Origin of the sequence: Nocardia sp. NPDC059195, from assembly GCF_042754695.1 — a bacterium.
In the GTDB taxonomy this organism is placed as follows: domain Bacteria; phylum Actinomycetota; class Actinomycetes; order Mycobacteriales; family Mycobacteriaceae; genus Nocardia.
Genome location: NZ_JBHZBG010000002.1, coordinates 302086 through 511338, shown reverse-complemented (window position 1 = coordinate 511338; position 209253 = coordinate 302086). Strand labels below are relative to the sequence as shown.

Annotated in this window: 129 protein-coding genes, 6 tRNA genes and 2 pseudogenes (1 of these 137 only partly in view); 79 read left to right on the top strand and 58 right to left on the bottom strand. The window is 65.3% G+C overall.

Annotated features, from left to right (window positions below):
• The 4 genes from ACFXKN_RS04790 to ACFXKN_RS04775 all read left to right on the top strand — a co-directional run.
• Positions 1-1902: DUF6531 domain-containing protein (locus tag ACFXKN_RS04790; RefSeq protein ID WP_379432423.1), on the top strand; the 1902-nt coding region annotated here is incomplete at its 5' end.
• On the top strand, positions 1817-4315 hold the full coding sequence (locus ACFXKN_RS04785; protein WP_379432433.1) for an RHS repeat-associated core domain-containing protein: 2499 nt from the start codon (positions 1817-1819) through the stop codon (positions 4313-4315). The genes ACFXKN_RS04790 and ACFXKN_RS04785, both read left to right, overlap by 86 nt.
• 575 nt (positions 4316-4890) lie before the next feature.
• Positions 4891-5106: a hypothetical protein gene (locus tag ACFXKN_RS04780; protein ID WP_378944985.1), complete on the top strand. Its 216-nt coding sequence runs from the start codon at positions 4891-4893 to the stop codon at positions 5104-5106.
• A gap of 5 nt (positions 5107-5111) precedes the next feature.
• The gene (locus tag ACFXKN_RS04775) at positions 5112-5594 is read left to right on the top strand and encodes a hypothetical protein (RefSeq protein ID WP_378944988.1); all 483 of its coding nucleotides are present in this window, start codon (positions 5112-5114) and stop codon (positions 5592-5594) included.
• Between the two features lie 471 nt (positions 5595-6065).
• On the opposite strand, the gene ACFXKN_RS04770 is transcribed toward ACFXKN_RS04775, so the two are convergent.
• Both ACFXKN_RS04770 and ACFXKN_RS04765 read right to left on the bottom strand, forming a co-directional pair.
• Positions 6066-7316, bottom strand: coding sequence for an HRDC domain-containing protein (locus ACFXKN_RS04770; RefSeq protein ID WP_378944993.1), 1251 nt, complete (start codon positions 7314-7316; stop codon positions 6066-6068).
• 22 nt (positions 7317-7338) lie between these two features.
• Positions 7339-7977: a DUF3000 domain-containing protein gene (locus ACFXKN_RS04765; RefSeq protein ID WP_378944996.1), complete on the bottom strand. Its 639-nt coding sequence runs from the start codon at positions 7975-7977 to the stop codon at positions 7339-7341.
• Positions 7978-8208: 231 nt separating this feature from the next.
• On the opposite strand from ACFXKN_RS04765, the gene hemE reads away from it, so the two are divergent.
• The 10 genes from hemE to ACFXKN_RS04715 all read left to right on the top strand — a co-directional run bounded on the left by hemE (position 8209) and on the right by ACFXKN_RS04715 (position 16826).
• Complete coding sequence (gene hemE, locus ACFXKN_RS04760; protein ID WP_378945003.1) at positions 8209-9264, top strand: uroporphyrinogen decarboxylase; 1056 nt, start codon at positions 8209-8211, stop codon at positions 9262-9264.
• Positions 9265-9498: 234 nt separating this feature from the next.
• Complete coding sequence (locus ACFXKN_RS04755) at positions 9499-10860, top strand: protoporphyrinogen oxidase (protein WP_378945006.1); 1362 nt, start codon at positions 9499-9501, stop codon at positions 10858-10860.
• A 129-nt stretch (positions 10861-10989) separates the two neighbouring features.
• A complete protein-coding gene (locus ACFXKN_RS04750) occupies positions 10990-11454 on the top strand; it encodes an SDR family NAD(P)-dependent oxidoreductase (RefSeq protein ID WP_378945010.1) in 465 nt (154 codons plus the stop codon).
• Positions 11448-11960 carry a hypothetical protein gene (locus ACFXKN_RS04745; RefSeq protein ID WP_379432422.1) on the top strand — a complete coding sequence of 171 codons (513 nt, stop codon included), beginning with the start codon at positions 11448-11450 and terminating at the stop codon, positions 11958-11960. The genes ACFXKN_RS04750 and ACFXKN_RS04745 overlap by 7 nt, the downstream gene beginning before the upstream one ends.
• Before the next feature lie 53 nt (positions 11961-12013).
• Positions 12014-12172: a hypothetical protein gene (locus ACFXKN_RS04740; protein ID WP_378945016.1), complete on the top strand. Its 159-nt coding sequence runs from the start codon at positions 12014-12016 to the stop codon at positions 12170-12172.
• A gap of 43 nt (positions 12173-12215) precedes the next feature.
• Complete coding sequence (hemQ, locus tag ACFXKN_RS04735) at positions 12216-12911, top strand: hydrogen peroxide-dependent heme synthase (RefSeq protein ID WP_378945019.1); 696 nt, start codon at positions 12216-12218, stop codon at positions 12909-12911.
• 185 nt (positions 12912-13096) lie between these two features.
• Complete coding sequence (locus tag ACFXKN_RS04730) at positions 13097-14065, top strand: DUF2804 domain-containing protein (RefSeq protein ID WP_378945022.1); 969 nt, start codon at positions 13097-13099, stop codon at positions 14063-14065.
• Positions 14066-14155: 90 nt separating this feature from the next.
• Entirely contained in the window at positions 14156-14734 is a 579-nt protein-coding gene (locus ACFXKN_RS04725) for a TetR/AcrR family transcriptional regulator (protein WP_378945026.1), read from the top strand.
• Positions 14731-15954, top strand: a complete 1224-nt coding sequence (locus ACFXKN_RS04720) for an NADH:flavin oxidoreductase (protein WP_378945029.1) — start codon at positions 14731-14733, stop codon at positions 15952-15954. Before ACFXKN_RS04725 ends, ACFXKN_RS04720 begins: the two co-directional genes overlap by 4 nt.
• Before the next feature lie 44 nt (positions 15955-15998).
• The gene (locus ACFXKN_RS04715) at positions 15999-16826 is read left to right on the top strand and encodes an SDR family NAD(P)-dependent oxidoreductase (RefSeq protein WP_378945034.1); all 828 of its coding nucleotides are present in this window, start codon (positions 15999-16001) and stop codon (positions 16824-16826) included.
• A 46-nt stretch (positions 16827-16872) separates the two neighbouring features.
• Here the strand turns inward: ACFXKN_RS04715 and msrB are convergent, their stop codons facing one another.
• The 4 genes from msrB to ACFXKN_RS04695 all read right to left on the bottom strand — a co-directional run bounded on the left by msrB (position 16873) and on the right by ACFXKN_RS04695 (position 21136).
• A complete protein-coding gene (msrB, locus tag ACFXKN_RS04710) occupies positions 16873-17310 on the bottom strand; it encodes a peptide-methionine (R)-S-oxide reductase MsrB (RefSeq protein ID WP_378945039.1) in 438 nt (145 codons plus the stop codon).
• Between the two features lie 61 nt (positions 17311-17371).
• Positions 17372-18703, bottom strand: a complete 1332-nt coding sequence (locus ACFXKN_RS04705) for a glycosyltransferase family 87 protein (RefSeq protein WP_378945042.1) — start codon at positions 18701-18703, stop codon at positions 17372-17374.
• A gap of 85 nt (positions 18704-18788) precedes the next feature.
• Complete coding sequence (locus ACFXKN_RS04700; RefSeq protein ID WP_378945046.1) at positions 18789-20342, bottom strand: alpha/beta hydrolase; 1554 nt, start codon at positions 20340-20342, stop codon at positions 18789-18791.
• Between the two features lie 32 nt (positions 20343-20374).
• Positions 20375-21136, bottom strand: a complete 762-nt coding sequence (locus ACFXKN_RS04695) for a pyrimidine reductase family protein (protein WP_378945049.1) — start codon at positions 21134-21136, stop codon at positions 20375-20377.
• A gap of 35 nt (positions 21137-21171) precedes the next feature.
• Between ACFXKN_RS04695 and zapE the strand changes: the two genes are divergently transcribed.
• Positions 21172-22191: a cell division protein ZapE gene (gene zapE / locus ACFXKN_RS04690; RefSeq protein ID WP_378945054.1), complete on the top strand. Its 1020-nt coding sequence runs from the start codon at positions 21172-21174 to the stop codon at positions 22189-22191.
• Between the two features lie 51 nt (positions 22192-22242).
• Here the strand turns inward: zapE and ACFXKN_RS04685 are convergent, their stop codons facing one another.
• Entirely contained in the window at positions 22243-22782 is a 540-nt protein-coding gene (locus ACFXKN_RS04685) for a GNAT family N-acetyltransferase (protein ID WP_378945058.1), read from the bottom strand.
• A gap of 95 nt (positions 22783-22877) precedes the next feature.
• Here ACFXKN_RS04685 and ACFXKN_RS04680 point away from each other — a divergent pair, with 95 nt between their 5' ends.
• Together ACFXKN_RS04680 and ACFXKN_RS04675 are read left to right on the top strand one after the other, a co-directional pair.
• Positions 22878-24386: a flavin-containing monooxygenase gene (locus ACFXKN_RS04680; protein WP_378945061.1), complete on the top strand. Its 1509-nt coding sequence runs from the start codon at positions 22878-22880 to the stop codon at positions 24384-24386.
• Positions 24387-24450: 64 nt separating this feature from the next.
• Entirely contained in the window at positions 24451-25395 is a 945-nt protein-coding gene (locus ACFXKN_RS04675; RefSeq protein WP_378945066.1) for a LysR family transcriptional regulator, read from the top strand.
• A gap of 212 nt (positions 25396-25607) precedes the next feature.
• Here the strand turns inward: ACFXKN_RS04675 and ACFXKN_RS04670 are convergent, their stop codons facing one another.
• The gene (locus tag ACFXKN_RS04670) at positions 25608-27734 is read right to left on the bottom strand and encodes a hypothetical protein (protein ID WP_378945069.1); all 2127 of its coding nucleotides are present in this window, start codon (positions 27732-27734) and stop codon (positions 25608-25610) included.
• A 374-nt stretch (positions 27735-28108) separates the two neighbouring features.
• Between ACFXKN_RS04670 and ACFXKN_RS04665 the strand changes: the two genes are divergently transcribed.
• Positions 28109-29062 carry a hypothetical protein gene (locus ACFXKN_RS04665; RefSeq protein ID WP_378945072.1) on the top strand — a complete coding sequence of 318 codons (954 nt, stop codon included), beginning with the start codon at positions 28109-28111 and terminating at the stop codon, positions 29060-29062.
• Here the strand turns inward: ACFXKN_RS04665 and ACFXKN_RS04660 are convergent.
• From ACFXKN_RS04660 to ACFXKN_RS04640, 5 genes are all read right to left on the bottom strand, one after another.
• A complete protein-coding gene (locus tag ACFXKN_RS04660) occupies positions 29028-30221 on the bottom strand; it encodes a hypothetical protein (RefSeq protein ID WP_378945076.1) in 1194 nt (397 codons plus the stop codon). The two genes, ACFXKN_RS04665 and ACFXKN_RS04660, sit on opposite strands and share 35 nt — an antisense overlap.
• A 52-nt stretch (positions 30222-30273) precedes the next feature.
• Positions 30274-31347 (bottom strand): phospho-N-acetylmuramoyl-pentapeptide-transferase, encoded by a 1074-nt coding sequence (gene mraY / locus ACFXKN_RS04655; protein ID WP_379432421.1) that lies wholly within the window; start codon positions 31345-31347, stop codon positions 30274-30276.
• Between the two features lie 179 nt (positions 31348-31526).
• A tRNA-Val gene (locus ACFXKN_RS04650) sits at positions 31527-31601 on the bottom strand.
• 1 nt (position 31602) lies between these two features.
• Positions 31603-31673: transfer RNA gene (locus tag ACFXKN_RS04645), tRNA-Cys, on the bottom strand.
• A gap of 40 nt (positions 31674-31713) precedes the next feature.
• Positions 31714-31785 (bottom strand) — tRNA-Gly (locus tag ACFXKN_RS04640).
• 418 nt (positions 31786-32203) lie between these two features.
• Between ACFXKN_RS04640 and ACFXKN_RS04635 the strand changes: the two genes are divergently transcribed.
• Both ACFXKN_RS04635 and ACFXKN_RS04630 read left to right on the top strand, forming a co-directional pair.
• Positions 32204-32275 (top strand) — tRNA-Val (locus ACFXKN_RS04635).
• Positions 32276-33093: 818 nt separating this feature from the next.
• The gene (locus ACFXKN_RS04630) at positions 33094-35520 is read left to right on the top strand and encodes a hypothetical protein (RefSeq protein ID WP_379432420.1); all 2427 of its coding nucleotides are present in this window, start codon (positions 33094-33096) and stop codon (positions 35518-35520) included.
• 69 nt (positions 35521-35589) lie between these two features.
• On the opposite strand, the gene ACFXKN_RS04625 is transcribed toward ACFXKN_RS04630, so the two are convergent.
• On the bottom strand, positions 35590-36897 hold the full coding sequence (locus tag ACFXKN_RS04625; RefSeq protein WP_379432419.1) for an RNA polymerase sigma factor RpoD/SigA: 1308 nt from the start codon (positions 36895-36897) through the stop codon (positions 35590-35592).
• Between the two features lie 95 nt (positions 36898-36992).
• On the opposite strand from ACFXKN_RS04625, the gene ACFXKN_RS04620 reads away from it, so the two are divergent.
• Genes ACFXKN_RS04620 through ACFXKN_RS04600 form a run of 5 tightly spaced genes read left to right on the top strand, consistent with a single transcriptional unit; the run spans position 36993 to position 46416 of the window.
• Positions 36993-38612 carry an NERD domain-containing protein gene (locus ACFXKN_RS04620; RefSeq protein WP_379432418.1) on the top strand — a complete coding sequence of 540 codons (1620 nt, stop codon included), beginning with the start codon at positions 36993-36995 and terminating at the stop codon, positions 38610-38612.
• Positions 38609-41851: a helicase-related protein gene (locus ACFXKN_RS04615; RefSeq protein ID WP_379432417.1), complete on the top strand. Its 3243-nt coding sequence runs from the start codon at positions 38609-38611 to the stop codon at positions 41849-41851. Before ACFXKN_RS04620 ends, ACFXKN_RS04615 begins: the two co-directional genes overlap by 4 nt.
• 4 nt (positions 41852-41855) lie before the next feature.
• The gene (drmB, locus tag ACFXKN_RS04610) at positions 41856-43730 is read left to right on the top strand and encodes a DrmB family protein (RefSeq protein WP_379432416.1); all 1875 of its coding nucleotides are present in this window, start codon (positions 41856-41858) and stop codon (positions 43728-43730) included.
• The gene (locus ACFXKN_RS04605) at positions 43727-44827 is read left to right on the top strand and encodes an AAA family ATPase (protein WP_379432415.1); all 1101 of its coding nucleotides are present in this window, start codon (positions 43727-43729) and stop codon (positions 44825-44827) included. Before drmB ends, ACFXKN_RS04605 begins: the two co-directional genes overlap by 4 nt.
• Entirely contained in the window at positions 44824-46416 is a 1593-nt protein-coding gene (locus tag ACFXKN_RS04600) for a hypothetical protein (protein WP_379432414.1), read from the top strand. Before ACFXKN_RS04605 ends, ACFXKN_RS04600 begins: the two co-directional genes overlap by 4 nt.
• Before the next feature lie 218 nt (positions 46417-46634).
• Here the strand turns inward: ACFXKN_RS04600 and ACFXKN_RS04595 are convergent, their stop codons facing one another.
• The 5 genes from ACFXKN_RS04595 to ACFXKN_RS04575 all read right to left on the bottom strand — a co-directional run bounded on the left by ACFXKN_RS04595 (position 46635) and on the right by ACFXKN_RS04575 (position 53644).
• The gene (locus ACFXKN_RS04595) at positions 46635-47219 is read right to left on the bottom strand and encodes a hypothetical protein (RefSeq protein ID WP_379432413.1); all 585 of its coding nucleotides are present in this window, start codon (positions 47217-47219) and stop codon (positions 46635-46637) included.
• Between the two features lie 15 nt (positions 47220-47234).
• Positions 47235-48902, bottom strand: a complete 1668-nt coding sequence (locus ACFXKN_RS04590) for a DEAD/DEAH box helicase family protein (RefSeq protein WP_379432412.1) — start codon at positions 48900-48902, stop codon at positions 47235-47237.
• Positions 48903-48914: 12 nt separating this feature from the next.
• The gene (locus ACFXKN_RS04585; RefSeq protein WP_379432411.1) at positions 48915-51218 is read right to left on the bottom strand and encodes an ATP-binding protein; all 2304 of its coding nucleotides are present in this window, start codon (positions 51216-51218) and stop codon (positions 48915-48917) included.
• Positions 51219-51470: 252 nt separating this feature from the next.
• On the bottom strand, positions 51471-52247 hold the full coding sequence (locus tag ACFXKN_RS04580; protein WP_379432410.1) for a very short patch repair endonuclease: 777 nt from the start codon (positions 52245-52247) through the stop codon (positions 51471-51473).
• Between the two features lie 2 nt (positions 52248-52249).
• Positions 52250-53644 (bottom strand): DNA cytosine methyltransferase, encoded by a 1395-nt coding sequence (locus ACFXKN_RS04575; RefSeq protein WP_379432409.1) that lies wholly within the window; start codon positions 53642-53644, stop codon positions 52250-52252.
• A gap of 397 nt (positions 53645-54041) precedes the next feature.
• On the opposite strand from ACFXKN_RS04575, the gene ACFXKN_RS04570 reads away from it, so the two are divergent.
• Positions 54042-54770 (top strand): Eco29kI family restriction endonuclease, encoded by a 729-nt coding sequence (locus ACFXKN_RS04570; RefSeq protein ID WP_379432408.1) that lies wholly within the window; start codon positions 54042-54044, stop codon positions 54768-54770.
• Positions 54771-54780: 10 nt separating this feature from the next.
• On the opposite strand, the gene ACFXKN_RS04565 is transcribed toward ACFXKN_RS04570, so the two are convergent.
• On the bottom strand, positions 54781-55245 hold the full coding sequence (locus ACFXKN_RS04565; protein ID WP_379432407.1) for a hypothetical protein: 465 nt from the start codon (positions 55243-55245) through the stop codon (positions 54781-54783).
• A gap of 50 nt (positions 55246-55295) precedes the next feature.
• Positions 55296-55898 (bottom strand): GNAT family N-acetyltransferase, encoded by a 603-nt coding sequence (locus tag ACFXKN_RS04560; RefSeq protein ID WP_379432406.1) that lies wholly within the window; start codon positions 55896-55898, stop codon positions 55296-55298.
• Positions 55899-55932: 34 nt separating this feature from the next.
• Between ACFXKN_RS04560 and ACFXKN_RS04555 the strand changes: the two genes are divergently transcribed.
• The 3 genes from ACFXKN_RS04555 to ACFXKN_RS04545 all read left to right on the top strand — a co-directional run bounded on the left by ACFXKN_RS04555 (position 55933) and on the right by ACFXKN_RS04545 (position 58771).
• Complete coding sequence (locus tag ACFXKN_RS04555) at positions 55933-57090, top strand: cytochrome P450 (RefSeq protein ID WP_379432405.1); 1158 nt, start codon at positions 55933-55935, stop codon at positions 57088-57090.
• A gap of 92 nt (positions 57091-57182) precedes the next feature.
• Entirely contained in the window at positions 57183-58241 is a 1059-nt protein-coding gene (locus ACFXKN_RS04550; protein WP_379432404.1) for a GAF domain-containing protein, read from the top strand.
• Between the two features lie 161 nt (positions 58242-58402).
• Positions 58403-58771, top strand: coding sequence for a hypothetical protein (locus ACFXKN_RS04545; RefSeq protein ID WP_379432403.1), 369 nt, complete (start codon positions 58403-58405; stop codon positions 58769-58771).
• A gap of 59 nt (positions 58772-58830) precedes the next feature.
• Here ACFXKN_RS04545 and ACFXKN_RS04540 read toward each other — a convergent pair whose 3' ends face one another.
• Entirely contained in the window at positions 58831-59025 is a 195-nt protein-coding gene (locus ACFXKN_RS04540) for a hypothetical protein (protein WP_379432402.1), read from the bottom strand.
• Between the two features lie 808 nt (positions 59026-59833).
• The gene (locus ACFXKN_RS04535) at positions 59834-60460 is read right to left on the bottom strand and encodes a hypothetical protein (RefSeq protein ID WP_379432401.1); all 627 of its coding nucleotides are present in this window, start codon (positions 60458-60460) and stop codon (positions 59834-59836) included.
• 187 nt (positions 60461-60647) lie between these two features.
• Here ACFXKN_RS04535 and ACFXKN_RS04530 point away from each other — a divergent pair, with 187 nt between their 5' ends.
• The 8 genes from ACFXKN_RS04530 (at position 60648) to ACFXKN_RS04495 (ending at position 69951) form a co-directional block, all read left to right on the top strand.
• Entirely contained in the window at positions 60648-62027 is a 1380-nt protein-coding gene (locus ACFXKN_RS04530; RefSeq protein ID WP_379432400.1) for a hypothetical protein, read from the top strand.
• Between the two features lie 19 nt (positions 62028-62046).
• Complete coding sequence (locus ACFXKN_RS04525; protein ID WP_379432399.1) at positions 62047-62769, top strand: hypothetical protein; 723 nt, start codon at positions 62047-62049, stop codon at positions 62767-62769.
• A 30-nt stretch (positions 62770-62799) separates the two neighbouring features.
• Positions 62800-64563 (top strand): BTAD domain-containing putative transcriptional regulator, encoded by a 1764-nt coding sequence (locus ACFXKN_RS04520; RefSeq protein WP_379432398.1) that lies wholly within the window; start codon positions 62800-62802, stop codon positions 64561-64563.
• 958 nt (positions 64564-65521) lie between these two features.
• Complete coding sequence (locus ACFXKN_RS04515; protein ID WP_379432397.1) at positions 65522-66727, top strand: AAA family ATPase; 1206 nt, start codon at positions 65522-65524, stop codon at positions 66725-66727.
• A 46-nt stretch (positions 66728-66773) separates the two neighbouring features.
• Positions 66774-68474, top strand: a complete 1701-nt coding sequence (locus ACFXKN_RS04510) for a VWA domain-containing protein (protein ID WP_379432396.1) — start codon at positions 66774-66776, stop codon at positions 68472-68474.
• Between the two features lie 109 nt (positions 68475-68583).
• On the top strand, positions 68584-69159 hold the full coding sequence (locus ACFXKN_RS04505) for a hypothetical protein (protein WP_379432395.1): 576 nt from the start codon (positions 68584-68586) through the stop codon (positions 69157-69159).
• An 11-nt stretch (positions 69160-69170) separates the two neighbouring features.
• A complete protein-coding gene (locus tag ACFXKN_RS04500; RefSeq protein WP_379432394.1) occupies positions 69171-69503 on the top strand; it encodes a hypothetical protein in 333 nt (110 codons plus the stop codon).
• A 121-nt stretch (positions 69504-69624) separates the two neighbouring features.
• On the top strand, positions 69625-69951 hold the full coding sequence (locus tag ACFXKN_RS04495) for a hypothetical protein (RefSeq protein WP_379432393.1): 327 nt from the start codon (positions 69625-69627) through the stop codon (positions 69949-69951).
• Positions 69952-70877: 926 nt separating this feature from the next.
• Here ACFXKN_RS04495 and ACFXKN_RS04490 read toward each other — a convergent pair.
• The 11 genes from ACFXKN_RS04490 to ACFXKN_RS04440 all read right to left on the bottom strand — a co-directional run bounded on the left by ACFXKN_RS04490 (position 70878) and on the right by ACFXKN_RS04440 (position 87063).
• The gene (locus ACFXKN_RS04490) at positions 70878-71888 is read right to left on the bottom strand and encodes a GIY-YIG nuclease family protein (RefSeq protein WP_379432392.1); all 1011 of its coding nucleotides are present in this window, start codon (positions 71886-71888) and stop codon (positions 70878-70880) included.
• A gap of 696 nt (positions 71889-72584) precedes the next feature.
• Complete coding sequence (locus tag ACFXKN_RS04485; protein WP_379432391.1) at positions 72585-74045, bottom strand: cutinase family protein; 1461 nt, start codon at positions 74043-74045, stop codon at positions 72585-72587.
• Between the two features lie 319 nt (positions 74046-74364).
• Positions 74365-75030, bottom strand: coding sequence for a hypothetical protein (locus ACFXKN_RS04480; protein ID WP_379432390.1), 666 nt, complete (start codon positions 75028-75030; stop codon positions 74365-74367).
• 300 nt (positions 75031-75330) lie between these two features.
• Complete coding sequence (locus ACFXKN_RS04475) at positions 75331-75546, bottom strand: hypothetical protein (RefSeq protein WP_379432389.1); 216 nt, start codon at positions 75544-75546, stop codon at positions 75331-75333.
• Positions 75547-75627: 81 nt separating this feature from the next.
• On the bottom strand, positions 75628-76626 hold the full coding sequence (locus tag ACFXKN_RS04470) for a C40 family peptidase (protein WP_379432388.1): 999 nt from the start codon (positions 76624-76626) through the stop codon (positions 75628-75630).
• Positions 76626-77630 (bottom strand): replication-relaxation family protein, encoded by a 1005-nt coding sequence (locus ACFXKN_RS04465; RefSeq protein ID WP_379432387.1) that lies wholly within the window; start codon positions 77628-77630, stop codon positions 76626-76628. Before ACFXKN_RS04465 ends, ACFXKN_RS04470 begins: the two co-directional genes overlap by 1 nt.
• Positions 77631-77702: 72 nt before the next feature.
• Complete coding sequence (locus ACFXKN_RS04460; RefSeq protein WP_379432386.1) at positions 77703-80192, bottom strand: type IV secretory system conjugative DNA transfer family protein; 2490 nt, start codon at positions 80190-80192, stop codon at positions 77703-77705.
• A 35-nt stretch (positions 80193-80227) separates the two neighbouring features.
• The gene (locus ACFXKN_RS04455) at positions 80228-83296 is read right to left on the bottom strand and encodes a PrgI family mobile element protein (RefSeq protein ID WP_379432385.1); all 3069 of its coding nucleotides are present in this window, start codon (positions 83294-83296) and stop codon (positions 80228-80230) included.
• Positions 83293-84981: a hypothetical protein gene (locus tag ACFXKN_RS04450; RefSeq protein WP_379432384.1), complete on the bottom strand. Its 1689-nt coding sequence runs from the start codon at positions 84979-84981 to the stop codon at positions 83293-83295. Before ACFXKN_RS04450 ends, ACFXKN_RS04455 begins: the two co-directional genes overlap by 4 nt.
• A 375-nt stretch (positions 84982-85356) precedes the next feature.
• The gene (locus ACFXKN_RS04445; protein ID WP_379432383.1) at positions 85357-85761 is read right to left on the bottom strand and encodes a pilin; all 405 of its coding nucleotides are present in this window, start codon (positions 85759-85761) and stop codon (positions 85357-85359) included.
• Positions 85762-85881: 120 nt separating this feature from the next.
• Positions 85882-87063: a replication-relaxation family protein gene (locus ACFXKN_RS04440; protein WP_379432382.1), complete on the bottom strand. Its 1182-nt coding sequence runs from the start codon at positions 87061-87063 to the stop codon at positions 85882-85884.
• A gap of 418 nt (positions 87064-87481) precedes the next feature.
• Here ACFXKN_RS04440 and ACFXKN_RS04435 point away from each other — a divergent pair, with 418 nt between their 5' ends.
• From ACFXKN_RS04435 to ACFXKN_RS04420, 4 genes are all read left to right on the top strand, one after another.
• Positions 87482-88168, top strand: a complete 687-nt coding sequence (locus ACFXKN_RS04435) for a hypothetical protein (protein WP_379432381.1) — start codon at positions 87482-87484, stop codon at positions 88166-88168.
• Between the two features lie 80 nt (positions 88169-88248).
• Positions 88249-89235: a TRM11 family SAM-dependent methyltransferase gene (locus ACFXKN_RS04430; RefSeq protein ID WP_379432380.1), complete on the top strand. Its 987-nt coding sequence runs from the start codon at positions 88249-88251 to the stop codon at positions 89233-89235.
• A gap of 121 nt (positions 89236-89356) precedes the next feature.
• Positions 89357-89905 (top strand): GNAT family N-acetyltransferase, encoded by a 549-nt coding sequence (locus ACFXKN_RS04425; protein ID WP_379432379.1) that lies wholly within the window; start codon positions 89357-89359, stop codon positions 89903-89905.
• Between the two features lie 150 nt (positions 89906-90055).
• Positions 90056-90412, top strand: coding sequence for a DUF4440 domain-containing protein (locus ACFXKN_RS04420; protein ID WP_379432378.1), 357 nt, complete (start codon positions 90056-90058; stop codon positions 90410-90412).
• A gap of 412 nt (positions 90413-90824) precedes the next feature.
• On the opposite strand, the gene cysS is transcribed toward ACFXKN_RS04420, so the two are convergent.
• The 3 genes from cysS to ACFXKN_RS04405 form a co-directional block, all read right to left on the bottom strand.
• Positions 90825-92216, bottom strand: a complete 1392-nt coding sequence (gene cysS, locus ACFXKN_RS04415; protein ID WP_379432377.1) for a cysteine--tRNA ligase — start codon at positions 92214-92216, stop codon at positions 90825-90827.
• 59 nt (positions 92217-92275) lie between these two features.
• Entirely contained in the window at positions 92276-93265 is a 990-nt protein-coding gene (locus ACFXKN_RS04410) for a KamA family radical SAM protein (RefSeq protein WP_379432376.1), read from the bottom strand.
• A 484-nt stretch (positions 93266-93749) separates the two neighbouring features.
• On the bottom strand, positions 93750-95225 hold the full coding sequence (locus ACFXKN_RS04405) for a DinB family protein (RefSeq protein ID WP_379432375.1): 1476 nt from the start codon (positions 95223-95225) through the stop codon (positions 93750-93752).
• Positions 95226-95608: 383 nt separating this feature from the next.
• Here ACFXKN_RS04405 and ACFXKN_RS04400 point away from each other — a divergent pair, with 383 nt between their 5' ends.
• On the top strand, positions 95609-98968 hold the full coding sequence (locus tag ACFXKN_RS04400; protein WP_379432374.1) for an NB-ARC domain-containing protein: 3360 nt from the start codon (positions 95609-95611) through the stop codon (positions 98966-98968).
• Complete coding sequence (locus ACFXKN_RS04395) at positions 98968-100137, top strand: damage-control phosphatase ARMT1 family protein (RefSeq protein ID WP_379432373.1); 1170 nt, start codon at positions 98968-98970, stop codon at positions 100135-100137. The genes ACFXKN_RS04400 and ACFXKN_RS04395 overlap by 1 nt, the downstream gene beginning before the upstream one ends.
• Before the next feature lie 293 nt (positions 100138-100430).
• On the opposite strand, the gene ACFXKN_RS04390 is transcribed toward ACFXKN_RS04395, so the two are convergent.
• Entirely contained in the window at positions 100431-100691 is a 261-nt protein-coding gene (locus ACFXKN_RS04390) for a cold shock domain-containing protein (protein ID WP_379432432.1), read from the bottom strand.
• On the opposite strand from ACFXKN_RS04390, the gene ACFXKN_RS04385 reads away from it, so the two are divergent.
• A complete protein-coding gene (locus ACFXKN_RS04385) occupies positions 100654-101040 on the top strand; it encodes a hypothetical protein (RefSeq protein ID WP_379432434.1) in 387 nt (128 codons plus the stop codon). The genes ACFXKN_RS04390 and ACFXKN_RS04385 overlap by 38 nt on opposite strands.
• Positions 101041-101234: 194 nt before the next feature.
• Here the strand turns inward: ACFXKN_RS04385 and ACFXKN_RS04380 are convergent, their stop codons facing one another.
• Positions 101235-101492: a hypothetical protein gene (locus tag ACFXKN_RS04380; RefSeq protein WP_379432372.1), complete on the bottom strand. Its 258-nt coding sequence runs from the start codon at positions 101490-101492 to the stop codon at positions 101235-101237.
• A 247-nt stretch (positions 101493-101739) separates the two neighbouring features.
• Here ACFXKN_RS04380 and ACFXKN_RS04375 point away from each other — a divergent pair, with 247 nt between their 5' ends.
• From ACFXKN_RS04375 to ACFXKN_RS04365, 3 genes are read left to right on the top strand one after another with little or no spacing between them, the layout of a single operon-like run.
• Positions 101740-102552 carry a DUF5753 domain-containing protein gene (locus ACFXKN_RS04375; RefSeq protein ID WP_379432371.1) on the top strand — a complete coding sequence of 271 codons (813 nt, stop codon included), beginning with the start codon at positions 101740-101742 and terminating at the stop codon, positions 102550-102552.
• Between the two features lie 4 nt (positions 102553-102556).
• Positions 102557-102889 (top strand): DUF397 domain-containing protein, encoded by a 333-nt coding sequence (locus tag ACFXKN_RS04370; protein WP_379432370.1) that lies wholly within the window; start codon positions 102557-102559, stop codon positions 102887-102889.
• 33 nt (positions 102890-102922) lie between these two features.
• The gene (locus tag ACFXKN_RS04365) at positions 102923-104188 is read left to right on the top strand and encodes a hypothetical protein (RefSeq protein WP_379432369.1); all 1266 of its coding nucleotides are present in this window, start codon (positions 102923-102925) and stop codon (positions 104186-104188) included.
• 120 nt (positions 104189-104308) lie between these two features.
• Here the strand turns inward: ACFXKN_RS04365 and ACFXKN_RS04360 are convergent, their stop codons facing one another.
• Positions 104309-104647 carry a hypothetical protein gene (locus ACFXKN_RS04360; protein ID WP_379432368.1) on the bottom strand — a complete coding sequence of 113 codons (339 nt, stop codon included), beginning with the start codon at positions 104645-104647 and terminating at the stop codon, positions 104309-104311.
• 704 nt (positions 104648-105351) lie between these two features.
• Here ACFXKN_RS04360 and ACFXKN_RS04355 point away from each other — a divergent pair.
• From ACFXKN_RS04355 to ACFXKN_RS04260, 20 genes are all read left to right on the top strand, one after another.
• On the top strand, positions 105352-107163 hold the full coding sequence (locus ACFXKN_RS04355; RefSeq protein ID WP_379432367.1) for a TOPRIM nucleotidyl transferase/hydrolase domain-containing protein: 1812 nt from the start codon (positions 105352-105354) through the stop codon (positions 107161-107163).
• Positions 107164-108109: 946 nt separating this feature from the next.
• On the top strand, positions 108110-109192 hold the full coding sequence (locus tag ACFXKN_RS04350; protein WP_379432366.1) for a transcriptional regulator: 1083 nt from the start codon (positions 108110-108112) through the stop codon (positions 109190-109192).
• Positions 109193-109244: 52 nt separating this feature from the next.
• Positions 109245-109721, top strand: coding sequence for a hypothetical protein (locus ACFXKN_RS04345; RefSeq protein ID WP_379432365.1), 477 nt, complete (start codon positions 109245-109247; stop codon positions 109719-109721).
• 19 nt (positions 109722-109740) lie between these two features.
• Positions 109741-111132, top strand: a complete 1392-nt coding sequence (locus ACFXKN_RS04340) for a cytochrome P450 (RefSeq protein ID WP_379432364.1) — start codon at positions 109741-109743, stop codon at positions 111130-111132.
• Between the two features lie 76 nt (positions 111133-111208).
• Positions 111209-112798 (top strand): aldehyde dehydrogenase family protein, encoded by a 1590-nt coding sequence (locus ACFXKN_RS04335; RefSeq protein WP_379432363.1) that lies wholly within the window; start codon positions 111209-111211, stop codon positions 112796-112798.
• A 62-nt stretch (positions 112799-112860) separates the two neighbouring features.
• Positions 112861-113988 carry an acyl-CoA dehydrogenase family protein gene (locus tag ACFXKN_RS04330; RefSeq protein ID WP_379432362.1) on the top strand — a complete coding sequence of 376 codons (1128 nt, stop codon included), beginning with the start codon at positions 112861-112863 and terminating at the stop codon, positions 113986-113988.
• Positions 113989-114000: 12 nt separating this feature from the next.
• Complete coding sequence (locus ACFXKN_RS04325) at positions 114001-115311, top strand: aspartate aminotransferase family protein (RefSeq protein WP_379432361.1); 1311 nt, start codon at positions 114001-114003, stop codon at positions 115309-115311.
• Positions 115312-115324: 13 nt separating this feature from the next.
• Entirely contained in the window at positions 115325-115777 is a 453-nt protein-coding gene (locus ACFXKN_RS04320; protein ID WP_379432360.1) for a type II toxin-antitoxin system RatA family toxin, read from the top strand.
• Positions 115778-115823: 46 nt separating this feature from the next.
• Complete coding sequence (locus ACFXKN_RS04315) at positions 115824-118697, top strand: type I polyketide synthase (RefSeq protein ID WP_379432359.1); 2874 nt, start codon at positions 115824-115826, stop codon at positions 118695-118697.
• Positions 118694-119689 carry a bifunctional lysylphosphatidylglycerol flippase/synthetase MprF gene (locus ACFXKN_RS04310; protein WP_379432358.1) on the top strand — a complete coding sequence of 332 codons (996 nt, stop codon included), beginning with the start codon at positions 118694-118696 and terminating at the stop codon, positions 119687-119689. The genes ACFXKN_RS04315 and ACFXKN_RS04310 overlap by 4 nt, the downstream gene beginning before the upstream one ends.
• Positions 119690-119698: 9 nt before the next feature.
• Positions 119699-119783: transfer RNA gene (locus ACFXKN_RS04305), tRNA-Arg, on the top strand.
• Positions 119784-119824: 41 nt separating this feature from the next.
• The gene (locus ACFXKN_RS04300) at positions 119825-120766 is read left to right on the top strand and encodes a diacylglycerol/lipid kinase family protein (protein ID WP_379432357.1); all 942 of its coding nucleotides are present in this window, start codon (positions 119825-119827) and stop codon (positions 120764-120766) included.
• A 2-nt stretch (positions 120767-120768) separates the two neighbouring features.
• Entirely contained in the window at positions 120769-122280 is a 1512-nt protein-coding gene (locus tag ACFXKN_RS04295) for a flavin-containing monooxygenase (protein ID WP_379432356.1), read from the top strand.
• Positions 122277-135674: an SDR family NAD(P)-dependent oxidoreductase gene (locus tag ACFXKN_RS04290; RefSeq protein ID WP_379432355.1), complete on the top strand. Its 13398-nt coding sequence runs from the start codon at positions 122277-122279 to the stop codon at positions 135672-135674. Before ACFXKN_RS04295 ends, ACFXKN_RS04290 begins: the two co-directional genes overlap by 4 nt.
• Positions 135675-135676: 2 nt before the next feature.
• Complete coding sequence (locus ACFXKN_RS04285; protein WP_379432354.1) at positions 135677-137206, top strand: MmgE/PrpD family protein; 1530 nt, start codon at positions 135677-135679, stop codon at positions 137204-137206.
• Between the two features lie 38 nt (positions 137207-137244).
• Positions 137245-137616 (top strand): VOC family protein, encoded by a 372-nt coding sequence (locus ACFXKN_RS04280; RefSeq protein ID WP_379432353.1) that lies wholly within the window; start codon positions 137245-137247, stop codon positions 137614-137616.
• A gap of 37 nt (positions 137617-137653) precedes the next feature.
• On the top strand, positions 137654-138334 hold the full coding sequence (locus tag ACFXKN_RS04275; RefSeq protein ID WP_379432352.1) for an SGNH/GDSL hydrolase family protein: 681 nt from the start codon (positions 137654-137656) through the stop codon (positions 138332-138334).
• A 52-nt stretch (positions 138335-138386) separates the two neighbouring features.
• On the top strand, positions 138387-139964 hold the full coding sequence (locus ACFXKN_RS04270; protein WP_379432351.1) for an AMP-binding protein: 1578 nt from the start codon (positions 138387-138389) through the stop codon (positions 139962-139964).
• A 52-nt stretch (positions 139965-140016) separates the two neighbouring features.
• Positions 140017-143100: an amino acid adenylation domain-containing protein gene (locus ACFXKN_RS04265; protein WP_379432350.1), complete on the top strand. Its 3084-nt coding sequence runs from the start codon at positions 140017-140019 to the stop codon at positions 143098-143100.
• A gap of 87 nt (positions 143101-143187) precedes the next feature.
• The gene (locus ACFXKN_RS04260) at positions 143188-144432 is read left to right on the top strand and encodes a cytochrome P450 (RefSeq protein ID WP_379432349.1); all 1245 of its coding nucleotides are present in this window, start codon (positions 143188-143190) and stop codon (positions 144430-144432) included.
• A gap of 589 nt (positions 144433-145021) precedes the next feature.
• Here ACFXKN_RS04260 and ACFXKN_RS04255 read toward each other — a convergent pair.
• From ACFXKN_RS04255 to ACFXKN_RS04240, 4 genes and pseudogenes are all read right to left on the bottom strand, one after another.
• A complete protein-coding gene (locus ACFXKN_RS04255; protein WP_379432348.1) occupies positions 145022-146449 on the bottom strand; it encodes an MFS transporter in 1428 nt (475 codons plus the stop codon).
• 911 nt (positions 146450-147360) lie between these two features.
• Positions 147361-148467, bottom strand: a pseudogene (locus tag ACFXKN_RS04250) (IS3 family transposase); the annotation flags it as partial.
• Positions 148468-148526: 59 nt separating this feature from the next.
• On the bottom strand, positions 148527-148940 hold the full coding sequence (locus ACFXKN_RS04245; RefSeq protein WP_379432347.1) for a pyridoxamine 5'-phosphate oxidase family protein: 414 nt from the start codon (positions 148938-148940) through the stop codon (positions 148527-148529).
• A 356-nt stretch (positions 148941-149296) separates the two neighbouring features.
• Entirely contained in the window at positions 149297-150826 is a 1530-nt protein-coding gene (locus ACFXKN_RS04240; RefSeq protein ID WP_379432346.1) for an MFS transporter, read from the bottom strand.
• A gap of 127 nt (positions 150827-150953) precedes the next feature.
• On the opposite strand from ACFXKN_RS04240, the gene ACFXKN_RS04235 reads away from it, so the two are divergent.
• A complete protein-coding gene (locus tag ACFXKN_RS04235) occupies positions 150954-151952 on the top strand; it encodes an AraC family transcriptional regulator (RefSeq protein WP_379432345.1) in 999 nt (332 codons plus the stop codon).
• On the opposite strand, the gene ACFXKN_RS04230 is transcribed toward ACFXKN_RS04235, so the two are convergent.
• From ACFXKN_RS04230 to ACFXKN_RS04220, 3 genes are read right to left on the bottom strand one after another with little or no spacing between them, the layout of a single operon-like run.
• Entirely contained in the window at positions 151904-158296 is a 6393-nt protein-coding gene (locus tag ACFXKN_RS04230) for a type I polyketide synthase (RefSeq protein ID WP_379432344.1), read from the bottom strand. The genes ACFXKN_RS04235 and ACFXKN_RS04230 overlap by 49 nt on opposite strands.
• 31 nt (positions 158297-158327) lie before the next feature.
• Positions 158328-169148: a type I polyketide synthase gene (locus ACFXKN_RS04225; protein WP_379432343.1), complete on the bottom strand. Its 10821-nt coding sequence runs from the start codon at positions 169146-169148 to the stop codon at positions 158328-158330.
• A gap of 5 nt (positions 169149-169153) precedes the next feature.
• On the bottom strand, positions 169154-180709 hold the full coding sequence (locus ACFXKN_RS04220) for a type I polyketide synthase (RefSeq protein ID WP_379432342.1): 11556 nt from the start codon (positions 180707-180709) through the stop codon (positions 169154-169156).
• A 282-nt stretch (positions 180710-180991) separates the two neighbouring features.
• Between ACFXKN_RS04220 and ACFXKN_RS04215 the strand changes: the two genes are divergently transcribed.
• Together ACFXKN_RS04215 and ACFXKN_RS04210 are read left to right on the top strand one after the other, a co-directional pair.
• Entirely contained in the window at positions 180992-182749 is a 1758-nt protein-coding gene (locus ACFXKN_RS04215) for an aspartate aminotransferase family protein (protein ID WP_379432341.1), read from the top strand.
• A gap of 45 nt (positions 182750-182794) precedes the next feature.
• Entirely contained in the window at positions 182795-183190 is a 396-nt protein-coding gene (locus ACFXKN_RS04210) for a pyridoxamine 5'-phosphate oxidase family protein (RefSeq protein ID WP_379432340.1), read from the top strand.
• On the opposite strand, the gene ACFXKN_RS04205 is transcribed toward ACFXKN_RS04210, so the two are convergent.
• The 7 genes and pseudogenes from ACFXKN_RS04205 to ACFXKN_RS04175 form a co-directional block, all read right to left on the bottom strand.
• Positions 183156-185297 carry a BTAD domain-containing putative transcriptional regulator gene (locus ACFXKN_RS04205; protein ID WP_379432431.1) on the bottom strand — a complete coding sequence of 714 codons (2142 nt, stop codon included), beginning with the start codon at positions 185295-185297 and terminating at the stop codon, positions 183156-183158. The two genes, ACFXKN_RS04210 and ACFXKN_RS04205, sit on opposite strands and share 35 nt — an antisense overlap.
• 30 nt (positions 185298-185327) lie before the next feature.
• Positions 185328-185561, bottom strand: a pseudogene (locus ACFXKN_RS04200) (winged helix-turn-helix domain-containing protein); the annotation flags it as partial.
• A gap of 228 nt (positions 185562-185789) precedes the next feature.
• A complete protein-coding gene (locus tag ACFXKN_RS04195) occupies positions 185790-186965 on the bottom strand; it encodes an LLM class flavin-dependent oxidoreductase (RefSeq protein ID WP_379432339.1) in 1176 nt (391 codons plus the stop codon).
• 58 nt (positions 186966-187023) lie between these two features.
• Entirely contained in the window at positions 187024-188697 is a 1674-nt protein-coding gene (locus tag ACFXKN_RS04190) for a dipeptide ABC transporter ATP-binding protein (RefSeq protein ID WP_379432338.1), read from the bottom strand.
• A 14-nt stretch (positions 188698-188711) separates the two neighbouring features.
• Positions 188712-189584, bottom strand: coding sequence for an ABC transporter permease (locus ACFXKN_RS04185; RefSeq protein WP_379432337.1), 873 nt, complete (start codon positions 189582-189584; stop codon positions 188712-188714).
• Positions 189581-190633: an ABC transporter permease gene (locus ACFXKN_RS04180; protein ID WP_379432336.1), complete on the bottom strand. Its 1053-nt coding sequence runs from the start codon at positions 190631-190633 to the stop codon at positions 189581-189583. Before ACFXKN_RS04180 ends, ACFXKN_RS04185 begins: the two co-directional genes overlap by 4 nt.
• Entirely contained in the window at positions 190630-192252 is a 1623-nt protein-coding gene (locus tag ACFXKN_RS04175; RefSeq protein WP_379432335.1) for an ABC transporter substrate-binding protein, read from the bottom strand. The genes ACFXKN_RS04180 and ACFXKN_RS04175 overlap by 4 nt, the downstream gene beginning before the upstream one ends.
• Before the next feature lie 346 nt (positions 192253-192598).
• Here ACFXKN_RS04175 and ACFXKN_RS04170 point away from each other — a divergent pair, with 346 nt between their 5' ends.
• The 5 genes from ACFXKN_RS04170 to ACFXKN_RS04150 all read left to right on the top strand — a co-directional run bounded on the left by ACFXKN_RS04170 (position 192599) and on the right by ACFXKN_RS04150 (position 195673).
• Positions 192599-192745, top strand: coding sequence for a helix-turn-helix domain-containing protein (locus tag ACFXKN_RS04170; RefSeq protein WP_379432334.1), 147 nt, complete (start codon positions 192599-192601; stop codon positions 192743-192745).
• Positions 192746-192800: 55 nt separating this feature from the next.
• Positions 192801-192977, top strand: a complete 177-nt coding sequence (locus ACFXKN_RS04165) for a hypothetical protein (protein WP_379432333.1) — start codon at positions 192801-192803, stop codon at positions 192975-192977.
• Positions 192978-194227: 1250 nt separating this feature from the next.
• Entirely contained in the window at positions 194228-194446 is a 219-nt protein-coding gene (locus ACFXKN_RS04160) for a helix-turn-helix domain-containing protein (protein ID WP_379432332.1), read from the top strand.
• 131 nt (positions 194447-194577) lie between these two features.
• The gene (gene xerC, locus ACFXKN_RS04155; RefSeq protein WP_379432331.1) at positions 194578-195564 is read left to right on the top strand and encodes a tyrosine recombinase XerC; all 987 of its coding nucleotides are present in this window, start codon (positions 194578-194580) and stop codon (positions 195562-195564) included.
• Between the two features lie 44 nt (positions 195565-195608).
• Positions 195609-195673: transfer RNA gene (locus tag ACFXKN_RS04150), tRNA-OTHER, on the top strand.
• Positions 195674-195835: 162 nt separating this feature from the next.
• Here the strand turns inward: ACFXKN_RS04150 and ACFXKN_RS04145 are convergent.
• The 3 genes from ACFXKN_RS04145 to ACFXKN_RS04135 all read right to left on the bottom strand — a co-directional run bounded on the left by ACFXKN_RS04145 (position 195836) and on the right by ACFXKN_RS04135 (position 200855).
• Complete coding sequence (locus tag ACFXKN_RS04145) at positions 195836-196033, bottom strand: excisionase family DNA-binding protein (RefSeq protein ID WP_378945084.1); 198 nt, start codon at positions 196031-196033, stop codon at positions 195836-195838.
• Between the two features lie 485 nt (positions 196034-196518).
• Positions 196519-198846, bottom strand: coding sequence for a hypothetical protein (locus ACFXKN_RS04140; protein WP_378945087.1), 2328 nt, complete (start codon positions 198844-198846; stop codon positions 196519-196521).
• The gene (locus ACFXKN_RS04135) at positions 198843-200855 is read right to left on the bottom strand and encodes an AAA family ATPase (RefSeq protein ID WP_378945090.1); all 2013 of its coding nucleotides are present in this window, start codon (positions 200853-200855) and stop codon (positions 198843-198845) included. The genes ACFXKN_RS04140 and ACFXKN_RS04135 overlap by 4 nt, the downstream gene beginning before the upstream one ends.
• Positions 200856-200899: 44 nt before the next feature.
• On the opposite strand from ACFXKN_RS04135, the gene ACFXKN_RS04130 reads away from it, so the two are divergent.
• The gene (locus tag ACFXKN_RS04130) at positions 200900-202375 is read left to right on the top strand and encodes a hypothetical protein (RefSeq protein WP_378945093.1); all 1476 of its coding nucleotides are present in this window, start codon (positions 200900-200902) and stop codon (positions 202373-202375) included.
• Complete coding sequence (locus tag ACFXKN_RS04125) at positions 202372-206634, top strand: PQQ-binding-like beta-propeller repeat protein (RefSeq protein WP_379432330.1); 4263 nt, start codon at positions 202372-202374, stop codon at positions 206632-206634. The genes ACFXKN_RS04130 and ACFXKN_RS04125 overlap by 4 nt, the downstream gene beginning before the upstream one ends.
• Positions 206635-206844: 210 nt before the next feature.
• On the opposite strand, the gene ACFXKN_RS04120 is transcribed toward ACFXKN_RS04125, so the two are convergent.
• A complete protein-coding gene (locus ACFXKN_RS04120; RefSeq protein ID WP_379432329.1) occupies positions 206845-207234 on the bottom strand; it encodes a TetR family transcriptional regulator C-terminal domain-containing protein in 390 nt (129 codons plus the stop codon).
• A 748-nt stretch (positions 207235-207982) separates the two neighbouring features.
• Here ACFXKN_RS04120 and ACFXKN_RS04115 point away from each other — a divergent pair.
• Positions 207983-209023, top strand: a complete 1041-nt coding sequence (locus ACFXKN_RS04115; protein ID WP_379432328.1) for a ThiF family adenylyltransferase — start codon at positions 207983-207985, stop codon at positions 209021-209023.
• Positions 209020-209253 carry the beginning of a GNAT family N-acetyltransferase gene (locus tag ACFXKN_RS04110; RefSeq protein ID WP_379432327.1) on the top strand. Its footprint extends 399 nt past the window's final position, so the window shows 234 of its 633 coding nt (coding positions 1-234); its start codon is at positions 209020-209022; the stop codon falls past the right edge of the window. The genes ACFXKN_RS04115 and ACFXKN_RS04110 overlap by 4 nt, the downstream gene beginning before the upstream one ends.

Here is a 209253-nt window from a genome sequence, read left to right as displayed (position 1 = left end):
GGCTGGCTCATCGAACACTGCCAACCCCTCCAGGATGCCCTGGACTGGATCGCCGGCGACCCCGCCCAGATCGAGGCCTACGCCAAAACCTGGGACAACGTCGCCACCCGCATCAGCGAAGTAGCCACCGCCCAAAACGCCGCCGTCACCGCAGACGTCGCGGACTGGACCGGCCAAACCGCCACCGCCTACAAATCCGCGGCTTCCAACACCACGAACCTGCTCACCGCGGCCAACACCGCAGCCACGGCCGCAGCTTCAGCGATCCGTATGGCAGGCGGGATCGTGGCCGCGGTCCGCGAAACCGTCCGAGACCTGGTAGCCCAAACCGTCGGCCGCCTCGCGGTCTGGGCTGCGGAACTGGTGTTCTCGGTCGGTCTGGCGACCCCGCTGGTCGCGGTCCAGGCCACCGCGTACATCGCGAAAACCGTTGCGACGATTTCGAAGTTGTTCTCGAAGCTGGCCAAGACGATGTCGAAGCTGAAGCCACTGTTGAAGCAGCTGAAGTCGGCGTTCGGTGATATCGCGAAGGCATTCAAGAAGACCCCGTCCAAGTCGAAGAATGCCGACGACACCAGCACGAGCCCCGCGGGCGCGAAGAACACCGACACCTCGACAACACCCTCGACCACGAAACAGCCTGACGCTCCGACGACCCCGGCGAGCACGCCTGACACACCCGGAAAGACAACAGAGAGCCCGGACACCTCGGGTAGCACGAAACCAGCGAGTACCCCGGGCGATGGAGGAAAGCTTCCCGACCAGTCAGGCTCGGAGAAGCCCGACCTCAACAAGACCGCGAAGCAAACCACCGACTGCGGCGACCCGGTCGACGTCGCGACCGGCGAGTTCCTACTCCCCGCAACAGATGTCGAGCTGCCTGGCGTGTTGGCCTTGGTGTTGACCCGCCGCCACCGCTCGTCCTACAGGTTCGGCCGATGGTTCGGGCCCTCCTGGGCAGCGACACTGGATATGCGCGTCGAAATCGACCAAGTCGGCGTCCGATTCGTCGGACCCGACGGTGAGCTGTGGCAATTCCCCCACACCGCCCCCGATGTCCCGGTCCGGCCGGTACACAAGGGCAACCGCGCGACGATGACTCGCACCGAAACCGGCGGATACTCGGTCCACGACCCTGACCGCGAACTCACCTGGAGCTTTCGACCCACCGGGACTACAGCCGCGTCAGAAACTCCGCTCGGCATCTATCCGATTGCCGAGATCGCCGACCGCCACCACAACCGAATCACCTTCCACTACACCAGCACCGGCCAACCCTCCGAGGTCACTCACTCCGGCGGGTACCGCGTCCGCGTAGACACCGACAGCGACCGCGTCACCGCGCTGACGGTGCTCGGCACCACCCCCACCGGCGAAGCGCTCGCAACCACTGTGCGCGAATTCGGTTACACGGCAGGTGACCTCGCCTCGGTCACCAACGGTGTCGCCGCGACCACAACCTTTCGCTACGACGATGAGCACCGCATGCTGTCGTGGCGCGACTCCCGTAGCACCGAGATGCACAACACCTACGACCGGTCCGGACGGGTCATCAAACAGGTCGGTACCGACGGCATCCTGTCGGCCACTTTCGCGTATGAACCGCTTCCCGAATTCCGGCGCTCGCGCACCCATCACACGAATTCCCTCGGCGCGACCACCGTCTTCGAGTTCGACGAAGACCTGTGCCTGCGCAACCTGATCGATCCGCGTGGCGCGACATCGATCACCGACTACAACGAGTACCGCAAACCGATCCGTCACGTCCGACGCCTACGCCAACACCACCACCTACCTCTACAACGCCGACGGCGACCTGGTCCTGGTTCGACGCCCCGACCAACAAGCCATCACCATCAGCTATGCGTCCCGACGCCGTCCGGCCACGATCACCAATGTTGACGGCACGACCATCACTCGCACCTATGACGAGCACGGTAACCTCACCAGCGTCACCGACGCCGACTCCGTCACCACGACCTACACCCATCACCCGTGTGGCGCACTGGCGTCGATCACCACCTCCGCTGGCGCTACCACCAGCTTCGACGTCGATCTTGCCGGACTACCGATTCGGATCACCGAGCCGGGCCCCGCGGCTACCACCGTCACCCGCGACGGCTTCGGTCGCCCCACCATCATCACCAACCCCCTCGGCGACACGACTATCCACCACTATTCGGCCGAGGGAAAACTGCTCTCCCGCACCGATGCAGACGGCACTACCCAGTCCTGGACCTACGACGGCGAAGCGAACCTGCTCACCCACACCAACCAGATCGGTGCGCATACCCGCTATATCTACGGCACCTTCGACCTCGTCAGCAGCCGCGAAACCGGCGACGGTGCGATCACTACCTACACCTACGACACGGAACGTCTACTCACCTCGGTCACCAACCCCCTCGGTGACACCTGGACATACGAATACGACCCGTCCGGCAACGTCAATAGCGAAACCGACTACAACGGGTCGGTCACCCGAACCGAATACGATCTGCTGAACCGGCCCAGCACCATCACCACACCGGCGGGTGTCCAACGTCGACACAACTACGACGTCCTCGGCCGATTCACCGGTGTCAGGACCGATGCCGGTGAATGGATCACCAACACTTACACCGCAGCTGGGCACCTCGCGATGGCTCGAAACGGCCTAGACGACGACACTGTCCATTCGGTCACCTTCGCTCACTCTCCCGCCGGTCGGGTTTTGTCCCAGCATGTCGATGGACGTGCTGTCACTTACGAATACGACGAGCACGGGCGCCGCGCTAAGTACACGACCCCAACGGGGGTATCGACGAGCTACGAACACACCTCGACCGGACAGATCGCTGCCCTCACTACCAACGGTCACCGCTTCGACTTCACCCACGATTCGATCGGACGCCAAAATAGTTGGCACAGCGCCGGAATCGGACAACACAACACCTACAGTCCCGTCGGCTACATCGCGCGCCGCGAACTCGTACAACTCGATCCGCAGACCAGTGCCCCCATGGAGTTGCTCGAACGCGACGAATATGATTGGCGCCCAGATGGTTACATCACCAGACATACCACCACATCGCCTATCGCGAACCGGCATCGCGACTACACGCTGGACGTAATCGGTCGTATCACCCATGTCGCCGGCCCCAGCTCCAGCGCTACCGAGAAGTACACATACGACGCGCTGTCGAACATCACCATCGCCGAAGTCACTGGGGCACCCTTTGATCCCATCGCACCGAACCCACCGGCAGGCGACCCAGCCACCGATCCGCGCTTCGAGTACCGCAACAACCTCCTTGTCCGCGCAGGCAGGACCCGCTACCACTATGACCCCGCCGGTCGCCTCATCCGCAAAGAGAAGTCCCGGCTATCCCGTAAAACCGCCACCTGGCACTACCGATACAACGCGTTCGATCAACTCATCGAAGTCACCACCCCGGACAACAACACGTGGTTCTACACCTACGATCCCTTCGGCCGCCGAACCACCAAACAACACCCCGAGAGCGAAAGCCGCACCGAATTCACCTGGGATGGTGTCCACCTGACCGAACAAATCACGCACACGCGGGCCGACCGGCACGCCACCTCCTGGACCAAACACCCTGGCACTCATATACCCCTCACTCAAACAATCGATGACCGATTCTGGGCGATCATCACTAACCTCCAAGGCGCCCCCACCCACCTCGCTAACCCGGCAACCGGCGAAATCGAATCCACCGCTACCACCGCCCTCTGGGGAAAAACCACCTGGACCGGCCCTGCCACCGATCTCCGCTTCCAAGGCCAACAACATGACCCAGAAACCGGCCTCCACTACAATCACCACCGCTACTACGACCCAGAAACCGGCCGTTACCTCACCCAAGATCCCCTGGGCCTCGCACCGTCGTCAAATCCGAACACCTACCCGCACAACTCCACCGCGTGGACCGACCCACTGGGCCTGACACCATGTCGAGACGAGGATGGCGCGTACCGATTCCGGTCACCCAACCCGGACCATCCGACTGACGGTCGACTTGATGACCTCATGAACAGAACTTATGACCCAATGGTCGATTGTTCAGAAATCGCCGATTGGATGTTGCGGCGAGCCGATGGCGAGGGACGTATCATCCGATATGAGCCAGCGCCGGGGAGCACCCTAGAGACGCCAGAAGCCGGCGGGAGGATTATGGAGCAGTATGTATTCCATGAGGTGTACACAGATGGCCGATATGCCTACGACCCCCGACTGTCTCAGACTCCAATTCCGCTGGGGGATTATCAAAGTGTCATGCGCAGTTTGAATCCAGGGATGAGTTGGCGATGAAAAAACCTTCATCGGACTCAACGCCAAGTCTGCGAGTATTGAGGATCCTCTCCAAGCTCGGAGAGGTGGAATGGGCGCGAATAGATGTAGGATACGACGATCGAAACAAACGTCGCACGCCACCGTTCGTTGTATGGAGATATAAAGAAGAAACCGCCGCAACCCGAAATTCAATCATGGATGGCGTGGGATCCTATCGAGGAGCGGTTGATTGGTACGCGGAGAATAGTCGAGGAAGGAACTGGCTGATTCAACCCTCTAGGGTGCCAGCGGATTTCTTACCTCGACTTGATGTCGGATATATGGAACTTCCTCTGAAAATATCGGAAGTAGATCCAAATTTCTGCGAATCTGCAATTTCAGACTTCCATTCACTCTTGGGGCACCTCGATAGAGTATGGACTCGGTCGGCCTGACTTCGGACCCCTTCTGTAGGCAACCCCGAAGAATTGTACGCGAAGATTGAGGCCTTCCTCCTCGTCGGCGGTGCCCGCAATAGTCCGGCAGTCCGTCTCGGCAGAGCCGGGGAACCAGGTCGGGGAACGGGAGTTGCTCGGTAGAGCTTAGGCTTCCCGATGATGGAGCTTGATGGGAGCGAGGCGATCTCGACTTTGGTGGTCGGCGGTGTAAGCGTCGAGATGTGGCGGGGTGGTGTCGAGATGCCTCCCGTCGTCACTTCGGATAGTTTTGAATCTAGTGTCGAAGTAGGCAATGAGCTGAGAATATCGATTGGAAAGCAGTTTTTTTTCGACCTCATCGGCGTCGGTAAGGCTGAACTCATTGGGATGTGAAAACAATGGTCGAGTTTATTTTCACGGTCCGCGATGACTCTCCAGAGGATGGATATTCTCTAGGCGACCTGGATGTGCTGGGTAACTCGGGATCAGTTACCACTCGCGGTCTCGAGCACCCTGATAAACGTATGATGGTGTATCCCTCCGCTGCCGCTCTTCTCTTCGAGGCTCGCCTACTGGCCAGTCGTGGAAAGGGCAATGGGAGGTTCGAAGGTCATGGTTCCATGTTCGTGATCGAGTTTTCACTACAGAAGGGCCGCGTAGCTACCCGACACGGTAAGATGGTGTTTGATTCCACTCCGTTGTCGGAGTTTCTTTGCGCTGTCTACGATAGCGCGAAATCTCTGCATAACCATGGCTTCAGTGCCATTGAAGATAATCGCAAGGTATTGAATGTGTTGGAGAAGGAGATAGATGTATTCGAAGTGTGGCGAACATCCCTTGATGTCAAGCATGTGAAATCAAATGATAGACGGAACCGTTGACTTATAGATTGGGGCGTTTGATCGAGCGCGCTGTCGTCGATATCACCATGAAATTCACTAATTGGCGCAAGCTGGTGTTGATATCGTGGCAACCACGAAGGGTGATAGTCTGGAATTTGTGCCAGACTACGTGTGGGAGGTCAATTTCGCGACCCGCCCGAACGTGAAGATGTCGGGTTTGATCGCGGGTGATTCAGGGGTAGGACGAATCTGTTTGGTCTGCTGACCGATTCATACTGGCGGGAGTTGAGATGGTCGAGATTGGGTTCACCGAGGGCGATCTGCCACCGGAAAGTGGCGATGTGCATCCGGAGGTGGCGGAATTGTCCAGGAGTGACGCGCCGCTGCCAGTCTTCCGAAGCGGCCGCACACGCTGTGCGAGCGAGATGGACAACGCTGTGTACGCGCATATCAAGCAGCAGACATCGCGGCGGTGATTGCCGTTGCCGACACGCCACGGCCGGTGTCGGACTAGTCGGACGCGGGTGTCAGTGCGCTGGTCAAGGCGGGGACCGCGAGAGTGCGTTGCCAGTTGCGGGCGCCGCCGACGAGGAGGAACGCCTCGATCTTCGCGGACAACTCTTCGGGGGTGCCGACATTCTTGTAGTCGGGGAGTCCGTCCCAGCACAACCGACGAACCAGGTCGGGGGAGAGGAGATTCTCGACCGGGATCGAATGTTCGGTGGAGAGTTCGCCCATCGAACCACGGGCGGTGGTGAGGCGGGCGGCGGCGATGGGGTCTCGGCGTTCCCAGCGGTTGACCGGTGGTGGGCCGTCGAAGGGGAGGGTTAGCGGGGGGAGTTGTTTGTCGGGGAGGGTGCGGCCTCGTTCGACCGCGGCCAGCCAGTCGCGGGAGTAGCGGCGTTGGCGGGGGCCGCCGAAGACGGGGAGGGTGCGGAGTTGGGCGATCGAGCGGGGTTCGCCGGTGGCGGCGGCGATGATGGCCGAGTCGGGGAGGATGCGGGCGGGGGCGACGTCACGGGCGCGGGCGAGTTCGTCGCGGGTGGTCCACAGTTCGCGCACGATCGCCAGCTGGCGGGTGCGGCGCAGGGTGTGGATGCCGGAGGTTCGTCGCCAGCGGTCGGCCTTGGGGGAGGGTGGGTCCATGGTGCGGACGTGTTCGAATTCCTCTGCGGCCCAGTCGAATTTGCCCTGAGTGGTGAGGTCGGCGGCGACGGTGTCGCGGAGTTCGAGGAGCAGTTCGACATCGAGAGCCGCGTAGTTGAGCCATTCGTCGGGCAGCGGGCGGCTCGACCAGTCGGCGGCGCCGTGGCCCTTGCGCAGGGAACGGCCGAGCAGGTTTTCGACCATCGCGGCCAGGCCGACGCGTTCGTAGCCGGCGATCCGGCCGCCGAGTTCGGTGTCGAACAATCGGGCTGGGCGCAAACCCAGTTCGGCGAGGCCGGGCAGGTCCTGATCAGCGGAGTGCAGAACCCATTCGAGGTCGTTGATCGCCTCGGCCAAAGGAGTCAGTGCATCGGTGACGGGAATCGGGTCGATGAGGAACGAGCCCGCGCCTTCGCGACGGAGCTGGATCAGGTACGCCCGTGCCGAGTAGCGGAAACCGGACGCGCGTTCGGCGTCGACGGCCAGGGGTCCGGTGCCCGCGGCGAGGGTTTTGGCGGCCGCGGCGACCTCGTCGGCGGTCGCCAGCACAGGTGGAACCCCCTCGGCAGGGACGAGCAGTGGCTCTGCTGCGGTGGGTTCCTCGGCGACCGACATAGACGTGAACTCTACGTGGCGATCAAGGGCGATCGGTGCGGGTATAGGACTCCGGTCGTAAATGGGTTACCCCGGCGGGCGGCAACCCGGCGGCAAAGGCCAGCACCTCGCAGAACGCTTCGACGTGTCGACGCATCTCGGTGGTCGTCGCTGTCCACGACGCGCGCAGTTCGAGCTGGTGGGCGCGGGGTGGGCCCGCGATATCGCCGTAGCGGACCGAGCTGGTCGCGGTGACCGTGCCGCCGAGGGCGGTGAACGGTTCGCCACGCGATTCCAGGGAGTCGACCAGCCAGCTCCACGCCACCTCGGGTAGCAGCGGGTCGGCGGCCAGGGCGGCGTCGATGTCGGCCTGGATGTAGGCGACGAGCCGGAACACACCGTTCCAGGCCTCGTCGCCGTCGGGGTCGTGTAGCAGGATCAGCCTGCCGAACGCGTCGCCCTCGGAGTCGGTGGGCACCATCGGGCTGTCGGGGTGGGTGACCTCCGCTCCGAGCGCATAGGAGAACGGCGCCAACCGTTGCGGAGGACGGATAGGCGCCAGCTCGATTCGAGGGTGCACTGTTGCGGTGCCCATCGCATCGACCGCCGCCCGGAAAGGAGCAGGCTCGCGGGGCGTTCCCCCGGTCGGTGCGGCGCCGTCGCGGATGTCGAGCGGTGTCACGAGGAGGAACGGTAGACGGTGGGCGCCCGACGCCGTCGGAGGCGCGCCGCCGTGCGCGTTGCGGTGCCGTTCGCGTTGCGTAGGGCGCATTCTCGAGGTCGGCGCGATGCGCGATGTGCGACGCGAGGGGGTGCGGCGGGTGTCGGGTACTCGACCGGCTGAACGTGTGGTCGGTCCCACACCCGCCTGGGCGTGCGGTTCGTCCGGGCTCGACGCTTAGGATGAACGGTGATGAGCACTTACACCCGCCGCCGGTTGACCGATGCCCCTTTCCTGGCCGCCGCCACCGGCGCGACGCCCAGCAGGCGCCCGGTGTGGTTCATGCGTCAGGCCGGTCGGTCACTGCCCGAGTATCGCGAACTGCGCAAGGGCGTCGGCATGCTCGAGTCGTGCTTCGACCCGGAGCTGGTGTGTGAGATCACCATGCAGCCTATTCGCCGGCACGGCGTCGATGCGGCAATCCTGTTCTCCGACATCGTCGTTCCGCTCAAGGCCGCGGGCATCGACCTCGACATCGTGCCCGGTGTCGGCCCGGTCATCGCCTCGCCGGTACGAACCGAAGCCGATGTGCGCGCGCTGCCGCGACTGCGTCCCGAAGAGGTCGGCGCGGTCACCGAAGGCGTGCGGTTGCTCACCGACGCGCTCGGTGATACCCCGCTCATCGGCTTCGCGGGTGCTCCGTTCACCCTCGCCTCCTACCTGGTGGAAGGTGGGCCGAGCAAGCAGCACGAGCGCACCAAGGCGATGATGCACGCCGACCCGAAGACCTGGCACGCCCTGCTCGGCACTCTCACCGACATCACGATCGCCTTCCTGCAGGCTCAGCTGTCGGCCGGTGTCGACGCGGTGCAGCTGTTCGACTCGTGGGCGGGTGCGCTCTCGCTGGCCGATTACCGCGAGTACGTGCTGCCGCATTCGGAGCGGGTGTTCGCCGAGGTCGCTTCGGCGGGGGTGCCGCGTATTCACTTCGGTGTCGGCACGGGCGAGCTGCTCGGTGCGATGGGTGAGGCCGGTGCGGATGTGGTCGGGGTGGACTGGCGGGTGCCGCTCACCGATGCCGTGCGTCGGGTCGGCGCCGGAAAGGGCTTGCAGGGCAATTTGGATCCCGCGATCCTGTTCGCCGGTTTCGACGCGGTCGAGGCCGAGACGCGGCGGATCGTGCGGGAAGCGGACGAGGCGATCACCCTCGGCGCGACCGGGCACATCTTCAATCTGGGCCACGGGGTGCTGCCTGACACCGATCCCGGCGTGCTGACCGCGCTGGTCGAGCTGGTGCACTCGCTGTAGCGCGCGATCGTCCCGCTCCGTCGGCAGTAGCGGGTCGATCCCCTGCCACGGCGGAACCCGAACCCGGGTCCGGTGAACCCACGCCATCGAGCCGGGATCGGCCGGTGCGATACACCGAGATGACGGCGTCACGCCGAGTTCCGGTGTCGGCGAGGTGCCCACGGACAGTGACCCGGCCGACATCGGTCCGGGTGCGCGTCGTCAGCGGGATGCATGCGAGGTTACGGTCGAGGCATGAGGATCGCGGTCGTCGGTGGCGGAATCAGTGGGCTCGTCGCGGCTTACCGGTTGCGACAGCGGCTGGGGGGGAGCGTCGACATCGTCGTGCTCGAACAGAGTGGTCGGGTCGGCGGAGCGCTGCACACCCGCGAATTGGCTGGGGAGCCAGTCGATCTCGGTGCTGAGGCGTTCGTCGGGCGCAGGCCCGAGGTGATCGAGTTGATGAGCGAACTCGGTCTGGACGAGCAGTTGGTGCGGCCTGCGGGGAAGCGGCCGCTGATCTGGGCGCAGGGGTCAGCGCATCCGCTGCCGGGGCGCACCTTGATGGGGATTCCGTCCGATGTCGAGTCGCTGCGCGGGCTGGTCGACGATGCGACGCTCGCCCGGGTCGCGACCGAGCCGGAGCGCCCACTGCATTGGGAGCCGGGCTCTGACGTCGATGTGCAGACCCTGGTGGGCGACCGTTTCGGCAGGCAGGTGGTCGAGCGGAGCGTCGATCCGCTGCTCGGCGGGGTGTACGCCGGGATCAGTGCCTCCATCGGTGTCCGCGCTGCGCTACCCACCCTCGCCAAGGCACTCGACGACGGCGCTTCGAGCCTCACCGAGGCTGTCCGCGCTGCGATGCCCGCCCCCAGCTCAGCGCCGGTATTCGGTGGACTGCGTGACGGCTACGGAGCACTGCTCGCCGCGTTGACCGAAGCCTCGGGAGCCCGTTTTGTCACGACGACGGCCGCGACGCGCGTAGCTCGCGCACCTCGAGGCTGGGTGGTCGACCCACTCGGAGCCGTCGACGCCGTCGTCATCGCGACGCCCGCCCCGGTCACCGCCCGGCTCCTGCACTATGTGGCGCCAGAAGCAGCACGGGCGGCCGCCGGTATCGAGCTGTCCTCCTCCGCGCTCGTCGCCATGGTCCTCCCACGTGACACCGCCCTCCCGGATAACTCCGGCATCCTCGTCGCCACCGGAGAACCCTTGCGCGCCAAGGCCTTCACCCTATCCAGCCGCAAATGGCCCCACCTGGCCGAGCGCGACGTCGCCCTGGTCCGAGCCTCCTTCGGCCGCCTCGGCGACGACAAACCCCTGTCCTGGACCGACGACGACCTCATCGCCGCCGCCGTCGCCGACCTGACCACCGTCACCGGCATCCCGATCACCCCACTCGAAGCCGTCGCCCAACGCTGGCCCGGTGGCCTCCCGCAATACGCCCCCGGCCACACCGACCGCATCGCCACCCTCGAATCCGCTCTCGTCCCCCTCGACGGCCTCGCAGTAGCCGGCGCCTACCTCCACGGCGTCGGCGTCCCCGCCTGCGTCGCCTCCGGCACCGCCGCCGCGGAACGTGTAGCTAACGCCTACATCCAGAGCACACAGCGCTGATCCTGATGCTGGGTGGGCGATAGTGAAGGGGCTCGGGGTAGCGCTCGTATGGGAGGTGGCGACCCGCTCATCGCGGGCATCACTCCTCCGGCTTGACCTGGAGCGCACTCAAGATTTTACGTTCAACGCATGGCGATCACACAGCAGCACAGAATCGGTAGCGGGTTCGGCCCGCGCAGCACGGCTGAAGAGGTCGTCGACGGCGTCGACCTGACCGGGAAGACGGTCCTCGTCACCGGTGGTTACTCGGGTCTCGGCAAAGAGACCACCGTGGCGTTGGCGCGTGCCGGGGCGCACGTCGTCGTGCCTGCGCGCCGTGCCGACGTGGCCCGAAAGGCATTACGCGACACCGCGTCTGTCGAGGTGGCCGAACTCGACCTAGCGGACCTCGACAGCATCAGGACCTTCAGCGAACGATTCCTCGACACCGGACGGGCCATCGACGTCATCATCGCCAACGCGGGGGTGATGGCGTATCCGCAGCGGCGGGTCGGCCCGGGATGGGAAGCGCACTTGGCCATAATCACCTCGGGCACTTCGCGCTGGTCAATCGGCTGCGTCCGGCGCTGGTTGGGACTGGAGCGCGCGTGGTAGTGGTGGCGTCGTCCGGGCACTTCCTTTCCGATATCCGCTGGAACGATCCGCATTTCAGCCGCGGCTACGACCTTTGGCGGGCCTACGGTCAATCCAAAACCGCCAACGCGCTGTTCGCGACCCATCTCGACGTGATCGGTGCGGCGACGGGGTTACATGCGTACGCGGTGCACCCGGGCAGCATCCTCACTCCGCTTCAACGCAATATCGCCCGTGCCGAACAGATCGCACAGGGTTGGATCGGCAGCGACGGGACTCATGCTGACGGCTTCAAGACTCCGGCGCAGGGGGCAGCGACAGCTGTCTGGGCCGCGACGGCCGCACCGCTCGCCGGCTACGGCGGTGCCTACTGCCAGGACTGCGATGTCGCCGAACCTGCCGCCGACGATGACATGCTCGTCGGCGGTGTAAAATCGTGGGCCGTCGATCCCGGTTCTGCCGCGCGCCTCTGGGCTATGTCCAGCGAGCTCACCGGACTGGATAACTTCTCCGAGCACGCACGCTGACCAGCGGCGTGTCACCGCGCGGAGGTGATAGCGATGATGCATGATCGCCCGCTGTGGCCATCAATGGTGAGCAGAACAGCGGGCGGATACTGATCCTCGATCCCGATCTCGGGCCTGTCGAACTTCACGCGGGTGAGGTGACGACGGTGACCTCGGTGTTCGGTAGTGATGAATCGTCGCCGTGGCGGGCGAGTAGGCCGGTGGGGGACTGAGCCCCAGCGGCGGGCGAAAACGCCGCAGTGGCACCATAGATCCATGGCGCGACTCGACTATCAGGCTCTCAACTCCTCCATTCGCTACCTGATGTTCTCGGTGTTCCAGGTTCAGCCGGGCGTGCTCGGTGAGGACCGGGCGGGGGCGATCAAGGAGGCGAAGGCGTTCTTCGACGGGCTCGCCGACAAGGGCGTGGTGCTGCGCGGGATCTATGACGTGGCGGGGCTGCGAGCCGACGCCGATTTCATGCTGTGGACCCACGCCGAGCGGGTCGAGGATCTGCAGGCCGCGTACGCCGATTTCCGGCGCACGACCGAACTCGGCCGGGCGAGCGCTCCGGTCTGGAGCAACGTCGCGGTGCACCGGCCCGCGGAGTTCAACAAGAGCCACATTCCGGCGTTCCTGGCAGGCGAGGACGCGGGGAATTACATCTGCGTCTACCCGTTCGTGCGGTCCTACGAGTGGTACCTGCTGCCCGACGAGGAGCGTCGCAAGATGCTCGCCGACCACGGCAAGGAAGCTCGCGGATACCCGGATGTGCGGGCCAACACCGTGACCTCGATGGCGCTGGGCGACTACGAGTGGATCCTCGCGTTCGAGGCCCCCGAACTGCACCGGATCGTCGATCTGATGCGTGACCTGCGGGCGACCGAGGCCCGTCTGCATGTGCGCGAAGAGGTGCCGTTCTTCACCGGGCCGCGGGTCGAGGTCGAGCAACTGGTCACCGCACTGCCGTAAGGCTCGGTAAGGCGATCCCACACAGCGCGAGCTCGGTCGGAGTTCTCCATCCGCACGGTTCGAGCCGCCCCGCTGCCTGTAGCTGTTCGTTCCGGCATGCAGGATCAGCAGCGGCTGACGCGGTTGCGCGCTGCCCGCTTCCGCACATCGTGTACTGAAGCGGGGTGAGGAATCGGAGGACGAGTATGGAACACGAGATCACCACGCCGGTCGACCTGTGCCGACCCGATGGTCGGCTCGACCCGGCGGCCGTCGGCTGGACGCGGCGGCCGTTGCATCGGACCGATCTGCGCGGCTGGGGACGGGGTAAGCGCTGGGAGTACTGGGGGATCGTCACCCCGCGTCATATTGTCGGCATTGTCGTGTCGTCGCTGGATTACGCTGGGGTGCACGGGATCTACGTGCTCGACCGGGAGAGCGGCGAGGAAATCGCCCGCGATGCGGTGGTTCCGCTGGCACGAGGCACGGTGATGTCCGCGCGCAGCGGTGTTGGCATCACGTCGGCGCGCGGTGGTGGTGTCGAGATCGAGATTTCCGACGACGAGGGCGGTAGCGCGATCGAGGCCAGTGCCTCGGGCGTACGGCTCTCGGTGCGGTTGCCGATGCCGCCCGGTCACGAGTCGCTCGGCGTGGTGGTGCCGTGGAGTGCCCGGCGCTTCCAGTACACGGTCAAAGATGTGGGGCGGCCCGTGTCCGGGACGCTGACCTTGGGTTCGCAGGTGCATCGGATCGAGGAGGGGTTCGCGGTACTCGACCACGGCCGGGGAAAATGGCCGTACTCGATGACCTGGAATTGGGCGGCCGGTGCGCGGCCCGGATTGGGCATCCAGTTCGGTGGCAAGTGGACCGACGGGACCGGCAGCACCGAGAACGCCCTCATTGTCGACGGTCGCCTCCAGAAGATCAGCGATGAGCTGCGCTGGGACTACGACACCACCGATTGGCTGCGACCGTGGTCGATCATCGGCGACCGGGTCGAGGTCGAGTTCCGGCCGTTCCATGAGCGCGTCGCGGTGTCGAATCTGCTGATCGTCGCCGGTGAAACGCATCAGTGTTTCGGGGATTTCGCCGGCCGTGTGCGTGGTGAGGACGGTCGCTGGCTCGACCTGGACGGTGTCGTGGGATGGGCGGAGGACGCCCGGAACCGGTGGTGACCCGCACGCGGTAAGCGGGTCGGGCGGCGTTTCCAGCCGCTGATTGAAACAGTGATTGAAACGTCGATTGAAACGTGTTTCACTCTGGGTATGGTCGATGAGGTCAAGACAGGGACACGGCAGCGACTGCTGATCGCCGCCGAATCGATGCTGCTGACCGAGCCGTACGACGAAGTCTCCGTGCGCGGCATCTGTGCCGCCGCCGGTGCGAACACCGCCGCGGTGCACTACCACTTCGGATCGAAGGAAGCGCTGGTCGGTGCGCTGATCGAGGACCGGCTGGGGCCACTGTGGGCCGATGATCTGGCCCGTGCGAGCGCCGGACGCGATTCGCTGCCCGCCGTCGTCGACACGATCCTGGCCCCCTTTGTCCAGCTCGCGGGAGATCCCTTGGGCCGCTTGCATCTTCGACTGTTGTCGAGGTTCGTGCTCGGACGGCATCTCACGACGTGGCAAGGCCCGTGGTTTCGAATGGCCACCTGGGTCACGCTGCTCCCGGAGCTGAGCGGCCGGGAGAGCCGCCGTCGGTGGATGCTCGCCTTCGATCTGATCATCATGCGTTTCGGCAGCCCCGAAATCGAGGAACACGGAATGACGCAGCCGGACCTGGAGACACTGCGAGATTTCGTGGTGGCCGGTTTGACCGCGCCGACGGGAGAACAGCTATGAACGACATTTTCGCACCTGCCACGCTGGGTCCGATCACCTTGCGTAACAGGGTGATCAAAGCCGCGACCTTCGAAGGTCGCACGCCGGACGCCCTGGTCACCGACGAACTGATCGACTTCCATCGGGAGGTCGCCGCCGGCGGCGTCGGCATGACCACCGTCGCGTATTGCGCGGTCGCGCCGGGTGGTCGCACCGATCGGCATCAGATCTGGATGCGCCCGGAAGCCGTTGCCGGCCTGCGGAAGCTGACCGATGCCGTGCACGCGGAGGGTGCCGCCGCCTGCGCGCAGATCGGTCATGCCGGACCGGTGGCCAACGCCGCCTCCAATGGAGTGCCCGCGCTCGCGCCGAGCCGGATGTTCAATCCGCTCGGCATGCGATTCACCAAGACTCCGACTATCGCCGAGATCGCCGAAACCGTGGCCGCGCACGCCGATGCCGCACGCCTGGCCGAGCAGGCCGGATTCGACGCGGTGGAGATTCACTTCGGCCACAACTATCTGGCCAGCGCGTTCCTGAGTCCGATGCTGAACCGGCGTAAGGACGCCTACGGTGGCTCCCTGCTCAATCGGGCTCGGATGGCGCGTGAAATCGCTTGTGCGGTAAAGGATGCCGTGGGTGATCGGATCGCGGTCACGGCCAAGATCAATATGGAGGACGGCCAGGCCGGCGGCCTCACCATTCCCCAATCGCTCCAGTTCGCTGCCTGGCTCGAGGCCGACGGCGCGCTCGACGCCCTGGAATTGACCGCCGGCAGTTCGCTGCTGAACCCGATGATGCTGTTCCACGGCAGGCCCCCGCACCGCTCCTTCGGGAAAGTGCTGCCCACTCCGGCCCGCCAGGGCTTCCGTCTGGTCGGGAAGAAATTCCTGAAGGAGTACCCGTACAAGGAGGCCTACCTGCTCGAGCGGGCCCGGCACTTCCGGCGCGCACTGTCCATGCCGCTGATCCTCTTGGGCGGCATCACCAATCTCGACACCATGCAGCTGGCTCGGACCGAGGGCTTCGAATTCGTCGCCATGGCGCGGGCCCTGCTGCGCGAACCGGATCTGCTGCACCGCATCCAGGCAGATGAGTCGACGCGCTCGGCGTGTGTGCACTGCAACGAATGCATGCCCACCATCTACTCGGGCACGCGCTGCATGTATCGCCCCACCCTGTCGCGCGAGCCGATCGAGCTGACCCTCGGCGGACACACCCGGGGGCAGGACACACCATGAGTGGACCCCTGTCCGTCATACAGCGAATAACTGGGAGATCGTGCATGCAGATCGAGGGAAGCGTCTTCGTCGTCACCGGAGCTGGGAACGGCATCGGACGATGCGTCGCCTTGGAGCTGATCGCCCGCGGCGCGATCGTGGTCGGCGCTGATCGTGACGAGCAGGCGCTGGCCGCCACCGCCGCACTGGTCACCGACCGTGACCGCTTCACCGCCCACCCGATCGATATTTGCGACCGTGACGCCGTGGCCGCGTTCCCCGACAGCGTGATCGCCGCACACGGACAAGTCGACGGCCTGTTCAACATCGCGGGAATCGCCCAGGAACTCCAGACCGTCGCGGACCTCAGCGACGCTCGCATCGAAACGCTGATGCAGGTGAACTTCTTCGGCGCGGTGTGGATGTCGCGGGCCTTCCTCCCGCACCTGCTGCAACGCCCCCGAGGCGTCATCATGAACACCTCGAGCCTGTCCGCGATCGTTCCGGTGCCCGGCTCAGCGGTGTACGGCGCGTCCAAGGCCGCGCTCGCCCTGTTCAGCTACGGCCTGTCGCAGGATTTGCGTGGCCGCTCGAATGTCACGGTGACCACGGTGCTTCCGGGTTCGGTCTGGACCGACCTGGTGCGCAAGGTGGCCCAGCAAATGGGTGCGCCGGAGTGGCTCGCCAAGGGATTCTCGGCCCAGCCCGAGCAGGTGGCGCGCCGCATCGTCGATACGACCGCGAAGGGTAGGGGCCGTGTCGTGATAGGCAAGGACGCCCACGTCTACAACGCGGTCCGACGGCTCAGCACCCGACTGGCCGATCGGCTGTCGTACCTGCAGGTCGGTCACGGTGTCTACCCCAAGCGCACCGCACCCGCCCGCGGCAACTGACCACACCTGGCCGCGGTGGGCTTCCCGAGCGATTGAGCCCCCGGTGTCAGCTGGTGGACCCCTCCGTGGGCTGCAAGCGCAACGAGATCGAGTTGATGCAGTAGCGCTGGTCGGTGGGGGTGGGGTAGCCCTCGCCCTCGAAGACATGTCCGAGGTGGCTGTGGCAGTTCGCGCAGACCACCTCGACCCGGTGCATACCCAAGGTCTCGTCGGCTTTCAGGATCACCGCGGCGGAATCGGCTGGATCGAAGAAGGACGGCCAACCGCAGTGCGAGTCGAATTTCTCTGTGCTGCGGAATAATTCGGCGTCGCAGGCGCGACAGGTGTAGAGACCCTCGGTCTTGGTATCGGTGTATTCGCCGATGAACGGACGCTCGGTGGCAGCCTCGCGCAGGACCGCGTATTCCTCGGGGTCCAGTTTCGCCCGCCATTGCTGCGGCGTCAGCTGGATACGCGGCGTGGGCAACGAAGTATCGGAACTCATGGCTCCACGCTAATGGGTTCGGCCGGTGCGCGCCGTGAGCGGTGCGTCACCGGCCGATAACTTACTTGAGCGCGGGCTCACGATCCTCGACCGGCGCCACCGGATCCTCGCGGGGCGAAGGGGTGTCCTCGATCGGCGCGACGGGCGCTGGTTCGTCGGTGCCGTCCCGCGAATCGGGCGCACTCGTGATCCACGTCGGGTCGATCCCGAGGTGCAGCCTGCCCTCGCGACGCGCGGCCAGGTAGCGGTCACCGAGCACACAGAACACGACGATGAGCAGCAGCCCCCAACCGAAGGTCACCCGCAGGTATTCGAGGTTGCGACCGACGCCCTGCCAGCGATCCGAGAGCCACTTGTCGTAGGTCATGAACCCGAAGATCGCCAGCCACGCGGGCCAGTTACGCAGCACCGAATTACGCAGCACCACGGTCATCAGGAACGGGAATACCATCATCGAGTAGTACATCTGGCCCAGCGAGGGCAGCAGGAACCACGCGGTGAGCAGCACACCGGAGAACGTGGTGACGAAGAACAGCTCGTCATGGCGGTAGTACCGCCACAGCAGCCACAGCGACACCGCCACCACGCCGGCCATCACGACCTTTACCAGCAGGGTCAGCCAGTCCGGCAATCCGTAGTAGAGCCCGTTGCCCCCGATCGAACTATTGAAGTAGTCGCGCGTCTCAGCCAGATACGGCATAACGACGGTGACGAACTTCTCGGGGTCCGCCGACAGCGGCCAGGCTATCGCGGTGAGCAGCAACGGCACACCGAGCGCGGTGATGAACACCTTCCACTGGCCGCGAACGGCCGCGACGAGCAGCAACGGCGCCAGCGTCGGCTTGACCGCGATGCTCAAACCGAGTGCCACACCGGCCCAGAGATCCCGACGGGCCAGCAGCAGCGTGATGAACAGCAACTCGGCCAGCAGCAGACAACCGTTGACGTTGGTGAAGACCAACGTATTGGTCACCGTCTCGGAGGCGAACATCGCCAGCAGCAGCGCGGGCGCGGCGATCGAGCCGAGACCGAACTTGAACAGGCGAAGCAGCAGGTACCAGGCCAGCAGGATCGCGACCGCGTTGAGCCCGATGAACAGCCAACGCGACAGTTCGTAGTCGATCACCGCCACCGGCGCGATCAGCAGCGTGCCGCTCGGATAGTAGAGATAATGCGGGTCGACCGACGAGAAATCGGCGGTGTACAAAGGCCTGCCGTTCAGGAACTCGAACGAGGCGTTGTACACGGGCCGGTAGTCGTCGGTGACGAAACCGTTGATCGCCTTGATGAAGACGCGGTTCAGCACCATCATGACCGCGAAGGGCCAGAGCGCGAACTTGATCACCTCTGCGGAGGTGCGAGCGGTACGAGGCTCGAGCTGTCGGAACAACACTGGGGCACGGTACACCGGATCGGGTTGCGATGGTGTCGCCGGACCCGGATGACGCGCCGGAACCGGGCGGTTGCCCCGAGGAGGATCAGGCCGGGCAGGCGCCGCCGTCGGCGGGCAGCTTCGCCTCCGCGAGGTAGTCGTTGACCGCCTTCTGCGCGCATCCGGAGTGGGGGACGACCGGATGCCCCCAGCCCTGCCAGGTCATCGTGGCGTGCCGGGCACCCGCCGAGCCGAGCGCGCCGGTCACCGAGGCGGCGGCCCCGCCGACGACCGGATCGGCGGCACCGGCGAACACCAGCACCGGCAGGTCGAGTTTCGTCGGCAGCGGCGCCGCGGTGGAGACCGGCCAGGCAGAACAGACCATCAGCCCGATGGCGGCAGTGCGCCCGAATACCGGATATTTGCTCGCCCAGGTCTCGGCGAGTTCACGGGCCTTGTCCGCGGTCGGAGGCTGCTGGCTGTCGGTGCACCGGTTGACGAACTCGCCGTCGGAGGTGATCGCGGCGGCCTCGCGCACGACCATGGCCGAGAGCGGTCCGCGATCGCCACGGTCGGCGGCGGCCAGGATGTCGGCCAGGGCGGTGACCCGATTCGCCTGATCACCGCGGGGACTGGACAGGAAACCGGTGAGCGCGGTCGACAGGTCCGCGGCCGAGATCTCGCCGAGCCCGCCGCTGCTCGCCTTGCCCATCAGCGCGACGATCGCCGCACGCGGATCGGCCCCGAGTGCGCAGTTGGCGGCCTTACAGCGCTGCGCGAACGCGGTGAGGGCCGCTTCGGCGCCGGTGACGCGCGCCTCGGCCATGGTGGTGGCGTCGGCGCCGACCGGTTCGGGGGCGTCGAGCACGAGTCGGGCCAGGTGGTCGCCGTAGCGGCGGGCGTAGCTCAGGGCCACCTTGGCGCCGTTGCCCGTGCCGAGCAGGTTGATCTTGTCCACCTGCCACTGCTTGCGCAGCTGTTCGATGTCGTCGGCGGCGTGCGGTGCGTCGAACGTGCCTTCGTAGGGCTGCAGGAAATCGCGGCAGGCGATGGTGGCGTCCTGGCTGAAGCCCGCGACGGCACCGACCTGATCGGCGTTGCCCACTCCGGTCTGGCCGAGGTCGGTCATCACCGCGCGCAGCTGCGCCGGAATGCAGTCGATGGGCTGGGAGGCGCCGATGCCACGCCGGTCCACCGCGACGATCGGCTGCGCGGCCAGCAACGCGCTGTTGGGCCCGATCGCCAGACCGGCCAGCGTCGAGGCCGACGAACGGTCCGAACCGGAGGTGAGCACCAGCGGGGCCGCGTCGGCGGGTGTCTGTGGCAAACGGGCACGCAGGGCGCCGGCGCGGAAGGTGCCGAGCACGGTGCCCGCGGTGTCGATCGGCGTCGAGAACTCGGCGCAGTCGAGGACCAGACCCGCGGGGGCGGCGCCGAAGTCGAGCGAGCTCAGGGTGGCCGCGGTGCAATCACGCCAGGCGAGATCGGTTTCGGGCACCTCCGCCTTGGCCAGATCCTGCGGCGCGGGCGCTTCGGTCTGGGCGCCGCCTGCCCCCGGGCGCTCGACGGCGACGACGGGCCGATCCGACGGTCCGGCGCCACAGCCCGCGAGCATGATCGACAGTGTCGCGGCCGTCGCCGCGGCCCGAGTCCAACGCATGCGCTACACACTGCCAGGTTCGGCGCCAGGTTTCATCGACGGGCCCAGCGGGCCAGAACGGTGCCGTCCTCGGCGAGCACCAACTGCTTGCGGGCCATCGGCAGGTCGAATGAGCTCGCCGACAGCGAGATTCGCCCGCCCGTGCCCCCCACCAGCATCGGGGCGGTGGTCAGGCACAGTTCGTCCACCACACCGGCCTCGGCCAGCTGCCCGAACAGATGGGGTCCGCCTTCACACAGCACTCGGTACAGACCGCGCTCGGCGAAAACCCGGATCAGCGCGGCAGGCATGATCGCGGCCTCACCGGCGACCACCACCTGCGCGCCCGCGTCCTCCAGCGCGCTGACCTGCTCCGGGTCCGCATGACTGGTCGTGATGATCAGCGGTGGCACCTCGGCGTCGGTGAAGAATTTCGCACCGGGATCGAGCTTGGCGGTGGCGGTGACCACCGCGATCGGTGGCGGGGTGCCATCGGGGTGACCACCGATTCCTTGTCGGTGGTGCGCGATGCGCCGTTGCGGGTCGGGGTGCGCACCGCCGTAGTTCTCCGCGCGCAGGGTGCCCGCGCCGATCACGACCACGTCGGCCAGTTCGCGCAGCACCGTGAACACCGTCTTGTCCGCTTCGGTGCCCAACCCCTCGGACACACCGTCGATGGTGAACGCACCGTCGACGCTGCTCACGAAGTTCGCCCGTACCCACGGTGCGTCCAGATGCCGCGGATAGGCATAGCACCTGGCCAGTGCGTCGGGGTCGAGGTCTGCGAGCTGGGTCACATTGTGGATACGCTGCATAGGGATCGATGCAACCACGTCCGTACGATTTGTCCATGCAAGAACGCCTCGTCGATCGCCATCCGGAGGTCCCAGCCGACCAACTCGTCGCGCAGATGGTGCCCCCGCCCATGTTCGACGAGGTCAGCTTCGCCTCCTACATCCCCGACCCCAAGGAACCGAGCCAGTCGGCCGCGGTCGCCAAGGCGGAGGACTTCGCAGGTCAGGTGGCGAAAATCCACAAGGCCAACTCGAAGAAGAGCCTCTTCGGCAAGAAGAAGGCAGTGTCGGGCGCGGGTCTGTATCTCGACGGCGGCTTCGGTGTGGGCAAGACCCACCTGCTCGCCTCGATCTTCCACAGCTCCCCGGCGCCCAAGTCGTTCGGCACCTTCGGCGAGGTCACCAACCTGGTCGGCGCGCTGGGCTTCAACAACGCCGTCGAGCGGCTCTCGGCCAACAGCGTGCTGTGCATCGACGAGTTCGAACTCGACGATCCGGGCGACACGATGCTGGTCTCGCGACTGCTCACCGAACTCTCGGCCCGTGGCGTGTCCATCGTGGCGACCTCCAATACGCTGCCCGGCCAGCTGGGCGAGGGTCGTTTCGCGGCCTCGGACTTCCTGCGCGAGATCAAGAAGCTCGGCTCGATCTTCGATCCGGTGCGCGTCGACGGCCCCGACTACCGCCACCGCGACTTGCCGCCCGCCCCGGAACCCACTTCGACCGAGCTGCTCGTCGAGCGTGCCGTGCTCACCCCGGGTTCCACGCTCGACGAATTCGACGTGCTGCTGAAGCATCTGAGCACGCTGCATCCGTCGAAGTACGGTGCCTTGATCCAGGGCGTGGCGTCGGTGTTCATCTCCGATGTGCACACCGTGACCGATCAGGCCGTCGCGCTGCGCGTGGTCGTGCTGGCCGACCGCCTCTACGACGCGAGCATCCCGGTGACGGTCTCGGGCGTCAAGCTCGACGAGATCTTCTCGAAGGAGATGCTCGACGGCGGTTACCGCAAGAAGTATCTGCGCGCGATCTCGCGTCTGCTGGCGCTGTCGCGTTTCGAGGCCGCTGCGGCATAACCTTCGGCCGCGACGGGTCATCGGCCCGTCGCGGCGCCGGTCAGACGAGCGTCACAGCGCGCGTTCGAAGACGAAATCGGAGTGCAGCTGGCTGCCGACCGTGAAGGTCTTGGTCCCCACCTGCCGAAAACCGTGCTTGGCGTAGAACTTCTGCGCGCGCTCGTTGGCCTGGTTGACCCCGAGCCACACCGTGCCTGCCCCGGAGTCTCTCGCGGTGTCGACCGCGGCTTCCATCAGCGCCGCGGCGACACCGCTGCCGTGGTGCCCGGGCAGCACATACATCTTGCTCAGTTCGACGACCTCGCCCGCGCTCACCTGCGCGTCGACCTCCGGGTCGCTCGGCCTGCCCATGATCAGCATGGCGTAGCCGACGATCTCGTCACCCTCGACGGCCTTGAGCACGGTCCTGGCCGGGTCGGACAGATATTCGCCGAAGCGTTCGCCCGAGAGCATCTGCTCGAGGAAGATCTCGATATCGCCCGCGGTGGCCTCGGGCGGGCAGGCGAGCGGGAAAGTCGCGGCGGCGACATCGCTGAGTGCCTCGGCATCCCAGAGCCCGGCTCGGTCGACGACAACGGAACTGTTGGTCATCCTTCCAGTACAGCACGGGTCGCTCAGGGGCAGTGTGACTGTGGCCTGCACAGTGCGGTGGCACCGGGCCTACGTTGCCGAGTACTCTCCGTCGCATGACGAGCGGTAGCCGCATCGGGATCGTCGGTGCGGGAGTGGCAGGTTTGGCCTGCGCGAAGGTATTGAGTCAGGCGGGGTTCCCGGTCGAAGTCTTCGACCGGGCCCCCGACGTCGGCGGGGTGTGGAGTGCCACCCGCCGGTATCCGGGACTTCGCGCGCAGAACAGCAAGTCCACGTACGCGTTCAGCGATCACCCGATGCCCGAAGATTTTCCCCGCTGGCCGGACGGTCAGCAGATGCAGGCCTACCTGGCCGGATATGTGCAGGAGTTCGGCCTCGGCCCGCACCTGCGCCTCGGCACCGAGGTGGTGGCGGCCGACCCGGTCGACAGCGGCTGGTTGCTCGAGATCCGCGACCAGATGGGCGGGCACCGCACCACCTGCGATCACCTGATCGTCGCCAACGGCGTCTACAGCGACCCGGTGCTGCCCGACCTGCCGGGCGCCGCGGCTTTCCGTGCCGCGGGCGGGCGACTGTGCCATGTCTCGGAATTCCACGATGTCGAGCAGGCGCGCGACCGCTCGGTGGTCGTGCTCGGCTACGGCAAGTCCGCGTGTGATGTGGCCGAGGCCGTGAGCCATATCGCCGACGAGACCACCGTGGTGGCGCGCAGACTCACGTGGAAGATGCCGCGCAAACTCGGCTTCGGCGTCGACTACGAGCGACTGCTGCTGACCCGCGCGGGTGAGGCGCATTTCTCCTCCCGCTTCCCGCGCCGCACCGAACGACTGCTCGACCGCCTCGCGCTGCGCCAGGCGAACATGGACCTGCTGCAAGAGCGGGTGACGCGCAAGCTGCGGCTGCGGGAGCTCGACCTGCTGCCGACGGGTCCGATCTCCGAGATCGGCACCAGCAGCGCGAGCTTGGCCACCGAAGGCTTCGCCGAGCAGGTCGAGGCGGGCCGGATCAGCGTGCACCGCGACACCGAGATCACCGAATTGATCGGTGGCCCGCACGGGCCCGCGGTGCGCTTGGCCGACGGCAGCCTGAAACTGGCCGAGATCGTCGTCTGTGCCACCGGATACCGGCAGGAGGTGCCGTTCCTCACCCCGTTCGTCCGGCGCGCCCTCACCGACGAGGTGAGCGACTTCCGGCTCTACCGCCACATCCTGCCGGTGGAGGTCCCCAACCTGAGCTTCGCCGGCTACAACAGCTCCCATGCGAGTGCCCTCAGCGCCGAGGTGGGCGCGCACTGGATCGCCGGGCTGCTCACGGGCAGGTTCGTGCCGCCGATGGCCGAGCTGATGAACAACGATATCGACGCGCGCCTGGAGTGGTCGCGCGAGCGCAGCGACGGTAACCACGCGCACGGTGCCTCGGTGGTCCCGTTCTCGCTGGCCAATATCGACGAGATGCTCGACGATCTCGGCACGCCGCTGCCGCTGCTGTCGCGGCTGGCACAGTGGGTGCGACCCGTGCGGCCACCGTCCTACCGCGGGGTGTTGCGCAATCGCGCGGTGGCCGCTCCCGTGGCGCCGACCCCGGCGTCCGTAGCGGAGCGGTAGCCGACACGCCGGATCGCCGTCGGCAACGCTTGGCGGCGATCGGTGCGTTGGTCATAATCCTCGCGTGGACGCGCTGGATCTGAACCTACTGCTCGCTCTCGACGCGCTGCTCGACACCAACAGCGTGACCGAGGCGGCCCGGCGACTGAATACCTCGACCTCGGCGATGAGTCGCACCCTCACCCGGCTGCGCGAGGTGCTCGGCGATCCGCTGCTCGTTCGCTCCGGCAGACAGATGGTGCCGACTCCGCGAGCGCTGGAACTGCGCCACGATGTGGCGAGCCTGGTCGATCAGGGACGGTTGCTGCTCACCGCCCGCGACGGACACGGGCCCGGCAGGCATCGTGATTTCGTTGTCCGGGTGGGTGATTCGGTGGGCGCGAGCCTGTCCGGTCCACTGCTGGCCGCGGTAAACACACAGCTACCAGGGGTGACGGTGCGGCTGCTCGCGGCCGACGCCGCCGACGGTGCGGTGGCGTTGCGCGACGGCCGGGTCGACGTCGAAGTCGGCATGATCGGGCAGACCGATCCGGAAACGGTGGTCAAGCGCCTGTTCACCGACCGCTGGATCGGTGTGGCCGCGCCGGACCACCCGTTCGCCACCGACCGCCCCACCGTCGCCGCCTACGCCTCGGCCCGCCATCTGGAGGTTTCCCCCACCGGTCGCACCCACGGCCCGATCGACGACCGCCTCGCCCTGCACGGGCGCACTCGCCGCGTGGTCGCCACCGTCGCCGACCTGCCCACCGCGCTGCTCACCCTCACCTCGACCGAATTGGTCTGCCCCGCACCGGAACTACTGTCCCGAGCCGCACGCACCGCGCTCGGCTTGGCGATGTTCGAGATCCCGCTGCCGCTGCCCGCCCCCGTCGTCGCCATGGCGTGGCATCCCCGCAACACCGCCGACGCGGGCCATCGTGCCCTGCGCGACCTGATCGGCACCGTCCTGCGCGAACCACCGAAACCGGACGTCGACCCTGGTCTCGTCCCGCTGGCAACGCCCGCCTGACAGTCACGGGTCGCGGAGCACTCGTCAGCCGCTCTCGCGTCGTCGAGCGAACGCGGAGGTACGTCAGATTTCGGATGGTCGGGGCGAAACCGGCGACCGGCTCGTAACAGCGATCGTCGGCGGATGCCGGAGCGAGGTGGCGGTCCGCCGATAGGCACAGCTGCGACAGCGTTCCTCAGTCGCGCATGGCCGGAGCGCAGGCGGAGGTACGCCTAACCGAGGTCCGGGGTGGGTGGGCCGAATACGTCGCGGCGGCCCGGTGGGAGGCCGGCCGAGCGTTTCAGCTCGTCGAGCATGGCCTGCAGCTTGTCGACGTGCGCGCGTTCGATGTCGAAGGCACGGTAGGTGCCCGTAACGGTGATTCCGGCGGAGTCGGTGGCGGTCGGCGGAATCGGGTCGGAGACAGGGCGTTCGAGGGGATCGGGGGTGCTCGTCGACATGCCACGACCGGTCGGCAGGCCGAGGGTCGGTGGATCTGAGTTGTCGAAGTCGTCGGCTGGGCGATCGTGGTTCGTGAGCGGCGCGTGGTTCGACAGGCCGTTGTGGTCGGGCAGTCCGCCGGTGTTCGTCGGTCGATCCGTGCTCGACGGCCGATTCGGGTATGCCGGGCTGTCGCTGAGATCCGGTGCGCCGTTGACGTGCGATGAGCTGGGGATGCGCGTGGAATCCACCGGGACGTGGTTCGGCTGGGTGGTGAGTTCTGTCGGCGGGGTCAGACGTGCGGGCGGGCCCGAGACGGTCGGCGGCTCGGGGGTTTCGCCGGTGGTCAGGCGGTCGCGGGGGGTGAAATCGTCGAAGAGGGAATCGGAGCGGCGCGCGGAGTCGGTGGTGAAGCCGTTGCGGGCGTGTCCGTTCAGGTCCGGGCTAGCTGGTGAGGGTGCCGGATCGTCCGAGAAGGACCAGTGGATGCCGTTGGCGGTGTTCTCCGCGGGCCGCGCGACCGCTGACGCATCGGATCGAGCGGGGAATCCGGGGGAGTGCGCCTCGAATCCGTTGACCGGCTTACCGTTCGGCGCCGCAGCGGCACGGTCACCCGTCGTGAATCCCGAGGAGAGGTGGTCGTTCGCCGTGTGGGTGGGGTGCGCCGACGCGGACCGTGCGACACCGTTCCCGTTGCTGGACTGCGCATCCGGCGACGGAGTGCTGAGTCTGTCGGCTCCTGTGGCCGAGCTCTCCGGCGGCTTCTTGACCGGGCGGGCTCGCTCGATAACGGCTTCGGGGTCGATTCCCGCCGTCAGCGGATCTGCAGCCTCTGCCGTGGCCCGCACCGACTGCGCTTCGCCCGGGACATCCTGCGTCGCACCGGAACTGAGCCCGTTCCCGTTCACACCACCGATCGTCACGTCACCCGCACGCACGACAGTGCTCACATCGGCACTCCCGGGCAGGGCTGAGCTCGCAGCCGGCGTCGCTGTCTCGACATCCGCGCGGTCGAGATCTGACGTGGGCGCGCGATCCTCGGAGAGCACCGCCGCGGTGGTCTTCGCAGACGTCGGCGCACTCGTTCCGGATGTGTGATCGCCAGCGGGTGCCGTCAACACCGTTCCGATCACCGCGGGCACCGGAGTGCCGTTTCGTCGGGACGCGATGTCGCCGGACACGCGATGCGCGGTGCCGTTGGTCCCGTTCGTCGACGTCGCGTTGCCGACCGAGGCAGCCGCGACCCTCTCACCGGAGGCAGCGCCGTTGCCGGAGGCCACTGCCCCGCTGAGCCGGGTAGGCGCGGGCCGCCGACTCGGTGTCGTCGGTTCCCCACCGGCGCCGTTGCCACCGGCCGCGACGGCCGAGTCACTGTCGAACGAGATCGGTTGGCCGAAGGGCGCCACCGCCTCGGCCGAGGCGGGACGCGGGATCGGCGCCGCGGCCAATGCGGTGGGATCGCCGAGGTGGTCGGTGGTCGGCCGGGCGGGGGAGCTGCGACGTTCGAGCGGTGGCCGGGAGCCGTCGATATCGCGGTTCTGGTGGGGCGCTAAGGGATCGGCGACCGGCTGGTGGTCGTCGAGTCCGTCGGCGGCGCGTTCGGCGGCCTCCGCGGCTTCGCGGACCTCGCGGCGGCTGCGCGTGCCCCGCGCCGGAGCACCGGAATCGGGCTCGCCCTCGTTGTCGAGGGCGTCGAGGCGCGAGCTCAGGCGGGAAATGTCCTGTGACGCACGGAATGCCCAGGATTCCAGGCGCCGGATCCGGATGTGGTCGGGCAGATCCTCGTCGACCGGGAAGGTGGGCACATCGAGCTGGACCCGCGCGGCGACGATATCGAGCTTGTCGCTGACTTCGCGCAGCGCCGTGGCGATACTCGCCAGCATCGACCCGATGGACTCGTCGTGCTCAGCGTGGTTCATGCACACCCTACTTCCCGTGGTCGCCCGAGCGTGCCCGCCTCGGCCGCAGCGATCATATCCACCGGGGCAACAGCACGTGTTGTCGTGACCGCTTACGCGACGCGCCGAACTGATGCGAAATCAGGATGAAACGGACATGCAACAGGCCGGGTCTGTGTATCGAAATGATCAAGATCTAGGCGTCTTTGTGCGACGTTGACACAATGAAATGGCTTGATATACAAGCAGAGTCGCATTTGTGATCTCAATCACCGGTCGGTGACGCACCCGAGCGCGGGTCAAGGGGGCTGGCGCCTTGGCGATGGCTGCGGGAACCTGATGTCCGGGACGTGTGCGTGAGCGTACGGCAGGTCCGTTGGTGAGGGAGTGATGGTGTGAGGACGAAGCGGCTGAGCGAGACCCAGGTGGCGTGTGGACGACAAGCGCTGCTCGACGAACTGGGTATTTCCGAGGGCAGCCGCCGCGCCGTCACCGAACGCACCGGGTATGGCTGTGGGTGCCCCGAATGCGCTGCGATGCAATGGAATACGCAGCGTCTCGAACACTGGATCTGTGGCAGGCTCACGGCCGCGGGAGCTGACGAGGCCGAGGTCGACGCCCGGATCGACGATATCCCCGTCGATATCTACTGGCGCCGCGGCGACCGGCGCTGCGTGGTCGAGCTGCGCAGCGGCCCACTCGACATCACCGCGGCCCGCGCGCACCGGAAACGCTTGCAGGCGGCCGGAATCGACGATGTGCTGTGGGTATGCCCGCAGGGTTTCTGGGTGCCGCTGGTCCCCGCGGTCGGCCTCGCCGATTTCGCACCCGCGGCCGCCGACTACCGCATCGACCAGGGCATGCTCGCCGCGGGCGAGCGCGGTTTCGCCGCGCCGGCTCGGGGCACCACGGAGTTGCGCGATTTTCTCGAAGGTTGGGTGTCCGGCGAAATCCACTGGGGACACGCGGATCTCACGACAGGGGGGTGGTCCGACGTGGGCACTTGGGAACGGCACACCGCGGCACAGGCCGCGATGATCGAGCACCAGCGCACGGAGTTGCGCGATCAGCGGGTGGAGCTGGCGGTATCGCGCCAGGCCGTGCGCGACAAGCAGCGGCTGGTCGGCCGCCTGCACCACCGGATCGATCGGGCCGGGGTGAACGCCGATGCCGAAGCCATCACGATGGCCGGACTGCGCAGCGAAATCGTTGCCCAGCAGCGCGTCGCGGCGAGCCTGCGCGCGAGCATCGGGCGGATGGATCGGACCTTGAATCAGTGGCAGTGGCTCACCTGCTGCGCGATGCTGTTGGTCCTTACGGTGATGGTCGGTGCGATGGTGATGCGCTGAGCCGCATCGGTAACCGGTCCCACTGCCAGTTGTTGCGCAGGACGAGACCGGCCAGGTCGAGGAGATCGAGGCCGGTTTCCGCGCTGGCTGTAGCCAGCGCCTGCCGATCGTAGGGGCCCTGTTCGAGGTCGGTGGCCAGCCGTTCCTCGATCGAGGTGTCGACGGTGCGCGCCGCGAGCTGGGATGTACCGAGCGCACTGCCGGTCCAGGCGAGCCAGCCCCAGCCGTGCTCGCGTGCGTAGTCGCGGCCGAGCTCGCTCTGGATCCGGTTGTGGTGGAAGGCGATGCGGCCCAACGGGACCACGTCGACGAGTACGGTGCGGCCGTCGGTGAGCTGCGCGGCGACCGCCGGATAGTGGACCTGGTCCTCGCCGCCGAAGGCGTAGGTGAGCGCGGTCGGCTCTTCCTGGAACGCCGCCACGGCCGGGTCGGCGTCGAGGGTTCGGAGCAGCCGGGCGGCCATCGCGGAGTCGTAGGCGACGTCGCGGCCCGCCTTCGCCAAGTAGAACCGTCCGCGGTCGGCGTCGTCACCGTCGGCCACGCGTGCCGACTCGGTGGGGATCGGGGCGACGGACCCGGTCGACCACTCGACGTCGGCCAGTAGCGCCCGCAGATCGTCGGCGCCCTCCTCGGGGACCTGCAGCTTGGCCAGAATGCTGGCAGTCTTTTTCTGCCAGCCCAGGATTCGCTGCATCACGTAGCCCGCGACCCGCTTGGCGTCGCCCTGTTCGTGGCCGGCCAGCCGGAGCTTGAGATAGGACCATTCCATGGCCACCAGGTCGGTATCGGTCGCGTAGGTCTCGGCCAGCAGCATGCGCACCAGGCGCAGATCCCCCGCCTCGACCGGATAGCGGTGCGCGAACACCCGCGCCGACCGGTGTCCCGAGCGGGCGGCTTCACGCACGATCCGCCCGATCGCTTTGGTGTAGAGCTGGCGGACCCGGTCGCGGGCCAGGTCGTAACGTGCGCCGATGCGGGTGAGGGTTTCCGGACGCTGCCCGCCGATCCCGAGGCGCAACGCGACGATCCGCGCGTCGCGGGCCGCGCGTTCGGCATGGTCGGTGAGGAGTTCGCCGACCAGTTCGTCGAGTTCCTCGAGCTCGAACGAGACGTCGGCGGCGATATCGTGGCCCGGTGGCATGACGATCTCGGCACTCACAGCGGCGACCTCCCTCGCTCGATCGGGTCAGCGTAGCCGCAGGCCCCGACAACTAGAGCGAGGTCAGGTACTCGCTGTAGAACAGGCAGAGCCCAGTCGCCGACGCGATCCCGGCCAGCACCCAGAACCGGATGATCACCGCGGTCTCGGGCCAGTTGTTGAGTTCGAAGTGGTGATGGAACGGCGCCATCCGGAACAGCCGGGTGTGGGTGGTGCGGAACACCACGATCTGCAGCACCACCGACATGATCTCGGCGACGAACAACGCCCCGATCACCACCGCGAGCAGCTCGGTGCGGCTGGTGATCGACAGCCCTGCCAGCAGTCCACCCAGGCCGAGCGAACCGGTATCGCCCATGAAGATCTTGGCCGGCGCCGCGTTCCACCACAGGAACCCGATGCACGCGGCAGCGCCCGCGGCACTGACCATCGCCAGGTCCAGCGGGTCACGGACCGTGTAGCAGGCGCGTCCAGGGCTGATCTCGCACGAATTGTCGTACTGCCACAGTGTGATCACCACATACGCGCCGAGTGTGAGGCTCATCGAACCCGCCGCCAGTCCGTCGAGCCCGTCGGTGATGTTCACCGCGTTCGACCACGCGACCACCAGCAACACGATGAACGCGACGAAGAACAGCGATGCGAAGGTGATGGTGCTGATGTCGCGGACATAGGACAGGTTGCGACCGGCGGGCGTCAGCCCGGTGGCGCCGGGAAAGCGCAGCACCAGCACGGCGAACACCACCGCGGCCCCGATCTGCCCGATGTACTTGCCCGCCGCGGTCAACCCGAGATTGCGGTGCTTGCGCAGCTTGATCGAGTCATCGAGGAACCCGACCACCCCCAGCGCCGACGCCAGCAGCAGTACCAGCACCCCTGACGCGCTCGGTCCCGGCGCGTCCCACAACAACCCGATCAGATGCGATCCCAGATACCCGGACCACACCCCGGCCCCGATCGCCAACCCACCCATCGTCGGCGTTCCGCGCTTGGCGTGATGGCTGGCAGGCCCGTCGATCCGGATTTCCTGCCCGAACCCCCGCCGCGCGAACACCCGGATCAAACCCGGCGTGAGAGTGATGGTGACGACAAGGGCGATCCCCGCCGCCAACAGGATCTGCCTCACTCGATTGCCCCTCCATGCCGCCGGTCCCGCACCGGGTCGCCCGGCGACGCCGTGTGCCGATACTAGGGGAGCTCACTCCCACACCGTGCCGAGAGTGATCTGGGTTACATGCCGCGGTTCACTCGGTCGATGACGCAAACAAGTCAGGCCCCCTCGAAAGGGGGCCTGACTCGATACGGTGGTGCGCGATACTGGGATTGAACCAGTGACCTCTTCCGTGTCAGGGAAGCGCTCTCCCGCTGAGCTAATCGCGCGAGGTGGAGACGGGAATCGAACCCGTGTGCACGGCTTTGCAGGCCGTTGCCTCACCACTCGGCCACTCCACCGTACAAAGGAGGATAGGGCTAGTGCCTTATCTACCTCTCGAGCGGATGACGAGATTCGAACTCGCGACCCTCACCTTGGCAAGGTGATGCGCTACCACTGCGCCACATCCGCATTTACTTCACACTTAGGGGAGCGGCTCGGCCTGGCGGCTTCGCTGCTCTCTGCGGTGCGATGAGAACATTAGCCGACGTTCGACGCAGACTACAAATCGCCTGGTAAACAGGCCTAAATGTGAATTACACGCATGTCGTCCCCGCCCACCTGAACCGATCCGCAGCCCAACACCCCCTTGATGCCCACATCATGAAACATAGATATGCGCATCTATCGATGACGCCGACTGGAGCGCCCGGCGCGGACATCGATCGCCCGCCCGCGCACACACGCGCGCGAGCGCGAGCCCTGACCCACCAGCTCGGCTCCCCTTCACCGAAACCCCGCTTCACAAGGCGATTTGGTGTCATCCCGGCCCCCCGTGCTAATGTTCCATCTCGTTCGAGCGGCTCAAAATCCGCCCGGCGCAGTGTTCGGTCCCATAGCTCAGCGGGAGAGCGTCCGCCTCACACGCGGAAGGTCGCTGGTTCGAAACCAGCTGGGACCACATTACACCCCCTGATCTTCGCAGGTCAGGGGGTGTTTTTTGTTTCCATCAAAATTGGACGACCGACCGGTTTCTGTGTGACTTTCGCCCTGATTTACCGCCGAATACCGCTGTTAGGGGCGCGCGGGGGGCACGCGCGTACACCCTGGATTGGCGGGTCGCCCACTGGTTCCGTGCGGATTGGGCAGCTGGCTGTCGGTCGACCAGCTGGCAGCCGGCAGGAGCAAGCGTAGGCGCCCGTTCGCCCGCTTCTCCCCTTCTGATTGGTAGGTGGCTGGCTGGCCGGGGGTACATCCCGGTGTGCTGGTGGCGCGTCATGCGGTAGTGCGCCAGCTTGGCCCCGATACGGTGCCAGCCAACACCATCGGTGGTTTGTCGGGCCCGCTGTCCATGCCGTTTACGTTTGGGATGGGTCAAGACTGCCACGCTGCACCACTCCTTCAGGTCCCAGCCGAGCGCCGTGTTCCATGTCGCTGAGCATCCGGCGCCAGGTGCGATCCGGCTGTGCCGCTGACGGGAGAGCGTGTGCTCGGTGCGGCTGACGACCAGCCGCGGATGTCCGCAGAGAGTGGAACTGATCGGCGGATGTGTCGAGAATCAGGTCGTCGGCCTGGACGATCCTCAGTGCGAGCACCGTCGCCGAGAGAGTGTCGGGACACGGCGATGTCCTTATTTCAGCAACGACTGTGGCGTGGACGCCGTATCGGCGCTCGGCGCGTCTGGATCGCGTCTGGATGCTATCGATGCACCGGCCGAGGTATATCTCTAGCCGTGAGTAGCAGACGGAATGTCCTGGACAGTATCGCGAGTGCGGTGTCGTGAACAGCAAACGTGAACGGCGAGCACGTCGTAAACAGAAGCAGCGCACTGCCGGTGAGCGTCTCAACGCGCATCCGGTTGGCGCACCGTCGGAACGCGCGGTGGCCACCTCGTTCAGCGACTTCGCTGAGTTCGTGAGGACGACCAGCGACTTGAGCCAGGTCGCTGATTCCGCGAAGACCGAGTTGAACGCTGCTGCGGATGACGTGGTTAGAAGTGCATGTGATCTGGATCTGATCAAGGTCGTCTCGAGTGTTCGCGTCGGGATGATCCTCGATCGTGCCGTCCGTGGTGAAGAAGGTTCGGCAGCCGCCCTGGAATTGATCACCCTGGTGCTGGTGTGCCGCGACCACGAACTCGGTGTGGGTGGTGCCGTGCCGTCGGATCAGTCGGGTTACCTACCGGCGCGGGTCCAGGCCGCAGCCGACAGGGCGATGGATGCGGGTCGCCTGATCTCGCTGTGTGCGACAACACCCCGCGACGCGGACAGTCAGATCGTCTTCCTGTCTGTTCAGCGCGAGATAACCCTCCGGAATCCGATTTATCCCCACATGCTTCTGGATACTCTGCGCGGATTGTTCGCCGACGCGACTGTGGCCGATGACTGCCGGGAAACGTTGGGATTCACCGGCTTGCAGGCTGTCGACATCATGGAGGCCGCACGCACCGTGACGATGACCAAACTGGAGGAACGGTTCGAACGCATGGCAGCAGCGCGTGATGCGAGTCTTCCGATAGTCCGCTCCATGCCGAAGAACCGCAGTGCGCGCAGGCCACCCACCGACGACCAGGTCGCGATCATGCAGGACGTCTTCACCGCTATGGAAGACCTGACAACGAACATCGCGACCGCAACCATCATCGATGTCGATGAATTGGCAGAGTGCACAGGGTTGGCTCCCGCTATCGTCGAAGCTGTTCTGGACACATTCACATTGACCGGGCCGGACAATCGTGACCAGAACCTGGACCGCTTCTTTCGAGGGGACAACCCACTACGCACGGCTCCCCTCGTCACCAACACCTGCGGGCAACGCATGCTGGTCCACGACGGACTCGCCCTACCTGCCATCCGCGAGGTCATCGAGGACCGATTGCAATCCGCAGACCACTGGCAACCGTACAAGAAGCATCGAGGCGACTGGGTCGAGAATGCCGCGATCGACCATTTGGTCGGTGTGTTCCCAACGGCCACGGTCTTCCGAGGGTTCAACTATTTCGTGCCCGACCCGAAAGCTACTACACCACAGACCGAACCGACTACCTTCACCAAACGGGTGGAAGGCGACGGTCTCATCATCATCGATGACATGGCCCTCATTATCGAAGTCAAAGCAGTCGCGCTGAGTGCCGCAGCGCGCGGCGGGGTCGCCAGCAGACTGCGCGGAAAGCTGCGTGACATCGTGAAAGCGGCTGCGGACCAAGCCGACAGGCTCCGGCACAGGATCATCACCGACCAACGCATCCGTCTCGACGACGAAAAATGGATCGATGCCAGCGGAATCCGCGAGATCCACACGATCGCGGTTGGGCTGGAGGATCTGTCCGGGATCACCACGGCCACGGCAACACTGCTCGCTGCCGGCATCATCAACCATGACAACATCCCGTGGACGGTCTCCATCCACGACCTGCGAATCGTTTGCGAACTCGTCGATCGCCCAGGCGAGCTCTTGCTCTACCTACGGCGCCGAACTCATGCCCTGGCCACCTGGAAATACCGTGCCGTCGACGAGCTCGACTTGTTCATGCATTTCCTGACCTGCGGCCTTTACATCGAACCCGATCCGCGCCGAACCACGGAAGCGTTGCCTTGGGTGGGCCCACCATCGGCAGCTGACCTCCACCGCTTCGAGGCACAGCGGCCCGAGGTGGTCCTGGACGAAACGGAAGCACTCGATGCCTGGTACATGGCCCAGCTGGCCTCGCCAGCGCACGAGCCCGCACCGAAGCCACAACTCGACGCCGACCCCAAGCTGCTCGCATTGATCGATCGCGTCGGTGCGACCGGCGCGCCGGGCTGGCTCGCCACCACCGCAGCCTTGCTGGAAGGTAACGGCGAAGTGCAACGAGCGTTCGGCCGATACGCCACGAAACTGGCCGCGCGCGCCCGCAAATCCGGAGTGCACCGGTCGATCACCCACTCCATGGGTGCCAGCGACGGCCACGTCCTGCTGGTCTGGGCGTGCCTCGCACCTGACGACGACCTACCCCTCCTGGCGCCGCACCTATCCGAGTATCTGCGAGCCAAGAAACATCAAACCGGCGCACACCGTGCCTCGTGCATGATCTTCGACTCACGCGCTGTATTGGTGCGTCTACTGTACGACAACAGCCCCGTAGTTCCAGATGCCGAACTCGATTGTCTCGCCGAACGACTCGTTCCGCTCGAAGAAATGAACGATGCTACGCATGCCCCGATGTGACTGCTCGCTGTTGTCGCCGCATCTCGATAGCGCAGCCGCAGCCCTATCCCAAAGTTCGCATCGTCGACTTCACAGGGAGCCAGGCTCACCCTGTGATGCCCCCCGAGTCTGAAGCACGAATTCGGGCGCGCATTGTCCGCTTTCCTGAACATCGTTGTCGGGCTGCGGCTTGCGCGTCGGTAGATCGTCGCTGCCATACAAGTACGCCCGGAGTACCTGGCTCCGCGACGGGTCTTGTAGCTGGGTCATCGCCTTCTTTTCGATCTGGCGGATCCGCTCGCGCGAAACGCCGTAGATTTTTCCGATCTCATCGAGCGTCTTCGGCGAATCGTCCAAGAGTCCGAACCGCATCGACACCACGCTCGCTTCCCGTTCACTGACTGTCTCCAGCACGACGGCGATCTGTCCTTGCAGGAGGGCGAACACAATCTCACGCTCTGGATCGGCGTAGGGGTCGGCGCTGTCGTACAGGTCGCCCAGCGTCGCCTCACCCTCGTGGGCGACCGGGGTGTCTAGCGAGAGGATGTCGTGCCGCCCAAGCATCAGGCACTCCGTCACTTGGCTATCGATCAACTCGCAGGCCAAGGCCAACTGGTGAACCGACGGCGCCTCGCCGTCGACAGTCAGACGAGCATGAGTCTGCCAGACCTTCAGCACGCGCTCGTACATATGCACCGGCACCCGGATCATGCGCGACTCGTTAGCGATAGCGCGCGTGATGGATTGGCGCACCCAGTTCATGGAGTATGTCGAGAACTTGTTGCCCATGTTCGGATCGAACAGCTCCACCGCGCGAATGAGTCCTGTAATGCCGTGCTGAAACAGGTCTTCGGAAGTCATGCCAGAAGGCGCGTAGCGCTTGGCGACTGAATGCACCAGTCCCTGGTTGTGAAGCAGCAAGCAGATCGCCGCTTCGCGAGGTTCGCCTGTCAGTTTGGCGAAGTCACCCTGCTTCAGAGGTTGTCCGGTTTCGCCCCGCACCAGGATGGCAAGGCCGACTTCTTCCTCGGACCGAAGCAGCACCCTGGCACGTCTGGACGCGGGGACGCGTCGATCGGACCTGATCCGCCGACGAGCGGCCTCCACAGCATCCGAGTCACGTCCCGGACCGCCCGCAGCCCGGTCATCCGGCTCGATGTCGAACTCCGCGTCGGCTACTACGTCTTCGGGCGTCTCGGGCTCTGTCGGCACAGGCGCGCAGTCTTCATCGATGTTGATGCCCGCCTTGATGAGCAGGCGATCGATCTCAGCCGCAAGATGTTCCGGCGGGGTCCGCAGCGTCCCCAGCACGCGCTCTATGCGAGAGCGTCGAATCACACGATCCTTGACGAACGGCTGGAGCCGGACGAGTACGCGACCTACGTATTCAATGTCCACTCGAAACTCCCCTGGGCGGCACCGAACTGCTGCGGGCGGTGTGTCCGTGCGGCAGGATTACGCTGCAGTCAAACCTGTGGGGAGCGACCTTGAGAATGATCCCGGCCGAGCTTGGCTCGGTCCCGACAACTACGTCTGAACGGCGCGTGTTCGAGGCGCTGGCAGCCAGCGGACTCCGAGGCACGGCACTGCACTCTCTGAACCTGCCGACGCACGAGTACAAGCTCACCTCTGAGCTTGATTTCGTGCTCGTGCTCGACGAGCTGGTGCTGGTCGTAGAGGTCAAGGGTGCCCAAATCTCCTGTAACAACGGCTTATGGACGTACAGCGACCGTAGCGGACACCACCGACAAGATCGGGAGGGTCCGTTCAAGCAGGTCACTAGCGGTATGTATGCACTTCGCGATCGGCTACGGGAGCAGATCGGTGTAGCAGTTGATGACATCGCTTTCGGGTCCCTGGTGGTTACTCCCGATGTGGACCTGGCGCTGAGCAGCTTCGAGTGGGATGCTGAGACCTACTGTGGCCGAGGGCAATTCAGCCGGGAGTTCGTCGGGGCGGTCAATCAGGCGGTCGCCTACTGGTGTCGGCGTCAGCCGGACAAGCTGCCCATCGACAAGCACCTGCACGGAACGCTTATTCAGCGACTGCGCCCAAGTTTCGACCGCACACCCCTGCTCGACGCCCGCGCCAGCACACTCGATGTCGCCTTCGTTCGCCTGACCGACGAGCAGTTCACCAGGCTCGACCTCATCAGCGAGGCGCCCAGAGTGCTCTGCAACGGGGGAGCGGGGACCGGCAAGACCTTCCTGGCGACCGAAGTCGCCCGCCGCCAGGCCCTGGTCGGCCGTGCGGTGCTGTTCCTCTGCCGGAGCGAGGTCTTGGCGGCGTTCGTCCGGGAACTGCTGACCGGGACTGATGTCGCAGTTCACGCGGCATCCGAACTGCCCAGCAACCAGCAGTTCGATGCCGTAATGATCGACGAGGCACAGGATCTGATGAACTTCGACTGCCTTGACCGCCTCGAGGCGACCATCGCCGGTGGCTGGAGCGATGGGCGGTGGGTGATGTTCATGGACCAGAACCGCCAAGCTGACCTGTATGGCGACTTCGATCGCGAAGCCTTGCAATACATCCAGTCGTTCTCGCCAGTGCCCGCCACCCTCCAAACCAACTGTCGCAACACTCGCGAGATCGCTTTCCAGACCCGGGCACTCACCGGAGCTGACACCGGGGTGGCGGCAGCTGGCTCGGGGCCGCAAGTCGAGTTCCTGACGGTAGACGACCAGGCGACGGAGACAGCGGCGCTGGAAGCGCACCTGCGCATGCTTCGCGACCACGAAGTGCCGGTCGGTGCTGTCACCATAGTCTCGCTTCGTGGTGATTGGGGGACGAGTGCTGCCCGGGGGCTGCGTGTTGCGCGGAAGGGGAAATTGCGTCAGCTCGACACGGACTCAGCGGCCGGTTGGCCGGGTGCCGATCTCACCTGGGCATCAGCGGTGGACATCAAGGGGTTGGAGAACCGGTTCGTGTGCGTCATAGACATCGACTCACTCGACTCGGAGGTGGAGATTAACCTGCTGTACGTCGCACTGAGCCGGCCGCGCGCTGGTCTTTGGCTAGCGACCAGTCCAGCAGTCGCAGCCCGGGTGGCTGAGTTGTACAAGACCTATGCCGCAACGGCTCTCGACGCATTGAACAAGGCGGGTGCATGACCACACTCTCAGATGTCCGGTCCGACTTCGTCGACTACGTTCGCCGCCAGCTGGTCGGCCCGTTCGACGGGTCCGCTGAGATCATCTTCGATCCGCCTAACCGCCGGTACCTCATGGGCACGCTGTTCCCCCGTAAGGCCGAGTTCGCGGGGTACGTCGAGCAGGAGGGCGAGGAGGAAGACGAGTCGGCGACGGCTGTCGGCGGCGACGAGAGCCAGTTCAGCGACGATCCGGTCTCAGCGGCCAACGACTTCCTACCCGCGTCGCAGGGGCTGTCGTTCTTCACCACGGCGACCGAACTGACGATCAACGCCCGCGCTGCTGAGTACGAACTACTAAGCGGCGCTGCGGCTGTGGAGGCTCTGACCGCTCAGGAGGTTCGGGACGGTGGGCCTACCGAGGAACAGGATGAGGACCCGCGTCAGAAGTCCCCTGGTTCAAGGCGTGTCTGGCGACGCAACCCGCTGCCTGAGGCGAAAGTGACCATTACCGCTGACAACACCGAGCCCGAGCCGATCTGGGACAAAAAGGCCGAGATTCACATTCGCTGGCGCGGGTACCCCCACGGGAACCTTGTGACGGTTACGTTGGTAAACGCCCGGAGCATCGACGGTGAACACCCGAAACCGGGCTGGGAAGATATCCTGCTCCAGGTCGAGTTCGATGTGAGCGTGGATGGCGCGGGCGAGCTCTTGGAGTACCCCTCGGTAACAATGGCTTCCCACGATCCCGAGGAGCAAGAGCTTCGGCTGATGCACCGCAAGGCGCGCGTCTTCGCCATCGGTCACGGCTGTTCACCGGAGTGGCGAGAACTCGACGGCAAGGTCAACGGCGTCCGCTCGGAAGTCATGCCATCCTTTGTCGTTCCGCGAGTCAGCGCTGAGGGCGACTCAAGGCCGGCTCTGAACATCGCCTGGCTGGCCGACGCCTCGACGGACGCCGACGACCTTGTACGCGAACTCGACGCTTTCGTTGACCCCTACGACGCCTGGATCGAGCAGGTAGGCGCCGAAGCCGCGGGCTTAGAGGAGCGTTACAAGGACGCGACGGTATCCGTGATCGAGCGACTGGTGCGCGCCCGCGACCGGATGCGCGCGGGCGTTCGTGTGTTCGCTCAACACCCCAATCGCGCCAAGCTGATCGAAGCCTTCCGACTGGCTAACCGGGCCATGTTGATTCAGATGCGGCACAGCAAGAAGGACTTGGCCGGCACACGCCATCCGCGTAGTGCGGCCCCCGACTTGCCGACGAACTATCTGGGTGGTGCCCAGTGGCGGCCGTTCCAGATGGGCTTCTTCCTGACGACCCTGCGCGGCCTGGCCGACCCCGAAGACGATGATCGAAATGTCGTAGACCTGATCTGGTTTCCGACGGGCGGGGGGAAGACCGAGGCCTACCTGCTCGTCGCGGCCTTCGAAATTTTCCGACGGCGGCTGCTGGAAGGCGTCGCGGGCGGAGGCACGGCAGTTGTCAGTCGCTACACGCTGTCGCTGCTGACCGCACAGCAGTTCCAGCGCACGGCCTCAACCATCGCGGCCTGCGAATACCTTCGGCGCGAGCACCCAGCTCGCCTAGGTGATGAGCCAGTCTCCGTAGGGCTGTGGGTTGGTGAGGCGACTACGCCGAACCGCTATGTCAAGGCACGCGAGCGGTTCGACGAATTACGCGACGCCGGCGAAACAGACGATCGATTCCTCCTGGAGCGTTGCCCATGGTGTGGCACTGAGATCGTGCCCCGTGAACACAGCGACGAGGACGCCGACTACGGCATCGTCTGCACCGATCAGTCGTTCAAGTTCCACTGCCCATCAAGCAAATGCGAGTTCCATTCCGAGCTACCGGTGCGGGTGATCGACGACGCGCTGTACGACAGTCCACCAACCTTTCTGCTTGGCACGGTGGATAAGTTCGCCCAGCTCGCCTGGGTTCCAGAGTCGGGCAAACTGTTCGGGCGAGCCAATGGCACGCGTCCCCCCTCTCTCATCATCCAGGACGAGTTGCACCTACTGACTGGCCCGTTGGGTACGACGGTCGGCCTGTACGAAGCTGCGATCAACCTGCTCTGCGAGTCAGATCGGCGGCCACCGAAGGTCATCTCATCCACCGCGACGATTCGACGCGCCACGGCACAGATCAACGGCCTTTTCGGGCGGCCGGTTGATTTGTTCCCACCAGCAGGGATCGACGCTGGCAACTCTTACTTCGCCAGGGAGGACAAGACGTCACCCGGACGCTTGTACGTCGGCATGATGGCCCAAGGGCACACCTTCGACACCGCGGTGGTGCACTCCGGGGCAGCGCTTCTGCAAGCACCGGTAGACCTCTGCCTGGCCGACGATGCCCAGGACGCCTACTGGACGGTGGTCGCCTACCACAGCTCCCTGCGCGAGCTCGGCAAAACGGTCACCATCGCCCGTGACGATATCCACTCCCGGTTGGGCAGCTTGATCGTTAACCGACCAAAACGCGATTACGACGTCGATGAGCTGTCGTCGTCTGTTCCTCGCGCCCAGCAGCCACGCCTTCTCGAGCGTCTGAATAAGCCGTGCTCCGACAAGAACTCGGTGGACTTCCTGGCCACATCGAGCATGCTGTCGGTGGGTGTGGACGTTCCTCGCCTGGGCTTGATGCTCGTGAACGGCCAGCCAAAGGCCACCGCCGAGTACATCCAGGCCACCAGCCGCGTGGGACGTTCGACGGCACCCGGCCTGGTGTTCGATCTGTTCCGCGCGACCAAGCCGCGCGACAGATCGCACTACGAGAACTTCCGCGGGTACCACTCAGCGCTCTATCGCCACGTTGAGCCCACAAGCGTCACCCCGTACTCACCACCATCGCGTGACCGCGCGCTTCACGCCGCGCTGGTGATCCTCGTCCGACATAAGCTCGGCCTGAACACGGACGGACGAGCTGGCGAGATCATTAATCACGAGGCCGAGGTCCGAGAATTGGCGGACGCCCTGATCGAAGTGGTGGAACGTGTCGAACCTCGCGAACGAATCGGCGCGCGGAGCTATCTGGACAGGTTCATCGACGACTGGCTGGACCGCGCTCGGCGAGCCGACGCGGACAGCAAGCTCTTGTACTACAAGCCGAATGGCAAAGGCCAGATCAACCTCATCAAACAGTTCCATGCCAAGGGCGACGCGTGGCCAACACTCGGTTCGATGCGCAATGTGGACATGGAGTCGCTGATCGAGGTTGTCCACGGTGCGGGGTCGTCGAAGGGAAACAAGTAGCCAAATGCAACGCAAAATCAGGCAGTCGCAGACGATCGTCCCCTTCGGCGTCGGAGCGATCTTCGACTTCCAGGGCGAGTCGCTAGTGGGTTGTGACATCTTCAGGTGGGGTGCCCGAGGCGAGACGATACAAAGCGATCGGTTGGCCGCTGCTCTCGGCGTGACACAGTTTCGGGCAGCGCCGTCGATTGACAGCAATTCCTGGGCACCCTCAAAAGCTGGCGTACCGTACTCGCGCTTCCCGACCTGGCTGTTCTGCCAGAAGTGCCGCCGCATGACCCGGTGGAAGCGCTCGCTGGAGCAAGATGGAAAATCCCCGACCTGCGGTGGTTGTGCTGGCCGCAAGCCATTGGTGCCGATGCGTTGGATTCAGATCTGTCCCAAGGGGCACATGGACGACATCGACTGGCGACGGTGGGCACACTCCCGTAGCTCAACCCCTGACGCCCGCCAGTGCCAGAAGGACAGCCTGTGCTTCGAGACATTGCCGGGTAAGGGCGGTGGTGGCCTCGACACCCTCCAAGTTCGATGCCAAAGCTGCCAGAGCCGCCGAAACCTGATGGGTATAACCTCGAAAGGATCGCTCAAGTCCATCGGCGTCTCGTGCGGCGGCCGACAGCCCTGGCAACGCTTCGAGGAACGCGTCGACTGCGATGAGATTCCCCTGGCGGTTCAGCGCGGAGCCAGCAACGTGTACTTCCCGGTCGTCCACTCGTCTATCGAGATTCCGAATCCGTCGCGGTCGGACGCGAACAGCGAGAAGGCGATGGCCATCAAGGCTGACGACTGGTTCCGGCCTCTGATGACCACCAACGAAGAGTCTCCGATGTTCGGTCTCACTGTGCAGATGCTGGCAGAGAGGCACGACGTGGCCGAAGACTATGTGAAGGCTCTCGCTCGCGATGAGAAGCAGCGCGAGGCAGGGCGAGCGACAGCCGTCGAGGCGACACCTGGCGACCTGCTGAGCGAGGAATGGGCCGCGTTCCTGACCCCCTCGGACAATTCCGATGATCCGCACTTCCGGACTCGGCACGTTGGCCTGACAGCGGGCGCCGCTGACAGCAACGCCATTACGTCGTTGCTCACCGACCGCATCGACAAGGTGGTGTTGGCCGATCGGCTACGCGAGGTACGCGCGCTGGAGGGTTTCCATCGGGTCACACCGGGTGACAAAGACACCTTGGTGAAGGCCGCACTCAACCACCGAGTCAGCTGGTTGCCAGCTATCGACGTCGGCGGTGAAGGCATCTTCTTGTCATTGGACGAGAACCGTCTGAACGTCTGGGAGCAGCAGGATGACGTGCGCGCCCGCGTCGCGGAATTGGAAGGGCGCCTGGACGCCTCATTCATGGCACCGCGGCTGCGGGAACGGACGGGGCCGATCCTCAGCCCTCGCTACGTTCTACTGCACACTTTCGCGCACCTGATGATTCGCCGCTTGGCCTTCGAATCGGGCTACGCGGCCACGAGCCTGCGAGAACGCATATACGCCCGAAGCAGCTTGGAGGCGGACGGCACCGCCAAGCAAGCAGGCATCCTGATCTACACCGCTGCTGGTGATTCCGAAGGCACCCTGGGCGGCTTGGTGCGCCAAGGCGAGCCGCCTACCCTGCGAACCACCATTTTGGAAGCGTTGCAGGACGCCATGTGGTGTTCGTCTGACCCGCTCTGTAGCGAGAACCTGGCATCCACCTTCGCCAGCCTCAACATCGCGGCCTGCCACGCATGCTCGCTCGTGGCCGAGACGAGTTGTGAGAGCGGCAATTATCTGCTGGACCGAGGGATGGTGATCGGCAACGACAAGGTGCGGGGCTTCTTCAAGCCAGTGCTCGACGCGGCCATCGAGGCAGCGGTTGAGGGTGTCAGGAGCACAGGGTGAGGCTGCCCGCCTTCGAGGACCTATCCAAGGAACAGGACCTCATCTACAGCCTCGACCTCGACGGCAACTACCTGGTGAGCGGCCCCCCGGGGACCGGCAAGTCCGTGATGGCGCTATACCGCGCCCAGGCGTTGACTTTCGATGATCGCGAGCCAGCCGTGCTCATGTACTCGAAGGTGCTCCAGCAGTACACCGAGCAGGCGGCTAACGAGATGGACGTCGCCGGGTATGTCACCACCTTCCACAAGTGGTTCTGGGACTTCTGGCGACAGCATTACGGCACCAAACCCCCGACCATTACTGGCAGCTCCTACGAGGTCGACTGGGCTCAGATCGCCCAGCTGTTCATGGCCAACCCGCCGCAGCTGGGCGGCCTGGCGGACTTGATCGTCGACGAAGGTCAGGACCTATCGCTCGGCTTCTTCCGGATCGCGCGCTTCGTCGCCAAGAACATCACGGTCTTCGCTGACGAGAACCAGCAGCTGTTCGACAACAACACCACGTTGCACGAGATCGAGACCGCGATCGGGGCCCGCGAGCATCTGTCCCTTCTGCGCAACTACCGCAACACCGTCGAGATCGCGGCCGTGGCAGCCAAGTACTATTCCGGCGCTCCTACCGGACTTCCAGCCCCGCCGGAGCGCCACGGCGACAAGCCGACGCTGAAGCGCTACGCGAGCGTGGATGAATTCGTGGATTTCATCGCCCGTTACGGCAAGGCGCGCACCAACCTGACCATCGGAGTGGCCTGCGGCAACCATCCGCTGCAACGCAAGCTGTACCAGGCGCTGCTGAACCGCAAGTTGCCAGTTCCAGTTCAGCAGTACATCTCGAGCAACCCCCAGCACCGCATCCTCGACTTCGATTCGCCAGCTGTGACGTTGGTGCACTATAAGTCGCTCAAGGGTTTGGAGTTCGACGCGTTGTTCGTGCCCGAGCTGCAGCAGGTGACGGCCGATGCGACATCGGCGGCCACACGCATGATGTTCTATGTGGTGATGTCCAGAGCCTGCCACGAACTGCATCTGTCCTGGAGTGGTGCTTCGGGCGTGCCGGAGATTGTTGCTGACTTGACCGGCTTGGTACTGGAACAGTGATCGATGATGGTCAGGTCGAGCGCGACGGTTTCGGTGGCGACCGGCCCGAGGTCATGAAGTCCGCCCGCACGCGTGGATCAGCGAAGGCGAAGGTCGGGGAGCGTGCTTTCAACGAACCCGCTGAACCTTTGGCGCTCTTCGATGTTTCCGCGCAGTCCGAAGAGCCGCAGCCGGTCGAGGTCGCAGTGCCCGTTGAGCCGGTAGAAGAAGCTGATACAGGCGAAGTCGAATCTACTCCGGTGCAGGCGAACGAGCCCGAAACGGAGCACATCACATCGGACCAGCACGCTGCTGCGGATCCGTCATCATCTGAACCGGTTGAGGCGGTGTCCGAGCAGGAGACTGTCCCGGTGGAGGAACCGGCCTCCCTAGTCGCGTCCGCGCCGACGCGCTTGTTCTTCCTGACCAACCGTATGAACCTCATTGGTCTGCTCGGCTCGCGGTTGCTGGCACCGCGCGAGTCCTTCCGCAAGTACTACGCCGACCTTTTAGAGCTGTCTCCCGGGTGGGTGCCGCTACTCGTCGGTCCACCGCCAGTGCAGTTGATCGAGCGCGTGGTGGCCGAGCGTGGCGCTAGTGCGCCGGTCCTGGTTGAGCTATCCGAGGCCGCCCTGAACGGTAAACGGCTGGATGGGCGTGTCGTCTATTCGCGCGCGGTGGCGCTGGCCGACGTCAAAGCGATCCACTTCCCCGACGAGAAATCGCTTCGTGAGCATCGCTCTCGCCGTTACGGCAATGTCTTTCCACACGAGTGCTTGCTTCGGGTAAACCCCGAGTTGTTTTCCACGGAATCCGACGCTGAGGTTGTGATCGCGGCGCCAATGGAAGCGCCGGAGACTGATTGGTCGCGGATAGATCGCGTACGTGGAGCGATCAGCGCGGCGATGGCCGCCGCTGACAATGGCGAGGCGCTGGCGGTCGCGGCTGGCTTGCTCGGCGCCACCAGCCTGCCGAAGGACACCATCGTCCCGCCGTGGCTGAGTTGGTCCGGGCTGACCGGCGAAGTTGCCGAACCAACGAGCGAGACTGACGAGGAAAGAGCTGATCGACTTATCTTTCGGGCCGCCTACCGTGTGTTAGGTGAACGCGACCGATCCGAGTCATGGAGCCCGTCCGAGGTGTTGAAAGCGGCTGTCGCTGAGATCGCCGCAGCCAATCCGAGTGGTGAGGTCAACGCCATAATCGAACGCCATCTCCAGCGCGTGCGCGAGCTCGTGAATGTCGAGCGGGATTTCGAGCGCTTCCGGAACCCTGGCAGCCAGTACGTCGCCGCCAAATCGTTCGTGACGGTGCTGCTCCGGCCAGATCTGGGCCAGCTTTTGGAGTGGCCGGTCGAGGAAACCGGTATCGACGAGACGACGCGTGTCGTGGCCGCAGTACTCGCTGGCCGCTTGCGTGGCGTGGCACGTGAATCAGTCACGTTCCGGGACGCGGCACTAGATGACTACACCGCCGCTTGGGCGATCCAAACAGCGGCCGGCCAGACATCGACACTGGGCGTAGTCGAGTTCATAGCCGACGATGACGCGACCGCGGTAATAGTCGGCGGTGTTCGGCTAAAGACCTCGTTGCCACTGCGATCGAGGTAATCGCGCGTTCGGTGGAAGTTTATACATCAACCTGATTCTGATCGCGAAGCTGGTGACTGGATACAACTGACCGCCTCAAACCTGCTCCGCCCGGCGAATTTCGGCGAGCAGGTCTGGGGGCGGGGACTTTCCCGAGTGATGTCACATTCGCAACCGTTGTGGACATAGTTCATCCACATTGGACCCTGACCGGCACAGTTGATACGCCGGGTTGATTCCTAGCCTGTCGGGGTCAGCTTTCGACTGACGTGGGCTATCCGGAGGCCGCAGCGAGCGGCGACGGCATTCTGGAAGTCCTCTTCCTGTGTCAGCTGCGGATGGCCGGTGCGGGTCGTGACAATGATCAGAGGTGTTTCCGACGAGTTGACGGCCGCACCGAGGGCGGCCCAAATCAGATCCTTGAAGGTATGGGGCGCGCCCCAGCACACATAGCGCTCGTGCTCTCCGTCGGTGGCCATGCAGTGCATGGGCTTTTCCTTCACCGACTGTGGCACCAGATCCCAGGAAGGGCCGAGACCTTGCTTCACGAGCGTGTCGTGCGGGGGGAACCGCTTTGTGGCGCACGACGCGTAGGTGCCGATTCCTTCCAGTGCTCGGACGTATTCCTTCATCGGCCCGTCCTTGATCCAGACACGGACATCGCCAACGGGGAGGTACCCCACGAGGATGCCGCCGATTTTCTTGTCATCTACCCACTTCGCGTAGTAGTTGGCGCGTTCACGGTCGGTGAGTAGATCCCAGTCGATGTCCTCGGCTCGTTGGTAGAGCTCGGTGGCGACTTGGACTTGGATGGGCTTGGGCACTTTCGGGGGCATTGATCACCGCTGACTGGTCATGGTTTGGTCTGGGAACTGGAGGCGGACCTCGTCGTAGGCTGTCTCGAGGCTGGCGGCGTCCTTGATCCATTCTTCCATGAGGGAGGCCACTCGCTGGTCGGTGAACTCGACACGGGATGGTGTGATGCCCTGGAGTTCCTCAGTATTCGCGGAGTCGGCGACCGCGCGTTTTATGTTCAGGGCTGCTGCCACGCGCCGGAGGTCGCTGACGAAGTCGAGGACGGCGACCCGTTCCTTGCCCTCGCGAAGGCGCAGACCGCGGCCCAGTTGCTGGATGAAGATGCGACGACTGTGGGTGACACGCGCGAAACACAGGATGTTGACATCCGGCACGTCGACACCTTCGTTGAGAATGTCCACAGAGGTCAGGATGGGGACCTCGCCGGAGCGGAACGCCAAGAGGCGGGATTGGCGTTCGCGCTTGGAGAGCTCGGCGTGGATGGCCAGGGCGCCCGACCAATTCGGAGTGCGGCGCAGGAGATCGGCGAGACGTTCCGCGTGGTCGATGGTGCGGCAGAAGACCAGAGCCCGGGGATTGGGCGTGGTTCCCCATACGGCCGCCAGCTCGTCGCGGACGGCCTCATCGCGCTGGGGGAGGAAGAGTCGGGCGTTGAGTTCGCCCAAGCTGTAATCGTGCTGGCTGGCTGAACGGACCACGTCCCAGTCGACGTTGTCAACGAAGAGGCGGTAGTCGACCTGAGCGAGGTAGCTCCGGCGCATGCCCTCTTCGATGCCGATCTTCACGACGGGTTCACCGAACCGGTGCGTGATGTCGTATTCGTCGCCGCGCCAAGGCGTAGCGGTGAGGCCTATTTGCCGGGAGTCGGTAAGCAGGTCGAGCAGCTCGCCATATTGTCCGTCCTCCCCGACGTGATGAGCTTCGTCCACCACGACCAGTGCGGGGCGATATCCGCGCCGAACCATGTAGAGAGCGCTACCGAGGGTGGCGCAGGTGACGCCGGAGAGATCGTCGGGACGCTCTTCTCCTGTGACTAGCCGGGTTTTCACGGTTTTGGGCAGGTGACGCCAGAGAGCGCGTTCGAGTTGATCGACTAGATCCTTGGTGTGGGCGACAACCAGGACCAAGTCGTTTGGCCGCCGACGAAGGTGCTCGTCGATAACCTCCGCCCCGACGATAGTTTTACCCAAGCCGGTGGCCAGGATGACCAACGCTCGGCTGGTGGTGTTCAGTCCGCCGACGGCGTTGTCGATCGCGATCCGCTGGTAATTGCGCGGGGTGACGGTCCCGAAGCGCTCGGGTACCTTGGCCCAGGCCTTTCGGAGGGTATCGCCGGGCCATTCGTGGATTTGGGGACCGATCAGCGCGAGTCGGTCGATGCGGCGCTTGGCGTCCACGCCGAGGACGGTGTTGGTGACCACGGCGGCCTTGTCTCGACGGTAGTGTTCGCGGGCCCGGGCGACCTCGTCGACGCCATCAGCGGAGATCGGGCCTTGTTTCCGCCACTTGCACTGTAGGACCCAGTCCTGCCCCGAGGCGCTAGCCAGGATGTCGCCACCCTGATCTCCGGAGCCATCGATGTTGGCGACCTCGGTGAATCCCATGTGCCACAGCAATCTCTCGATCTGGCGCGGGAATTGGTTGGGGCCCAGCTCACGCAGAAAACCGGGTCCGAGGAAACCGTCAGTCATGATGGATGGTCCTCATTCGCTGTCGGCGAGGTCACGTTCGACCAGCAGGCAACTGAGCCGGATCCGCGCGAGTTCGTCGAGGTCGAGTTTCGGCTGGTGCTCGGCCATTACCGCGAGGTCGCTCACCAAGCCGGTCAGGCGCGTGAGCACCAAGGCGCGCGATTCCTGGTCGGTCAGGTTGGAGTAGGGGCGGTGGAACACCTTTCCGTCGAGAAAAGCGTCCGGGCGCAGTTCGAGCAGTCGCACGACGGCATTGGGAGGCAAGAAGGGGACGAAGTCCCCGGCCTCGATGGCGGATTCCCACCCGCCGTTCCCGCCCTCGACGACGAATCGCTGCTGGGCGCGGACCTTCTCGGATTCCTGAAGCATGTCCCAGTAGCCGGTGGGTGCCCCACCCTTGATTTCACGCTGCATCGCGTCCTTGACGCGGTCGAGCAGGCGGGTGGCGCGGGCGGTCAACGCTTCCGCGGTGACCTTCTGGTCGGTGGCGCGGCTCTTCAGGTCCATCAGGACTGTCGAGAGTGGTTTGGTCGCGCCACGCGCGACTCGGATCCACTCGGCCAGTTCCACCATGGCCATATCGCGGAAATCGACACCGTACTCGGTGAACAGGGAATGCGTGATGTCGACGAAGATCTCGACGTCGGGGGCTTTGCGAAGGTGGGCGAACAGCGGCACGTTCGTCCCCTTCTGGTCGGCGAGTGTGACGCCCTTGACCGCCCATACGGTCAACGACACCGAGCCGTGTCCCTTGACCTCGTACTCACCTGACAGGTCCAGGACTTGCGCCCCGGCCGCTCGATAATCCGCCAATCGATCATCGAGTGTCTTGGCAACGGGAGCGGGGGTCACGGGCGAAGGGGAGGGCGAGACACTGGTGGGCGTAGCGGTCGGCCCCTGACCGAGTCCCATGGCCGCGAACGGATCCGCGTCGCCGTCGTCCGGGTCGACCGTCACCGGGTGATCATTGAGATAGGCCGCCTCATACCACTTTTCGTCGGTTTGGTAATCGGGGTCGCCCTTACGGAATTTCTCGGCCCACTCGATGGCCCTGTCGAACAGGACCTTGCCCCCGGCCCCTGGGAGCAGGTAGTTCAGGCCGGCGTCGTCCCGGCGGAATCCCGTGTACAGCCGACCGAGGTGGCTGTCATTGGTCCGCCGGTAGAGCTGGAGTGCCTTCTTCTCCTTCATTGGGACAGTGCCTCGAATCGTGCGGACCAGCTTGATCCACTCCGGGCTTTCCTCGATGAAGCGAGTTTTGGTGTAGTACACCGGCACGTGATCGCAATGGATCTCACCGACGATGCGCCCCTTGCCCCCGCGGATACTGTCGATGGGGTATTCGAGGTCGGGGCCTTCGATGCCATCAGGGTCTTCCCACGAGAAGAGCTTCTTGTCGCGGGTGAGGATCTTTCGTCCGTTGCGCAGGAAGTCGAGGCCGTAGTCGTTCGCGTGGTGATAGCGCTGGATGCCGACCCAGCCCCAGATCCGTCGTTCACGCTCCTGGATGTCAGTGCTCTCGCAGTCGTCGCACTTGTCCGCCCCGCTGGGGCTCCACCAGCCGCAGTTGAAGCAAGCCATAGCGGGGAGCAGGCGTTCATCGAACTCGATGACGGCGGGGATGGTGTTGCCCTTGCGGGTCACGGTCCGGGAGGCGTCCCAGACACACGGCAGTCTTGGCTGGGTCTTCTTGCCGTTCACGGTGATCAGGAAGCCGCGCTCCCGGAGCAGGTAGGAATAGACGTCCCCCAACTGTTCCCTCAGCTTGTCACCGCGGCGCACCAGTTCGTGCCACTGGTCGGTCTTCAGGTTCTTGATGATGATCTGAGTGCCGTGCTCGTCGGGCGATGCCTTGGGCTCCTGACGGGCTGGCACCTTGTAGGTGCCGCCCTTGACCAACGCGTCGAGGTCCAGGTCGAGCACGGTCCAGGACGGGTCGCCGGCCCGCGTCGTCCGGATGGTCGTGAGACGACCGAGGCGAGCCGTCGCGATGTTGAAGCCCATCCCGTACAGGCCGAGCGCACCGTAGCGGGCATTGCCGGACCAGCCCGCCCGCACGGCGTTGTTCAGGGTCGGGAGGTCCATACCTCGGCCGTTATCGGTGACCCAGACTTCAGCGGTGCGCGCGTTCCCCTCTTTGCCAGGCAAGTTCACGCTCACGGTGGGGCGCTCACCGTGAGCGGACGGGCTCGACAGGAACTCGTCGAACGCGTTATCGACGAGCTCTGACAGGCATTGCAGCGGACTGAACTCGATGTCCCCCAGGACGGTCAGAATCCGCGGATGCGGCTCGATGTTGACGAACTGCTCTGTCACAGGTCTCCCCTTCTGCCCGCCCGGCGTGGCTTGCCGCCACAGGTTAGCGCGCACCACCGACATGCCGCCGTGATCCTGTGTGAGCTGGGGCAACTGGTGCCGAACTAGATGGTCTCGCCGAATCAGATTGCGGCGCAGAATGATCGCCAGCCGATTCGTACGGAGGGACGCTGCGGTTCTCGCCGTGGGATTGAGGAAATCTCCCGAGCGTGCGTGGGAGAGCCATACATTACGAAGATTCCTGTAGCCCGATTACCGACGGGATGTGCGGCGGTGGCTGAGGAGCGCGGTTTGGATGCGGTCGGCGGCCTCGTCCGAGTTCTCGTGCTCCCATACTCGGATCACGCGCCAATCGGCCTCTTCGAGCCGTGTCGATGTGTCGCGGTCACGGTCCTGATTAGCCTCGATCTTCGTGCTCCAGAACTTCGAGTTCTTGATCGCCGGTCGATGGTGTAATGGACAGCCGTGCCAGAAGCACCCGTCCACGAAGACGGCTACGCGATCGGCGGCGAAGACAATGTCGGCCGTACGGCGAAGCGTCGCTATCGGTCTAGCGTCAACCCTGTACCGCAGGCCACGGCGGTACAGCTCCCTCCGCAACGCCATCTCAGGTCCGGTGTCGCGCCTACGGTTCGCGCGCATGACCGCGCGCACCGCGGCAGATGACGCCGTCGACGCCGGAGGCAGTGGGCGGTCGCCCACTAACTTCTGGGAGTGGGCCTCGCGCCACGCCTGGATCAGGTTGTCCTTGCGCGAGTCGTGTGTGACCTCGCAGATGTATCGTTCCTCGGATTTGCCGTCGCGCGACCAACGCAAGTACGCGCGGATTCGGCGAGTGCGTCGATATACGCGCAGGTAGATAGATCCTCGCGCGAACCGTCCGTCGCCGAGATCCACGTTCCGGTGGTTCCGCCCACCGGCCGCGCGATCTTGCTCGACCGCTGGAGCGACAGCGCCTTCCATCCGCTTGTAGGCCCGCGCGGATGGCAGTCGCTCGTTCCATCGGTGTTCCGCGGCCCGCGAGAGCATCGTCAGCGTGCTGCTACGAGCACGTCATCGGTGGCGGCTTCCGATGCTTCCGCCGCGGTGAGGGCATCGGCGACGGCCGAGGCGAAGAACTCACCGAGCACTACGGGTACGGCGTTGCCGAGTTGCCGCATCTGCTCGCCCCGGGGCCCGGACCCTAGCCATTCGTCAGGGAACGTCATCACGCGCGCGGTCTCTCGCACGGTCATGTACCGATGCAGGTATCGCCAACCGTCGGGGGATTCGGAGTCGGCGACGCGGTCGTCGAGCAGCATGACCGACTCGCCGCCCGGCACGCCGTGCACGCCGGCCTTGACGGTTTTCGCTGGTCGGTCGAGTTCGTTGGGGGTGTGCCCCTTGTAGATTCGCGCGCCCGGCCATCCGACGTGGTGGTCGACGCCGATCTCCGAACCGAAGTCGTACTTCTCGTCAAGTCGGTTCAGATCGACCGGGGGCAGCTGTGTAAGGCGAGTGTCCGTGCCATACCCGTTGATCGCGTCGCGCAGCGTGCGCCAGGGCAGGCAGTCGTCCTCCTTCACGAATTTCGGTATGCGCGCCTCGACGCGCTCCTTCACGTGAACCGGGACATCGGGGTGTCGGCCCCAATATTCGCCGTCTCGGATGGAGCGGAACAACGCGGCTTCGGAGTACCTCGGTGTCTTGACGTGCTTCTCGAAGGCTTCGACATCGATACCGAGGTCCGCCCTGAACGCGACGATCACGACCCGGTTGCGCACTTGTGGAACGCCGTAGTCGGCGGCGTTGACCGGAACCACGACGACCTTATAGTGGTCGCGATGGCTGTCGTTGTCGGAGAGCGTGGCGAGGATTTCCTGCAGGTGGGAATTGTGGTCTTGCCATCGCGTCGAATCTTTCCGCTTCTCGAACGGGAGCTGTAATTCGTTGACGATGTATTGGAAGTAGTCGGCGAATGAGGGGCGGAGGAGGCCTCGGACGTTCTCGCAGATCACCACCTTCGGGCGGATCTGGCGTATGGCTTCGAACATCGCCGGAAACATGTTGCGCTTGTCCTCGTCGCCCTTGGCGACGCCACCAGCACTGAACGGCTGGCAAGGGGGGCCTCCCGCGAGCACGTCGACCTCGCCCTCGAATGCCGTGAGAACAAGGTTCTGGACGTCGGCCGGATACAGCGGCGCCGGTTGCCCCTCCTTGGGAGGTTTGGGGAAACGACCATCCATTTCGTCCAGTTGGTTCAGTCCGTCGGTCCCGAGCGTCTTCTTCGCGCTGGCCATGAGCGTCTCACAAGCCCGCTTGTTGAACTCGTTGAACAGCAAGGGGCGGAAGCCGGCCTGATGGACGGCCATAGCGAGGCCGCCTCCACCCGCGAACAGCTCAACGCTGGTCCGTTGCCGCTTTGCTTCTCCTCGCTGGTCATTCATGGGCAAACCATACCGCGGAGCTATCCCCCTAGCGGCACCAAGCGTGGTGAGTCGGACGAAAGTTGTTGGGGCCAACCGGGTTTCTCCCCAGGGGGATTCGAAGGGATCAAGATCGGTGATTGCGCCGACCGGCAGGTGCCCGCCGCCGTAACTCAAGACCCTATCGCCGAGACACTGAGCTTCGGCTCGGCGTCGCGCCCGGAGAACTGCCCGCGGTTCCGCTGACCACTTACAGTCCGAAAGTAGGACATCGGGCTCGGAGACGAGCTGCAGAATTTCAGGGGCTCCGAGGCGGGTGACTAGTCCCCGGCAGCCCCGCGAGTTGGCCGTCGCGTGTCAAAGACCGATAAGGTTCTCTCGATCAGTGCGACGGTAGGGAGCGGGGCCGGTGGTGCAAGTGGCGCAGACAGAGGAAGAATCGCAGCCGCGACCGCCGAGCAGGCCGAAGAAGGCCCGAAAGCCGAAGAATTGGCGCGAGAACGCGGCGACTCCGACGCCGTACAACCCGCTCGACCTGGTCAACCTCGGGCGGAGTGTTGAGCGGGAACTACTTCAGCGGGACCGGGAGCCACTTGGCTCCGTGGCCTTGATGACCGGTGCGGGTGTCTACGCGCTGTACTACACCGGTGACAACTCGCTCTACCAGGCGATCAGTGGGACCGAGAAGCCGATCTACGTCGGTCAGGCTCGCCCGGAGGGAACACGGAAGGGGAACGTCGACGCATCGAAGATCGGCTGTCCCCTGTGGGATCGCCTCCACGAGCACAGGGAGTCCATAGATCAAGTCGAGAGCCTGGATGTCGCCGACTTCGCCGTCCGGTACCTGGTGGCGATCGAGGTCTTCGTAGCCCTGGCCGAGGGAGTCATGATCAATGACTCTCGACCAGTCTGGAACACCGTCGTCGACGGATTCGGCAACCACGACCCGGGAGCGGCGCGCCGAAAGGATGGAAGGCGTCCGCCGTGGGACGAGCTTCATCCCGGGCGATGGTGGTCCCACCCGCTCCACATGCCGACAGCTAGCCTGATCCCCGCCGAATCGTCGCGCCAGCGGATCATCGATCACTTCGCTGGCAAAATTGTTCCAGACCTGTCCGCCGATGGCATCGAGATCGAAGCCGACTGAGCACCGCAGTCTAGGTGTAGCACTCACAAAGTTCGGACGGCGGAGGAACACCGAGCGCCAGGTTCTTCAATGCGGATTCGACCGCGTCGGTGAACGAATCGGTGTCGTGACCCTCGGCAAGAGGATCGCTACCTTCGACCCCGTCATACAGGCCGATCAACCAGTGCAGTATCTCGGCTCGCTCGTCGGCAAGACCTGGATCGGCCGACGTGACCAGCAGCTGCAGCGGGTGATTCGTGCCGGGAACGGTTCCCATGGTCGCCTCAATCGCCATACAGCCACCACCCGTGTTAACGACCTCTCCGACCACATCAAAGCGTGTTGCCAGCGATGCCAGTTCTGGTGCGTATATCAGCGCGAGCTGGGCCTCGTACTCGGCGATGCGGTCGTCACGGTCGTTCATAAGATCGACTCCACTCTCGTTGTCGCTTCCAGTGTGGCGCACCAGCGCGCGTCGCGGTCCGACGATATCCACGGTCCGAACCTGCCGAACGATCAGAACTAGGTAGGCCGCACAGCACAGTGTCACATGTTGCGGGCCATTGCCCACATGGCCGGTTCGTCGCCTGCTGGCAGGGAAAATGTCTCGGCAACTCGGAATCCGAACTTCTCGTAATAGGTGATGTTCTCTTCGCGAGTGCAGACAAGAAAGGCCGCGGTCTGGAGACCGGCGAGACGGTCGGTGATCAGGCGGGTGCCGTATCCACTCCCTTGCAGCGTGGGTGTTGTACCGATGTTGGCCAGGTACCAATGCTCGGGATTAGCGGGATGGTGTTTGTCGAGGGTGCGACGGATCGTGATAGCCGCTGGCGCGCGGGTGCGCAGGGCGGGAAAAAGGTCGGGGACGGCACGCAGGGTCCGCAAAATCCCAAGGTCCCAGCGGCCTGGAGGGTCCCATACGGCGACCGCGCCGACCGCGTCGTCAGCATCGGTTGCAACCTGGACGCCGCCGCCAGGAATGTGGAAGTGCCGCAAGGACGCGGCGAAGTACTTCGGCAGAGCCTCATCTCGTTGAGGTGGGCTCGGCCAGATCGCGGACATGAGTGGATCGTCGCGGAATGCCTCGGCGAGAACGGTGGCGCAGGCGGGGATGTCGGCGGTGGTGGCGACGCGGGTGGTGATCGGCACGGCAAACACTCCTGGTCGTTGGCACACTAGAGGCATGGACATGGGGCGGTGCCCGTTCGAGGCGGGGATCCACGGCGTTGATCCGTTGCACGAGGATCTGCGGACTCGTGGGCATGGTGTGCACGAGGCGCAGTTGCCGGATGGGTCACCGGTGTGGGTGGTCACCGGATGGGAGGCGGTGACCACATTACTGGCCGATCCGCGGATGTCGGCGTCGAAATCGGACTCGACCACCGGGTTCCGGGGCCAGAACCTTCCGCCCGCGTTGGACCAGAATCTGCTCAATCTCGACGGGGCGCAGCATCGGCGCGTGCGGAAATTGGCGTCAGCGGCGTTCGCGTCGGCCCACCACCCCAGACATGAGCAGGTGGTTCGAGACGCGGTCACCGAACTAGTCGATGCGATGCCGACCGTGGGCGAGATCGATGCGATGGGCGGGCTGTGTGAACCGTTGCCGCCGCGGGTGATCGGCACGTTGCTCGGCTTGCCGGACGACAAGCTCGACGCGTTCCGGGAGGCTGCGCGGCCGATGTTCTTGATCGATAGCTCGCACGAGGGTGAGGCGGTGCGGGGGGCGATGACGACGATGTTGATGCTGGTGGCGGGCGTGATCGAGGCCAAGCGCCGCGATCCGGGCGAGGATCTGATCTCGCGATGGGTGACCGCGAGGGATGGGGCCGATCGGCTCAGCGAAGAAGAACTGATCAGCCTGGCATTCGCAGTGATCATCGGCGGATTCGAGAACGTCACGACATTGACGGCGGCAGTTCTGGATGAACTGGTCCGCAACCGCGGCGAGCAAGCCCGCGCGGTGCTGGACTCGCCGCCGGAGTTCGCGCGACTGGTGCGAGCGGTCATCGGGGTGGCGGCCCCGGTGAACTACGCGTTGCGCAGGTTCCCGCTAACCGATATCGAGGTCAACGGTGTTCGGATCCCGCGGGGGCACACGGTGTTCCTGTCGTTACGGTCGGCGCATCTGGACCCGGGTCGCGGGCGTCACGATCTGGTGTTCGGGCACGGTCGGCACTTCTGTATCGGCGCGGCATTGGCCGAGATGCAGGTCGTGCACGCCGCGCGCGCGATGTTCGGCAAGTATCCGACGCTGCGGCCGGTCAAAGCCCGGGAATCGTATCGATTGCGGGAGTCGTGGCTGACCTACGCCTTCGCCGAGCTGCCGCTTCAGACTGTCTGACCAGCGCGGACGACGCGATGTGGAATATGGGTGCTCTACGATAAAGGTGTAGGGCTCAACCATGGAGGACCAACACCTCGGGGGTTGGCGCGATGTCGGCACATGGATGGACGCTGGTCGAAACCCTGGAGCCGGGCAGGCTCGGTGTCGTCGCGCGCGATCATCAAGCCCGTGAACGAACCTCGTTGGACCGAGTCGTGCAGGACCGGATCGCATCCGGTCGAGCCCCGGCACGGGAGGCGACGGAGTGGCTCGAAACGCTGATCACCGAGATGCGCACCCACCCCGAAATGGCTGCCTCAGAACGAGTATTGCGCAATGGTCAGACGGTCCATGCCCGGCTGGTGCCGGTGATCGGCCCGGGCAAGGTGCTTCATGGCGTGCACGTGTGGCTGGGGAACGATGCGGCGAGACCGGAGCGCGAGCCTGTGTCGGCGTTCGCGTTCACCTGGGATTCGCGTGAGCGCCTCGCCGAGATCCCCGGTCTGACGAACGGGTCGGATCGGTCGAGTCTGACCGCGCCGGAGATCTTCCGATTCCTCGAGCCGGTGGACGGGTTGGCGTTGATCAGGGCTTTGCTGTCGCCGGAGCCCGCGGCGAGTTGGTCTGGTGCTGTCACGACGACGGTCGGTGAGCAGAAACGTCCTGGCCACGTGGTCATGGTGGCGCAGCTTCCGGATCGGTGGCGTGGTCTGTTGTTCGAGACCTCGCAGTCGGCGGCGGCGATGAGCTTGGAAGCGGCTGCGCTGGCGGCGATTCCACGGATGTCGCAGGTCCACATGGCGCTGGTCGACCTGGCCAAGATGCGGTTGCTGCGGTGGATCACCGACCCGTTGCCCGAAGTCCAATGGAAAGGGCAGGTCGACAATCGCGACACCCCACACCCCGACGACGTGCAACGCATCTTCGCCTCCGCAGCCGAGACCTTCGCCGGGAGAACGGAATCGTCGGTGGTGAACGGCATCCGGTTGCGGCGTCGTGGTGGGGGCTGGGTCGTCGTCGACGGCAGCGGCGCGATCGTCCGGGGTGGTGACGATGGGCCCGCGCTCGCGCTGATCCAGATGCGGTTGGTCGGCTACTCCGACGAACCCGACCCGGTCTCTCCCACCGATAACGGGCACCCCGGACTCGACGCTGTGGACGAAAACTAACACTGGCCAGGGACAACAGCCTCACCGTACGGTCGGGTACCGTGTTGGCAGGGGTTAATAGCTCTGCTGCCCGGTACCAGTCTCTGACGGACGCCGGATGAAACGCTCGAGCTATCGATGGCCGAGCGTGTTCTCATCCAGGCGACCGGGGAGTGCTGACGATGTCGACCACGAAAGAACGTGCACGCGCGAGGGACATCGGCGCGGGCGTGAGCATCAAACTCAATCAGTTGTTCGCCGCGGGTCATCCGCGAGGCGGCGACGAGGAATCCAATGCCGATGTCGCAGCGGCGGTCAGCGGTGTGCTCGACAGGCCGATCAGCGGCAGTGAGATCGCGGCACTGCGCGCCGATACCCACGAGGCTGCCGGCGATTCGGCGGTGCTCGCTGCGGTGGCCGAGCACTTCGGAATGCCTGCTGGGTTCCTCGTCCAGGATGACGGGACGCACGATCTAGCGGCAGCGCAGACCGATATGTTGCGGGTGCTGGAATTGATCCGCGATCTCGGCGCCGCTTCGGGCCGATTGTGATCGAAGTCAGCGAATGCCGGGCTTCGGGCGGAGGCGCAACGCAGGGTAGAACGAAGACTTCAGGATTTCCTGGCCTGACGCACTAGGTCTCGTGCTGTTTGGGTCGGCAGGTCGATGCCAGTCGCCTGCTTGTACTGGCGTTTCACCGCTGCGATTGCATCGGACTCAGTGCCCTCCAATGGCACCTGCACGTTCGCCGACAGCTTCTGCTCGAGGTCTCGCAGTGCCTTCTGGTTGATCGTCACCTTCGCCATCGCATCCTCCTGGTCGTCGCAGGAGGCGCCGTGCCTGGCCTGTATCGGAGAAGATACCGACAACCACTGACAACGACGCCGCGCTGCGCGTATGCCCGGGACTCGGTGCGTCACATCTGGAACGAGTGTGGCCTGACATCGATTCGCGAGCCGGACTTCCATGGCCTTGCGTGGCAACGGTCGACCGTTAGTCGATCCGTGTCAACGTAGCGTGCGGTCGGAGTTGAATTCCGACCGCGACTACGAGTGATCCCACTCGTTCCATCAGTGTGTCGATGTCGGATGCTGCTTCGGCGAAGAGTTCGTCGGCGGCAGCGGGATCGTCGTTCGCCCGTGCGGCCATGAGCCTGGCAGCCCATTGGGCATCAGCGGTACTGGCGAGGTCGAGGTTGGGTGCGACTGGTGGCGGTGGCGGCGGTATGACGGAGAACAGGGTATCGATCCAGAACAGACACGCCTGAATGATCGCCTCGTGGGCGCGATCGCAGCCTCGTGGGCGCGATCGCAGAGGAACAGCTTCGAGACCTGAAGTCCCGCGGTTCCAGGGTCTTGCACGATGGCGGCGGTCAACGCGTTTCCTGCATACGCGCGCCAGTCGGACTCGGACATTCGGTTCCCCCCGGTTTGTCACGGTCTTGTTCTCGCCGACCTTAGCGCGATATGTAGCGGATAGCACTGTGGGGCACCAGATTTGATGTGATCCGTAGCCTCGCCTCACCCTCGTCCGGTGTTCCGCCGCGCAGCCTCGTCGCATGGTCGCCAGGGACTGCTGTGTACCGCAGGTGGGCCCGGGTGCGCACGTTGAATGTCAGCGCGTGGGGTGGCTTCGTTGTTGGAACCGTTGCTCGAACGACTGCCGGGTTGGGTCGTCGAGGTCGACGGCCCGTCCGATGAGCCAGCGCCGGTACAGCTTTTCGGTGGCGGCGGGGTCGTCGGGGGAGACCGGCGCGTCGAGCGCCTCGCCGAAGGCGATCTCGAGGAGAGGGTGAACCGTGCCGCGGTTGGCTTCGAGGATGCCGGTGACGAACGGGCCGACGATGCCGCTGATCGCGGCGTCGAGCTGAGCGGTCGCTTTCGGCAGCTCGGTGATGGGCGCGGTGTGGATGAACCGCTGCGCCTCGAGTAGCGGCAACAGTTCCTCGAGGCCGATCATCACCCCGCGTTCACCGGTGGCCAGAGGTGGCGAATCGGCAGGGACCGGCTGTCGACCTTCGTAGTACGCGGCGCGCGCTGATCCGGGTTCCCAGCCGAGACCGGTGTCGAATTTCGTGAACGTGCTGGGGCGCACGTTGGTTGCCAGCTCGCAGCGGTCGGCATGTCCCTGGAGCGGGACAGCTGGTCCGCCACGGTCGCGCACTTCCGGCATCGTCAGATTGCCCAGCTGTTGACGCCGCTCGCGTACCACCCGGGCGAAGAACTCGTCATGGGCTCCCATGCCTAGAACTGTACCCAAAAACTTCGTGAAAGTCGCTACTGCGCAACCTCAAAGCGACGATCCAGCAATTTCTTATAGTTTTCTTCTTGAAAGATTCGAGAAACATACATACGTTGAGTGATGTATCTCATGACTGGGTGGAGCAGTCGCCGCACCTGGTTGTGCCGAATCGGAAGCGAGGAAAGCTATGACTTCTCCATCGATGAACACCCGCTGCGACGCCGCGACGGTCGGGACCGCTGTGGTGGCGGCCTCGCGTGCCGCTGCCGGTGGGCGCCAGGCCAGCGTCGGGATCTGGGTGATCTGGTTGCGGGGTCGGCGGGTGATGAGTTGCGAGTCGGTCGCCCGCCTGGACCAGGATGTTCCCGCGTCGCGCTGGCACGGCGTCGACGGAGCCGTGGTCGTCGCCGTCGTGCCGTCTCGTTTGGCCAGTCCAGTGCTTGGTCGCGCTCGGGTGATCGTGGACTACCTCGACGGGCAAGGGCTCGACGTTCGCGCGGTCCACGCCCGGGCCTTGCATGACGGATCGATGTGGACGGTGTTACGCGGACCGGCGTTCGGTGGCGTCATCGCCTCGACCGCACCGGTACCGCGCCCGCAGTCTCGCCGACACCGGTGGTTGCCCGGCTTCGGTCCTAGCGCGAACCAGCGGCTGGCGATCGCCGCGCTGGCTCCGCTGGCAGCAGCGGTGCTCGCGGCCCCGGCCGCGTATGCCGGCCCTGCCGGACAGCCCGGCGTGATCTCGGATCCACGACCTGGACAGCCCGGCGTAAGTGCGCCCGGGCCCGCCGTTCCGAACACACCAGGTCCGGTCGGCCCGAACCGCATTCATCCCGGCGACCTGGGTGACACCCCGGAACCCAGCCAAAACACGGCCCCGGCCCCGACCTCACCCGAACCAGCCGTGATCGTCGAGCCACAACCGGCGCCGATGCCCCAGGCAGTTGCCGAGCCGCCGCTGGTAGTCGTGCCGCAGGGAGCCCCCTCACAGCCGGTGGTGACCGAGCCGCAGATGTTTGTCGAGCCAGCGACGCCCCCGGTGAATGTGAGTGCCCCGCAACCGCCCACCGGTTACGACGTCACCGAGAACAGTGTGGTCGAGCCGCAGCCGATCGCGAGTGCGCAGCCTGCGTATGGCGATGGTGCGGGACTGCCGCAGCCGCAGTGGCAGACACCGGAGGCTACTGCCGACGTCGACGGCGGTGACCAAGGCGGACTCACGGACCTGAACGTGGAAGCGGTCCTCGATGTCGCAGCCGACACCGTCGCGCTGCCGGAAGCCGTCGAGGGCGTGGTGTCCGAGCCGCTGGTTCAGGAGGCGGTGGCTGTGGTCAGCGAGCCGCTGATTCAGGAAGTGGAGGCGGCGAGTGAGCCGATCGTCTACGACATCGCGGCGGTGAGCGAGCCGTTCGTTGAGGACGTGGTGGCTGTGGCCAGCGACCCGCTCGTCCAGGAAGTAGCGGCGGTGCTCAGCGAACAGGTGACCGACGTGGTCGCGGCAGTCGATCCCCAGGCCGCGCAGGTGCTGGGTGAGGTGCTCGCGCAATGGCCGCCCGCGCTCGGCTGATCGTGAAGGGGAGATGGTCATGACAATCGACCCGCATGGCGAGCCCGAGCAACAAAACCAATACATCGAGCTCGACGAGGCGCCCCCGACCGGTATGGCCGAATGGCTCACCGCGACGATCGCTGTGGGTACGACAGTCGGGCGAGGGTGTCTGGGGCCGCTGCGCCGGACCAGTCCGGTCCGTCGCGCACGCGCCGTTCTGGGCGGCGTGGTGTTGGCGGCGGTCACCGCCGCCGGGGTGGCCACGACCACGGTGGTGGCCAGCATCGGCGACGCCGACTCGATGGTCGATGTCCCGATAGCCATCTCCGCTCCGCCGATGACCACTGGTGAACCTCGACCGGGCCAACCGGTGGTCACCGGGAGCACGGCTGACTGCGGGCCCGGCACGATCGAGGCCGCGATCGCTACGGCCGGACCGCGACCGCTACGGCCGGTGACCGGCGTGGCTGCCATCGCGGCATTCGAGGCCGCCTATTACCACGCCCGCGACGGCGGCTTGGCCCGCGAGGTCGTCGCCGCTCAAGCCGCCGTCTCGGACGCGTCCACCATCCAGGCCGGGATCGACTCGGCGCCGCCGGGCACGACCTACTGCGCCCGAATCCAGATCCTGACTTCTGGCCTGTATTCGGTCGAGATCACCGAAACCCGTCCGGGCGCGCCGCCGACTGTGTGGCGGCAACGGATTTCCACCACACAACTCGACTGGCACTCGGTGATCACCGCGATCGTGTCCGAGTAGGCCTGACCAATCCGCAATCCGAAGGGGGCGGTGACCGTGCTGATCGCACTCACCGGACTGAGTTCTCGTACTGGGGTGACCACCACCGCGGTCGCTCTCGCCGACGCGTGGCCAGGCGCTGAACCGGCGATCGTCGTGGAGGCCGATCCCGCCGGGGGACAACTCGCCCAACTCGCCGACGCCGATCCCGAGCGCGGGTTGGTCAGCCTCGCCGCTGCCGCCACACACTCACCGGGCGCGGCAGTCGCGGCCCAGGTGTGGGAGCACGTGCAGCGGCTGCCCTCGGGGGTGGCATTCCTCGCCGCACCCGATAAGCCCGCCGCCATGGCCGCGACGCTGACAGTGCCGGTGACCGCACCGACAGCGACCTCGGCGGGGCTGGCGGAGCTGGTGGTGATCGCAGACTGTGGCGTCGCCGACCCGAGTTCCCCGGCCGCGCCGATCACCGCCGGCGCCGATGTCCTCATCGTCGTCGTGCACAGCGACCTCACCGATCCCGTCGACACCGGCCGGCGGATCCGTGAGGTCACCGCCGGCAGCCGGCGCCGTGCGGTGCTCATAGTCGGATCCGAGCACACCGACGAGTTCACCACTGCGCTCGGCGTGCCTGTGCTCGGACGACTTCCCCTGGACCGCCGCGGCGCCGAAGCCTTGCTGGGCACCGACCCGCCCCGCAGGCGAGGCCACAGCAGCTTGGAAGCCTCCGCCCGCGTTGTCACCGCGGCCTTGCACAGTCAGCTGAGCCTGGCACCGGCTCCGCATGGTTCGAGTCGAGGGTTGGCTCCCCGACCGAGGTTGGCGTCCTGGTGGCGCCGCCGCGGTACCTGCGCGAGCAAGGACATCCCTCGCGTGTACCCGCTGCACCAAGCACCTGCCCTCCGAGGCTCGCGCACCGACACCACGACGGTCACTAACCCTGACGATGACTTCGGCCTGGAGATCACCGACACCGACGAACCGGCCGCCGAGGTAGCGACAGATTCCCCGGAGCCCGCGCTCGACGCGTCGCCCATGGACCGATCAGCTCTGCCCGGTTCGCCGCTGGCAATCGAGGTGTTCGGGCCGCTGCGTGTGTCGTGGAACCCGGGCGAGGGTGACGTCGACATCACCGCGCGCCTGCAACCCCGGGCACGCGAACTACTGACCCTGCTGGTGCTGCACCCCGATGGGATGACCCGCGAAACCCTGATCGCTGACCTGTGGGGCGAGCAGTGCCCGGCCCGTCCGGTCAACGCACTCCACACCGCGCTCAGCCGACTGAACAACGCCATCGGCGCCGCCACAGACGGTGCGGTACCGCACCTGCTCACTGCCGACCACCACCGCTACCAACTCGATCCGGCGACGATCACCAGCGACTACCAGCGCTTCGCGCAGGCGGTGCGGCAACGACGCCACACCAGCACCGACACCCAATCCGCCGACGCGTGCCACGGCATCCTCGACACCGCACGCCGCGGAGTCCTCGCCGCCGACCTGACCGCGCACTGGGTCGCGCCGATCCGCGAAGCCGCTCGCCGCGACACCATCACCGCAGTCGGCGCCTTGGCCGCCGCCTCGGTGGACCAGCGTCCCCGCCACGCCCTGGATCTGCTCGAAACCGCCCTCGAACACGACCCCCTCAACGAAATGCTCTGGCGCGACATTCTGCGTCTACACGCGCGGCTCGGCGAACACAGCGCAATCGAACGGACCATGAGCCTGCTCGCACACAAACTCGCGCAGATAAACGAAGAACTCACTCCCGAGACACGGCAGCTCGCGCAAAAGCTGCAACAGCAAGCCCCGCATTGAGTCCAACGAAATCTTGTGTGCCGCCGAGACGGGTGAATTCCGCAGCGCAGACTCCCGGTCATCGTTCCACTCGGCTATCCGAGGCGAGCGCAACTCGTCGGGCGAGCGCTCGTCAGCGTGAACGGCGACCGAAGACGTGCTCTCGGAAGAGGTGCAGCGATGAGTCATACAAAAAGTGTGCGCTGGTCTGCTAATTGTGTTCACGGTGACCGCGATGTACCGTTTATTTAACGGCTGATATCGTTGGACTAACTGTAAACGGCGAATGGTTTTTATGCCGCCTTGGCGCGAATAGCTGCGGTCTAGTTTCTATTGTTCGGCTGGGAATTCGGGTTGATTTCGGACTATTCGAATGGCGATCGCATGGCCGTTGGATTCGGTCGGGCGCCGCGCCTGGAACAAGGTGTTTGTTGATCGGTCGTCGGGTGGGGCGTTGCGTGGGGCGCTCGGTGGGGCATCCGGTGGGGCGGTCAAATCGCCCCAGGCTAGTTCGGCAAATGACCAGTTAGGGACATGTATTTCCGCCGGGTGCGTCTCCCGGATTACCCCCAGGGAACAACAAAAACACATGAGAGCGGCCCCCGCCCGGCGGTCACCAGCTACCTGGCAGCCTCTAGATTATTTCGACCAATTCAATATGTTCATCCCTCCCTCATATTCCTTGTGGTCCCCCCTCCTTGTCGTTCAATACATTTCATCTTGTGCCGGCCGAATTCGCGTGCGACGTGGCTTGTTCAGTTCAATTCCTAAACTGCCTGTCCTGCAATTGTTGCCTTGACCTGCGGAAATTCGTAGAAAAAGATTGTGAAACGGGTTGAATTTCGGAGATGAGTCGAGATAGCGTCGACCTACACCCCGGGGAAACGAATTACCGACCAATCCGAAATGCCGACTGCGCCACCCTTATGTCAGGATTCAACCTGACACGGCGCGACATTCGCACAATCCAGGAGACGAGATGACAACCCCCACCGCACCGGCACCCGCACCGAAAAACCGTCTGGGTAACGGTGAGTTGCGCCGCATGGTCGCCAAAGTGCTCACCGACAACCCCACCACCGAATACAGCCCCCGCGATATTTCGAAACTCACCGGCCATTCATCCGGCGCGATCGGAAACGCGATGAAAACCCTCGCCGCCGCCGGACACGCCGACCAAACCAACACCAAACCGGTCCGCTACCGTGCCAACGCTGACACCGCCACCGCAGCGACCGGCGCCCCCGCTACCCCCACCCCAACCCCGGCAGCGGCCCCCGCCACCCGGCGGCCCACCCGGGCACGCAAAGCCCCGGCCGCCCCGACGACGGCCACCACCACGGCCACCCCGGCGACGACGGCCACCCCGGCACCCGCCCGGACCGGTTCGGCGGTGACCCGACCCAACGGGCAGCAGTACCACCTGCGCAAGCTGGCGGGGCGCGCCGATGTCGACGTGTTGTGCACGATGCGCAACCACGAGGTCCCGGTGATGTTGTACGGGCCGCCCGGAACCGGCAAGACCTCGCTGATCGAGGCCGCCTACGGTGACCTGCTGACCGTGCAGGGCGACGGCGACACCACGGTCGCCGATTTCGTGGGCGAGTACACCCAGAACCCGGACGGCACCTTCGTGTTCGTGCACGGGCCGCTGGTCCGGGCCATGCGCGAGGGCCGGGTGCTGTTCATCGACGACGCCACCCTGATCGCGCCGACCGTGCTCTCGTGTGTGTACCCGGCCATGGACGGCCGCAAAGAGATCGTGATCAAAGCCCACGGTGGCGAAATCGTGACCGCCGCGCCGGGGTTCTTCGTCGTGGCCGGACACAACCCCGGCGTGCACGGGGCGATCCTGTCCGACGCGCTCGCCTCGCGGTTCGCGTTCCAGGTACAGGTGGGTAGCGATTACGACCTCGCCCAGCAGTTGGGGGTCGACGCGAAGGCGGTGCGGGTGGCGCGCAACTTGGCAGCCCGGCAAACCAAAGGCGAGATCGGGTGGGCACCCCAGCTGCGCGAGCTGTTGGCGTTCGCCAAGATCACCATCGCCACCGACACCGCCACCGCCGCCGCGAACCTGATCGGGGCCGCCCCCGAGGACGACCGGCTCATCGTCGCCGACGTGGTGCGCGCCGTGTTCGGCACCCGCCTCGAGCCGCTGGCGCTCGGCTCCCGCATCGGCACCTAGCCACCCCCCACCTCGGCCGCCCTCTGCCCGAAAGGAACTGCTCGCGATGACCGGACATCTGATCGCCGACCCGACCACCACCCCCGCACCGCCACCCACCGCCGATGGATGGGACAAGCTCTCGGCCGCGCTGACCGAGGAGGCCCCGTCGATCGCCGACCGCGACGACCTGGTCGTCACGATCGCCCCCGGCGCCGCCCATGGGCACCCGGCGGTGTTCATGCCCCATAGCGCCGCCATCGAAATCGACGGCACCCGCCTCGGCATCAACCCGGTCACTGCCCGGCCCGACCGCAACACCGACCGGGCCCGCTATGCGGCCGTGTGGGGCGCGTTCGTCCACGAATGCGGCCACGCCAAACATTCGGCCTGGGAACCGCCCCCGATCGCCAACCCGGCCGTAGTCGAGGCCGCGATGCTGCTCGAGGAATCCCGCATCGAGGCCGCCCAGATCCGCCGCCGCCCCGACGACCGGCACTGGCTACGCGCCGCCGCCACCGAGATCGTGATCGGCGACAACGGCGGCGCGAGTGCCGCCGCCCAGATACCACCCACCCCGTATGCCGCCGCCCACAACGCCGCGCTGGTGTTGGGCCGGGTCGACGGCGGCATCCTCGAGGCCACCGAATGCGCACCCGCCGCCAGCGCGATCGAGGCCATCCTCGGCACCGACACCCTCGAGAAGTTGCGCGCGATCTGGCAGCGCGCGCACACCGTCGCCGATGACGACGTAGCCACCATGATGGAACTCGGCCAGCAGTGGCTCGACATCATCGGCACCGACCCCCACGCCGACCCGGAACCGAACTCGCCACTATCGGCCGCGATCAACGACACCATCGCCAATATCGCCAAGGCCGTAGCCGCCCAACCGATCGAGACAGACCCGGCCGAGGCCGCCGCTACTCAACGCCGCACCGCCGCCCGTTCGGCCCAACGTGCGGCAGGACAAGCCCAAGCAGTATTCGGCAACGGAACCGGCAGCGGCACCACCGCCAGCACCCACACCACCCGCACACCGCACCCCGACGAACGCGCCGCCGCGCGGGTGCTGGCACGCGCCTTCAACACCGCCAGCACCCGCGAACGGCACGCCGTCAAAACCACCTCCGCGCTACCACCGGGCCGGTTGCGGATGCGCGGCGCACTCGCCCGGGAAGCCCAACGCGCCGCCGGGGCGATACCGACGGCCGAACCATTCACCCGCACCACCCGCAAAACCGCGCCCACCCCGCCTCTGCGGGTCGGGATCGCCTGCGATGTGTCCTCGTCGATGAAGGCCTACGCCGACCCGGTCGCCTCTGCCGCGTGGATCATCGCCCGCGCGGCTGAGTTGGCGACCATGCCCGCCGCTACCGCGACCGTCACTTTCGGCGCGTCGGTCACCCCGGTCACCTACCCCGGAACCGCCCCCACCCAGGTCACCGAGTTCGGCTGCCCGGACTACCTGCACGCCATCGACATCGCTATCGAGGCCCTCGACGGTGCCCTCGATCTGTCCCGTCCAGGGGCGACCCGGCTGCTGGTGATCATCTCCGACGGGCACTACAGCGGCGACAACCGCAACCGGGCGCAGAAGCGCCTCGACAGGCTGCGCGCCGCCGGGTGCGCGGTGTTGTGGCTGGCACCCACCAGCGGCAGCGCACCCACACCGCTGGCCGGGGCGAACCTGCACCCCATCGCCAACCCTGCCGCTACCGCCCACGCCATCGGCCGCGCCGCGACCGCCGCCGTACGCGCCGCCTGACAACCCACCCGCCGCCCGGGGCGTGGCACACCGCGCCCCGGGCAGCACCCACCACCAACCGACCCGATCACCCCACCCAGCCCAACCACACCGAACAGGGAGAACCACGATGACGAGCGCTACCCCACCCACCGCACACCCCACGCCCGTCAACAGACCGCCAACCACGGACGACCCGCACACCACACTCGAGGCCGCATGCCCGATTCGGGTCGGTGAGGAGGTGACCGGCCGCGAAAACCGGGCACGGCGCGGCGTGGTCCGATACCTACACACCCGCGACGGCATCGCCGAATGTGTCGTCGAGACCTCCGACAACAACGAGTTGAGACGCTACTGCGTACCACCGTGGACGCTGATACCGGCCGACGGCGACCCGTCACCGGAATGGCGCGACCGGATGAGGGCCTTCGAGCACGCCCAACGCGACGGCGCGGTGACGCTGATGTGCCGACGACACAACCAGGTCGCAGAGCAGGCCGAGGCTCTCGCCCGTCGGATCGCCGACATCGTAGAAGCCCTACACGACGGCAACCTTCCCGACCTCGACGAACCTCTGGCAGGCGATGCCCAGGACCTCGACTCCGAACTCGGCTACCTCAACGAATTCCTCGACGACGTGCTCGATTCCGGGCTACTCACCGCCGAGGAAATCCAACACCACCTCGCCACCAGCTTCGAATAGGAGGACATCGCATGCATGTCATGAGAGACACCCAAGGACACGACGACACCGGGGCGATCAAGGTCGGCGTCGCGTTCAGCGGCAACGCCTACGTGTCGATACAGCTCCGCGACGCCGACGACCAGCCGGGTCGCCTGCTGATCATGGAACCGAACAAATGCAACCACGGCATCACAATCTGCCGGGAATGCGCCAACAGCTGGGAGATCGACTACCTCGTCGAGTACTTCCGCACCGCCGGTGGACGTCGGCTCCACGAGCACATCGAGGCGGACGTGGCCGCCGCCAGCGTCCCGAACGACGGCGACGGTGTGGCCGATACCAGCGAGCCACTACCTGAATAACGCTCGGGCCAGTGCCGGGAAACAGTCGAAAATGTCTGTGACCCCGGCACTTTCGCGACCACCTGGAGCACGGGCACCCGGAACCAGCCCGCTCAGCCAGCGACCGACAGGACACGAGACCATGACCGAACCCACGAATACAACGCCTCCGATCACTACGACGGCCGCGCTCGAACCGATCTACGAGGTCAAGAACACCATCACCGGCGACCAATTCGTCATCTACGCCCCCGGCGCCCACGACGACCGAGGCACGTACACCGTCGCCCACGTGACAGGCACCGCCTCCGCGATCGCCACCCCACGGATCCATCTGGTAGGCCCCGACGACATCACCGCCTACGCGACCGGTGCCGTCAACAGAATGCGAAACGGCCACGCCGGACACGCCGCGCAGGTGTGGGTCAATCTCACGACCGGCCCGATGCGCGCGCAACTACCCCGGTAACCGCTGAACCCGTGTTCATTCCGAACCGGCGGGGGCCGCGAGGTAACACGTCTGCGTTGTGGCCCTGATTCGAGGTCAAACAGCGGACAGTCACATCGCCGCACGGAACCTCCGATTCGTCGACCCCGTCCAACCCGGTATGGGACGCGAATCGATCGACGCACAATCGCTCATCGACGCCGGGCTCGACCCGACTGATCCTCAAGTGTGGGCAGATCAGTGGCGGATCAGTGACCTGCTCGTCTGCCTCGGAATCTGGCAGCGGAACGGGGCCGAGCCAGCTGTCGAAGGTCCGGATTCGCGACGACACCGACTCGGGTGACGACCTTCCCCGTCGCATGTGGCAGGCGTTGCGGGTCGTCCACGACTCGGCGGGCACGCAGCCCGCCTGGCTGATCCGGGATGACGCTCGAAAGGTCAGCCTGCCTGGCCGGTGGCAGAGCGGACGCTACCTCGCACTCGAAGAGGTCCACGATTTGCCGTCTTTGACGACCGCCGCGAGTTCTACGTTGTTCGTATCCTGCCCGAGTCTGAGTCGCTGGGCGATCGCGCCATCAGCATCGACGACGACGCGGAAAGAAGGCACAGCAACCAACTGGGCCTCATATCCCGCGACTCCGACCGACCCTCAAGTGCCCCGCCCCCGAGCACTGTTGGCCCCCTACCAGCGACTGGGTATCGACCCGAAGATACGCAGGAGCCCGGCGCGCGAGTCGCCGGGCTCCTGAGACCGCCCCCGAAGGTTCGGCGGGGTCACGTTCAAACTGGCGCAGGGACGGTATTTGTCGCGTGCGCTATTCCCTGCGGTGTCGATACAGCCCACTGTTCCCGTTCCTGGCCGGGGTAGCCGTTGGGTCAGGGCGGGCCGCCGACAAACAGTGCTGGAAATGGTGCCAGGCCGGGCTATTCGGCGCCGTAGGCTGCACTCAACGGACCAGGTGTCGCCAGCCTGCCGAACGCTGGAGCAGAACCTGCGCCCGCTTGTCGTCCTGCGTTTCGTAGAGCGAGTGATTGAGGAAGGGATGAGCCATATCCCTCTCGCCCAAGGGAACGCCCCACTGGTGTGCTTCAGGGAAGAACTCCCACTTTCCGTCAGGATCGATCCGCCAGGCATAGCGCACGACAGTTTCTTTGTTTCGGGTCGGGATGCCCAGCAGCAGGTGGGTCGGCAGTGACCCGGAATCGTGTAGCCATCCCGCAACTCGGTCGACGGAGAAACTCCAGTATCGGCGGGCACGTTCCCTGGCATCGGTATCGTCCCAAGGGTCATCCGGATCCCAACCCTGCCGGATGGTCAGAGGCTCATCGGTCATCTCGAGCATGTTCACTCGTTCGGTGAGCCCCTCGAGTTGATGCGGAACGGTAACGGTGCGCAGTAGCCGATGGGCACGAGCGGTGAGATCTTTGCGGCTTCCCTTGACGAAGATGACCGAGGTCGGTCCGGCATCTTCGATGTTGAGTTGTCGCGCCCCGATATCGACCTCGTCCTTGCGCAGCCGCGCCTCCCACTCGGAGACGCCGCCCAGGTCGCTCTCGCCGACTCGACGCACGCCGTGGTGGCGGCCTGGAATCGCGTTGGTGAGCACGGACTTGTCTGTGCGCCTTAGCAGTCCGTCGACCAGCGTCATGGCGAGTTGTTCGGCATTGTAGGCATCGTCCTCGTTGTGGATCCCCTCCGCTAGATACAGGATCGGCACCTGCTCGCCCCGGTCGAGGATCTGGTGAATCCGGTGTGCCTTCGAATCGAGTCGCTCGTGGAGCTGTTCTTCTTTCAGAAGCGCGCTACGGACGTTCTTCTCGTGATCGTGAGGCCGATCCGCCCGGCCTTTCCCTACGTAGAAGATGCTTCGAAGGTCGTCCTTCGTCTCGCGATACACCTTCGGATCCAGCAAGGCGTAGATGAAGTACGGACCGTTTGGCGTCAATCGACCACCCATGTGGCCTCCTCCCCGTGATTCTCTTGCCCGAAAGGGCCGTCGAACGAACAGTACAACCGAGCGTGGCCAGGCGGGAATCGGCTTGACAGCGAAAAGTGCCGTGGTGCTGAATGTTTCGCCCAGCGTTACCGGACGTGCAGGCTACTTAACTGGCGCAGGGACGGTATTGGTCGCGTGCGCTAGTCCCTGGGGTGTTCGGTGTCGTCCTGCTGTTCGGCTTGGCGGGCGGACAGGTAAGCGGTCCAGTCGCGTCTGACGTGTTTGCTCCAGCGGATTGCGGTGGTGATATGGATGTCGAGGAGATCGGCGAGGACACGGGCGGGCAGGTCCGCGGCGAGGTCGGCGAGCGCGCCGCTGCGTGCGGCGCGGAGGGCGATTCCGTAGCGGTTTAGTCGAGCGCTGAGCGAGCTGTTTCCGATGGGCTGTCCGGGAACACGTCCAGGAAAAAGCCAATGCGAGGTGGTGTGCGGAGCTGCGGGTTGCGTCGGTCGCTGGTCGGCGAGTTCTCGGAGAAGCCCAGCCAGGCGAGGAGGTAGCAGGACGGGGTGGTCGCTGATGGCGAGGTAGGTGTCAGGGGGTCTGTCGAGGAGCTGGTCCGCGGTGAGGTGCCGAATGCGCTCGCAGCGTTGGCAGCTGGCGTGGGGGCGCTCCGCCTCATATCGACAAGTGTCGAATACCGATCAGATGAAATTCCGCTCAGTTGTCGTGATCGATTTCGGTGGTGAACCAGTCGAGGAGCTCGCCGACACCGGCGTCGTAGCCGGTGACGTGCACTCCCGAGGCGTAGAACTCCGCGGCGTCACCGCCTTGACGGACAAGGTCAGCCAAGTCCGACAGCGCGGCACTGGTGGTGGGATCGGTACCGGCGGTGACCTCGGCAGCGAGGCCGGTCAGCTGGCTGGCGCCATCGCCGACGAGAGCAGACGCAGCGGCAGCGGCGAGGTCGGTGGCCACCGGGACGAGCCCGGCCAGCTCGATACCCGCGCCGACGAGGTCACCGGCGGTGAGTTTGGCGACGGCACGCCAGGCGACGTCCTGGGCGAGTCCGATGTCGGTGGCGATGCGACCGAGGTCGAGGTCGGCGACGATATCGACGACTTGTGCGGCTACCGCGGTCCAGCCGCTGGCGTCGGCGGCAGCGGCCATCGACAGGGCTCGAGCCACCAGGTGTAGGTCGACCTCGTCGGCCAGGCTTACCAGCGGGTTGAACAGGTTGTTCAGCTCGCCGCTGATGTGTTTGGCTCCGGCGATGTCACCGGCGAGCAGGGTTTGGGGGAGCCGGACGATGTTGTCGCCGATCGCGGGAACGTTCGCGGCGATCTCGGCCAAACCTCCGAGTACCAGGATGACCTGCCGTGTCACCGAGGACGGGTCGAGCGAACCGGACCCGGTCGAGGTCGTTTCGTCGTCGAGCAGAGCGGGGCTTCCGGTGAACGCGCGCCCGACCGTCGCGAGGGCGGGCGAGGTTTCCGCGGAAGTGGCGCAGTAGATATCGCCGATGACGCAGACGGTGCGCACCTTGTCGGTGATGGCCCCGAAATCTTCGCGAGGACCGGCGATGCCCTCCCCGTCGACCGGTTGCCCGAGCTGTGTGGTGGCCGGGTCGCGGTTGGGGTCGGACACCAACCCGACAGCGCGGACCTGCGAGGCCAGGATCGAGCCTTGGCCTTGCCCGATCTCGGCGGCCGTGTCGCCGGCGACATCCGCGCCTTGCGAGTACCCGGCCAACACGACCTGAGTCGTCGAGCACAGCCCACCCAGGAGTCCGGACAATGCCTGCACTCCACCGGATTCCGACTCGTGATAGGGGACGGGGGCGGCAGCGTAGGGCAGGGACCGCACGTCGATGTCGTTGCCGTAGCGGGCGCGCAGCTGCTCGCCGATCGGTGCGAGTAGGCCCACCAATTTGGTTGGGTCCGCGCCGGAATTGGTTTCGGTGGTGCCGGGCACCAGCACCGCTGTCCACTTGGGGCAGGCGGGGGCGTTGGCGGGTTCGGCGTTGGTGGGGCCTATCGCAGCGGTGGTGATGGTGGTCGCGGTGATGGCAACGGTGGCCGCTGCGGCCATCACGCGCGCGGTGCGCCGCTGTTCCGGCGGGTGGTCGTGGCTGTGGCGTGCGCGCGCACGCCGGGGTGTGACGAGTCGGTCGTTGAACATAGGGGCTCCCTGGAACGTCGTGTTCGGCCGTGCGGGCAGGTGTCTCGCCGCACTAGGAACTCCGGGAATTCAGGGGCTTTTTGGACATCGACCGATCGGGAAAGCCAACGACGGGTACCGGAATGAACGCGGACCCGAACCACTGCGCTCCTGGTGACGGGGACGCCCGCGCAAGCCCTGGGAGCGCTGACACGATGGGTTGAACGATCGGTGGCACGTTTGAGGTCCGGTCGTCTTCGACGCAGAGCTGTGGGCGGGAGTAGCGGAACCTGCCCCATATGGGGTGGTGGCGCTACTCCCGCCCGGGATCGGGATCGAGTCAGGATTCGGTCGGTGTGAGGGTGAATTTCTTGGGGCGGTCGCTGGTGATCTTCGCGACCCCGGCATCAACGAGCTTGACCAGGGCGTTGTGCACAGCACCGGAGGAACGTCCCCCGAGCGCCTTACCGATCTGGTGCGGGCTGAACTCCTCGCTGGGGTGGTCCCGGAGATGGTCCTCGACGAGCCCCCGCAGCGCTCCTGGGGCCAACTTGCCCTGGTCGGGTGCATCCGCGACGCTTACCTGCTCGGCCTGCTCGGGGGCGTGGTCGGTGGGTGCGTCGCCGTCGACCGTGGTCGGCTCGGTTTGGGGCGCGGGGTCGGCGTTGGTCGCGTCGTCGGCCTCGGGTGGTGTGGTGGTGCCGTCGGTCTGCGGGTTGTCAGGTTCGGGTTCTGTGGCCGCGATGGGGGTGTCGGTGTCGTCGGGGGTTTGAGGGGTCTGGGCGGTGGTGAGGCTCCAGCGGGCGGCGGCGCGGGGGTTGTCGTCGTCGGTGTGGCGGGTGATGCTGCCGTCAGTGGCCCACTGCCGCAGGATCTTTCGGGTTTTGGATTCGCTGATTCCGGCGGCGAAGGCCAGGTCGCTGGCAGTGGTGGGCTTGGTGCTGATCACGGCCCACAGTGCGTCTTCGGCGCTCGAGCGGGTGGTTTCGGTGGTTGTTGTGGACATGACGGTCCCTCCTCGGGAAGTGGGGATTGGTGGTGTATTTCGTCATGTCCCGGCCGGGACGGTTCCCCGTGTCATCTCCTGCGGTGGTGATTAGCGGGGTTCCTGTTTCTATGGACGCTCCGCACACGGTGGAATGTCAAGCGGTGTCAGAAACAAGACAATCATCCGGTATTCGCGACGCCCACCGATTCCCGTGATGACCTGCCCCGTAGGTCATTTCGGTAGAAATTCATTATTGGAGGGATTGCCGGAGAATCGGTTCGCCGGTGATGGAGAAAATACCAATTCGACTTCGCTGTTTCACTCGTCGCGTTCGGCGTCGGTGGGATCGGGCGGACCCTGTTCCCAGGGCAGCCTTTCCGACAGCAGGTGCTCGGTCTGCCACAAGGCGGCGCACTCGGGGCAGAGCGTGTCGTCGTGTGCGCATCGAGCGGGATCGGTGACGAGGGGGATCTCGACTTCGTCGATGTGGTGGACGAGTTCGGTTCCGCCCGGCGGGATGTGAGAGAAATCCACCAGAGCGCTGATAGTGTCGTGCATATTCACCGAAGAGTCCCTTTCATTTGTGGAGAATGGCTCGCCCCCGGACTGTTCTGATTACAGTTGCGGGCGTGGCTCACCGGTCGGCGGCGCGAGATCAGCGGGACGAGTGGCCTTGTAGAAGTCGTCACCAGACCACCGATAATCCGAAATTTGAACAGGCTCATTGAACGTCGGCGCGTGCAGCATTTTTCCGGCCCCCAGATAAAGGCTGACGTGGTGGACGTCGGCGTCGGTGCCGTAGAACAGCAGATCGCCGGGCAAGAGTTGGTTCTCGGGGATGCTGGGTCCGGTGTGGACTTGGTCGTAGGTAGTGCGTGGGATCGCTACACCCGCTCGGGCGTAGGCGGCCTGTGTCAGGCCCGAGCAGTCCCAGCCACCGTTGACCTCGGGACCGTTGCCGCCCCACACATAGGGAAGCCCGAGCTGCTGGCAGGCGAACGAGATCGCGGTCGCTGCAGCGGGACTCGCGGCACGCACATCGGCGCAGTCGCCGCTGCCCGAGGGTGGTGCGGTCGCGTGGGTGGAGTAGCGGGCGGCTTGGTCGAGGACGTCGCGGACGTACCAGTCGGCGTGGTTGTAGGCGAAGATCGCCGAATACAGATCGCCCGGGGCACCGGAATCGCACAGGTAGAACGCGGCGGCGTGGACGGCGTCGTGCGGGTTGTGCCGCGAGGACGGGGTGGAACCGCCCGCGGGTAGCGGGTGGCTGGCGACGACGGAATCGAAAGTCGGGGCGAGGAACTGCATCGGGCCACCGGCCCCAGCGAAGTTCTCCCCGGACGACACACCGGGCAGGGGAGAGCGGCCGTGATCGGTTTCGATCTTGCCGATCGCGGCCAACACCGACCAGTCCAAGCCGGGACACGAGCGGGCCCCTTGCTGGTAGAGCACGAGCATGTCCGGTGGGATATCGGTGCTCGGCGAGGTGCCTGCACCTGGTGCCGGGGAGGCGGGTGTGTGGTCGTAGACGGCGACGGTAGCGACGACGGCGGCGATGACGACCGTGCAGAACACGACCGCCACCGAGCCCACAGCGAGTGCTTTTCCGAACATCACAGTCCTCCGTGCTCGCGCGGCGGCGTAGGCGTGGGTGGCGCCAAGATCGTGGCCGCCCCGGACATGCTCGGGCTCGTCTGGTCCGAGGACGGCGGTGGTGGCGTCACGTGGGGCCACATGTCGGGGAGTTGGTGCAGCGCAACACGTTCAGCGATATCGGTGGAATCGAGTGGCAGCCAGACACGGTCGGCGGGGCTCGGGTGCGCGAGGCCCGGGTCCAACAGCTCGGCCGCGGCGGTGGCGACAGGGACCGCGGCCGGGTCGGGTAGCGCGCTCCAGGTCTCGGCCACAGCACGGCGGGCATTGGATTCGCGCGCGGCGGTGGGGACCCAGAGCAGGACAGGGGTGACGATGCCGGTGGAGCGGGCCAGTTCGGCGTAGCCGGTGAGCTTGTTCGCGACGGTGGACAAGGTGATGGTGCCGAGGTCGTATTCGAGGAAGAAATCCAACGCTGTGCCGGTGTGGGTGTGGCGGCCGTAAGCGTCGGGTCGTACGAGGTCGCCCCAGAGCCGTCGGCACCGGGCCTCTGACCACCACGCCTGCAACTGCCCGCCACCACCCTTGGCGGTGGCGAGGGCGGTGAACCATTCGTTGACGCCGACGGTGTGGGCCAGTTGCAGGCTGTGGGCGATCGCGAGAGCCTGTTCGCGGCGGTAGCGCAACTCACGGAGCTCGATGCCCGCTTCGGCGGCGAGCACGGCGGCGCCGGCGGGCGCCAGGACCCAGTGCCCAGGCGCGGAGCCTCGGGTACGCAGAGGCTGGAACCGATCCACGACCCGATAGGAGTGCAGCAGCGCGAGGCGCCGGCGCCCGATCTTGAGGGTCGGGAAGGCAAGGTCGGCCAGCTGAGTGGTGGTCAGGACTCGGTGTTCGTGCAGCATCCGCAGGATCCACCGATCCCTGCCGGTGAGCCGCACGGCCAGACCGGTGTGGTCGGCGGCCGGTACCCGGCGCGGGCGGGATGCTCGCAGATCGGCTTGCCGGGTCGGACGAGTGATCATGAAACCAACCTCCGAAAGTGAAAGAGACCGCGACACACAGGGATCGGGTGTGCGATGCGCTTGGTCAGGCCGCTAGGACAGGCGAGGATCGCCGCTACCCGGCGGCGCTGGCGGCGGTTCGGTCACCACCTCCGGCGCGCCATCGGTCGGAGCAGCGACGGGCGGTGGTGTGGCCAGTCGGGCACGGGCGGCGGCGCGGATCTCGCGAGCACGCCCAGGTGTGGCTGGCTGTAGAGGTCGGGTGGTGAGGGTGAACGGTGGTGCCTGTTGGCCACCGACGAGCACGCGGGCGGCAGCGTGGTAGGCGTCAAGATGGGCCAGATCGTGTTCGGACAACCAGGGGTTGGTGTGGCGGGACAGGTCGCGCGCGTCTTCGGGGGAGGCGGTGAAGATGACCTTGTTGCGGGCGTTCGCCGAGACCGCGGCCCGCATATCCGGGGGAAGCTGGCCCAAGTTTTGATGTGCCAGGACCAGCGACAGGCGCAGGCCGCGGGCTTCGGCGAGCATGTCCTCGAGCGGGGTGGCCAGGTTCAGAAAGTTGTGGGCTTCGTCGAGGGCGAGGGTGGCGTCGGGACGTTGATCGGCCGGTGTTCCGACGCGGGCGGTGGTGGCCTGCCAGGTACGGGCGACCAACAGCGAACCCATCAGCCGACTGGTGTCCTCGCCGAGGGAGCCTTTCGGCAACCGGGCCAGGCAGATACCGCCGTGATCGAGCACATCGCCGAGATCGACCGTGGACGGGCCCGCCGCGAGCGCGTCACGAACGAACTGCCGGAACAAGAAGTGGCGCAGCTTGTTCAGCAACGGCCCGATGACCTGTCCACGGGCGGCGTCGCTGAGCTCCTCGTAGGAGGTCCAGAATCCCCGCAGGACGGGGTCGGAGACGGCACGGGTGACGCGAGCCCGGAAGGAGGACTCGGTCAACAGCCTGGGTAGGTCGGTCAGGGTCGCGACACCGGGTTGCCGGCACAAGGTGAGCAGGCTCGCCCGCAGCACGTCATCGGTGCGAGGTCCCCACCATTGGGCGAAGGTGCGCTGGAAAATGGTGGAGAGGTTGTCCACGGCTCGCTCGGTGCCCGCCCGGTCGGCGCCGGAGATGTCGAGGGGGTTCAAACACGGTGGGCGGCTGCGGGAGTCGGCGTCGAACAACACCACCCGGTCCGCGCTGCGACGGGGGAGCCGGGCGAGGATGTCGGTGATGAGGTCGCCTTTGGGGTCCACGACGACCACGGCGCGCTCGGCGTCGGCCTCGTCGAGGATCATCTGCGCAAGCAGTGTGGACTTCCCAACGCCGGTCGGACCGAGGACGTGCAAGTGGTGGCGGGCGTCGGCGACGCGCACCGCCACCGATCGCCCACTGGCGGCATCGGCGACACCGAGCGCCTTCGAATACGGTCCCGCCGTAGGGATCTCGGGTGTCGGGGCGAGGATGCGGGCTCCGGCCCGCTGCACACCAGGAATCGACGGATCATGCGGGAGATGCGCGACCGAGGCAAGCTCCGGCACCGACAGCAGATCACCGCGGCTCAGCCGCCTCTGGGGCAGCAGCCTCGCGAGCCTGCGACGCCGCCGGTGTCGGTAGTAGTTGTGGTCGGTGCAGGAACCGAATACCACCGCGAGGGCGTCGGCGCGGCCTCGTGCGACCGCTCGCGCCGTATCCCGTGAATCCGGGTCGCCGGTGGTGGGCACGGTGACGGCGTAGCGGATCACGGTGTCCCAGTGCGCACCTCGGGCCTTGGTCGCTGCGGCCCGGTGCTCGGTGGTGTCCTGCATCGCCGCTTGCCGGTCACCGGTCTGGGTCGCCCCCGCCGCCCAGGCTCGCCCCGAGCGGCGCGTCGGACCAGGAGTCAGGACATCGAGCATCTCGCGCACCAGCCCCACCGACCACCCCGCGCCGGGGTGGGTTCGGGTGGCGCGCCGCACCCGTCGACCGGTCACCGGCCGCGCCAGGACCTGTACACAGGCGCCCTGGCCGGGGGCGAGGTCGTCGGCGGCGGCGATCAGGGCGGCGACCAGATCGCCGCCGCCGTAGTCGGTGCGGATCGGTAGCGCCTCGCGCCGCCCCAAACGAAGCTCCCCACCCGACAGCACCCGCGCAATCTTGGTGGTGGGCAAGGGGAGCGGTTCGGTGACGGTGTGGGTGGTGTGGGTGTGTGCGCCGGGCCATGCTGCCGCGACCGCGCGTTCGACGAGCCCGGGAGGGACCATGCCGGGCACCCAGATCCGGATCGCCACGCCCTTCTCTGGGGTGACGCTGTACTCGAACCCCAAATGCGGCTGCCCGAACAACCTTCGCCGCCACGACGGCCGCAACTGCCCGGTCAAATGCGCCCACAACGCCTCCGCGCCTTTCGGGTCGACCTTGGGCGGGGACAAGACCGTGACGTGGCGGGCATTCGCGGCCAGAAGCCGCCACCGCAACCGGGCGAGGAGCTTCGCGACCACCAGTACGACGGCCACCGCCACGACCGCCGTGACCACCTGCGGCCCGGTCACGACCAGCACGACGGTGTCGACGAACTCGCCCGTCGCCGCCCCGGGATCGAGCAACCACTCACCCACGCCCTGCGACCACACAGCCGACCCGGCAGCCATGGCTAGGCCACTCGCAGATCGACGAAGGAGCCCGGACCATCGTCCTCGTCATCAACGTCGGCGTGGTGATCGAGTCCGGAATCGGTGTCGGCGTCGACGACGCTGACGGCCGGAGCGTTCGGTGCGGCCTCGACGACATCGAGACCGAACTCGCCGAAATCGCCAACGGTGCCCGGCATTTCGCTCGGGTTCGTCGTGACCAAGGCATGCTCGCGCGATGAGGCGAGCGAGCCGAACACGGCCCGATCGGTGCCGTCCAGAGACAGCAAACCTTGTCCCCGAGCGGCGGAAAGTAAGAATTGTCGTTCACCGTCGGAGAGTTTGAACGCGGCAGCGACTTCGTCGATCGCTTGCGGGGCTTGGTGGAGCAGGATCTGGGTGGCGGCGTTGGACACGATCGCTTTGCCGAGTTCGGTGGAGAGCACGTCGGCGCAATCCTGGGTGGCTACGGTGAGCCCGGCCCAGTTCTTGCGGAACGACTTCGCCGCCCGGAACAAGAACTCCGCACCCGCTGGTTGGCGCATCATCAACCATGCCTCGTCCACGGTCACCATCCGCGGACGCCGGTTCGCCGGGTTCGAGACCCGCCGCCAGGTCGCGTCCAACACGAGCAAAGTCCCGATCGTTTTCATCTCGTCGGGCAGCTCGCGTAGCGAGAACGCGACCATGCCCGTATCCGGGCTGACCGTGGTCGGACCGTCGAGCAACCCAGCGAACGCACCCTCACCGACGAACGGTGACAATGCGGCAGCGAGATCATCGGCCACCGCCGAACCCAGCGCGCTCAGCTGTTCACACAAGATCGACAATGTCGGCGCGGGCCGCGTCCACGTGGCCGGGTTGTCGCTGATCCCGACGCTGGCATACGTCGCGGTCACGGCGGTATCGAGGGTGGCGCGCTGTGCCGCCGTCTGATCCCCGAGCATCACCCGGATCACCGTGTGGCAGAACAATTTACGGCGGGTCACGGCGTCGGTGGGTGCGGTGCGGCTCCCGTCGGGGCGGGTGTGGACTTCCAGATCGAACGGGTTGAGCCGGATCCCGGTGGTGCCGAGGTGGATGTAGGTGCCCCCGACTGCCTCGGTCAACGCCTGGTACTCGTTTTCGGGGTCGATGATCACTTGCTCGATCCCGCGGTAGAGCGAGCGCAGGATGTCGGTTTTGACCAGGTAGCTCTTACCCGCACCGGAACGGCCCAGCACGACCGCGTTGTGATTGTGTGCTTGCGGCCCGAATCGGTCGACGAATACCAAACCCGCTGCCGCGTCGCGCCCGTACAACACTCCTTGTGGGGAGGCCGCGCGAGCCGGATCAGATACGGGCAGTTGCGGACTGGAGAACGGGAACGCTGCCGCGAGAGCGGTGGTGTCGAAACTGCGCTGCACCCTGATCAGGTCCAGCCCGAGTGGCAACGTCGACACCCAGCCCTGCACAGGCCGGTAGGTCACGTGGCAGGTGTCGACGAGCAGACTCGCCGCCAGGGCCCGCACCGCGGCGACCTCGTCGGCCAACTCCTCCTGCGAGGACGCGTGGACCGTCAGATACAGCCCGACCCGGAACAATCGGGCTTCCGCGCGCGCGACCCGCGACGACAGGTCGGCGGCGTCTTCGGCGGCGACCTCGACCAGCGGGTCGGGGTGGCGGCCGTAACTGGCGTCATGAATGCGCGAAGACTCCAAGCGGGCGAGCTGGCGCCGCAACCGGGACGCCGCGGTGACCGGGTCGACCGGGTCGATATGCAGCGCGACATCGAGGCGCCCGGGGTGCGACAGCAGCGGCGCGAGCCACCCGGCCATCACCTCCCGCGGATATCCGGTCACCGCCAAGGTGGCGACCCAACCCGCCCCGACCTCGAGATGCCGGGCTCCGATCGAGAGCGACTCGGGCCCGAACCCGGTCTCCGCGCCGCGACGGCGGCCTCGACCACGCCCGAACCCCCGCCGCGGTTCCACGCTCTCCTTGACCTGGTTCGCATGCAAGTTGGCCGCGACATCATCTGTGGCGGTCGGGTTTTCGTCGCTCTCAGTGGTGATGATTGTGTCGGGACCGGCGATATCGGCCGAGGACGGGACGAGGCTGCCGGGGTTGGTGCACCCGGTCACGACCGCGGTGGCTTGGTCGTTGTCGAGGGGTGTCACGGTGACGCCCAGGGGTGCGAGCAGATCAGTGGCTTCGTGCACGCGTCGCAGCAGCCGGGACTCGGCGGCGCGGCGTGCGGCGGCGGTGAGCTCGCGGCGGGCTCGGCGACGCCCGCCGGCGAGCCAGCCCAGCATCGCCGTCGGCGACGGCCCACCGAGCCGGTCCCCGGTACTCGGCACGTCTAGGGGTTCGCGCCAGACCAGCAGTACCTGTCGGTGCATGAGGTCCTCGCTGGCCGCGAGTCCGGCCAGGTGCTCGGCGTGAGCGTGTGCGGCGTCGGCCAACTCCGGCGACATCTCCACCGTCGCATCGCGCAGGTCAGCGAGTTGACCGGTCAGATCCAGGCGTGTCGAGCGCAGCAGGATCTGCACCGGTTGACGCAGCGTGTGCAGCCAACCCCCGAGCTGAGCGACCAGGCCGTCCTGTTCGTCAGGGGTCCGCAGGCCTAGGTTGACCGTCCCGGCCGCGGCGATCACCGCCAAACCATCCGCGCCGAGGTCGACGACCCCGAGCCCACCGCTGCCACTACCGGTGACCGACTCCGGCAACCGCAGCGCACTGGCCGATAACGGCTGCGGGGCAGGTGGTTTCGGGCCTCGACGAGTGGTGCGGGTGAGCCAGCGTGGCGGCGCGGTGATGCCGTCGGGTGCGGCGACCAGGTGGCGGGGCCGCAACCGTGCTCGGATGGCGGCCAGCAGGAGCCGGTCAGCGGAGAGGCCGTCGCAGGTGGTCAGGATCAACACCGCGACACCAGTGGCGATCGGGATCGCCCCGGCCACGTACAGGACGGGTGCGATGGTCTCGCGGGTGGCGGTCCAGCCCAGATACAGCAGCAGTGCGGTGACGGCGAGGACAGCGAGCTGGCGGGCTGTGAACTGGCCGATGAGACGGTCAGGGCGGTCCACATCGGCGGGAATACGCACGGTTGTCATCGGGAATCTCCTCCTCGGAAGCGGTTTCGCCGAGCGCGGCGGCGCACGGGCAGATCCGGCAGTGGCAGATGCAGCTGCCGACCGGTCGGAGTTGGTGCCGGGCGAGGCTGCGGAACCGGCGGCGGCACAGGCGGAGTCGGTGGTCGATCCGCTGGCCGGACCCGGTGCACCGGGAATGGCAGCCGGTACTGGCCGTTGCGCAGCGGCTGGTTGCGCTCGTAGGGGTCGGGCGGATCGAAATCGAACGCCATCTGCCTGCCCCGCGCAGGGCGCGGCGACGACGAGACCGGCGACGGCGTCGATGGTGTCGACGTCGCACCGCCGGGAGTGCGGACCGGGTTGGGAGCTGGCCGGACTCGGGTCACCGGGATCGGCAACGGGTACTGGCCGGTTCGACGGTCGGCACGGATCCCGGCGTAGGGATCCGGCGGCCTGAAATCCAACGCGAGCTGACGTCCCTGCGCCGCCCTGCCCTGCGACGACGCCCGAGGCGACGTAGTGCGAGGCGACGGTCCGCGCGTCGACTGGGTCCCTGGCGCGGCGATCCCGACATTGGCTCGGCTCGAGGTAGCGGGCGGTGGTGTCGGTGGTGGTGTCGGGCGGGTGCGGCGAACCCCCTCGAAGGGCAGCATCAGCTGGCCGTCTCGCGTCGAGCGAGTTCTCGCGTACGGGTCGGTGCCGCCCACCGGAGCGGGCACAGCGACACCACGTCGGCCGCCGCGAGGGTGGCCTGTTCGGGTGGCGGTCGCCGCCGCACCTGGGCTGCGTGGGGTCCTCGGGTGCCGGACCGCTGTGGCAGCGGCCTTCTCGCCGCCCTTGAGCAGGCCGAAGGTCTTGTAGGTGACGTAACCGCGGACCAGAGATCCGACCATGCCGCGGCCTTGACCGATCCGCATCGTCGACAGCAGCCAGAACGGGACCTTGATCAACACCCCGAACAGCGCGATCCCGATGATCAGGCTCACGATGCCGTTGGCGTTGGGCCCGAAGAACTCCCACCCACCGGGGGTGAGGAACACCCGCAGCACCGTCACCAACACCAGCGACTGGACCACCTGGATCGCCAGACAGGCCGCGAAGGATCGCCACCACCACCGCGCGACCGAGTCCAGCCCGGGCAGGGCGTGACACATCAACGCCAACGGTGCGGCGACGACGAGGATGACGGTGACCGCGACCCGCACCACGTAGGTGATGATCAGCACGACGATCATCACCACCAGCACCACTTGCAGCAGGATCAAGAAGATCCCCGACTGCGGTCCGGTGCTCGCCAGCTCGGTCAGCGCGGCGGCAGCGGAGTCGGTGTCGACTCCCTCGCCAGCCAATGCCCCGGCGAGGGCGTTGGCGAACCGGATCGCCTGGGTCGCGACGAGCAGGCTCATGGCCCCGGCGATGAACCCGACAACGATGCGGGGCAGCAGCTCTTGCAGCGAATACCGGGTTTGCAGGGTCTCGCGGACCATCAGCAGCACCCCGGCCGCCATCACCAACAACCCGTACATCGCCACCACGAGCTGCCACGACGAGTCCCACAACTCACCGACCCTGGGCAGCTCACCGGGCTCGGGCGTGGTCAGCAGCGTTTTCGAGAGCAACTCCAGCAGCGGATTGAGCGAGGAATCGACCACCCGCTGGAAGAACCCGTCGATCGCGTCGGCGACACAACCAGAAATGTTGCGCACCCCGCACTCGGCATCCTCCGACCCCCCGGGCACCACAGGCCCCGGCTCGGAGGGTTGCGTGCTCGGTGTCGGCGTCACCGAAGTGCCAGGCGCCGTAGGAGTTTCAGGCCCAGCACCGGGCATTGGAGCCGGGGTGCCCGGCTCGGGTGCGGGGGCAGTGGGCATGGGCGCGGGTGTGTCGGTCTCGGGTGGTTGGGGTGCGTTCGTCACGGTGGGCGGCGCTGGCGGGGCCGTCGGCGGCGCCGCAGCCGCCACACCAGCGCCCAGCCCGACCAGCAACACCGCGACCACCAACACGACCCCGATGACCCACCGGCCCAACGGAAGTCGCGGTGGTGGTGAGGTGCCGACCGGGTGCGGGGCGGAGGTCATCGTTCAGGCCCCCACGATCGACTTCAGCACCGCGACGATCACCGGTGCCAGCATCGCCAACCCGTAGCCGATGCACGCCGCTCGCAGCGCGGTCTTGGACTTCTCGACCTCGCCGGGATCACCGGACGCGAGCACGTAGCGGGCGCCGGCGACGGTCAAACACACCGTCGCGAGCCCGGCGAGGATCCCGACCAACCAATTGCGGATGTTGTCGAGGACCTGGTCGAACGACTCCGCGATCGCGAGCACCGACACCGGTTCGGCCGCAGCGGCGGCACTGGCCGTCGTCACCAACGCCGCCACGACGAGGACCGCGAACAATGCGACGCGGGCCAGAGCCCGAAACGGGGTCGCGGATTCCGGTCGCTGTGCTGAGGACGCAGAACGAGCTTTTCGAATACCGATCATGCGCATCGGCGATTCACCTCCACCTGAGTTGCCGGTTGTGCGGGGGCATCCGATGTCCGCCCGCATCGCCTACTCCGCGCATCCGAGCCGCATTTGGACCCGGGCGTATCCAGCAATTGGTCAGGTCCGACCGCACGAACCTGTTCGCGAGGTACAGACGCGGCAGCCGATTGGGTGGGGGGAGGAGCCTGGTTGCGTGGCCGGTGAGTCGTGTCGGTCGGCGGCCACGATCGCCGACCCCAGCGAGCTGAGGGTGTAGCGCCACGGCGCCGCACCACGCTGACGGGCACCGGACTGCGAGCGGGCCCGGGTCAGCACACCGCGCCGAGTCAGCGCCGCCAACCGTTTGCGGGCGGTGTCGACACTGGGAAACAACAGATCGGCGACCTGATCGGCGGTTCGACCGCCTCCTGTGTCGAGAACCCGCAGAAGCTCCCGGTCCCGGCCGGTTAGGCGCCGCCGCTGGTCGGCGAGCTCAGTGTCGTGGTCCTCGCCGGCACACGACAGGTTCGCCAAGGCATCGTGCTCGACGACGCTGGTCCGAGACGGGTCGACCGCGGTCGCGCGTGCGGCTATCCAGGCGACGAGATCGCGTTCACCGCGCTGGCGCGCTTTGCGTAACGCCCAATGCCCTTCCTCAGTGCCGACCAGCGACGTCACCGACCGCCCTTCCAGCCGGGTAGTGGCGATCAACTCCGCTACCTCGGCAGTGATCACGTTCTCCGCGACAGCCTGAGCGAGAATCTGCTCCGGATGACCCGGCGGAGTCCACATCGTCGGCACCGGCTCATCCCGACCGGCACCGTCCTCAGACCCGGCCCTGACATCGGTGCCGGGTACCGGAGCCGCGGCCTCGCGCCGCACCCACGCCCGGCCACCGCGAAACAACGCCCACCGCAGCCGGAACCACAGAAACGGCCGATCTAGATCGATCCGACCCAGCTCGGCGAAGAACTCGGCCAACAGATCGGCCTGCACATCAGCACGGTCAGTGCTCCGGCGGGGGCCGAACACCTTCGCCATCGCCGCCAACATCGGCGCCGCCATCCCCGCACACACCAACGCCGCCTCCGAACCCTCGGCACGTGCCCGACCGATCAGCCACACCCACACCGAATCGACGGTCTCGATCGGCAGCGCCGGATCCGAGAGCACCTGCCGCAATCGCCCCCAACTCACCACCTGCTCGGTCAATCCCAACGCCCGCTCGCCATCGACGGGAACTGGGTGATCGGCGATCCGATCGAACGCGACCCGCACCACCGACAACGGCTCCGAAGAACTCCTCGAATATGTATTCATGACGATCAATCCCCTTGCTCGAAGCGAATAAGAATCCGACCCGGCAAGGACACAGAAGGCGCGCCACCAAAACGCCACCGAATAACTTCCAAACGACCTCCGAACAACCTCCGCGCCGCATCCACCATCTCTAAGAGGTGATGTGGAGCCGGTCTGAATGCGCATACTTCTGCGCGTAGAAACAGTGATCGACCAGGGCGGTGTACTTCCGGTGTCCATCGGTGGCGCAGTACACCGCGCAGCGAGCACGTCATGAAAAATGAATCAAGATCCGTTCGAAATCCCTGACCGCGGCATCAGAGGCAGTGCCTTCAGTGCCCGGATATTTCGGGACAGGGAATTGTCCAAAAATGGTGAATTCCGAAGGAGTCGACCAGTGCACACACCGGAGCACTGGACACGACAAAGGACTTCGCCGATGACTGAACACGCACCCATCCGCCGCCGTCGCGGTGCCAGTTCCACCCGTTCCCGAACCCCGCGTTCGGAGGTCCCCTCGACCATCTGGGCAGTCGGTGCCAAGCCGCTCGAGCCCACCGCCCAGTGGCCGACACCACTGGTGTCGCGCGCCGTCACCGAGTTCTCCCACCCCGACGACAGCGTGCTACTCCTAGCGACACCGGCCAAGATGGCGAACAGTCGACGCCCCAGGTTCATGACACCGGCGACCAAGGCCTCACTCGCCACCATCGAAGGTCAGCGCCGACACAGCGAATCGGAACCTCTGACCGCCGACCGACGCACCAGTCGGGCCACGGCCACCGGAGATGACGGGGACGTCGCCCTCGTTCTGGCCAGTCTGCTGCCGCCCGAGTCCAGCTCGCTATCGGTCGTCGACGAGATCATCACGCGCGCCGCCGCCCGGCTGGCTCCTGGCGGTGTCCTGGTCGTGCTGACCCGCAGCGCCCACACCCGCGAGGGTGTCTTGGCAGATCCGACCGGGTACATCGTGTCCACCGGGCAGGCCGCCGATCTGCTGTTCCTCCAGCACATCGTCGCCGTTCCGATCACTGGCGACACCGTCGTCGCTCCCGCGGCCGAGGACGCCGATCGCGTCTACCACGCGGTCGCACACACGGATATCACCGTTCTCCTACGGCCCTGACGGCGAACCGTGCCGCGCCGGTCCCGCAGGGTTCTCCCGCGCCCGACCTCGAACATTCGATCCGAAGAGAGGCTCTTTCGATGACTGAGACCGGTGAACTCGACAGCACCAACACCCGGGGTGCGGTGTCGGTGTGGGCGACCGCCCAGGCCGCGCCCGCGACCCAACGCTCAGGCCGATTCCACCCCGATAGTGTCAAACACCCGGCCAAGATGCTGCCCGCGATCGCGGCCCACGCGATCGCGGGCTACACCCGGCCTGGCGATCTGGTGATGGACCCGATGTGCGGAATCGGGACAACCCTCGTCGAAGCCCTTCACCTCGGCCGCCGCGCTGTCGGGGTCGAATACGAAACTCACTGGGCCGAGATCGCCCGCGCCAACACCGACCTCGCCCACACGGCCGGCATCGACCTACCCGCCGCCGTTTACCAAGGCGACGCCCGCAAATTGCCCACGCTGCTCCCCGACAACCTGCGCGGCCAGGTCGACCTGGTTATCACCTCACCGCCCTACGGAGACTCCACCCACGGCCAGGTGCGAACGAAGCCGGGCGAAGGAGTCCGCAAGACCAACCACCGCTACGGCGCGGTACTCGACCGCGGCAACCTCGCCAACGTCGGCATCGGCCGACTCCTGTCCGGATTCACCAAAATCCTCACCGGCGCCGCCGAATACCTCAAACCAGGCGGACACGTTGTGATCACCGCCCGACCCTGGCGCCAGCACGCCGAACTCATCGACCTGCCCACCCACATTATCACCTGCGCCACACTCGCCGGACTTATCCCGGTCGAACGATGCGTCGCCCTGCTCGGCCGACTCGCCGACGACGACATCATCGCCCGCAGCTCCTTCTTCCAACGCGACTTCATCGTCAAAAACCGGGAGGGAGGGCTGCCGGTGCACTTGATCGCACATGAGGATGTCATCGTCCTGCAACGCCCCGAAAAGTGCTCGGGCTCACGAAAACTGAAGAATTTTCAGAACGAACCCGAGTGGTCTTCGGTGCCGTTTGGGCCGACCGGTGCTCGGGTCGGCAGCGAACCCGGCGAATCGGCGGCATGAGTCAGCGATCGATGCCGGGAACTGCGCCAGAGGTGACGTCGAAAGCCAACACCGGCTAGGGCGCCGGAGTAGGACGGGAAACTCAGTTGATCGGCCGCTGAGACCTTGGTCAAATCAAGCCATGACGTCGCTTGTTCGTCCCGCCATGATCTGGGCAGCCAGTTGGACCGACACCGTCCGCGACTTTGGTGCGCTGGAGGCGATGAACGGCTCTGGGCATTGGCATGCGGAGCAGGTCGAGGCGACTGCTGAGGGGTGCGCGAGGTTCATCGCCACAGTGCTGGCAAGCGAAAGTGCCGATCCTGCTGGTACTCGGGTAGCCTCCACCTACTACTGGATCGCGGACTGCGGGCCGCAGGCTTCGGTGGATGGCGAAATAGTTGGCTTCCTGAGCCTGCGCCACGAACTCAACGAATTCCTGCGCGCGGAAGGCGGCCACATCGGCTACTCGATCCGCCCGGCTCGCCGTCGGCAAGGTCACGCCACCAGAGCGCTTGCCCTAGCGCTCGCCCGCGCGGCCGAACTCGGGATTGACGATGCACTCGTAACGTGCGACGACAACAACGTCGCATCCGCACGCGCGATCGAGCGGTGCGGGGGGACGCTTGACGATGTCCACAACGGCAAGCGGCGCTATTGGATCCGGACCACAGCCTCAACTGACGCATGAACATCGCTGATCGGCATTGGGTGGGCATCGTGGCCTGCCTCACCGGGATCGGGAGGGCTCCCGACCTCGCAGCTCGGCTGTTACCGCTGGAACCACCCGGAGCGAACAATTGGACAGATATCGACCGTTTAGATTGCCAAGATGTGGTGCATGTCCGAACCGGTAGATGCTGTTATTGCCCGCGAACTTCGGCTCCTCGATCAGAAGGTGAGGTCATCACCCGAACTCATATCCGAGCTACTCGATCCGGACTTCTGCGAGATCGGCGCGTCCGGGCGGCGATGGAGCCGATCCGACATCATCGCGGCTGTCGTCGAGCAGGCGGCGATGTCGGATATACCGATCCAGGCGTATGACATGCACGGCGAACTTCTGGCCGACGACGTCGTATTCCTCACCTACACATCCGAATCTGATGGGCGTCGCGCCTATCGGAGTTCGTTGTGGCGCCGGGTGCACCAGGGTTGGCAGCTGTACTTCCATCAAGGAACTCTGAGCTCGTCGTGAACAAGGCTCGCCCTGCACATCACTCCGTCGACCCGGCTGGCAGCGGGATGTGGCGATAGCACAGCTCGCGCCTCGGAGCGGGCGCGGCGAACTGCTGACTGTCGTTCCCTCGGCGCGCGTACCTCGCGGCAGGTAGAGCCAAATCCTTGCCCTTGGTTCTGCTAGATCATGCCTAGCCGTCGAAGCGGGAACCGGCGGATATCATCGTGCGTGTCAATGATATCGGCGATGCCTTGGCTTCCAGCCATGTCGGGCCCTGCTCGTACCTGGTCGTTGGTGGTCCAGTCGCTCGACCAGGCCGGGCACGTGCACTGCTGATTCCCCTAGCTCACTGGCCGAGGACCGAGCATCCAACCGAAATCGAACGGAAGCGATGTCGGCCAACGGGAATAGGAGCGTCCGCTGAGTTGGACTATTGCTGGCCGAGCGCCCATTGCGGGCCGCCGACAGCATCGGTCACCTCGATGCCGGCGGCAGCCAAGCGATCCCGCACTCTGTCGGCGGTGGTCCAGTCATCAGCGGCCCGCGCGGCGGCACGTAGTTCGAGTTGTCCGGTTACCAGCACGGCGAGCGCATGGTGGACATTCTCAGCGGTATCCGTGCGCCGGTTCCAGTGCGGGTCCAGGGGGTCCAGTCCGAGGATACCGAGCATGGCGCGCACCTGCCCGGCGATGGCCGTGGCTGCGGGGACGTCGTTGCCGGACAGCGCCTTGTTACCTTCAGTGACCAAGTTATGGATCTCGGCCAGCGCCCTGGGCACAGCGAGATCGTCGTTGAGAGCAGCCGCGAAAGCATCGGTCCAATGGCCGACTGGCACCTCGCCTGCCCGTTCGACCGCACGATGCACAAACGACTCCAGCCGTCGGTACGCAGCGGCGGCGTCGTCGAGTGCCTGCTCGGAATATTCCAGCAGTGCCCGATAGTGGGCGCTGCCGAGGTAGTAGCGTAGTTCCGCTGCGCGGACCCGGGTGAGTACGTTGGGCACCGAGAGCACATTGCCCAGCGACTTCGACATCTTTTCCCCGCCCAGACTCACCCACCCGTTGTGGAGCCAGTACTGTGCGAATCCGTCCCCTGCGGCCTTGGACTGGGCCACTTCGTTCTCGTGGTGCGGGAACACTAAATCCATGCCGCCACAGTGGATATCGAACTCGGCACCGAGAAGACTGGTAGCCATCGCCGAGCATTCAATGTGCCAGCCGGGGCGGCCGGGGCCGAATGGCGACGCCCAGACGGGCTCGCCGGGCTTGTGTGCCTTCCACAAGGTGAAGTCGCGCGGGTCGCGTTTGCCGGTCCCAGCGCTCTCGCCTTGCTGGACGTCTTCGAGGCGATGCCCGGATAGCTGCCCGTATTCCGCGAAGCTCGCGACCGCGAAGTAGACGTTGCCGTCGGCAGGGTAGGCGTGCCCGGCGTCGATGAGACGCTGCATCAGTTCGATGATCTCGGTGATGTATTCGGTCGCGCGGGGCTGCGCCGAGGGTGGCAACACTCCGAGGGTGTCGTAGGCGTCGTCGAAGGCGCGTTCATAGGTGAACGCCCACTCCCACCACGGCCGACCTGCCGCGGCGGCCTTGTCCAGGATCTTTTCGTTGATATCGGTGACGTTGCGTATGAACCGTACGTCCTGGTCGTGTGCCATCAGCCACCGGCGCAGTACGTCGAAAGCGACTCCGCTGCGGACATGGCCGATGTGCGGTTGATCCTGCACGGTGGCCCCACACACGTACACGCTTACCTGTCCGGGGATCAGGGCGGTGAACTCCCGCGAGCTTCGTGTGGCGGTATCGAACAGGCGCAGCGTCACGGGCCGCGATGCTACCAGTTGGTTTGTCGGCAGGACGGATGTCGTTGGTGGGCGCGACACTACGACGCCTTGGTGCGGCAGTGGGGTACCGCGGTGATTGTCGGTCCGTCGTCGCCGTGTTCGACCCACCACTGCCGTCCTTCCGACGGAAGGGCGTGGATGGGGTCGAAGAATTCATACGACCGGCTCAATGCCTCTGAATCCGCTGCCTCCGACTCCGTGCGGAAGTTCTTGGACCAGTAGGAAATTCCGCGAATCCGGTCGTAGTAGTACACCTGGTGCACCCACATTTTGCCCGCCAATGGCACGTCGCAGACAATCCGCGGCGTCGCGAAGCCGGGAAGGTATCCCATTATGTCTAGCTGCAGGGTTTGAGCGTGGGTCAGCGATGTACGCCAGTGCTCGCTGAAAGGGATCATGTCGCACATGTAGACGTAGTACGGCATTACGGCAGCCTCGTCGAGCAAGGCGAAGCACAGGTCGAGCAGCGCCCGCGGGCTGTCGTTGACCGTCCGAAGGAGCACCGCCTGGTTGCGAATATCGCGTAACCCTGCCTCCAGCAGGCGTTTTGCTGCCGCGCAGACGCTGGATGTGACTTGTTGGGCAACGTTCGCGTGGGTGTGCAGTGCCAGTTGGACTCCGCGGGCATTCGCGGTACGTGCCAAACGCTCGATTCCGAAGACCACTTGATCGTCTGCCCAGTGTTGGGGCAATCCGACCAGGGCCTTGCTCGCCAACCGGATGTCGCGGATGGAGTCGATTGTCAGCAACGCGTTGACGAACGCTTCGACTCGCGGCCAGGGCATGTTGGCGATGTCTCCGCCGGAGACCACCACATCACGCACGGTCGGTGTGGCGCGCAGGTAGCCGAGTATCGCGTCCACTCGTGTCTCGGGCTTGAGGGTGAATCTGATCTTGTCGATCTTCGGGGTGGAGTTGCCGACCAGGTCCATTCGGGTGCAGTGCCCGCAGTATTGCGGACAGGTGGTAACCAGCTCGGCCAGGACTTTGGTCGGGTATCGGTGGGTCAAGCCCTCGGTCGCCCACATGTCGCGCTCGTGCAGAGAGTCTCGCTGCGAGTAGGGATGGGATGGAAAGTCAGTGCATCTGTCCGAAAAGACCGGCAGCATGTAGCGCCGGACCGGATCGCCGAGGAACGAGTCGGTAAGGCTCCCAGGTCCATTGGCCGCAGTTTCAGCCGCGATCGTGTTGACCATGTGAGGGGTTATCAGCATCGACATCGTCGCGTACTCGCGCTGGTCGCGCTCCAGATCCGCGAAGAAGGAGTCGCTGAGAAGGTCGCCGGTGACTTCGCGGAGTTGGCGAGTGTTTTTCACGCAGTGCGACCGCTGCCACTGCGGTGAGTTCCACTCTCGCTCTGTCGTATCCCGCCAGCCGGGAAACCGGCGGAAGTCGGGCTCGGATGCGGTACGTCGGCGGTAGGTGTAGGGCTGTTGTAGAGCGGGAGACATTGCCGTCCTTCGGGTTTGAGGGCGTGCGTCGCCGGTGTCCGGTCGCGGAAGCCGTGGCCGCCTATCCCAGGGTTGGCTTGGTGTCGACGATTTGGCTGAGCAGGCGTGCGGCTTCGTCTGCCCGCTCGTTGATCGCGATCGCCAGGGACTCGACCCGGTCGGCCAGGAACCCGTCGGCGCCGATCAATGCGGCTTCGGCCGTTCCCAAGCCGCTGAACAGTCGGGACGCGAAGCGATGGTTGGCGGTATGCCTATGGCCGGAAGCATCGAGGATCTTGTCGATTGAGACAGCGTGATCACGCGGGTGCCAGATGTAGCGCTGGAGCCGGAAACGGAGTTCGACGGGACCGAGTTCCCACCACGCGGAACGGATCCCGAGTTCGTTGTCGGTTATCTGCGAGAAGTCCTGCGTGTTGCGCAGATGGAGACGTTCGTAGAGCGCCAACAACTCCTGGAGGCTTTCATGACTGCCCGGTGGCTCGCCGTGCAGCGCAACCGTGTCGGTCGCCGCAACGATTTGCGGAGGCAGGCCTTTGCGACCTCGATCCAGCGCGTGCAAGATCTGCGGCCGGTATGCCCACCACTCCGCCATCACGACGTGCGCGAGGTTTTCACGGATAGAACGTTCTGATCGCAGCGGCGTTCTGTCCATTAGCGCATCGGGGACACCGACGAACAACGACTGGAACTCACGGTAGGCGAACCTGTGCTGGCCCAGTAGCCGGTGCGTATCGTTGAATTGAGGGCCGTGTTTTGCGCGTTCGCGTTCGGCTGCGACCGCGAAGGTACAGAGTTCTTGGTAGGTTTGCAGGACGATCTCCCGAAGGCAATCCGAGTACCATTGCCAGTCGCCAGTTCCGGGCTGCCCGATCCAATCCCGCATGAGAACGGTGTCGGGCAATGTGGCGACAGTTTGTGCGAAGCGCTCGACCGCCGCGGCGAGGGGGGAGGTCGTGACCTGGTGGTGACGGTCCCATGTGGACTCGGTGACGCCGCCGTTCTGGGCGACCTTGCGCCAGCGGGTAGCTTCCTCGACGGTGACACGATCTTTGTGGTGACGAGTGATCGCTTCGTCGAAAAGCTGGATGGCTTTGCTGTACTTCTTCTTACGCAAGGCTTCTTTGCCGCGTGCGACGAGGAACTGCGCTTTGAAGGTCTCCGCTGTCAGATGTCCTGGGGTGTCATGGAATACGCTCTCGTAGCCGACAGAAAGCCGGGTACGACGCGGTGCTCCGTTCCATTCGTGGTATCGCGTTTGATCAGGTGCGAGTAGTTGGATGGTCGGTGACCAGATGTAGATGTGGTTGTTGATGATGTCGGTGCTCGCACGGTCCGGTTCGGTCGTGGGGACCCGGACTGGCAGCGTGTGCGTCATGATGTCGCGCGCGATAGAGGGATCGGAATAGATGTTTCGGTCATGGCCTGTGCAGCCCGAGCATTCCGGCGAATACAGGTCCAGCAGAACCGGTTTGCCCTCGATCTCGGATCGCTTCAGCAGGTCTTGGAAGTCGTGCTGGTCTGCCCATTGAATTGTCAATGTAATCAACCCATTCGCTATGAGGTGGTGTAACAGCCGGTTGGTAGCGGTACTTCGACGGTTGTGTCGAGGTGCGCCGGGTGTAGCGGCTCGTGTGAATGTTCCGCAGCAGGATTGCCATGACACTGGTTCAGTTCACGGCTCGCACCTCGTTGGTTCCACGCTCGGCCGCTCCTGGCCGAGCCGGTCGTCCCACCATCCCGGGGGCGATGGTGTTGGGAGCGGCCTGGTTTCACGGTCCCATTCGGTGGTCCGCGTCGGAAGTCACTGCGGGGGTACCGTAGGGACACTCGACGACCGGGAGCGCTGGACGGGGGCCGCGACGGATGAGTTTGCAGGTTCGGAGTTGGACCGGCGCTGATGCTCTCGTGCTGCGAGAAGCGATGAGGCTAACGCGGGAGGTGTTCTCCGAGAAGACGGGCATCGGAGTGAGCACGATCAAGAAGTGGGAGACTCGCGGTCAGGCGCACAAGCTGTCGCTTCGCTTGGCCGAGGTCATGGACGCGACCCTGGACGGTGCCGCAGATGACGCGGCCGAGCGCTTCTGGCAAAGTCAGAAGCGCTCTACCTCAGTAGGATCACTCCTACCACCACTGGAGTCCGGATTGATTCAGCGAGCCGATGAGTTCCACGAGCTATGTGCTCTCGTCCTCGCCGCTGCCCGACACGGCAGCCCTCAAGTGATCGCGGTGACCGGCCCAGGAGGGTTCGGTAAGACCACATTGACCGCCCAGGTGACACACGATCCTGAGGTCGCGGCAGCTTTCGGAGACATCCTCTGGGTCGAGACCGGGCAGAGCTGCACGCCGGACAGGGTCGTCCAGCTTATCGCGGATCTGTGCGTTCACCTCGGCCACGATCGACCTGCGCTGGCCGACCCCACGCAGGCGGGCCTTCATCTGGCTCGGATCCTCAACGAGCGCAACGCGTTGCTGATCGTCGACAATGTCTGGTCTGCGCACGATCTTGCTCCCTTCCTCCAAGGCGCACCTCGCTGTGTGCGGATGGTCAGCACACGCAATGTCGGGGTCTGTCCGTCGGATGCGGCTGTGTTTCGGCTCGGCACGATGAACGCCGATGAGACCAGGGAACTGATTCGGCGCAACCTGCCCCACGAAGCGATCGATGGCTTGTCGCCATTGGCGAATCTGTGCGGGGGCTGGCCACTGTTGGCAACGGTCGTCAACGCCGCGGTCGGCCATGACATCCGTTCAGGAGCTGCTCTGTCCGCGGCTATCGCCGCCGCCGGCGAAATGCTGCAGGCGGATGGACCTGGAGCCTTCGACGTGTGGGACACCGACCAACGCAGTACTGCGATCGGTCATGCGATCTCGGCCAGTCTGCGAAACCTCGTCGAGCACGTCACCATTCCAGGAACCGACCGACTCGACGACCGCTACCTCGACCTGTGCGTATTCCCCGCCTCGATCCCGATCCCGATCCCTGTCCTGGCTCAATGGTGGAAAACCGCGCACGGCTGGAACCTGTCGAGCACACGACGGTTCTGTCGGGTTCTCGCCGATCGCTCGATGATCAGTGCCCACCTGGCCGGCCAAGATTCCATCGTCCTGCACGATGTCTTCGTGACCTACCTGCGGCACCTGTCCGGCGAAGGTCAACAGGCGAAGCACCGTTCGCTACTCGAGGCCTTCCGCCCCGTGACTATGCGATGGCACGACGCACAAGCATCCGATTACCTGTGGCGATGGCTGTCCTACCACCTCGATGCCGCAGACCTACGCGACGAGCTGCATTCCACCTTCGGATCGCTGGACTTCCTCGCCGACAAGGTTTCGCGGCATGGACACCAGTCGCTCGCTCTCGACTGCCAGATTCTGTCGAGCCACCCCGGCTCGAGCCCTGGTCGCGAACTAACCGCAGCTGGATTTCTGTTGCACGGACTGATCCACCGCACCGACATTCTGGCCACGCTGCGAGTCGTCGCAGCGAGAACTGGACACGAAGAGGTCGGCGCCCCCTCTGGGAGCGGCTTCAGCGTCGAACATGTTGTCCCAGTAGAGAACCACGGCCCAGGCCACATCGGAGCCGTTGTCTCAGTATCAGTGAACGGCTCGACGTTAGCCTCTGGCGGCGAGGACGGAGTGCTGAAGCTGTGGGATCACGCCACCGGCACCCTCGCCCGCCACAGCAGCGGGCACACCGGATGGATACACGCCACTGCGGTAGCCCCCGGCGGCTCCGTTGTCGCAACCGGCGGCGATGACGCCGATATTCGGCTGTGGGACACAGCTTCTGGAACGGTCATAGCCGTCCTCACCGGTCATACCCGTCGTGTCAGATCCCTGGTATTCACCCACGATGGCACGCACCTGATCTCCGCCGCCGAGGACTGCCTGATCTCAGTATGGGACGTCGAGCACCGCACCATGTTGCGACCACCAACCGTCATGCCGGTTCCGGTGTGGTCGATCGCCGTGTCTCCTGACGACCAGCTCATCGCGGTCGGCGGCCAGGATGAATTCATTCGGCTGATCGACCTCGCCGATGGCCGGATCACGGCTGAGCAAGTGGGACACGACGATTGGGTGCGGGCAGTAGCCTTTTCTGATCCGCTCACGCTCATCAGCGGTTCCGGAGACCGCTCGATCCGACGCTGGGCGGTCACCCCCGAGCGCGACCTGATCCCCGAAACTCGGACGATGTTCGCCGACCGCGTCCGCGCCATCGCTTGCGACAACAATCAGACCGTCGTGGCGACCGAAGACGCCCACCTACACATATTCGACGGCGATCAGCACGTCGCCGACGCGGCGATGCCGTCGGGGGTCGACTGGATTCGCTCCATCGCGATCACCCAAACAGGCGACGTGATCGCCGCATGCGAAGACGGCGCGATCAGGCGCTGGCGCGACGGGCACCTCACAACGTGGGTACAAGGCATCAACACGGTCTGGTCGATCGCCCACGACCAACAGAACCGACAGACATTGCTCGGCGACGGAACCGGCGAGATCACCATCGCCGATGAGGCCGGCGTGAAACGCGCGGCGATCCACGTCGGCCCCGGACGAATATGGTCGCTGGCCTGCGCCGCAGGCTACATCGCCGCGGCCTGCGGCGACGGCCAGGTCCACATCCGATCGACTGTCGACCCCGAGTGGAAGCTCGTTCTCAATCGCGAAGCGCGCCGGACATGGGCAGTCGCGATCGCTGGCTCCGGGACTCGGATCGCTGCCAGCGATCGCGACGGACATGTCCGAGTTTGGAGTCTGCCGTCCGGTGATCTCCTCTGGGAGACCTACACAGACGCAGGGCGAATCCGTTCACTGTCATTCGACGAAGGCGGCACGATCTTGGCGGCGGCATGCGGGGACGGCACAGCTCGCCTTTGGAACGGCCACGGCGACCTGCTGTCGGTCGTACCGGCGGCTGGCGGATGGAGCCGAACCGTCGCCCTCGACTCCGCTGGGTCACGTCTGGCTGTCGGCGCGGGGACCGGCGCGATCATGGTGCGCGACACTCAGACTGGCAAGACCTTGGCCGAGCTCTCCGGCCACACCGGCCGCGTCTTGATGCTCGGATTCCTCGGCGACCATGTCGTCTCTGTCGCCGCGAACGGCACCGCCCGCTGGTGGTCGCTCACCGACGCCCAACACTCCGAAGTCCGTGTCGACGCCTCCTGTCAGGCCGCAGGCTTCGACCCGACCCGTGGCCATGTCACGATTGCTAGCGCGGGCGGTATGACCACCTTGACCATTCCCCAGCCCGCGATGGGAGCCTGATGTCCAACAGCACCACCTCCGCTCAGCCGATCCTGTCCAGCGAGAAGGACTCCTTTTCATGGAAGGTCCTGACCCAGCGCCATCCCACCCTGATCGACCAGATCGAATCCGCTCACCCCTATCCGCCCGAGATTCGGCGACGACTCGACGCGCTGCGCGAGGAAATCACCGGCACGATCCAGCCGCTACCGGACGGCGCGGCAGGCAAGCATGCATGGGATTGCTGGGGTGAGGGAGTCTACGGCCGCGACTGGCTCGACGCGCCGTTCCTGTGGGCGGAAAGCTATTTCTATCGCCTGTTGCTAGAAGCCGTCGGCTACTACGAACACGGCCCCTGGCATGGAATCGACCCCTTCGTCCAGAAGAACACCGAACTCCACGCCGCAGAACTCGCAGCGGAACTCGCAGCGATGAACCCCGAGCACGACGACTCCTCGACAGAAACCGCTACGCTGATCCACGCCGCCCTCTGGGGCAACAGAGCCGACCTCGGATTCCGGATATCAGACCCCACCTCCGCGGCCCGCGAGCACGACGACGCCAACATCATCGCCGACCAGACCACGCAAGCAGTGGAACTCCTCCGCAGTGTCACCGACGGCACCATTGCGCTGATCGCGGACAACTCCGGTCGTGAACTGATCCCCGATCTGCTGCTGATCGACCATCTCCTGCGTGTCAACACCGGACTCAAGGTCGAACTCCATCTCAAGCCACACCCGTACTACGTCTCCGACGCCACCACAACAGACTTCCTTTCGACACTGCGTCTCCTGGCATCCATCCCCGGCCGTGCTTCCGAGACTGCCGAACACCTCGACGCGGCGCTCCGCAACGACAGGCTGCGCCTGTCGAGCCATGAATTCTATTGCGCACCAATGCCGTTTCACGAAATGCCAACCGATCTCAACGACCAACTGGCTGCCACCGATGCCGTGATCTTGAAGGGAGACCTAAACTACCGACGCCTGGCAGGCGACCAACACTGGCCCACAGCAACGCCGTTCAACCGGCTCACCGAATACTTCCCGTCCGCAGTCATCGCACTTCGAACCCTCAAGTCCGACTTGGCAATCGGAATCGACGGCTCTACATCAACCCGACTGGAGTCATCGGATCCTGCCTGGCGAATCTCCGGCCACTACGGCGTCGTTCAAACACGGCCGTGAGAATCCCGCTCACATCCGCACGCCGCAAGCAATCTGCGGAATTCGCCCCTCCGATCTCGGCCATGGCACGCCCACGATCGACAGCCAAAACACACACGGCCCACGCACACGAGCAAAGCTGACTTCACCGGTACGCGTGTGAGTCGGACCTGCACAACCCAGCGCTGTATCGTCAGATCCGGGAAATCGGCCGGTCAGGCCGCACAGGAATCGACGGAATCCTCCATGCCCAGCGGTACGGGACGCCGAGGGGCTGCCCTGTTGGCGGACGTGACTGTGCCTCGGGCTCGTGACTATCGCGGTCCCACGTGGTCTTCCGTTGAATCCGGCGATCCTTTGTTCCCCGTGTTCGCAATTGGGGTGACCGCCAGTGCTTGCGGTCCCTGAAGGCTGTCGACGACGTCGAAACGAACACGCTGCTCAGCGTGTAGCGTCCGTTTGCCGCGTGTATCGGTGGTGTCGGCCGACAGTTCCGGCCACCGCACGAATACGTCAGGTTGGTCGCCGTCAGGGACGATGAAGCCGAACCCATTCTCGGCGTTGAACCATTTCACTGTTCCGAAGAAGGTCAATGTCTTTCGTCCGATCGGGGGTGGCTTCGCTGGGGATATCGGTTGCGGGGCTTTAGACGGGAGATTGGCGATGTTTGCCAATGTGACCGGGGTGTTCGACCGGCAGCAGGTTGTCGACGGCGTCGATTTCCCGCTGGATTGCGGCGACTTGCGCTGCGACCCAGCGGCCCTGGCGCGCCCGAGCGAAGTAATTTGCGACGGCGGCGTGGGTGCTCAAGTCGGTGTGTCCGGTCGAGTCGAAAACGGTGGAATCCATAGGCTTTCGCAGTTCAGTCGATGGAAGTTGTGTCGGCCGTCGTGCACGATGAAGGCTCGCGATGCTGGTATGTGACTCCTAGCCCAGTCGGTGAGGAACTCTCGTGCCGCCGATACACACGCGACGCAGTCGATGATTAGTTCGCCGGTCGGGCAGGCGTACACGATCCGCAGGTGCACATCAGGCTCGTGAGGGCGTGGACTCTGAGTCTGAAATCTCGAGATGCGCCGCTCTTCGAATGTGTTCGGATCGGCCGACATCGGGTCTCTTCACCGTCGCCATGGAAACCGGCGCGGACCAGGCGGCTGCGGCTGTTCCCAAGGTGAATCAGCGATAGCCAGACCCATCGCCTCCAAGGCGGTCAAGCCGACCTGCTGGGCCAATCCGCTGATCGTTGAGATCGCCTCGGCGGCCTGCATCGCAGCCGTTGCTTGCTCGATAGTCAGTGTCCGGCCGGGGAGGTAGGAGACCACCCAACCTCCGTTGCCGACGCTGCGGGCTGCGTGTTCGGTTTGGTCGGCGGTCATCGCTGTCCCGCCAATTACGTGCACTGCCATAGGTTTCCCCGATCCGGTCGGCAATCGTCGAAGGCATGTTCGTCGCGCTACATCGACTACGTAGTAGCGTAAGTTACTTGATTCAAGTACGCAATGCATGTGTTAAGTAGGTAGTTGATGGTGTTGTACAGTGAAGTAGGCATCGCCCGGAGGAAGGATCTCGATGGAACGGACCTCTCCCACAGTCGCTAGCTGGGAGCTCATGCTGAGGATTCGCATGCGGTCTGACGAGCGCGGCGAGAAGTCGAAGACGATTGCGCAAGCGGTGAATGTCAGCCCGCAGTATTGGTCGCAACTCGCTCAGGGCAAGGGCGTGCTGGCCGCGGACAAGCTCGAGATCCTGATGGATCGGCTCGAGTTCGAGCCCGACGAGCAGGTAGAGCTGAGAACGTTGCGCGAGATCGCCAAGGGACGCAATCCGTACTCGAAGTACTCCGCACTGTTCAGTGCGCAGTTGATGCGGCTGTACGGCCTGGAGGACGGAGCGCACAGCATCCGCAGCTTCGAGAACTGCGTGGTCCCCGGGCTTCTCCAGTGCGAGGACTACATCCGGGTTCTGATGAAGGCCAGCGTGACGATCAGTCGCCCGACCGAAGTCGAACAACGTGTCCAAGCTCGACTGCAGCGTCAACGGCGACTCGATGAACCAAGCCCGCTCCGCCTGTCGGTGGTCATCGGTGAAGCGGTGCTGGCAAATCGCGTAGGTGGGCCCGACATCCACCGCCAGCAGCTATGTCACCTGCGGGATCTCGTTGACAAGTACCCAGAGACGCTGGATCTACGGGTCATCCCGTTCGAGGAGGGCACGTCGATCGCGAGTTTGAACTCGTCGACGTTCCACCTCCTGGACTTCGAGAGTGCTCGGTTGCCTCCGGTGGGTTGGTTCGAATCCACCGTTCGCGGTGAGATCACCGACGATCCTGACCAGGTCAAGACCATGGAATACCTCTACGAACAGGTTCACAAGGCTGCGGTTGGTCGAGACGACACGATCAAGCTGATCGGCCAGCTCGCCAGCCGGATAAGATAACAGCATGAGCACAATCTTCTTCAAGTCCACTTACAGTGGCGGGAACGGAAGTTGTGTCGAGGTGGCGCACATGTCCAGCTCGGTGCTCATCCGCGATAGCAAGTACTCGGGTCCCGTGGCGGAACAACCGACCGTGCGAATCCAGGCTGGCTGCTGGAACGACTTCCTCGACCTTGTCCTGAGTGCCAACTCCGGTGTTCTCGACGGCGTAGCCATCGCTGTTCAGCCCTCTGGTGGGGCCACCGTCACCCAGGGCAACAACGTTCTCGTCTACACCGCCGACGAATGGGACGCGTTCGCCAAAGGCGTCGCGGATGGCGAGTTCGATCGCCGCTAGCCCCTTCGGCCCGGACTGAGGGTCTTAGAACTCATGGCAGCGCCGAGCGATCACCACACGGCCCGTGCTGACGAACAAGCCCCGAGTAATTGCCGGTTCAGCGTCGCCGAGGCCGAAATGTGGCAGGTTGACGAGATGACCTGGACTGGCGCGGCCGAGCACGCCGATTTATACACCTCTGCAGTTTCGTTGATCCAGACATTGCGAGGCATCGGCAGCCAGCTCGAGCGCGGCGCGGTGCACTACGAACCACATCACGACATGGCCGATCGTTGCCGATCGTTGTCGCTGTACCTAGCGTCAGCCGTCGCCGACGCCGAACGTGATGCTTACGCACCGGCCTTCGGTTCGCTGCGATCCGCGCTCGAACATGTACTCATCGACAAGCTCATTTCCCAAGGGACACAGTGTGTCCGCATCCTTGAGGGTGTCGAAGAGCAGATCTGGCAGCAATGGGACCGGGATCGGAAAGCCGGCCAGGGATGGGCGGACGTGCTCAGCTGGAACTGGCGTAACGGGGTAGTGCGAGCCAAAATGACCGGCCCCTACGTGCGCGGTGAAGACGGAACAACACAGCCGATCGGCTTCCTCTACTTCCTTCTGGACGAGTACTCGCCGTACCTCGGCCTACCGGACGAGCAAGTGCACTTCGACGACGGCTTGACCGACGTTGCCGAACGCGTAACTGCCGCCAAACATCATCGGACGTTGCACGCTACCTATCTGAGGTGGAAGAGCATCACGGAAAGCCTGGTGGAGAACCAGCTGGCCGACTCCCAAAGTGTGCGCATGATCAATGTCCACAACCGGTTCTTGAGTGCCTTCGTCCATCCGAACACGAACGCGATCCGCCAGTTGTACGGAAAGAACCGACGGACATGGCCTACCTACGACCACTACAGCAGCGAGTTGGTCCTGCTGTACGTCAATGTTCTAGCCGCTGAGGAGTTGAAATCATTCCACGCGATGACGCAGCGCCCACCGACGATTGGGATCTCCGGCTGGGCAGATGTCTTCGGGCAGTGCGCCCAAGCCTGGACCGTAAGCTCCCATCTGTGGTTCCCAGGTCAAGCTCCACACGAGTTCGATCGGTTTCAGGAAGCCAATCGTCGGGTCTTTCGCGGTCAGAAGTCCGGTGAACATCCGCTCGTGCGCCCGGATGCTCTTTCGGATGCCGACATCGGCTACTACGCCAACCCATTGGACCGGCTGATCGAAATGCACAGCAGCCGAAGGGAACTGATGAGCGGGCTCGTTTACCGATCCCCGTGGCACCGAGGCGATGCCCAGTTCAGATAGTGTCGCTCCCAGTCAGATGCTTGGTTGCCACCAAGTCCAGAAGCTCCGCAGTACATCGGAATGCCTCCGAATCCGCTCATCTTCAGAGGCATTCCTCTGTGTAAATATGCGGCGGCAGTGTCAACGTTTCTTCGTGAGGCTTCGCAGTGCTGTGTGTACTTCGGCGACCTCGTCGAGGAGTGTTTCGAGGCGGTCGAGCAGATCCGAGCGCTGCTGGTGGATACTGATCGGCTGCTGGCCTAGCGGCTCGGCCGTCATGCAGTCGGTCCTGTTGGAGGCTCCCGCATTCGGTGGAGGCAATTGGGTGGCGCTGCCGCTGAAAATCTCGCTGCACAGCTGGCGGACACGATCTTCGTCAGCCCGGGCGAACCGCCAAATATCTCGGTCTGGTGTGAGCGCGCCGCCGAGCTCATCTGCGGCGTCGTGGAAACGTCGGTCGTACGGTGCCTTGACTTCCACCTCGGATCCGACCGAGATGATTACACTAGTCATTGCGGAGGTCCTTTCTCCGTAGCTGCCCCCGTCTGGTGTTCGCGCACCGGGCAGGGGCGTATTTAATTCTGGTGAATGCGACGCCAATCGGGATGCGTCGCATTCGTCGATGATAATTCATGAAAGGGCTTTCGCGCCAACATTATTAGGATTGTCGAATTGGTAGATATGGCCTCTCGGTGGAGGCGTTCTCAATCGCAAATTGAAGAATGGGCGGTGTGCTCAATTGGGAAGTCAAGCATCGCGTCAATGGCGAGGTTGTCGCTTCCGTCGATCGGCCGATTCCGCCACCGAGCGGGAGATCGTGTATGGCAAGACTTGCGATCGTCGTTGGCGACAATGCCCCTTGCGCCAATAGTGAACCTGAATAGGCTGAGCTGCCCAACCTTTCGTTGCTGGCTCGCCAGCGGCACCTCGGGTCACCGGCGGGTCCATCGGCGGCAGCGCGTAAAGTGGCCAGCATCATCGACTCATGCGGAATGCCAAGGTGTCAAGGCCTTTTGGGGTCGGCGTGCACCCCGGTGTACTCGCCGCGACGGTCGTCCAGTATGTCCGATTCCTCATATGCGGTCTCGGCTGGTAAGTTCTGGGATCCATCGCCCGCGTTCGGAATCTGGGGTGACGGGTCGAGGAAATGACCTGCGCGACAATCTGTCTTGGATGGTTGGCAAGTGCATCTTGATAAGTACTCCGTGCGCGGGTTTCGTTCGCTCGCCGACGTCACGGACATTCCGATCGGCAGTCCGACGATCCTCGCTGGTCCCAACGACGGCGGAAAATCTGCGGCGCTCAACGCGCTGGCGTTCCTCCTCGACTCGCATGCTCTGACCGAAGATGACCGGTCCTATAGCTCTGGGGAGTCCGGTGGCCGTTGCATGATCACCGAGGTAGTTGGTGATTTCCGCCTGGACGATTGGGAGCAGGAGAAGTTCTGCCTACCCGCCCGGGTGTGCCTGCGGCGCTGGGCCGATGCGGAACTCGCACCGCGGTACGAGATCTGGGGCCCAGTGCCCGACGACGAAGACCTGCGGGACTTGAACGGGAAATTGTTGCCCGAACTCAAGGAGTTGGCGACCAGGTTCGGGATCCGGACGACGAAACTGGCGAAGCCGCAGGTGCTGGCTAGCTTGATCGAGTATGGGCGGCAACATTCGAGCCATGAAGGCTGGAGGGGAATTCCCCTTGCCTTGGTGGGTCGGCTTCCGCGGATCGCGGAATTTGCGGGGGAGTCGGGCCCCGAAGGGGCGATCCGCTCTGTGCTGAATGTCCGGTTCAAGAGCTATATGGCCGAGGAAGATGTCCAGGGTCGTATGCGCCAGCTGGAAACCGATGCGCGCGAGCGGATGGCTATCGAAGCTAAGCCGTTGGCGGACCACATTGTGGAGCGGTGCCCGGACATCGCTACCGTCACGGTCGAGTCCGAGGTGAGCGTCACGCCGGTCTTGCGTTCGGTTTCCCTTCGGTTGGAGCGTGCGTCTGGTGAGCTCGTGCGGTTGGACCACTCCGGTCGCGGCAGCGCTCGCCGAATCTCGATGGCTGTGTGGGAGGGGACCAGCGAGCTACTGACCGAACCTGCTGGCGGCGAGGATGATCCGGTCGTCGAGCCGCCTGTGCAGGTTATCGTTGCCTATGACGAACCGGATACGCATCTGGACTATCACTTCCAGCGTGAGGTCATGGGAATCATTCGTCGGCAGGCGCTGGCGGACCACGTTAATGTTGTGGTCGCCACATACTCCATGAACCTCATCGATGGCGTGGATATTCGAGACGTGGTGCTGCTCAAGCTGGACAACGGACGCCGGACAGTGGTGCAGCGCTTGGGAAGCGCTGAACACGCCGAGTTCGACCGTCATCTCGGGGTGATCGCCGCTGCGGTGGGTCTCCGCAATTCCGTTCTGCTTCACGAACGTTGCTTTCTCGCGGTCGAAGGCGAGACGGAAAAGTTGGCGGTTCCGATCCTGTTCAACCTGTCAGAGGGCATGTCGTTGCAGGCTGCGGGGATCGCGCTGTGGGCTAGCGGCGGAAACGACGGCGCGCTGCAGCTCGCCAGTTACCTCCACAGGCACGGGCGCAGTGTGATGCTGATGATCGACGCGGACAGTGAGAGGAAGAACCGGGTCTTCGGCCAGAGCAGCCTCACCAGGCACTTCGGTCAGGACAAGGAAAAAATCACCAGAATGTTGGGCCGAGGGTCGAGCGCCGATGAGTTGGAGGAGCTGTTCGACGACGAGACATGGGCAAGAACTGCGAATGGAGCCTGGCCGCGGGAAGTTGGCTGGACCTCCGAGCATTTCGCTGATCACCGAGGGTCCAAGAAGTTCAGTGCCGGAGTTGAGCGCATGCTGAAGGAATTCAGTGACCAGTACCCTTCTGGCAAGCCTGCGATGTTGTGCGAGGTAGCCGTCCGACTCAACCGTCCTGAGGACGTACCGAGCGAACTCCGAGGGATCTTCGCGGACCTGCGTGCGCTAGCTGGCTAACAAGTCTGGCGATCGAGTGCGTCGAGCTCGCCGCTCCAGCATCCGCTTCTTGCGTTGCGCAGCGGTGGGTTCGACCCACGTATGCCACTCTACTGTCGGCTCCCAGCGTTGGAGATGCTGGTCGCGGTCCACTCCACACCACCGACAGCCGTTGGGGTTGGGAACCATTTCGTCCCTGTTGTGTGTCATATTGGCCCCTTCTGTCTAGGTAGTTGTACCTCAGAGGTATGACATATAAGTTGCTACTGCCTGGGCAGAAAGGGCTGTGAGCCGTTGCGTGGTCTTCGCCGTCAACCGACCCATCTCGATCGGCGAGCAGGCTCCGCAACCTGCCCCTAACGAGCTATAGACGACCTAACTGAACGGTCCCGCCGCGCAAGCCGGCGCCGCCGCTCCAGATGCCGACGGAATGTCCAGATCGCGCTGTGGGCTTCTTTGCGTCGCGAGCCGACCCGACACCCCGATGGTCCCGGTCGCCAACATGGTTTCACCCAACATGAAAGGGGCTCACTGCCGCGATCCGGTCAGTTGAGCGGTTTCGAACCGTTGCCTCGCCTGCAGACTGCGCGAGCGTACATCCGGTGACAAACATCACTTTTGAATCTCAGTGTCCGGCGGGCTACGCCTCCGCTCGAAACGTGCGTCCAGTTCGGCGCGTCGAGTCGGGGGACGCGGAAGTCTACGGCAAGTATCTGGCATCGGCCCGAATCTGCGACGGAAGGGTTGCTGGGGTTTCGTATGTACGAGAGATTTGATTAGCTATTAACTAATTTTGCCTGAAATCAATCAAGGGATTCAATCAGCTCGAGTTTCAGACGTCTTCGCGGGCTGCGATGTGGTATTTTCGATTGGCAGACAGAGTTGACCGAAGGCCTCGGCTGCAGATTTATGTGCTCGTCAGCACATAGGCGAAGGGGAGGAATTTGTTAGTGATGGGGAGGGAATTGTGAGCAATCCGACCAGTGCTGGCCCATTGCCGGAGCGCAACGATTTCGCGACGGCTGTCGTCCGAGAATACCTGCCGAATTCGACCGTGTTGGAAATTGCGATATCCGACGTATCACTGCCGGACTCGCCTCTGCGGGCAGCGGGGGTGAGCGCGAGTCACGTTCGCATGCTGACCGAATCGGCCGCGAAATTTCCGCCGATCGTGGTCCATCGGCCCACGATGCAGGTCATCGATGGTTGGCACCGTCTACGGGCCGCCGAGCAGCGCGGCGATTCGAAGGTCGCTGCGGTGTTCTTCGACGGGAGTCCGGCGGAGGTGTTCGTGCTTGCGGTGAAGCTCAATGGCGCGCATGGATTGCCGCTGTCGCTTGCCGACAGAAAAGCCGCCGCGCTCCGCATTCTGACGATGCATCCCAGCTGGTCCGATCGCTCGATCGCCGCTCTCGTCGGGATCTCGCACAAGACCGTGGGCGCGATCCGGGAACGGTCGGCTGGGGAAATTCCCCAGCCGACCAGTCGGATGGCGAGCAACGGCGTGATGCACCAGGTCGACGGCCGGCAGCGACGTCAGCATGCCGCGGAGCTGTTCAGCGCGGATCCCGGCGCCTCGGCGCGGAAGATCGCTCGCGCGGCAGGGATCTCGGTGACGACGGCCAAGGACGTGCGAAAGCAACTGAAGCGTGCAGGTGGTTCGGGAGTGGGCCGCAGCGGTGCTGGGGGTTCGGCAGGGATCGCGGAACTCGGTGATCGGTTGGTTCCGCCCGTCGTTCCCGGTGCTGGCGCGCCGACACCCTCGACCGAGGAACTGGCGCGTCAACTGCGCAAGGATCCGTCCCTGCGCTTCACCGAGGTCGGCCGGAAACTTCTGCACTGGCTGGAGTTCCCGCTCGACGATGTCGATGATTGGGATTCCGTCATCAGCAACATTCCGAGTCATTGTCTTCCGCGTGTCGCCGCGCTCGCCAGGCGCCGTGCGCAAGATTGGGAGCAGCTAACCACCGCGCTCGACAGATATACACAGACTCGGAGATGTGTGGCTGATCCGCCGCAGGTATTTGACACGCCGGTAAAGCTGTCTTAGCGTGTGACGACAGTAATTCTGGAGCAGATTCGGCGCATTTCTTGGGGGGCACGTGGACACGAAGAATTGGTTCTTTACGCGAGCGACCAAGAATCATGCCCGGGCAGAATATTTGCTCGCAATGGCTTGCCTAATCGTGGCCCTCGTATATCATTATTCTGAGGTAAACTGGATCGCTGCGGTGGTTCTTTACCAATACATCGACACCGTGGGGCTGTATCCCGGTGCGATCGCGCTCCGGAGAAGCGAGTCCGGGCAGATTAGCAAGATCTACTACGTTCTGTACAACGTGTGTCACAGCGCGGTGGTGCAAGGCATCCTGATTATCGCGCTATGGCTGATATTCGGCTGGCGCTGGGAATTCCTCGCCGTTCCGATACACCTGTGCGCGGATCGCGGATTACTCAACAACTTTCCGAAACCTTTCGGTTTTCCGTTCAATCCGGTCGAACTTCCCGCCTTCGTGGAGCTGAGAGAGCGATACGAGCGGGAATCGCGGGGTGTTCCCGCCGAATATACCCAGGCCTGAGATCTATCGAGGTGGTGAGATGACTGTTCGGACACATTTGTCGCGAGTCCACTCTATTCCGCATCCCCGCTGGCGGGTGCCCGTCCTGGGCGACCTGACCACTATGAATCTGACCACACCCACGCAGGCGACGATGGCCCTGGGCCGCCAGCTGGGCCCGGTCTTCGAGCGCAAGCTGCTGGGGCTGCGCTTCGTGTTCGTCTACGGCGCCGACATCGTCGCCGAACTCTCCGACGAATCACGGTTCGCGAAGAAGGAGCTCCCGTTCCTGCGCGGAATCGGGGGCGACGGATTGTTCACCGCTCTCAATGAGGAACCGAATTGGCGCCGGGCGCACAATTTGCTGCGTCCGGCGTTCACCCAGGCCGCGATGCGGAAGTACCACCGGACGATGCTCGAAGTCAACTCCGAACTGATCGACCGGTGGGACCGCTGCGTCGGCGGGAAAACCATCGACGTGTCGGGCGATATGACCAGGTTGACGCTGGAGACCATCGGCCGCACCGGATTCAGCTATTCCTTCGACGCGTTGCGGCGGGAAGAACCGCACCCGTTCGTCACCGCCATGATCGACTCGCTGTTCTATGCCCCCATCCGCACGATGCTGTCCCTGCCGGTGGTCGGCGACACGATGATGCGTCGTTTCGACGAGAAGGAGCAGGCGCGTCGCGACTACATGTTCGGCGTCGTGGACAACGTAGTCAACGAACGCCTCGCCAGCGGCACCACTGAGCACGACGACCTGCTCGAGCTGATGATGCGCGCCGCCCGCGAGGACGATCCGAACAAGCTGGATGAGCGCAATATCCGCTACCAGATCGTCACCTTCCTGGTCGCTGGTCATGAAACGACCTCTGGTGCACTATCTTTCGCGCTCTACTACCTATCGCAAAACCCAGAAGCACAGGCACGGGCACGCGCCGAGATCGAGGAAGTATGGGGGCGCTCCGACACCGTCTCGTTCGAGCAGGTTACGAAACTTCGCTACTTGCGCCGGGTGATCGACGAGTCGCTGCGGCTCTGGCCGACCGCGCCCGTCTACTCCCGGCAAGCCCGGCACGACACCGTCGTCGGCGGCCGCTATCGAATGGCCGCGGGCGACAGCATGACCGTCCTCATCCCGCTGCTGCACCGCGACCCGCTGTGGGGTCCGGACACGGAGCGATTCGACCCTGATCGCTTCTCCCCCGAGGTGGCGCGCGCCAGGGCACCACACATCTACAAGCCGTTCGGCACGGGTGAACGAGGCTGCATCGGACGGCAATTCGCGATCCACGAGTCGATTCTCGTACTCGGCTCGATTCTGCGGCGGTACGACATCGCCGCCGACCCCGGCTACACATTGCGTGTCGCCGAACGACTCACTTTTATGCCCAAGGACTTTCGCCTGCGACTGCGGCGGCGGAACTGATCTCCGAGTCCGGCGCTGAACCCCGCCGGACTCAAACAATCGGATTCCCTTCGGGATCCGCGGGGAGGAAATACGTATGCTGAGCTATCCGGCATTGATCGGCGGGATCGACGCAGACCACACGCAATGGATCCACACCATTCGGGCGAGCGCGCTGCTGCGCGACGAAATGTCCGCGCTCCGGCTCAAGCGCCGGCTCGACAGGGGATCGATCGAGACCACCGACGACTCACGGATCGTCGGCCGCGTCGGAGTCTGCGATCGGGACCAGATAGCGGAGGCCGGTGCGGCGGCCGCTCGGGCGCAACCGGGCTGGGTGGCCATGGGGATGGAGACCAGACTGGAATTCGCACGGCGAGTGGGCAAGGTGATCCACGACAACGCCGACCGGTTCGTCGAGATCCTCACGGCGGAAGGGCATCCCAAGCGGCTCGCGGAGTGGGAAGTCTCTGCAGCCGTCAGCATGACCAACGACGAGAGTCTCGATCTGTACCGCAGTCAGATGCGGCAGACCTCGCGAATCGCCGGCCGGGAGATCCACCTCGTGCGCAAGCCCGACGGTGTGGTGTGTGTCCATCCACCGTACAACGCTCCCACCGCCAACTCGATCGTGTCACTGGGCGCGCTGATCGTCGGAAACACGATCGTAGTCAAGGCCCCGCGCAGTTCCGCATTCGGCACGGCGTGGTTCTGGCGCGAGCTCGTGGCGCCGACGCTCGACGACATGGGTGCTCCCGCCGGCACGATCAATTTGATCTGCGCGGCCCCCAACGAGGCCCTCGAGATCTGGCTCGATAGCGACCACGTCGATGACCTGATGTTCTTCGGCGACTCCGAGCGCGGCATCGAGATCGGGCGCCGCTGGTCGGCGCGCGGAAAAAAGGCCGTGCTGGAACTCGGCGGAAACGACGGGGTGCTGGTGTGGCGCGACGCCGACGCCGACCTCGCCGCCCGGGCCCTCGCCGAATGCTTCTACGGTTCCGCGCAGGTGTGCATCGTGCCGAAATACGCAATCGTGCATCCGGATATCGCGCCTGCGGTAATTGCCCGGCTGGTGGAGCTCGCCCGGGATATCCGCCCGGGCTATCCCGAGGACGACGACGCCCTGCTCTCGCCGGTGCTCAAGGCCGAGGAATTCACCACGGTGCTCGCCGACGCGCTCGCGCACGGCGCCGAATTGATCTGCGGCGGGAACAGACTGGAGGTGACCGGAGAAGTCAGCGAATTCGGATACTTCGTCGAACCGACGGTCGTCACCGTGCCAGGCCTCGAGGTGGCGGAGCGTCTCGACGCGGTACGCCAGGAGACCTTCTTCCCGTTGCTGCCGATCATCGTGCCCACCTCGGACTCGGACGCTCGCCTGCTGAGCGACTGCATCGACTTCATCAACACCAACCCCTACGGCCTGCGGAACTCTTTGTGGGCGGGCGACAGGGACGTGATCGCCGCGTTCTGCGAACGGGTGCACAACGGAGGCCTGCTCAAGGTCAACGACAGCCACATCGGATTCGTGGTCGGGCTGCCCAGCCAGGGCGGCGCCGGGCTCTCCGGCGGACCCTACGGCGAGGGAAACTTCCCCATCCTCAGGACTTCCCGGCTCCAGGGCATCAGCGTCGCGTCTGATGTCGTTCCGCGCGAAGCGATCTTCGACTCGAGTGTGTCATGAGCCACGCCGACCGGCACGCGACCGAACTGATATCGGCTGCCGCGATGAAGGAGCGATGACCCGTGATTCTCGACGACGATGCCCGCCAGACAGCCGAGAAACTGGCGCCGGGACTGCTCGCGGACCTCGGTGCGCATCCCCTGCTGGAACTCGAGGAGAACCCGAAGATCGGGTTCGACGCGCTGCGCCGGGCGAAGGCGCCGGGGCTGCTCGTTCCCGGCCTGCACGGCGGCAAGGGAGCGACCGCTGTCGAGGCCCTGCATCTGACGGTCGGGCTCGGCGCGGCGGCGCCGTCGCTCGCCGTCGCGGCCACGATGCACAACTTCACGGTCGCGTCGATGTGCGCCTTCGAGGGCAAATTCCACGGCATGGAATGGGTGATCCTGGACGCGATCGCCCACGAATCGCTGCTCGTGTCCAGCGCCGGCGCCGAGGGACGTTCCGGTGAGGGCCAGCTCACTCCGAAAACCACCGCGCACCGACGGGGCGACGAATGGATTCTCAACGGCTCGAAGAAGCCGTGCAGCCTAGCGTCGTCGATGGATCTGTTGTCGGCGAGCGTTCAGCTGATCGAACCGGACCGGCCGCCCCGGCTAGGAATGGTTCTAGTCCCAGCCAAGGCCGACGGGATCGAGGTGCGCCGCTTCTGGGACTCGCCCGTGCTGCGCGGCGCGGAGAGCGACGAGGTCGTCCTGACAGACGTCACCGTCCCGGATCAGATGGTGATGAAAATCGAAGAGGGCGACCGCATCTCGTTCAACGAGGTACAGAAGGTCGGCCTGACCTGGTTCACGCTGCTGGTATCCGGGACGTACCTGGGCATGGCGAGCATCCTGGCGGGCATGATGTTCCAGCACAGCAAGGGCTCGGCCCACATCCGCGCGGAGACGGCGGGCGAACTCCGGGCAGGACTACTGGCGCTGGAGCGTGTGGCGACGACGCTGGACGGACCGCCGAAGCCGCGCATGCTGCTAGACGCGCTGGTCGTGCGGTACGCGCTGCAGAACTCGGTGCAGCGATGCGTCGCGCGGACCATCGAGGTGCTCGGCGGCATGGCGTTCATCAAGGATCCCGTCGTCAGCTATCTCGGCTCGGCGACACAGGCCCTGGCCTTCCATCCACCGACGCGCAATTCGATGGGAGACGCGGTGGAGGGGGCGTTCCGGGGCAATGAGCTACGGGTCATATAGCAGGGGAGAGGCGTGACAATCGTGAACCACATCGCAGATCAGGACGACATACTCGACCTCTGCTCCCGCCATCTCGGGCGCCGGCTCGCCGGCATCTCGCGGCTGCTCGGCGGGAAGGTCGAGTCCGAATCCCACGGCGCGCGGCTGACCACCACGGACGGCAGCTCCTACGTCAACTGCGCGGGATCGGGCGTCTTCCTACTCGGGGCGCGCAACGAGATCGTGGTCGACGCGGTCATCGATCAGATCCGGCGGCATCCGTTGTCGGCCCGCACGCTGATCGACGACGTCAGCCCGCGAGCGGCCGCTGCCCTGGCCGGGATATGCCCGGACGGAATCGACAAAGTCCATTTCGTGAGCTCCGGCACCGAGGCGACCGAGGCGGCGATCAAACTGGCCCGAGCCAACGGATTCCCCCGCCTCATTTCCACAATGAACGGCTATCACGGCAAGACCATGGGCGCGCTCAGCGTCACGGCGCGTGCGATGTACCAGGACCCGTTCCGGCCGCTCGTCCCCGATGTCGTCGAGGTTCCCTACGACGACCTCGACGCGCTCCGACGCGTGCTGTCGGATGGTGTGCCATCCTGTTTCATCGTCGAGCCCGTGCAGGGCGAGGGCGGGGTCGTGGTCCCGAGCGAGGGTTATCTGCCCGGAGTGTCGGCGCTCTGCGATGAGTTCGGCGCATTCCTGGTCATCGACGAGATCCAGACCGGCCTCGGCCGGGTCGGAAAGCTTTGGGGTATCGACGATCTGGGCGTCGAGCCGGATGTGCTGTTGGTCGGGAAGATCCTCTCCGGCGGTGTCGTGCCGGTCTCGGCGATCGCCTGTACGTCGAAGGCGTACGCGCCGTTCGAGAAGGATCCCTTGCTGCACACCTCTACCTATAGCGGTGCGCCGATCGCGGCGGCCGCGGTCCTCGCCACGATTCGGGTGCTGGCGGAGCAGGAAGTCGTCGCGCGCTCCCGAACCATCGGCAATCGTCTGCTGTCGGCGTTCCGGGCGGCGTCCTCGGCCGCGCCAACGGGCACAGTGCGCGAGGTTCGCGGCCAGGGCCTGCTGATCGGTATCGAATTCACCGACCCTGGATTCGCTGGCGAGATGCTGCTCGGTCTCATCGAAAACGATGTGCTGGCAAACCACTCCATGAACAACTCCGCCGTCGTGCGATTCACGCCGCCGGCGATCATCTCCGAGGACGACCTGCGAATCGTCGAGTCGGCGGTGGCGCGCGCCTTCGCTGGAATTTCCACCGACGACGGCCTATCGGGTGCGAAGAGCGCTGGCCGAAACGACCGCGACTCGGCGACGACGATCGGCTGACGGGGAGAGCGACATGAAGAACGTACGCATCGAATTCCTGGTGAAAGGTTGTTCGCGCCAGGAGGTTTACGAGACGTTGAAGGATACCGAGGTGTATCGACACAACGCCCCGGACCGGGTCAAGCACGTGGAAACCGTGACCTCGCCCGACGGACGCGGGGCCGTCACGAATTGGGACGTGTACTTCCGTAACGGTCTGCTGAGCTGGTCCGAGCGTGATTTCTACGACGACGACAATTGCCTGCTGACGTTCGAGCAGATCGATGGGGACTTCGACACGTTCGAGGGCAGCTGGAGCACCCGCGCGGGAGAGGAAGCCAGCGACGTGCGGTTGCTGTTCGAGGCCACCTTCGATTTCGGCGTGCCCAGCCTGGAATCGATCGTCGCCCCGGTCGCAGGCCGGGTACTGACCCAGACGATGTCGAACATCGTGCTGAGGGTGTTCCCCGGCTCATCGATTCTCTGACGCGCCGGATTTCTTTGCTACATCGAATATTTGGGGTTGAACAGATATGACCACCGTGAGCCATGACTCCGAGTCAGTGGTGGACGCGCTCAGAAAGGCGCTGACCGAGCGCGAATCGTGGAAGCGTCGAGCGGAGCAGCTGGAACAGCGGGCGGCCGAACCCGTGGCGATCGTGGGTGTGGGCTGCCGTTTTCCAGGTGGGGTTTCCTCGCCTGAGGAGTTCTGGGATGTGGTGTCGGGCGAGCGGGACGTGATCTCGGAATTTCCCTCGGACAGATACTGGGACGTGGACAGCCTATTCGACCCGGTCCCGGGGATGCCGGGACGGTCGTACGTGCGTGAAGGTGGCTTCATTACACACGCGGGCGAATTCGATGCGGAATTCTTCGGGGTGAGTCCACGCGAGGCGACCGGGATGGATCCGCAGCAGCGACTGCTGCTGGAGGTGTCGTGGGAGGCACTGGAATCGGCGGGAGTCGATCCGCACTCGCTGCGGGGCACCGACGCCGGTGTCTACACCGGCCTGACCTATCAAGGCTACGGCGCGCAGGGCTTCAGCCAAACCGCCCATACCATGGGCGGTCTCCTCGCCACGGGCGGCACGGCGAGCGTGGCGTCCGGTCGCGTGGCGTATGTGCTGGGTCTGGAGGGACCCGCAGTGTCGGTGGACACGGCGTGTTCGTCGTCGCTGGTGGCGTTGCACCTGGCGGTACAAGGTCTGCGCGCGGGAGAGTGCTCGCTGGCGCTGGTGGGTGGCGTGACGGTGATGGCCACGCCCTCGGGGTTCATCGAATTCTCGCAGTTGCGCGCGCTGTCGGGGGATGCCCGGTGCAAGGCGTTCGGGGAGGATGCGGACGGGTTCGTGCCGTCGGAGGGGATCGGCGTCGTCGTGGCGGAACGGTTGTCGGACGCGATACGGTTGGGTCATCGGGTGTGGGGCGTGGTGCGTGGTTCCGCGGTGAATCAGGACGGCGCGAGCAATGGATTGTCCGCGCCGAGCGGTGTGGCACAGCAACGGGTCATCCACACGGCGCTGGCGAGAGCGGGAATCGCGCCCGGTGAGATCGACGTCGTCGAGGGGCAGGGCACGGGGACGCCGCTGGGGGATCAGATCGAGGCGAACGCACTGGTCGCGGCCTACGGCCGGGACCGCCCGGCGGATCGGCCACTGTGGCTGGGATCGGTGAAATCCAATGTCGGACATACACAATCGGCAGCAGGCGCGGCGGGCCTGATCAAGACCCTGCTGGCGTTGCGGCACGAGGTATTGCCCGCGACGCTGCACGCGGATCCGCCGTCCTCGGAGGTCGAGTGGTCCGGAAGTGGCGTGGAACTGCTCGCGTGGAGTCGGCCGTGGCCGCGTGGCGCCGACCGGGTGCGCCGCGCCGGGGTGTCGGCGTTCGGGATCAGCGGGACCAACGCCCATGTGATTATCGAAGAGGCCCCAAAGGATATCGCGGAGTGGCGCGAGTCGGCGGCGGTCGATCCGCCAGGCGCGGCTGTGCCGGTGGTCGGCGTGGTGCCGTGGGTGGTCTCGGGCCGGAGTGCGAAGGTCGTTGCGCGGCAGGCTGAACGGTTGGTGGCACGCGTGTCCGATGATTCGGAGCTTCGGCCGGTCGATGTCGGTGCGACGCTGGCCGGCCGGTCGGTGTTCGAGCATCGCGCGGTTGTCGTGAGTGCGGATAGGGCGGGCCTGCTGACGAGCTCCAGAGGCGTCGCCGAGGGAGTCGCCGGTCGTGAGGTGGTGGCTGGTCGAGCCAGGGTGGCGGGCGGGACCGTCCTGGTATTTCCAGGGAAGGGTTCGCAGTGGCCGGGGATGGGTGTGGCGCTGCTGGATTCCTCACCGGTGTTCGCCGAGTACATGAGCCGCTGCGAACACGTGCTGGCTCAACTCGTCGAGTGGCGGCTGACCGACGTGCTGCGAGGTGCGGAGGGCGCGCCGGAGTTGGATCGAGCGGATGTCGTTGAGCCGGTGCTCTTTTCGGTGCTGGTGTCGTTGGCGCGGCTGTGGGAGTCGTTGGGTGTCGTGCCGGACGGGGTGATCGGTCACTCGCAGGGTGAGATCGCCGCCGCGCACATCGCGGGCGCGCTGTCGCTCGACGACGCCCTGCGGATCCTCGTGCGGCAAACCGAAACAGACTCGGCGCGAACCAAAGCCGCGAGGTCGGCAGTCAACTTCTACTCCCGGGCCGCGGGCGGGCTGCTCGATACCGACGGTGTGCACGAGGAATACTGGCGCACGGCTCCGAGCGCGACAGCGGGCTTCGACGCCGCGGTGCACGCCGCATACGCCGACGGCGCACGCTGTTTCATCGAGGTCAGCCCTCGGCCGATCTTGACGGACGCCCTTGAAGAGATTCTCGGTGCCGCACAGGACCGAGAGCCGGTGTACGTCGGGGAGACATTGCGGCACGACGACGGCGGAGCCGACCGACTGTTGCTTTCCGCCGCCGGGGTGTTCTGCGTGGGCGGACACGTCGACTGGTCCCGATGCTTCACCGGCACACGGCGAGTGGATCTCCCGGCCTACGCGTTCGAGCGGCAGCGGTACTGGCTGGAGGCCCGCCCCGCGCCCGCCAACACCGGCCACCCACCGGCGTCGTTGTCCACTCTGCACCCCGAGTACGACATCGCTGAGAAGATCAAACGACTCGCGCCCGCCGACCGCTACGCCGCGCTCCTCGACATCATCTGCGACGAGATCAACGAGACGCTCCGCGGCAGCGGCCATGAACCGGTCACCGCCGAGACCGATTTCACGGACATCGGCCTCGACTCCGTCTCCGCGGCAGAACTCCGGAACGGACTGACCGCGATGACAGGACTGCGACTACCCACAGGCATCGTGATCCGGCACCCGACGCCGGCCGCGCTGACCAGATTTCTCCTCGAACTGTTGCTGAAGGAGTCGGCGGCATGACGATCGAACTCGTCACCGCCCCCGACAGTCGCGGAGTCGCGGCGCTGCGGAAATGGTCGCACAACCCCAGCGGATTCCTGGCACTCAATCAGGGGAACAAGCAATTCCAGGTGCCGGATATCGACGGGGCGATTTTCTACCGCGAGGTGGGGCGATATCTCATTCAGCTCGGCGGGCCATTCACCGAATCGACCGCGAAACCGGCGCTGCTCCAGGCATTTGTGGGCTTCGCCGAGAGCCACAAGAAACATCTCGCCGCCATGCAGCTGCTACCTGACGACGCGCTCGTTTACGCGGCTGGAGGCTATCATGTGAACCAGTTCGGATCCTCCTACGCCGTCGACCTGGACGGTTACACGCTGGGTGGCAAGAAATTCGTCAAACTCCGCAACAAGATATCGCGAGCAATCCGAGCTGGGCTCGAGATCCGCGAAGTGCAACATTTCGAAGTGCGGGCCTATATCGACGAGATCGACAGGAGGTGGCTCCGGCTCAAGGGGCGGTTCGCCCGCGAGATGGAATTCATGGTGGGCGAGGTCGGCGGCGAAGTACAAGACCTGCGAAGACTGTTCGTCGGAACGATCGGCCGCGAAGTTGTCGGATACGTGTCGTACTCTCCGGTGTACGGGGCGCAGAGCGGCTGGCTGCACGATCTGAGTAGACGGGTAGAAGTCGCCCCGCCGGGAACGATGGAGGCCATTAACTGGCATGCCGTCAAACAGTTCTCCGAGGAGGGCTGCGGTTTCCTGCATTTCGGAATGACGCCATTCACGGAAATGTCTGCGGACATCGTCGATACCCGGAATCGGACCCTGGCTTTTCTGCTCGACAAACTCTATGATCATGGCAGTTGGATTTATCCGGCGGAGACTCAGCTGCAATACAAGCTGAAATGGAATCCGGAGCTCATCATTCCGGATTATCTGGCATATCGAGGGCGACTGACACCTGGGAAGATCTCAGGTTTGCTTCGTGCCATCAATATGATCTGAACAATTAAGGGAGGGGTACCCAAAGTGGCCGATCGGGAGTCGACTCGTTCGATTGGGCTGCACGCCCACGCAGGTTCGAATCCTGCCCCCTCCGCAACCGGCCCCGGCGCCGCGCCGACCGCGCGGCGCACTCGGGTGGCCGCGATCACCAACGCGCTCGCGGGTGGCAGTCCCGCGGATATCGTCGCCGTCCTTCGCGAGCAGGACGGCGTCGTGCTCGACGAATCGATCACCCGATCCGCCGGTGACGCGGAGGTCCTGGCCCACGAGCTCGCCGCCGCCGGCGATGTGGACGTCATCGTGGCGATCGGCGGAGACGGCACCGCGGGCGAGGTAGCGCGCGGAATATACCGGGCTACAACACATTTGGAGGGCGGTCGCCCCGCGCTGCTCGTCGCGCCCGGCGGCACGGGAAACTCCAACTACCGCTGTCTGTGGGACGACGAGCCGTGGCCGCAGGTCGTCCGCGACGTCTTCTACACGGGCGACCACCTGCGCAAACATATGGACATGGCCCTGATCACGAGCCTGGGCACGCCTGCGCTGCTCGGCATCTCGGCGGGCCTGCTGCCGGAGGCGCTCACGGTCTCGCGCACCCTCCGGTCAGATGGGCGGGAGAAGCTGGCGGAGGCGGCGTTGCTGGCTTTGCGGTCCTACCGGGCCTACCCAGGCCGGGTGATTGTCGACGGAGAGCTGTTCGCGGAGACTGACATTCTCGCGGTGCTGATCGGCGGGAGCCGCTATCGCGGCGGATTCCTCGAACTGCTGCCGAGATCCGTCCTCGACGACGGTCTGCTCGACATCTGCGTCGTGAGCGCCACCATGTCGCGAGAGGACTTCGCGACCTCGTGCGTGAACGGCACCCTGGACACCGCCGCGGGCAGCAGCTACCGCACGGGAAAGAACGTGCGGATAGAACGCACCGATGGACACCCGCTGCAGATCGACCACGACGGCGAACTGGCCTCGACCGACGCGGCGTCGGTCGAGGTCGAGATATTGCCCTCGGCGATCGACGTTCTCGCGTCGCCGCGCACTCGAGTCTGGTCGGACCAGCGAATCGAAACGATCGGATGAAGATGAGCACTGAATCCAGTCACCCGGATCGAGTACATGTTCTGATCGTCGGGGCGGGGCTGTCGGGGATCTGCGTCGCGCTGAGGTTGCTGAAGGATGGCATCACCGACTTTCGGATCCTCGAGAAGGCCTCGGGCGTCGGCGGTGTGTGGCGATTCAACACCTACCCCGGCAGCGCGTGCGACGTGAAGGCCTACACGTACTCGTTCTCCTTCGCGCTCAATCGCAATTGGACGCAGATGTACGCGACTCAGCAGGAGATCCTGGCCTATGCGGAGGGTCTCTGTCGCGACCACGACCTCTACTCGAAGATGATCTTCGACACCGAGGTGCGCAGCTACGATTACGACGACACCGAGGCCGCCTGGACGGTGACCGCGGCCGACGCCGCCTACTCCGCCGACATTCTGGTCGACGCGACCGGTGTACTGCACCGGCCGAAGGTGCCCGACATCGCTGGGCGGTCCCGATTCACCGGCGCCGCGTTCCATTCTGCGGAGTGGGACCATTCGGTGGATCTGCGCGGCAAGCGGGTCGCGGTGGTCGGCACCGGCGCCAGTGCCGTCCAGATCCTGCCGGAGATCTCGAAATACGCGGCGCGCGTTGACGTCTTCCAGCGCACGCCGCAATGGGTTCTGCCACGGACGAACCGCCCACTGCTGCCCGCGGAGCGCGCCATCTACCGCTGGTTCCCGGCCGCCCAGAAGATCCAGCGTTACCTGAACTACTGGATCCACGAGCTCGTCGTCGTCGCGTTCTTCCACCCGGCGCTCATGACCGTGTTCGGCGCGGTGTCCAAACGGTTTCTCGCGCGGCAGGTTTCCGATCCGCGGTTGCGCGCCGCGCTCACTCCGGACTACCGCCCCGGCTGCAAGCGCTTCCTGATCACCAGCGAGTTCTATCCCGCTCTGCAGCGGCCCAACGTCCGGCTGGTGACCGACCACATCTCCGAATTCGTCGAATCAGGCTTGCGGACTGCCGACGGCGCAGTGCACGAACTCGACGTGGTGGTGTACTGCACGGGCTTCCGCACCGACGAGCGCATCGCGCTGGACCACGTCGCAGGCCGGGAAGGGACACTCCTCTCCGAGGTCTGGCGCGACGGAATGGAAGCACATCTGGGCACCAGCGTCAACGGATTCCCGAACTTCTTCCTCATGATGGGACCCAATTCCGGGAGCGGTCACCAGTCGATACTGTTCGCCATCGAGGTGCAGGCGAGCTACATCGTCAAGTGCATCCGGCATATGCGCCGCAGGCGCTGGCGGCGGATCGAGGTCGAGTCGGGCGCGCAGAAGGCCTTCAACGAATTCGTCGGGTCGCGGTTGTCGGGATCGGTGTGGAACAGCGGCGGATGCACCAGTTGGTTCCTCGACAAGGCGGGCAAGAACCGTCAGGTGTGGCCGGGATGGAGCGTCACCTACTGGTGGCGCCTGCGTCGGCCGGTGGACAAGCATTTCGTGGCGGCGTCGCAGCAAAGCCCCACAGCCGAGTTGCTGGGAAGTGAACGATGACAACTGACCCGACCTACCTCGACGTCCTGCTGGAACGATGCGAGACACTCGCCGACGAGCTCGTCTACCGTTTCCTCCGATCCGGAGACGCGGACGGCCCGGCCGACCTCCTGACCTACCGCGAGCTCGGCCTGCGGGTGCGCGCCATCGCCGCCCATCTGCAGGAGCACGGGTATCAGGGGAAGAGGGCGTTGCTGGTCTACGCCCCCGGCCTCGAGTTCATCGAGAGCTTCCTCGGCTGCGTCGTGGCGGGCGTCGTGGCGGTGCCGGTGCCGCTGCCGTATTCCACCGATTTCGATCGCGCGATGCGACGGCTCGGACAGGTGGTGCGGGACGCGGATGTCTCGGTCGTGCTCACCAGCCACGGCGTGCTGGATCTTGTGGGCTCGGCGGGCAGCACCTTCGCCGACTTGGGGCTGCGCAACCCCGCGGTCGCCACCGACGACATCCCGACGGACCGCTCGACCGCGTGGCGGGCACCGGACCTTTCGGGCGACTCTGTGCTCTTTCTGCAATACACTTCGGGCTCGACCTCGGCGCCGAAGGGTGTGATCGTCACCCACGGCAACCTGCTGCACAACCAGTCGTCCATCGGCGCGGCGATGGGACATGACGACCGCGGCAACCGCACGGTCGCGGTGAGCTGGCTGCCTATGTACCACGACATGGGACTCATCGGTCCCGTGCTGGGTACGATCTACTCGCGCGGTACCGCAGTGCTGCTCTCGCCGTTGCACTTCGTCCAGCGGCCTGAACGCTGGGTCGACGCGATTTCGCGTTTCCGGGCGACCAACAGCGGTGGGCCGAACTTCGCCTACGAGATCACGGCCCGGCGCGCGACGGCCGAACTCATCGAACGGCTCGACCTGTCGAGCTGGCGCGTCGCGTTCTGCGGCGCGGAACCGGTCAGGGCCGCCACGGTGCGCCGATTCGGTGATACCTTCGCCGAATCCGGCTTCCGGCGTACGGCTTTCCAGCCCGTCTACGGTCTCGCCGAGGCCACCCTGATCGTCAGCGCCGCTCCCCTCGGGCTCGAACCTACGATCGAGACCATTCCCGCCGCGCCCGGCGCGGGCGCGGACCGGGAGATCGTCGGGGCAGGTCGACCGGTCCCGGGCACCACCGTGGTCGTCGCCGACGCGGCGACCGGTGCCGCATGCGATGACGGGCAGGAAGGCGAGATCTGGGTGTCCGGCGGGTCGGTCTCGCCCGGTTATGTCGGTGGGCCGACCGCCGACGCCGGAGTGTTCGGATCGACTCTGGCCGACGGCCGGACCGGCTTCCTGCGCACGGGCGATCTCGGCGTGTTCCGCGATGGCGAATTGTTCGTCACGGGAAGACTGAAGGATCTGCTGATCGTCGACGGCCGAAATCTGCATCCGCAGGATCTGGAACAGTCGGTGGAGCTGGCGCACGACAACATCCGCCCCGGCGGGGTCGCGGCCTTCTCGGTCGACACCGGTGAAACCGAGGGTGTCGTCATCGTCGCCGAGGTTCGGGCGGCGGGACCGGCGGCCCTCGAGGACTCTGAACACGCTGTGCGGCAACGTATCGCGTCCGATCACGCTGTGCGCCTGCACGACATCGTGCTCATCGCCGCGAGGTCGATCTTCAAGACCAGCAGCGGCAAGATTCAGCGGCAGGCGTGCCGCAGTGCGTATCTCGCGGGCGCTCTGCCCAATGTGCTTGCGGTGGAGAGCGACTCGGCCACGAGCGCGGCCGCCGATCAGCCTTCCCGACATTTATCGCCCGTCGCACGGCGTCCCGCGGGAGCGGTCGATATGGAGCTGCTGCTGCGGGACATCGTCGCGACGCAGTGCGGTCTCGCCGAATCCGAGGTGGCACCTGACCGGCCGCTGGCGGAACTGGGGCTGGGCTCGCGACGCCTCGTCGAAATCACCGGGACGGTGTCCGAGCGGCTCGGCAGACCCCTCGACCCGGGCCTGATCTTCGAGCACTCGACGATCCGGTCGCTGGCCGAGGCGCTCGCGGGCAACCGGATCGGACCTGCCGATTCCGTCGGCGGTAGCAGCGGCGATGAGCCGATCGCCGTGCTGTCCATGGCCTGCCGCTTCCCCGGCGATGTCGCGACACCGGAACAGTTCTGGCAATTGCTGGCCGAGGGCCGCGATGTCGTCGGCGAGGTGCCGGCCGACCGCTGGGAACTTGCGCCGGAAGGTCTGCGCGGTGGCTTCCTATCCGACGTCAAGACCTTCGATGCCGCGTTCTTCGGCATCAGCCCGCGCGAGGCCGACGCGATGGATCCGCATCAGCGGCTGCTGCTACAGCTCGGTTGGGAGGCAATGGAGCGGGCAGGCATCGTTCCGAAAGACTTGGAAGGCACCAGAACCGGCGTCTACATCGGCATGTTCGGCGGCCAGTACCTCGCCGGCCTCGAGCTCGACCGGCTCGACGGCTACGTCGCCACCGGCACCGCCACCAGCGTCGCCTCCGGGCGTCTCGCGTACACCTTCGGCCTCCACGGCCCGGCCCTCACCGTCGACACGGCCTGCTCCTCCGCGCTGGTTTCGCTGCACTTGGCCGTCCAGGCGCTGCGCCGCGGCGAGTGCGACGCGGCCCTGGTCGGCAGCGCGACCCTGCTGCTGACGCCGGACGCCCACGTCGAATTCGGCAAACTGGGCGTGCTCTCGCCGACCGGGCGTTGCGCCCCCTTCGCCGCCGACGCCGACGGCGCGGTCTGGTCCGAGGGCTGCGGCATGATCCTGCTCAAGCGTCTCGACGACGCGGTGCGCGACGGCGACCCGGTGCTTGCGGTGATCCGCGGGTCGGCTGTCAACCAGGACGGCCGTAGCCAGGGGCTGAGTGCGCCGAACGGTCGTGCCCAGGACGAGGTGATCGCCGCGGCCCTGCGGGATGCCGGGCTCGAACACTCGGACGTGGACTACGTGGAGGCGCATGGCACAGCGACGACTCTGGGCGACCGGATCGAGGCTCGATCGCTGGATCGCGTCTTCGGCGACCGCGACCGCGACGCACCCAGCCTGCGCATCGGGTCGGTGAAGTCCAATATCGGTCACACCCAGGCCGCCGCGGGCATGGCGGGACTGATCAAGTCGATCCTCGCGTTGCGGCACGACACCATTCCTGCGTCCGTGCACGCCGAACGACCAGTCGGCGACCTCGACGGCGCCGGTATCGAGTTGGTCGAGGCCGCGCGACCGTGGGGGCGGGATCCGCGCCGCGTACGCACGGCCGGAGTGTCGGCATTCGGGCTCTCGGGCACGAATGCCCATGTGGTACTCCAGGAATCACCGATTCCCGCCGACCTCGCGGCGGTACCGGAGGACGTTTCCCGGCCGCACCTGCCCATCCCGCTGTCGGCGCGAAGCGCGCTGTCCCTGCGTGTGTTCGCGGGAAAGATGCGTGACCATCTGACCGAGCAGCCCGAGCTGGACATTCGCGACGTGGCCACCACGCTCGCCTCGCACCGCGCCCACCTCGAGGAACGCGCCGTCATCATCGCGCGGGATCGGGCCGAACTCCTCGGCGGTCTCGCGACGCTGGCCGACTCCGGCACCGCGAGCCACGTCATGCGCGCCTCCGACGTACGCGCCGCGTCCGGGCGGATCGCGTTCGTCTTCCCGGGGCAAGGCAGTCAATGGTTCGGAATGGCTCGTGACATGTACGAGCACTCCGAGGTCTTCCGGCGCGAATTCGATCGGTGCGACACTGCCTTTCACCGATATCTGGGTTGGTCGGTCGCCGTCCGCCTGACTGCCGCCGACCGCGACTTGATCCAGCGGGACGAGGTCGTGCAGCCGCTGCTGTTCTGCGTCATGGTGTCCCTCGCTGCGGTCTGGCGGCACAACGGAATTCACCCGGACGCCGTCATCGGTCATTCCCAGGGCGAGATCGCGGCCGCGTATGTGGCGGGTGTGCTGTCCCTGTCCGACGCCGCGTGTGTCGTTGCTCGCCGGTCGTCCGCACTGTCGTTGGTCCCCGGGGACGGGCGGATGCTGCTGGTCGGCGCGCCGCTCGACGATATCGAGGCGAGGATCGAGGAGATCGGCGCCGACCGGATATCGATCGCGGCGGTCAACAGCGCGCGATCGATCGCGCTGTCCGGCGAGGCCGACGCGCTGGAGGATCTGGCCGCCCGGTTCGAGCTCGACGGCGTCTTCGTCCGGAAACTGCCGGTGCGCTACGCCTCCCACTCCCGGTTCATGGATCCGCTCGAGGAGGTGCTCCTGCGTGACCTGGCCGATCTCAGCCCCGGCGAAGGTGACGCCGACATCGCCTGGTATTCCACGGTTTCGGGAGAGCTGATGGCCGGTGGCACCGCCACCGCCGACTACTGGTTCCGCAACATCCGCGCCACCGTGCGATTCGCTGACGGTGTCGAGCGGATGAGCGCGGACGGCGTCCGCGTCTTTGTCGAGGTCGGTCCGCATCCGGTGCTATCGGCGGACCTGGAGTCCCTCGGCGACGCGTTCGGTACCGCGCCCGTGGTCCGGCATTCCCTGCGCCGCGACGAGGAGGGGCCGCGCTGCATGGCGGAGTCCTTGGTCGGCCTGCACCTTGCCGGGATTCCGGTCGACTGGTCAAGGGCGCTTCCCCTCGGGCGGCGCGTCGATCTGCCGACCTACGTGTTCGAGGGTCGGCGATACTGGCTGGAGGCCCGCCGCGAATCCTCGGTGCGCAGACACGGATTGGGCGTCTCCGATCACCCGTTGGTGAGTGTCGTGATCCCGCAGCCGTCCGGTGGCGTGGTGCTGGCGGGTCGTATCTCGGTCGCGGACCATCCGTGGCTGGCCGACCACGCCCTCGCCGGCGTCGTGCTGGTTCCTGGCACCGGGCTGGTGGAGATGGCGCTGCGTGCGGGCGCGGAGGTGGACTGCACCGCGGTCCGCGAGATGATCCTGCAGGCTCCGATGATTGTGCCGGACGGCGCCGCGCTGCAGGTTCAGGTCGAGGTCAGCGGACCGCGAACGGACGGCAGCCGCGAGGCGACGATCCATTCCCGTCGCGACCGCGATCCCGGGCAGTGGATCTGCCACGCCCGCGCCGAACTGAGCCCCGGTGCCTTCCCCCGCGCGGCGGGCAGGCCGGAACTGTGGCCGCCCGCTGAGGCTACCGCCGTGGATGTGGACGACTTCTACCGGCAGCTCGCCGCCCGAGGGTACGAGTACGGCCCGGCGCTGCGTCGGGTGCGGCGCCTGTGGCGCGCGGGCGAGCGCGTCTTCTCCGAGGTGGCGCTCGACGAATCAGCCAGGGACACAGCGGGTTACCGCCTGCATCCCACCCTGCTGGACGCCGTTGTTCAGACCATCGGCGCGACCGGTCTCGAGACCGCCGACGGTATGGTGCCACTGCCCTTCGCCTGGACCGGGGTCTCGGCCGCGCCCGCCGACGCGACGATCTGGCGAGCGGAGGTGACACCGACCGGATCTGGAGAGTACGGGATTCGCATCGCCGACGCGGACGGCCGCGAGTTCGCCGTCATCGATGCGCTACGGCTGCACGACGCCTCACTGGACGACCTCGCCCGCACAGCCGGTACGGCCAGGCAGTCCCTCTACTCCCTCGAGTGGGTGCCCGTCCCCGCGCCGTCGCACCCAGGCGCGGTCGTGTGGGTGGAAGTCGTTACCCCCGACGACATCTCATCCGCCGACGACAAGCAACCCGTCCTCGTACTGCGGCACGCGGACGTTACCGAGGACAGGACATGGTCTGCTCGCTTGCGGGTGGAGACGATGCGGGTGGCGGCGTGCGTGCAGAGCTGGCTGGCCCGTGAGTCGACGCACCGGCTCATCGTCGTGACCTGCCGGGCGACCGCCGTCGGCCCTCGAGACGACGTGGACGATCTGCTGCACGCTCCGCTGTGGGGTCTGCTGCGCTCCGCGCAGAACGAGAACCCGGGGCGGATCGTACTCGTGGACGTCGATGACACGGCCCAGCTGGACCGTGCGATCGCCGCGGCCACGACGTCGGTGGCCGCCCAACTCGCGATCCGGCGCGACCGCCTTCTGGCGCCGCGGCTGACGGCGGAGGGCTCCGCACCGATCACCGGGGCCGAGCGGGTCCTCGACGGCGACTGGGAACTGACGGTCGGTGACCGCGGCACCTTGGACGGCGAGAATTTCGTCGCGTCCGCCCGCTCCGGAGCGCGAACGGAGTTGGCACCGGGGCAAGTTCGCGTCGCGGTCCGGGCCACGGGCGTAAACTTCCGCGATGTCGTGACCACGCTGGGCATGGTGAGCGACCAGGCCGCGCTCATCGGCAGTGAGGGCGCGGGCGTCGTCGTCGAGGTGGCCGAGGATGTGCGCGAGTTGGCCGTAGGTGACCGTGTACTCGGCGTGATCCCCGCTGTCGGTTCGCTCGCGGTGACCGACCATCGCCTGCTCGTACCCGTGCCCGAGTCCTGGTCCTTCGCCCAGGCGACGAGTGTCCCGGTGGCGTTCCTGACGGCGTGGTACGCGCTGGTCCGACTCGCCGATCTCCAGCCCGGTCAGAAGCTGCTGGTCCACGCGGCGTCCGGCGGCGTCGGCATGGCGGCCGTGCAGATCGGGCGACTGCTGGGCGCCGACGTCTTCGCCACTGCGAGCACCGAGAAATGGGCGGCCGTCCGCGCATGGGGACTGACCGACGACCGGATCGCCGATTCACGAACCCTCGACTTCGAAGCGAAGTTCTCCCACGACGTCGATTGCCGTGCCATGGATGTCGTCCTCGGATCGCTGTCCGGTGAATTTGTCGACGCCTCGCTGCGTCTCGTGACACCCGGCGGGCTCTATATCGAGATGGGGAAGACCGACAAGCGGGAATCCGCGGGCGCGGGCTATAGCGCCTTCACGCTCGGCGCGGTCGACCCCGCAGTGATCGCGGAGATGCTGGCCGAGGTCATGGACCGGTTCGCCGTCGGCGAACTGCGCTTGATTCCGAGCGTCGCCACTGACGTCCGGCAGATACCCGCAGTCTTCCGGGACATGAGCCAGGCCAAGCACATCGGCAAGAATGTCCTCACGATTCCCGTGCCGATCGACCGTGCGGGCACGGCCCTCATCGTCGGGGGCACCGGGCAGATCGGCAGACTTTTGGCTCGGCACCTGGTGACCCGATATGGGCTGCGGCACATCCTGCTGCTGAGCCGCGCCGGCGGCACCGCCGACGGCGCGGATTCGCTCCGCGCGGAACTCGCGGAACTCGACGCTACGGTGGACATTCGGCGCTGCGACGCGGCAGACCGGGAACAACTGGCGGCGGCGATCGCGAGCGTGCCGGCCGCGAATCCGCTGACCGTCGTCGTCCACGCGGCGGGCGCGCTCGACGACGTCACCTTCACCGCCCTGGAGCCGCGGCATCTCGACGCAGTCTTCGATTCGAAGGTCGACGTGGCGTGGAATCTCCACGAACTGACCGCTGACGTCGCTCTCGCCCTCTTCGTCGTATTCTCCTCGGTCGCAGGCAAATTAGGCTCACCCGGACAGGCCAACTACGCGGCCGCGAACGCGTTCGTCGACGCCCTGATCCAGTATCGGTCCATCCGCGGTCTGCCGGGCACAGCCATCGCCTGGGGGCTCTGGGGTCTGGACGGGGGAATGACCGGGCATCTCACCGAATCGGATCGGGCGCGCTTGCGCCGCGCCGGGATCGTCGCCCTCTCCGCGGACGAAGGACTGGACCTGTTCGACGCCGCCGTGTCCGCGGCCCTGCCCGCGCCGATCGCGGCACGACTCGACCTCCAGCACGCCGCACCGTCGGGTGCCGACACTCGGCCGCCGATGAATCGAATCGAAACCTCCGAGGCCGGTGCGCCGTCGAGTGTCGACCTGGCCCGGGTGCTGTCGGGGTCTGACGCTGCGGCTCGCCGGGCGACTGTTCTCTCCGTCGTGACGACCCAGGCCGCGGCGACGCTCGGCTACAGCGTCAGCGATGAGGTGCGGGTGACGAGCACCTTCCGGGATCTGGGCTTCGACTCGCTCAGTGCGGTCGACTTCCGCAACCGGCTCCAGAACGCCACCGGAGTCCGGCTCCCGGTCACCGTCGTCTTCGACTATCCGACGCCACTGGGTCTGGCTGAATATCTTTGCGAGACAATGGTTCCCGAGTCCACGTCGCCCGCTGTCGTTTCCTCGGCGGTAGCCGCCGGTCACGACTCCGAGCTCGTCGCGATCGTGGGCGTGGGTTGCCGTTTCCCGGGCGGGGTGAGCTCGCCGGAGGAATTCTGGGATGTCGTGGCGGGGGAGCGGGACGTGATCTCGGACTTTCCGTCGGACCGAGGCTGGGACGTGGACGGCGTGTTCGATCCGATTCCCGGCACACCGGGCCACTCGTACGTGCGGGAAGGCGGATTCGTCGAAGGCGCCGGCCAGTTCGATGCCGGATTCTTCGGGATCAGTCCCCGTGAGGCGCTGGCGATGGATCCGCAGCAGCGGCTGCTGCTCGAGGTGTCGTGGGAGGCACTGGAATCGGCCGGGATCGATCCGCGGTCGCTGAAGGGCACGGACACCGGCGTCTACACCGGGGTGCTCGGTACGAGTAACTATTCGGCGGACGGCACCGCGCCCACACCCGAGATGGACGGATATCGACTGACCGGCAACACGATCAGCGTGGTGTCCGGTCGCGTCGCCTACACGCTCGGACTGGAAGGTCCCGCCGTGTCGGTGGACACCGCGTGCTCGTCGTCGTTGGTGGCGTTGCATCTCGGCGCACAGGGCCTGCGCTCGGGCGAGTGCTCGCTGGCGTTGGTGGGCGGTGTGACTGTGATGGCGACGCCGTCCGGCTTCGTGGAGTTCTCCCAGCTGCGCGGTCTGGCGGCGGACGCCCGGTCGAAGGCCTTCGGTGAGGACGCGGATGGGTTCGTACCCTCGGAAGGGGCGGGCGTCCTCGTCGTCGAGCGATTGTCGGACGCGCTGCGGCTGGGTCACCGGGTCTGGGGTGTGGTGCGTGGCTCCGCGGTCAATCAGGATGGCGCGAGCAACGGGTTGTCCGCGCCAAGCGGTGTGGCGCAGCAGCGCGTGATCCGGGCTGCGTTGGCGAAGGCCGCTGTGTCCCCGGCGGACGTCGACGCCGTCGAGGCGCACGGCACCGGCACCAGGCTGGGCGACCCCATCGAGGTCCACGCCCTGCAAGCCACCTACGGCCGAAACCGTTCGGAGCCACTGTGGCTCGGATCGGTGAAGTCGAACATGGGCCACGCGTCCGCCGCCGCCGGCGTGGCCGGTGTCATCAAGATGGTGATGGCGTTGCGGCACGAGAAGCTGCCGGCGACGCTGCACGCCGATCGGCCGTCCTCGCAGGTCGAATGGGCAAATGGCGGCGTGGAGGTCCTGACTGCGAGTCGGCCGTGGCCGCGCACGGCCGGGCGCGTGCGGCGCGCCGGGGTGTCGGGATTCGGGATCAGCGGCACCAACGCGCATGTGATCGTGGAGGAGGCACCGGACGCGCTCACCCCAGAGCGCGAATCGGCCGCGGCGGAGCTGATCCCGGTGGTGGGAGCGGTACCGTGGGTGCTGTCGGGCCGCAGTGCGAATGCCGTTGCGCGGCAAGCGGAGCGCTGGGCGGCGCGAATCGCTGGCAGCCCAGGATTGAGACCGGCCGATGTCGGTCTAACCGCGGCGGCACGGTCGACATTCGAACATCGGGCGGTCGTGGTGGGCGCCGACAATGCGGCGCTGACGGCGCGTTTGCGCACGCTCGCCGAGGGCGGTCGCTCCGACGGAGTCGTCTCCGGTCGTGCGGGCCTGGTGGGCAAGACAGTATTGGTCTTTCCGGGCCAGGGATCGCAATGGGCGCGGATGGGCGTGGAGTTGCTGGATTCCTCGCCGGTGTTCGCCGAATATCTGGGCAGGTGTGAGCAGGCGCTGGCCGGACTGGTCGACTGGCGGCTGACCGATGTGCTGCGGGGTGCGGCGGGTGCGCCGGGGCTGGACCGGGTGGACGTCGTTCAGCCAGCGTTGTTCTCGGTACTGGTGTCGCTGGCGCGGGTGTGGGAGTCGTTGGGAGTCACGGCGGACGGGGTGATCGGTCATTCGCAGGGTGAGATCGCGGCGGCGCACATCTCGGGCGCGCTGTCCCTGGACGACGCCCTGCGCATCGTCACCTACCGCAGCAACGCCATCACCCGCATCGCCGGACAGGGCGCTATGGCCACCATCGCCCTTGCGGCCGAGACCATTCGGGACAGAATCACCGATCGCGGCGACGACATCGACATCGCCGCTACGAACAGCCCCGTCTCCACTGTGATCGCGGGCAGTGTCGACGCGGTCAACGCACTGGTCTCCGATTACGAGGCGGCCGGGGTGCGAGCACGAATCATTCCGGTCGACTACGCGTCTCATTCCCGGTCGGTGGAGAGCCTGCGTCACGAGCTGAGTGCCTTGTCGGAGATCGAATCCCGCGTGTCGGTAGCGACGTTCTATTCCTCGACCGTCGGCGGTTCGGTCAACACCGCCGAGTTCGACGACCAGTACTGGTACCGGAATCTGCGGGAGACGGTGCAGTTCGACGCCGCCGTCCGAGCCGCGTTCGCCGACGGCGCCCGCTACTTCGTGGAGGTCAGCCCCCATCCGGTCCTGACTGTCGCGCTGGAGGAGGTCTTCGACGCGGCGGGAGTGCGGGAATCCGTCTACATCGGGGAGACCCTGCGCCGCGACGACGGCAGTGGCGCGCGGATACTGCGGTCCGCCGCGGGCTTGTTCTGCGCCGGCGGGACGATCGACTGGTCGCGGTGTTTCGCCGGGACGCAGACCCGGCCGGTGGACCTGCCGACATATGCCTTCGAGCACCAACGGTATTGGCTGGAGGCCCGCAGCACGGCATCGGTCCGCGGCCACGGCCTTGACGCCGTCGGCCACCCCCTGGTGACCGCGGTGATCCCGCAGCCGGTCGGCGGTGGCGTGACATTGGCCGGGCAGGTCTCCCTCGCGGAGCATCCGTGGCTGGCCGACCATACTGTCGCCGGTACCGCGCTGCTGCCCGGCACGGCGCTGCTCGAGCTGGCGCTGCGCGCGGGCACGGAGGTCGGATGCCCGAGGGTACGGGAGCTGATCCTGCGGGCGCCGATGGTGATTCCGGACCGGGCGGCTCTCCGGCTCCAGGTGGTTGTCGAGGGCGTCGGCGGAGACCGTAGCGTATCGATCTATTCCCGGCGTGAGGGCGACGGCGGCGAATGGGTCCTGCACGCACACGCCGAACTGGCTGCCGCCGTGTATATTCCGGCCCCAGCCGAGCCGGATACGTGGCCGCCGGTAGGCGCGGATCCGGTCGACATCGACGAGTTCTACGCGCGGCTGTCCGCGCGGGGCATCGAGTACGGTCCCGCGTTTCGCCGAGTGCGCAGGCTGTGGCGACGAGGCGACCAGGTCTATTCCGAGATCAGCGCCGAATCGGGCGCGGCTGAGAGCAGCTACGAACTGGATCCGGTACTGCTGGACGCCGTCGTCCAGACGATCGGGGCGTCGGGATTCGAGGTCCCTGCCGGTTTGATCCCGCAGCCGTTCGCGTGGGAGGGCGTCTCCGTCCGGCCCGCCGCCACCGCCACCTGGCGGGCAACCGTAAACCCGGCCGGAACGAACGAATTCAATATCCGGATCGCAGACGACAGCGGCTCCGAATTCGCCGCGGTCACCGCGCTCCGTCTGCACACCGCGTCGCTGGAGGACATCGCGCGTGCCGCAGGTGCGTCTGACCGTCTCCTGCACACCCTCGGCTGGCAGCCGCTCAGTCGCCGACCCGCGCCGCGACCGGACACTGAATTCGACATCGTGCGCATCGACCACAAGGCGGGCTACGCGCCACCCGTCTTCGACGGCCGCACCACGCGAGCGGCGATCGTCGACATCGCGCTCGAGGCGAATCCGAGTGTCGACCTGGTGCACACCTTGGCTGAGAGCGTCCTGACCACCATCCGGACCTGTCCCGTCGAGCAATCGCGCCTGACGATCCTCACCCACGGCGCCGTCCTCGTGCCCGGGGACGACACGATCGAACCGGTCGCCGCCGCGCTCTGGGGTCTCGTTCGCGCCGCGCAGAACGAGAGCCCCGGGCGATTCGCCCTGCTCGACACCGACGGCTCCCTCGACCCCGCCGAGGTCGCGCGGTACGCGGAACCTCTGATCGCGGTCCGACGCGGCCGAATCCACGTCCCACGGATCCAGCGGGTCGACGTACCACGATCGCTGCCGCCGTGGGGCGACGATCATGGCACAGTGCTGATCGTCGGCGGTACCGGCGGTCTCGGCGAGATGGTCGCGCGGCACATCGTCGCCGAACACGGTGTCCGCCAACTGATTCTGGCGAGCCGATCGGGTCCGTCCGCGTCGGGCGCGGACCGGCTCGAAGCCGAGCTGCGCGAGAGCGGCGCCGAGGTGCGCATCGTGGCTTGCGACGCCGCGGACCGCGACCAACTCGCACGACTGATTGACTCCATCCCGGCCGAGACCCCGCTGACCGCAGTCGTCAGTGCGGCCGGGCAGGTCTCGGACGGCACGGTCGACACCCTATCCCCTGAGCAACTAAATACTGTGCTGCGCGCGAAGGTCGACGTCGCCTGGAATCTCCACACGCTGACCGAGAACCTTGAGCTTAAGGCGTTCATCTTGTTCTCGTCCGCCGCAGGCACATTCGGCTCGCCCGGACAGGCGAATTACGCCGCCGCGAACGCGTATCTGGACGCCTTCGCTCAGTACCGACGGCTCTGCGGCCTGCCTGGACTGTCGGTGGCTTGGGGGATTTGGGCGCAGGAGACCGGCGGCATGTCGGGTCGTTTGTCCGGCGCGAATATCTCGCGGATCGGCCGCAGTGGGCTGTCACAGCTGCCGCGCGAGGTCGGGCTGGACATCTTCGACCGGGTGGCCGGATCGGACCTGCCGTTTCTGCTGGCCGCCTCGTTCGACGCCGACTACATCGTGCGGGTGACCGATACGCCCGGCCTGTTCGACCAGCTGGTGCGACGCGACCGACGCGCGGCCGCGACGAGTGCGGCGCCAGGCTCCGATCTATTGGATCGGCTCGCCACCATGGACCTTCAGCATCAGCAGGACGCCCTGCTCGTCGAGATTCAGACCCACGCCGCGGAGATCCTCGGATACGAGAGCCGGCTCGCCGTCGTGCCGGACACGGCGTTCAAGGACATCGGATTCGACTCGCTGACCGCGGTCGAGTTCCGCAATCGCCTGCAGTCGATCGTCGATCTCCGCCTGCCCGTCTCGACGATCTTCGACCATCCGAGCCCGCTCCGGCTGGCTCGGCACGTGGTGAGCGTGCTGCGCGACCGGCATCCCGAGAAGTACGGCCGCAACGAGGAGACGCCGCGGGCACCCGACGAATCCGGCGCGGCTGCCGCCGATGGCTCGCCAGCCGTGACCGCGGAGGAGATAGCCGAAATGGAGCTGGACGCTCTGATCAACCTGGCCGAACGGGGATAGTGATGAACGCTGTGCACACATCGGGTCCTAGTCTGACTGCCCGCCTGGCGAATTGGGCTCGATCGTTGACGTTCGACGACATTCCACCGCATACCGTGGCGCTGGCCTGCAGTCAGATCATCTCCGACATCGCCGCGGTGCGCGCGTCGCTCGCGCATCCGCTCGGGCGGTCCCTCGTGAATGCCTTCGGGTCGCCGCTGGAACTGCCCGGCAAGCAGTCGGCGTTCGTCCTGTCGGCGCTGTCCATGAGCTTCGAATACGACGAGGTCGCCTACTCCGGGCATCTGTCGGCATCGTGTGTCAACGTGCCGCTCGCCTTCCAGCGGGAACTCGGGCGCGACGGCAGGGACCTCGTCACGGCCGTCGTCGCGGCAAACGAGTGCGCGGCCAGATTCCAGGCCGCCGTCATCTTCGGGCCCATCTTCCGCGGGCAGAGTTCGACCTATCCCCACATCGTGGGGGCCGTCGTCGCGCGGTTCCACGGGCTCGGGCTGGCAGAGGCGGACTGGACGAACGCACTCGGACTGGGCTTCGGCATCCTGCCCGTCCCCCACGAGAGGTCCTTTCTGGCCTCCGACGCCAAGGCGTTCGTGGCTGCGCTGCCGATCCGGTCCGCGCTCGACGCCTGCGACGCGGCCATCCACGGGTTGCGCGGCGCCGCGGACGTCCTCGAGGGACCGGACGGGGTGCTGGCCGCGCTCGCCGAGAGGCCATTGGAAGACGCCGTGACCAGCGGGTTGGGGGAGCGCTGGCACACCGACACCCTGTCGTTCAAACCTTACCCAGGCAGCTTCTATCTTCAGGCCGCGTTCGAATGCGCCGAGCGGTTGTACGCGGCGATCGAGGAGAAGGAACTGGACGACATCGCGGAGATCGTGGTGCACGCCTCGCTGCTCACCGTGCTGCTGGACACCAAGGTGTGCCCCCATCTGCGTCGGGAGGAATCAGCGATCTCCGCGCTGACCTTCTCCGTGGGATACGGAATTGCCGCGATTCTGACGAGCGGCAGGCTCGAGACCGCGAGCTTCGCCGACGACCGGACCGGCGACGAGCGGCTATGGGCGCTGGCCGACAAGGTCCGGGTGGTCGAGGACAGGGCGCTCACCGAAGCTATGGTGACCGCGACGGTGCCGCTCGGCGAACTGCTGCGGCAGGCGGGTGACCGGATGGAAAGCCTGCCTATCATTCGAGATCTGCCCGAATCGGACCTCGAGCTGCTGCGCAGCAGGCTGGGACCGCCGGAGAGCACCTTCGACTCTGCCACGATGTCTATCGGGGCACGCGTGGAGATTGTTTTCGCGAACGGGCGGAGCGTCTCGAGAAGCTGCGACCGCTGCGTCGGCATGGCCGGACCGGACACCCGGCGAAACCATCGGGCCATCGCCCGGCACAAATACCTGCGCACGGGATGTTCGAATGCGGCGCTGGCACGTCTGGAAAAACTGACGGACCTGAACGCGAGCGAAGTTGCCGATACACTACAAGCGGCGCTTGGCTCCAGTAGCCGCAGCCATGAGTTCCTGATAAATTGACCACAGTTATGTAATTCACTGGACGAGAGGGGCAGACAATGGCGGTGGCTAGATTGGCGGCAATTGCGCTTGACAGTGACGACACCGTGAGGCTCGGCTACTTCTACCGCGATCTGCTCGACCTCGCGGTGGTTTACGAATCGGAAGAATTGGTAGTATTACGCGCAGACGGTGTAATGATCACGGTCGAGCGTGTGGCGAATCATCGGCCGCCCGACTGGCCAGCGGATTCTATTCCGAAACAGCTGCATCTCGATTTGTTCGTCGACGACTTGAACGAGGCGGAAGCCGCCGCTCTGGCTATCGGTGCCCGGAAACCCGATACGCAGCCGGCGCCGGACAAATGGCGCGTACTGCTCGATCCCGCGGGCCATCCCTTCTGCATCACCCTCCCACCGGCCGGACGATGATGCCGACCGCCATCCGACAGGCAGGAGTTCCGAGGACATGACGGTCACCGAAGCCACCGACGAGCACGTTCTCTCCGCGGAGGCCGCCCGGGCGCTGCTCGCCGGAGCACCCTGGAAACGAATGGTCACCCTTGGAGACAGTGTCGCCGAAGGTATCCGGGAACCGGTCACCGGATACCAGGACCTGTCGTGGGCTGACCGGATCGAGCGAACCCTGCGCGAGATCCATCCCGACCTCACCGCACTGAATCTGGGCCAGCGGGATCTGATCACCGCGGAGGTGCGGGAAACTCAGCTCTCCGATGCGCTCGCATTCAAACCCGACCTGTCCTTTGTCATCTGCGGCGGGAACGACTTCCTGCGTCCAGGTTTCGACCTGGACGTGGTGCGGCGCGACCTGATGGCGATCGTTTCGGCGCTGCGTAACCAGGGATCCGACGTCGTGACCTTCGGGATGTTCGATATAGCCGAAGCCGGGCTGGTGCCGAAGAAATACGCGAAATCGGTCAGCGCCGCCACCCGGGCGCTCGCGCAGCTCACCAAGGAAATCGCGGAAGAATGCGGCGCCGTCTATGTGCATTTTACCGATCATCCGCTCGGTTCCGATCTGAGTATCTACAGCAGCGACCGTCTGCATCTCAATGCGCGAGGGCATGCCTTCGCGGCCAGCGAGAAAGTAAAGGCCCTGGCCCGGCATCTAGACGAGAAACAGAACTGAATGTCGAGCGCGCGTCGATCACCGCGCGGCGAGAAATAAAGAGGGGGACCTGATGAGCGTAGGCGAGCGCTGGTGGGTGGCTGTTGGCGGAAGTGTCGCCGCAGCATTGGACGCATTGTGGGAAAATCCCGGAAAAATCGTTTTCCATTACCGTGGCGCGCGAATTTCTGGCCTGGAGCACATTCGCTCCGTGACAGGCCTGTATAACGCGCTGAAAAAGGCGGGAGCGGGGCCCGGCTCCGTGATCGCGGTGCTCACGGCGCCGAATAGCCCCGACATGGTCGCGGTGCGGCACGCGGCGTTCCTGCTAGGTGCGGCCGTTTGCTATCTGCGTTCGACCAATCCGGGATCGAACGCGGTCATGCAGTCGGTCGCCGACCAGACCGCAATTCTGCGCGAGACGGGCGCAGCCGTGCTGTACGCCGACCGCGAGAGTGTGACGCGCGGAACCGAACTCGCGTGGCACACCCGGATTCCGGTGGTCGGCGTCGACATCCCAGACGCGATCGCGCCAGGCCCGGCGGACCGGCCCGACTCCGGTGCTCCCGCGCCAGGAGCTCCGGAGGACCTCGCGATCATCTGGTTCACCAGCGGCAGCACCGGCCGCCCCAAGGGCATCAGGAAGTCCCGCTGGTCTTGGGACGCGTGGGTCGACAGCACCATCGGCCTCGGGCCCGAGGCCCAGAATGTCGTCTCTCTCGTCAGTACCTCGCTGGAACAGATGGCCGGTCCAATGGCTGACGGAACCCTGATCGTCGGCGGGACTCTCGTGCTGATGGAGGACTTCGACACCACACAGTGGGCGCGGGCCGTCGCCGAACATCAGGTGACGCGCGGTTTCATCGCCACTACCCACCTCTATCGGCTGCTCGACTATCTGCGCGGCTTGGGCTATGAGGACGCCGCCGCGGCGGGCTGGACGAGTCTGCGCCGATTGGTCTACTCCGGAAGCGCGGCCGCCCCCGCACGCATCGTCGAGGCGCTGCGCGTGATCGGACCGATCCTGTCCCAGGCCTACGGCACCTCCGAAGGCGGACCGGCCACGCTGCTCACCCCCGACGAGCAGAGAGATCCGCGCCTTGTGGGAACCGTCGGGCGACCTCTGCCAGGTGTCGAACTCAACATACGCGATCCAGAGACCGGCGAAACCTTGCCCGCCGAACGGATGGGGGAGGTCTGGACCAGCTCCCGGCACAACATGGACGGCTATCTGGACGTGGACCTCACAGCTGCGGTGTTGCGCGACGGCTGGTGCCGTACCGGCGATGTCGGATATCTCGATGCACAGGGCTACCTACATCTGCTGGATCGAGTGGCGGACGTCGTCAAGATCGACGGCGCGAAAATCTTCCCCACGGTCGTGGAACGGGAGATACTCACCGACCCGGGGATCGCGGAGGCGGTCGTGTACGGCGTCCGCGCTGCGGATGGTACTGACCACCTGCACGCGGCGATTGCCCCCGTAGCGGGCGTCACCGTGGACACCGACGATATCCGTTCCCGCGTCGGTGAGAAATTCTCGCCCGCCCATGCGCCGGAGCACGTGTTGATCGTGGATCGGATTCCCCTGAACGCTGGCGGTAAGCCTGACAAAACACGACTACGTGCACAAAGCACGCACTCAGACTGACCTCCGCCTGTCCCTCGCCTTGCCCGCGCCGCGCACGACCATAGGATCGACCATGACACTTTCGGCCCTGACGGTTTCTTCCGCGCAACGGGGGATTCTGCGCCATGTGCTGAGCCGGGCGTCCGAGCCGGGCCCGGACCCCTACCGCGTCAGCTTCACCTTCGACCTCGCCGGAGCGCTCGATGTCACGGCGATGCGGACGGCGGTGGACGCGTTACTGCGACGGCGGCCCGAATTGCTATGCGGATTTCGCATTTCCGACGCGGGGGTCGCGGAACAGGTTGTCGGACAGGATGTTCCGATCCCTTGGCGCTTCGTCGATCTCCGGGAACTGGACCCCGGCGCGCGGGTGGCCGTCTACGCCGAGCTGGTGGCGGAGGCAGAGGGGGTCGAGTTCGACGTGGCCGTCCCGCCGTTACTGCGGGTGCTGCTCGTCCGGTTGGGCGACGAGGACAGCCGACTGATCCTGACACATCATCACATCCTGGTGGACGGCTGGTCATATTCTTCGCTGATCGACGAGTTGTTCGCCCTGTACCGGCGGGCTGAATTACCCGAGGCCGTGCCCTTCGGTGACCACACCGAGGCCTTGGCTGGACAGGACACCGCCGTATCCGAGGCTGCCTGGGCGCGCGCCCTCGACGGCCTCGACAGGCACACGCTGCTCGCATCCGGCGCCGCTGGCGTCAGCGAACGTGCCTCAGAACGACTGGCATGCACGATGTCCGAAGCGGTCACGGCCCGGCTGCGCCGATACCTGGACGATCGTGGGCTGACGCTCGACAGTGCGGTGCAGGCCGCGTGGGGGGTGGTGCTAACCCATCTCACCGGGCAGCGGGAGGTCGTGTTCGGATCGACTGTGGCCGCTGCTCCGCCGGTATCCGCCGAGAATGAGAGCGCGTCGCTCAACATCTTGCCGATCCGGATCGCGCTGCGCTATCAGGAGTCGCTGGACGGGTTGCTCGCGCGGGTGCGGGAGCAGGCTGAGACGTTGCGGCCACACCAGAACCTCTGTCTCGCCGAGGTGTTCGAGGCGGCTGGCACTGGCGTGCTCTTCGACACCCTCGCGGTCGTGGAACGGTGGCCCATTCGGCCCGATCCAGCGTGGCACGCGCCCGACGGGACGCGGGTGGTCGGTGTGGCCGGCCGCGACGCCAATCACTATCCGGTAAGTGTCACCGTCATACCCGAACACTCAATGGAACTGCGGCTCGACTATCAGCCGGACCTCTTCGATCGAGCGTGGGGCGAACGTGTCCTGCGGCAGGTGGCCGAGGTGCTCACCGCCGTGGCGGATCGGCCCGAGCTGCTGGTGGGCCGGCTCGATCTGCTCGATCCCGGTGAGTGGCGGCGCCTGCTGGTGGACCGGAACGCGACCGAATCGGACACCGAGCCGATCACGCTGTCGGCGTTGTTCCGCCGGACCGTCCAGGCACACTCCGGCGCGGTCGTGATTGAGGACAGTGACAGCAGTCTCACCTACGCCGACCTGGACCGCCGGACCAACCGGCTCGCGCGGCTGCTGATCGCACGGGGTGCCGGTCCTGAAACCGTTGTTGCCCTGTTGTTGCCGCGCTCCATCGAAATTGTGATCGCAGAGATCGCGGTAGCCAAGACCGGGGGCGCCTACTTGCCCATCGACCCGGCGTACCCTCCGAACCGCATCCGGTTCATCCTCGCCGACGCCCAGCCCGCGCTGCTCATCGCCACCGGTGATCAGGACTATGGTGAGGCGGCGGTTGAGACGATAAGTCTGGACGACACTGCGACGCAGCGAGAGTTGAATGCTCTCTCGGACAAAGAGATCGCCGACGGTGAGTTGACGGGCCGCCCGTCGGTTCACAACCCGGCCTACATCATTTACACCTCCGGCTCCACTGGCCAGCCCAAGGGCGTCGTGGTGTCGCACAACGGGTTGTCCGCGCTCGCGCGGGAGGAGGTCGAGCGGTTCGCGGTCGACCGGAACAGTCGGGTGCTGCAATTCTCCTCGCCGAGCTTCGACGCGGCGGTGCTCGAACTGCTTATGGCGATCGGCGCCGGGGCCCGTTTGATTACGCCGCCGCAGCATCCACTGGTGGGCGACGCTCTCGTGGAAGTGGTTCGGACGCAAGGTGTCACGCATGCGTTGATACCGCCGGCCGCACTGACGACTGTGGACGCCGAGGACCTGCCAGACCTTCGGACGTTGGTGGTCGGGGGCGACAGGTGCCCGGCGGCGCTGGCGGAGCTGTGGTCGCGGGGACGGTGCATGATCAACGCCTATGGGCCGACCGAGGTGACCGTGGCGGCGACGATGAGCCGCCCGGTCTCGGGCGCGGCGCCGCCGCCCATCGGGACGCCCGTGCGCGGCAGCAGGGTGTATGTCCTGGGGCCGGATCTGCGTCCGGTTTCCGACGGCGCCGTGGGCGAGGTATACGTCGCGGGCGGCGGACTGGCCCGCGGTTACCTCCACCGATCCGCCTTAACCGCGAGCAGATTCGTCGCGAACCCGTTCGAGGGGCTGGGCGGGCGCCTGTACCGCACCGGCGATCTCGCGCGGTGGAGCGCGGACGGTCAGCTGGTGTTCCTCGGCCGGGTAGACGAGCAAGTGAAGGTCCGCGGCCATCGCGTCGAACTCGGGGAGATCGAGGCGGCGCTCGCCGCTCACCCGTTTGTCGAACATGCAGCGGTGGTGGCCGCCGACGGTGTGCACCCGACCGAGACCTACCTCGTTGCGTACGCGGTCACGGCCGACCGCACCCGCGCCGACGCCGCCGAGCTGCGGGAGTATCTGCGAGCGTCACTGCCCGATTATATGATTCCGGCGGCCTGCGTCGTGCTCGACGAACTGCCCACGACCGCCCACGGCAAACTCGATCGGCGGGCGCTGGCCGCCCGCGAACTCACTCCGGACACCGCCAACGGAACCGGGGACGAGGTGCGGTCGCCAGCAGAGACCCTGCTCAGCGAGCTGTTCGCCGACGTGCTCGGGCTGTCAAGCGTCCCGGTCGACGGCGACTTCTTCCAGCTGGGCGGTGACAGCATCCTGTCGACGAAACTGATCGGCCGGGCTCGGCAGGCGGGACTGCGCATAGCGCCCCGCGACCTCATCGACAAACGGACGGTCGCCGCCCTCGCTGCGGGGGCCGACGCCTAAGCCACTGAAAGTAAATGTGCCAGGGGCGAATTTGCTCGCGGATGCGCGAAGGGGACTCCTGGTCTCGAGGAACGAGGGGTACCGCATATGCATGCTCGCGAGATCGTCGCAGCCGACGCTGTGGCGGATCTGGATTTGGCGAGTCCCGCTCTGCACGCGGAGTACGACTTGTCGGCGGTGTGGGAACGGCTACGAGCTGACGAACCTACCCACTGGCACCAGGCCCGTGACGGTCGGCCGGGCTTCTGGGTCCTCACCCGGTATCGCGATGTTCAGGAGATCTTCCGGGACGCGAAACGGTTCAGCTCTGAGCGCGGGAATGTCCTGGACACTCTGCTCGACGGCGGGGATACCGCGGCCGGGCGCATGCTCGCGGTGACCGACGGCCGTCGTCACGCCGATCTGCGACGGGTGCTGATGAAGGCGTTCTCGCCGCGGGCGCTCGAGGCTGTGACGACCGGGGTGCGGCGGGGGTCCCGTCAGCTGCTCGAGAACGCGGTGCGGCGGGGCGACTGCGATTTCGCCCGCGACGTCGCCGCCAACATCCCACTGACCGCGATCTGCGAACTGCTCGGCGTTCCCGAGCAGGACCGGGCAGACATCCTCGAGTGGACGTCGTCCGCGCTGAGCTCGGACCGATCGACGGCCACCCCGGACGACGGCTGGGTGGCGAAGAACGAAATACTGCTCTACTTCGCCGATCTGGCGCGCGAGCGTCGCGACACTCCGATGAACGACATCCTCAGCGTGCTCGCGTCGGCGACCGTCGAGGGCGAGCCTCTGAGCTACGAGGAGATCATCTTCAACTGCTACAGCCTGATCCTCGGCGGTGACGAGACTACCCGGCTGGCCATCATCGGCGGCGTCCAGGCGCTGGCCGAGCATCCCGCTCAATGGCGATCCCTCAAGGATGGCTCGGTGTCGGTGGAGTCGGCGGTCGAAGAAGTCCTTCGCTGGACGACGCCCGCCCTACATGCCGGGCGCACCGCCACCGAGGACGTCGAACTGCACGGCCGCCCGATCGAGGCAGGACAGCTGGTCACCATCTGGATGGTCTCCGCGAACCAAGACAGAGACGAGTTCGCCCGTCCTGCGGTTTTCGATCTGAACCGAACTCCTAACCGGCACTTGACCTTCGCCTACGGAGCCCACTTCTGCCTGGGGGCCTATCTGGCCCGGGTGGAGATCGGCTCGGTCCTCGCCGGGCTGCGCGACATGGCGGAGAGTATCGAACTCACTGGTGCGCCCAGGCGCATCTACTCGAATTTTCTGAGCGGCACGAGTAGCCTGCCGGTGTCGCTGCGGCTGGCCGCCACCAGCCGGACAGTGTGAGTGAACGGATCAGAAGTCCTCGCCAGCGTACGGGCAGAGCCTCCGGTAGCGCAGCAGCTCCTCGGTCGCGGCGAGGAGCGAATCTGGATGCGCCGTCGGGAATTCGAGCGCTCGACCAGGAGATAGGTGCGGTTGGCGATCTGGTGGGCCGTTGTGTCGTGCCCGGCGACCAGCGTGCCCATCAGTAGTCGGTGGGGTGCGCACGGCGCCAGTCCGCCATCTCAGTCAGGTAGTCCGCAATTCCGCGTGCGCCGCCGGAGAAGTTACGGGCCGGTGCCGATCCTCGGGCGGCAACGGCCGCCACGAGATCGGCTGGGGGCAGGACTTCTCGATGTTGCCGAGCTCTTCGTCGACGATTTCCCGCCGGCGGGGGAGAAGGTGCTGCACCTGGTTGGCGGCGAAGGCCTCGGAAACCAGCCGGGTGCGCTCCAGCGGGTCAATGTTAAGGATCGCGACGAGGTCGGCAACGGTTGCGGCCTACGCGCGCCACAACCTCACGTCCCAGCGTGGCTGCCCGGCTGAAGCGCTGATGGGCGAGACCTGTCTGACGTCGCTCGGCCGCAACTCGAAACCGGGCATAGCCGGTTGCTCAGGTGCCGGTCTGCGCGGGCGCCGATTCGGCCGACCGCGATTTCCGCGCGGCAGCCGCGGACCGGGGCCTGAGCAGCAGCGCGGTGAACACCGCGCTGAGCAAGGTGACCAGGCCGGCAGCCACGAAGGCGGTCCGCAGACCGGTTTCGAGCGTCGCTCCGTGGTCCTGCCGGATGCGCACGGCGGCGCCCAGCACCGCCACGCCCAGGACTGCGCCGATCTGGCGGGTGGTGTTGCTGATGCCGGAGGCTAGCCCGCCCTCGTGCGGAGTGACCGAGGCGATTGCCGCACCCGTCAGCGGGGACATAGTGAGGCCGAAGCCGATTCCGATGATCAGCAGGCGCCACCACATGTCGGTGTAGGGGGTGTCATGGTGTACCGTGCCCCAAGCAAGCAGCCCGGCCCCGGCCAGCGCCAGCCCCACGGTGACTACGATCCTGAAGCCGAATCTCGCCGCGATTCGCGCCGCGAACGGGCTCACGATCACCATCGCGATCGTGCACGGCAAGTTTTGGATGCCGGCCCGCAGCACAGAGGTACCCTGCACGAACACGAAGAACTGGGAGAAGAAGAAGCCGGATCCCATCAGGCCGAAACCGACGACCACCATCGCGGCGTTCGACACTGAGAACAGCCGGTGCATGAACAGGCGCAGCGGCACCATCGGCGCCTCGCTGCGCGCCTCGGCGGCGAGGAAGCCGCCGAGCAGGACGGCGGCGGCGGCGAAGCTGCCGAGGATTATCGGCGACGCCCAGCCGAGGTCGGCGCCCTCTATCAGCCCGAACGTCAGTGCGCCGACGCCGAAAACCGACAGCACCTGTCCTGGAATATCGAAGGGCGTCACCGACGGATTGTGCGATTCGGTCAGAATGCGCTTACCCACCAGCAGCAACACCACCCCGATCGGGACATTGACCAGGAAGATGGCGCGCCAATCGGAGAGATCGACGAGGACGCCGCCGATCACGGGACCGGCCGCGAGCCCGATCCCGCTGAATCCGGCCCACAGGCCGATCGCCCGGATGCGTTCCTGCATAACGGGGTAGGCCGAGGCCAGTAGCGCCAGGGAAGCGGGGCTCAGCATCGCGCCGCCGATGCCCTGCAACGCGCGACCGACGATCAGCCATTCCAGCGACGGAGCGAGCGCGCATAGCATCGATGACGCGGTGAAAATGCCGACGCCCAGCAGAAATACGCGTTTGCGCCCGAATCGGTCCGCGAGTACGCCACCGGTCAACAGCAGCATCGCGGCCAGCATGACGTAGGCGTTCACAATCCACTGCAGACCGGTCAGTGTCGTGTGTAATTTCTGCTGAATATCGGGTAGCGCCGCGCCCACGATGGTGCCATCGAGCAGCGCCATGAATTGACCTACGCAGGTCACCGTGAGCAAAGCGATCCGATCCGACCGAACTGTGCAGGTCATGCCGATCACCCCCCTCGGAATCAGGTTCCGACGGTACCATTACGACCGGCAGCCGTCACTCGGCGGCGCGACGTCTGTGGACTGTGCGACTGCGATGCGCGGTGCCGAGGATTCTTGTGGCGGAAGAGGATTGGAAAGGAGAGCCAATCGCCGACCAGTCGACATTCGCTTCCGGGGAAACCTTCCAAACGCTTATCCGAATGCGACTCATCCTGCCGTTCGAACCATTCCTACGGCGTCGCTGACAGGCACGTCTCGCTGCAGCGAATTTGCTTCATCGTACCGCGCCGCGAGCCTGTGCCAAGGGCAGGAACATTGAGCGTTCCGTCGGACCGCAAGGGGGCTGACCAGCAGCCGCTCGATCGCGGCGCGGATCTGGTCGCGTTGATCGCTGGTCATTGTGTCTCCGATTCGGCGGGTTGATGCAGGTGCCGTCGTGAGTGTCGGTGAGATTGATCAATGATGCGGCGCGATGGCGGAGCCGTTCGGCGGTCGTCTGTGGGATGATCGGCGAATCTGCTCGGGCGCAAGTATGTTCAGCGTCGCTGCGGAGTCTCGATGCCGAGGTGTTGGTACGGGCGATGTTCGGGTAGTTGGTTTGGCGTCGGTCCAAACTCGGTGCTGCGGCCCAGCCGCCGGGTATTCTGCTATCGGTCGACGGTTGGGATCTCATCGGGATCAGGAGAAGCTACGGTTTCAACGCGCGTGGGGTTGGATGAACTCCGGTGATCTTGAGGAATGCCAAGACGGTCGAGCAGGTTTTACACTCAGGCGGAGGCAGGTACCTCTGTGGATCGACAAGTCGATCATGCTGGTGAGCAGCCCCCGATGACGAGACCATCCAAGAACTTGAGTCTTGGCGATTTCAGTCCGTGTTCGGTGGTCCCGCAGGCCACCAAATGGTGGGTGCAGGTGCAGGCCGCGGCGTACTCGGCTGGCGTCCGATAGCCCAGCGCCGAATGTCGGTGCCGCCGGTGGTGATCGGCTTTGAAATCGCCGATCACCACCCTGGTCTCGAGCAGTGTGTTCCAGTGATTGCGGTTCAAGCGCGCTGTCCGCAATCTGCGGTTGAACGATTCGATGTGCCCATTGTTCCAGGACGTGCCCGGCGGAATATAGGAGATCCCGACCCGGTCGGCGCAAAACTGTTGCAGGGCAAGGGAAATAATCTCTGGCCCGATGGTCATCCGCAGCACCCGTGGTGGGCCGTCGGCCGTAGTGAACACCTTCTCCAACTCGGCCACCAAGCGCCCGACTGTGATCGATCGTTCCACGATATGCAGCAACGACTCACGCGTGTGTTCGTCGATCATCGACGCGATCTTCACCGACCGCCCATCGACGGTGGAGTCGAACTGGAAGTCCAACGCCCACACCCCCTTCGGGGCGGCGGCCTCGATCGTCGGCGCCGATGGAGCCCCGGCTCGCTTGCTCGGTTGGTGCCCGCGGACCTGCAGTCCTTCTTCCCTCTAGAGGCGGTGAACCTTCTTGATGTTCACCTCGGTGCCTTCGTCGAACCGCAGCCGCGCCCAGGCACGCCGGAACCCGTGGCCCTGGTTCTTGACCGCGTATGAGCGCAGCCAGGCCCGCAGCGCGGCGTCCGGGTCCGGGTCCGCCGGAGTCTGGGCGGTGGGAAGCCGACGATATGTCGACCGGTTGAGCCCAACAACCTTGCGCGCGAACCGTCCGACATGGCCAGGACCAATTTGGGCATGTCCACGACACGGCGGCCGGCCGCTGGGCTCACCATTTTCCCTTGGCGATCTCCCGCAGCGCGTCCTTCTCGAGTTCAGCGTCGGCGAGCAGCCGCTTGAGCCGGGCGTCCTGTTCCCGCAGTTCCTTGAGTTCCATGGCGGCGGCGGTGTCGATGCCGGCGTCTGGCGGCGCCAGTTATAGAGCGTCGCCGGTGATATCCCGATCTCGGCGGCGATCTGCCGATTATATTTGAAATCGGCGCCACGAACTAAATCTCGAAGAACAGGCTTCCGCGTTCGCCGCAGCCTCACCGCGAAACGCACGAAGTGGCGAATGAACTTGTCGATCCGCTGACGACCAGCAGCTCGCCCAGTTATTCGAGTTACTCGTCGTAGGTCAGAGACCGCACCTCATCTTTGTGGATAGTGATAATGACATAGCCGTCGGTGGGGTTCGACTTCAGAAACCCGTCACCGCCGTTCTCGCCGAGGTACCGCTGCGCGATCCGTCGCGCCGTCACGTCATCCGCCGACGCTCTCGACGTATGGCCTTCGACTGTCACATATGCGTACGGCATTGCTTCTTGCTGCACTGTGAATGAAGCCCGCCCGGCCCTCTCGATGAGCTTAGCCTTCAATGAATCCGGATGCGTCCAAATTATGACATTTCCCGACTCGTCGACGTCATACCAGATCGGTACCGCGAGCGGCGGCTTCGAATTCCGTTCAACAGCTAAGACGCCTACATGAAGGTCGCGAAGGAAGGCGTCGGCGGCCGCAGGAGTCATGGGGGACATAAATTATTTCCTTGTCGGATTAGGGCAATAGGTGAGGTGCAGCATTGCTGCACCTCCCTATGCAATGAATATTTCGTGGCTAGCTATTGCCGCAGCACCATGGATATTGCGCTTTCGTCTCGCCGAGCATCATTCCCTTTAAGGCGGATCTACACCGCTACAGAAACTGGGCCGAGCGGACTCGCTGCACGCTCCGGGGACGAGGACTTACGCAAACAGTCATCATCACCTGGGAGCAACGTGCTCACGCTAGCGGGTACACCTCTTGGTCGAACACCGCGGCAACCAGATCATTGATGGTTGAGCCGACTGCCGAGGTGTACGTGCGGCTCTTCGACTGGCAGGTTCCAGACAACTCAGACATTCGGCCTATCCCGCAGCACCAGAAACGCGACTGCAGCGAGGATCGCCACAACAAGCGCACCGATCAAGCTCACCACAGTCAACGATAGCGCGAACGCCTCACGGCCCGCTGCTAAAACCTCAGCCGCCACATCACCGGAGAGATCGCTCGCCGACGCCAACGCGCCAGCGAGAGTGTCCCCGGATTGCGCGGCCGCGTCTTCACCCAGTTCCCCGGGCAAGGATCCGTGGATACTGGTGCGGTACACAGCGGTTCCAACGCTTCCGAGTAATGCGACACCCAGTGATATACCGAGTTCGGTGCTGGTCTCCGACAACGATGCCGCCGACCCTGCCTTTTCGGGGGGCACAGAGCCGACCACGAGGTCTGTGCCGAGTGCGGTCATCGGGCCCGCACCGAAGAACACCAGCGCGATTCCGGTCGCCACCAGAGCGAGCCCGGAATCGGCACCCGCCGCGGCCATCAACAGATACCCGACCACGGCGACCGACAGACCACCCGCCAGCACACGTCCGGATCCGAATCTGCGCGTCAACGGCGGTGCTATCAGCGAGCCGATCACGCTCGCGATCGCCGTCGGAACCAGCCACACTCCGGCAACGATCGGAGTCAGACCTGACACCATCTGCAGGTATTGCGTCGCGAAGAGGTAGAGGCCGCCGCCTGCCGCCGTGCACAGCAGGATGATGAGGAGTGCGGCCGTGAAGGCTCGATCACGGAACAACGTGACATCGACCAGTGGGTCGTCGAGCTGTCGCTGACGTCGTACGAACAAGACAGCGAAGATCGTGCCCGCAGCGATGACGAGCGCGGGTTCGGCACCGAATCCGTGCTCGGCCATCGTCTTGAGGCCGTAAATCGTCGGAAGTATCGCGGCGAGCGACAATACGACGCTGAACAGATCCAGTCGGCCGGGGTCGTCCTGTCGGTATTCCGGCAGCAGTAGCGGAGCCAGGATCAGAAGAAGCACCATCACCGGCACCGCGAGGAGGAATACTGAGCCCCACCAGAAGCTCTCCAGCAGAACGCCGCCCAGAATCGGGCCGATTCCCATACCGGACATGAAGCATGCGATCCAGATCGAGATGGCAGTAGTTCGTTGGTGTGCGTTCTTGAACATGTTGCTGATCAGGGCAAGAGTCGATGGTGCCAGTGTCGCCCCCGCGATACCCAGCAACGCTCGCGCCAGGATCAAGGTCATCGGGTCGGATGCGTACGCCGCGACGATCGAGGCCACGGCGAACGCGAATCCACCGACCATCAGCAGACGCCGACGACCTATTCGGTCGCCGAGTGTTCCCATGGTCACCAGGAAACCCGCGATCATGAACCCGTAGATATCCATGATCCACAGGAGCTCGGAGCTCGTGGGCCCCAAATCCGCTCCCAGGTGCGGTGACGCGAGGTAGAGGACGCTCATGTCGAGCGCCAACACCAGCGTCGGCAAGGCCAGCAGGGCGAGTCCCGCCCACTCCTTGCGGCCGGCGCGCACGCCGGGATCAGTCGTCGCTTCGGTACTCACCACGTACTTCCCCTCGATTCGAATCCAGCTTGTGAACAGTCAATCCGCCTCGCCCGGGCAAGGCGATGTCGGAGGCACCGAGATGCATGTCCGATCATCCGACCGTGCTTGTCGCTACGATCGCCAGGTGGATGCGCTGGCAGAACTCCTGTACGGAACGCGCGCACGCGGCGCTGCGTTCGGTCGGTCGATACTGGAACCTCCGTGGTCGCTGCGATTCGTCGGCGGTGCGCCTCTCACTCTGACGACGATGCTGTCGGGCGACGCGTGGATCGTGCCGGATTCCGGAGACCCCGTGCACGTCTATCCGGGTGACGTCGCGATCGTGACCGGATCCTCGCCGCACACTGTCGCGGATTCGAAGACCACCGCGCCGGCCATCGAGGTCCGAGGTTCCGACCAATGCGTCACCTCCGACGGCATCGACGTCAGTGACGCCATACGGCTCGATCTCAGAACGTGCGGCGAGCGCTACGAAGGCTCCGCGGTGCTTATCACCGGGATGTATCAGGTGAGCGGCGAGATCATCAATCGGCTGCTCAGCGCACTGCCTCCTGTACTCGTCGTCCCTGCGGAAGGGCGGGCGAGCCCCATCCTCGACCTGCTGGGCGAGGAGGTCGAGCGTGTCGGCCCAGGGCATCAGGTGGTGATCGATCGGATGCTCGATCTGCTGCTGGTGCACACCGTCCGACGATGGTTCGAACGACCGGAGGCGGAAGCACCCGGCTGGTATCGGGCTCTCGGCGACCCGGTCGTGGGTGCAGCACTGCGGCTGTTGCACGACGCGCCCGCACAGCCCTGGACCGTCGGCTCTCTCGCAGGCAAGGTCGGGATGTCCAGATCCAGCCTGAGCACGAGGTTCGCCGCGCTGGTGGGGGAGCCGCCCATGACCTATCTCGCCAAGTTGCGAGTCACGCTGGCGGGCGATCTGCTCAGCGCCACCGATGCCACGGTCGGATCGGTGGCCCATCAGGTCGGATACGCCGATGCCTTCGCTCTCAGCACCGCGTTCAAGCGAATCCGCGGCATTCGTCCCACCGACGTGCGCGCGGCGGCGTGCAAGCAGTCCGAGGACTATCACGGCACCGGCGGGAAGAAGCCGGCACCGACGAAGAACGCGACGTAGCGATCGATCAATTCATCGTCGACAGGCGGAAAGTCGGTACCCAGGTCGGCCAGTTCCGCATGTGTGTGCGAGGGGTCGACCGGCAGATAGGTACTGTCGCCGTAGGTCTCGAACGACTCGAACGTGTCCAACAGCGGTAGGACCGCATTGTCACGATCGGATTCGACCCTGTCGATCCACTCCGCCCATCCCACGTCCTCGATGTGATAGCCGGCCGCCCGCAAGCGAACGATGATGTCCGCATACGTGATCGTGGCAGTGCCGGACACGTTGAACGTCCGTCCGCGTGTCGTCTTCCCCAAGGACAATCCGACGATGGTTGCCGACACGTGATCGACCGGAACCGGCCTGAACGTCCCGGCCAGCTCCTTCGGTGCTGCTCCCGCCTGAATCAGACCCTTGACGCTGAGCCACACGAAGTCGCGGGTCTGGCATGCGCCTCCGACGCTGTCGCCGGACACGACGTCGACTCGATAGACGTCGACGGGTAGGCCCCGATCCCGAGCGATGTCGATGATGCCTTCCGCCACCCACTTGCTCTGACGGTATCCCGTGTGCATCTTCTCGGGTGGCCCGATCGGATCGTCCTCCCGGAGCGGTACACCGGCAGAAACGGTTTCGGTGTACACCCCGGTGGAGGACACGTAGTGCACCGGCACGGTCCGGAACCGCGACGCGAGCCGGAGAATCTCCTCGGTGCCCGTCACATTGGCCGACTTGAGTTTCCCGTAAGGGTGCAGCCAGTTCACCACAGCACCGGCGTGATACACGATATCGACGTTGCGTGCCAGCCAGGACCAGGACTCGGAATCCAGCCCGAGTTCGGGTTCCGCGAGATCACCGAGGACGATGTGGACACGCGAGTGGTCGATGCCGTCCTCGATCCCGAACCAGCGGAGATGGTCACCGAGCCGTTCGGTCGCGGCCGCGACATCGGCTCCCCGGACGAGGCAGTGAACGGTGGCGGACGTGGTGCGCAACAGATCTCGGAGCAGGAATGCACCGACGAAACCGGTGGCACCTGTCAATAGGACTTCCTGTGGCCGAGCAGTCCGACGAACGACCTCGTCCGCCGGCACGATGTCCTCGGCCAAACGGACTTCGGCAGCGAAGTCGACCGAATCAGGTTCCACCGCAGAGTTCGTGAGGTTCTGCAGCAGGTGCGCCGCCAAGGCCGACGCGGTCGGATGATCGAACACCGCACTGCCCGGAAGGCGAAGACCGGTCGCCGTGTTCAGTTCGTTCCGCAGTTCCACAGCTGTGAGCGAATCGAAACCCAGCTCGGTGAACTCGGAGTCCACGTGGATGTCGGTGAGGTCGCGATGTCCGAGAACCGACGCCACTCTGCCGATCACCAAGTCCTGCAGCACACCGATCCATTGCTCTCGAGGCAGGCGACCGAGTCGATCGGCAACGGACTCGGCCTCGTCCGGCGTGGCGAACGCCACCGGCCGGGTGGATTTCCTGGCCAAGGTTCGGAGCACTGGGAGAATTCTGGTCTCCTGCGTTCGCATCACCTCGAGATCCAACGGCGTCGCGACCGCTCCCGACCGGCGGAGGCCGACAGCGGTATCGAGGATCTCGATACCGACACGCTCAGACACCTGACCGAATCCGTCCCGTGCGATCCGGGCGATGTCGGAGTCCGTGAGAGCATCGGTGATCCCGCTCCGTTGTTCCCACAGGCCCCAGGCCACGGACGTGGCGGCTCGACCTTCCCGGCGCCTCTGCTCGGCCAGCGCATCGAGAAAGACGTTCGCCGCCGCGTAGTTGGACTGACCCGGCCCACCGAAAATACCTGCGACCGAGGAGAACAGCACGAAGGCGGACAGGTCCGACTCGCGCGTCGATCGATGGAGGTTCCACGCGACGTCGGCCTTGGCGTGTAGTACTCGGTCGACGTCCTCGGCGGTGAGCGTCGTCAGCAGCCCGTCACTGATCGTTCCCGCTGCGTGAACGACACCGGTGAGCGGATGCTCGGACGGAATGCCCGCGAGCACTTTGGCCAAGGCTTCCGGATCCGCCGCGTCGCACGCGACAGCGGTCACTTTCGCACCCAGCGCGACGAGGTCGTCTTCCAGACGCGGAAACTCCGGCGCTCGACTTCCACTTCTGCTGAGCAACAACAGATGTGCGACTCCGTGTCGCGCTGCCAGATGCCTCGCCACGAGCCCGCCCAGTACACCGGTGCCACCGGTGATCAGTACGGTGCCCTCCGGCGACCAGGCCGGTGGGGCCTCGATGTCGTCGGGCTCCGACAATCGCACGACCTGAGGAATACCGAACGTGCCGTTTCGCAACCGGACCTGCGGCTCGGAGGACTCCAGGACTCCTGCCAGCACCGCTCCGAGATTCGACGAGTCGTCGATGTCGACCAGAACGAACCTGCCGGGATTCTCGGCCTGCGCGGACCGCAGCAGGCCCCAAACCGGTGCTGCGGCAAGGTCTGTCAACGGCCCGTCGTCGACGACCGCGCCGCGGGTCAGGATCACCAACGGTACAGCAGCAAGTGATTCCTGCGCCAACCAGTCACGTGCGAGGGACAGAGCTTGGTGGACCAGCCGATGAACTGTGTCGACCACGTCCGGCGACCCGGCACCGGACACCTGCACGACGACCGCATCGATCGCGGCTCCGTCGGCGAGGCTTCGGGCGAGAGCTTCTGGGCCGTCGAACCGGACGGTATCCAGCACTGCCGTAGTGGGCTCCAGCCCCGTGAACGAGCCCCAGCGAAGGTTTTCGGTAGTGGACACCGAAACCGGTAGCCAGTCGACACCGAAGAGCGCGTCCTGCGGGCGTGCCTGCACGCCGTCGAGTCGCCCGGACGTCAGTGGCGCAGTCCGTACCCGCGCGTCGAACACTGGTCGCCCCGCCGCATCGCCGATGAGCACTGTCACCGTGCCGTCGGGATCTCGGTGCGCTGCCACCCGCACGACCTTGGCACCCACCGCGTGGAGTCGCGCCGACTCCCACTGCTCTGCCACCTGGTCCAGGCCACCACCTCCTGCGACAGCCGCGAGCGCCGCGGCCGCGTCGAGAAGCACGGGGTGAAGTCCGTAGCCCTCCGCCTGAACGGACTCAGGGAGCGCGACGTCGGCGTACACGGCATCGTCCGTGTGCCAGGCCGAGCGCAGTCCGTGAACTGCGAGTTCGACGTCTGCGGGCGCTGCGGGCACGTCTGGGGGCCATGTTGCGAGATCGAATCTCGGCGCCCCGGTCGTGGTTGCCACGACCCCGTTTCCATATCGCGTCCACGGGGCGTCGATACCCTGCGGCTTGCCGTGCACTCGAACGGCACGCGCGCCCGAAGGTCCGGGTTCGTCCAGCTGCACTTGCAGTTGGACGGCACCGTTTGTGGGTAGGACCAGCGGGGTGTCGGTGGTGAAGGAGACGATCTCGGTGCACCCGACCTCGTCGCCTACCCTGAACACGAGTTCCACCAACACCGACGCGGGAACGACGGGCACACCGGACACCGTGTACTCGGCGAGCCACGGCTGGTTCCGCCGCGAGAGAACCGCAGTCGCAAAGTAGGCGCCGCTCCCCGCCAGTGGGGTGAGTGCGCCGAGCACCGGGTGATCCGCCGTGTCGATCCCGAATCGCGAGGAGTCTCCCATCGGCACCGCGGTGGCGTCGAGCCAGTACCGCTGACCTTGAAACCGGTAGGTCGGAAGATCCACTCGCCGCACACCCGAACCGCGATAGTATGCGTCCCAGTCGACGGGGATTCCGCTCAGGTGCAGCCGCGCGACCGTGTCGACGATCACGTCGGCTTCCGGCTGATCGGCGCGCAGCGAAGGAAGCGTGAGGTGCTCGCGGTCGACGCTCTCACCCACGAGTGAGCTGAGTACTGCCGAAGGGCCGATCTCGACGAAAACAGACGCTTCCAGACCTGCGAGAGTTGCCAGCGCCGAACCGAAACGCACCGGCTCCCGGACATTGCGTACCCAGTAGGCCGCGTCGGTGAGCAATCCCTTGCCAGCGAGGTCACCGGTCACCGTGGAAACGACCGGAACCGCGGGCTCGTGGTAGGTCAGTCCAGCAGCGACGTTGCCGTAGTCGACGAGCATGCCGTCCATCAGCGGTGAATGCGACGCATGACTGACTGTGATCCGCTTGGTGCGCCTGCCTCGCCGCTCGAACTCGGCGGCAATCGCCAGCACGGGTTCTTCCTCACCGGACACCACGACGGCCTGTGGGCCGTTCACCACGGCGATGGAAACCGACGACAGGTCGTGGTCGCGCAAAACTTCGAGGACCTCGTCCTCGCTTGCCTGCAGAGAGACCATCGCACCGGATTCCGGCAGTGCCTGCATCAGTCGACCACGTGCGGCGATGAGCGTGGCCGCATCCGGCAAGGACAGTACGCCCGCCGCATGCGCCGCAGACACCTCTCCGCTCGAGTGCCCTGCCACCACATCGGGCTGCACACCCCAGTGCGCGAGCGTACGAACGAGCGCGGTCTGTACCGCGAACAGAGCCGGTTGCGTGTACTCGGTTCTGTCGATCGGCCCGGGTTCACCGAAGACGACTTCGCGAAGCGGTCTCTCGAGGTGTTTGTCGAGCTCGCCGGCAATCTCGTCGAAGGCGTCGGCGTAGACGGGGTAGCGCGAATAGAGCTCACGACCCATGGAGATTCGTTGCGCACCACCGCCGGTGAAGAGGTAGGCGAGTTTCCCTCCCACTTTGCGGGCGAGCGTGACGTGCCCGTCCGCGACGGCGCGGAGTCCGTCGATCACGGCGTCTCGATCCGTCCCCACGACCACGGCGCCACGGTCGAACACCGATCGCGTGGTAGCGAGCGAATACGCGATGTCCCCGAGTGACGATCCAATGTCGATGTCCCGGAGCAGTGCGCGCGCCCCGTCTCGCAGTGCGGCTTCGGTACGTGCCGACAACGTCAGCGCCGACGCCGGGCGATCCGACGACGATGCGGGAGGGGCGGTGTCGGCCTCCGTGACAGGTGGCTCCTCCAGAATCACGTGCGCGTTGGTCCCACTGACACCGAAGGCGGAAACCGCAGCCCGGCGAGTGCCGGCATCCTTCGTCCAAGGTCGCGCTGAGGTCAGGAGTTCGACGGCGCCGGAATCCCAATCGACCAACGAGGTCGGCTCGTCGACGTGGATCGTCCTCGGCAGGAGACCGTGCCGCATTGCCATCACCGTCTTGATGATCCCGCCCACTCCGGCCGCTGCGACGCTGTGGCCGATGTTGGATTTCAAGGATCCGAGGAATGCCGAGCTTCCGCCCGGACGATCACGTCCGTAGGTGGCCAACAACGCCTGTATCTCGATTGGGTCACCCAGAGGCGTGCCGGTACCGTGCCCTTCGATCAGTTGGACATCGCCGGAGGCGAGCTTCGCATCCGCCAGCGCTTGCCTGATGACTCGCTCCTGGGCCGGACCGCTCGGTGCGGTCAATCCACTCGATGCACCATCCTGATTGACCGCCGAGCCGCGGAGGATCGCGTGCACATGATGACCGTTCTCGAGTGCGTCCGAGAGCCTTTCGAGCAGCAGGACACCGACCCCTTCGGACCAGGTGGTTCCGTCGGCATCCTCCGCGTAGGACTTCGCTCTGCCATCGGGTGCCAACCCGCGTTGCCTGGAGAACTCCACCCAGCCACCGGGACTGCCCGCAACGGTGGCACCTCCGGCGATAGCCAGGTTCGTCTCGCCCCGCCGCAACGATTGCGCAGCCAGATGCGCTGCGACCAACGACGACGAGCAGGCGGTGTCCAACGTCACCGCAGGTCCCTCCAGGCCGAGGGTGTAGGAGACTCGGCCCGCTGCGACAGCGGTCAGGCTGCCGGTCATCAGGTGCCCCTCCAGCTCCGTCGGACCGTCGAGGGTGATGTAGCTCTGTCCGGCGATCCCGACGAACACTCCGGTCTTGGTCCCCTTCAGATCTGCTGGTCGAATACCGGCGCGCTCGAGGACTTCCCAGGATGTCTCGAGAATCTGGCGCTGCTGCGGGTCCATCGCGAGCGCTTCCCTGGGCGCTATCCCGAAAAAGGATGCATCGAATTGCGTTGCACTGTCTAGGAAGCCGCCCGCCTTGGTGTAGGTGAAGCCAGGCTTGTCCGGATCCGGATCGAAGATCGATTCGGTGTCCCAGCCACGGTCTGCCGGGAACTCGGTGACGGCATCACGCTCGTCGACTATCAGCTCCCACAACTCCTCGGGAGACGTGACCCCTCCTGGGTAGCGGCACGCCATTCCCACGATCGCGACAGGTTCCTCGCGACCTGACTCCAGTTCCGCGATGCGTTCACGAGCCTTGCTCAGGTCGGTCGTGACCCATCGCAGGTACTCGACGAGCTTGTCCTTCTCTGACGTAGACACAGCAATGTCCCTTCGATGGCTGGAGCGACGGTCACTGACCGCTGCGGCCGAGTTGCTTGTCGATGAATTCGAAAATGTCCGACGTAGAGGCGGATTCGAGCTGGTCCGCTGATGATTCCCCGGCAGTTCGAGTGTTCGAGAACCGCGCCAGCAGTGTTTGCAGGCGCAGCCGGACTGCGGCGGAGTCTTCTTCGTCGAGCTCCGTCTCGGCGATCCCGAGTTCGAGTCGGTCCAGATCGTCCAATACCGGCGACTGGCTCCGCTCGTCCGGCGCGAGCTGTTCGAGAACGAAGTCCGCCAACTCCTCGGGCGTCGGCTGATCGAACACCAGTGTCACCGGTACGCGAACACCGGTCGCCGTAGAGATGCGGTTGCGTAGTTCGACGGCCGTGAGCGAATCGAACCCCTGCTCGAGGAACGGGCGCCCCTTCTCGACCCCGGTGAGATCCTGATGTCCCAGCACCGCTCCTGCCTCGGTCCTGACGAGGGTCAGAACGATCTCCCGCTGAGCACTACGGCTCCGGCCCACCAGCTGTTCGGCCAGCGGTTCCACCGAGGTCGCGGTCACCGTCGCACGACCGACCGGTGCTCGGACCAACCCACGCAGCAGCGGCGGTACCGAGTCCAGTGATCGAAGGCGCACATAGTCGAACGTGGTCGCGACGGGAGTGGGCTCGGTACGCGAGACCGCGGCGTCGAAGAGCTGCAGACCGTCCGCATCCAGAAGCGGAACGAATCCGTCCCGCACGAACCGCTCCAGATCGCTTTCCTGCGCGGCCGCACCCCGCGCGTGGCTCCACGGCCCCCACGAGATGGACGTCGCGGGCAGCCCCGACGCCGCCCGAAAGCGCGCCAACCCGTCGAGGACTCCCGTCACCGCGCCATGATTCGCCTGGCCTGGTCCGCCGAACACCCCGGTCACGGCGGAGAAGAGCACGAACGCCGACAGGTTGGTGGAACGCGTGAGGTCGTGGAGATTCCACGCTGCATCGACTCCAGGACGAAGTACCTCGTTCAACTTCTCCGGCGACAGCGAGGTCACGGTGGCATTGGCCAGAACGCCCGCTGCGTGCACGACGGCCTCGAGCGGTCGGTCGTCGGGTATCGCTTCGATGACACCCGCGAGCGCGCGACGATCGGACACGTCGCACGCGACGATCGTGACGCTCGCACCCAGTTCGGTGAGTTCGAGCTCCAACGGCAACGCACGATCGGCGTCTGTGCCGGATCTGCTCAACAGCAACAGGTTTCGAATTCCGTGTTCTGCGACGAGATGCCGCGCAATCCTCGAACCGAGCGCACCGGTGCCTCCGGTGACGAGCACCGTCCCGTCCTTGTTCCATCCTGCGGGGCCGGAATTCTCCGGCTCCGTGGTCTCTCGCACCAACCTCGGAGTGAAGACCTGGGACCCGTGGAGCCGAAGACGATCCTCGCCAGACATGGCCAGACTGCCGAGAACTGCTTCGGACACCTCGTCCTCGCGGTCGACCAGGACGATTCGGCCCGGGTTCTCCGACTGGGCCGAACGCAGAAGCCCTGCGACCGCCGCAGACGCGATGTTCCGCGGGTCGGCGTTTTCCTCGCGATGAGCGCCGCGGGTGACCACGACCAGCGTGGCGCCACTCGTCCTGCCGTCCGCGAGGAACTCCGCAGCGACGCCCAGAACCGCACCGGTCAGGCTACGCACCGCTTCGGGGATCGCCGGGGAATCGAGCCGCGGTACCGTCAGCAGCACCGCGTCGACCCGAGATCCATCGGCGATCGCACGACCGAGCTCGTCGGCGCTACCGTAGGTTTCGCCGAAAACGGTGTCGTCGAACACCACCGATTCGGCGGGGCCGACATCGACTCCGCCGAGAGTGGCCCAGGCCACCTCACGTCCGTCGCCAGAGATCGCGGTCTCGGTCCATTCGAGTCGGAGCAGCGAGTCACGCACGTAGCGCTTGGGTACAGGAAACGCGGATGCGGACAGCCGCGTCACTCCGAGCGAGGCCACATCGACGACCGGCGTCCCGTCGAGCCCCGCGAGGTGCAGTGACCATCCCGCGCTGTCCGACCTGTCGAGGCGCACGCGCACGGCATTCGCCTCGACGGCGTGCAGGCGAATTCCACCGGCCAGCGACACCAACGTGACACCGTCTCCGTCCGGCTCGCCTTCCACCACGGTTGCCAGAAGACCGGCTGCTTCCCACAGGGCCGGATGCACTCCGAAACCTGTCGTATCCGTCCCGGGGGGAAGTCGCAGTTCCGCTGTGATCGTGTCCCCGTCACGCCTGACCTCGCCGACGTCCACCCCTCCCAGTTCCGGATCCTGCCCGTGCGCGAGCAGTAGTCGTCTGACCTCGCTCGCTCCGATCAGCCTGCCGGGCCCTGGCACAGGGGCGGGTTCAGCCACACGGGTGTCGTCGTCGGACTGGGCGAGTATCCCCTCGGCGTGCAGGGTCCATGCGTCGTCGAGATCGGGCGAACCGGCGTGGATCCGGACTGCGCGGCGGCCATGTTCGACTGCCGCCACGGTGACCTGCAGCGACAGCGGGCGGTCGACCGGGAGCACGAGCGGCACGTGCAACGCGAACTTCTCCAGGACCGGATACTCGACCTCGCGTGCCGCTCTGAGCGCGAGATCGATGAACGCGCTGGTCGGTACCAGAGGCGCACCGACAACCGGATTGCGCCCGAGCCAAGAGTGCTCGCCGGGTCGAATCGTTCCCGTCAGCAGAAGGCCTCCCGCGGCAGCGAGGGGCACCGTCGCGTCGAGCAGCGGATGTCCGATGTCCGACGCCTCCGTGCGCGGCGGATGATCGTCTTCCGGAACGTCCAACCAGTAGCGCTCGCCCAGGAAGGAATACGTGGGCAGATGCGGTCGCGTCTGCCCTTCGGCGCGGCCGAGAACGGCACTCCAGTCGATCGCGACACCGGCGAATCGGAGTCGCCCGATCGCTTCGACGAGAACGTCCACCTCCGAACGGTCTCCACCGCGAAGTGCCGCCCATGCAACCCGGTCGGAATCGAGATTCTCTCCGATCTGCGCGGTCAGCACCGCACCCGGACCGACCTCGACGAAGGTGGTGACGCCAAAGTCGGATGCGGCCCGTGCACCGTCGGCGAATCGAACGGTGTCCCTGAGGTTGCGCACCCAGTACGCCGGATCGGTCACCTGCCCGGGTTCCACTCGTGCACCGGTGACCGTCGACACGAACGCGACAGAAGGTTCACTGTAGGCGACGCCGGCCGCCGCACCTTCGAAATCCGCGAGCACGGCATCCATCGACGGCGAATGGAAAGCGTGACTGACATTGAGCCGACGCACCTTCGTCCCTCGCTTCTCGAACGAGGCCGCCACTGCCAGCACCGAGGACTCCGTACCGGAGATGACCACGGACTCCGGCCCGTTCACGGCAGCGATTCCGATCGAATCGTGATAACCGATCAGGGCTTCGCTGACCTCGTGCTCTGTCGCACGTAGCGACACCATTGCCCCTCCGGGCGGAAGTGCCTGCATGAGTCGGCCTCGGGCCACGACCAGGCGAGCCGCGTCCGCCAGTGAGAGGACTCCGGCGACATGCGCGGCGGCCAACTCTCCGATTGAATGGCCGATCACCACGTCGGGTACCACGCCCCAGCTGATGAGAGTGCGGGACAGCGCGGTCTCGATGGCGAACAATGCCGGCTGCGCGTACTCGGTTCGGTCGATGAGTTCGCCGTCACCGAAGACGATGTCGCGAACGGGCGTGGCGAGGTGCTCGTCGAGTGCCGCGGCCACATTGTCGAACGCCTCGGCGAATTCGGGCAGGTGCTCGTACAGTTCCTTCCCCATGCCTGCCCGTTGAGCACCCTGACCGGTGAACAGGAAGGCCAAGCGTCCCTTCGTGCGCGGGGTCACGACGGCTCCACCGCCGACCAGCGCGTTCAGGTTCGCCGCCAGAGACTCGGTGTCCCGGCCGACCACCACCGCTCCGTGGTCGAGAACCCCTCGTGTGGATACCAGCGCATGTGCCACGTCGACCGTGTCCACGTGCTCACTCCTCCGAACGAACTCGAGGAGCCGGTCTGCCTGTCGCCGAACAGCTTCGGGCGTGTTTCCGCTGACGATCCAGGGCACGACGCGGTCGGAAGGTCCGGTCTCGACCGATTCTGCGTCGTCGAACGACGGCGGCTCCTCGATGATCGCGTGGACATTGGTGCCGCTGACCCCGAACGAGGACACTGCGGCTCGGCGCGGACCCGCTCCTCGGATCCAGGGCCGCGCTTCCGTCAGAAGCGCCAGGTCGCCGTACGCCCAGTCGACGTACGGGGTCGGCTCGTCGATGTGGAGAGACGCGGGAGCCACCCCGTGACGCATCGCTTGGACCATCTTGATGACACCGCCGACACCCGCTGCGGCCTGGCTGTGGCCAATGTTGGACTTGAGCGAACCGAGCCATGCAGGCGACCCCTCCGGCCTACCCTGCCCGTACGTGGCGAGCAGAGCCTGCGCTTCGATCGGGTCACCAAGTCGTGTGCCCGTTCCGTGCGCCTCGATCACCTGGACATCCGAGGCCACGAGACCCGCGTCTGCGAGCGCGGCCCGGATGACACGTTCCTGCGACGGCCCGTTCGGGGCTGTGAGCCCGTTGGAGGCACCGTCCTGGTTGACGGCTGATCCGCGGACGACTGCCAGGACCTCGTGCCCGTTGCGGCGGGCATCGGACAATCGCTCCAGCACGAGTGTTCCGACGCCTTCCGCCCACCCTGTACCGTCGGCGGCCGCGGCGAACGACTTGCATCGACCATCCGTCGCTAGACCCCGTTGGCGAGAGAATTCGACGAACGTGTTGGGGGTGGACATGACGGTCACGCCACCTGCGATCGCCAGGTCCGATTCTCCGGACCTCAGTGAGCGGCTCGCCAGGTGGATTGCCACGAGCGAGGACGAGCACGCCGTGTCTACCGTCATCGCCGGGCCTTCCAACCCGAACGTGTACGCGATCCGCCCCGACGCGATGCTGCCCGCACTTCCGTTCCCGAGATATCCCTCGAGTTCCTCCGGGATCCTCCGGACACGGGTCGCGTAGTCGTGGTACATCATTCCGACGAACACACCGGTCCGGCTTCCCCTGACCGATTGCGGATCGATCCCCGCGTTCTCGAACGCTTCCCACGTGTTCTCGAGCAGAATTCTCTGCTGCGGATCCATGGACAGTGCCTCTCGGGGCGAGATGCCGAATAAGGCAGGATCGAAATTCGCCGCATCGTGGAGGAATCCCCCGTGCCGCGTGTACGAGGTACCCGAACGCTCGGGGTCGGGATCGTAGATCGCGTCGCCGTCCCAGCCTCGATCGGTCGGGAACGGCGTGATGCCATCACGCCCGGACTCGACGAGTTCCCACAGCTCGTCGGGGTTGGTCACGTCGCCCGGATAGCGACATGCCATTCCGACGATCACGATCGGGTCGTCCTGCCCGGCCCGACGCTCGTCCGAGGCCGTGCTCGCCGACTCGCCGTCGGTCACATCGACCGTCACCTCCGGGGCACTGACCTCTGCCGCGGACCCGGGCAGCGAATCGCCGAGCCGGTCGTATATGTGGTCGGCCAGCACGGCGGGCGTCGGATAGTCGAAAATCATTGTCGCGGGCAGCCTGATCCCACTCCGCTGCGTCAGGCGGTTGCGCAGTTCGACTCCGGTGAGCGAGTCGTAGCCAAGCTCGAGGAACTGGTGGTCGACGTCCACCGCATCGGCGGTGCGGTAGCCGAGAATCTCCGCGACCTCGCGGCGGACGACATCGACGACGAACCTCCGCCGCTCCGGAGCCGCCACCTGGATAATCTCGTCGGAAAGGGTCGGTGTCACGCCACCGGCGTCTCCGACCGTGCGACGTGACGGGCTTCGCACGAGTCCACGCAGCAGCCACGGCACCTGCCGACCGGCACGGACTGCACCGAGGTCCAAGGGCGCGGCCACCAGAGCCGGGCCAGATGCTCGAACCGCGGCGTCGAACAGCTCCATCCCCGATTCGTCGGCGATCGGCAGATAGCCCTCGCGTGCGAGGCGGCGGAGGTCGATGTCTTCCAGGTGCCCTGCCATGCCGTCCGCATGTTTCCAGAGTCCCCAGGCGATCGAACGTGCCGGCAATCCGCTCGATGATCGGACGTGTGCCAGCGCGTCCAGAAAGGCGTTCGCGGCGGCGTAGTTCGCTTGACCGGCGCTACCGAAAGTTCCCGCAGCCGAAGAGAACAGTATGAAATGCGTGAGGTCGGCTCCGAGCGTCGCCTGATGCAGATTCCATGCGGCATCGACCTTTGGGCGCAGCACTGCCGCGGTCGACTCCGGCGTGAGCGTGGCGATCGTCCCGTCGCGCACCACGCCCGCGGTGTGCACGACGGCAGTCAGCGGATGTTCGGCCGGGATCGACGCGAGAGTGCGCTGAAGTGCGTCGACGTCCGCGATATCGCACGCGGCAACCGTGACGTCGACACCGGTGGTGCGCAGTTCGTCCACGAGCTCACTCGCGCCCTCGGCCGCGGGTCCTCTGCGGCTGGTGAGGAGAAGATGCCGAACTCCGTGCTCGGCCACGAGGTGACGCGCGACCAGTGATCCGAGGGCACCTGTTCCCCCCGTGACGAGCACCGTCCCGTCTGGATTCCAGTCCTGACCCGTCTCGTCCGGCGCGATTTCCTCACGCGAAATCCTCGGGGCCAGAATGGACTTCCCGCGTGCCGCAGCCTGCGGCTCACCGGAACTCAGCACGATTTTCACAGCCTCGCGCAACGCACCGGCGTCGTCCAACGTGGCGCGGTCCGCATCAAGAACGACCAGTCGATCAGGTTGTTCGAGCTGCGCCGCACGAAGCAGCCCCCACAGCGCCGCTCCCGGCAGATCCACGACAGCTTCGCCCCCGGTCACCTCGGCGCTCTCCGTCACCACAGCGCTCTCGGTCACCACCACGAGACGGGCGTCTGCGAAACGTGCATCCGCAAGCCATCTCTGGACTACAGCGAGCGTGTCGTTCACTGCATGACGGGTAACAGACACCGGCTCCGCATTCGCGACATCTGTATGCGGCTGTGTAACGACCGCATGGACGGTCTCGCCCTCCGCAATCGCTGCTGCCACCGCGTCGAGATCGTGATAGTTGTCGGCGAATGCGCCGGTGTCGCTACCGATGCCGACCACATGGTCACCGACGGGGCCGTCGGCGGGCCGAGATATCGGGGTCCAGTCGACGCAGAACAACGCATCGTCGTACGTACGGCGCGCAGCTCCGATCTGGTCGGTGGAGATCTCCCGCAAGACCAGCGCAGCGACGTGGGCGACGGGGCGACCGATCTCGTCGGCCAACCACAATGCCACCGAATCCATGCCGCTCGGAACGAGCTTGACGCGCACCATGGATGCGCCGGTCGAATAGAGCCGGACGCCGCGCCACTCGAACGGCGCACGTGTACCACGATCTGCGGTGTCGTTTCCCGCGGAATAGACCACGGTGTGCAGAGCGGTGTCGAGCAGGGCCGGATGCAGGCCGAACCCCTCTGCTTCACCACCTTCGGGCAGGCGGGCCTCGGCGTACAGCTCGTCGCCGAGCCGCCAGACCCTCTCCATACCTTGGAATGTCGGACCGTAGTCGTAACCCTGGGACGTCAGAAGGTCGTACAGACCATCGACCGGCACTTCCTCCGCCCCTGCCGGCGGCCACGAACTCAGGTCGAAGCTCGGCGGCGCGTCGGACGGGGCGAGGAAGCCGCTGCCATGCACGGTCCACTCACCGTTCGAAGCGGCAGGACGGGAGTAGATGCCGACCTCACGCCGCTCTGTGGCGTTGAGGGCACCGACGCGGACCTGGACCTGAACTCCTCCCTCTCGCGGCACCACCAGCGGCGCCTGCACGACGAGCTCGTCCAGAACCGGGCAGTCCACGCTGTCGCCTGCTCGGATGGCGAGCTCCACCAGCGCGGTGCCGGGTACCAGGACTGCTCCGAGGACGACATGGTCCGCCAGCCAGCGGTGCGTTGCCAGTGAGAGCCGACCGGTGAGAACGTGCGAATCCGACCCCCCGAGGTCGATGGATGCTCCGAGCAGCGGATGATCCGCGGCAGCGAGACCGAGGCCTGCGGCATCGGCAGAGATCGCACCTGGATCCAGCCAGTACCGCGAACTCTGAAAGGCGTACGTCGGCAGGTCGGTGCGCCGCCCGGCACCACCCTGGAAGAAGCTGTCCCAGTCGACCTTCACGCCGCGATCGTGCAGCCGCGCGAGCGCCGATACGGCGCTGACCGCTTCGGAAACGTTCGCGCGCAACATCGGTGCGAACAGTTGGGTGTCTTCCTCCTCCGAATCGTCCTGCGCCTGGGCAAGCGCTGACAGGACACCGTCCGGACCGAGCTCGACGAATCCGCGTGTGCCAGCCGCTCGGGCTGCGGCGACTCCGTCCGCGAATCGGACCGCATCGCGGACGTGCCGCACCCAGTAGTCGGGTGTACACAACTGGTCGCCTCCCGCCACTTCGCCCGTCAGGTTCGAGACGATCGGAATCGTCGGCTCGTGATAGGTGATCGTGGCGGCGACTGCGCGGAACTCCTCGAGCATCCCGTCCATGGACGGGGAATGGAACGCGTGGCTGGTTGTGAGCTTCTTGGTCTTCCGACCGCGGCCCGACAACTCCGCCGCGACGGCGTCCACGACCCCCTCGTCACCGGAGATCACCACCGAGGTCGTCGCGTTGACGGCGGCGATGGCCGCTCGGTCCGAGTACTCGGCGAGGAGTGGGGCCACCTCGTCCTCGCGTGCCTGCAGAGCGACCATCGCTCCGCCCGGGGGAAGTGCTTGCATTCCCTCGGCACGCGCGGCAACGAGTCGTGCGGCATCCGACAGGTCGAAGACCCCGGCAACGTGAGCGGCAACTAGCTCCCCGATGGAATGACCGAGCAGGATGTCAGGGCGAACTCCCCATTCCTCGAGCTGCCGGAACAGTCCGACCTCGATCGCAAACAAGGCTGGCTGCGCCCACTCGGTACGATCGATCGACTCCGCGTCGGCACTGTCGCGCTCCGCGAAGACGATCTCGCCGAGCGGGCGCGCGAGATGCGGACGGAAGGCGTCGGCCACGGCGTCGAACTCGCGCGCGAAGGTGGGGAACGCCGCATACAGCTCACGCCCCATCCCCGCCCGCTGACTCCCCTGGCCGGTGAGAAGGAAAGCGAGCTTCCCCGGCCTCCTGGACGAGTCCGTGGCATTCGTTCGTCCCGACGCGATCGCGGCGAGATCCGCTCGCACCGAATCGGTACCGTCGAACAGCACGGCACGACGATGCGCGAGCGCCGCACGTCCGGTCGCCAGCGTGTATGCGATGTCCACCTCGCGCCGGGCCCCGGCATCGAGATGCTCCGACAGCCGAGCGGCTTGCTCGCGCAGCGCGGCGGGAGACGACGCCGACAACAACCACGGAACGACGGGAAGCGCTCGGGAGGGCTCGTCGTGTTCGGGCTCGGGCTCCGTCGCCGCCTCGAGAATGACGTGTACGTTCGTCCCGCTGACGCCGAACGCCGACACGGCAGCACGGCGTGGAGAATCCGACGCCGGCCACGCCCGCGGCTCGGTCAGGAGCTCGACGGCACCGGCTGACCAGTCGACGTGGGGGCTGGGCGCGTCGATGTGCAGTGTCTTCGGCATCACTCCGTGCCGCAGCGCCATGACCGTCTTGATGACACCGCCGACTCCCGCGGCAGCCTGGGTGTGACCGATGTTGGACTTGAGCGACCCCAGATACGCGACGCTTCCGTCGACACGGCCCCTGCCGTACGTCGCGAGGAGCGCCTGGGCCTCGATGGGGTCGCCCAGCCGAGTTCCGGTGCCATGCGCCTCGATGAGGTCGATGTCGTTCACCGTCAGCTTGGCATCGGACAACGCCTTTCTGATGACACGCTGCTGCGACGGACCGTTCGGTGCCGCGAGCCCGTTCGACGCGCCGTCCTGATTGACCGCGGATCCCCTGATGACGGCGAGTACTTCGTGCCCATGACGACGCGCGTCGGAAAGGCGTTCCACCAGTACCAATCCGACGCCCTCCGCCCACCCTGTTCCATCGGCGGCAGCAGCGAACGACTTGCAGAGACCATCGGCGGACAGCCCGCGCTGCCGGGAGAACTCGATGAACGTTCCGGGTACCGGCATCACGAGAACACCGCCACTGAGCGCCAACGAGCACTCACCGTTCCGGAGCGCTTGCACCGCCAGATGAAGGGAGGTGAGAGATGACGAGCACGCGGTGTCCACCGTCACGGCCGGACCTTCGAAGCCGTAGAAGTAGGACAGTCGCCCTGACAGGACACTCGGCGAATTTCCGGTCAGGAGATATCCTTCGACCTCATCGGTCGATTCGTGAAGGCGCGGACCGTACCCCTGTGAGCCGCCACCGATGAATACTCCCGTGTCCCCGCCGCGCAGTGGCGTCGGGTCGATACCGGCGCGCTCGAACACTTCCCACGACGTCTCGAGAAGAAGTCGCTGCTGTGGGTCCATCGCGAGCGCCTCGCGGGGCGATATCCCGAAGAACTCGGCGTCGAAGTTGGCCGCATCGTAGAGAAACCCGCCCTGGTTGGTATACGACGTGCCATTGCGGTCGGGATCGGGATCGTAGAGGTTCTCCAGATCCCAACCTCGATCCTCGGGAAAGTCGGATGCAACGCTGCGACCCTCGGTCACCAAGTCCCACAGGTCCTCGGGAGACCGAACGCCTCCCGGGTAGCGGCAGCCCATCGACACGATCGCGATCGGCTCCTCGGCTGCCTCCTGGTAGTCACGAAGGCGCTTCTCCGCCGATCTGGAGTCGGCGATCGCCTGGCGTAGGTAGCCGCGGAGCTTCTGCTCGTTGTTCATGTCGATCAATCCCTCTGCTTGGTATCGAGTAGCGCGAAAAGTTCGTCGTCGGTTGCCGATTCCAGATCCGAGAAGTCGTGGTCCACCGCGTCGCCCGTATCACCTCGCCACCGACCGCTGAGCTCGCTCAGATGGCCTGCGACGACCGACCGACGGTCGGCATCGACGGCGAAAGCACTGAGGCGAGCCTCCATGGCCTCCAGTTCCACCAACACGGTCAGTTCGGTCAACGAGTCGTCTGTCACCAACTGGGAGAGCAGATACTCGGTCACCGCTTTCGGAGTCGGATGGTCGAAGACCAGCGTCGTCGGCACCTGCACCCCCGTCGCGCTGCGGAGCCGGTTCCTCAGCTCGACTGCCGTCAACGAGTCGAACCCGAAGTCCTGGAATGGTCGGTCCGCCGACTCGTGACCACGCTCTCTGGTGTTGCCGAGAACCGCCGCGACCTCGGCGAGAACCAGATCGAGCACCAGGTCACGTTGCTCCTCCGACGACAAGTTCTGCAGTCGCCGACCGAGACCACCGCCGGTGTCCGTGCTCCCGGATCCGGCGGAGACGGCGCGGCGGCCTGGCGTGCGGATGAGTCCCCGGAGCAGGGATGAGAACTCGCCGCTCGCCCGCAATGGCGCCAGGTCGAGTGGGGTTCCGGTCAGTACGGCGTCATCCGATACGAGACCGGCGTCGAACAGGGCGAGTCCTTGCTCCGTCGGCATCGGGCGGAATCCGTCACGGGCGATTCGTCCGAGGTCGACCTCCTGGAGTTGGCTCGTGATCCCGGTCAGCTCCGCCCACAGTCCCCATGCGAGCGAGGTAGCTTTCAGTCCGTTGGCTGCGCGATGCTGAGCGAGCGCCTCCATGAAGACGTTCGCTGCCGCGTAATTGGCCTGCCCGGGCCCACCGAACACCGCCGCGATCGAGGAGAACACCACGAAGGCCGCGAGATCGAGATCGCGAGTGAGCTCGTGAAGATGCCACGCGGCATCGACCTTCGGCCGTAACACTGTCTCGACCATCTCCGGAGTGATATCCGAAAGCAGCCCTGGCGCATGGGTTCCCGCAGCATGCACGACCCCGGTCAACGGATGGTCATCGGAAATACTCCGCAGCAGCTCCTCGAGCGTGGCTCGGTCGGCCGTGTCGCACGCCGCGATCCTGACTTCCGCACCCAGCTCCGCTCCCAACGCCACCAATTCGGCCGCGCCCTCGGCTTCGGGTCCTCGGCGGCTGGTCAAGAGAAGGTGCCTGATCCCGTGCACTTCGATGAGATGCCTGGTGACGAACGTACCGAGCGTGCCTGTGCCACCGGTGATCAGCACCGTACCGTCGAGATTCCACTGCGGCGTGGACCGTGGCTGCGAGCTGCTCTTCGCCGCGCGCGCCAGTCGTGGAACCAACACCGAACCAGCACGAATCATAAGTTGCGGTTCATCGAGGCGAACCAGCGTCGACAACTGTTCCGCGGTGGTGGAGTCCGCATCCACCAACCAGATACGGTCCGGCGCCTCCGATTGCGCGGAACGCGTCAGTCCCCAGATCGAGGCGCCCGCCAGGTCGGTGACGTCCTCCCCACTCGGCGCCACCGCTCCGCGGGTGAGAACCACCAACGGAATCGAGGTCACCCGTTCCTCGGAGACCCATTCCCCGAGGAACTCGAGCACACGGTTCACCGACGAATACACCCGAGCCACGGTACTTTCGGCAGTCTGCGGCTCCTCGACACAGGACAGCACCACCGCATCGATCCGATCACCGGCCTCCACCGCCGCGGCGAGTTCCGAAACATCATCGAACAAACGGGCATCGGGTACCTCGGGCACATCCTCACCGATCACTGCCCACCGAGCAGGCTCGTCCACCGCCTCGGTCGTGACCTCCACCCAGTCGAGGCGCAGCAGAGCGTCGTGCAGGTCGCTCGAGGTGACCGGCCGCGCCGGGATCGAACGAACGGTGAGTGCGTCGGCACGGGCCACCAGCCGAGACGAGTCGTCCTCGAACCGCACTGCGAACGCCCCCTCCGAGGTCGGAGTCACCCGCAGACGCAGCGACGACGCGCCGAGGGCGTGCACCTCGACGCCGCTCCACGATGCCGCCGACGCGGGAGTTCCATCGCGGGAGGGATCAGTGGCGAGAAGTGCTATCTGCACGGCCGATTCGAGCAAGGCAGGGTGCAGCGCGAAGCGTGCGACATCCCGCTCCTGTCCATCGTCCAGCCGCAGGTCCGCGAAGTACTCGCCTTCGGATCTCCACACCTCGCCGAGCACCTGGTATGTGGGTCCGTACGACACTTCGGTGAGCGCCAGCCTCGTGAAGATGTCGCCGACATCGACGGACGAGGCGTCGGCCGGAGGCCACGGCGACGAACCACGATCCGCAACCGCAGCTCTGTCGCTGAGGCGCCCCTCTGCGTTGAGGGTCCATTCCGCGTCCTCCGCGTCACGCCGCGAGTGAATCAGCACGGTGCGCCCGCCGTCCACGGCATCGTCCACCGCCACCTGAATCAGCGTCGCAGCGGTCTCCGCCAGATACAGCGGCTGGATGAACTCCAGATTCTCGACCGTGGGGCTTCCCACGTCCTGTCCGACGCGAAGTGCCAACTCGACGAGTGCTCCGGTCGGAACAGCCATGTCCTCGCCGATCAGATGGTCGTCCAACCACGGTTGCACCGACGGGGACAGTCGACCGGAGTACACCCGCCCGTCGGTACCTGCCAACCCTACAACCGCGCTGACCAGGGGATGCTCGACGTCCGTCAGCCCGACACCTGCCAGGCTTGCCGCACCGGAGGGAGTGCTCGTCAGCCAGTAGCGGGTGCGGTCGAAGGCGTAGGTCGGCAGCGAGACGGCGCGTGCGCCGCTTCCGTCGAACACCGCGTCCCAGTCGACTGCCACCCCATGGACGAATAATTCGGCAGCCGATGTCAGAACCCGTCCGACCCCGCCGTCGTCCCGACGAAGGGTGCCGACCACCGGCTGCTCCGTATTGCCGTGGATCTCCTCCAGCACCTCACCGATGGCGGACACCAGGACCGGATGAGAACTGACCTCGAGAAACACCCGTCGCGCACCCTCCGCAATGCTTCGCACGGTGTGTTCGAATTCGACGGTGTTTCTGAGGTTGTGGAACCAGTAGCGGGCATCGAGTCCTGCGGTGTCGAACACTCCGCCGGTCAGGGTGGAGTGGAACGCCACCGGTGACGAGATCGGTTCGATGGTTTCGAGGTCTGTCAGCAACCGTTCGCCGAGCACTTCTACCTGCCGCGAATGCGACGCATACGACACCGGCAACCACCGAACCCGAGCCCCCCGGGCCTCCGCCAACTCCAACACCCGCTCCACCGCACCACGATCACCCGATATCACCGTCGCGGCCGGACCATTGACCACCGCGACCGACACCACATCAGCCCACGGAGCCGACAACTGCTCCACCTCTCCACGTCCCAGCGAGATCGATGCCATCGCTCCCAGTCCTTCGATCTCGCGTAACGCTCTGCTGCGCAGGGCGACCACTCGCACCGCGTCCTCGAGGCTCAACGCGCCGGCCACATGGGCCGCGGCGATCTCACCCTGCGAATGCCCGACCACCGCGGCGGGACGCACACCCACCGACTCCCACACCCGAGCCAGACCCACCATCACCGCGAACAACACCGGTTGAACGACATCCACCCGCTCGAAATCGACCTCCGAGCCCTCACCCCGCAACACCTGCGACAGCGACCAGTCCACATACGGGGCCAATGCCTGTTCACAGGTCCGGATCGCGCTCGCGAACACCGCGCTCGATTCCAGTAACTCCCGCCCCATACCCCACCACTGCGAACCCTGGCCCGGGAACACGAACACCACCTCCGCGTCCACCCGAGCCACCCCCGAGACCACACCCACAGCAGGCTCACCTGTCGCCAATGCACGCAACCCGGCCACCGCGCCGTCGCGTCCGTCGGCCACTACGACCGCCCGATTCTCGAGTGTCGATCGACTGGACACCAGCGACCACCCCACATCGACCACGTCCTCGCCCTCGCCCAGACTCTCGACGAACCCCGCGACTCGAGAAGCCTGACCCGCCAACGCGCCGCTACCACGACCCGAGACCACCAGCGGCACCATCGAACCCGTACCGACCAGCCCCCCGGTCCCCGAACCCGACACCGCCACGGGCGTGGTGTCGTGGGTGGACGGCGCTTCCTCCAACACCACGTGGGCGTTGGTCCCACTCATCCCGAACGACGACACCCCAGCCCGCCGAACCCGGGAACCACCACCCCACTCACGCGCCGACGTCAACAACTCCACATCACCGACCGACCAATCCACATGCGACGACGGCTCATCGATATGCAACGTCCGCGGCAACACCCCCCGCTCCATCGCCATCACCATCTTGATCACACCCGCCACTCCTGCGGCAGCTTGCGTGTGACCGATATTCGACTTCACCGACCCCAACCACAACGGACGCCCCACCTCACGCCCGCGTCCATACGTCGCCAACAACGCACCAGCCTCGATCGGATCCCCCAACCGAGTCCCTGTCCCATGCGCCTCGACGACATCCACATCACCCACACCCAGCCCCGCGTCAGCCAACGCAGCACGAATAACCCGCTGCTGGGCGGGACCACTCGGAGCCGTCAACCCATTCGACGCACCATCTTGATTGATCGCCGAACCCCGCACCACCGCCAACACCCGATGCCCCAACCGCCGAGCATCCGACAATCGCTCCAACAACAACACACCCACACCCTCGGACGGTCCGAATCCGTCTGCGGCAGAGGAAAACGACTTGCACCGACCATCCACCGACAACCCACCCTGACGCGAGAACTCGATGAACGTGCCGGGGTTGGACATGATGGTGGCTCCGGCCGCGAGCGCTTGCGAGCACTGCCCCGAGCGCAACGCCTGGGCCGCCAGGTGCAGTGACACCAGCGACGACGAGCACGCGGTGTCCACAGTCACCGCCGGGCCGTTCAACCCGAAGGTGTAGGCGAGCCGACCGGAAGTCACACTGGTGGACACACCGGTCATGAGGAAGCCTTCGACTTCTCTCGGCGCCTCGTGCATTCGGGCGCCGTATTCCTGGCCCATCGTTCCGACGAACACACCGGTGGAGTTGCCCTCCAGATCCTTCACCGGGATACCGGCACGTTCGAACACTTCCCACGTGGCCTCGAGCAGCAACCGCTGCTGCGGATCCATCGCCAGTGCTTCCCGTGGGCTGATCCCGAATGCGGCGGGATCGAAGTCCCCTGCAGTTCCCAGGAATCCACCGAATCGCGTATAGCTGGTACTCGGGCGAACCTTGTCCGGATCGTACAACCGGTCCAGGTCCCAGCCTCGATCCGTCGGGAATGGGGATTGCACGGTCTCTTCCCGGTCGACCAGATTCCACAGTTCCTCGGGCGAGTCCGCACCTGGGTAGCGGCACGCCATCGCGATGATCACGACGGGGTCGTCCTCGTCGCCGCGGGGGCCGGCAGCCACGTGGGTGTCGCCGGCGATGCCCACGCTGTCGATACCCAACGCCTCGTCGCGAAGGTGCTTGGCGAGGACATGGGGACTCGGGAAGTCGTAGAGCACGGCAGTGGGAAGCGCGACCCCGGTCGTCGAGACCAGCTGATTCCTGAGTCGAACGGCAGTGAGAGAACTGAATCCGAGGTCACGGAACGATACCGCCGGATCGATTTCCTGGTCGGTGCCATAGCCGAGTACGGCAGATACGTGCCTCAGAACCAAACGTAGTGCGTGTCGGTGTTGCTCGGAATCAGTGAGGGGATCGAGCTGCGCGCGGAACGCCGACTGCTCGGTCTTCGCTTCCGGCACGTCGACCAGAGCGGACTCCGCGGCGCCGGTGGCCTGCGATGTGCTCGTCAGCCAGTAGCGGGTGCGGTCGAAGGCGTAGGTCGGCAGCGAGACGGTTCGTGCCCCGCTTCCGTCGAAGACCGCGTCCCAGTTGACGGCCACCCCACGGACGTAGGCCTCGGCGAAGCTGCCGAACAGTTGCCGAATCCCTCCCTCGTCACGTGCGAGCGTGCCTACCGCCACCGCGTCGGACGCACCCGAGTCGATGATGTCCGTCAGGGACGACAGGAGGACGGGGTGTGGGCTCACCTCGACGAATGCGCCGAATCCGGACGTGACGAGTTCATCGACGGTCTTTTCGAATTCGACGGTGTTCCTCAGATTGTCGAACCAATACCGAGCATCGAGCCCCGCGGTATCGAACACCCCACCGGTCAACGTCGAATGAAACGCCACCGACGACGACACCGGCTCGATCGACTCCAGATCCGACAACAACCGTTCGCCGAGCACTTCTACCTGCCGCGAATGCGACGCATACGACACCGGCAACCACCGAACCCGAGCCCCCCGGGCCTCCGCCAACTCCAACACCCGCTCCACCGCACCACGATCACCCGATATCACCGTCGCGGCCGGACCATTGACCACCGCGACCGACACCACATCAGCCCACGGAGCCGACAACTGCTCCACCTCTCCACGTCCCAGCGAGATCGATGCCATCGCTCCCAGTCCTTCGATCTCGCGTAACGCTCTGCTGCGCAGGGCGACCACTCGCACCGCGTCCTCGAGGCTCAACGCGCCGGCCACATGGGCCGCGGCGATCTCACCCTGCGAATGCCCGACCACCGCGGCGGGACGCACACCCACCGACTCCCACACCCGAGCCAGACCCACCATCACCGCGAACAACACCGGTTGAACGACATCCACCCGCTCGAAATCGACCTCCGAGCCCTCACCCCGCAACACCTGCGACCGCGACCAGTCCACATACGGGGCCAATGCCTGTTCACAGGTCCGGATCGCGCTCGCGAACACCGCGCTCGATTCCAGTAACTCCCGCCCCATACCCCACCACTGCGAACCCTGGCCCGGGAACACGAACACCACCTCCGCGTCCACCCGAGCCACCCCCGAGACCACACCCACAGCAGGCTCACCTGTCGCCAATGCACGCAACCCGGCCACCGCGCCGTCGCGTCCGTCGGCCACTACGACCGCCCGATTCTCGAGTGTCGATCGACTGGACACCAGCGACCACCCCACATCGACCACGTCCTCGCCCTCGCCCAGACTCTCGACGAACCCCGCGACTCGAGAAGCCTGACCCGCCAACGCGCCGCTACCACGACCCGAGACCACCAGCGGCACCATCGAACCCGTACCGACCAGCCCCCCGGTCCCCGAACCCGACACCGCCACGGGCGTGGTGTCGTGGGTGGACGGCGCTTCCTCCAACACCACGTGGGCGTTGGTCCCACTCATCCCGAACGACGACACCCCAGCCCGCCGAACCCGGGACCCACCACCCCACTCACGCGCCGACGTCAACAACTCCACAGCACCGACCGACCAATCCACATGCGACGACGGCTCATCGATATGCAACGTCCGCGGCAACACCCCCCGCTCCATCGCCATCACCATCGTGATCACACCAGCCACTCCTGCGGCAGCTTGCGTGTGACCGATATTCGACTTCACCGACCCCAACCACAACGGACGCCCCACCTCACGCCCGCGTCCATACGTCGCCAACAACGCACCAGCCTCGATCGGATCCCCCAACCGAGTCCCTGTCCCATGCGCCTCGACGACATCCACATCACCCACACCCAGCCCCGCGTCAGCCAACGCAGCACGAATAACCCGCTGCTGGGCGGGACCACTCGGAGCCGTCAACCCATTCGACGCACCATCTTGATTGATCGCCGAACCCCGCACCACCGCCAACACCCGATGCCCCAACCGCCGAGCATCCGACAATCGCTCCAACAACAACACACCCACACCCTCGGACCAGCCGGTGCCGTCTGCGGCAGAGGAAAACGACTTGCACCGACCATCCACCGACAACCCACCCTGACGCGAGAACTCCAGGAACATTCCCGGCGTAGGCATCAGAGTCACACCGCCGGCGAGAGCCAACGTGCTTTCCCCGGAACGAAGTGACCGGACGGCGAGGTGCAGCGACACCAGCGACGACGAGCACGCGGTGTCCACAGTCACCGCCGGGCCTTCGAAACCATAGGAGTACGCGATCCGACCAGAGAGGATGCTCGGCGATCCACCCGTCAGCCGGTGACCCTCCAATCCGTCCGCAGGGCTGTCGAGTCGGGTGCCGTAATCCACTGGGCCGCCGCCCACGAATACGCCTGTGGTCGAGCCGCGGAGCGATTCGGGATCGATACGAGCGTGCTCGAAAGCCTCCCACGAGGTCTCGAGCAGCAACCGCTGCTGCGGATCCATCGCCAATGCCTCGACGGGGCTGATCTTGAAGAAGTTCGAATCGAATCCGGCAGCATCCCTGAGGAATCCGCCGTTCTCGGTTGCCGAACCTTCCGGGCTTCCCGCCCGTGCGAGGGCGTCGAGGTCCCATCCGCGGTCGGTGGGGAACGTCGAGAGCGCGTCCCGCTCGTCCGACAGAAGCGACCACAGCTCCTCGGGCGAATCCGCGCCGGGGTAGCGGCAGGATATTCCGATGATGGCGATGGGATCGTCTGTGGCGATGGCCGGTCCAGGGTGAGTCCGGTCGTCGCCGACGGACCCGTCGACTGCGCCGAGCAGGTCGGACAGGTACGCGGCCAGAACGGTGGGTGTCGGGTGGTCGAAGACCACCGTGTCGGGCAGTTCGACACCGAGGGCACTGCGGAGTCTGTTTCGGAGTTCGACTCCGGCCAGTGAATCGAACCCGAGTTCCTGGAAGGTGGAGGACGGGACGATTTCGTGGGAACTGCGATGTCCCAGAACGACTGCGGCCTCGCGTCGCACGGAACTCAGCAGCGTTCGGCGACGGTCCGTCGCTCGTGGTTGTGCCGACGCGACCGCCTGAGTCGGCACGTCGGTTGTCCGTTCGGTGGTGGCCGGGGGAGTGGTTTCCACGACGGGATCTCTACCGAGAACGGTATCGAGCCAGTACCTTCGGCGTGCGAATGCATAGGTCGGCAGTGGCACGATCCTCGCCTCCGAGTCTCCCGGAACAGAGCTCCAGTCCACACCTAGGCCGGCATCGAAGGCCTGCCCCAGCCCTGCCAGGAGCGTCTGCGGCCCGTTTCTACCTCGGCGAGCGAGTGCAAACGCCTCGCCGGTGTCGCCGATGATTGGCCTGGTCAGTGCTGTCAGGGTGGCGTCCGGTCCTACCTCCACGAAAGTGTCGATCCCGAGCCCGGACAGGGTGTCCACGGTGTTCGCGAACAGGACGGCGTCCCGAATGTGGCGGGTCCAGTACTCGGCGTCGGGCACGGTCGTGGAGTCGACGACCGTGCCGGTGACGCCGGCGATCAACGTCAGCCGGGGGGCGTGGTAGGTCACGGTCTCGGCGACGAGACGGAATTCGTCGAGAACTGCGTCCACCCGTGGCGAGTGGAACGCGTGACTCACGGTCAGTCGCTTCGTTTTGCGCCCACGCCCGCGGAACAACGCTGCAACCTCGTCGACTGCGACGGCATCGCCCGAGATCACGACCGCGGTCGGTCCGTTCACCGCCGCGATGGAGACGTCGGCCGTGCGCCCGACGAGGTCGGCGGCAGCCTCCTCCTGTGTCGCGGCGATCGCGACCATCGCGCCGTCTCGGGGCAACTCCTGCAACAGCCGGCCACGTGCCGCCACCAGCCGTACGGCGTCGGGCAGCGAGAAGACCCCTGCCACGTACGCAGCCGCCAGCTCTCCAATCGAATGCCCGGCAACGGCGCTGGGACGAACACCCCACTGCTCCAGCAGGCGGAACAGGGCGACTTCGAATACGAAGAGAGCCGGCTGGGTATAGACGGTCTCGTCGATGTCCATCGACTCTCCGAACAGCACCTCCGTCAGCGGAATGTCCAGATACCGATCGAACTCGGCGGTCACAGCGTCGATCGTGTCGGAGAACGCGGGGAACCGGCGGTACAGATCCGCGCCCATTCCCGGGTACTGGGCACCCTGGCCCGAGAACAGGAACGCGACGCCGGATCGTTCCGACGCCGTCCGGTGCACCGCATCGCTCGTGGCGAGTTCGGAGAGCTGCGCGACCAGATTTTCCCGGTCGTCCGCGATCAGCGTCGTGCGGTGGCTGAAGACCGTGCGAGTCGAGATCAACGATCGCGAGATGTCGGAGAGTGTGGCGCTGCGGTCGCTTCGCACCATCTCCAGCAACCGGGCGGCCTGGCCCGCGATCGCGTCGGGAGTCTTGGCCGACACCGGGAACACCAGCGCCTCATCGCTGTCTCGGCGAATGCTCGGCTCCACGAAGTCGTTCGTCGACGGAGGTAGGGGTGGCCCCGAAAGCACGACATGGCAGTTCGTGCCGCCCATACCGAACGAGGAGACGCCGCCCCGCGGTCGATGGCCGGAGTCGAAGCGGTGCAGTGTCGTCTGGACGGCGAGATGGGTACCGACGAGGTCGATGTTCGGGTTGGCCGAGACGTAGTTGAGACTCGGCGGAAGCTCCCCATGGCGGACGGCAAGTATGGCCTTGATCAGTCCCGACACTCCCGCCGCCGCCTCGAGGTGGCCGATGTTGGTCTTCACCGAGCCCACCCGCAGCGGGTTGTTCCTCGTCCGCTCCGGACCGAACACGGCCCCCAGGGCTGCGGCCTCGATCGGATCGCCGACCCGGGTTCCGGTGCCGTGCAATTCGACGAAGTCGATGTCCTGCGTGCCGACGCCCGCTTGTCGATGAGCGGCAACGATGACCGCTTCCTGCGCGCCACGATCTGGGGTGGTCAAGGTGTGGCTGAATCCGTCGTTGTTGATCGCGCTGCCCTCGATGACGGCGTGGATCACGTCACCGTCCGCCAGCGCAGCCTTCAACGATTTCAGTAGTACGAGTCCACCTCCCTCACCGCGGACGTACCCATCGGCCCGGGCATCGAAGGTGAAGCACTCCCCATGAGGCGACAGCGCGCCGAACTGCTCGGCACCGATCGTGCTCTCGTCGGTGAGAATGAGGTTCACGCCGCCCGCGATCGCGATGCTCGACTCACCACGTTTGATGCTCTCGCACGCCAGATGCACCGCGACGAGCGAGGAAGATTGACCCGAGTCCACTGCGAAGCTCGGTCCACGGAACCCGAAGAAGTACGACAGCCGATTCGCGAGCACAGCCCTGCTCGTTCCGGTCAGAGTGTGCCGGTCCGTCCCTGCTCCGTTCTTGTGCCGGAGCGTCGAGTAGTCGTCCGACGCGACACCGACGAAGACTCCCACGTTCTCGCCTGCGAGATCGGCAGGCCCCCACCCGGCATCTTCGACAGCTTCCCACGCGAGTTCCAACGTCACTCGCTGCTGGGGGTCGAGCGCAGCTGCCTCACGTGGCGAGATCTCGAAGAACCCCGGATCGAATTCGTCGACGCCGTCGATGAATCCACCCCGCGGAGGGGTAACGAGCCCCCGACCTTCCGGTACCGTCGAGAGCCCACTGCGACCGTCGCGAAGCAGCGCCCAGAACTCCGTCGGATTCGCAGCACCGGGAAGCCGGCACGCCGTTCCCACCACCGCGACCGCATCCGAATTCGTCGAACTTGCAGGCACCGAGGTCGATGGATTCATTTCGTTGCTCCCGGAAGACGTCTACGGAGGCGGACACGCACTCATTCGGCGAATGCCGTGTGGCCCGGAACTTGGTGATTGCCCGACCGTATCGGGCGATATCCACCACCTGTTCTCCCTCGGGTAACAGGACGGTCGACTCCACGCCCGGGATTCGCGAATCACCGTGTACCACGCAGTTACTGGGCAATTACCGGGCACCCGTAGCGTCGCCACAGCGCGGGTGTCCGCGCCGAATCCATCCACCGGAATCGAGTACGCGAACCGCGACAGGAAGGCACCATGACCACCACCCGTGACCTCGCCGAGCCGTACCTGGGTGATCTCTTCGCCACGTTCGGCCTGGATGTCGAATACACGCGTGCGAGCGCGAACAAACTCTATCGAAAGGACTCCGACGGTCGAGAGGTCGAGATCATCGACTACACTGGAGGATTCGGTTCATTGATCCTCGGTCACCACCATCCTCGGCTGGTTGCCGAGGCAGGTCGCGTGCTCGGCGCGGGGATGCCGGTCCACGCCCAATTCTCCCGCCGCACCGAGGCGATTGAACTGGCGGGACTTCTCAACGACATCGTCAAGCGCGAGCTCGGCGAAACCGAGGACTTCACCTCGGTCTTCGCCAACAGCGGCGCCGAGGCCATCGAGGTCGCGCTGAAACACGCCGAAATGGAACGGGTCAACAAGCTGGCCACACTTCGCGACGACCTCGAAGTATCGCTGCACTCCGCGCGAAGCCGCGCAGTCGGGTCGGATACGAGGATTTCCGACGAGCTCTGGCGACGCTTCGGCCTTCCAGCGTCGGAGCACCGTAGCTTCGACGAATTCGCCTCGGCAGTGGATCGCGCCAACGAGGACGCTCTCGCGGTGCAGCCGGTGTACCTCACGGTCGAGGGGTCGTTCCACGGGAAGCTGGCGGGAAGCGTACAACTCACGCATAACGAGGCGTTTCGCGCTCCGTTCACAGCGTTGGCTGCTCATGCACGCTTCCTGCCCTTCAACGATCCCAGTGCGCTCAGGAAGTTCGTGGACGCCGAGGTGGTGAGCGCAGTGGAAGTCCTGGTGGACGACGACGGTGTCGTCGGCGTACGCGAGCGCACCGTTCCCACGCTCGCCGCGTTCGTACTGGAGCCGATACTCGGAGAAGGCGGAATTCGAGAGATCAGCGTCGAGTTCGCCCGCGAGATCCAGAAGGTCGCCGCCGAACTGGACATTCCGATCGTGCTCGACGAGATCCAGAGCGGCATGGGTCGCACCGGTAGCTTTCTCGCCAGCACACACAGTGGACTTCGTGGGGACTACTACGCGTTGGCCAAGAGTCTGGGCGGCGGTATCGCGAAGATCTCCGTCGTGCTGTTCCGAACCTCCCGTTACCAACGGGCGTTCGAGTTCGTCCACAGCTCGACGTTCGCCAAGGACAGTTTCTCGAGTTCGATTGCGTTGAAGACTCTGGAACTACTGGAGGCGGACAACGGGCTCGCGTACGAGCACGCGGCCGAACGTGGTCGCGCGCTGCGAGAGACCCTGGAGGGAGTGCACGCCGACTTCCCGGACGTGATCGACGAGATCCGCGGGCGTGGACTCATGCTCGGCGTGGACTTCCGCAGCCAGGCGGACGCGTCATCGGCGTTCATCCGAACGAAGTTCCAGGACGGTGTTTTCGGATGGATAATTTCCGGCTATCTGCTCTGGGAGCACAACATTCGCATCGCGCCGACGGCAAGTGCGACCAATTCTCTTCGACTGGAACCTTCGATCTTGCTGACGGACGAGGAGATCGCTCGACTCGACGCTGCGCTACGCGAGTTGGCATCGGTGCTTCGCAACCAGGATGCTCTGCATCTGCTATACCCGATCTCTGATCGCCGGATACCCAAACCACGCCGGCACATCATCGACTTCCGCAACGCGCGGTCGGCCGGCGAACCTGCGACACTCGATACCGCTGACGATTACCGTCAATTCGATTCGTCCCTGGCCGACCTCGACGATGCGACACTGGAATCGCACATCGCCCGACTCGGTGCGCTTGTTCGGTAGACAACTGCGTCGGTACCCCACTCCAATGAAAGGCTTGGCTGAAACGTGACAGTCCAACTGGATGGCTTCACCCGAAATCTACTCGACAGGAAGAACTTTCCGATCGTCGCAACGGTCGGGCCGGACGGCAGTGCACGTGGCTCAGTGATCTGGGCTCACCGTCACGACAACCACGCCGTGTTCATGGTCGCGCGTGGAGGACGCAAGCACAGAGATATCCTCCGCGACAACAGGATCAGCCTTTCCCTATTCGATGTGGAAGATCCGTACCGCTCGGTCGAGATCAGAGGAATTGCCGAAGTCACCGAGGAGAACTCGTACGAACTCGCACACGAACTCATCGAGAAGTACACGGGCGAGAAGAACACCACCATCGACGAACCCCCGGTTTTCGTTCGACTGATCCCTACCGCGCTACTGCACTACCCGAAGCAGTCGTGAGAGGGGCGTCCACCGCGGAACGGGTTTTCCGTAGCAGATGCCGCCAGTCTCGGATCAGCATGTCGACGTGCGCCGGGTACGAATCCGTGTGACTGTCCGCCGCCGCCAGATAATGCCTGGCAGTCTTGCTCAGCTCTGCCACGGTGTCAGCGGTCCGACTCGCCGCGATCAGATAGTGTCGCGCGTGATCGATGGCCGTGCCGCCGTCTCCGCCCGCCGTGTTCGAGAGGCTCACCGATCTGGCGCGGTGTTCGGCGATCGCCTCCACGTCCCAGCTCGCTTCGGTCTGGAGCCAGGCGGCGCTCGCGGCATGCTTCGCCGCTCTCTCCGCCACCGAGTTCTCGCGGTAGGCGAAGTGTCGCACCAGTGTGTGTCGGAACGTGTACTGTGGACGGCCATCGGACAGCCGCACCCCGTGTGCCAGTATTCCGACCCGCACCAGCTCGTCGAGTTCGTGTCGAACGGCCTCGACATCACGCTTGCCCAGCGCCGCCACTGCATCGAGGGACGCCGTATTCCCCAACACCGCCATATCGGACAGCGTGTCCCTCTTGTCGACGCTCACGCCTCGGACGAGGTCGTGGAGAACTTTGAACACGGTCGGCAACAGCGTCTCGAAGGAGGCGTCCACCGATTCGTCATTCCCAGACACGACCTGCCCCTCACTCGCGAGGGCGACATCCAGCAACATGCTCGAGTACTCGATGGCGAACATCGGGTTTCCGCCGATGTGAACCAACAACTGTTCGCAGAAGTCGACCGCGAGCCGCTGCTGCTCGCTGTTCATGTCCACCAGGTCGAACGACAGGCCATAGCGTCCGAGACGCTGCTCGAGCAGGCGGTTGACCGCCGAATCGGAGATCGGCTCCAGGGACAACGTGAAGACGTCGCGACCACTCGAGTCGAACACGGGGCGGAGAGTCGACGCCTCCGGCCGCGAGGACGTCACGAGCATCATCGGAAGCGCGTGATCGCGGGAGTTGAGCGACCGCACGAACTGCCGGACGGCCGTCGTCGCTCGATCGAGGTTCTCGACGACGAGCATTATGGTCCGTGCCGGACCCAACAGGCCCAGGAATCGATGCCATGCCGGGAAGATGTCACGCCAGCACAACGCGTCCTGATCGCGCGAGTCGGCTGTCAGAAGACGTAGGCGGATCCACATCCATTCGGCGTCATGATTGGACTCCGCAACTGCACGTATGCGCGACCACAAACCGGACTCTATCCGGCTTCCCGGCTCCTCGTCGCACATCGCCAGGATCGTCGTTCTCATCGCGTCCATGACGCCGCCGTCCGTTCCCGAAGCCACGCGCACGATCGGAATCATCGGCGTAGCGGGTGTCGATCGCACACGGGTTTCGAACTCGTGGATCACACGGCTCTTACCGATACCGGGCTCTCCGAGAACCACTACGGTCTCGGCACGTCCCCTGTGCCTGACCAGCGCGAGGAGATTTGAGAGCACATCCAGTTCACGATCGCGATCGATGAGGGGCTCCACGTGAGCGTCGCTGTCGACCCGGCGGCCGCGATTCGGACCCCGGTCGGCAGTCGCGTGCAATACATCGGCGGGCACCACACCGGGCGCACTGCTCGACGGCACCACCGTGGCCGTGTCGGGCTCGGTCACCCCGGTGTCCTCGACCGCGAGCGCCTGATCGTGAACCAGGACGAAGTGCTCTAGCTCCTTGAGTTTCGCACTGGGTTCCAGCCCTAGGTCCGCGTTCAGTCTCGTGCGAAATTCTCGGTACACGGCCAGTGCGTCGGCCTGTCGACCACCGCGATAGAGCGCAGTCATCAACTGCGCGCACAGACGCTCACGATGCGGATTGGTTTCGAGAGCCCGCCGAGCCTCTGTCGCCACGGTGACCGAACGCCCGCAGTGGAGTTCGGCATCGAAATAGTCTTCCATGGCGTCGTGCCGCAAGGCGGTCAGCGCCTCGATCTCTGGCCAGAACAGGCCCTTCTCCGCGAGGTCCGCCAGCGCGCTGCCACGCCACAGTGCAAGCGCCGCCCGGAAGGCATCCGAGGCGGACTCCGCATCTTCCGAGTGCAGCAGCATCCGTCCTTCGTCGACCAACATCTCGAAACGTGCGAGGTCCAACTGGTCGTCCGCGACACTGAGCATGTACCCCGGTTCGCGAGTCACTAACAGTGCCGAATCACGTTTGTTCGAATCCGTGCACAGTGTTCGCCGGAGTCGAGAGATCGAGTTCTGGACGATCTTCCTCGCCGACGCCGGGGCGTCGACACCCCACAGTGCCGATATGATCGTGCTGGTGGGTACCACCCTATTTCTGTGCAGCAGCAGGATTCCGAGGATCGCGCGTTGGTTCGCACCTCCACAGTTGGTGGCTGCACCGTCCACAGTCACTTCGAGTGGACCGAGGATCCCGAAATGCACAACAGTCAACGCGTTCCCCCCCGAGCACACTTCCAAACGACATTCGTATTCTGGTTCGACTGTATATGGGCAGTGGGTACGATGCCGTACACAGTGCCCGCGGTCACAGCGGAGGAATCCGGCCCCGCCGGCTTCTCCTCTACCGCATCGTTTTTGAGAAGTTCACCCACTGTTCATTCGACGGGCCTTCTGCTACCTGGCCGCCCATTCCCTCGCGATGAGTTCATACGAGCGGACCCTCGCCGCATGATCATGAGTGATGGACGTGATGGCGATTTCCGCCGCATCCGTCGCATCGCGCAGCTGTTCGAGTTTGTCCGCCACGGTTTTCGGTGAACCGACGAACTGAGCCAGAACCCGGTCCCGAACGAGCTGTCGGTCGTCGTCGGTCCATTCCAACGCGGCAGCCTCCGCGGGGCTCGGGTACTCGATGGCGAAGTCACCACGACGGATGCTGCGCACCCACGGTGCGTAACCGCTGGCGAGAACCTCGGCGGCACCGTCTGTTTCGGCCACGACAGCATCGACGGACACCGCAACGTACGGCTCCGGCACGTCCGCGGACGGCACGAACGCCGAACGGTATGCGTCGACCGCATCGATGAGCGTACTGGGGCTGTGGTGATAGCTCGCCACGAAACGAAGCCCACGCGCACCTGCAACCGTTGCGCTGCCGCCTCCCGATGCCCCGAGAATCCACAACTGCACATCGGCACCCTCACCCGGCGAAGCGCGCAGCGCGCGTCCACTCGGAGCCGCCAGCGTGCCCCGCAGGAGCGCCAGTGTGGTCTCGATCTGCTCTTCGTAGGACGGAGCGTATGCGCCGGGCTGCTGGAGCAAGTTCACGAGGCTGTCGATCAGATCGTCCGGCAGTGAGGATCTCAGTTCGAACTGTCTCGGTATCAGCAGCCCGTTCGAGGTGTGGGTGTCTTCGGAGTGATCCGCACCTCCGCGCGCCGAAAGATACTTCTCCACGGCGATTTCGGCGCTACCGCGCGTTTCCGGGGCGGCGGGGGAGGGGGCCGGGCGCGAAATCGAACGGCCGATCCCCAGATCGAGCCTGCCGGGATACAAGGCATCGATCAGGCCGAATTCCTCGACCGTGGCCAGCGGTGTGCGATGGCCGAATTGCACTCCGGCCGAACCCAGTCGGATCGACGACGTCGCGCTGGCGACAAGTGCGATCTGAACCGCCGGAGACGAGCCCAGAATCCCTGGATTCAGGTGATGTTCGGCGAACCAGTAGCGGGCATAACCCAGCTGCTCGACGCTCCGAACCAGATCGACCGTGTTCCGCAGTACCGTCGCGGTGTCGGAGGCACTGGGTCGGGGAACGAGGTCGAGCACGGACAAGGGGACTGCTCCCATGACTGCTCCTTCGTGAAGCTGAGTTGGTTGTGTGAAGTGAGCGCCTGCCCGTCGTCGGTCAGACCGGAGCGCCCACTTTCTCCCCGTCAGCGTCGTGTCCGAGTGTGGGAACGGCTGCCAACAGTTCTCTGGTGTGCTCGTCCTCGGGCTCGGCGAAGATCCGCTCGACGGTTCCCGATTCGACGACCTTGCCCGCCTTCATCACCAGAACATGATCGGCGACGTGGTAGACGACGCCGAGGTGGTGGGAGATGAAGACGTACGCCGTCCCGAGTTCTGATTGCAGATCCATCAGCAGATCGAGGATCTGTGCTTGGATCGACACGTCCAACGCCGACACCGGTTCGTCACAGATCACGACGTCGGGCTGTGTCGCGAGGGCACGAGCGATCGCGACACGTTGGCGCTGTCCACCCGACAGCCGGCTGGGATGCCGGTCTGCGTGCTCGTCCCGCAGGCCAACGAGTTCCAACAACTCACGCACTCTCGTTCGGCGCTCCGCCCGGCTTCGTCCGCCACCGACGAGCAACGGCTGCTCCACTACGCGGCGCACCGTGTGTCGAGGATCGAACGAACTCACCGGGTCCTGATAGACGGCCTGGACTCGACGCCTCGTCGTGCGCAAGTCTCGGCGCGACATCGCGGTCCAGGCCTGGCCGTCGACCTCGACCGTGCCCGCGTCTGGTGTCTCGAAACCCAGCAGGAGGCGGGCTACCGTCGACTTGCCCGATCCCGATTCACCCACGATGCCGAGTGTTTCACCGCGGTGGACCACCAAGCTGACCTCGTCGACCGCGCGAAGCCGACGGTTGCCCGAGAGCGGAAAGTGCTTCGACAGACCGTCTGCCCGAAGAACGACCTCCGAGGTCGGAGCGGGTCGCGGAGCCGCAGCGCCGGTCGTCAGTCGCGTCCCGCGCTGGTGCGGCGCCGGGACCGCGTCGATCAGCTTCCGGGTGTAGGGGTGAGAGGGATGGCCGAGTACCTGCTCGGTGGGTCCGTGTTCGACAAACACGCCGTCCTTCATGACGTAGACGTAGTCAGCGGCTCGCGAAACGACAGCGAGGTCGTGGCTGATCAACAGAAGCGCCGTGCCGGCGTCTCGTCGCTCGTCGAGAAGCCGCAGAATCTGGGCCTGGACCGTGACGTCCAACGCGGTGGTCGGCTCGTCGGCGATCAACAGCGCAGGCTCTGCCGCGATCGCGGACGCGATCAACGCCCGTTGCCGCAGACCGCCCGACAACTCGTGCGGGTACTGGCTCGCACGAAGCGCCGGCTCGGGAACACCGACCTGGCAAAGGAGTTCGCGGACTCTGTCGTCGACGAGAGCTCGCTCCACGACACGATGTGTTCTCAGAACCTCCCCGATCTCCGCACCAACGGTGCGCAACGGATCGAGCGAGGACAGCGCATCCTGGAGGACCAATCCGACGTGCTTGCCGCGGAGACCCCGCCACTGCCGTTCAGACAGCGCGAGCGCATCGAAACCGTCGACGTGCAGCCGATCCGCCTGCACGTCGGCCGAGCCGCCGATCAGCCCGACGAGGCTTCGCGCCGTCACGCTCTTTCCCGAACCCGATTCCCCGACGATCGCAACGCTGGCTCCCCGGTCGACGGTGAACGAGACCCCGTCGACCGCTGTCGTCCTACGATGCCCGGAGCCGAAGGCGACGTGGAGATTTCGTACGTCGATCAACGGACCGGACAGCAACAACTCGGTGGATGGCACAGCCATCGAACGTCCCTTCATCAGTTGCGGCCACGTCGTAGACGGTGCCCGATCACCGTTACCGACAGCACCGTGAGAGTGATGGCGATGCCAGGGAAGACGGCCGGCCACCACGCGACAGAGAAATAGGTTCTACTCGCCGACAACATGGCGCCCCACTCGGTGGTCGGGGGCTGGGGTCCGAGGCCGAGAAAGCTCAACGAGGCTCCGAGCCCGATGGCCGATCCGATTCCGATCGTCGCGAGTACGAGGACCGGCCCTACAGCGTTCGGGACGATATGGCGGAAGGTGATGGCGGTGGGCGACCAGCCCAGCCCACGTGCGGCTTCGACGAACGGGGCCGACCGTAGCCGGATGACCTCGCCGCGGACGAGCCTGGCGTAACTCGGCAGGGTCACCACCGCGACACCGATGATCGTGGTGAGGCTCCCGGGACCGCGCGAGGCGACGATCAGGAAGACTAGGAGAAGACCGGGGATGGCGAGGAACACGTCGAGAAGCCGCGACACGGCCCAGTCGCCGAAGCGGCCGCCCCGAGCGGCGAGCACGCCGACGACCGTTCCCACCGCCAGGGCGAGAACAGTCGCGCTCACGCCGATCGACAGCGACGGCCCGGCGCCGTACACGACCCGGGCGAAGATGTCCCGCCCGTTCTGATCCGTGCCGAACAGATGCTCCCCCCTCGGCGGGAGCAACATGTCCAGTGCGTCACCCGCGTCGGGGTCTTGGTCGGTGAACACCGTCGGAGCCAGTGCGGCCGTGACGGCGACGACGAGGAACAGTGCACTGAACAGACCCGACGGGCGTAGACGTCGCAGGCCCTCGACCGCGGTCTGTCCGGTGGTGAACCGCACCGCGGGGGCCTTGTCCAGAAGGATATTCGAGATGCTCACGCCCGGACCGCCCCTGTCGCATCGTGCCCGGCTGCATCGTCACGCTCCTCCGACGACGACACCTTGCTGAGTCGGTCCTCGTCACGAAGTCGAGGATCGAGCCAGCCGTACGCGGCGTCTGTCACCGTGTTCACGATGGTGTAGAACGACGCCGCGATAATGACCACTCCCAGAACGAGTGGGAGATCCCGTCCGACGACTGCAGAAATGGTCAAGCGTCCCAAACCTTCTCGGGAGAAGACCTGCTCCACGACCACGGCTCCACTGATGAGAGCACCGACGATCCACCCCCAGAGTGTCAGTACGGGCATCGCGGCGTGCCTGAGTACATGCCGGACGAGGAGTGCCACTTCACCTACTCCTCGCGACCGAACTGTGGTCACGAATGTCTCGTCCAGAATGCGCTCGACGCTGTGCCTCAGAACCTGCGACAGCAAGGCCGCCGGAGATGCCGCCAAAGCAATGGCAGGAAGCACGAGGGAAGAGATGCTGTCACTGCCAACGGACGGGACCCAGCCGAGTTGGAAGGAGAAGACAGTGAGAAGGAGAATCCCGAGCCAGAACGTGGGTATCGCGACGGTGAGCACCTCGATCGAGGTCACCGGCCCGCGGAACCATCCGGGCTTGTTGGCGGTGGCCAACCCGACAACCACGGCGACGACGAGAGCCAATAGCGCCGAGGCCACGACCAGCTGTACGGTCGGCCAGACCTGGCTCGCCAAGGCCTCCGTGACCGGCTGCCGGAGAGAATAGGAATGACCGAGGTCGCCGTGCAGCAATCGCCACAGGTAGTTCACGTACTGCACGATCAGCGGATCGTCCAGTCTGTACTCGGCGATGATCTGGGCTCTCACTGCCGGCGTCACCGAGGAGGTGCCGATGATCGCGTTGATCGTCGGCCCCTGCCCCGTGTGCTGCACCAGAAAGGTGGCAGTGACCGCGCCCCACAGAACGAGGAGTGAGACCGACAATCGGCGGGCGGCCGTCTCGACGAGCGATCGCGTACGGCGCTCCACTCGTGGGACATCCACGTCGTCGATCACCGTCACTGCGCGATCCAGGCATCGTAGAACGTCGGGAACGCCTGCGGCTCGAACCTGATTCCCTGTACTTTGCCACTCCGTCCGAGCGCGTAGTTGAACACGTAGACCGGGAACACCGCGTTGTCGCTGGAGATTCGTCGCTGCGCCGTGGCGTAGTGCTCGGACTGCGCCACCAGGTCGGTCTCGGCGAGCGCGGTGGCAAGGGCGGCGTCCACCTCGGGGTTGCTGTAGCGCGCGAGGTTGGTGCCGTACGTATCGGGCGGGGACGGGATGTTCGCGGAGTCGGTCAGTGTGCGCAGAGCGTCGGGAGATGCACGTTGCCAACTGAAATCGAGGATGTCGTACCCACCAACATAGAGATCCGCCATGTACTGGTCGATCGTGACGTTGCGGATCCGGTGATCGATCCCCAGCTTCTTGGCACCAGCCTGTATTTGCTCGAGCAATGTGTCGCGCTGTTCCCGCGTGTACTCACGAAGGTAAGGATGGTCGACGACGAGGCGGCTTCCGTCCTTGACCCGGTACCCCTCGCTGTCACGCTCGGTCCAACCCGCCTGGTCCAGAAGGGCATTGGCGCGTTCCTCGTCGTAGCCACCGGAGGACTCACTAGTCTCGTCATAGCCGACGGTGCTGGGGCTCAGCGTATTCTTCGCGGGCTGAAACACACCGAAGTAGAGCTTGTCGACGACGGTCTTCCAGTCGATTCCGATGCGGAAGGCCTCGCGGAGGACAGGATTGGCGAACGGGCCGGACTGATTGTTGGGATAGTAGTTGTAGTTTCCGCCCGGTGCCGCGGCGGTGTCCACCTCGAACCCCTCCGTGTTACGCAGCTGTTCGACGTTCACCGGTGGAACGCTTGCGATGGCGTCGATCTGATTGCTCGTCAGAGCGCCGAGCCTGGACGACTCCTCGGTGATCTCCTGGATCGAGATCCCGTCCAGATACGCCTGGCCGGTGTGGTCGGCGTTGCCCGGGGCCCAGTCGTAATCGTCGTTGCGGACGTAGTCGATGCCTCGATTCAGTACGTAGCCCTCGTCGCTGGTGAACGGGCCGCTGCCCACGATCTTGGTGCACAGCGCGTCCGTTCCGTCGGCGAACGTCGACGGCGCCTGAATCCCCAGATAGGCCGACGCGACCGACGGCAGGAACGCCGAGTTCGGCTCCGAGAACTTCACTTCGATGTGTGTCTCGTCGATGACGTCGGTTCCCGCATAGGTGACGATGGTGTTGGCGGCGAGTTGCGACTTCGTCGCCGGATCGACGATGCGGTCCAGGTTCGCCTTCACGGCGTTGCCGTCGAACTTCTCTCCGTTCGAGAACGTCACGTCGTCACGCAACGTGAACGAATACGTGAGCTGGTCCTCGGACACCGCCCACTCCGTGGCCAGCCATGGCGCCAAGGTCCCGTCAGCATTGAGCGCGACCAAGGAGTCGACGATCGGCCGTGCGATGAAACCTGCAATGTCCGCCGGGCTCTGGTGCGGATCGATACACCCGCCGGGACCAGAGTTCGTCGCGAAGCGTAGAACACCGCCTTGAACGGCTTCACCTATTGGATGGGACCTAGTGCCGCTTTCAGATGCGCACGCGGTAACCAGAACAATAAGTGACGTTCCCAAGGCCATAGCAGTGCACGTACCGCGTTGGTAGATTCCTTTGCTTCTCACACGCTCTCCATTGACACTCTCGCGCCGACTGAAATCGCCACCGCGACAACCACCATCGAAAAGTAGCGCCGACCGCAGGCATCCGGAACTCAAACGATCACCGAGATTTAATGGCTGTCCAGATCTAGCGGGATGATTTCAAAGTGGTTGGGCAGTGAGCGATCTGGTAGAATCGGCGCGTGCGAGCTGCCTCTCTGGCGTTGCGTGACGGCGACCGAGAGATCCTGCAGTCCTGGATCCGGTCCACGGCGATGAAGTCCGGACTCGTTCTACGGGCCCGGATCATCACCTGGCCGCCAATGGTGTGGCCCATGCCGAGATCGCTCGCAGGTTCGATATCTCGCGCCTTACCGTGATCAACTGGCGGTCCCGCTACCAGGCACACGGGCTCGACGGGCTGCACGACGAGCACCGGTCAGGGCGACCGCGAACCCTGGACCGGGACAAATGATCACCACCACCTTGACCCCACCAACCCTCGTTCCGGGCGTGGGTACTACGACGGCATGCCGGCCGTGCAGCCGCCGACCTCCGCGCGTGTGTTCTGGAAATTCAAACCCGAGAACTGGCGCGGCATCGAGTACGCGGTGGTCGCCCATGCTGGCATCATTCGTGCGGTGATCGCCGAACTCGTCGGCAAGAGCGTTCTTGCGCGGCAGAACCCCATAACGACGTGGCCATGACATGGCCGAGGCTTCCGGTACGTAGGCCGCAGACGCCGTACGCAGAGTGCACCTCGCTGCGCCTCGTCGAGTGACAGCTGGTGGCTGATACACATCGACCGATGGCCGTCAGCACGGCCATCGGTCGAATGGGCTTGGCGGAACTACGCTTTCAGCGTTTGCAAAGCGGTGTGAACCTCGGACAGCTCGTCGAGAAGTGCGTCAAGTCGATCACACAGCTCTGCTCGCCGCTGGTTGACACTCACGGAGGCGGGTCCTGCGCTTCGACGGATTGATACTCGGCCGTGCCGAACCCCTGCTGAACAACCCGATGTGACGCGATGCCGACGCCGCTGAAGACCTCCCTACAGAGCTGGTGGACGCGCGTCTCGTCACGTAGAGGAAACTGCCAGACACCTCGGTCAGACGCAAGCGCGCCGCCGAGTTCGTCTGCTGCGTCATGGAAGCGCCAGTCATACGGTGCCTCGACTTCTACCTCTGATCCGACCGAGATAATTACACTATTCATTTCGGAGCCCCCTTCGCCGTGCCTGCCCCGGCTTGGTGATGAAGCGCCGGCCGGGGCGATCAATTCCTGCGAAATCGACGCTATATGACCGCTCCGAATTCGCCGCTAGGAATTGGCGTAAGAACATGTCTAGTCACCATGATTCTTGAATTGACTACGACGCGATGGGGTGATCCTATGTGCATCTCGAAGGAATGGCCGGTCGATGACACATTCGCACGCTTTCTGCCGCGTCGCAGCCGCGCCGTGTGATCGCGGTGCCCAGTTCGGCACGCTAGCGGGCGAATGTCGGGCCGGGGGTGGCGGGGTCACCTGTCACGTCGCCGGTTCGCCAGGGACGACAGGCAAGCGCACCGGATAGCCGGTCAAACGCCAGTTCATCGGTCATCGTCGCTGACGGTGGGCGATCTACCTCGCAGTTTCGGGAGCCTCCATGTCCAAAATTGGAGAAATCGAGCGGAGTGTACTGGTGTTCGACGATTTCCCTCATCGTATGACGGAAGGCCATTCATCCGGCGCTTTCGGATGTCTCTGCGGAAATGGGGAAATAACGCTTTATGGATTGCGGATGGCCGCTTGACATAAACGGAATGCGGAGCGCTCATTGAATTGCATTAGATCGCCCGGTCGTCTGAAAGGGCTCATGAGTTCGTGATGGGTGAATTCTCTTCTTCCTGGCGGCCCGCGATGCGAATTGAGGCTCGCAACGGAGTGGTGCGATTCAACTTCGAAAGGGAACTCCATGGATCTGCACACGCAGTATCTGAATGTTGAACAAGCAGCTGAATATCTCGGCACGGGAGTGCGTTTTATCCGGAGGATCGTTGCCGAACGCAGGGTCCCGTTCTACAAGGTCGGCAACCATGTTCGTCTGACGGTGGCTGACCTGGACGCCTTCGCTGAAGCAGGTCGGGTCGAGGCGATTGACGGTGGTTCGACCACCTGGAAGAGGGCTGCCTGATGGGACGAAGAAGATTCGGAAAGGTTCGTCAGTTGGCCTCTGGGCGGTTCCAAGCCTCGTTCCTCGGCCCCGGCGGGCGTGTGACCGCGCCGACCACCTTCCGGACGAAGACCGACGCCGACCGATGGCTCGTGGATGCCGAGGCGAAGTTGAACCGGGGAACCTGGTCGGATCAGAAACTTGGCCTGACCCTCTTCGAGGACTACGCCTCCGCGTACCTCCGAGAGAGCGCCGACGTCGGTCCGCGGTGGGAGGAAACCTGTCGGCGCAACATGCGACTACACATGACGACACTGTTGCGCAAGCCGTTGATCGAGATCACGGCGCCGACCGTGCGATCGTGGCACGCGAAAGCTCTGGACGGCCCGGGCGGCAAAACCTCTATCGCCCAGTCATATCGGTTCCTGCGGACCGTGATGAACCAAGCTGTCCGTGACGGTGCCGTCGCGGCCAATCCATGCACGATCAAAGGGGCTGGCGCCGACCGCGCCAAGGAGCGCGGCATTGCAACGCCGGGGCAGGTTGCCGACCTGGTCGACAACATCCCGCCCAGGTACCGCGCCGCCGTCTTGCTGGGTGCATGGTGCGGACTGCGGCGCGGTGAGATCATCGGGCTGTCAGTCGCCGACCTGGATGTGGTGACCGGTCAGGTGTGGGTGCGAAGAAATCGCGTGGAGCTCCTCGAAACCGGCGTGGCGTTCGACGCCGATCCCAAGACCGATGCCGGTAAGCGGCCGGTCTCGATTCCTCCGCATCTGCGGCCGTATCTGATGGAGCACCAGGAGAAGTGGGCGGGTGATACCTGGTTGTTCGTGGGCAGGGACGGGCGGCGTATGAGAGGCAATGCCATCTATCAGGCATTCGTCCGCGCCCGGACACGAGTTGGTGTTGAGGTGACCTTCCACGATCTGCGACACACCGGCCAGACGTTGGCAGCCAGTACCGGGGCGACGCTGGCCGATCTGAAGAAGCGACTCGGCCACGCGTCCTCCGCTGCCGCGATGCGGTACCTGCACGCGGTGGACGGCCGGGACAAGCAGGTCGCACTGGAACTGAGCAGGCTGGCCGCCAAGGGGACTGCGGCGGACCTACCACGGACCATCGTGGTCAGACATTGACCGGTTAGGGCACGTATGGTGCACGCGGGTACGAAATACTGCCGGTGACCAGCGGTTATTTGTCCGCCTCACACGCGGAAGGTCGCTGGTTCGAAACCAGCTGGGACCACAGTAAAACGGCAGGTCAGAGCCCTAACGGCGATGGCCTGCCGTTTTCGTTGAATATACGTTGAATATCGTCCCGAAATCGGGACGCGGAGGCCCCGAAATTGGGAGCTCGTAGCCTGCTCGATGCGGGCCGTGGCTGTGATGCTCGTCACGCGATTTTGGGTCAATTGATCGGGCGCATGGCGGCCTCGATGTCTTCGATTGCGACTCGTATCTGGCCTCGGAACCGGTATGCGGGAAGCGAACCGTCGGCGATCATCCGTCGGATGGTGTCTGTGCTGACGCCGGCGCGTTCGGCAGCGAATTTTATCGACACGTAGCGGCTCGGGTTCAGAGTCCGCTTCGGGCTACGCCTGGACATGACCCGTTACCTCACTCGGGCGACCGTGGGTTTCGCGCAGTCTGCAGTGGTTGGTGAAGGCGCCTGTGGTCGCTGCAAAATGGCGGATCGACGCGACACGAGCACGCGGAGGTGGGAGACCGGTGGTCGGGTAGTTGAGGCCGCGGCACTGCCGGATTGCCGAGGTCGAGGCACCGATGTTCCTCGTGGCCCTTGAGGGCGTCGGTATGGCCTGCTCGAAGTTGTGCATCGTGAGACTTGCTGAATGTGCATCGGGCACCCTGTTCGCTTGCCCGATCAGTGACTCGTCCATCTCCAGGAAACCTGATGATGAGCGATCCCGCCAGCACTGCATCGACAGCGGAGGTTGTACGACGGAAGCCACTGCATCGGGCCTGTAACCCTGCTGGCACGACCGGTCTCGGTGCGGCACCCCGCACCGGCACTGCTCGCACCCCACCCATGCCGTGTTGTGGCTGAGGGAAGTTCGCTGAGGTGGGTGTGAATTATTTGAGGCCCAGCATCAACAATCCAGCTCCCCCCGCGACAGCCAAACCTGTTGGCGACGCGGACGTCGACTCGATGACAGCGAGTGCGCTGACGGCACCCCCGACAACCGCAAGATCGATTGCATGAAAGGACGGCAGCTCCCACAACCGAACCGTGCCATCGAAGCCGCCGGTGGCCAGCACGGTCCGGCCATTCGACAACGGCACCGCCGCGACCGCGCTCACTCCGCCTGCGTGGCTGGTGAGGGGTTCGCCGACCGGGCGGCCGGTTGTTGGGTCCCACAGTCGAACCGTGCCATCGTCACTGCCGGTGGCCAACAGCGTCCCCCCGTTCCGTAACATCACCGTCCCGATCGTGGTTACCCAGCTCGCGTGTCCGGTGAGGGGTTCGCCGACCGGGCGGCCCGTGGTCGGATCCCACAACCGAACCGTTCGGTCTGTGCCGCCGGTAGCCAGGAGGGTTCGGCCGTCCGGCAATCGGACTGCTGCGACTGCGGTCACCCTGCCTGTGTGGCCGGTGAGAGGCTCGCCAGCCGGGCGGCCGGTGGTCGTGTCCCATAACCGCACCATTTCGTCCGTGCTGCCGGTGGCCAGTAAAGTTCGGCCGTCCGACAGTGGCACTGCCGCAACCGAGTACCCGAACGGGGTGTCGCCGGTTAGGAGTTCGCTGACCGGCTCACACTTGGTCGGGTCCCATAGCCGAAGCGTGCGATCGTAACTGCCGGTGGCCAGTAACGTTCGTCCGTCCGGCAACGGCACAGGCGCGACGGCGAACACCCCGCTGGAGTGGCCGCAGAGCGGTCGGCCGACCCGGTGGCCGGTGGCCGGGTCCCATAACCGTACCCTGGCATCGAAGCCGCCGGTCGCCAGCAGAGTCCTGCCGTCCGGCAACGACACAACTGCAACCGCGTTCACCGGGGCGGTGTGGCCGGCAGGGGGTTGGTCGGCTGGGTTGCGGGTGGTCGGGTCCCATAACCGCACCGTGCCATCCTCACTGCCGGTTGCGAGCAGGGTCCGGCTCTCCGACAATGACACCGCCGCGATCGAATTCACCCTTTCGGTATGTCCAGTCAGGGGTTCGCGAACGGGGCGGCCGGTGATGGGGTCCCACAACCGAACCGTTCTATCTGTGCTGCCAGTGGCCAGTAGAGTTCGTCCATCCGGTAACGGCACTGCCGCGATCGCGGTCACCCAATGAGTGTGGCCGGTAAGGGGTTCACAGACCGGGTGGCCGGTGGTCGGGTCCCATAGTCGAACCGTGCGGTCGTCACTGCCGGTGGCCAGTAAGGTTCGACCGTCTGCCAATGGCACTGCCGCGATCGCGTTCACCCTATCGGTGTGGGCGGTGATTGGTTCGCCGACCGGATGGCCGGTGGCCTGGTCCCAAAGCCGCACGGTGCCATAGGAGTTCCCGGTGGCCAGTACCGTCCGTCCGTCCGGTAACGGCACTGCCGCGATCGCGTTCACCCAGTTGGTGCGGCCGGCGAGGCGTTCACCCACCGCGTGGCCGGTGGTTACGTCCCACATCCACACTTCTTCATCGGCGGTTCCAGCTGCCAGCACAGCACGCCCGTCCGGTAACGGCACTGGCGCGATCGCGGTCACCCAGCTCGTGTGTCCGGTGAGGGATTCGCCGACCTGGTGGCCTGCGGTCGGGTCCCACAACCGGACCATCCCCTCGTAGCTGCTGGTGGCCAGCAGGGTCCGGCCGTCCGGTAACGGCACCGCTGCGATGGTGCTGACGCCGCCGGTGTGAGCGGTGATCGGTTCGCCGATGGGGTGCCCGGAGGCAGGATCCCAAAGCTGCAGAGTGCCGTTAGAGCTCCCAGCGGCAAGCACGGCCCGTCCGTCAGTCAACGGCAGTGTCGCGAGTGTATTAATCGCACCATCTACGTGTGCCAGAATATTGCTGCCGACTCGGCACTGCGACCACAGAGCCCAAACTTGTCGATTAGAAGCCCGATCGACAGATGGCCATGCCCTCGCTGAAATCGCGATATCCAGGCTCAGTGCGCGCGACGAAGGTTCTACCTCGGTGACGAACGGTTCCAGCCCCGCCCATGCGGCAAGATTTGTGGCTTCGAGCTCTGGTTTTGTCGGTATTCCTACGTGGCTGCGTACCAGGCCGCTGGTTTCCCAGGGTAGGAACGACGCCGGGACATGCTCGTCGTCAAGGACATCGCCTTTCGCCGCGTGCGTTACGAGTTCCCTGCGAATGTAGGGGTGCGGCGGGATCTCGGCGACCGTTGGTAGCTGTGCGCGCAGTGCTTTGCTGATCCTGGCCTGAACAGCGACCTCGTCTCCTGGCTCGACTGCGTATGTCACGGCCGTTCCTCTCGTAGTGCGTCAGGTTGGGAACGCAATACCTCCCGGAGCCGTTCGTGTACTGGCCGATACGTGACGATCCGCTCGTCCACATCTCGGGTGAGGTATCCGATTAGAGGACCGCTCAGGACATGGTCGATCGTGCCGTCCGGTAGCGGTCGGTCGAGGACCGCGGCAGCCATCACCGACCAGATTTCGCCGACTGGAACCCCGGCTCCGCCAGCGAATGCGGCGGCACGCAGCACCGCCAGTAGTGCGTCGGTGTCGTGGTCGTCGGCGGCGTCGCGGATATCGCGTCGGAGCAACCCGATGGTTCCGTCGGAGAGGGACTGCAGCCAGATCGGGTCGTCGAGCGATTGTTGTGCGTCGAGTCGGCGCAGTCGTTCGCCGACGAGGCGGGCGTCGAGAAAGGACAGTCCGATTCGGTCCGTGACCAAGTTCGCAAGCTGCTTCCGTCCGATGGAGTCACCTTGGTATGCGTGTGCGTTGGTCAGCAGTGCTTCCAGGTAGTCGGCGATGTCGTTGGTTGTCTCGGGCCCATCAGTACGTAACGTTGTGACACCGTCGGCGGCGATCTTGGTCAGCTCGGGCAGCAGTCCGTGCGGCCCTCGGCCCGGTGAACCTGCTGAGGTGTCGCTGCGGACACCGATCACCCACCGAATCATGTGTGCGCCGTGCTGGTCGCGCCAGCCCGCGAGGGGGCTCACGACCTCCGGGAGTAGGAGCATCGGCTGGTCGGCCTCGTCCAAACCGTCCAGGACGATCGTCACTGTCCTCCCCATGCTGATGAGATGCTGTTGCAGGCGATTCCGCAACTGTTGGGTGCTTGCCCGGTCTGTGGCTGTCGGCGTGATGCCGGTGGCGGTCAGGATCTGTTCGAGGATCGCAGGCGCACGTTTCTGGCGGGCCAGGACAGCGGCATCGACCGAGTTGATAGGTGGCAGTGATTCTGCGGGGGCCGTCTCCACTGCCAGGGCGTAACGCGGGTCGCTGCGGAATTTTGGGTCCGACAGTGTCACTGCTCGCGCGATGATCGCTGACTTTCCGGTTCCTGCCGCGCCGGTGACGATGAGCATGCCTGCCCCAGAGCGAAGGAAGCTCGCAACTTGCCGCGTCAGGGTCCGTCGACCAGCGAAGTACCAGCCGGGATCGTCGGCGGTCGCGCGGCCACTAGCACGATCGAGCCAGTACTCCACTTCGGCACGGGAGTCGGCGACCTGGCGTCGAGCGTCGTACACAGTGGGGTCGGCGGGCGTGTAACCGGGGTTGGGCAGGCACAGGTGCGGGTCGCTGGTCCAAGACTCACCGAACACGAGCTTGACACCGACCGGGGACTCCTTGTCGGGATCAGCCAATTTTACGGCGTAGTCGAGCTCCCGCAGGAAATCGCCGATGCTCAGGTGCGATTTCGCGTAACCGCCCTGCAACAGGGTCGTGCGGACGGTTTCGAGCGCTCGGGTGAAGTCGAGGATGCGGGGCCGCTGGTCGAAGTCGCCGATCGTGAACACATGGAGTGAGCTGAGTTCGCGCCGGGACGACGATAAATCCTCCCAGTGCTTCGCGAGCTCGGAGCGCAATGCACCAGAGTGGCACGTATTCACGATGACCAGCAGATGTTGGGCCTGCGAGCCGAGGATCGCGGTGACAACATCGGCGGTCGGATAGGCGTGGGTGTATTCCTGGCCGGGCGTGTCCGGCAGCATCAGATAGTGGCGGCCGCTCTCGGCTTTACGTCCGTGCCCGGTGACGTACAGGACCGCGACATCCTCGGCAGTGAGGAAGCGAAGTCCCAGTTCGTGCACCTGGTTCTCGACATCACGCCGGGTGGTGACGGCGGTGGAGCAGCGAGCGGTGAAGGCTCGCTCCTTCAGCTGGTCGTGGCACCACCAGTCCTGAACCACTCGGATCTGCTCGTCGATGCCTTCCGCGAACTGCCCCCAATCGTCGTCGGGGTAGTCGCGGGCTGCGATGACGAACAGGGATCGCGCGCCGAAAGGCTTGTCGGTCACGCGAATTCCCCCATCCAGTCGGCTTGTGGGCGATGATATCGACTGTGTCGCACGAATGGACCTTTCCCGCAGCGAAATCCGACGACCTGCCGAAGTCGCCATGGAGCGAGACGTTGACATTCCTTGACCCGGTGCATGGTTCGGATCGAGTCATCGATGATGCTGTGATCGTCGTGCCGGGGATCATGGGCACCGAGCTGATCGATATCGATACCGAGAAGAGACTGTGGGGACTGGATCCGGGTTTGATCGCACGGATGTGGACCGCGCCTACCAATCGGTTGACCCCGCTGGCTGTCGACCCTGAGCGCACAACGGTGCGGCCCGGACGCCTTCTGCGGGCACCAACTTTCGCGCCATTCCTGCGCGGAATCGAGCCTTACACCGAGCTGGTGCGCGGACTCGAACGCATCGTCCGGCACCCGGCCGCAGTCTACGAGTTCGGCTACGACTGGCGACTGCCTGTGCGTCACAACGCACTCCTACTGGCCGAGGTCATCGACGCACACCTGCAGTGGTGGCGGCGTGAGTCCAAACGTCCCGAGGCGCGAGTGCATCTCGTCGCTCACTCAATGGGTGGACTGTTGTGCCACGAACTGTCCGCGAACCCCGGAGCCACCGACAATGTCGGTGAAATCATCACCCTCGGCACCCCTTTCAAGGGCGCCCCGAAGGCCATAGTCATGCTCGGTACGGGGGAGGGAGCGCCGCTGCCCGCCCGGCAGCTGCAGCGGATCGCGGTCACCATGCCGGGCCTCTACGACCTACTGCCGAGCTTCCGCTGCGTGGACACCGGCACCGACGTGCGGCTACTGACCCCCAGCGACATCACGGCCATCGGTGGTCGCGGTGACCTCGCCGAAGCCGCGCTGGCCCACCGCGCCGAGCGCGCCACGGTTCTTATGCCGGATCATCGTCCGGTGGTCGGTGTCGAACAGCCGACCCTGTGTAGCCTCAAGATCAATTCGGGGCGAGTCGAAGGACAGCGCCACGCATTCGCCTTCGGTTGGGCGGGGGTGCAGAGAGACGCCGCCGGTGCCCCGCTTCGCGAGATGATATTCGGTGACGGGACTGTGCCGCGGAACTCTGCACTGACGCCAGGGAAACTGATCCTGACGAAGGAAGACCGGAACAAAATGCATGTGCTGCCACAGCAGCATGGCCCGCTCGCGAAGGCCCAGTCGGCAATCACCTTCGTGAGAGACGTTCTGCTGAACCTCGATGCGGACCTCGGCCCGCAGATGGGTGCCGGCGATCTCGGCATCGACACACCCGACGTCGTCACCGTCGGTTCGGAATTCGACATTGGAGTCGAGGGGGCGGCCAAGCCGAACGATATCCGGTGCACGGTCACCGAAATCGGTACGCGCTTGCCCCGGCGAGCCGAAGCACACTGTCGCGACGGCCGACTTCTTGTATCCAGCACCGTCTACGAGCCAGGCTTGTACCGGGTGGAGGTCGCTGGTAGTGGGAATTCCGCAGTGGAACAGATCATCATGGCGGTGGATACCGACCGATGACGGATGGCCCCGAGTTCTTCCCGATGGCGATCGGCTGGTATCGCGAACACGGCCACCTCGATGTCGATACCGAAGTTGCTGCGGTGACCGCAGTACTTGAGCCCTTCAACGTTCGAGTACAAGACTGGAACGTCGCCAAGGAGGAGCGTGGCGCGGATAGTGTCGAGGAGCGAATCGATGTGTGGAGCAACGCCGAACATCCCGCCACGATCTTCTACTGGGTCGGCCACGGCTACACGAATAACTACGAAACCGCTGTCCTCTACCACGCAAAGAGCAAGCGGAGCAGCCGCACTCAGGGTACGACGCCGGAGGTTCTGGCGAAGGCGATTGCGAGTCGGCTGTCGGACAAAGACAGGTGGGCGATCGTCGTGGTCGACGCGTGCGGATCCACGCGTTTCATCAAACTGCTGAAGATCGAACTGCTGAACAGTACGGTCGCCGGGCGATATCTGCTGGTGGGTGGAATGTCCGGCGACGGCGCCACCGAGCTCGGCCGGTTCAGCCAAGACCTGGACTACCTGATCAACGTCACTTTCCGGGGCGAATTCGAAATCGACCTCAGCAAACTGCCGGTCGAGTTCGGGCGGCTGTCCGCGACAGTCGAAAGCGATCGATTCTTCGACATCGTTCTTCGCCGCCGCCACGCCGTTCTCGTCAACAGCCCCGTCGCGGATACCGACGAACTCGAAGCCGCCTTGTCGGGGCTGAGTGACGACGAACTACGCCACTTCCTGCCGAAAGCACATGGCGGTGAACTGCCGTTCAAGGAAACAGCGCTCGGCGAGCAATCGTGGTACTTCGAAGGACGCCAGACCGAGACGCGTCAGATCGTCGACTGGCTCGCTACAGCGACATCGGGAATGCTCGTTGTTACCGGCCCTGCAGGATCAGGAAAGTCGGCACTGCTCGGGCATTTGGTGGTCCACAGTAACCCGACGCTGCGCACCGCGCTCCTGAAAGCTGGCGTGCTCGATGAAGTTCCGGAGGCCGAACGCCCGACTGGCGGGGTATTCGACCTCGTCCTCCACCTCACCGGCACCTCACCGGAGGAGATCGTCTCCCGGATCGCCAAGGGGATCGACGCAGGCGAATCACCGTCCGGATCAGTATCGGAGTCGACCCAGTGGCTCTGCAAACAGCTAACCGACCGACCGATGACGACCATTCTTGTCGACGCACTCGACGAGGCAGTCGACCCGTTAGCTGTGTCAGGCGTGGTGCTTCGCACCCTGGCCGGTGTGTCGACCGTCCGCTTGCTGATCGGAACGAGGCTGAGCACAAACGAAGGCCCCGATCACCCCGCTCCGGATACGAACCTGGTCGACGCGCTCGGCCCCACTGCCGCCCGCGTGCACATCGACCGGGACGACACAGCCGTCGAACGCTACGTCGAGCGGCGACTGCATCGAGCACGCAAACTGCTCGACGAGTCATTCGATGTCACCGCATTCGCGCGCGCGGTACGAGAGCAACGACGTCAATTCTTGTTCGCTCGGTTGGCGGTGCATGAAGTATTGGCAGACCGGCGCTGGCAGTTTCCGTCGACCTGGGAGCGTCTGCTCGGGCAGGACCACCAACATCTGTTCGAGGTCGCGGTCGACCGACTGGAGGCCCGGCACCCGAGCCACCGTCCACTGCTGCGCGCCCTGGCGTTCGCCCGCGGCCGCGGTGTCCCCGACCAAGGCGGCCTGTGGGTCGTCCTCGCACGGGCGCTCGCACCTGGTCAGGACATCAGCGGCGAGGATGTCCAGCGACTGGTACGCGACGCTGCGCCCTATGTCCTTGTCGATCGCGAATACGGCCAGACCGTCTTCCGGCTGGCGCACCGCACGTTCGCCGAGTACTTCACCAATGAAGCCGAACCGAGTGTCGCAGACCGCCAAGCGCACCTCGCGATCACGCGGTCTCTAATAAAGGCCGCGACTACCGACCTCGGCGCAGTGCTCGACGGCTCCAAGACGCTGAACCCTTACCTGAGCCTTCTGCTGTCCGCGCACGCTGGCACAGCCGGTGAGATCGGCTGGCGGTCGCTCGACGAAAACCGAGACCTTCTCCTTGCGCTCAACCCGGAATCGGTCGCCCGGGATGTGCACCAGTATGCGTTCGGCCGATTGATACTGCCGCCTGCGCTCAGCGTATTGCTGAGTTCCTGGCAACGCCTTCAGTGCGTAGATCTAGTGGACCGTGGTGTTGTGTTCCAGATTGCATTCGCGCGGATTGTTGGCGGCACAGTACGCGGACCCGTCGGGTTGAAGGAGGGCTACCGGCTTCGCTTGCAATGGGCTGCACTAATAGGTGTCGCGCCGCACCGTGTGCTTCTTAATCCCGGTCCAGTGACGTCGCTCGCGGTGGTGCCAGTGTCTGATGGACGTATCCTGCTGGCCGCCGGCCTACTCGACGGGAAGGTGCAGTTGTGGGAACCGGCTACTGGCCTCCCGGCAGGGGAACCCTTCAGTTGCCAAACAGACTGGGTCAGGTCGGTCGCGGCGGTGCCGTTGCCGGATGGGCGGGTGCTCCTCGCAACCGGGAGCGGCGATGGGACGGTGCGATTGTGGGATCCGAATACCGGCGATCCGGTCGGTGCATTCCACACCGACTGGGTGAAATCAGTTACGGCGGTGCCCTTGCCGGATGGCAGGATCCTAGTGGCGGCTGGGAGCCGCGATGGCACGGTGCGGTTGTGGGACCCGACCGCTGGTCAGCAATTCGGCCAACCTCTCACCGGACACTCTGACGCCGTGTTCGCGGTTGCGGCGGTGCCGTTGCCGGATGGCCGGATTCTGGTGGCGGCCGGCAGCGTTGATGGCACGGTGCGGATGTGGGACCCGACTACCGGTGAGGAGTGCGGGGAACCGCTCACTGGCCACGCCGGGGGGAGGTTCGCCCTGGGGGTGTTCGCGGTTGCGGCGGTGCCGTTGCCGGACGGGCGAACCCTGCTGGCATCGAGCAGTATTGATGGCACGGTGCGATTATGGGACTCTACTACCGGTCAGCAGACCGGGGAACCCCTCACCGGCTACAACCCTGCGGTGTTCGCCGTCGCGGCAGTGCCGTTGCCGGATGGGCGGACTTTGCTGGCGACCGGCGGCGACGGCCCACTGCGGTTGTGGGACCCGGCCACCGGTCACTCGGTCGGCGAGCCCCTTGTGGGCCATACGGGCCGGGTGACCGCGGTTGCGGCAGTGCGGTTGCCGGATGGCCGGACTCTGCTGGCGAGCGGCAGCGATGATTGGGCGGTGCGGCTGTGGGATCCGGCCACCGGATACCTGGCTGGCGAGCGCTCGACCATCTCTTGGGCGACCGGGGTCCCCGCGGTGTGGGTGACCGCGGTCGCCGCGGTCGCGCTACCGGATGGACGGTCCCTGATTGCCGCGAGGGGAGACGGCTCCACCAAGGTGCAGTTGTGGGACGCTGCCACCGGTCACCTGGCGGACGGGCCAATTATCGGCCACACCATCAGGGCGGACACTGTCGAGGTGGTGCCGTCGGCGGATGGGCGGGCTCTGCTGGCTGCTGGGGTGGCTGCTGGCGAGCTTTTTCCTCCTACGGTGGAGTTGTGGGACCTGACCACCGGTTACCGGCTCGGCGAGCCCTTCAATTTCCACCTCCACCTTGTGACCGCGGTTGCGGCGGCGCAGTTGTCGGATGGGCGGACCCTGCTGGCGACCGTCGAAGGTCAGGGCCCGCTGATGCTGTGGGATCCTGCCACTGGTGACCTGGCTGGGGAACCACTTGTCGGCCACACGAGGAGGGTGAATGCGGTTGCGGCGGTGCCGTTGCCGGATGGACGGACTCTGCTTGCCACAGGCAGCGACGATTGCACGGTGCGGGTGTGGGATCCGGCCACTGGTCGCGCCTCCGGCGAGCCACTCACCGGCCACACGAGGAGGGTGAATGCGGTTGCGGCGGTGCCGTTACCAGATGGACGGACTCTGCTTGCCACAGGCAGCGACGATTGCACGGTGCGGGTGTGGGATCCGACTACCGGTCAGCCGGTCGGCGAGTCACTTGCCGGTCGCATCGGAGAGGTGACCGCGGTTGCGGCGGTGCAAATACCAGACGGACGAACCATCCTAGCTGCCGGTAGCACTGACGGCATGGTGCGGCTATGGAATCTATGCACGAGTGGCCTGAGCCAGACTGTCTCGACCATTGACGTCGGCATGAAGGTGACAGATCTTTGCGCGCTCAAAAGAGGCTCGCTAGCAGTCGTGGCGGGCGGCGGCGTAACGGTTATCTGCTTAGACCGGCTCTGACGGGCGAACGCAGGTCATCAGCCTGCCCGTGCGGAGGCCGAAATTATGCACCGCGAACCAGCCGAAAGGTGCGTATGGCGGGGACAGGCGACACAACCCGGAGGTCTCGGCCGAGACCTTAGGGATGTATTGCAAATTCTGCTGTACGGCATCATGGCGCGGACGGGGTCATCCGAGCCGACCGTTTCGCTGCGAGGCGGCGAGCACACGTCATCGGCCGGGAATCAACTGCAAGCTCCCGATAGTAGCCCGACGAAAGGGATCCTCGGACTGAGCGCCACGCGCAAGGACGTAGGCGCCTTGCCTGAGCGCCAAGATAGTTGTGGCCAGGGCGTCGATGTCCAAGTCGGTCGCGAGTTCGCCATGGGCTTTACCGTCTGCCAGGACCTCGCGGATCTGATCCTGAATCCATGTGAACATGGTCGAGATCGGCTCCAGCAGTGCAGGATCTGCGACGACTGCTGAATCCTGTACCAGTCGGCCGAGGCGGCAACCTCTCAGAACGTTCTCGTCGACGGTCAGGAACGCGGCGATCCGGTCCCGCACCGTCGAACCGCTCTGCAGGCGCTGCTGGATCTGGTCCTTGAGCTCGTCGGCCATCCGATGTTCCGCGGCGATGGCCAGATCTGCCTTGCCGCGGAAATGGTGGTACATGCTGCCTTGGCCTGCACAGGCGAGTTCCTGGATCGCCCGAGAGCTGGTTCCTCCATGGGGCTGGTTGGCGCCGTTCGGCGTGCAACATGCGTGCAGAATCGCTGCCTACGAACCGGCGGTATCCGGAATTCGCTAGCCGATCCGGAATCCGCGCGGTACCTGATCGCAGGCGTGTGCGACGGCCACTGAAGATTGCCTAATGAGCGCGCAGCCGTTCAGCGTCTGGCTGTGGAGCGATGCTGGATCGGGGAGAGCGTTCGGTAATCGAATCATGTCCGCTCTGGTGGGGCGGGCGGCAGTGAACAATCCTCGCCCGAGGGCTTGGAATCAATGCTTGCGGGATTATTGCGAGACCGACGAAGAGTAATGGAGCGGGTCACCTTTCGCGCCGGATCTATTGGTCATAGTCCCAGTTTGGCCTAGGCATTGCCGCGCCATGCCGGTGGACCGAAGGTCGGTTTGCTGATGGTGTGCTGTATGTATTCTTTGCGCGTCCTGGTCGACAGCGACGAGCGGGTGTCCGTTCGCCTCATGAGTGTCGGAGGTTTGTGCACACATGGTTCTGCATCGCTCGGTTCCGCGTCCGACGGTACTTACGCCTGGCGCTGCAACATCGCATTTCCGTCCAGTGCTGCTCGACGCGTCGAGCCCGGAAGGACCGCGTGAACTGGAAGCGCTGGCAGCGTCGAGTTCTGTGAGTGCGGTGCACGACACGATCGAAGACCAGCTCGACGAACTGATCCGGTGCGAGGACCCTGCCCTCGCGCATTCGACGGGCTCGCTGGCAGCCTCCCGTCGTCGGATCTGTGGCGGGACTCCGTTGTGGCGGTGGGGAACGTGGGTGTTCTATCCGTGGAACGGCCGGTTGGTGCATGTGCTGCCGCGCGAGGGTTTCCAGCGGGTGCGGACAGATCGGAATCGCAACAAGATCGACCGGGCGCAACAGCGCGACCTGCGCGATCGGCGGATCGGTGTGATCGGGCTGTCGGTGGGCAACAGTGCGGCTGTGACGCTGGCGATGGAAGGGGTCGGCGGATCGTTCCGATTGGCCGACTTCGACACCGTCGGGCTGTCGAATCTGAACCGGTTGCGGGCAGGGGTGGGTGATCTCGGAGTTTCCAAGGCTGTGCTCGCGGCACGTCAGATGTTCGAGATCGACCCGTATCTCGACATCGAGGTGTTCATGGACGGGTTGACCGAGGAGTCGATCGGGTCGTTCTTCGATGGCGTGGGCGGCACTCGGCCGCTGGATCTGGTGGTGGAGGAATGCGACACGGTATGGGCGAAAGTCGCTGCCCGTGAGTGCGCGCGGCACCGAGGGATCCCGGTACTGATGGACGCCAACGATCGCGGCTTGCTGGATGTGGAGCGTTTCGATCGCGAACCCCATCGCCCGCTGTTCCACGGCCGCGGCGGCGGGTCGACCTCTTCCGATGTCGCGAGGATGAACCGGGGCGAATTGCTGTCGTTTCTGCTGGCAGTGGTCGATGAGCCGCAGCTGAGTCCGGCGATGCGGGACGCCGTCGGTGAGATCGGCCGGAGCCTGTCCAGCTGGCCTCAACTCGCCTCCGGGGTGATGCTCGGCGGCGCCTTGGTGGCGGACACGGCTCGCCGGATCCTGCTCGGCGAGCTGATCCCGTCGGGGCGAACCTATGTCGACCTCGACGAGCTCATACCCGCGATAGGCCAACGGATTGCTCCGGCATTCGTGCGGGCGATGGAAGAAGTCCGTTGACGATCGACCTGTGCGACGTGGAACTGGTCGGCACACGGCTGCGGGTGCGTGATCTCCGTGCCGGTGATCTGGGCGTATATCAGCGGATCTTCACCGACCCTCACCTGACCCGATATATGGGCACCGACAGCATGGGCGTCCGGGCAGCCGCGGCGTCGTTCGACGCCGCCCGCCGGTCCCGCGGCGAGAGTCCGCGGCGCAAGTACACGCTGGCGATCACGGCACCGGGT

Coding starts and splice junctions, on each gene's coding strand:
- ACFXKN_RS04780 (WP_378944985.1), top strand. CDS start 4,891: ATGATGGAGCTTGATGGGAGCGAGGCGATCTCGACTTTGGTGGTCGGC.
- ACFXKN_RS04775 (WP_378944988.1), top strand. CDS start 5,112: ATGGTCGAGTTTATTTTCACGGTCCGCGATGACTCTCCAGAGGATGGA.
- ACFXKN_RS04770 (WP_378944993.1), bottom strand. CDS start 7,316: ATGTCGGTCGCCGAGGAACCCACCGCAGCAGAGCCACTGCTCGTCCCT.
- hemE (WP_378945003.1), top strand. CDS start 8,209: ATGAGCACTTACACCCGCCGCCGGTTGACCGATGCCCCTTTCCTGGCC.
- ACFXKN_RS04755 (WP_378945006.1), top strand. CDS start 9,499: ATGAGGATCGCGGTCGTCGGTGGCGGAATCAGTGGGCTCGTCGCGGCT.
- ACFXKN_RS04750 (WP_378945010.1), top strand. CDS start 10,990: ATGGCGATCACACAGCAGCACAGAATCGGTAGCGGGTTCGGCCCGCGC.
- hemQ (WP_378945019.1), top strand. CDS start 12,216: ATGGCGCGACTCGACTATCAGGCTCTCAACTCCTCCATTCGCTACCTG.
- ACFXKN_RS04730 (WP_378945022.1), top strand. CDS start 13,097: ATGGAACACGAGATCACCACGCCGGTCGACCTGTGCCGACCCGATGGT.
- ACFXKN_RS04725 (WP_378945026.1), top strand. CDS start 14,156: ATGGTCGATGAGGTCAAGACAGGGACACGGCAGCGACTGCTGATCGCC.
- ACFXKN_RS04720 (WP_378945029.1), top strand. CDS start 14,731: ATGAACGACATTTTCGCACCTGCCACGCTGGGTCCGATCACCTTGCGT.
- ACFXKN_RS04715 (WP_378945034.1), top strand. CDS start 15,999: ATGCAGATCGAGGGAAGCGTCTTCGTCGTCACCGGAGCTGGGAACGGC.
- msrB (WP_378945039.1), bottom strand. CDS start 17,310: ATGAGTTCCGATACTTCGTTGCCCACGCCGCGTATCCAGCTGACGCCG.
- ACFXKN_RS04700 (WP_378945046.1), bottom strand. CDS start 20,342: ATGCGTTGGACTCGGGCCGCGGCGACGGCCGCGACACTGTCGATCATG.
- ACFXKN_RS04695 (WP_378945049.1), bottom strand. CDS start 21,136: ATGCAGCGTATCCACAATGTGACCCAGCTCGCAGACCTCGACCCCGAC.
- zapE (WP_378945054.1), top strand. CDS start 21,172: ATGCAAGAACGCCTCGTCGATCGCCATCCGGAGGTCCCAGCCGACCAA.
- ACFXKN_RS04685 (WP_378945058.1), bottom strand. CDS start 22,782: ATGACCAACAGTTCCGTTGTCGTCGACCGAGCCGGGCTCTGGGATGCC.
- ACFXKN_RS04680 (WP_378945061.1), top strand. CDS start 22,878: ATGACGAGCGGTAGCCGCATCGGGATCGTCGGTGCGGGAGTGGCAGGT.
- ACFXKN_RS04670 (WP_378945069.1), bottom strand. CDS start 27,734: ATGAACCACGCTGAGCACGACGAGTCCATCGGGTCGATGCTGGCGAGT.
- ACFXKN_RS04620 (WP_379432418.1), top strand. CDS start 36,993: ATGATCCCGGCCGAGCTTGGCTCGGTCCCGACAACTACGTCTGAACGG.
- ACFXKN_RS04615 (WP_379432417.1), top strand. CDS start 38,609: ATGACCACACTCTCAGATGTCCGGTCCGACTTCGTCGACTACGTTCGC.
- drmB (WP_379432416.1), top strand. CDS start 41,856: ATGCAACGCAAAATCAGGCAGTCGCAGACGATCGTCCCCTTCGGCGTC.
- ACFXKN_RS04590 (WP_379432412.1), bottom strand. CDS start 48,902: ATGACTGACGGTTTCCTCGGACCCGGTTTTCTGCGTGAGCTGGGCCCC.
- ACFXKN_RS04580 (WP_379432410.1), bottom strand. CDS start 52,247: ATGCTCTCGCGGGCCGCGGAACACCGATGGAACGAGCGACTGCCATCC.
- ACFXKN_RS04575 (WP_379432409.1), bottom strand. CDS start 53,644: ATGAATGACCAGCGAGGAGAAGCAAAGCGGCAACGGACCAGCGTTGAG.
- ACFXKN_RS04555 (WP_379432405.1), top strand. CDS start 55,933: ATGGACATGGGGCGGTGCCCGTTCGAGGCGGGGATCCACGGCGTTGAT.
- ACFXKN_RS04550 (WP_379432404.1), top strand. CDS start 57,183: ATGTCGGCACATGGATGGACGCTGGTCGAAACCCTGGAGCCGGGCAGG.
- ACFXKN_RS04545 (WP_379432403.1), top strand. CDS start 58,403: ATGTCGACCACGAAAGAACGTGCACGCGCGAGGGACATCGGCGCGGGC.
- ACFXKN_RS04540 (WP_379432402.1), bottom strand. CDS start 59,025: ATGGCGAAGGTGACGATCAACCAGAAGGCACTGCGAGACCTCGAGCAG.
- ACFXKN_RS04535 (WP_379432401.1), bottom strand. CDS start 60,460: ATGGGAGCCCATGACGAGTTCTTCGCCCGGGTGGTACGCGAGCGGCGT.
- ACFXKN_RS04530 (WP_379432400.1), top strand. CDS start 60,648: ATGACTTCTCCATCGATGAACACCCGCTGCGACGCCGCGACGGTCGGG.
- ACFXKN_RS04525 (WP_379432399.1), top strand. CDS start 62,047: ATGACAATCGACCCGCATGGCGAGCCCGAGCAACAAAACCAATACATC.
- ACFXKN_RS04515 (WP_379432397.1), top strand. CDS start 65,522: ATGACAACCCCCACCGCACCGGCACCCGCACCGAAAAACCGTCTGGGT.
- ACFXKN_RS04510 (WP_379432396.1), top strand. CDS start 66,774: ATGACCGGACATCTGATCGCCGACCCGACCACCACCCCCGCACCGCCA.
- ACFXKN_RS04505 (WP_379432395.1), top strand. CDS start 68,584: ATGACGAGCGCTACCCCACCCACCGCACACCCCACGCCCGTCAACAGA.
- ACFXKN_RS04500 (WP_379432394.1), top strand. CDS start 69,171: ATGCATGTCATGAGAGACACCCAAGGACACGACGACACCGGGGCGATC.
- ACFXKN_RS04495 (WP_379432393.1), top strand. CDS start 69,625: ATGACCGAACCCACGAATACAACGCCTCCGATCACTACGACGGCCGCG.
- ACFXKN_RS04490 (WP_379432392.1), bottom strand. CDS start 71,888: ATGGGTGGTCGATTGACGCCAAACGGTCCGTACTTCATCTACGCCTTG.
- ACFXKN_RS04485 (WP_379432391.1), bottom strand. CDS start 74,045: ATGTTCAACGACCGACTCGTCACACCCCGGCGTGCGCGCGCACGCCAC.
- ACFXKN_RS04480 (WP_379432390.1), bottom strand. CDS start 75,030: ATGTCCACAACAACCACCGAAACCACCCGCTCGAGCGCCGAAGACGCA.
- ACFXKN_RS04470 (WP_379432388.1), bottom strand. CDS start 76,626: ATGTTCGGAAAAGCACTCGCTGTGGGCTCGGTGGCGGTCGTGTTCTGC.
- ACFXKN_RS04465 (WP_379432387.1), bottom strand. CDS start 77,630: ATGATCACTCGTCCGACCCGGCAAGCCGATCTGCGAGCATCCCGCCCG.
- ACFXKN_RS04455 (WP_379432385.1), bottom strand. CDS start 83,296: ATGACAACCGTGCGTATTCCCGCCGATGTGGACCGCCCTGACCGTCTC.
- ACFXKN_RS04445 (WP_379432383.1), bottom strand. CDS start 85,761: ATGATCGGTATTCGAAAAGCTCGTTCTGCGTCCTCAGCACAGCGACCG.
- ACFXKN_RS04440 (WP_379432382.1), bottom strand. CDS start 87,063: ATGAATACATATTCGAGGAGTTCTTCGGAGCCGTTGTCGGTGGTGCGG.
- ACFXKN_RS04435 (WP_379432381.1), top strand. CDS start 87,482: ATGACTGAACACGCACCCATCCGCCGCCGTCGCGGTGCCAGTTCCACC.
- ACFXKN_RS04430 (WP_379432380.1), top strand. CDS start 88,249: ATGACTGAGACCGGTGAACTCGACAGCACCAACACCCGGGGTGCGGTG.
- ACFXKN_RS04425 (WP_379432379.1), top strand. CDS start 89,357: ATGACGTCGCTTGTTCGTCCCGCCATGATCTGGGCAGCCAGTTGGACC.
- ACFXKN_RS04420 (WP_379432378.1), top strand. CDS start 90,056: ATGTCCGAACCGGTAGATGCTGTTATTGCCCGCGAACTTCGGCTCCTC.
- ACFXKN_RS04410 (WP_379432376.1), bottom strand. CDS start 93,265: ATGTGGGCGACCGAGGGCTTGACCCACCGATACCCGACCAAAGTCCTG.
- ACFXKN_RS04400 (WP_379432374.1), top strand. CDS start 95,609: ATGAGGCTAACGCGGGAGGTGTTCTCCGAGAAGACGGGCATCGGAGTG.
- ACFXKN_RS04395 (WP_379432373.1), top strand. CDS start 98,968: ATGTCCAACAGCACCACCTCCGCTCAGCCGATCCTGTCCAGCGAGAAG.
- ACFXKN_RS04385 (WP_379432434.1), top strand. CDS start 100,654: ATGAAGCCGAACCCATTCTCGGCGTTGAACCATTTCACTGTTCCGAAG.
- ACFXKN_RS04380 (WP_379432372.1), bottom strand. CDS start 101,492: ATGACCGCCGACCAAACCGAACACGCAGCCCGCAGCGTCGGCAACGGA.
- ACFXKN_RS04375 (WP_379432371.1), top strand. CDS start 101,740: ATGCGGTCTGACGAGCGCGGCGAGAAGTCGAAGACGATTGCGCAAGCG.
- ACFXKN_RS04370 (WP_379432370.1), top strand. CDS start 102,557: ATGAGCACAATCTTCTTCAAGTCCACTTACAGTGGCGGGAACGGAAGT.
- ACFXKN_RS04365 (WP_379432369.1), top strand. CDS start 102,923: ATGGCAGCGCCGAGCGATCACCACACGGCCCGTGCTGACGAACAAGCC.
- ACFXKN_RS04340 (WP_379432364.1), top strand. CDS start 109,741: ATGACTGTTCGGACACATTTGTCGCGAGTCCACTCTATTCCGCATCCC.
- ACFXKN_RS04335 (WP_379432363.1), top strand. CDS start 111,209: ATGCTGAGCTATCCGGCATTGATCGGCGGGATCGACGCAGACCACACG.
- ACFXKN_RS04320 (WP_379432360.1), top strand. CDS start 115,325: ATGAAGAACGTACGCATCGAATTCCTGGTGAAAGGTTGTTCGCGCCAG.
- ACFXKN_RS04315 (WP_379432359.1), top strand. CDS start 115,824: ATGACCACCGTGAGCCATGACTCCGAGTCAGTGGTGGACGCGCTCAGA.
- ACFXKN_RS04310 (WP_379432358.1), top strand. CDS start 118,694: ATGACGATCGAACTCGTCACCGCCCCCGACAGTCGCGGAGTCGCGGCG.
- ACFXKN_RS04295 (WP_379432356.1), top strand. CDS start 120,769: ATGAGCACTGAATCCAGTCACCCGGATCGAGTACATGTTCTGATCGTC.
- ACFXKN_RS04290 (WP_379432355.1), top strand. CDS start 122,277: ATGACAACTGACCCGACCTACCTCGACGTCCTGCTGGAACGATGCGAG.
- ACFXKN_RS04285 (WP_379432354.1), top strand. CDS start 135,677: ATGAACGCTGTGCACACATCGGGTCCTAGTCTGACTGCCCGCCTGGCG.
- ACFXKN_RS04280 (WP_379432353.1), top strand. CDS start 137,245: ATGGCGGTGGCTAGATTGGCGGCAATTGCGCTTGACAGTGACGACACC.
- ACFXKN_RS04275 (WP_379432352.1), top strand. CDS start 137,654: ATGACGGTCACCGAAGCCACCGACGAGCACGTTCTCTCCGCGGAGGCC.
- ACFXKN_RS04270 (WP_379432351.1), top strand. CDS start 138,387: ATGAGCGTAGGCGAGCGCTGGTGGGTGGCTGTTGGCGGAAGTGTCGCC.
- ACFXKN_RS04265 (WP_379432350.1), top strand. CDS start 140,017: ATGACACTTTCGGCCCTGACGGTTTCTTCCGCGCAACGGGGGATTCTG.
- ACFXKN_RS04260 (WP_379432349.1), top strand. CDS start 143,188: ATGCATGCTCGCGAGATCGTCGCAGCCGACGCTGTGGCGGATCTGGAT.
- ACFXKN_RS04255 (WP_379432348.1), bottom strand. CDS start 146,449: ATGACCTGCACAGTTCGGTCGGATCGGATCGCTTTGCTCACGGTGACC.
- ACFXKN_RS04245 (WP_379432347.1), bottom strand. CDS start 148,940: ATGTCCCCCATGACTCCTGCGGCCGCCGACGCCTTCCTTCGCGACCTT.
- ACFXKN_RS04225 (WP_379432343.1), bottom strand. CDS start 169,148: ATGAACAACGAGCAGAAGCTCCGCGGCTACCTACGCCAGGCGATCGCC.
- ACFXKN_RS04220 (WP_379432342.1), bottom strand. CDS start 180,709: ATGAATCCATCGACCTCGGTGCCTGCAAGTTCGACGAATTCGGATGCG.
- ACFXKN_RS04215 (WP_379432341.1), top strand. CDS start 180,992: ATGACCACCACCCGTGACCTCGCCGAGCCGTACCTGGGTGATCTCTTC.
- ACFXKN_RS04195 (WP_379432339.1), bottom strand. CDS start 186,965: ATGGGAGCAGTCCCCTTGTCCGTGCTCGACCTCGTTCCCCGACCCAGT.
- ACFXKN_RS04190 (WP_379432338.1), bottom strand. CDS start 188,697: ATGGCTGTGCCATCCACCGAGTTGTTGCTGTCCGGTCCGTTGATCGAC.
- ACFXKN_RS04175 (WP_379432335.1), bottom strand. CDS start 192,252: ATGGCCTTGGGAACGTCACTTATTGTTCTGGTTACCGCGTGCGCATCT.
- ACFXKN_RS04165 (WP_379432333.1), top strand. CDS start 192,801: ATGCCGGCCGTGCAGCCGCCGACCTCCGCGCGTGTGTTCTGGAAATTC.
- ACFXKN_RS04160 (WP_379432332.1), top strand. CDS start 194,228: ATGGATCTGCACACGCAGTATCTGAATGTTGAACAAGCAGCTGAATAT.
- ACFXKN_RS04145 (WP_378945084.1), bottom strand. CDS start 196,033: ATGTCCAGGCGTAGCCCGAAGCGGACTCTGAACCCGAGCCGCTACGTG.
- ACFXKN_RS04125 (WP_379432330.1), top strand. CDS start 202,372: ATGACGGATGGCCCCGAGTTCTTCCCGATGGCGATCGGCTGGTATCGC.
- ACFXKN_RS04120 (WP_379432329.1), bottom strand. CDS start 207,234: ATGGCCGACGAGCTCAAGGACCAGATCCAGCAGCGCCTGCAGAGCGGT.